Annotated in this window: 220 protein-coding genes, 5 tRNA genes and 4 pseudogenes (1 of these 229 cut by a window edge); 135 read left to right on the top strand and 94 right to left on the bottom strand. The window is 68.4% G+C overall.

The features are described from left to right. From QC818_RS04280 to QC818_RS04300, 5 genes are all read right to left on the bottom strand, one after another. A partial coding sequence (locus QC818_RS04280) for a retention module-containing protein (RefSeq protein WP_309651612.1) occupies positions 1 to 1,024 on the bottom strand: 1,024 nt, incomplete at its 3' end. Between the two features lie 151 nt (positions 1,025 to 1,175). Further along, positions 1,176 to 1,781 (bottom strand): helix-turn-helix domain-containing protein, encoded by a 606-nt coding sequence (locus QC818_RS04285; protein ID WP_309651613.1) that lies wholly within the window; start codon positions 1,779 to 1,781, stop codon positions 1,176 to 1,178. Then, positions 1,781 to 3,208, bottom strand: coding sequence for an HlyD family type I secretion periplasmic adaptor subunit (locus tag QC818_RS04290; protein ID WP_309651614.1), 1,428 nt, complete (start codon positions 3,206 to 3,208; stop codon positions 1,781 to 1,783). The genes QC818_RS04285 and QC818_RS04290 overlap by 1 nt, the downstream gene beginning before the upstream one ends. Then, positions 3,205 to 5,346, bottom strand: a complete 2,142-nt coding sequence (locus QC818_RS04295) for a type I secretion system permease/ATPase (RefSeq protein WP_309651908.1) — start codon at positions 5,344 to 5,346, stop codon at positions 3,205 to 3,207. The genes QC818_RS04290 and QC818_RS04295 overlap by 4 nt, the downstream gene beginning before the upstream one ends. A 75-nt stretch (positions 5,347 to 5,421) precedes the next feature. Then, positions 5,422 to 7,332: a TolC family outer membrane protein gene (locus tag QC818_RS04300; RefSeq protein WP_309651615.1), complete on the bottom strand. Its 1,911-nt coding sequence runs from the start codon at positions 7,330 to 7,332 to the stop codon at positions 5,422 to 5,424. Between the two features lie 407 nt (positions 7,333 to 7,739). On the opposite strand from QC818_RS04300, the gene QC818_RS04305 reads away from it, so the two are divergent. Both QC818_RS04305 and thiI read left to right on the top strand, forming a co-directional pair. Then, positions 7,740 to 8,021, top strand: a complete 282-nt coding sequence (locus tag QC818_RS04305; protein ID WP_309651616.1) for a hypothetical protein — start codon at positions 7,740 to 7,742, stop codon at positions 8,019 to 8,021. A 105-nt stretch (positions 8,022 to 8,126) separates the two neighbouring features. Continuing rightward, a complete protein-coding gene (thiI, locus tag QC818_RS04310) occupies positions 8,127 to 9,623 on the top strand; it encodes a tRNA uracil 4-sulfurtransferase ThiI (RefSeq protein WP_309651617.1) in 1,497 nt (498 codons plus the stop codon). 62 nt (positions 9,624 to 9,685) lie between these two features. Here the strand turns inward: thiI and QC818_RS04315 are convergent, their stop codons facing one another. From QC818_RS04315 to QC818_RS04325, 3 genes are all read right to left on the bottom strand, one after another. Continuing rightward, positions 9,686 to 10,225 (bottom strand): cytochrome P460 family protein, encoded by a 540-nt coding sequence (locus QC818_RS04315; RefSeq protein WP_309651618.1) that lies wholly within the window; start codon positions 10,223 to 10,225, stop codon positions 9,686 to 9,688. A gap of 102 nt (positions 10,226 to 10,327) precedes the next feature. After that, on the bottom strand, positions 10,328 to 11,359 hold the full coding sequence (locus tag QC818_RS04320; protein ID WP_309651619.1) for an outer membrane protein assembly factor BamB family protein: 1,032 nt from the start codon (positions 11,357 to 11,359) through the stop codon (positions 10,328 to 10,330). A 40-nt stretch (positions 11,360 to 11,399) separates the two neighbouring features. Then, entirely contained in the window at positions 11,400 to 12,086 is a 687-nt protein-coding gene (locus QC818_RS04325; protein ID WP_309651620.1) for a TVP38/TMEM64 family protein, read from the bottom strand. A gap of 215 nt (positions 12,087 to 12,301) precedes the next feature. Between QC818_RS04325 and metG the strand changes: the two genes are divergently transcribed. The 9 genes from metG (at position 12,302) to QC818_RS04370 (ending at position 21,187) form a co-directional block, all read left to right on the top strand. Further along, the gene (gene metG / locus QC818_RS04330; RefSeq protein ID WP_309651621.1) at positions 12,302 to 14,338 is read left to right on the top strand and encodes a methionine--tRNA ligase; all 2,037 of its coding nucleotides are present in this window, start codon (positions 12,302 to 12,304) and stop codon (positions 14,336 to 14,338) included. A gap of 90 nt (positions 14,339 to 14,428) precedes the next feature. After that, the gene (rsxA, locus tag QC818_RS04335) at positions 14,429 to 15,010 is read left to right on the top strand and encodes an electron transport complex subunit RsxA (protein WP_309651622.1); all 582 of its coding nucleotides are present in this window, start codon (positions 14,429 to 14,431) and stop codon (positions 15,008 to 15,010) included. A 15-nt stretch (positions 15,011 to 15,025) separates the two neighbouring features. Then, on the top strand, positions 15,026 to 15,652 hold the full coding sequence (gene rsxB, locus QC818_RS04340) for an electron transport complex subunit RsxB (protein WP_309651623.1): 627 nt from the start codon (positions 15,026 to 15,028) through the stop codon (positions 15,650 to 15,652). Next, on the top strand, positions 15,645 to 17,345 hold the full coding sequence (gene rsxC / locus QC818_RS04345) for an electron transport complex subunit RsxC (RefSeq protein WP_309651624.1): 1,701 nt from the start codon (positions 15,645 to 15,647) through the stop codon (positions 17,343 to 17,345). Before rsxB ends, rsxC begins: the two co-directional genes overlap by 8 nt. Continuing rightward, positions 17,342 to 18,403 (top strand): RnfABCDGE type electron transport complex subunit D, encoded by a 1,062-nt coding sequence (locus QC818_RS04350; protein WP_309651625.1) that lies wholly within the window; start codon positions 17,342 to 17,344, stop codon positions 18,401 to 18,403. Before rsxC ends, QC818_RS04350 begins: the two co-directional genes overlap by 4 nt. Beyond that, a complete protein-coding gene (locus QC818_RS04355; RefSeq protein ID WP_309651626.1) occupies positions 18,400 to 19,038 on the top strand; it encodes an RnfABCDGE type electron transport complex subunit G in 639 nt (212 codons plus the stop codon). The genes QC818_RS04350 and QC818_RS04355 overlap by 4 nt, the downstream gene beginning before the upstream one ends. Continuing rightward, a complete protein-coding gene (locus QC818_RS04360) occupies positions 19,035 to 19,748 on the top strand; it encodes an electron transport complex subunit E (RefSeq protein ID WP_309651627.1) in 714 nt (237 codons plus the stop codon). The genes QC818_RS04355 and QC818_RS04360 overlap by 4 nt, the downstream gene beginning before the upstream one ends. 17 nt (positions 19,749 to 19,765) lie before the next feature. Beyond that, positions 19,766 to 20,401: an endonuclease III gene (nth, locus tag QC818_RS04365; protein WP_309651628.1), complete on the top strand. Its 636-nt coding sequence runs from the start codon at positions 19,766 to 19,768 to the stop codon at positions 20,399 to 20,401. 36 nt (positions 20,402 to 20,437) lie between these two features. Continuing rightward, on the top strand, positions 20,438 to 21,187 hold the full coding sequence (locus tag QC818_RS04370; protein WP_309651629.1) for a YdcF family protein: 750 nt from the start codon (positions 20,438 to 20,440) through the stop codon (positions 21,185 to 21,187). Here the strand turns inward: QC818_RS04370 and QC818_RS04375 are convergent. Next, positions 21,184 to 21,867, bottom strand: a complete 684-nt coding sequence (locus QC818_RS04375; RefSeq protein WP_309651630.1) for a glutathione S-transferase family protein — start codon at positions 21,865 to 21,867, stop codon at positions 21,184 to 21,186. The two genes, QC818_RS04370 and QC818_RS04375, sit on opposite strands and share 4 nt — an antisense overlap. A 129-nt stretch (positions 21,868 to 21,996) precedes the next feature. Between QC818_RS04375 and QC818_RS04380 the strand changes: the two genes are divergently transcribed. The 4 genes from QC818_RS04380 to QC818_RS04395 are packed head-to-tail and all read left to right on the top strand — an operon-like array spanning position 21,997 to position 27,344. Beyond that, on the top strand, positions 21,997 to 22,371 hold the full coding sequence (locus QC818_RS04380; RefSeq protein WP_309651631.1) for a response regulator transcription factor: 375 nt from the start codon (positions 21,997 to 21,999) through the stop codon (positions 22,369 to 22,371). After that, complete coding sequence (locus QC818_RS04385; RefSeq protein WP_309651632.1) at positions 22,368 to 24,434, top strand: 3'-5' exonuclease; 2,067 nt, start codon at positions 22,368 to 22,370, stop codon at positions 24,432 to 24,434. Before QC818_RS04380 ends, QC818_RS04385 begins: the two co-directional genes overlap by 4 nt. Further along, positions 24,431 to 24,616 (top strand): hypothetical protein, encoded by a 186-nt coding sequence (locus QC818_RS04390; protein ID WP_309651633.1) that lies wholly within the window; start codon positions 24,431 to 24,433, stop codon positions 24,614 to 24,616. The genes QC818_RS04385 and QC818_RS04390 overlap by 4 nt, the downstream gene beginning before the upstream one ends. Before the next feature lie 4 nt (positions 24,617 to 24,620). Then, on the top strand, positions 24,621 to 27,344 hold the full coding sequence (locus QC818_RS04395) for a sensor histidine kinase (protein WP_309651634.1): 2,724 nt from the start codon (positions 24,621 to 24,623) through the stop codon (positions 27,342 to 27,344). Between the two features lie 157 nt (positions 27,345 to 27,501). Here QC818_RS04395 and QC818_RS04400 read toward each other — a convergent pair whose 3' ends face one another. The 3 genes from QC818_RS04400 to QC818_RS04410 form a co-directional block, all read right to left on the bottom strand. Then, a complete protein-coding gene (locus tag QC818_RS04400) occupies positions 27,502 to 28,629 on the bottom strand; it encodes a DUF294 nucleotidyltransferase-like domain-containing protein (RefSeq protein WP_309651635.1) in 1,128 nt (375 codons plus the stop codon). A 168-nt stretch (positions 28,630 to 28,797) separates the two neighbouring features. Beyond that, positions 28,798 to 29,100, bottom strand: coding sequence for an HlyU family transcriptional regulator (locus QC818_RS04405; RefSeq protein WP_309651636.1), 303 nt, complete (start codon positions 29,098 to 29,100; stop codon positions 28,798 to 28,800). A gap of 169 nt (positions 29,101 to 29,269) precedes the next feature. Beyond that, positions 29,270 to 30,490 carry an argininosuccinate synthase gene (locus tag QC818_RS04410; protein ID WP_309651637.1) on the bottom strand — a complete coding sequence of 407 codons (1,221 nt, stop codon included), beginning with the start codon at positions 30,488 to 30,490 and terminating at the stop codon, positions 29,270 to 29,272. A gap of 145 nt (positions 30,491 to 30,635) precedes the next feature. Between QC818_RS04410 and rnt the strand changes: the two genes are divergently transcribed. After that, a complete protein-coding gene (gene rnt / locus QC818_RS04415) occupies positions 30,636 to 31,304 on the top strand; it encodes a ribonuclease T (RefSeq protein ID WP_309651638.1) in 669 nt (222 codons plus the stop codon). Between the two features lie 147 nt (positions 31,305 to 31,451). Here rnt and QC818_RS04420 read toward each other — a convergent pair whose 3' ends face one another. Continuing rightward, complete coding sequence (locus tag QC818_RS04420) at positions 31,452 to 31,796, bottom strand: Grx4 family monothiol glutaredoxin (protein WP_309651639.1); 345 nt, start codon at positions 31,794 to 31,796, stop codon at positions 31,452 to 31,454. A gap of 155 nt (positions 31,797 to 31,951) precedes the next feature. Here QC818_RS04420 and argF point away from each other — a divergent pair, with 155 nt between their 5' ends. The 7 genes from argF to QC818_RS04455 all read left to right on the top strand — a co-directional run bounded on the left by argF (position 31,952) and on the right by QC818_RS04455 (position 38,595). Then, the gene (gene argF / locus QC818_RS04425; protein ID WP_309651640.1) at positions 31,952 to 32,872 is read left to right on the top strand and encodes an ornithine carbamoyltransferase; all 921 of its coding nucleotides are present in this window, start codon (positions 31,952 to 31,954) and stop codon (positions 32,870 to 32,872) included. A gap of 220 nt (positions 32,873 to 33,092) precedes the next feature. Further along, positions 33,093 to 33,389: a hypothetical protein gene (locus QC818_RS04430; RefSeq protein ID WP_309651641.1), complete on the top strand. Its 297-nt coding sequence runs from the start codon at positions 33,093 to 33,095 to the stop codon at positions 33,387 to 33,389. Between the two features lie 287 nt (positions 33,390 to 33,676). Further along, entirely contained in the window at positions 33,677 to 34,585 is a 909-nt protein-coding gene (locus QC818_RS04435; RefSeq protein WP_309651642.1) for a beta-keto acid cleavage family enzyme, read from the top strand. Next, positions 34,582 to 35,538 carry an L-carnitine dehydrogenase gene (locus QC818_RS04440; RefSeq protein WP_309651643.1) on the top strand — a complete coding sequence of 319 codons (957 nt, stop codon included), beginning with the start codon at positions 34,582 to 34,584 and terminating at the stop codon, positions 35,536 to 35,538. Before QC818_RS04435 ends, QC818_RS04440 begins: the two co-directional genes overlap by 4 nt. Beyond that, positions 35,538 to 35,996, top strand: a complete 459-nt coding sequence (locus QC818_RS04445; protein WP_309651644.1) for a thioesterase family protein — start codon at positions 35,538 to 35,540, stop codon at positions 35,994 to 35,996. Before QC818_RS04440 ends, QC818_RS04445 begins: the two co-directional genes overlap by 1 nt. Before the next feature lie 179 nt (positions 35,997 to 36,175). Further along, a complete protein-coding gene (locus QC818_RS04450; protein WP_309651645.1) occupies positions 36,176 to 37,780 on the top strand; it encodes a BCCT family transporter in 1,605 nt (534 codons plus the stop codon). Beyond that, a complete protein-coding gene (locus QC818_RS04455) occupies positions 37,777 to 38,595 on the top strand; it encodes an alpha/beta hydrolase fold domain-containing protein (protein WP_309651646.1) in 819 nt (272 codons plus the stop codon). Before QC818_RS04450 ends, QC818_RS04455 begins: the two co-directional genes overlap by 4 nt. An 86-nt stretch (positions 38,596 to 38,681) precedes the next feature. Here the strand turns inward: QC818_RS04455 and QC818_RS04460 are convergent, their stop codons facing one another. Next, positions 38,682 to 39,275, bottom strand: coding sequence for a hypothetical protein (locus QC818_RS04460; protein WP_309651647.1), 594 nt, complete (start codon positions 39,273 to 39,275; stop codon positions 38,682 to 38,684). On the opposite strand from QC818_RS04460, the gene QC818_RS04465 reads away from it, so the two are divergent. Both QC818_RS04465 and QC818_RS04470 read left to right on the top strand, forming a co-directional pair. After that, positions 39,261 to 39,977, top strand: coding sequence for a hypothetical protein (locus QC818_RS04465; RefSeq protein ID WP_309651648.1), 717 nt, complete (start codon positions 39,261 to 39,263; stop codon positions 39,975 to 39,977). The genes QC818_RS04460 and QC818_RS04465 overlap by 15 nt on opposite strands. 93 nt (positions 39,978 to 40,070) lie before the next feature. Then, positions 40,071 to 40,745, top strand: a complete 675-nt coding sequence (locus QC818_RS04470) for a Fe2+-dependent dioxygenase (protein WP_309651649.1) — start codon at positions 40,071 to 40,073, stop codon at positions 40,743 to 40,745. Positions 40,746 to 40,765: 20 nt separating this feature from the next. Here the strand turns inward: QC818_RS04470 and QC818_RS04475 are convergent, their stop codons facing one another. Next, a complete protein-coding gene (locus QC818_RS04475; RefSeq protein ID WP_309651650.1) occupies positions 40,766 to 41,728 on the bottom strand; it encodes a GlxA family transcriptional regulator in 963 nt (320 codons plus the stop codon). Positions 41,729 to 41,794: 66 nt separating this feature from the next. Further along, entirely contained in the window at positions 41,795 to 42,736 is a 942-nt protein-coding gene (locus QC818_RS04480; protein ID WP_309651651.1) for an ABC transporter substrate-binding protein, read from the bottom strand. Between the two features lie 173 nt (positions 42,737 to 42,909). On the opposite strand from QC818_RS04480, the gene QC818_RS04485 reads away from it, so the two are divergent. From QC818_RS04485 to QC818_RS04500, 4 genes are all read left to right on the top strand, one after another. Beyond that, the gene (locus tag QC818_RS04485; RefSeq protein ID WP_309651652.1) at positions 42,910 to 43,863 is read left to right on the top strand and encodes a GlxA family transcriptional regulator; all 954 of its coding nucleotides are present in this window, start codon (positions 42,910 to 42,912) and stop codon (positions 43,861 to 43,863) included. A gap of 83 nt (positions 43,864 to 43,946) precedes the next feature. After that, positions 43,947 to 44,324 carry a Rieske (2Fe-2S) protein gene (locus QC818_RS04490; RefSeq protein ID WP_309651653.1) on the top strand — a complete coding sequence of 126 codons (378 nt, stop codon included), beginning with the start codon at positions 43,947 to 43,949 and terminating at the stop codon, positions 44,322 to 44,324. A gap of 116 nt (positions 44,325 to 44,440) precedes the next feature. After that, a complete protein-coding gene (locus QC818_RS04495; RefSeq protein ID WP_309651654.1) occupies positions 44,441 to 45,667 on the top strand; it encodes a TauD/TfdA family dioxygenase in 1,227 nt (408 codons plus the stop codon). A 36-nt stretch (positions 45,668 to 45,703) separates the two neighbouring features. After that, a complete protein-coding gene (locus QC818_RS04500; RefSeq protein WP_309651655.1) occupies positions 45,704 to 47,023 on the top strand; it encodes an MFS transporter in 1,320 nt (439 codons plus the stop codon). Positions 47,024 to 47,030: 7 nt separating this feature from the next. On the opposite strand, the gene QC818_RS04505 is transcribed toward QC818_RS04500, so the two are convergent. Further along, a complete protein-coding gene (locus QC818_RS04505; protein ID WP_309651656.1) occupies positions 47,031 to 48,038 on the bottom strand; it encodes a GlxA family transcriptional regulator in 1,008 nt (335 codons plus the stop codon). A gap of 136 nt (positions 48,039 to 48,174) precedes the next feature. Between QC818_RS04505 and tmpA the strand changes: the two genes are divergently transcribed. The 10 genes from tmpA (at position 48,175) to QC818_RS04555 (ending at position 58,418) form a co-directional block, all read left to right on the top strand. Then, the gene (gene tmpA, locus QC818_RS04510; protein ID WP_309651657.1) at positions 48,175 to 49,305 is read left to right on the top strand and encodes a 2-trimethylaminoethylphosphonate dioxygenase; all 1,131 of its coding nucleotides are present in this window, start codon (positions 48,175 to 48,177) and stop codon (positions 49,303 to 49,305) included. Continuing rightward, positions 49,302 to 49,889, top strand: coding sequence for an HD domain-containing protein (locus QC818_RS04515; RefSeq protein ID WP_309651658.1), 588 nt, complete (start codon positions 49,302 to 49,304; stop codon positions 49,887 to 49,889). The genes tmpA and QC818_RS04515 overlap by 4 nt, the downstream gene beginning before the upstream one ends. Then, positions 49,886 to 51,484, top strand: coding sequence for a 5-guanidino-2-oxopentanoate decarboxylase (locus tag QC818_RS04520; protein ID WP_309651659.1), 1,599 nt, complete (start codon positions 49,886 to 49,888; stop codon positions 51,482 to 51,484). The genes QC818_RS04515 and QC818_RS04520 overlap by 4 nt, the downstream gene beginning before the upstream one ends. 123 nt (positions 51,485 to 51,607) lie before the next feature. Further along, positions 51,608 to 52,549: an ABC transporter substrate-binding protein gene (locus QC818_RS04525; protein ID WP_309651660.1), complete on the top strand. Its 942-nt coding sequence runs from the start codon at positions 51,608 to 51,610 to the stop codon at positions 52,547 to 52,549. A 70-nt stretch (positions 52,550 to 52,619) separates the two neighbouring features. Continuing rightward, positions 52,620 to 53,819, top strand: a complete 1,200-nt coding sequence (locus tag QC818_RS04530; protein WP_309651661.1) for a pyridoxal phosphate-dependent aminotransferase — start codon at positions 52,620 to 52,622, stop codon at positions 53,817 to 53,819. 7 nt (positions 53,820 to 53,826) lie between these two features. Then, a complete protein-coding gene (locus QC818_RS04535; protein ID WP_309651662.1) occupies positions 53,827 to 54,630 on the top strand; it encodes an ABC transporter ATP-binding protein in 804 nt (267 codons plus the stop codon). Positions 54,631 to 54,673: 43 nt separating this feature from the next. Beyond that, positions 54,674 to 55,441 carry a transporter substrate-binding domain-containing protein gene (locus QC818_RS04540; protein WP_309651663.1) on the top strand — a complete coding sequence of 256 codons (768 nt, stop codon included), beginning with the start codon at positions 54,674 to 54,676 and terminating at the stop codon, positions 55,439 to 55,441. Positions 55,442 to 55,520: 79 nt separating this feature from the next. Beyond that, on the top strand, positions 55,521 to 56,234 hold the full coding sequence (locus tag QC818_RS04545; RefSeq protein WP_309651664.1) for an ABC transporter permease: 714 nt from the start codon (positions 55,521 to 55,523) through the stop codon (positions 56,232 to 56,234). A 1-nt stretch (position 56,235) separates the two neighbouring features. After that, the gene (locus tag QC818_RS04550) at positions 56,236 to 56,988 is read left to right on the top strand and encodes an ABC transporter permease (protein ID WP_309651665.1); all 753 of its coding nucleotides are present in this window, start codon (positions 56,236 to 56,238) and stop codon (positions 56,986 to 56,988) included. Beyond that, a complete protein-coding gene (locus tag QC818_RS04555; protein WP_309651666.1) occupies positions 56,976 to 58,418 on the top strand; it encodes an aldehyde dehydrogenase family protein in 1,443 nt (480 codons plus the stop codon). Before QC818_RS04550 ends, QC818_RS04555 begins: the two co-directional genes overlap by 13 nt. Before the next feature lie 45 nt (positions 58,419 to 58,463). Here QC818_RS04555 and merR read toward each other — a convergent pair whose 3' ends face one another. Next, positions 58,464 to 58,892 (bottom strand): Hg(II)-responsive transcriptional regulator, encoded by a 429-nt coding sequence (gene merR, locus QC818_RS04560; RefSeq protein ID WP_309651667.1) that lies wholly within the window; start codon positions 58,890 to 58,892, stop codon positions 58,464 to 58,466. A 72-nt stretch (positions 58,893 to 58,964) separates the two neighbouring features. Here merR and merT point away from each other — a divergent pair, with 72 nt between their 5' ends. The 7 genes from merT to QC818_RS04595 all read left to right on the top strand — a co-directional run bounded on the left by merT (position 58,965) and on the right by QC818_RS04595 (position 63,769). After that, positions 58,965 to 59,324: a mercuric ion transporter MerT gene (gene merT / locus QC818_RS04565; protein ID WP_309651668.1), complete on the top strand. Its 360-nt coding sequence runs from the start codon at positions 58,965 to 58,967 to the stop codon at positions 59,322 to 59,324. Positions 59,325 to 59,476: 152 nt separating this feature from the next. Further along, on the top strand, positions 59,477 to 59,755 hold the full coding sequence (gene merP, locus QC818_RS04570) for a mercury resistance system periplasmic binding protein MerP (protein ID WP_309651669.1): 279 nt from the start codon (positions 59,477 to 59,479) through the stop codon (positions 59,753 to 59,755). Further along, positions 59,752 to 59,985, top strand: coding sequence for a mercury resistance system transport protein MerF (gene merF, locus QC818_RS04575; protein ID WP_309651670.1), 234 nt, complete (start codon positions 59,752 to 59,754; stop codon positions 59,983 to 59,985). The genes merP and merF overlap by 4 nt, the downstream gene beginning before the upstream one ends. A gap of 4 nt (positions 59,986 to 59,989) precedes the next feature. Further along, positions 59,990 to 61,393, top strand: coding sequence for a mercury(II) reductase (gene merA, locus QC818_RS04580; RefSeq protein WP_309651671.1), 1,404 nt, complete (start codon positions 59,990 to 59,992; stop codon positions 61,391 to 61,393). Between the two features lie 17 nt (positions 61,394 to 61,410). Further along, entirely contained in the window at positions 61,411 to 61,722 is a 312-nt protein-coding gene (locus QC818_RS04585; RefSeq protein ID WP_309651672.1) for a heavy-metal-associated domain-containing protein, read from the top strand. Between the two features lie 11 nt (positions 61,723 to 61,733). Next, on the top strand, positions 61,734 to 62,618 hold the full coding sequence (locus tag QC818_RS04590; protein ID WP_309651673.1) for a transporter: 885 nt from the start codon (positions 61,734 to 61,736) through the stop codon (positions 62,616 to 62,618). Positions 62,619 to 62,794: 176 nt separating this feature from the next. Next, positions 62,795 to 63,769, top strand: a complete 975-nt coding sequence (locus QC818_RS04595) for an NHL repeat-containing protein (RefSeq protein ID WP_309651674.1) — start codon at positions 62,795 to 62,797, stop codon at positions 63,767 to 63,769. A gap of 109 nt (positions 63,770 to 63,878) precedes the next feature. Here the strand turns inward: QC818_RS04595 and QC818_RS04600 are convergent, their stop codons facing one another. The 8 genes and pseudogenes from QC818_RS04600 to QC818_RS04635 all read right to left on the bottom strand — a co-directional run bounded on the left by QC818_RS04600 (position 63,879) and on the right by QC818_RS04635 (position 71,768). Next, positions 63,879 to 64,115 carry a hypothetical protein gene (locus QC818_RS04600; RefSeq protein ID WP_374710054.1) on the bottom strand — a complete coding sequence of 79 codons (237 nt, stop codon included), beginning with the start codon at positions 64,113 to 64,115 and terminating at the stop codon, positions 63,879 to 63,881. 115 nt (positions 64,116 to 64,230) lie between these two features. Next, positions 64,231 to 65,193: an aromatic amino acid exporter YddG gene (gene yddG, locus QC818_RS04605; protein WP_309651675.1), complete on the bottom strand. Its 963-nt coding sequence runs from the start codon at positions 65,191 to 65,193 to the stop codon at positions 64,231 to 64,233. A gap of 187 nt (positions 65,194 to 65,380) precedes the next feature. Continuing rightward, a complete protein-coding gene (locus tag QC818_RS04610) occupies positions 65,381 to 65,620 on the bottom strand; it encodes a cupin domain-containing protein (protein WP_309651676.1) in 240 nt (79 codons plus the stop codon). 577 nt (positions 65,621 to 66,197) lie between these two features. Next, entirely contained in the window at positions 66,198 to 67,517 is a 1,320-nt protein-coding gene (locus tag QC818_RS04615; protein WP_309651677.1) for an NAD(P)/FAD-dependent oxidoreductase, read from the bottom strand. A 151-nt stretch (positions 67,518 to 67,668) separates the two neighbouring features. After that, on the bottom strand, positions 67,669 to 68,940 hold the full coding sequence (locus QC818_RS04620; RefSeq protein ID WP_309651909.1) for an NAD(P)/FAD-dependent oxidoreductase: 1,272 nt from the start codon (positions 68,938 to 68,940) through the stop codon (positions 67,669 to 67,671). Beyond that, positions 68,929 to 69,090: pseudogene (locus QC818_RS04625) on the bottom strand (rubredoxin); the annotation flags it as partial. The pseudogene QC818_RS04625 and the gene QC818_RS04620, both read right to left, overlap by 12 nt. Positions 69,091 to 69,101: 11 nt before the next feature. Next, positions 69,102 to 70,544, bottom strand: a complete 1,443-nt coding sequence (locus QC818_RS04630) for an aldehyde dehydrogenase family protein (RefSeq protein WP_309651678.1) — start codon at positions 70,542 to 70,544, stop codon at positions 69,102 to 69,104. Positions 70,545 to 70,577: 33 nt separating this feature from the next. Further along, positions 70,578 to 71,768: an aromatic ring-hydroxylating oxygenase subunit alpha gene (locus tag QC818_RS04635; RefSeq protein ID WP_309651679.1), complete on the bottom strand. Its 1,191-nt coding sequence runs from the start codon at positions 71,766 to 71,768 to the stop codon at positions 70,578 to 70,580. Between the two features lie 504 nt (positions 71,769 to 72,272). On the opposite strand from QC818_RS04635, the gene QC818_RS04640 reads away from it, so the two are divergent. Continuing rightward, positions 72,273 to 73,970: a BCCT family transporter gene (locus QC818_RS04640; RefSeq protein ID WP_309651680.1), complete on the top strand. Its 1,698-nt coding sequence runs from the start codon at positions 72,273 to 72,275 to the stop codon at positions 73,968 to 73,970. Between the two features lie 70 nt (positions 73,971 to 74,040). Here QC818_RS04640 and QC818_RS04645 read toward each other — a convergent pair whose 3' ends face one another. The 3 genes from QC818_RS04645 to QC818_RS04655 form a co-directional block, all read right to left on the bottom strand. Next, positions 74,041 to 74,952 (bottom strand): LysR substrate-binding domain-containing protein, encoded by a 912-nt coding sequence (locus tag QC818_RS04645; protein ID WP_309651681.1) that lies wholly within the window; start codon positions 74,950 to 74,952, stop codon positions 74,041 to 74,043. 104 nt (positions 74,953 to 75,056) lie between these two features. Then, positions 75,057 to 75,734, bottom strand: a complete 678-nt coding sequence (locus QC818_RS04650; protein WP_309651682.1) for a helix-turn-helix transcriptional regulator — start codon at positions 75,732 to 75,734, stop codon at positions 75,057 to 75,059. A gap of 49 nt (positions 75,735 to 75,783) precedes the next feature. Beyond that, positions 75,784 to 78,216: a PAS domain-containing protein gene (locus QC818_RS04655; RefSeq protein ID WP_309651683.1), complete on the bottom strand. Its 2,433-nt coding sequence runs from the start codon at positions 78,214 to 78,216 to the stop codon at positions 75,784 to 75,786. 172 nt (positions 78,217 to 78,388) lie between these two features. Here QC818_RS04655 and QC818_RS04660 point away from each other — a divergent pair, with 172 nt between their 5' ends. Continuing rightward, a complete protein-coding gene (locus tag QC818_RS04660) occupies positions 78,389 to 79,147 on the top strand; it encodes a sporulation protein (protein ID WP_309651684.1) in 759 nt (252 codons plus the stop codon). Positions 79,148 to 79,172: 25 nt separating this feature from the next. On the opposite strand, the gene acuI is transcribed toward QC818_RS04660, so the two are convergent. The 4 genes from acuI to QC818_RS04680 form a co-directional block, all read right to left on the bottom strand. Beyond that, on the bottom strand, positions 79,173 to 80,156 hold the full coding sequence (gene acuI / locus QC818_RS04665; RefSeq protein ID WP_309651685.1) for an acrylyl-CoA reductase (NADPH): 984 nt from the start codon (positions 80,154 to 80,156) through the stop codon (positions 79,173 to 79,175). 55 nt (positions 80,157 to 80,211) lie between these two features. Then, a complete protein-coding gene (gene acuR, locus QC818_RS04670; protein ID WP_309651686.1) occupies positions 80,212 to 80,847 on the bottom strand; it encodes an acrylate utilization transcriptional regulator AcuR in 636 nt (211 codons plus the stop codon). Between the two features lie 89 nt (positions 80,848 to 80,936). Then, entirely contained in the window at positions 80,937 to 82,064 is a 1,128-nt protein-coding gene (locus QC818_RS04675) for an alkene reductase (protein WP_309651687.1), read from the bottom strand. Positions 82,065 to 82,102: 38 nt separating this feature from the next. Beyond that, positions 82,103 to 83,011 carry a LysR family transcriptional regulator gene (locus QC818_RS04680; RefSeq protein ID WP_309651688.1) on the bottom strand — a complete coding sequence of 303 codons (909 nt, stop codon included), beginning with the start codon at positions 83,009 to 83,011 and terminating at the stop codon, positions 82,103 to 82,105. A 124-nt stretch (positions 83,012 to 83,135) separates the two neighbouring features. On the opposite strand from QC818_RS04680, the gene QC818_RS04685 reads away from it, so the two are divergent. Further along, positions 83,136 to 83,822, top strand: coding sequence for a type 1 glutamine amidotransferase domain-containing protein (locus tag QC818_RS04685; protein ID WP_309651689.1), 687 nt, complete (start codon positions 83,136 to 83,138; stop codon positions 83,820 to 83,822). Between the two features lie 60 nt (positions 83,823 to 83,882). On the opposite strand, the gene QC818_RS04690 is transcribed toward QC818_RS04685, so the two are convergent. Together QC818_RS04690 and QC818_RS04695 are read right to left on the bottom strand one after the other, a co-directional pair. Beyond that, positions 83,883 to 83,958 (bottom strand) — tRNA-Ala (locus tag QC818_RS04690). 165 nt (positions 83,959 to 84,123) lie between these two features. Beyond that, positions 84,124 to 84,199, bottom strand: a tRNA-Ala gene (locus QC818_RS04695). Between the two features lie 222 nt (positions 84,200 to 84,421). On the opposite strand from QC818_RS04695, the gene uvrY reads away from it, so the two are divergent. From uvrY to nadB, 8 genes are all read left to right on the top strand, one after another. Next, a complete protein-coding gene (gene uvrY, locus QC818_RS04700) occupies positions 84,422 to 85,069 on the top strand; it encodes a UvrY/SirA/GacA family response regulator transcription factor (protein ID WP_309651690.1) in 648 nt (215 codons plus the stop codon). Between the two features lie 56 nt (positions 85,070 to 85,125). Beyond that, positions 85,126 to 86,940 (top strand): excinuclease ABC subunit UvrC, encoded by a 1,815-nt coding sequence (uvrC, locus tag QC818_RS04705; RefSeq protein ID WP_309651691.1) that lies wholly within the window; start codon positions 85,126 to 85,128, stop codon positions 86,938 to 86,940. A 70-nt stretch (positions 86,941 to 87,010) separates the two neighbouring features. Then, a complete protein-coding gene (gene pgsA, locus QC818_RS04710; RefSeq protein ID WP_309651692.1) occupies positions 87,011 to 87,559 on the top strand; it encodes a CDP-diacylglycerol--glycerol-3-phosphate 3-phosphatidyltransferase in 549 nt (182 codons plus the stop codon). Between the two features lie 61 nt (positions 87,560 to 87,620). Then, positions 87,621 to 87,695, top strand: a tRNA-Gly gene (locus QC818_RS04715). A gap of 97 nt (positions 87,696 to 87,792) precedes the next feature. Then, positions 87,793 to 87,866, top strand: a tRNA-Cys gene (locus QC818_RS04720). Positions 87,867 to 87,894: 28 nt separating this feature from the next. Further along, positions 87,895 to 87,981 (top strand) — tRNA-Leu (locus QC818_RS04725). A gap of 49 nt (positions 87,982 to 88,030) precedes the next feature. After that, on the top strand, positions 88,031 to 89,167 hold the full coding sequence (locus tag QC818_RS04730) for an FUSC family protein (protein ID WP_309651693.1): 1,137 nt from the start codon (positions 88,031 to 88,033) through the stop codon (positions 89,165 to 89,167). Beyond that, positions 89,167 to 90,747, top strand: a complete 1,581-nt coding sequence (gene nadB / locus QC818_RS04735; RefSeq protein ID WP_309651694.1) for an L-aspartate oxidase — start codon at positions 89,167 to 89,169, stop codon at positions 90,745 to 90,747. Before QC818_RS04730 ends, nadB begins: the two co-directional genes overlap by 1 nt. 52 nt (positions 90,748 to 90,799) lie before the next feature. On the opposite strand, the gene QC818_RS04740 is transcribed toward nadB, so the two are convergent. After that, on the bottom strand, positions 90,800 to 91,198 hold the full coding sequence (locus QC818_RS04740) for a hypothetical protein (protein ID WP_309651695.1): 399 nt from the start codon (positions 91,196 to 91,198) through the stop codon (positions 90,800 to 90,802). Further along, positions 91,158 to 91,451 carry an FAD assembly factor SdhE gene (locus QC818_RS04745; RefSeq protein WP_309651696.1) on the bottom strand — a complete coding sequence of 98 codons (294 nt, stop codon included), beginning with the start codon at positions 91,449 to 91,451 and terminating at the stop codon, positions 91,158 to 91,160. The genes QC818_RS04740 and QC818_RS04745 overlap by 41 nt, the downstream gene beginning before the upstream one ends. 169 nt (positions 91,452 to 91,620) lie before the next feature. On the opposite strand from QC818_RS04745, the pseudogene QC818_RS04750 reads away from it, so the two are divergent. From QC818_RS04750 to lapB, 3 genes and pseudogenes are all read left to right on the top strand, one after another. Next, positions 91,621 to 91,938, top strand: a pseudogene (locus QC818_RS04750) (integration host factor subunit beta); the annotation flags it as partial. Between the two features lie 54 nt (positions 91,939 to 91,992). Continuing rightward, on the top strand, positions 91,993 to 92,298 hold the full coding sequence (locus tag QC818_RS04755; RefSeq protein WP_309651697.1) for a LapA family protein: 306 nt from the start codon (positions 91,993 to 91,995) through the stop codon (positions 92,296 to 92,298). Between the two features lie 2 nt (positions 92,299 to 92,300). Further along, positions 92,301 to 93,485: a lipopolysaccharide assembly protein LapB gene (gene lapB / locus QC818_RS04760; protein WP_309651698.1), complete on the top strand. Its 1,185-nt coding sequence runs from the start codon at positions 92,301 to 92,303 to the stop codon at positions 93,483 to 93,485. A 5-nt stretch (positions 93,486 to 93,490) separates the two neighbouring features. Here the strand turns inward: lapB and pyrF are convergent, their stop codons facing one another. Next, positions 93,491 to 94,192, bottom strand: coding sequence for an orotidine-5'-phosphate decarboxylase (gene pyrF, locus QC818_RS04765; RefSeq protein WP_309651699.1), 702 nt, complete (start codon positions 94,190 to 94,192; stop codon positions 93,491 to 93,493). Positions 94,193 to 94,399: 207 nt separating this feature from the next. Between pyrF and QC818_RS04770 the strand changes: the two genes are divergently transcribed. Further along, complete coding sequence (locus QC818_RS04770) at positions 94,400 to 94,678, top strand: ComEA family DNA-binding protein (RefSeq protein WP_309651700.1); 279 nt, start codon at positions 94,400 to 94,402, stop codon at positions 94,676 to 94,678. 23 nt (positions 94,679 to 94,701) lie between these two features. Here QC818_RS04770 and QC818_RS04775 read toward each other — a convergent pair whose 3' ends face one another. Then, positions 94,702 to 95,463 (bottom strand): SDR family oxidoreductase, encoded by a 762-nt coding sequence (locus QC818_RS04775; RefSeq protein WP_309651701.1) that lies wholly within the window; start codon positions 95,461 to 95,463, stop codon positions 94,702 to 94,704. 180 nt (positions 95,464 to 95,643) lie between these two features. Here QC818_RS04775 and QC818_RS04780 point away from each other — a divergent pair, with 180 nt between their 5' ends. From QC818_RS04780 to QC818_RS04805, 6 genes are all read left to right on the top strand, one after another. Then, positions 95,644 to 96,159, top strand: coding sequence for an FxsA family protein (locus tag QC818_RS04780; RefSeq protein WP_309651702.1), 516 nt, complete (start codon positions 95,644 to 95,646; stop codon positions 96,157 to 96,159). A gap of 203 nt (positions 96,160 to 96,362) precedes the next feature. Beyond that, the gene (locus QC818_RS04785) at positions 96,363 to 96,656 is read left to right on the top strand and encodes a co-chaperone GroES (protein WP_097788920.1); all 294 of its coding nucleotides are present in this window, start codon (positions 96,363 to 96,365) and stop codon (positions 96,654 to 96,656) included. A gap of 62 nt (positions 96,657 to 96,718) precedes the next feature. Next, the gene (gene groL, locus QC818_RS04790; protein WP_309651703.1) at positions 96,719 to 98,365 is read left to right on the top strand and encodes a chaperonin GroEL; all 1,647 of its coding nucleotides are present in this window, start codon (positions 96,719 to 96,721) and stop codon (positions 98,363 to 98,365) included. Positions 98,366 to 98,637: 272 nt separating this feature from the next. Continuing rightward, positions 98,638 to 100,248, top strand: a complete 1,611-nt coding sequence (locus QC818_RS04795; RefSeq protein WP_309651704.1) for a diguanylate cyclase — start codon at positions 98,638 to 98,640, stop codon at positions 100,246 to 100,248. 76 nt (positions 100,249 to 100,324) lie between these two features. Continuing rightward, positions 100,325 to 101,056, top strand: coding sequence for an RNA methyltransferase (locus QC818_RS04800; RefSeq protein ID WP_309651705.1), 732 nt, complete (start codon positions 100,325 to 100,327; stop codon positions 101,054 to 101,056). Positions 101,057 to 101,317: 261 nt separating this feature from the next. Beyond that, the gene (locus tag QC818_RS04805; RefSeq protein ID WP_309651706.1) at positions 101,318 to 101,788 is read left to right on the top strand and encodes a phosphate-starvation-inducible PsiE family protein; all 471 of its coding nucleotides are present in this window, start codon (positions 101,318 to 101,320) and stop codon (positions 101,786 to 101,788) included. Positions 101,789 to 101,791: 3 nt separating this feature from the next. Here QC818_RS04805 and QC818_RS04810 read toward each other — a convergent pair whose 3' ends face one another. From QC818_RS04810 to QC818_RS04865, 12 genes are all read right to left on the bottom strand, one after another. Further along, a complete protein-coding gene (locus QC818_RS04810) occupies positions 101,792 to 102,763 on the bottom strand; it encodes a branched-chain amino acid transaminase (RefSeq protein WP_309651707.1) in 972 nt (323 codons plus the stop codon). Then, entirely contained in the window at positions 102,760 to 103,914 is a 1,155-nt protein-coding gene (locus QC818_RS04815) for a class II histone deacetylase (protein WP_309651708.1), read from the bottom strand. The genes QC818_RS04810 and QC818_RS04815 overlap by 4 nt, the downstream gene beginning before the upstream one ends. Continuing rightward, entirely contained in the window at positions 103,911 to 104,852 is a 942-nt protein-coding gene (lhpI, locus tag QC818_RS04820; protein ID WP_309651709.1) for a bifunctional Delta(1)-pyrroline-2-carboxylate/Delta(1)-piperideine-2-carboxylate reductase, read from the bottom strand. Before lhpI ends, QC818_RS04815 begins: the two co-directional genes overlap by 4 nt. A gap of 1 nt (position 104,853) precedes the next feature. Beyond that, a complete protein-coding gene (locus QC818_RS04825) occupies positions 104,854 to 105,210 on the bottom strand; it encodes a RidA family protein (protein ID WP_309651710.1) in 357 nt (118 codons plus the stop codon). A gap of 27 nt (positions 105,211 to 105,237) precedes the next feature. Then, complete coding sequence (locus QC818_RS04830; RefSeq protein WP_309651711.1) at positions 105,238 to 106,278, bottom strand: histone deacetylase family protein; 1,041 nt, start codon at positions 106,276 to 106,278, stop codon at positions 105,238 to 105,240. A 21-nt stretch (positions 106,279 to 106,299) separates the two neighbouring features. Then, complete coding sequence (locus QC818_RS04835; RefSeq protein WP_309651712.1) at positions 106,300 to 107,577, bottom strand: TRAP transporter large permease; 1,278 nt, start codon at positions 107,575 to 107,577, stop codon at positions 106,300 to 106,302. Further along, the gene (locus QC818_RS04840; protein ID WP_309651713.1) at positions 107,574 to 108,119 is read right to left on the bottom strand and encodes a TRAP transporter small permease; all 546 of its coding nucleotides are present in this window, start codon (positions 108,117 to 108,119) and stop codon (positions 107,574 to 107,576) included. The genes QC818_RS04835 and QC818_RS04840 overlap by 4 nt, the downstream gene beginning before the upstream one ends. A gap of 84 nt (positions 108,120 to 108,203) precedes the next feature. Then, positions 108,204 to 109,280, bottom strand: a complete 1,077-nt coding sequence (locus tag QC818_RS04845; protein WP_309651714.1) for a TRAP transporter substrate-binding protein — start codon at positions 109,278 to 109,280, stop codon at positions 108,204 to 108,206. Positions 109,281 to 109,416: 136 nt separating this feature from the next. After that, positions 109,417 to 110,190: an AraC family transcriptional regulator gene (locus QC818_RS04850; RefSeq protein WP_309651715.1), complete on the bottom strand. Its 774-nt coding sequence runs from the start codon at positions 110,188 to 110,190 to the stop codon at positions 109,417 to 109,419. A gap of 76 nt (positions 110,191 to 110,266) precedes the next feature. Beyond that, positions 110,267 to 110,527, bottom strand: coding sequence for a hypothetical protein (locus tag QC818_RS04855; protein WP_309651716.1), 261 nt, complete (start codon positions 110,525 to 110,527; stop codon positions 110,267 to 110,269). A 64-nt stretch (positions 110,528 to 110,591) separates the two neighbouring features. After that, a complete protein-coding gene (locus QC818_RS04860; RefSeq protein WP_309651717.1) occupies positions 110,592 to 110,786 on the bottom strand; it encodes a hypothetical protein in 195 nt (64 codons plus the stop codon). Between the two features lie 128 nt (positions 110,787 to 110,914). Continuing rightward, a complete protein-coding gene (locus tag QC818_RS04865) occupies positions 110,915 to 112,861 on the bottom strand; it encodes a winged helix-turn-helix domain-containing protein (protein WP_309651718.1) in 1,947 nt (648 codons plus the stop codon). 348 nt (positions 112,862 to 113,209) lie between these two features. On the opposite strand from QC818_RS04865, the gene QC818_RS04870 reads away from it, so the two are divergent. From QC818_RS04870 to QC818_RS04935, 15 genes are all read left to right on the top strand, one after another. Then, positions 113,210 to 113,815, top strand: coding sequence for a DUF1326 domain-containing protein (locus QC818_RS04870; RefSeq protein WP_309651719.1), 606 nt, complete (start codon positions 113,210 to 113,212; stop codon positions 113,813 to 113,815). A gap of 16 nt (positions 113,816 to 113,831) precedes the next feature. Further along, positions 113,832 to 114,560, top strand: coding sequence for a DUF2182 domain-containing protein (locus QC818_RS04875; protein ID WP_309651720.1), 729 nt, complete (start codon positions 113,832 to 113,834; stop codon positions 114,558 to 114,560). 208 nt (positions 114,561 to 114,768) lie between these two features. After that, positions 114,769 to 115,356, top strand: coding sequence for a VOC family protein (locus tag QC818_RS04880; protein WP_309651721.1), 588 nt, complete (start codon positions 114,769 to 114,771; stop codon positions 115,354 to 115,356). 142 nt (positions 115,357 to 115,498) lie between these two features. Beyond that, on the top strand, positions 115,499 to 115,756 hold the full coding sequence (locus tag QC818_RS04885; protein ID WP_309651722.1) for a hypothetical protein: 258 nt from the start codon (positions 115,499 to 115,501) through the stop codon (positions 115,754 to 115,756). A gap of 101 nt (positions 115,757 to 115,857) precedes the next feature. Next, complete coding sequence (locus QC818_RS04890; RefSeq protein ID WP_309651723.1) at positions 115,858 to 116,523, top strand: YoaK family protein; 666 nt, start codon at positions 115,858 to 115,860, stop codon at positions 116,521 to 116,523. A 141-nt stretch (positions 116,524 to 116,664) separates the two neighbouring features. Further along, on the top strand, positions 116,665 to 117,840 hold the full coding sequence (locus tag QC818_RS04895; RefSeq protein ID WP_309651724.1) for a zinc-binding dehydrogenase: 1,176 nt from the start codon (positions 116,665 to 116,667) through the stop codon (positions 117,838 to 117,840). Further along, complete coding sequence (locus tag QC818_RS04900) at positions 117,837 to 118,883, top strand: proline racemase family protein (protein WP_309651725.1); 1,047 nt, start codon at positions 117,837 to 117,839, stop codon at positions 118,881 to 118,883. The genes QC818_RS04895 and QC818_RS04900 overlap by 4 nt, the downstream gene beginning before the upstream one ends. Before the next feature lie 135 nt (positions 118,884 to 119,018). Then, positions 119,019 to 119,507, top strand: a complete 489-nt coding sequence (locus QC818_RS04905; protein WP_309651726.1) for a LabA-like NYN domain-containing protein — start codon at positions 119,019 to 119,021, stop codon at positions 119,505 to 119,507. Positions 119,508 to 119,708: 201 nt separating this feature from the next. Then, positions 119,709 to 120,782 (top strand): patatin-like phospholipase family protein, encoded by a 1,074-nt coding sequence (locus tag QC818_RS04910; RefSeq protein WP_309651727.1) that lies wholly within the window; start codon positions 119,709 to 119,711, stop codon positions 120,780 to 120,782. Positions 120,783 to 121,110: 328 nt separating this feature from the next. Beyond that, on the top strand, positions 121,111 to 121,596 hold the full coding sequence (locus tag QC818_RS18375; RefSeq protein WP_374710056.1) for a GNAT family N-acetyltransferase: 486 nt from the start codon (positions 121,111 to 121,113) through the stop codon (positions 121,594 to 121,596). A 302-nt stretch (positions 121,597 to 121,898) separates the two neighbouring features. Further along, on the top strand, positions 121,899 to 122,768 hold the full coding sequence (locus tag QC818_RS04915) for a PhzF family phenazine biosynthesis protein (protein WP_309651728.1): 870 nt from the start codon (positions 121,899 to 121,901) through the stop codon (positions 122,766 to 122,768). 135 nt (positions 122,769 to 122,903) lie between these two features. Next, on the top strand, positions 122,904 to 123,395 hold the full coding sequence (locus tag QC818_RS04920) for a GrpB family protein (protein WP_309651729.1): 492 nt from the start codon (positions 122,904 to 122,906) through the stop codon (positions 123,393 to 123,395). Positions 123,396 to 123,719: 324 nt separating this feature from the next. Then, positions 123,720 to 124,241 (top strand): (2Fe-2S)-binding protein, encoded by a 522-nt coding sequence (locus QC818_RS04925; RefSeq protein ID WP_309651730.1) that lies wholly within the window; start codon positions 123,720 to 123,722, stop codon positions 124,239 to 124,241. Beyond that, positions 124,238 to 125,236: an FAD binding domain-containing protein gene (locus QC818_RS04930; RefSeq protein ID WP_309651731.1), complete on the top strand. Its 999-nt coding sequence runs from the start codon at positions 124,238 to 124,240 to the stop codon at positions 125,234 to 125,236. The genes QC818_RS04925 and QC818_RS04930 overlap by 4 nt, the downstream gene beginning before the upstream one ends. Continuing rightward, positions 125,233 to 127,446 (top strand): xanthine dehydrogenase family protein molybdopterin-binding subunit, encoded by a 2,214-nt coding sequence (locus QC818_RS04935; protein ID WP_309651732.1) that lies wholly within the window; start codon positions 125,233 to 125,235, stop codon positions 127,444 to 127,446. The genes QC818_RS04930 and QC818_RS04935 overlap by 4 nt, the downstream gene beginning before the upstream one ends. Here QC818_RS04935 and QC818_RS04940 read toward each other — a convergent pair. Further along, positions 127,443 to 127,766 carry a TfoX/Sxy family protein gene (locus QC818_RS04940; protein WP_309651733.1) on the bottom strand — a complete coding sequence of 108 codons (324 nt, stop codon included), beginning with the start codon at positions 127,764 to 127,766 and terminating at the stop codon, positions 127,443 to 127,445. The two genes, QC818_RS04935 and QC818_RS04940, sit on opposite strands and share 4 nt — an antisense overlap. A gap of 416 nt (positions 127,767 to 128,182) precedes the next feature. Between QC818_RS04940 and QC818_RS04945 the strand changes: the two genes are divergently transcribed. The 10 genes from QC818_RS04945 to QC818_RS04990 all read left to right on the top strand — a co-directional run bounded on the left by QC818_RS04945 (position 128,183) and on the right by QC818_RS04990 (position 135,168). Continuing rightward, positions 128,183 to 129,409: a hypothetical protein gene (locus tag QC818_RS04945; protein WP_309651734.1), complete on the top strand. Its 1,227-nt coding sequence runs from the start codon at positions 128,183 to 128,185 to the stop codon at positions 129,407 to 129,409. 79 nt (positions 129,410 to 129,488) lie between these two features. Further along, positions 129,489 to 130,433, top strand: coding sequence for an FRG domain-containing protein (locus QC818_RS04950; RefSeq protein WP_309651735.1), 945 nt, complete (start codon positions 129,489 to 129,491; stop codon positions 130,431 to 130,433). A 75-nt stretch (positions 130,434 to 130,508) separates the two neighbouring features. Next, a complete protein-coding gene (locus tag QC818_RS04955; RefSeq protein WP_309651736.1) occupies positions 130,509 to 130,862 on the top strand; it encodes a nuclear transport factor 2 family protein in 354 nt (117 codons plus the stop codon). Positions 130,863 to 130,940: 78 nt separating this feature from the next. After that, entirely contained in the window at positions 130,941 to 131,258 is a 318-nt protein-coding gene (locus tag QC818_RS04960; protein ID WP_309651737.1) for an antibiotic biosynthesis monooxygenase family protein, read from the top strand. Between the two features lie 441 nt (positions 131,259 to 131,699). After that, complete coding sequence (locus QC818_RS04965) at positions 131,700 to 132,572, top strand: alpha/beta fold hydrolase (RefSeq protein ID WP_309651738.1); 873 nt, start codon at positions 131,700 to 131,702, stop codon at positions 132,570 to 132,572. Between the two features lie 355 nt (positions 132,573 to 132,927). Beyond that, a complete protein-coding gene (locus QC818_RS04970; protein ID WP_309651739.1) occupies positions 132,928 to 133,251 on the top strand; it encodes a hypothetical protein in 324 nt (107 codons plus the stop codon). Positions 133,252 to 133,336: 85 nt separating this feature from the next. After that, the gene (locus QC818_RS04975; RefSeq protein WP_309651740.1) at positions 133,337 to 133,675 is read left to right on the top strand and encodes a hypothetical protein; all 339 of its coding nucleotides are present in this window, start codon (positions 133,337 to 133,339) and stop codon (positions 133,673 to 133,675) included. Positions 133,676 to 133,707: 32 nt separating this feature from the next. Continuing rightward, positions 133,708 to 134,166: a copper chaperone PCu(A)C gene (locus QC818_RS04980; RefSeq protein WP_309651741.1), complete on the top strand. Its 459-nt coding sequence runs from the start codon at positions 133,708 to 133,710 to the stop codon at positions 134,164 to 134,166. Between the two features lie 13 nt (positions 134,167 to 134,179). Continuing rightward, on the top strand, positions 134,180 to 134,770 hold the full coding sequence (locus tag QC818_RS04985; RefSeq protein ID WP_309651742.1) for an SCO family protein: 591 nt from the start codon (positions 134,180 to 134,182) through the stop codon (positions 134,768 to 134,770). Positions 134,771 to 134,886: 116 nt separating this feature from the next. Next, positions 134,887 to 135,168: a DUF503 domain-containing protein gene (locus tag QC818_RS04990; RefSeq protein WP_309651743.1), complete on the top strand. Its 282-nt coding sequence runs from the start codon at positions 134,887 to 134,889 to the stop codon at positions 135,166 to 135,168. A gap of 30 nt (positions 135,169 to 135,198) precedes the next feature. Here the strand turns inward: QC818_RS04990 and QC818_RS04995 are convergent, their stop codons facing one another. Then, a complete protein-coding gene (locus tag QC818_RS04995; protein WP_309651744.1) occupies positions 135,199 to 136,098 on the bottom strand; it encodes an AraC family transcriptional regulator in 900 nt (299 codons plus the stop codon). A 384-nt stretch (positions 136,099 to 136,482) separates the two neighbouring features. Between QC818_RS04995 and QC818_RS05000 the strand changes: the two genes are divergently transcribed. The 6 genes from QC818_RS05000 (at position 136,483) to QC818_RS05025 (ending at position 142,105) form a co-directional block, all read left to right on the top strand. Beyond that, positions 136,483 to 136,611, top strand: a complete 129-nt coding sequence (locus tag QC818_RS05000) for a hypothetical protein (RefSeq protein ID WP_309651745.1) — start codon at positions 136,483 to 136,485, stop codon at positions 136,609 to 136,611. Between the two features lie 109 nt (positions 136,612 to 136,720). Further along, complete coding sequence (locus tag QC818_RS05005) at positions 136,721 to 137,719, top strand: NADP-dependent oxidoreductase (RefSeq protein WP_309651746.1); 999 nt, start codon at positions 136,721 to 136,723, stop codon at positions 137,717 to 137,719. Beyond that, complete coding sequence (locus QC818_RS05010; RefSeq protein ID WP_309651747.1) at positions 137,716 to 138,333, top strand: nucleotidyltransferase family protein; 618 nt, start codon at positions 137,716 to 137,718, stop codon at positions 138,331 to 138,333. The genes QC818_RS05005 and QC818_RS05010 overlap by 4 nt, the downstream gene beginning before the upstream one ends. 63 nt (positions 138,334 to 138,396) lie before the next feature. Next, the gene (locus QC818_RS05015; RefSeq protein WP_309651748.1) at positions 138,397 to 138,867 is read left to right on the top strand and encodes a (2Fe-2S)-binding protein; all 471 of its coding nucleotides are present in this window, start codon (positions 138,397 to 138,399) and stop codon (positions 138,865 to 138,867) included. Further along, the gene (locus tag QC818_RS05020) at positions 138,867 to 141,125 is read left to right on the top strand and encodes a xanthine dehydrogenase family protein molybdopterin-binding subunit (RefSeq protein ID WP_309651749.1); all 2,259 of its coding nucleotides are present in this window, start codon (positions 138,867 to 138,869) and stop codon (positions 141,123 to 141,125) included. Before QC818_RS05015 ends, QC818_RS05020 begins: the two co-directional genes overlap by 1 nt. 2 nt (positions 141,126 to 141,127) lie before the next feature. Beyond that, a complete protein-coding gene (locus tag QC818_RS05025) occupies positions 141,128 to 142,105 on the top strand; it encodes an XdhC family protein (protein WP_309651750.1) in 978 nt (325 codons plus the stop codon). A gap of 81 nt (positions 142,106 to 142,186) precedes the next feature. Here QC818_RS05025 and QC818_RS05030 read toward each other — a convergent pair whose 3' ends face one another. Beyond that, positions 142,187 to 142,468 carry a hypothetical protein gene (locus QC818_RS05030; RefSeq protein WP_309651751.1) on the bottom strand — a complete coding sequence of 94 codons (282 nt, stop codon included), beginning with the start codon at positions 142,466 to 142,468 and terminating at the stop codon, positions 142,187 to 142,189. Between the two features lie 171 nt (positions 142,469 to 142,639). After that, positions 142,640 to 143,518, bottom strand: a complete 879-nt coding sequence (locus QC818_RS05035; protein ID WP_309651752.1) for a class I SAM-dependent methyltransferase — start codon at positions 143,516 to 143,518, stop codon at positions 142,640 to 142,642. A 475-nt stretch (positions 143,519 to 143,993) separates the two neighbouring features. Here QC818_RS05035 and QC818_RS05040 point away from each other — a divergent pair, with 475 nt between their 5' ends. After that, positions 143,994 to 144,362 carry a nuclear transport factor 2 family protein gene (locus tag QC818_RS05040; protein WP_309651753.1) on the top strand — a complete coding sequence of 123 codons (369 nt, stop codon included), beginning with the start codon at positions 143,994 to 143,996 and terminating at the stop codon, positions 144,360 to 144,362. Positions 144,363 to 144,415: 53 nt separating this feature from the next. Here the strand turns inward: QC818_RS05040 and QC818_RS05045 are convergent, their stop codons facing one another. From QC818_RS05045 to QC818_RS05085, 9 genes are all read right to left on the bottom strand, one after another. Beyond that, positions 144,416 to 145,771, bottom strand: coding sequence for an FAD-binding oxidoreductase (locus QC818_RS05045; RefSeq protein WP_309651754.1), 1,356 nt, complete (start codon positions 145,769 to 145,771; stop codon positions 144,416 to 144,418). Between the two features lie 124 nt (positions 145,772 to 145,895). Continuing rightward, positions 145,896 to 146,624 carry a lipoyl protein ligase domain-containing protein gene (locus QC818_RS05050; protein WP_309651755.1) on the bottom strand — a complete coding sequence of 243 codons (729 nt, stop codon included), beginning with the start codon at positions 146,622 to 146,624 and terminating at the stop codon, positions 145,896 to 145,898. 13 nt (positions 146,625 to 146,637) lie between these two features. Then, complete coding sequence (locus QC818_RS05055; RefSeq protein ID WP_309651756.1) at positions 146,638 to 147,384, bottom strand: 2-oxo acid dehydrogenase subunit E2; 747 nt, start codon at positions 147,382 to 147,384, stop codon at positions 146,638 to 146,640. A 10-nt stretch (positions 147,385 to 147,394) separates the two neighbouring features. Next, positions 147,395 to 147,631: a lipoyl domain-containing protein gene (locus QC818_RS05060; RefSeq protein WP_309651757.1), complete on the bottom strand. Its 237-nt coding sequence runs from the start codon at positions 147,629 to 147,631 to the stop codon at positions 147,395 to 147,397. A 15-nt stretch (positions 147,632 to 147,646) separates the two neighbouring features. Then, positions 147,647 to 148,669: an alpha-ketoacid dehydrogenase subunit beta gene (locus QC818_RS05065; protein ID WP_309651758.1), complete on the bottom strand. Its 1,023-nt coding sequence runs from the start codon at positions 148,667 to 148,669 to the stop codon at positions 147,647 to 147,649. A gap of 33 nt (positions 148,670 to 148,702) precedes the next feature. Then, a complete protein-coding gene (locus QC818_RS05070) occupies positions 148,703 to 149,773 on the bottom strand; it encodes a 2,3-butanediol dehydrogenase (protein ID WP_309651759.1) in 1,071 nt (356 codons plus the stop codon). 39 nt (positions 149,774 to 149,812) lie between these two features. After that, positions 149,813 to 150,799, bottom strand: a complete 987-nt coding sequence (locus tag QC818_RS05075) for a thiamine pyrophosphate-dependent dehydrogenase E1 component subunit alpha (protein ID WP_309651760.1) — start codon at positions 150,797 to 150,799, stop codon at positions 149,813 to 149,815. A gap of 13 nt (positions 150,800 to 150,812) precedes the next feature. Beyond that, a complete protein-coding gene (locus QC818_RS05080) occupies positions 150,813 to 152,393 on the bottom strand; it encodes a GMC family oxidoreductase (RefSeq protein ID WP_309651761.1) in 1,581 nt (526 codons plus the stop codon). A gap of 51 nt (positions 152,394 to 152,444) precedes the next feature. Continuing rightward, positions 152,445 to 152,960: a gluconate 2-dehydrogenase subunit 3 family protein gene (locus tag QC818_RS05085; protein WP_309651762.1), complete on the bottom strand. Its 516-nt coding sequence runs from the start codon at positions 152,958 to 152,960 to the stop codon at positions 152,445 to 152,447. A 339-nt stretch (positions 152,961 to 153,299) separates the two neighbouring features. Here QC818_RS05085 and QC818_RS05090 point away from each other — a divergent pair, with 339 nt between their 5' ends. Then, positions 153,300 to 155,282 (top strand): sigma-54-dependent Fis family transcriptional regulator, encoded by a 1,983-nt coding sequence (locus QC818_RS05090; protein ID WP_309651763.1) that lies wholly within the window; start codon positions 153,300 to 153,302, stop codon positions 155,280 to 155,282. 54 nt (positions 155,283 to 155,336) lie between these two features. Here the strand turns inward: QC818_RS05090 and QC818_RS05095 are convergent, their stop codons facing one another. Together QC818_RS05095 and QC818_RS05100 are read right to left on the bottom strand one after the other, a co-directional pair. Next, positions 155,337 to 155,714 (bottom strand): group I truncated hemoglobin, encoded by a 378-nt coding sequence (locus QC818_RS05095; protein WP_309651764.1) that lies wholly within the window; start codon positions 155,712 to 155,714, stop codon positions 155,337 to 155,339. Between the two features lie 219 nt (positions 155,715 to 155,933). Then, positions 155,934 to 156,107 (bottom strand): hypothetical protein, encoded by a 174-nt coding sequence (locus tag QC818_RS05100; protein WP_309651765.1) that lies wholly within the window; start codon positions 156,105 to 156,107, stop codon positions 155,934 to 155,936. Here QC818_RS05100 and QC818_RS05105 point away from each other — a divergent pair. The 7 genes from QC818_RS05105 to QC818_RS05135 all read left to right on the top strand — a co-directional run bounded on the left by QC818_RS05105 (position 156,097) and on the right by QC818_RS05135 (position 162,363). Then, entirely contained in the window at positions 156,097 to 156,231 is a 135-nt protein-coding gene (locus tag QC818_RS05105) for a hypothetical protein (protein WP_309651766.1), read from the top strand. The two genes, QC818_RS05100 and QC818_RS05105, sit on opposite strands and share 11 nt — an antisense overlap. 335 nt (positions 156,232 to 156,566) lie before the next feature. Continuing rightward, positions 156,567 to 159,359, top strand: a complete 2,793-nt coding sequence (locus QC818_RS05110; protein WP_309651767.1) for a monovalent cation/H+ antiporter subunit A — start codon at positions 156,567 to 156,569, stop codon at positions 159,357 to 159,359. Beyond that, a complete protein-coding gene (locus QC818_RS05115) occupies positions 159,359 to 159,697 on the top strand; it encodes a Na+/H+ antiporter subunit C (RefSeq protein WP_309651768.1) in 339 nt (112 codons plus the stop codon). Before QC818_RS05110 ends, QC818_RS05115 begins: the two co-directional genes overlap by 1 nt. Continuing rightward, complete coding sequence (locus QC818_RS05120; RefSeq protein WP_309651769.1) at positions 159,694 to 161,217, top strand: monovalent cation/H+ antiporter subunit D; 1,524 nt, start codon at positions 159,694 to 159,696, stop codon at positions 161,215 to 161,217. Before QC818_RS05115 ends, QC818_RS05120 begins: the two co-directional genes overlap by 4 nt. Beyond that, entirely contained in the window at positions 161,214 to 161,720 is a 507-nt protein-coding gene (locus tag QC818_RS05125; protein WP_309651770.1) for a Na+/H+ antiporter subunit E, read from the top strand. Before QC818_RS05120 ends, QC818_RS05125 begins: the two co-directional genes overlap by 4 nt. After that, a complete protein-coding gene (locus QC818_RS05130) occupies positions 161,717 to 161,986 on the top strand; it encodes a K+/H+ antiporter subunit F (RefSeq protein ID WP_309651771.1) in 270 nt (89 codons plus the stop codon). Before QC818_RS05125 ends, QC818_RS05130 begins: the two co-directional genes overlap by 4 nt. After that, positions 161,983 to 162,363 carry a Na+/H+ antiporter subunit G gene (locus QC818_RS05135; protein ID WP_309651772.1) on the top strand — a complete coding sequence of 127 codons (381 nt, stop codon included), beginning with the start codon at positions 161,983 to 161,985 and terminating at the stop codon, positions 162,361 to 162,363. Before QC818_RS05130 ends, QC818_RS05135 begins: the two co-directional genes overlap by 4 nt. 16 nt (positions 162,364 to 162,379) lie before the next feature. Here the strand turns inward: QC818_RS05135 and QC818_RS05140 are convergent, their stop codons facing one another. Further along, entirely contained in the window at positions 162,380 to 163,267 is an 888-nt protein-coding gene (locus QC818_RS05140) for a helix-turn-helix transcriptional regulator (RefSeq protein ID WP_309651773.1), read from the bottom strand. A gap of 122 nt (positions 163,268 to 163,389) precedes the next feature. Here QC818_RS05140 and QC818_RS05145 point away from each other — a divergent pair, with 122 nt between their 5' ends. The 8 genes from QC818_RS05145 (at position 163,390) to QC818_RS05180 (ending at position 173,062) form a co-directional block, all read left to right on the top strand. Further along, positions 163,390 to 164,091 (top strand): ABC transporter permease, encoded by a 702-nt coding sequence (locus QC818_RS05145; protein WP_309651774.1) that lies wholly within the window; start codon positions 163,390 to 163,392, stop codon positions 164,089 to 164,091. Continuing rightward, a complete protein-coding gene (locus tag QC818_RS05150; RefSeq protein ID WP_309651775.1) occupies positions 164,088 to 164,816 on the top strand; it encodes an energy-coupling factor ABC transporter ATP-binding protein in 729 nt (242 codons plus the stop codon). The genes QC818_RS05145 and QC818_RS05150 overlap by 4 nt, the downstream gene beginning before the upstream one ends. 20 nt (positions 164,817 to 164,836) lie before the next feature. Further along, positions 164,837 to 165,676, top strand: coding sequence for an ABC transporter substrate-binding protein (locus QC818_RS05155; protein ID WP_309651776.1), 840 nt, complete (start codon positions 164,837 to 164,839; stop codon positions 165,674 to 165,676). 177 nt (positions 165,677 to 165,853) lie between these two features. Next, positions 165,854 to 167,023, top strand: coding sequence for an isovaleryl-CoA dehydrogenase (locus tag QC818_RS05160; protein WP_309651910.1), 1,170 nt, complete (start codon positions 165,854 to 165,856; stop codon positions 167,021 to 167,023). A gap of 153 nt (positions 167,024 to 167,176) precedes the next feature. Next, positions 167,177 to 168,784 (top strand): carboxyl transferase domain-containing protein, encoded by a 1,608-nt coding sequence (locus QC818_RS05165; RefSeq protein ID WP_309651777.1) that lies wholly within the window; start codon positions 167,177 to 167,179, stop codon positions 168,782 to 168,784. Positions 168,785 to 168,926: 142 nt separating this feature from the next. Then, positions 168,927 to 169,757 carry an enoyl-CoA hydratase-related protein gene (locus tag QC818_RS05170; RefSeq protein ID WP_309651778.1) on the top strand — a complete coding sequence of 277 codons (831 nt, stop codon included), beginning with the start codon at positions 168,927 to 168,929 and terminating at the stop codon, positions 169,755 to 169,757. Then, on the top strand, positions 169,754 to 171,805 hold the full coding sequence (locus QC818_RS05175; protein WP_309651779.1) for an acetyl/propionyl/methylcrotonyl-CoA carboxylase subunit alpha: 2,052 nt from the start codon (positions 169,754 to 169,756) through the stop codon (positions 171,803 to 171,805). Before QC818_RS05170 ends, QC818_RS05175 begins: the two co-directional genes overlap by 4 nt. 354 nt (positions 171,806 to 172,159) lie before the next feature. After that, positions 172,160 to 173,062: a hydroxymethylglutaryl-CoA lyase gene (locus tag QC818_RS05180; RefSeq protein ID WP_309651780.1), complete on the top strand. Its 903-nt coding sequence runs from the start codon at positions 172,160 to 172,162 to the stop codon at positions 173,060 to 173,062. 61 nt (positions 173,063 to 173,123) lie between these two features. Here QC818_RS05180 and QC818_RS05185 read toward each other — a convergent pair whose 3' ends face one another. The 4 genes from QC818_RS05185 to QC818_RS05200 all read right to left on the bottom strand — a co-directional run bounded on the left by QC818_RS05185 (position 173,124) and on the right by QC818_RS05200 (position 177,469). Beyond that, a complete protein-coding gene (locus QC818_RS05185; RefSeq protein WP_309651781.1) occupies positions 173,124 to 174,098 on the bottom strand; it encodes a LysR family transcriptional regulator in 975 nt (324 codons plus the stop codon). Positions 174,099 to 174,229: 131 nt separating this feature from the next. Continuing rightward, entirely contained in the window at positions 174,230 to 175,870 is a 1,641-nt protein-coding gene (locus QC818_RS05190) for an acyl-CoA synthetase (RefSeq protein ID WP_309651782.1), read from the bottom strand. Positions 175,871 to 176,192: 322 nt separating this feature from the next. After that, positions 176,193 to 176,993, bottom strand: coding sequence for an enoyl-CoA hydratase (locus tag QC818_RS05195; RefSeq protein WP_309651783.1), 801 nt, complete (start codon positions 176,991 to 176,993; stop codon positions 176,193 to 176,195). Positions 176,994 to 177,019: 26 nt separating this feature from the next. After that, the gene (locus QC818_RS05200) at positions 177,020 to 177,469 is read right to left on the bottom strand and encodes an OsmC family protein (RefSeq protein WP_309651784.1); all 450 of its coding nucleotides are present in this window, start codon (positions 177,467 to 177,469) and stop codon (positions 177,020 to 177,022) included. A 291-nt stretch (positions 177,470 to 177,760) separates the two neighbouring features. Between QC818_RS05200 and QC818_RS05205 the strand changes: the two genes are divergently transcribed. The 7 genes from QC818_RS05205 to folD all read left to right on the top strand — a co-directional run bounded on the left by QC818_RS05205 (position 177,761) and on the right by folD (position 185,571). Continuing rightward, the gene (locus QC818_RS05205; protein WP_309651785.1) at positions 177,761 to 179,182 is read left to right on the top strand and encodes a dihydrolipoyl dehydrogenase; all 1,422 of its coding nucleotides are present in this window, start codon (positions 177,761 to 177,763) and stop codon (positions 179,180 to 179,182) included. A 553-nt stretch (positions 179,183 to 179,735) separates the two neighbouring features. Continuing rightward, the gene (locus tag QC818_RS05210) at positions 179,736 to 180,227 is read left to right on the top strand and encodes an Lrp/AsnC family transcriptional regulator (RefSeq protein ID WP_309651786.1); all 492 of its coding nucleotides are present in this window, start codon (positions 179,736 to 179,738) and stop codon (positions 180,225 to 180,227) included. A gap of 590 nt (positions 180,228 to 180,817) precedes the next feature. Further along, positions 180,818 to 181,963 carry a glycine cleavage T C-terminal barrel domain-containing protein gene (locus QC818_RS05215; RefSeq protein WP_309651787.1) on the top strand — a complete coding sequence of 382 codons (1,146 nt, stop codon included), beginning with the start codon at positions 180,818 to 180,820 and terminating at the stop codon, positions 181,961 to 181,963. Positions 181,964 to 182,195: 232 nt separating this feature from the next. Continuing rightward, on the top strand, positions 182,196 to 182,672 hold the full coding sequence (locus QC818_RS05220; RefSeq protein WP_309651788.1) for a methylenetetrahydrofolate reductase C-terminal domain-containing protein: 477 nt from the start codon (positions 182,196 to 182,198) through the stop codon (positions 182,670 to 182,672). Beyond that, positions 182,669 to 183,682 (top strand): methylenetetrahydrofolate reductase, encoded by a 1,014-nt coding sequence (locus QC818_RS05225; protein ID WP_309651789.1) that lies wholly within the window; start codon positions 182,669 to 182,671, stop codon positions 183,680 to 183,682. Before QC818_RS05220 ends, QC818_RS05225 begins: the two co-directional genes overlap by 4 nt. A gap of 138 nt (positions 183,683 to 183,820) precedes the next feature. Then, on the top strand, positions 183,821 to 184,696 hold the full coding sequence (gene purU / locus QC818_RS05230) for a formyltetrahydrofolate deformylase (protein WP_309651790.1): 876 nt from the start codon (positions 183,821 to 183,823) through the stop codon (positions 184,694 to 184,696). Between the two features lie 14 nt (positions 184,697 to 184,710). Continuing rightward, positions 184,711 to 185,571: a bifunctional methylenetetrahydrofolate dehydrogenase/methenyltetrahydrofolate cyclohydrolase FolD gene (gene folD / locus QC818_RS05235; RefSeq protein WP_309651791.1), complete on the top strand. Its 861-nt coding sequence runs from the start codon at positions 184,711 to 184,713 to the stop codon at positions 185,569 to 185,571. Positions 185,572 to 186,024: 453 nt separating this feature from the next. Here the strand turns inward: folD and QC818_RS05245 are convergent, their stop codons facing one another. Genes QC818_RS05245 through QC818_RS05265 form a run of 5 tightly spaced genes read right to left on the bottom strand, consistent with a single transcriptional unit; the run spans position 186,025 to position 189,530 of the window. Continuing rightward, on the bottom strand, positions 186,025 to 186,891 hold the full coding sequence (locus tag QC818_RS05245; RefSeq protein ID WP_309651792.1) for a DMT family transporter: 867 nt from the start codon (positions 186,889 to 186,891) through the stop codon (positions 186,025 to 186,027). Next, positions 186,884 to 187,762, bottom strand: coding sequence for a DUF6024 family protein (locus tag QC818_RS05250; protein WP_309651793.1), 879 nt, complete (start codon positions 187,760 to 187,762; stop codon positions 186,884 to 186,886). Before QC818_RS05250 ends, QC818_RS05245 begins: the two co-directional genes overlap by 8 nt. Positions 187,763 to 187,781: 19 nt before the next feature. Further along, entirely contained in the window at positions 187,782 to 188,177 is a 396-nt protein-coding gene (locus tag QC818_RS05255) for an NUDIX hydrolase (RefSeq protein WP_309651794.1), read from the bottom strand. A gap of 26 nt (positions 188,178 to 188,203) precedes the next feature. Beyond that, positions 188,204 to 188,920, bottom strand: a complete 717-nt coding sequence (locus tag QC818_RS05260) for a hypothetical protein (RefSeq protein WP_309651795.1) — start codon at positions 188,918 to 188,920, stop codon at positions 188,204 to 188,206. A gap of 4 nt (positions 188,921 to 188,924) precedes the next feature. Beyond that, positions 188,925 to 189,530, bottom strand: coding sequence for an LOG family protein (locus QC818_RS05265; RefSeq protein ID WP_309651796.1), 606 nt, complete (start codon positions 189,528 to 189,530; stop codon positions 188,925 to 188,927). Between the two features lie 92 nt (positions 189,531 to 189,622). On the opposite strand from QC818_RS05265, the gene QC818_RS05270 reads away from it, so the two are divergent. Continuing rightward, on the top strand, positions 189,623 to 190,504 hold the full coding sequence (locus tag QC818_RS05270; RefSeq protein ID WP_309651797.1) for a LysR substrate-binding domain-containing protein: 882 nt from the start codon (positions 189,623 to 189,625) through the stop codon (positions 190,502 to 190,504). Positions 190,505 to 190,511: 7 nt separating this feature from the next. Here the strand turns inward: QC818_RS05270 and QC818_RS05275 are convergent. From QC818_RS05275 to QC818_RS05285, 3 genes and pseudogenes are all read right to left on the bottom strand, one after another. Next, positions 190,512 to 191,241 (bottom strand): annotated as a pseudogene (locus tag QC818_RS05275) (IS5 family transposase). A 59-nt stretch (positions 191,242 to 191,300) separates the two neighbouring features. Beyond that, the gene (locus tag QC818_RS05280; RefSeq protein ID WP_309651798.1) at positions 191,301 to 193,775 is read right to left on the bottom strand and encodes a YbcC family protein; all 2,475 of its coding nucleotides are present in this window, start codon (positions 193,773 to 193,775) and stop codon (positions 191,301 to 191,303) included. Next, positions 193,772 to 195,352 (bottom strand): NADH-quinone oxidoreductase subunit L, encoded by a 1,581-nt coding sequence (locus QC818_RS05285; RefSeq protein ID WP_309651799.1) that lies wholly within the window; start codon positions 195,350 to 195,352, stop codon positions 193,772 to 193,774. Before QC818_RS05285 ends, QC818_RS05280 begins: the two co-directional genes overlap by 4 nt. 100 nt (positions 195,353 to 195,452) lie before the next feature. Between QC818_RS05285 and QC818_RS05290 the strand changes: the two genes are divergently transcribed. After that, entirely contained in the window at positions 195,453 to 196,352 is a 900-nt protein-coding gene (locus QC818_RS05290; RefSeq protein ID WP_309651800.1) for a LysR family transcriptional regulator, read from the top strand. 404 nt (positions 196,353 to 196,756) lie between these two features. On the opposite strand, the gene QC818_RS05295 is transcribed toward QC818_RS05290, so the two are convergent. The 4 genes from QC818_RS05295 to QC818_RS05310 form a co-directional block, all read right to left on the bottom strand. Then, a complete protein-coding gene (locus tag QC818_RS05295; protein ID WP_309651801.1) occupies positions 196,757 to 198,958 on the bottom strand; it encodes an OsmC domain/YcaO domain-containing protein in 2,202 nt (733 codons plus the stop codon). A 200-nt stretch (positions 198,959 to 199,158) separates the two neighbouring features. Continuing rightward, entirely contained in the window at positions 199,159 to 199,740 is a 582-nt protein-coding gene (locus QC818_RS05300; RefSeq protein ID WP_309651802.1) for an acyloxyacyl hydrolase, read from the bottom strand. 159 nt (positions 199,741 to 199,899) lie between these two features. Beyond that, the gene (locus tag QC818_RS05305) at positions 199,900 to 200,280 is read right to left on the bottom strand and encodes a cupin domain-containing protein (protein WP_309651803.1); all 381 of its coding nucleotides are present in this window, start codon (positions 200,278 to 200,280) and stop codon (positions 199,900 to 199,902) included. 450 nt (positions 200,281 to 200,730) lie between these two features. Further along, positions 200,731 to 201,420, bottom strand: a complete 690-nt coding sequence (locus tag QC818_RS05310) for a hypothetical protein (RefSeq protein ID WP_309651804.1) — start codon at positions 201,418 to 201,420, stop codon at positions 200,731 to 200,733. A 163-nt stretch (positions 201,421 to 201,583) separates the two neighbouring features. On the opposite strand from QC818_RS05310, the gene QC818_RS05315 reads away from it, so the two are divergent. Next, a complete protein-coding gene (locus tag QC818_RS05315) occupies positions 201,584 to 202,597 on the top strand; it encodes a M20/M25/M40 family metallo-hydrolase (RefSeq protein ID WP_309651805.1) in 1,014 nt (337 codons plus the stop codon). Between the two features lie 35 nt (positions 202,598 to 202,632). On the opposite strand, the gene QC818_RS05320 is transcribed toward QC818_RS05315, so the two are convergent. Then, on the bottom strand, positions 202,633 to 203,922 hold the full coding sequence (locus QC818_RS05320) for a cation:proton antiporter (RefSeq protein ID WP_309651806.1): 1,290 nt from the start codon (positions 203,920 to 203,922) through the stop codon (positions 202,633 to 202,635). A gap of 370 nt (positions 203,923 to 204,292) precedes the next feature. Further along, complete coding sequence (locus QC818_RS05325; protein WP_309651807.1) at positions 204,293 to 205,258, bottom strand: zinc-binding metallopeptidase family protein; 966 nt, start codon at positions 205,256 to 205,258, stop codon at positions 204,293 to 204,295. Between the two features lie 277 nt (positions 205,259 to 205,535). Here QC818_RS05325 and QC818_RS05330 point away from each other — a divergent pair, with 277 nt between their 5' ends. Continuing rightward, entirely contained in the window at positions 205,536 to 205,676 is a 141-nt protein-coding gene (locus tag QC818_RS05330) for a hypothetical protein (RefSeq protein WP_309651808.1), read from the top strand. Positions 205,677 to 205,729: 53 nt separating this feature from the next. On the opposite strand, the gene QC818_RS05335 is transcribed toward QC818_RS05330, so the two are convergent. Further along, positions 205,730 to 206,215 (bottom strand): DUF1264 domain-containing protein, encoded by a 486-nt coding sequence (locus QC818_RS05335; protein WP_309651809.1) that lies wholly within the window; start codon positions 206,213 to 206,215, stop codon positions 205,730 to 205,732. A 454-nt stretch (positions 206,216 to 206,669) separates the two neighbouring features. Between QC818_RS05335 and QC818_RS05340 the strand changes: the two genes are divergently transcribed. The 7 genes from QC818_RS05340 to QC818_RS05370 all read left to right on the top strand — a co-directional run bounded on the left by QC818_RS05340 (position 206,670) and on the right by QC818_RS05370 (position 214,987). After that, the gene (locus tag QC818_RS05340; RefSeq protein WP_309651810.1) at positions 206,670 to 209,096 is read left to right on the top strand and encodes an ABC transporter substrate-binding protein; all 2,427 of its coding nucleotides are present in this window, start codon (positions 206,670 to 206,672) and stop codon (positions 209,094 to 209,096) included. Continuing rightward, positions 209,093 to 210,220, top strand: a complete 1,128-nt coding sequence (locus QC818_RS05345) for an ABC transporter permease (RefSeq protein ID WP_309651811.1) — start codon at positions 209,093 to 209,095, stop codon at positions 210,218 to 210,220. The genes QC818_RS05340 and QC818_RS05345 overlap by 4 nt, the downstream gene beginning before the upstream one ends. After that, entirely contained in the window at positions 210,217 to 211,569 is a 1,353-nt protein-coding gene (locus tag QC818_RS05350) for an ABC transporter permease (protein ID WP_309651812.1), read from the top strand. The genes QC818_RS05345 and QC818_RS05350 overlap by 4 nt, the downstream gene beginning before the upstream one ends. Further along, positions 211,569 to 212,555, top strand: coding sequence for an ABC transporter ATP-binding protein (locus QC818_RS05355; RefSeq protein WP_309651813.1), 987 nt, complete (start codon positions 211,569 to 211,571; stop codon positions 212,553 to 212,555). The genes QC818_RS05350 and QC818_RS05355 overlap by 1 nt, the downstream gene beginning before the upstream one ends. Further along, positions 212,552 to 213,559: an ABC transporter ATP-binding protein gene (locus QC818_RS05360; RefSeq protein ID WP_309651814.1), complete on the top strand. Its 1,008-nt coding sequence runs from the start codon at positions 212,552 to 212,554 to the stop codon at positions 213,557 to 213,559. The genes QC818_RS05355 and QC818_RS05360 overlap by 4 nt, the downstream gene beginning before the upstream one ends. 363 nt (positions 213,560 to 213,922) lie before the next feature. Next, positions 213,923 to 214,489 (top strand): hypothetical protein, encoded by a 567-nt coding sequence (locus QC818_RS05365; RefSeq protein WP_309651815.1) that lies wholly within the window; start codon positions 213,923 to 213,925, stop codon positions 214,487 to 214,489. Between the two features lie 180 nt (positions 214,490 to 214,669). Beyond that, positions 214,670 to 214,987: a transposase gene (locus tag QC818_RS05370; RefSeq protein ID WP_374710055.1), complete on the top strand. Its 318-nt coding sequence runs from the start codon at positions 214,670 to 214,672 to the stop codon at positions 214,985 to 214,987. A 17-nt stretch (positions 214,988 to 215,004) separates the two neighbouring features. Here QC818_RS05370 and QC818_RS05375 read toward each other — a convergent pair whose 3' ends face one another. The 6 genes from QC818_RS05375 to QC818_RS05400 all read right to left on the bottom strand — a co-directional run bounded on the left by QC818_RS05375 (position 215,005) and on the right by QC818_RS05400 (position 219,533). Further along, positions 215,005 to 215,427 (bottom strand): VOC family protein, encoded by a 423-nt coding sequence (locus QC818_RS05375; protein WP_309651816.1) that lies wholly within the window; start codon positions 215,425 to 215,427, stop codon positions 215,005 to 215,007. A gap of 135 nt (positions 215,428 to 215,562) precedes the next feature. Further along, the gene (locus QC818_RS05380; RefSeq protein ID WP_247851706.1) at positions 215,563 to 215,910 is read right to left on the bottom strand and encodes a DUF3024 domain-containing protein; all 348 of its coding nucleotides are present in this window, start codon (positions 215,908 to 215,910) and stop codon (positions 215,563 to 215,565) included. A 157-nt stretch (positions 215,911 to 216,067) separates the two neighbouring features. Beyond that, positions 216,068 to 216,484 (bottom strand): DUF1198 family protein, encoded by a 417-nt coding sequence (locus QC818_RS05385; RefSeq protein ID WP_309651817.1) that lies wholly within the window; start codon positions 216,482 to 216,484, stop codon positions 216,068 to 216,070. A 111-nt stretch (positions 216,485 to 216,595) separates the two neighbouring features. Then, positions 216,596 to 217,441 carry a restriction endonuclease gene (locus QC818_RS05390; protein ID WP_309651818.1) on the bottom strand — a complete coding sequence of 282 codons (846 nt, stop codon included), beginning with the start codon at positions 217,439 to 217,441 and terminating at the stop codon, positions 216,596 to 216,598. 56 nt (positions 217,442 to 217,497) lie between these two features. Beyond that, positions 217,498 to 218,169 (bottom strand): hypothetical protein, encoded by a 672-nt coding sequence (locus QC818_RS05395; RefSeq protein WP_309651819.1) that lies wholly within the window; start codon positions 218,167 to 218,169, stop codon positions 217,498 to 217,500. An 86-nt stretch (positions 218,170 to 218,255) separates the two neighbouring features. Then, a complete protein-coding gene (locus tag QC818_RS05400; protein ID WP_309651820.1) occupies positions 218,256 to 219,533 on the bottom strand; it encodes a hypothetical protein in 1,278 nt (425 codons plus the stop codon). 291 nt (positions 219,534 to 219,824) lie between these two features. Between QC818_RS05400 and QC818_RS18415 the strand changes: the two are divergent. Next, positions 219,825 to 219,992: pseudogene (locus QC818_RS18415) on the top strand (site-specific integrase); the annotation flags it as partial. A gap of 205 nt (positions 219,993 to 220,197) precedes the next feature. Next, positions 220,198 to 220,467 (top strand): tyrosine-type recombinase/integrase, encoded by a 270-nt coding sequence (locus tag QC818_RS18420; RefSeq protein WP_445351948.1) that lies wholly within the window; start codon positions 220,198 to 220,200, stop codon positions 220,465 to 220,467. A 496-nt stretch (positions 220,468 to 220,963) separates the two neighbouring features. Here the strand turns inward: QC818_RS18420 and QC818_RS05410 are convergent, their stop codons facing one another. Both QC818_RS05410 and QC818_RS05415 read right to left on the bottom strand, forming a co-directional pair. After that, positions 220,964 to 221,446, bottom strand: a complete 483-nt coding sequence (locus QC818_RS05410) for a GNAT family N-acetyltransferase (RefSeq protein WP_309651821.1) — start codon at positions 221,444 to 221,446, stop codon at positions 220,964 to 220,966. A gap of 97 nt (positions 221,447 to 221,543) precedes the next feature. Further along, positions 221,544 to 222,319, bottom strand: partial view of a cation-translocating P-type ATPase gene (locus tag QC818_RS05415; protein ID WP_309651822.1) — the 3' end only. The gene runs 1,957 nt beyond the window's last position; the window shows 776 of its 2,733 coding nt (coding positions 1,958-2,733); the start codon falls outside the window, past its right edge; it ends in the stop codon at positions 221,544 to 221,546.

A 222,319-nucleotide genomic window follows, 5' to 3' on the forward strand; every position in this document is an offset into this window, starting at 1 on the left:
CGGTATCGCCCTCGGCGACCGACTGGTCCGCTTCCGCGCTGGCCGTCGGCAGGTCGTCGTCGAACCGCACCGTCAGCGTGCCGTTGGCGCTGCTGCCGTCCGCGTCCTGCACCGTGTACGTCAGCGCCGCCGTGGCGTCGTTCTCGGTGTCATCCCCGGCCTCGCCATCCAGCGAGGCATGCAGCACGTTGTCATGCAGCGTGACCGTGTAGGCGCCGCTCTGCGCATCGGTGATCACCACGCTGAACAGCTCGCTGCCATCCCGCGCGCCACCGTCCACGGTCGCGGTCAGGGTGCCGGTGGCGCCGTCCCAGGCGTAACGCACCGACTCGGTGCCCACCGTCCCGGTCGCGCCATCCATCGCCGCCAGGCTGACGCTGCCCGCCCCGTCGCCACCGAAGGCGAAGTCCAGGGTGCCGCTGAAGGTGGTCTCGTCGCCCTGGCCGACGTCATCGCCGACCCCGCCGTCGATGCCGCCTGCCAGGCCCTCGTCATCGACCAGCGCGCTGCTCTCGCCGGCCGTGGGCACGCTATCCTCCTCGGCGACGATGCTCGGGGCGATCTCGACCTGGTCCGCGCCATCGAGGGCATTGGCGCCGAACTGATAGGCAAGCGGATCGACGCCCTCGGTGATGCGCATCAGGCGAACGAATCCGTGGCCGCCTTCGACACCGCCCGCCGCGCCGGCACCGGCCGCGGTGGCGTCAAGATCCTCGAGCAGGTCGCCCTCGCCTTCCTCGATGGCCGCCAGCAGGGCCTCGATGTCATCGTCCTGGGCGCTGGCCTCCTCGCTGGCCACCGGCTCGTCCGCGGCGAGATCCGAGGTCATCGCGACCTCCTGCCCGCCCTCGATCACCGTGGGCTCCAGTCCGTCGCCGAAGTCGAGCGCGACCCGCCCGTTGTCCGAGGTCACCAGGGTCTCGCCCTCCTGCAGGGCGTCGCCGACGCTCAGCTCGCGCAGGTTGCCGGCTTCGTCGCGCGCCCAGGCCTGGCCGGTGATGGATACCACGGTTGCGATGGTCATCGTTCCCTTCCCCCTTGATCGACATCTGCCGAGGCCACACCACGGGCGCATCGGCGCTGGATGCCTACAAGCTAGGTCAGGGAGGCGGTCCCGGGTATTGGACCGAAGGACAGGTTACGAAACGTAAACGCCCGGCGTGGCGCCGTCAGGCTCACTCCGGATGCCGGGACAGCTTGCGCATCAACTGCATGCGGTCGCGCACCCCCAGCTTGCGGAAGACCGCGCCGAGGTGCGCCTTGACGGTGCGCTCGGTGATGCCCAGTTGCCTGGCCACGGCCTTGTTGGGGTTGCCTTCCACCACCGCCCGCGCCACGGCCCGCTCGCGATCGGTCAAGGGCGCCAGCAGGTCGTCGTCCAGGCTCGCCTCGCCGCCCAGGGCTTGATAGACCCCGCCGACGACTCGGGCCATGAGCTCCGGCCAGACCCAGATCCCCTGGTTGGCGGTCACCAAGGCCACCTGCCGCAGCAGCTCCGGCGGCGAGAGCGCGTGGGCATAGCCCCGTGCCCCGGCGGCCAGGGCACGGCCGGCCTCGGCGGCGTCCGGCGAATGGCTCAGCACGCTGACGACCACCCCGCGACCGGCCAGGGCCCCCACCAGGGAGGGCCAGTCCTGGCCCGGCTCGATCACCACCCAGGCCTGCAGATCGGCGCCGCTCCGCTCCGTCGCCCGGGCCGGCGTCACGCATTCGGCATGCGGGAACGCCTCGCGCCAGCGGGGCAGCAGGTCCGGCACCGTGCAGACGAAGCGCTGTTGCATTACCTCTCTCCCAGTGCATTGTCCCAGGCCCGCAGCACCGGCTTGAGCAGGTACTGCATCACCGTGCGCTTGCCGGTCAGGATGTCGACCTGGGCGGTCATCCCGGGGATCACGTCCAGCGCCTCGTGGTCGCTGTCCCCCGCCACCGTCCTGACCCGCACCAGATAGAAGGTGTTGCCTTCGTCGTCGGTGATGGTGTCGGGACTGATGTGCACCAGTTCGGCGTCGAGCCCGCCGTAGATGGCGAAATCATAGGCGGTGAGCTTGATGGTGGCCGGCTGCCCGGGACGCAAGAAGGCGATGTCCTGGGGCGCGATGCGCGCCTCCACCAGCAGGGTGTCGTCGGTGGGCACCACCTCGACGATCTCCTGGCCCGGCTGGGCGACCCCGCCGAGGGTGTTGATGGCCAGCCGCTGCACGATGCCGTCCACCGGCGAGCGGATCTCGGCCAGCCGGACCCGATCCTCGAGGCCCTCGCTGGACTCGTCCAGCGCCCCCAGGTCGGCCAGGGTCCGGGACAGCTCGTTGCGCCACTCGTTGCGCTTCTCGAGGGTGACCTCGCGCAGCTTCGACTGGGCCTCCTCGATGGCCGCCTCCAGCCGCTCCACCTGGGCGGCCGCCTGGTCGCGCTGGCCGCGGGCCCGGGTCACTTCCCGACGCAGCCGCAGCACCTCGACCTCGGAGACCGCCCCGGAGTCCAGCAGCGGACGAGTCAGGTTGAGTTCGCGGCCGGCCATGCCCAGCTCGCGGGCCGCGGTATCGCGCCGGGACCGCGCCTCCTCGAGCTCGGCGCGACGCTGCGCCAGCTGCTCGCGCAGGATCCGCTTCTGCTCCTCCAGGGCCTCCAGGTTGTTGCGGTACAACTCGCGCTCCTGGGCCACGATATTCGGCGCCTCCTCGACCAGCGACGGCGAGGGCGTGAACGGCGAATCGGTCACCAGGGCGCGCAGCCGCTCGGCCCTGGCCTCCAGGGACTCGGCCTTGGCCCGGTTCTCGCGGAAGTTGGCCAGGAAGCGCGTCGGATCGATGCGCATCAGCAGCTCGTTCTTGGCGACGCGATCGCCTTCCTCCACCAGGATCTCCTGCACCACCCCGCCGTCGAAGGACTGGACCTTCTGCAGCTGGCTGGAGGGGATCACCCGACCGGTGCCCCGGGTGACCTCGTCGATGGGGGCGAGGGTGGCCCAGGCGATCAGCGTGGCCACGGCGAGCACCACGATGTAGAGCAGCCAGCGGGCCCGCAGCGGCTCCTGCTGCAGGCGGGCCCAGTCCGCGTCGGCCTCCCAGTCGCGATCCAGGTGCGCCGCGGTCACGCGGCGGGCGAAGAGCCGATCCATGAACGGCCGGAAGGGCCGGCGGCCCACCCGGGAGAAGCGCCCGATGGCCTCGAAGCCGCGCTGCTCGGCGCTGCGGGACGACTGGCTCATGAGCGAGCCCTCCCGATCTTGCCCTTGCGCAGCGCCTCGACGATCTTGTCGCGCGGGCCGTCGGCGACCACCTGACCGGCGTCGAGCACCAGGATGCGATCCACCAGCGACAGCAGCGAGGTGCGGTGGGTGATGACGATCATCGTCTTGCCCTCGCCCACTTCCCGCAGGCGGGCCTTGAGTGCCTCCTCGGAGGAATGGTCCATGGCGCTGGTGGGCTCGTCGAGGAGCAGGATCGGCGGATCCTGGATCAGCGCCCGGGCGATGGCCACCTGCTGGCGCTGCCCGCCGGATAGCCGCTGCCCCCGTTCGCCGACCTCCAGGTCGACGCCCTCGGGATGGCCATCGACCAGGGGCTCCAGCCCGGCGAGCCGGATGGCCCGCAGCAGCGCCTGGTCGTCGACGACATCGCTGCCCGCCCCGGCGACGATGTTGTCGCGCAGCGAGCCCTGGAAGAGGCTGACGTCCTGAGGTACATAGCCGAAGTGGCGACGCAGCTGGGCGGGCTCGTACTGGCGCACGTCGACGCCATCCAGGCGCACGCCGCCGGCGCCGGGCTCGTAGAGGCCCAGCAGCAGCTTGTGCAGCGTGGTCTTGCCGCAGCCCACCCGCCCCAGGATGGCCACCTTCTCGCCCGGCGCGAGGCGCAGCGAGACGTCGCGCAGCGCCTCGACCTGCTCGCCGGGGTAGCGGAAGTGCACCCCGTCGAAGCGGATATCGCCCTGGACGACCGGGCGGTCGACGCAGTGGCGCCCCTCCGGCCGCTCGACGGGCAGCGCCATCATGCCGTCCAGCGACTGCAGGGCCGTGCTCGCCTGGTGGTACTGCGCCAGCAGGGCGGCGGCCTGGCTCACCGGGGCCATGGCCCGGGACGACAGCAGGTAGGCGGCGATCAACCCACCCTGGGTCAGCTCCCCGGCCACGATCAGGTAGACCCCGATGATCACCACCACCACCGCCACGCTGTGCTGGGCCCACAGCGCCACGCTGGTGACCGACGAGCTGATCAGGCGCAGCCGGGCGCTGGTCCGCGACAGATAGGCCGAGGCTCGCTCCCAGATGCCCTGGATGCGGCTCTCCGCCCGCAGGGCCTTGAGCGTCTCGAGCTGGGCGATGGACTCCACCAGGGTGGCGTTGCGCTGGGCGCCGGCCCGCCAGGTGGTCTCCGACAGCTCGTGCAGCTTGCCCTGGGCGGCCAGGGCATAGAGCAGCACGAAGGCGATGCCCGCCAGCACCGGAATCACCAGGGGCGGGCCGATCAGGGCGATGATCGCCGCGAACATCAGCACGAAGGGCAGGTCCACCAGCCCCACCACCGTGGCCGAGCCGATGAAGGCGCGCACCGACTCGAACGACTGCAGCATCGACGCGAAGGAGCCCGTGGAGGCCGGCCGCGCGGCCATGCGCAGCCCCAGCACCTGGCGCATCAGTCGCGCCGAGAGCTTGACGTCGGCGCGGCTGGCCGCCAGGTCCACGAAGGCGCTGCGCATCAGGCGCAGCACCAGGTCGAAGCCCAGCACCACGAAGACGCCGACCGCCAGCACCCAGAGGGTGTCGGTGGCGTGATTGGGCACCACCCGGTCATAGACGTTGAGGACGAACAGCGGCATCGCCAGCGCGAAGAGGTTGATCACCACCGAGCCGAGGATGACGTCGCGATAGAGGCGGCGGTTCTCGCGGATCACTCCCCAGAACCAGTGCCGCCCGGCGGTCTCCTTGACCTCGGGGCCGCGGGCGTCGAAGCGGAAGCGCGGCCGTACGTAGATGGCCCGACCGCTGTAGCTGGCCTGGAGGCCATCCAGCTCGACCTCGGTGGCCGCCTCCCCGAGCTCGGGAAAGATCACCCGGGCGCGGCGCGACGCCAGGTCCAGGCCCAGCAGTACGCAGGCCCGCCCGGGCTCGAGCAACAGCACGACGGGAAACAGCTCGGGGTTGAGCTGCACCAGGCGCGACCGGACCAGCCGCGCCGACAGGCCGGCGCGGTCCGCGGCACGGGGGAACACCCCGGGGGTGAGACGCCCCTCCTCCAGCGGCAAACCGGCGGTGAGGGACTCGCGGTTCACCTCGTGCTCATGGGACCGGGCGATGGTCACCAGGCACTCGAGCAGCTCGTCCCCCACGGCCGGATCGGCCGCCATGCCATCGTCGATCGCTTCCCGCTGTGTCACTCGCACCTCTTCCGGCGGGTGCGGGGCTCAATGCCCTGCGGCCGCTCAGCCCGCATGGGAGTCGCCGCCACCGATGGCGCGGCGGGTCATGTCGAGATTCTCGCCGACCCGTTCCAGGGTGACCTCCACGCGGCGGTTCTGACGGCGCCCCTCCACGGTGGCATTGCTGGCCACGGGCTGGCGGGAACCGAACCCCTCGGTCTGGATCAGCGAGGCCTCCACGCCCTGGGCGACGAGGTAATCGCCGACGCTGCGCGCCCGGCGCCGGGACAGCGGCTCGTTGATGGCATCGGTGCCGGTCGAGTCGGCGTGGCCGGCGATGTAGACCCGCACCAGGTCGTCGCGGCCGCGGATCTGCTCGGCCAGCGACGACAGCTCGCGGCGAGCCTCGGCGCTGAGCTCGGCGCTGTTGATCTCGAAGAGGGCATCCGCCGAGAGGGTGACATCCGGCGCCCGGGTAGGCGGCGCGGTGATGCCGCCGGTGAAGTCGGCCAGGGTGTAGCCGGTGGGGCCGGGTGCGGGACAGACCGTCTCCGGCTCCAGGGCCACGCCGTCGCTGCCCAGCTCGGCCAGGGTCGGCATGTCGGCGCGACGCACCTCCAGGGTCTGCATCAGCTGGCCCATGGCCGCCAGGGTCCGGGCATCGGCCAGGGCGGTATCGTACTGGGCATTGACGTAGGCGCGGCTGGCCTCGAAGTACTCGTTCTCGGTGTCGAGCACGTCCAGCAGGCTGCGCTGGCCGATGTCGAACTGTTGCTGGTACGCCCCCCGCACCCGGTTGGTCGACAGGCGGTGCTGGTTCAGGTACTCGAGCTGCTCGCGCAGCCGCTGGGTGTCGTTGTAGGCGATCTGGGTGGTCTGGCGCACATCCACGCACGCCTTCTCGCGCAGGTGCATGGCCTGCTCGACCCGATCGCTGGCGGCCCGGAAGCTCGCCAGGTCGCTGCCGCCGCGATACAGGTTCATGCTGGCCACCAGCTCGACGCTGTGGCGATCCTGGCGCTCGTCCGGGCTCAGCACCGTGCCGGTGTCCCCGTCCTTGTAGGTCCCGGTGCGCGCCACCAGGTCCAGCTGCGGGTGAAAGGCCGAGCGGGTGCCTTCGCGTTCGGCGCGGGAGGCGGCGATGTTCTCGATCGCGGCATGGAAGTCCGGATTGCCCTGGAAGGCCAGCTCGAGAGCCTGGGAGACGTCGCCGGGCAGACGCTCGCCGAAGGTCGGCGCCGCGGCCAGCGACGCCGCCGGCAGCTCGCCGACGATGCGTTGATAGCGGGCCGTGACGTCATGCAGGTTCGAGGCCTCGGTCATCAGGTTGGACTCGGCCAGGGCCAGGCGCCCGCTGATCTGCTCGAGATCCACCCGGCGTCCGGCCCCGGACATCGCCTTCTCCTCGATCTGGTTGAAAACCTCGAGGTGCTTGCGGTAGTTGTCCTGGGCCAGACGCACCAGCTCGCGATAACGCTGCACGTCGAGGTAGGCGCGCACCGCCTCGAGGGCCGTCTCCTCGCTGGCGCCGAGCAGCTCGTAGTAACGCACCAACTGGGCGCGGTCCAGTCGCTCCACCTCGCTGCTGGTGGCGAAGCCGTCATAGAGCATCTGCGTCAGGGTCAGCTCGGCATAGTCGGTGTCGTAGCTGCCCCGGGCGTCGTTCTCCCGGTCTTCGCGCCCCACCCCGGCGTTGACGTCGACGCTGGGCAGGTAGTTGCCCCAGGCGGCACGGCGATCATGGCCGGAGGCCTGGAACTCTCGCCAGGCGGCCTGCACCTCGGGATTGGTGGAAATCGCCTCCTGGACGACCCCGCGCAGATCCGCCGAGCCGGGCGACGACAGCCCCGCGGGCAGGGACTGGCCCACCGCCGCGGCGATGGGCATCAGGACGAGCCCCGCGCCGGCGGCCAGCCCCAGGGCGAAACGGCTCCCGCGAGCGCGGGGCGATGCGGTGATGCTCGGGCGAATCATGGCGAATACCTACCCTCATTGTCCTTCGTTATTGTCATCGTCCGGTGATGGGCGCGACGCCCTTGGCCGTGCCCCTCGGCATGTCTCGGCCAGGCAGCTGGCCCCTCCCCCAACCGGCAACGACCCGTTCGGCGCCTCGCCACTCCGCAACGACTGAGGCGAGACACCCGACCGGCTCGTGCCGCTGTATTAGAATACACTCTGTTACATAGCGTAATTGACTTTGATGGGTTTGCCAGCAAAGCCAGGTTCAACGCACCAGGAATCTGCTACCCCGCCACGGAGGCCCGTGCGCCACGGAGGCCCGTGGCATCGGGGGGGGGCCGCCCGCCATGGCGCTCTCACCGCAGGACCCAAACATGGTATCGTCGGCGTAAAATCGTTCCGGTCCGCACAAGGAGAACGGCATGTCCTCATCGGAGATTCAAAAGACCCGCGTCATCAACGAGCTACGCGGCTTCATCAAGAAACTGCTGCAGGACCCGCGGATCCTCGAGCAGTCGTTGCTGATCGCCCGCGAGCGGCTGGGCGAGGGCGACCAGGCGGAGGTCATGGCGCGCATCGCCAACGAGATCTCGGAGACCACCAGCGTGCATATCCCCGAGGATCCCGCCGAGCACTCGGAGGCCGATCGCCTCTTCCTCGAGCTGCTCAAGGAAGTGGTTCGCGAGGAGCAAGCCCTCTACTGACGCCCCGTGACGGGAGGCGATCGGCGGCGCCCGGTCGCCTACCCGGCCTGCGCCCGCGGGGCGCAGCTGATACAATGGCCCGACACTTTTTCAACGCCTGCCCGCATGCTCTACCTCCTCAAGCTCCATCCCGAGATCACCATCAAGTCCCGCTCGGTCCGTCAGCAGATGACGCGCAGCCTGACGGCCAACATCCGCAACACCCTGCGCCGCCTCGACCCCGGCGTGCGGGTCAAGGACCAGTGGGATGCCATCCGCGTGCGCCTGCCCGACGGCATCGCCGAACACGCCGTGGCGGAGATCGAGGACGCCCTGACCCGGATCCCCGGCATCCAGCAGATCCTGGCCACCGAGGAAGTGACCTTCGAGTCCCTCGACCAGGCCGCCGACCGCATCGTCCCGGTGTGGCGCTCGGCCGTCGCCGGGCGCCGCTTCCGGGTCACGGCGAAACGCCGCGGGCACCACGACTTCACCTCCGCCGACCTCGAGCGTCACTTGGGCGGCCGGCTGCTGTCGGCCGCCGCCGATGCCCGAGTCGACCTGAAGCATCCCGAGGTGGTGGTGCCGGTGGAGCTCAACGATCGCCGCCTTCAGGTGATCCGCGCCCGCTGGCAGGGGCTCGGCGGCTACCCCCTGGGCATGCAGGGCCAGGCCCTGGCGCTGATCTCCGGCGGCTTCGACTCGCCGGTGGCGGCCTGGAAGATGATGCGTCGCGGCGTGAAGACGCACTTCCTGTTCTTCAATCTCGGGGGGCCGGCCCACGAAGCCGGCGTTCGGGAGGTGAGCCACCATCTCTGGGCCCGCTACGGCGCCTCCCACAAGGTGAAGTTCATCTCCGTGCCCTTCGAGGGAGTGGTCGGCGAGATCCTGCGCTCGATTCCCGATGGCCTGATGGGGGTGGTGCTCAAGCGGATGATGGTCCGGGCGGCCAACCGCATGGCTCGCCGGACGGGCATTCCCGCCCTGGTGACCGGTGACGCCATCGCCCAGGTCTCGAGCCAGACGCTGGCCAACCTGGGGCAGATCGACGCCGCCAGCGAGATGCCGATCCTGCGCCCGGTGCTGACCGACGACAAGCAGGACATCATCGACCAGGCGCGCCGGCTGGACACCGCCCGCTTCGCCGAGACGATGCCCGAGTACTGCGGCGTGATCTCCCGTCGCCCGCACAACAAGGCCCCGGCCGAGGCCATCGCCGCTGCCGAGGCCGAATTCGACTACGGCGTCCTCGAGGCCGCCCTGGAGGCCGCCACCACCACCGGCATCGATCGCCTGGCGCCGGCTGCCGACGAGGCGCCCCCGGCGCCCGCCGAGGTGCTGACTGTGGACTCCCCCGAGACGCTGGCCCGCCTGGAGGCGCCCTGCGTGATCGACATCCGCCGGGAAGACGAGCAGGAGGCATCGCCCCTGGAGCTCCCGGAGGTGCCGACGATGCGCATCCCCTTCTACGAGCTGCAGGAGCGCGCGCCGCAGCTACCCGGCGACCGGCAGTACCTGCTGTACTGCGACCAGGGGGTGATGAGCCGCATGCAGGCGCTTCACCTGGCGGATCGTGGCCTGCATCATTTCGGCGTCTATCGGCGCGCCGCGCCCGCCGGCTGAGGGAGCCGCTGACGGGCGCGGCGCGGCGCGGTTCGGGCAGGGTACCCCCTGCCCGAGGCGCCTTACTGGATCCGGTCGTGACCGAACACCATGTCGCCGCCCGGGGCGGCGCTATGGCAAGCGATGCAGCCCTGGTCCATGCCCTTGGCGACTCGCCCGGCCAGCGGCACGCCCTTGGGGTTGGTGGCCAGCTCGCCGCTGGGCAGGTACTTGACCCAGAACCAGTCGTGGTTGTCGGGATCGTACCCCTCGCGCTTGAACATCACCGTCACCGCGCCCAGGTAGTCATCGGGAGCGTTCCACACCGCCTGCCGGGTGACGCCCTCTCCGCCGTAGTTGCGCTTGATGATCACCGGTCCCGTGGTGCCCTCGACGGTGACCTCGCCGTCGATGGTGTCGAGGATGGCCCCATGAGGGTGCTGGCCGGTGTAGGGGGCGGACATGGTGCGCCCCTCGCCGACCAGGTTGGCCTCGGTGAGGGCATTCCAGAGCGAGGCCGCATAGGCCGTGTCCTCCTCGCCACCGAAGGGGGCCGCCGAGGCGGCCTGAGCTCCCAGCAGCAGGCCGGCGCCGATGGTCCCGAGCATCGTCTTCATGTTCATGGAAGACCTCCATTGCGTCTTGTCGGTCTTGTGAGATCGAGGCTTGCAGGGGTTGGTGGCCAGGGACGGCCGAACCTTACAGGCAAGCCGGTTCTTTCTGCATCAGGGACAAGCGGTTCCCCCGAAGGAGGAGGACTCGGCGCTTCCCTGCACCGAGCGCAGACGGCGACACTCGAGACGCCCCTCCGGCCCGACCACGCCGAGCAGGCGTCCGTCGATCAACCGGGCCCCGACCGCCGGCGGCCCGGACAGGGCCCCTTCCCAGCGGATGGCCAGGTCGTCCGGTGCAAGCACGGCGACGCGACCGTCGGCATGGGTGACCACGATGCCGCCCTCGTCGAGATGGACGGCCATGAGGTCATCCGCCAGGGCCCGCCGGGCCAGGGGCTCGCCGGTGCCCGCGTCGAGCACCCGCAGGACACCGTCGAAGCGCGGCAGGTAGAGGCGGCCGTTCCCGACCCGGGGGCTCGTGGCGGCCACGGGCTCTCGTCGGCGCCAGCGCACCTCGCCCGAGGCGGCGTCGATGGCCAGCACCTCGCCGGCGAAGGTGGTCACGTAGACGGCATCGCCGCCGGCCACGGGGCGGTACACCAGCTCCTGGCCCAGCGCGCGCTGCCAGCGGATGGCGCCCGAGCCAGGGTCGAGCCCCGTCAGCGTCGCCCCCTGGCCGCCGGTGACCAGCACCCCGTCCTGGAGGGCCGGCGGATAGATCCAGCCCTCGAAGCGACGCGTCCAGAGCAGCTCGCCGCCGGCGACGGTCAGGGCGCGCAGCTCGCCGTCTCGCGCGGCGGCATAGGCCCGCTCGCCGTCCCGGGTGGGCGAGAAGACGGTGGCATCGGCGAAGCGGCGCCACAACGGCTCGCCGCTGCCGGCCTCCAGCGCGACCAGGCCGGCGCTGGTGCCGACCAGCAGGCGACCGCCGGCCCGCACCGGCTCGAAGGTCTGCTCGCCCGCCAGGGCCCGCCAGCGGGGTGCGTCGCCGCCACCGTCGAAACGCATCACGCCCTGATGGGAGGCGAACAACGTCGCCTCGGCCACCAGGGGGTTCTCGGGATAGTCCGCGGCTCGGGCGGGGCCCGCCGGCCCCAGCCAGCTCCCCGCCAACAGCACGACCAACAGCCCCCATCGCCTCATGCTACGCCACCTCGCAGATCAGCCATCGCTGTTACCCAGGCTAGCGAGGATGGCGAAGATGCTCGATGAAGCCCTTCCAACGTTCCGGCACGGGGATCCAGCCCCTGTCGACGAGTGTCGGCAGGGCCACCAGGAAGCAGAACGCCAGCAGCCCCACCCCCATCGCCCAGCCGCTGTCGATGGCCATGCCCTTGCCGGCCAGGACGTAGAGCAGGGTCATGGGCGCCATGCCGAGGCCGGAGGCCAGCAGGAAGCGCCCGGTGGTGAGCACGGTCAACCCCGCCGCATAGCTGACCAGGGCGAAGGAGACCACCGGGATCAGCCGCGCCAGCAGCACCATGGCGAAGAGGATGTGCTGGGGGCATTGGGGAAAGAGCGCCACATGGCCGCGGAAGAGACGCTCGATGAGCGGTCGCCCCAGCAGGCGGGCGATCCAGAAGCTGATGCCGGCGCCGGCCAGGGCCCCCAGCATGCTGAGCGAGAAGGCCACCAGGGGATGATAGAGCATGCCCGCCGCGACGCTCACCACCATGGTGGGAATCGGCCCCACCACCACGGTCAGCGCCATCACCCCGGCCAGCATCGGCGGCCCCCAGGGACCGAGGGCGACGCTCAGCCGCTCCAGCCGCCCGGGATCGAGAAGTCCCTGCCGATACAACCAGAGGCCGAGCGCCACCAGCAGCAACAACGCCGCGGCGCCCAGCCAGGCTCGCCTGACCGCGCTCATCCTCATGCCCCCACGGGCCGCCCGTCGCACGAGGCGCCCCGCCCGGGACGCCATCGCTTGCCTTCAGTGTAGGGCGCCGGCGGCGGATGCAGCGCGCGGGGAAGATGCTACAATCGGGAGCCTGATTTCACGGACCTTTCGCATGACGGCCTCGACGTCGCCCGGGCATCGAGTCGGCCGCCATGATCCACGCTTACGGGAACCTCAGAGCCACCATGTCGAACACCGCCCCGCGCAAGATCCTGGTCACCAGTGCCCTGCCCTACGCCAACGGCGCCATCCACCTGGGCCATCTGCTGGAGTACATCCAGACCGACATCTGGGTGCGCTTCCAGAAGAGCCGTGGCCATGACTGCCACTACGTCTGCGCCGACGACGCCCACGGCACCGCCATCATGCTGCGCGCCGAGCAGGAGGGCATCAGTTCCCAGGCGCTGATCGACCGGGTCAGCCGGGAGCACCAGGAGGACTTCGCGCGCTTCGGGGTGGCCTTCGACAACTACCACTCGACCCACTCCGAGGAGAACCGGCACTTCAGCGAGCTGATCTACACCCGGCTGCGCGACCAGGGCCACATCGCCACCCGTGACATCGAGCAGATGTACGACCCGGTCAAGGGGCTGTTCCTGGCCGACCGCTTCATCAAGGGCACCTGCCCGAAGTGCCATACCCCCGACCAGTACGGCGACAACTGCGAGGCCTGCGGCGCCACCTACACCCCGGCCGAGCTGATCGATCCGCTCTCGGCGATCTCCGGCGCCACCCCCGAGGTAAGAAGCTCCACCCACTACTTCTTCAAGCTGCCGGACTTCGCCCGCTTCCTGCAGGGCTGGATCGACGACGACCACGTCCAGCCCCAGATCCGCAACAAGCTGATGGAGTGGTTCGAGTCCGGCTTCAACGAGTGGGACATCTCCCGCGACGCCCCCTACTTCGGCTTCGAGATCCCCGACGCCCCGGGCAAGTACTTCTACGTCTGGCTGGACGCGCCGATCGGCTACCTGGCGAGCTTCAAGAACCTCTGCGAGCGCGAGGGCATCGACTTCGACGCCTACTGGCGCAAGGACTCCGACGCCGAGGTCTATCACTTCATCGGCAAGGACATCGTCTACTTCCATGCGCTGTTCTGGCCGGCCATGCTCCACGGCGCCGAGTTCCGCACCCCCACGGCGGTGAACTGCCACGGTTTCGTCACCGTCAACGGCGCCAAGATGTCCAAGTCGCGGGGCACCTTCATCAAGGCCGCCACCTACGCCGAGTACCTCAATCCCGAGTACCTGCGCTACTACTTCGCCGCCAAGCTCACCGCCGGGGTCGACGACCTCGACCTCAACCTCGAGGACTTCGCCCAGCGGGTCAACGCGGACCTGGTCGGCAAGGTGGTCAACATCGCCAGCCGCTGCGCCGGCTTCGTCAAGAAGCTCGGCGGCGGCAGGCTCTCCGCCCACTGCGCCAAGCCCGAGCTGGTGGCGCGCTTCGTCGCCGCCGGCGACGAGATCGCCGAGCACTACGAGGCCCGGGAGTTCGGCCGCGCCATGCGCAAGGTGATGGAGCTGGCCGACGAGGCCAACGCCTACATCGCCGAGGCCGAGCCCTGGGTGCTGGCCAAGCAGGAAGGCCGCGAGCAGGAGGTGCTCGACATCTGCTCGGTGGGCATCAACCTGTTCCGCCAGCTGATGGTCTACCTGGCGCCGGTGGTGCCGGCCATGGCCGAGGGCGCCCGCGCCTTCCTGAAACTCGACAGCCTCGACTGGGACAGCCGCCAGGAACTGCTCCTCGATCACCCGATCGCCAAGTTCAAGCCGCTGATGACCCGGGTCGAGCGCGACCGCATCGACGCCATGATCGAGGCGTCGAAGGAGGACCTGGTGGAAGAACAGAAGCTCAAGGAAACCCCCAAGGGGCCGCTGGCCGACGAGCCGATCGCCGAGACGATCGCCTTCGACGATTTCGCCAAGGTCGACCTGCGCATCGCCCGCATCGCCAAGGCGGAGTACGTCGAGGGCGCCGACAAGCTGCTCCGGCTCACCCTGGACCTAGGCGGCGAGACCCGCAGCGTCTTCGCCGGCATCCGCAAGGCCTATGCCCCCGAGGCCCTGGAGGGCCACCTGACGGTGATGGTCGCCAACCTGGCGCCGCGCAAGATGCGCTTCGGCGTCTCGGAAGGCATGGTGCTGGCCGCCGGCGACGACGACGGCATCTACCTGCTCGAGCCCCACTCCGGCGCCCAGCCGGGCCAGCGGGTCAGCTGACGGTCAAGCCTCGAGCGACGGGTCACGAGCGGCGAAGGCGATGCCGGCCGGCTCGCAGCCCGTCGCTCGTCACTCGACGCTGGGATACCGATGACCGATTTCTTCCTGATCCTGGTCGGCACCGCACTGGTCAACAACTTCGTGCTGGTGCAGTTCCTGGGCCTGTGCCCGTTCATGGGCGTCTCCGGCAAGCTGGAGTCGGCCATGGGGATGTCGCTGGCCACCACCTTCGTGCTGACCCTGTCCTCGGTGGCCAGCTACCTGGTCCATCATCTGCTGCTCGCCCCCCTGGGCCTCGAGTACCTGCGCACCATCGCCTTCATCCTGGTGATCGCCGTGGTGGTGCAGTTCACCGAGCTGGTGGTGCGCAAGACCAGCCCCCTGCTGCACCAGGTGCTGGGCATCTTCCTGCCGCTGATCACCACCAACTGCGCGGTGCTCGGGGTCGCCCTGCTGACCCTCAACCGCGGCTCGACCTTCCTGGAGGCCGCCCTCTACGGCTTCGGCGCCGCCGTGGGCTTCTCGCTGGTGCTGGTGCTGTTCGCCGCCCTGCGCGAGCGCCTGGCCACCGCCGACGTGCCGCGCCCCTTCCAGGGGGCCGCCATCGCCATGATCACGGCGAGCCTGATGTCGCTGGCCTTCATGGGCTTTTCGGGTCTTGTGCAACTATGAGTGGGAGCCTCACCGATGCTTGATGCCCTGCTCGACAACGGCATCCTGGTCGCCGGTTTGACCCTGGTGGGCCTGTCCGGGGCCTTCGGCGCCCTGCTGGGCTTCGCCGGCGAGCGCTTCAGGGTCGAGGGCGACCCGGTGGTCGAGCGGATCGACGCCCTGCTGCCCCAGACCCAGTGCGGCCAGTGCGGCCATCCGGGCTGTCGCCCCTACGCCGAGGCCATCGTCGAGGGCGAGGCGATCAACCGTTGCCCGCCGGGGGGCGAGGCCACCATCGCCGCCCTGGCCGACCTGCTGGGCCGCGAGCCGCTGCCCCTGGACGGCGAGGCCGAGGACACTCCCCGGGTGGCATTCATCCGCGAGGACGAATGCATCGGCTGCACCAAGTGCATCCAGGCCTGCCCGGTGGACGCCATCCTCGGCGCGGCCCGGCACATGCACACCGTGATCGCCGAGGAGTGCACCGGCTGCGACCTGTGCGTGGAGCCCTGCCCCGTGGACTGCATCGACATGCTGCCGCGTCCCGCCGCCGACGAAGCCGCCACGCCCCTGCCCGCCGGGCCCGGGCACCGCCCGGTGCTGCCGACCCCGGCCCGGGACGGCGCGCTGATCGCTAGCGACCGGGAGGCCCGGCATGGTTGAGCGCCTGGACTTCCCCGGCGGCATCACGCCACCGACCCGCAAGGCCCGGGCCACCCGGGCGCCGCTGCGCGAGGCGGCCCGGCCGGCCCGGGTGGTGCTGCCACTGGCCCAGCATGCTGGCGCCCCGGCGGAGCCCTGCGTCCGGGTCGGCCAGCGGGTGCGTACCGGCGAGCCCGTGGCTCGGGCCGCGGGCCTGGTCTCGGCGGAGGTGCATGCCAGCGTGACCGGCCGGGTCGCCGCCCTGGAGGAGCGGCCGCTGCACGACGGCAGCCGCGGCCCCTGTGTGGTCATCGACGCCGAGGGCGAGGACGACTGGTGGACCCTGCCGTCCCTGGACTGGCGAGCCACCGACGACGACGCCCTGCTGGCCCGGCTGGACGCCTCCGGGGTGGTGGGCCTCGGCGGTGCGGCCTTTCCCGCCCAGGTCAAGGCGCGCATCCGCGAGCTGCACGAGGTCGATACCCTGGTGGTCAATGCCGCCGAGTGCGAGCCCTACATCAGCGCCGACGACCTGCTGCTGCGCCATCACGCCGCCGAGGTGCTCGAAGGCGCGCGTATGATGGCCCGGCTGGCCGGGGCCGCGCGCATCCTGGTCGGCATCGAGGACGACAAGCCCGAGGCCCTGGCCGCCCTGGAAGCGGCGCTGGCGGCCTCGGGGCATGACGACACGCCCGCCGAGATCCGCGTGATCGCCACCCGCTATCCCAGCGGCGGCGAGCGCCAGCTGATCAAGCGCCTGCTGGGCCGCGAGGTGCCCAGCGGCGGCCTGCCCGCCGACGTCGGCGCCCACTGCCACAACCCCGGCACCCTGCGGGCGGCGCTCGCCGCGGTACGCGACGGCCGCCCGCTGGTGGAGCGCGTCGTGACCCTGACCGGCGAGGCCCTGGCCCGTCCCGGCAACGTCGTCGCCCGGCTCGGCACCCCCATCGCCGAGCTGCTGGAGGACGCCGGCCTCGCGCGCCCGGCCCTGCACCGCCTGGTGATGGGCGGCCCGATGATGGGCCGCGCCCTGGGCGAGCTCGACCTGCCGGTGGTCAAGGCCACCAACTGCCTGATCGCCGCCACCCGCGAGGAGCTCCCCGACCCGCCGCCCGAGCAGCCCTGCATCCGCTGCGGGGCCTGCGAGGAAGCCTGCCCGGCGGGCCTGCTGCCCCAGCAGCTCTACTGGTTCGCCCGGGGCCGGGAGCACGACAAGGCCGAGCGCTTCCACCTCTTCGACTGCATCGAGTGCGGCGCCTGCGACTACGTCTGCCCCAGCCACATCCCCCTGGCCCAGTACTTCCGGGCCGGCAAGGATGCCATCCGCGCCCGGCGCCGCGAGGCGGCCCGGGCCGACCACGCCCGCCACCGCTTCGAGTTCCGCCAGGCCCGGCTGGCTCGGGAGGCGGCCGAGAAGGAGGCCCGCCGCGCGGCCCGCAAGCAGGCCGCCGCCCGGCCTCGCCGGCGCCCCGCCGGCGAGGCACAGCCGGCCGAGCCCGCCGCCGACCTGCGCGGGCTGCGTATCGCCGAGACCGCCGCCAGGGCCGCCGAGCGCAAGGCCCAGAAGGCCCTGACCCGCGCCGCCGAGGGCGGCGAGCAGGACCCGGCGGTGATCGCCGACCTGGAGACCCAGCTGGCCACCGCCCGTGAGAACCTGCAGGCGGCCGAGGCCCGGCTGCAGGCCGCCCGGGATGCCGAGGAGAAGACCCCATGAGCCTGATGCACGCCGCCCAGACGCCCTCGCGACGCCCGGCCGGCACCGCCGCGGTGATGGGCTGGCTGCTGATCGCCACCCTGCCGGGCATCGCCGCCCTGAGCTGGCATTTCGGCTGGGGGGTCCTCACCAACGTGGCCTTCGCCGCGGCGCTGGGTGTCGGCCTGGAGGCCGCCGTGCTGCGCCTGCGGGGTCGTCCGGCCGGCGCCACCCTGGCCGACAACAGCGCCCTGGTCACGGGCGTGCTGCTGGGCGCCAGCCTGCCGCCGGGCAGCGCCTGGTGGCTGATCCTGACCGGCATGATCGCCGCCATCGTGGTGGCCAAGCAGCTCTACGGCGGCCTGGGGCACAACCCCTTCAACCCGGCCATGGTCGGCTACGCCGTGTTGCTGGTGTCCTTCCCGGTGCCGATGAGCCTGTGGGCCGCGCCGACCGGCCTGGTCGGGCCCGAGGCGCAGCCCCTCGGCGAGGTCCTGCGCCAGTTCGCCGGCCTGGCCACGCTGGAGACCCTGGACGCGCTGAGCGGCGCCACCCCGCTGGACGCCTTCAAGCACAAGCCCGAGGGGCTGATGGCCGCCGAGTTCTGGGCCGCCTCGCCGCTGCCCGAGGGGGCGCTGACCGCCTGGCGCCAGGTGGCCCTGGCCTGGCTGGCCGGCGGCGCGCTGCTGCTCTACAAGCGGATCATCGGCTGGCAGATCCCCGCGGCCATGCTGGCCAGCCTGGCGCTGCTGGCCGCCCTGCTCTACGCGGCCAGCCCCAGCCACCAGGGCTCGCCGCTCTTCCATCTGCTCGGCGGGGCCGCCGTCTTCGGCGCCTTCTTCATCGCCACCGACCCGGTCAGCGCCGCCACCAGCCGCCGCGGCCGCTGGCTCTACGGGGCCGGCATCGGCGCCCTGGTGGTGCTGATCCGCGCCTTCGGGGGCTACCCGGACGCGGTGGCCTTCGCCGTGCTGCTGATGAACCTGGCCGCCCCGTTGCTCGACTACTACACCGAGCCCCGGGCCTATGGCCATGCCGCCGCCACCCGGGGCATCGCCGCCCGGGAGGACGACCGATGAGCGCCCTGCCCCGCGCCATGGCCCGGGCCGCCCTGGGCCTGGCGGCCTTCGCCCTGATCACCGCCGGCAGCGTGGCCGTGACCCGGGCGTTGACCGCCGAGCGCATCGCCAACAACCGCCAGGCCGCCCAGCGCCAGGCGATCGTCGAGGTCGCTCCGGCCGGTTACGACGGCGACCCGCTCGACCATGCCCGGCGCCATCCCGCCGCGCCGGCGCTCGGCCAGGCCGCGCCCTTCACCCTGTGGCAGGCCCGGGCCGGCGATCGGCTGCGCGGCGTGGTGCTGCCGGTCGCCACCGACGCCGGCTACAGCGGGCGCATCGCGCTGGTGGTGGGCATCGATGCCACGGGCCGGCTCAGCGGGGTGCGGGTCGCCGAGCACCGCGAGACGCCGGGGCTCGGCGACCGCATCGAGGCCCGCAAGAGCGACTGGATCCGACAGTTCGCCGGACACTCCCTGGCCGCCCCGCCCGCCGGCGGCTGGGCCGTCGACCGGGACGGCGGCGGCATCGACGCCCTGACCGGCGCCACCATCACCTCCCGGGCGGTGGTCGAGGCCGTCCACGCGGCGCTGCGCTGGTTCGACGCCGAGCGCGACGCGCTGCTCGCTCCCCCCCACCGCGGAGACCGCCCATGAACGATGCCCCGCCCCTCGGCCAGATCGTCCGCGACGGGCTCTGGTCCAACAATCCGGCCCTGGTCCAGCTGCTCGGCCTCTGCCCGCTGCTGGCGGTCTCCAGCACGGTGGTCAACGCCCTGGGGCTGGCGCTGGCCACCCTGCTGGTGCTGCTGGGCTCCAACCTGGCGGTGTCGCTGATCCGCCATCGGGTCACTCCCACGGTGCGCCTGCCGGCCTTCGTGATGATCATCGCCGCCTTCGTCACCTGCGCCGAACTCTTGATGGCCGCCTACGCCTTCGAGCTGTATCGCATCCTCGGCATCTTCATCCCGCTGATCGTCACCAACTGCGCCATCCTCGGCCGCGCCGAGGCCTTCGCCTCCCGCCAGCCGCCGCTGCCCGCCGCCACCGACGGCCTGATGACCGGCCTGGGCTTCGCCGGCGTGCTGGTGCTGCTGGGCGCGATCCGCGAGCTGTTCGGCCAGGGCACCCTGTTCAGCGGCATGGACCTGCTACTGGGGCCGGCGGCCGCCGGCTGGGAGCTCACCGTCTTCCCCGACCTGAACGTCCTGTTCCTGGTGCTGCCGCCCGGCGCCTTCTTCGCCACCGGCCTGTTGATCGCCCTGAAGAACGTCATCGACGACCGCCTCGCGCGCCGTCGCCGGGCCCGCCGGCCCGCGATGCCCCGTGAGGAGCGCCGCGTCCGGGTCACCGGGACCATCCGCTGAAGGAAGTGCACACCGCCATGAATGCCCAGAAACGCCACGAGATCTTCGCCCGGCTGCGCGAGCACAACCCCGAGCCGACCACCGAGCTCCACTGGTCGACGCCCTTCGAGCTGCTCGCCGCCGTGCTGCTCTCCGCCCAGGCCACCGACGTGGGGGTCAACAAGGCCACCGCCCGACTCTTCCCCGAGGCCAACACCCCGCAGGCCATCCTCGAGCTGGGGCTGGACGGGCTCAAGGAGCACATCAAGACCATCGGGCTCTACAACACCAAGGCCGAGAACCTGATGAAGACCTGCCGGATCCTGGTGGACCGGCACGGCGGCGAGGTCCCCCGCACCCGCAAGGCCCTGGAGGCGCTGCCCGGCGTCGGCCGCAAGACCGCCAACGTCATCCTCAACACCGCCTTCGGCCAGCCCACCATCGCCGTGGACACCCATATCTTCCGGGTGTCCAATCGCACCGGCCTGGCCAAGGGCAAGGACGTCGTCGAGGTGGAGAAAAAGCTGCTGCGCCACGTGCCCCGAGAGTTCCGCCAGGACGCCCACCACTGGCTGATCCTCCACGGCCGCTACACCTGCCTGGCGCGCAAGCCTCGCTGCGGCAGTTGCGTGATCGAGGACCTCTGCGAGTATCCCGACAAGGTCGAGCTCTAGCGGCGCTCGCCCACCCCCACCATCCGGAGATGTCCCATGGCTTTGCTCGAGACCCTGCTGCTGCCCCCGCTGCTCAATGCCTGGCTGATCCTGCTCGGCGGGCTGCTGTGGATGCGCCGCCAGCTGATCGGCGGCCTGCTGGTGGTCCTCGGGCTGGGCGGCCTGGTGGCGCTGGCGACCCCGCTGGCCAGTCACGCCCTGCGCCAGGGGCTGGAGCCGCCGGCGTTGGCGGCCAGCCCGCGTCTGGACGGCGCCGGGGCCATCGTCATCCTCGGCGGCGGCCGCGACTATGCGGCGCCGGAGTTCGGCTGGGGCGACGCCCCGGCCAACGCCACCTGGCGCCGCCTGGCCTATGGCGCCTTCCTGCATCGCCGCAGCGGCCGGCCGATCCTGGTCAGCGGCGGGCGCGTCCATGACGAGCACAGCGCCGAGGCCAGCCTGATGGCCGCGGCCCTGCGCGAGGTCTTCGAGGTCCCGGTGCGCTGGCTGGAGGGCCGCAGCGCGAGCACCGCGGAAAACGCCCGCTTCAGCGCCGAGATGCTCGCCGCCGAGGGCATCGGCCATGTGGCCCTGGTCTCCCAGGCCTGGCACCTGCCGCGGGCCGCCGCCGCCTTCGAGCGCGCCGGCCTGACGGTGACGCCCGCGCCCACCGAGTTCGCCAGCCCGCCGCCCGGCGGACTCGCCGCCTGGCGGCCGAGCGCCTACCACCTCCACCAGAGCACCCGGGCGCTGCGCGAATGGCTGGGCCGCGGCGAGTTGTGGCTCAAGGACGAACTGCTGCGTTAGCCGCCGACCAGCGAGAACTCGCCGCCCCGCTCGATGGCCCTCTGGTAGGCGGGACGCTCCCGGCAGCGATCCAGGAAGGCCTGCAGCCGGGGCGCGCCGGCGAGCCCGCCGCGGCTCTCCAGGGCCAGCACCGGGAAGCTCATCTGGATGTCCGCCGCGCTGAAGGCCTCGCCGGCGAACCAGGAGCCGCGCTCGAGCTCGGCCTCCCAGTAGTCGCGCAGCTCGGCGATGCGCGGCGCCAGGAAGTTGTCGTCCACGCCACCGGCGAACCGGCGCCCCAGCGGCCGGAGCAGCGCCGGTACCGGCGGCTTCGACAGGCGCGAGAACACCAGGCGCATGACCAGCGGCGGCATCGCCGATCCCTCGGCGTGGTGCAGCCAGAAACGGTAGCGCTCGCGGTCGTCGCCGCCCGGGGCCGGCGCCAGGCGATGCTCGGGATCGTAGTGCTCGAGCAGGTACTCGAGGATGGCCCCGGACTCGGCGACGGCGCGCCCGTCCCGCCCCTCGTCGGTGATCACCGGCGACTTGCCGAGCGGATGCACGGCCTTGAGCGAGGCCGGGGCCAGCAGGGTCTCGGGATCGCGCCGGTAGGTCACGACCTCGTAGTCGACGCCCAGTTCCTCCAGCAGCCATAACACCCGCTGGGAGCGGGAATTCTCCAGATGATGCACGCGAATCATGCTCGACCTCCTTGGCGATGGGCGGCCAGTGTAACCGGCTTGGGCCAAGGTCGTCTTTGCCGGTCCATGACGCGTCACTAGACTGGGAAAAACAACGATGACAACGGCTTCGATGACGAGGAGAGCGCCATGGCCAAGGTGCTGGTGGTGGACGACGAGCCCAATATCGTCCTGTCACTGGAGTTCCTGATGCAGCAGGCCGGCTTCGAGGTGATCACCGCCGAGGACGGCGAGACGGCGCTGGCCCGGGTCGCCGACCAGGCCCCCGACCTGGTGCTGCTCGACATCAGCCTGCCCGGCATCGGCGGCTTCGACGTCCTGGAGCGGCTGCGCGCCGATCCCGAGCGGTCGCGGCTGCCGATCGTCATGCTCACCGCCCACGGCCGCGAGGTGGAGCGCGAGAAGGGCCTGGCGCTGGGCGCCGACGACTACGTCACCAAGCCCTTCTCGACCCAGGCGCTGGTGGACACGGTCAAGGCCCTGCTCGGCGAGGACGCGTCATGAGGCGCCGCCGCCCCGGCCCGCCCCGCCGCCAGACGCTGATCGGCCTGTGGCTGCTGCTGAGCGGCATCAGCCTGCTGGGCGGGGCCCTCTTCGCCCTCTGGCTGGACGGTCTGATCCAGCCCCAGGGACTGGCCCGCTGGGCCCTGTGGCTGGGCAGCTTCTCCGGCGGCGGCACCATCTTCCTGGTCGGGCTGCTGCTCGAGCGCCAGCTGTTCACGCCGCTGCGCCACCTCCAGGTACAGCTGGCCCGGCTGGTGGCCAACCCCGACGCCCGGGACGACTATCCCCCCGAGGGCTGGCTGCGTGCCCTGGGCCCGGACCTGGCCCGCATCCGCGAGGCCTGGCGCGACGACCGCAGCCGCCTGGCCAGCGCCCGGGCCGAGGGCGCGCGCAGCGCGGCGCGCATCCGCCAGGAACTGGAGGCCCTGCTGCAGGTGCTGGACACCCCCCTGCTGCTCTGCGACCGCCACCGCCGCCTGCTGCTCTTCAACCCCGCCGCCGAGACGCTGTTCGAGGACGCCCCCGGGCTGGGGCTGGGCAAGCGGCTGGAGGCGCTGCTACCCACCGCCAGCCTGACCGAGACCCTCGACCGGCTGCCCGAGGACGGCAGCCCCCGGGAACTGCTGGTGCCCTGCGGCGAGCGCTGGCTGCGCACGACCCTGCGCCGCATTCCCGGCAGCGAGGGCGAGACCCTGCTCACCCTGGTGGACGCCACCGCCGCCTGGCGCGGCGAGCTGGCCACCGGCGGCGCCCTGGCCGAGCTGCTGCCGGCCCTGCGCCGACACGGCGCCGGCCTGACCAGCGCCGCCGATGCCCTGAGCCACCTGCCCGGGGAAGGGGCCGGGGAGCTGCATCGCCGCCTCGAAGGCGTCATCGACGAGGAGGGCCGCGCGCTGGCCGAGCGACTGGAGCGCCTCGGCGAGACGGTGGAGGCCCTGCAGCGCCAGGCCGAGCGCCTGGCGCCGCTGTGGTCCAACGACCTCTGGGCCGCGCTGGGCGAGCGGCTCGCCGACGGCGGCCCCGAGATCACGCCGGTGGGCATGCCCGCCTGGCTGAAGGCCGACGCCCCCGCCCTGCTGGAGGTCCTGCAGGCGCTGCTGGGCCACCTCGCCGAGCACACCGGCCGTGCGCATTTCGACGCCGAGGTCTGCCTCGGCAACCGGCGGGTCTACCTGGACCTGCGCTGGCGCGGCGCCGCCCTCGGCGAGGAGCGCCTGCGCGCCTGGCGGGGCGAGCGGCTCGAGGGGCTGCCGCTGTCCCCGACCCTGGGCGAGGTGCTGCGCCAGCACGCCAGCGACGCCTGGAGCCTGGCCGACGCGGACGGCGAGCATGCCCGGCTGCGCCTGCCGCTGCCGGCCCTGGAGCGGGTCGGCGCGCCGCCGCCGCGCACCGCGCCGCGGCCCGAGTTCCACGACTTCGGCATCGCCGAGCTGCCGCCGCCGGACGCCGAGCTCGCCGCCCGCCCCCTGCGGGCGCTGGAGATCGTCGCCTTCGACACCGAGACCACCGGGCTGGAGCTGCGCGCGGGGGACCGGGTGATCAGCATCGGCGCCTGCCGGATCGTCAACGCCCGGCTGCTGGCCAGCGAGACCTTCGACCTGCGCGTCGATCCGGGCCGGCCGATCCCCCCGGCGAGCACCGCCATCCACGGCCTCACCGACGACGACGTGGCCGGCGCGCCGCCCCCCGCGGTGGCCCTGCCGCGCTTCCGCGACTATATCGGCGACGCCGTCATCCTCGCCCACAACGCCGCCTTCGACCTGCTGGCCATCCAGCCGCCGGGCAGCGAGGCGCGCTTCGACATGCCGGTGCTCGATACCCTGCTGCTCTCCCGGGCCCTGGACCCTAGCCTGGACGGCCATGACCTGGATTCCCTGGCCGAGCGCTACGGACTGCACTTCCCGCCGGGCAGCCGCCACACCGCCCTGGGCGACGCCCGGGTCACCGCCGAGCTGTGGCTGTCGCTGCTGCCGCGCCTCGAGGCGCGGGGCATCGACACCCTGGACGACCTGCTGGCCCTGCAGGCCAGCGCCTTCGACCGGGAGGACGCCAGCGCCTCATGATCTCCCCCCGCCGCAAGGAGCGCCTGATCGCGCTGATCGTGCTGGCCACGGCCCTGTTCACGCCGCCGCTGCTGCTGGTGGCCGAGCGCGCGGGGCTGGCCCTGCCGCTCTACGTCTTCCTGGCCTGGGCCGCGGTGATCGCGCTGGCGGCCTGGCTGGCGGAAGGCGGTCGCGGGGAGTGAGGGCATGCGCGGCGAGCTGACGATACTGGCCATCGCCTTCGGCTACCTGGCGCTGCTGTTCGTGATCGCCGCCTGGGGCGACCGCCGCGCCGAGCAGGGCCGCTCGATCATCGGCTCGCCCACCATCTACGCCCTGTCGATCGCCGTCTACTGCACCGCCTGGACCTTCTACGGCAGCGTGGGGCGCGCCGCCGAGACCGGGCCCAGCTTCCTGCTGATCTACCTGGGGCCGACCCTGGCCATGCTCATGGCGCCCCTGGTGATCCGCAAGATGGTGCGCATCGCCGCCGCCCAGCGCATCACCTCGATCGCCGACTTCATCAGCGCCCGCTACGGCAAGAGCGCCGGCCTCGGCGCCGTGGTGGCGCTGATCGCGCTGATCGGCATCACCCCCTACATCGCCCTGCAGCTCAAGGCCATCACCCTGAGCCACGCCGTGCTGGTGGACTACCCCCCGGGCGCCGGCGAGGGGCGGGAGGCCGCCCCCTTCTGGGCCGACAAGTCGTTCTGGGTGGCCCTGGTGCTGGCGGTGTTCATCATCCTCTTCGGCACCCGCCACCTGGACGCCAGCGAGCGCCACGAGGGCATGGTGGCGGCCATCGCCTTCGAGTCGCTGGTCAAGCTCGCCGCCTTCCTGGCGGTGGGGGTATTCACCGTCTTCGTGCTCTACCGGGGGCCGGGAGAACTGTTCGCCCGGGTCGGCGAGACGCCGGGGCTGGCCGAGCTGCTGAGCCTTTCCGCCGTGCCCGGCGGCGCCCTGGGCTGGGTGGGCACCCTGTTGCTGGCCTTCCTGGCCTTCCTCACCCTGCCCCGGCAGTTCCAGGTGCTGGTGGTGGAGAACGTCGACGAGCGCCACCTGCGGCGCGCCACCTGGCTGTTCCCGCTCTACCTGCTGGCGATCAACCTGTTCGTGATGCCCATCGCCCTGGCCGGGCTGCTGGGGGAGGCCGGCGGCGACCCGGACAGTTTCGTGCTGACCCTGCCGCTGGCCGCCGGCGCGGAGGGCCTGCCGGTGCTGGTGTTCCTCGGCGGGCTCTCCGCGGCCACCGGCATGATGATCGTCGAGACCATCGCCCTGTCCACCATGGTCAGCAACCAGCTGGTGATGCCGCTGCTGCTGCGCACCGGGCGCCTGCCGCGCCGCGGCCAGGGGGCCCTGGCCAGCCGGGTGCTGGCCATCCGCCGCCTGGCGATCCTGGCCATCCTGCTGCTCGGCTACGGCTACCACGCCCTGGTGGGCGACGCCTACAGCCTGGTCACCATCGGCCTGGTGTCCTTCGCCGCCGCCGCCCAGTTCGCCCCGGCGCTGCTGATCGGCCTGTACTGGCGGGGCGCCAACAAGCTGGGCGCCGGGCTGGGCCTGCTGGGCGGCTTCGCGGTCTGGGCCTGGACCCTGCTGATCCCTGGCTTCGCCCAGTCGGGCTGGCTCGACGCGGGCCTGCTGACCGCGGGCCCCTTCGGCATCGACTGGCTGCGCCCCTATGCGCTGTTCGGCCTGGAAGGCTGGGACATCTACACCCATGCGCTGTTGTGGAGCCTGGCCGTCAACGTCGGCCTGCTGGTGGGCGTCTCGCTGTTCACCCGCCCCTCGGCGCTGGAGCAGACCCAGGCGGCGCTGTTCACCCAGGCCCTGCACCCGCGGCTCGACCAGGCCACGCTGTGGCCCGGCCAGACCCCGCGCGGCGAGCTGCGCGCCCTGCTCGACCGCTACCTGGGCGCCGCCGCCGGCGCCCGGGTCTTCGCCGGCGAGGACGCCGCCGACGACGACCGGCCCGCGCCGGCGGCACTGGTCGCCCGGGCCGAGCAGGCCCTGGCCGGGGCGCTGGGCAGCGCCTCGGCCCGGGTGCTGATCGACTCGGTGGTGCGCGGCGAGGCCCTGGACCTGGAGGCCATCCTCGGCATCCTCGACACCACCTCCGAGACCCTGGAGATGAACCGCCGCCTGGAGCAGAAGTCCCGGGAGCTGGAGCGCATCGGCGCCGAACTGCGCGACGCCAACGCGCGGCTGCGCGAGCTGGACCGGCTCAAGGACGAGTTCGTGGCCATGGTCAGCCACGAGCTGCGCACGCCCCTGACCTCGATCCGCGCCTTCGCCGAGATCCTGCGCGACAACCGCGACCTGCCCGACGACAAGCGCGAGCACTTCCTCGACGTGGTGGTCCGCGAGAGCCAGCGCCTGTCGCGGCTGATCGAGGAGATCCTCGACCTGGCCCGCCTCGAGAGCGGCCGGCTGACGCTGCACCCCGAGCGCCTCGACCTGTCGGCCCTGGCCCGGCACGGCGTGGAGGCGGTCGAGCAGGTACAGCAAGCGCGCGGCGTGACCCTGGAGGTGGCCATCGACATCGACGACGCGCCGGTGATCGGCGACCCGGACCGCCTCGAGCAGGTGATCATCAACCTGCTCGACAACGCCAGCAAGTTCGCCGACGGTCAGGCGCCGCGGGTGCGCCTGGCCCTGGCGCGGCACAAGCGCGGCTTCCGGCTGACGGTGGAGGACAACGGCCCCGGCATCGCCGAGGACGAGCGCGAGCGGGTCTTCGAGAAGTTCCACCAGATCCAGCACCAGGACGACGGCGCCATCCGCGGCCGCCCCCGCGGCAGCGGCCTGGGCCTGCCGATCTCCCGGGGCATCGTCGCCCACCTGGGCGGCCGGCTCTGGGTGGAGGACGCCCCGACCCTGGGCGGCGCCTGCCTGGTGATGGAGCTGCCGGAGGCGCCCGCGGAGTGAGGGGCGAGGGGCGAGGGGCGAGGGGCGAGGGGCGAGGGGCGAGGGGCGAGGGGCGAGGGGCGAGGGGCGAGGGGCGAGACAGTGTGTGCCGCCTGGGCAAGCGACAAAGGGTTTCCTCGTAGCTCGCTCCTTGTCGCTTATTGCTTGGGGCAATGAATCATCGCTTCGTGGCGTGGCATACCAGGTCGCGGATCCGGCGCAGGTCGTGGCGCAGCAGCCGCCGTCGGTCCTCCCCCAACCCGTCGATGCCCACCCAGCCGTCCGGCGCCCGGCCCTGGCCGAGCGCCGCGCGCTGCGCCTCGAGCAGCAACGCCTGGAGCCGCTCCAGGATGCGGATCAGCTCCTCGGCCCGTGCCGCCTCGAGCGCCCGGGCCGCCACCAGCCCCGACAGCCGTTCGCGAGTCGCCGCGGCGCGCAGACGATGCCGCACTGCCAGCAGTCGCACGGCGCCGATCAGCGGCAGCAGCCCCCGATGCTTGAGGTCCACCGCCGACCCGGAAGGCGCCCCCTCCCCGCCGCCGGCCAGCCGACCCCGGCGATCCAGGGCCACAGGCGTCTCGTCCAGCAGCGCGCCCATCTCGTCGAGGAAGCCTCCGGCCCTCGGCAGGTGCCGGGCCACGCTGTCGGCGAGCGCATCCGCGAGCGTCGCGTCGCCATGCACCGGATGAAAGTCGAGCAGGATATTGGCCTGCTGAACCCGCTTGACCCGCCGCTCGGCGGTCCAGATGGCCAGCTGGGCGTCCCATTCCGAGCGCCGCTTGCGCCACATGGGCCAGCGCGCCATCACATGGCCCGGGCACAGCGGAATGCCGGCGGCGGCCAGCCGCGCGGTGAAGCGCTCGCCGAGGGACTGGAAGTAGGCGTCGATCTCGGTGTGACGGGCATCGGGGTAGTCGGCCAGGATCATGGCGTTGTCCTGATCCGGCGCCAGCAGGCTCTCGTGGCGGGCCGCCGAGCCCAGGGTCAGCACGCAGAAGTCCACCGGCGGCCTCCCCCAGCCCCGGGCCCGCATCTCGGCCAGCGAGGCCGCGATGGCGCGGCGATAGAGGGCGTGATTGTGATCGCTGAGCAGCTGGGCGATGCGCCAGGCGGGCAGGTCGAGGCGCGTCAGGGCGTCCACCAGGCTAGGCTGCCAGGCATGCAGTTCGGCCAGGTCGGGCGCCGCCCCCAGCCGTTCGAGGGCCTCGCCCAGGGGCGACAGCAGCGCCGGGAGCCGCCCCGGCTCGGGCACGGCGCCATCGGCGAACAGGGTGCGCCAGGGCGAGGCACGGTGGAGCAGGCGCATCGGCAGCCTCGGTGACGGGATCGCCTCCAGCGTAGCAGGCCCGTCGCCCGCCGCCATTGACGCCGGACAGGCGGCCGGCGATGTCCCGGCAGGCGCACGGCGCATGCCAGGCCCCTGACCCAGGACGGCGCCCCGTGGGGCGCCGTCCGGGAGGGAATCGGGCCGCGCTCAGCGGTCGTCGAACAGGGCGTCGCCCATCTCGTCGATGAAGCGCTCGGCCTTGCTGACCATCAGGGCATCGCAGGCCTCGCGGCCAGGCACCACGTCGGAGCGTTCGAAGCGGTGCTCACGCATCGCCTCGCCCTCGCCGCCGGGCTTGCGGATCCAGCCGCTGACGCGGAACTGGCCGCCCAGGTCCTCGGCCTGGGGCACGATCTGGTAGCCCTTGTAGGCGACCGGCTCCCCCTCGGGGGCCTCGGCGGGCTTGGTCTCGCCCTGGCCGAACAGGCCGGACAACAGTTTCTTCAGCATCGGAACCCTCCAGATCAACAACGACGCCAGGAAACGTTGGATTTATGTCGCGAGCGAAGAGAGGTTGGCCGCCGCCGGAGCACAGGAACCGCAGTGTAGCCTGCTACATGAGGATTCCGAGCACCGCCGGCGGCCAAGATATCGAGCGCAGCAATAAATCCGCGTTTCCTTAATCCTGCTGGCGGCCCTTGCCGGCGGCAATCCGCAGCCGCAGGGCGTTGAGCTTGATGAAGCCCTCGGCATCCTTCTGGTCGTAGGCGCCGGCGTCGTCCTCGAAGGTGGCGATGGACTCGTCGAACAGCGAGGCGTCGGACTTGCGGCCGGCCACGGTGGCGTTGCCCTTGTAGAGCTTCATGCGCACCACGCCGGAGACGTTCTTCTGGGTCTCGTCGATGGCGGCCTGCAGGGCGCGACGCTCCGGGCTCCACCAGTAGCCGTTGTAGATCACCTCGGCGTACTTGGGCATCAGCTGATCCTTGAGATGCGCCTCCTCGCGATCCAGGGTCAGCGACTCGATGGCACGGTGGGCGCGCAGCATGATGGTCCCCCCCGGCGTCTCGTAGCAGCCGCGGGACTTCATGCCCACGTAGCGGTTCTCGACGATGTCGAGGCGGCCGATGCCGTTGTCGCCGCCCAGCTGGTTGAGCCGGGAGATCACCTCGTGGGGACGCATCGGCTCGCCGTCGATGGCCACGATGTCGCCGCGCTCGTAGGTCAGCTCGACATAGGTGGGCTCGTCCGGGGCCGCCTCCGGGGAGACGCTCCAGCGCCACATGTCCTCCTCGGCCTCGACCCAGGGATCCTCGAGGTTGCCGCCCTCGTAGGAGATGTGCAGCAGGTTGGCGTCCATGGAGTACGGCGACTTCTTCTTCTGGCTGGTGAAGTCCACCGGGATGTCGTGCTGCTGGCAGTAGGCCATCAGCTTCTCGCGGGAGTTGAGGTCCCACTCGCGCCACGGGGCGATGACCTTGACGCCCGGCTTCAGCGCGTAGGCGCCCAGCTCGAAGCGCACCTGGTCGTTGCCCTTGCCGGTGGCGCCGTGGGAGATGGCGTCGGCGCCGGTCTGGTTGGCGATCTCGATCAGGCGCTTGGCGATCAGCGGGCGGGCGATGGAGGTGCCCAGCAGGTACTCGCCCTCGTAGATGGTGTTGGCGCGGAACATCGGATAGACGTAGTCGCGGGCGAACTCCTCGCGCAGGTCCTCGATGTAGATCTCCTTGACGCCCAGCGCCTCCGCCTTGGCGCGCGCCGGCTCGACTTCCTCGCCCTGGCCGATGTCGGCGGTGAAGGTCACCACTTCGCAGTCGTAGGTCTCCTGCAACCACTTGACGATGACGGATGTGTCCAGGCCGCCGGAATAGGCGAGCACGACCTTCTTGACATCGGACATGCTGGGGCTCCTCTCGGTGAAAGACGTAAAGCGGTCAGTATAGCGTGACGAGTCCGGCGCGAATACCGGGCGACGGGACGCATCGCCCCCGAACTGCTAGACTCTCGCGTTTCGAGACAACCCGTTCCCCGACAAGGAGAGGTGCATGAGCGAGGTGGCCGCCCGCGAACTCATGGCACAACGCTTCCGCAGTTTCCTGCCCGTGGTGGTGGACCTGGAGACCGGCGGCTTCAATGCCCGGACCGACGCGATCCTGGAGATCGCCGCCGTGACCCTGACCATGGACCCCGAGGGCAACCTGATGCCCGATGCCACCCATGCCTGCCATGTCACCCCCTTCGAGGGGGCCAACGTCGAGCAGTCGGCCCTGGACTTCACCGGCATCCGCCTGGACGACCCGCTGCGCCAGCAGGTGGCGGTCAGCGAGGCCGAGGCGCTGGGCGAGGTGTTCCGGCCGGTGCGCAAGGCCATCAAGGCCAACGGCTGCACCCGGGCGGTGCTGGTCGGCCACAACGCCGCCTTCGATCACGGCTTCCTCAACGCCGCCGTGGAGCGCTGCGGCATCAAGCGCAACCCCTTCCACCCCTTCTCGAGCTTCGACACGGCGTCGCTGGCCGGCCTGGTCTACGGCCAGACCGTGCTGGCCCGCGCCTGCCGGGCGGCGGGCATCGAGTTCGACAACAGCTCGGCCCACTCCGCCCGCTACGACACCGAGCGCACCGCCGAGCTGTTCTGCGCCATGGTCAACCGCTACAAGGACCTGGGCGGCTGGGACCTGGCGATCCGCGAGCAGGGGATGGACGAGGAGGCATGAGGCGCGAGGCGCGAGGCGCGAGGCGCGAGGCGCGAGGCGCGAGGCGCGGCAACATGCTAAGGCACCCCACATGAAAACACCCCCGCAGCATGGCTGCGGGGGTGTTTTTCTTCCAGCTTCAAGCTTCCAGGCGCGAAGCGCCGCTCTTCAAGCTTCGGACTCGTCGTCCTTGTGCTTGGCGGCGGTTTCCTTGATCAGCGGCTCCAGCTCGCCGTTCTGATACATCTCAACGACGATGTCGCAGCCACCGACCAGCTCGCCCTCGACCCACAGCTGCGGGAAGGTCGGCCAGTTGGCCACCTTGGGCAGCTCGGCGCGGATGTCCGGGTTGTCCAGGACGTTGACGAAGGCGAAGCGCTCGCCGCAGGCCATCAGGGCCTGGACGGTCTGGGCGGAGAAGCCGCACTGGGGCAGCTGGGGGGTGCCCTTCATGTAGATCAGGATGGGGTTCTCGCTGATCTGGCGCTGGATGTTCTCGACGGTGGTACTCATCTGCACTCCCTCTGGATCGTGATGGCACAAGCGCCGAGGGCAATACCCGAGCGCGCTTGTCGGCCTTGTCGATGACGCCATTGTACGGATGCCGGGCGCATTGCGCATCCCCCGGGGCCTGGCTAGGATGGACGTTTTTCCCGTGGAGTGACGCCATGGCCACCCGCCATTTCCTGACCCTGCTCGACCTGAGTCCGGAAGAACTGCGCTACCTGATCCAGCGCGGCATCTCGATCAAGAACGGCCTGAAGACGCACGGCCCCACCTACACGCCGTTCGCCAACCGCACCCTGGCGATGATCTTCGAGAAGTCGTCGACGCGCACCCGGGTGTCCTTCGAGACCGCCATGGCCCAGTTCGGCGGCCATGCGCTGTTCCTCTCGCCCCGCGACACCCAACTGGGCCGCGGCGAGCCGATCGGCGACACGGCGCGGGTGCTCGCGGAGATGGTCGACGCGGTGATGATCCGCACCTTCTCCCACGCGGGCCTGGAGGAATTCGCCGCCGCCAGCGAGGTGCCGGTGATCAACGCCCTCACCGACGACTACCACCCCTGCCAGCTGCTCGCCGACGTCATGACCTGGACCGAGCTGCGCGGCAGCGTGCGCGGCCGCACCGCGGTGTGGATCGGCGACGGCAACAACATGTGCCATTCCTGGATCAACGCCGCCCGCCAGTTCGACTTCCAGCTGCGCGTGGTGTGCCCCGAGGGCTACGAGCCCCGCCAGGATATCCTCGACGCCGCCGGCGACCGCGTGACCCTGCATCGCGACCCCATGGCCGCCGTGGAGGGCGCCGACCTGGTGACCACCGACGTCTGGGCCTCCATGGGCCAGGAAGAGGAGCAGGCCCGGCGCGAGGCCGACTTCGCCGGCTTCCAGGTCAGCGAGGCGATGCTCGATCGCGCCGCCGGCGACGTGCTCTTCCTGCACTGCCTGCCGGCCCACCGCGGCGAGGAGATCAGCGAGACCCTGCTCGACGACCCCCGCGCCGTGGTCTGGCAGGAGGCCGGCAACCGCCTGCACGCCCAGAAGGCGCTGATCGAGTTCCTGATGCTGGGCCGCGTCGAGAGCTGATCGACACCCGCCGCCCGAGCCCCCGACGCCCCGGCCCTGCCGGGGCGTCACGGTTTCTGCCACGCCCTTCCTCCCGCTCGCGCCAGCCCCGGCCGACGCCTTAGCGGGCCCGCCCCGTCCTGCTGCCGACCCACGACAGCCGCATCGCCAGACTACGACCTTGGTCGAAACCGCCTGCCCCGGTATAATGCGCTGCAACATTCGCCACCCCGAGGAAGGCATGACCGCCGCCGATGCCATCGCCCGGCGCAGCCTGCGCCAGTGCCTGTGCAACATGGCCGCCCTGCTCTATCGCCAGGGCCATGTCCTGGAAACCGTCTCCAGCCCCCACCGCGGCCTGGACGCTCGCGCCCTGCGCCGGCTCGCCGAGGCGGAGCGCGACTGGGCATCCCACCAACGCACCCTGGAGCGCAGCGAGGCCGCCACCTACAACACCCAGTGCCGCTTCGTGCTCACCGACCTGGGCCGCGAGCTGCTGTTCGAGATGTTCGGCGAAGGGGCCGCCGACATCGCCTAGGGGCGAGGTGCGAGGTGCGAGGTGCGAGGTGCGAGGTGCGAGGTGCGAGGTGCGAGGTGCGAGGTGGTCCTAGGGTAGATAAGCGCCAGCGCCTCCACCACGGTCGTGGCTCGTAGCCTCGCCTGATGCGCTCACGAGCTCGCTGGCCCGTCCTACGGCGATCATCGTAGGGAGATAGGCGCCAGTGCCTCCGGCTCGGCGACTCGTGTCAACTTCGTGTCGCCTCCAGCACATTCGACGCCGCCGACATGACGGACACTCCCTGCAGGTTTCGCAAGGAGGTCCCCATGAACCGCAACGTCATTCTCACCTGCGCCGTCACCGGCGCCGGCGACACCGCCGACAAGAACCCCAACGTCCCGGTGACGCCCAAGCAGATCGCCGACAACTGCATCGAGGCCGCCCGCGCCGGCGCCAGCGTCGCGCACATCCACGTCCGCGACCCCGAGACCGGCGGCATCAGCCACTCCGTCGACCACTTCCGCGAGGTGATGGAGCGCGTCCGCGAGGCCGATGCCGACATCGTCATGAACATCACCGCCGGCGGCGGCGGCGACTGGGTGCCCGACGCCGAGGACCCGACCCGCGGCGGTCCGGGCACCGATATCCAGACCCCGGCCCAGCGCCATGAGCCGGTGGGCGAGCTGCTGCCCGAGCTGTGCACCCTGGACTGCGGCAGCCTCAACTTCGGCGACATGGTCTACGTCAACACCGCCGACTGGCTGCGCGAGCATGCCCGCCTGGTGCAGGCCGCCGGGGTCAAGCCCGAGCTCGAGTGCTTCGACCTGGGCCATGTCTGGTTCGCCCGCCAGCTGCAGCAGGAAGGCCTGCTCGACGGCGACCCGCTGTTCCAGCTGTGCCTGGGCATCCCCTGGGGCGCCGAGGCCGACCCCGAGACCATGCTGGCGATGCGCAACAAGCTGCCCGAGAACGCCAACTGGGCGGCCTTCGGCATCGGTCGCCACCAGATGCCCATGGTCGCCCAGGCGATGCTGCTCGGCGGCCATGCCCGGGTCGGCCTGGAGGACAACCTCTATCTCAAGAAGGGCGTGATGGCCACCAACGGCGGCCTGGTCGAGAAGGCCGGGACCATCATCGAGAACCTCGGCGGTCGCGTCATGACCCCGGCCGAGACGCGCGCGCACCTGTCGCTGCGCGATCCGCACACCGGCCGGATCGCGGGAGGTGAGGCATGAGCCGTCAACTCTCCGTCATCGGCACCGGCGTCATCGGCAACGGCTGGATCGCCCGGGCCCTGGCCCGCGGCTGGGACGTGGTGGCCTTCGACCCGGCCGAGGGCGCCGAGGCCCGCACCCGCGCCTTCGTCGACAACGCCTGGCCGTCGCTCGAGAAGCTCGGCCTCGCCGAGGGGGCCGACCCCGCGCGGCTGACCTTCGTCGACAGCCTCGAGGCCGCCGTGGCGGGCGCCGACCTGATCCAGGAGAACGTGCCCGAGCGCCTGGAGCTCAAGCGCGAGATCCTCGCCGCCCTCGACGCCGCCGCCGCGCCGGGCGCGATCATCGGCTCCTCCACCTCGGGCTTCAAGCCCAGCGATCTGCAACGGGATTGCGCGAAGGCGCCCGGCCGGGTGATCGTCGCCCACCCCTTCAACCCGGTCTACCTGCTGCCGCTGGTGGAACTGGTGGGCGGCGAGGCCACGGTGCCCGCCGAACTGGACACCGCCCGCGACCTCTACCAGGCGCTGGCCATGCGCCCGCTGGTGGTGCGCCGCGAGATCGAGGGGCACATCGCCGACCGGCTGATGGAGGCGCTGTGGCGCGAGGCCCTGCACCTGGTCAACGACGGCGTCGCCACCACCGAGGAGGTGGATGCGGCGGTGGTCTACGGCTGCGGGCTGCGCTGGTCGCTGATGGGCACCTTCCTGACCTTCCACCTGGCCGGCGGCGAGCAGGGCATGCGCCACATGCTCGAGCAGTTCGGCCCGGCGCTGAAGCTGCCGTGGACCAAGCTCGAGGCCCCGGAGCTCACCGACGAGCTGATCGACAAGGTGGTCGAGGGCTGCGAGTTCCAGGCGGCCGACCGCCCGGTGGCCGAACTGGACCGCCGCCGCGACGCCTTCCTGGTCGAGCTGCTCGACCTGGTGCAGAAATACTGGCCCGAGGCCGAAGGCCTGGAGGGACGCATCTGATGGCACTGCTCGAGACCCGGGTGATCCCCGAGTGGGTCGACTACAACGGCCACCTGAACGACGCCGAGTACGCCCGGGTGTTCTCCCTGGGCGTGGAGGCGCTGATGGACACCATCGGCCTCGACGCGGCCGGGCGGGATCGCCATGGCTACACCCTCTACACCCTGGAGACCCACCTCTGCTACCGCCGCGAGGCCCACGAGGGCCAGTCGCTGGCCGTCGAGGTGACGGTGCTGGACCGGGACGCCAAGCGCCTGCACGTCTTCTTCGCGATGCGCGACGCCGAAGGCACCCTGCTGGCCACCAGCGAGCAGATGCTGATGGGCATCGACAGCGACGCCGGCCGGCCAGCGCCCTTCCCGGAGACGGTGGCCGCGGCCGTCGAGGCGCTGCCCGCCGCCGGCGACGACTGGCCGGAGCTCGCCGGCCGCCGCATCGGCCTGCCCGCCAAGCGCTGACGGCGCACCACGTCGCCACATCGCCTTGCCACGCTATCCCGCCCGGCCGCGGCCGGGCGGGCAACGGGATCGCCGGCCCGAGGCCCGGCCCAAAGAGGAGACGGCTTATCGCTACCCCAACGCCCCCCACGCCCCCTGAGCGCGATGCGCGCGCCCCCGTCAAGACGACCACGGACTACATGGTGACCGAGCTGGCCCAGGACGGGCCCTTCCAGGGCATGCACCGCGGCATGACCATCACCTCGGCCTGCCTGGTGCTGGCCTTCGTGCTGTTCACCGGGCTCGGCTCCGATGTGGCCGGCAGCGTGTTCGGCACCGCCCGCGGCTGGATCGAGAGCACCTTCAGCGGCTACTACCTGATCACCGTGATGCTGCTGATGGCGGTCTGCGCCTTCATCGTGGTCAGCCGCTACGGACGCATCCGTCTCGGCGCCGACGACAGCCGCCCCGAGTTCAGCAACTTCGCCTGGTTCTCGATGCTGTTCTCCGCCGGCATCGGCATCGGCATCCTGTTCTTCGGGGTCGCCGAGCCGGTCTTCTACCTGGATAACGGCGGCGCCTTCGGCTACCCCAACAACCCCCACGCCGACATGGCCGGCGCCGTGGCCGTGGGCCACGAGCGAGCCATCGACGCCCTGCGCGTCTCGGTCTTCCACTGGGGCCTGCACGGCTGGGCGATCTACGTGATCGTCGGCATGTCGCTGGCCTACTTCGCCTACCGCAAGGGGCTGCCGCTGGCCCTGCGCTCGTCCCTGTACCCCTTCATCGGCGAGCGCATCTACGGGCCCATCGGCCATGCGGTGGACATCCTCGGCGTGCTCGGCTGCGTGTTCGGCGTCGCCACCTCGCTGGGCCTGGGGGTCAGCCAGATGGCCGTGGGCCTGGAACGCCTGGTCGGTCTCAGCGACGGCCTGACGACCCAGCTGACGCTGATCGCGGTGATCTCCGCCGTCTCCATCCTGTCGGTGGTCTCCGGCGTGCAGAAGGGCATCAAGATCATCTCCGAGCTCAATATCTGGGTCTCGGTGCTGGTGGTCGGCGCCTTCCTGATCGGCGGCCCGACCCTGTGGCTGATCGGCGCCTTCGGCGAGACCCTGGTCGACTATGCCGCCAACTTCATTCCCATGGGGCTATGGTACGCCGACGAGCCGGGGCCGGCGGCCTGGCAGCAGGCCTGGACCATCTTCTACTGGGGCTGGTGGCTGGCCTGGGCGCCCTTCGTGGGGCTGTTCATCGCCCGCATCTCCCGCGGCCGCACCCTGCGCGAGTTCGTGCTCGGCGTGCTGCTGGTGCCGACCCTGATCATCTTCGTGTGGCTGGTGATCTTCGGCGGCAACGCCCTGCACCAGGAGCTGACCGCGCCGAATGGGCCGGGCAGCGCCGGCATCGTCGAGCTGGTCAACGCCTGGGACCTGCCCGCCGCGCTGTTCGCCAGCGCCGACGGCATCGCCGGCACCGGCACCCTCGGCTGGCTGCTGTCGGCGATGATGGTGTTCCTGCTGATGAGCTGGTTCGTCACCTCCTCGGACTCCGGCACCCTGGTGCTGACCACCATCCTGTCCCTGGGCAACGACCATCCGCCCCAGGCCTTCCGGATCTTCTGGGGCGTGGTGATCGGCCTGGTGGCCGCGGTGCTGCTGGTGGCCGGCGGCCTCAAGGCGCTGCAGACGGCGCTGATCGCCGCCGCCCTGCCGCTGAGCGGGGTCATCCTGATCATGACCGCCGGGGTACTGGTCTCGCTGCTGCGCGAGTCGCGCCGGGCCCGGACGGCCCTCGAGCGATGACTCCCGAGGCCTTTCGCCACGCCTTCGCGCAGGGCCTGCGCAAGCTGGACGGGCTGCCCCCAGGGGCGGCCCGTCGCCGTTACGATCGCCTCTGCGGGCGTTTCGCGCCCCCGCTGCCGGGCGACCTGGCCATCGTCGACGGCCGAGTGGCGGGCGTGCCCGTGCGCCGCTTCCGCCCCGCCGACGCCTCGCCGGGGGCCGTGGTGTACGTCCACGGCGGCGGCTGGTCCCTGGGCTCGGTGCGCAGCCACCAGGGCATCGCGGCGAGCCTCGCGGCCCGCCTGCGCCGCGAGGTGGTCAGCGTCGACTATCGCCTGGCCCCGGAGGCGAGCTACGCGGATGCCCTGGCGGACTGCCGTATCACGATCGAGACCCTGGCACCGATGGCCGCGGTGGGCGACAGCGCCGGCGGCCGACTGGTGATGGACGCCGCCGCCGGCGGCGGCTGGCAAGGCCCGCTGGGGCTGATCTATCCCCCGGTGGGCCGACCGACCCCGGCGACCCTGGGCCCCGACGCGCCCCTGCTCTCCCGGGCCGATATCCTCGCCCTCTGGCAGGCGGTCGCCGACGACATGCCCGAGGGCGATCCCGACCGGCCGCCCGGGGCGTTCCTGGAGGTGCTGGCGGTGGAGCACGACCCCCTCACCGCGCCGCTGGAAGCGGCCGTGTCGGCCTGGCGCGCCGCCGGCGCCGAGGTCGGGTACCGCCGCGCCCCCGGGCTCTGGCACGGCGCCCTGCACGCCCACGCCGCCCTGCCCGCCATGGGCGAGGCCTGGGACGACTTCTGTACCGCCCTGGCCCGTCGGCTGATGTGACCCCCATACGACAAGGCCCGACCCGGCACTGCCGGATCGGGCCTTCTTTCAGGGAGCCTTGGCTCCCCGACCAGGGTCGCCTGGGCTTAGTACTCGCCGAGTTCCGCTTCCAGCTTGAACATGCTGGCGGACACCTCGCCGGGCGTCATCACCGGGGAGGCCGGCGCCACGGCGGACGGCCAGGCCTTCAGGGCATCCTCGTAGGCCGCCAGCAGCTCGCCATAGCTGCCGTCGGCATACAGGTCGGCATGCTGCTCGAGCACGGACTTGGCGACCAGCACGAAGCCACGGCTGTCCTGGTACTCGACGACGTTGACGAAGTCGCCGTCCTTCACCGCTTCCTCGTACTCATGCATGGCCTGGCGCAGCAGGGCCAGCTGGACCCGGCTCTGGAAGGTCACGTCGTTGCGCAGCTCGCCATCGACGCCCTGCATGGCCGCCTCGATGGCCTCCTGGACGTCCTCGTAGGCGTCGGCGTGACGGCTCCACTCGCCGCCCTCGCGGGTGGCATCGACCAGGGCCTCCAGGGTTCCCTCGAAGGCCTCGACGCCCCGCGCCTCGAAGGCGGACTCCAGGGCCTCGTAGTGCTCGTGGATGGGGTGGCCGAAGTGCGGCTGGGCGGCGGTCTCCTCGCCGGCCCGGTAGAGTTCCCGGGCGACGGCCAGATGGCCCTGCATCATGGCCAGGTTGGCGGTGTAGACGCCGGGGTTGCTGGCATCGATGGCGTGACCGGCTTCGCCGCCTTCACCGCCTTCGCCGCCTTCGCCGCCTTCGCCGCCTTCACCGCCTTCACCGCCTTCACCGCCTTCGCCGCCTTCGCCGCCTTCACCACCTTCACCGCCTTCGCCGCCGGCGGAGGCGTTCAGGTAGGCAAAGACCGCATAGGGGTCGGAGGAGGCGCTGCCTTCGCCGCCTTCGCCGCCTTCGCCACCTTCGCCACCTTCGCCACCGTCGTGGTGGTGGCCGGCCTCGCCGCCTTCGCCACCTTCGCCACCTTCACCGCCTTCGCCGCCGTCGTGGTGGTGGCCGGCCTCGCCGCCTTCACCACCTTCGCCACCTTCACCGCCTTCGCCGCCGTCGTGGTGGTGGCCGGCCTCGCCGCCTTCGCCACCTTCGCCACCTTCGCCGCCGTCGTGGTGGTGGCCGGCCTCGCCGCCTTCACCACCTTCGCCGCCATGGTCGGCATGGGCGAGCATCAGGGTATCGGGACCCTGGGTGTAATCGGCGGAGGCATCGACCTCGGCCCAGCTGGCGGCACTAGTGCCCATCAGGACGCTGGTGCCGACGCCGACCCAGAGCTTGGTGCGAATGTTATTGGACATGCAGGCTTCCTTATGATTGCGTTTGCCAGGGTGCACGGCCATGACGGCCGGTTTCGATGAGACAATATAGAGTGCCCATCGGGAAAGGCCAATGCAAACGATTCACAGTTGTTTATAATCAACGCCCACATCCTTCCGACTGGAGCGCCGCCCGTGATCCTCTGCATCGACCAGGCCATCTCCCACGAACTGCTGACCCGCATCCGGACCACCCTCGCCGACACCGCCTTCCGGGACGGCCGGGAGACGGCCGGCTGGCATGCCCGCACGGTCAAGCAGAACCAGCAGGCCGACGGCCGCGAGCCGGAAATCGCCGAGCTGCGCCAGGAGGTCGCCAAGGCGCTTCAGTCCAACCCGCTGTTCCAGATGGCGGCGCGGCCACGGCGCATGAAACCGCTGATGTTCAGCCGCTATCAGGAAGGCATGACCTACGGCAACCATGTCGACGATGCGGTGATGGCCACGCCCCAGGGGCCGATGCGCACCGACCTGTCCTTCACCCTCTTCCTCAACGACCCGGACCACTACGACGGCGGCGAGCTGCTGGTGGACTCCACCGCCGGGGAGCAGACCTACAAGCTGCCGGCCGGCGCCCTGATCCTCTACCCCTCCTCCACCCTGCACCGGGTCGAGCCGGTGACCCGCGGCGAGCGCCTGGCGGCGGTGGGCTGGGCCCAGAGCCAGGTCCGCGATCCCCAGCAGCGCGAGATCCTGTTCGACCTGGATACCACCCGTCGCCAGGAATTCGAGGCCAACGGCAAGACCCGCACCTTCGACATGATGTCGAAGAGCCTGGCGAATCTGCTGCGGATGTGGGCCGAGGTATAGAACGTCGCCGGCGGGGCGCCTCAGCCGCGCCGCACCTGGCGCGGGGATTCGCCGTAGTGGCCGCGGAAGGCGCGGGCGAAGCTGGAGCTGGAAGCGAAGCCGCAGGCCAGCCCCACCGCCAGGATGTCCAGGTCGGTCTCCTCCAGCAGGTGGCGCGCCCGCTCCAGGCGCAGGGCCAGGTACCAGTCCCGGGGCGAGCGCCCCAGCTCCTGCTCGAACAGCCGCTGCAGATGGCGCAGCGACACCCCGCTGCGCCTGGCCACCTCGGCCAGCGGCAGCGGCGCTTCCAGGTGACGCTCCATCAGGTCCACGGCGTCCACCAGCCGCGCGTTGTGGGTACCCAGGCGCCGAGCCAGGGTCATGCGCTGCTGGTCGTGCCGGGTGCGCATGCGGTCGTGCACCAGCTGCTCGGAGACATCGATGGCCAGCCGCTGGCCATGGCGGCGGGCGATGACGTCCAGCGCCATGTCCATGGCCGCCGCCCCGCCGGCGCAGGAGAAGCGCCGCCGGCCCAGCTCGAAGAGTTCGTCGGAGGTAGCGATGGCCGGGAAGCGCTCGCGAAACGCCGGCAGGCTCTCCCAGTGCAGGGTGACCCGCTCGCCATCGAGCAGCCCCGCCGCGGCGAGCAGGAAACAGCCGGTGTCCAGCCCACCCAGCACGCAGCCGCCCCCGTCGAGCCGGTGCAGCCAGCGCATCAGCGCCCGGCTCAGGTGACGTTCGGGATCGAACCCGCTGCACACCGCCAGGGACGGCAGCTGGTGCACCTCGTCGATGGCCTGGTCGGCGAGCAGCGTCATGCCGTTCGAGGCGGTGACCGGCCCCCCGTCCTCGCTGATCAGGGACCACTCGAACAGCGGGCGCCCGCTGATGCGATTGGCGATGCGCAGCGGCTCCACGGCCGAGAAGAAGGCCATCATCGAGAAGCGCGGCAGTAGCAGGAACCCCACCGGCTCGGGGGTGGGACCGGAATAGTCGAGACGCATGGCGCAGGCGGAGACGAGAGCGGGCCGGCCATGATGACCGGCCCGTCCGGGTTCGGCAAGGCAGGATCAGTCGAAGCGGGCCTTCACAGCCTCCATGGCGGGCCGGCCGTCCCGGGCCTCGACGCCTTCCAGCCAGGTGGCGACGGTGTCCAGGTGATCGCCGATCCACTCGCCGGCGACCTCCTCGGCGGGGCGCTCCTCGTAGCTGTAGCCGTGGACCCAGTCGTTCTGGTCGGCGGTGTCGACCACATACTGGGTCATGAAGCGGTAGAGGTCCGGATCCTCGTCCTCCAGGCTCGCCGGCACCACCGTCCAGACGGTGCTCTCGATATCGGCGATCCCCGCCTCCTCGGCGTCCTCCAGGTAGACGAGATCGAAGCTGACGTTCATCCAGTGCGGCTCCCAGCCGACGAAGGTGACCCACTCGCCGTCGCGCATCTTCTGCTCGGCCTGCGCCAGCATCGCCGCCGTGGAGCTCTCGCGCAGCTGCCAGTCGCCGAGGCCGGCCAGGTCGCCGTCGATCGCCTCGCCGATGGCGGTATTGATGCCGGTGCCGGCCTCGATGCCCTGGATGGTGCCGTCGAAGCGGTCCCGGTGGGCGTCGAGGTCGGCCACCGAGGTGATGCCGGCCTCGAAGACGTAGCGCGGCACCACCAGGCCCGAGGTCGCGCCCTGGATGTTGGCCGCGGCCTTGACCACCTGGCCGTCGGCCACCAGCGGCTCGACCATGTCGGTCTGGACCGGATACCAGCCGCCCAGGTAGACGTCCAGGTCGCCCTCGGCGACGCCGTTGAGGATGACGCTGACCGCCAGGTTGGTCTGGCGGGTCTCGTAGCCCATGGCCTCGAGCAGCTGGGCGGCCACCTCGGACTTGACGGTCACGCCGGGCCAGGGCGGCACGCCGAAGCGCACTTCCTCGATCTCGGCCTGGGCCTGGACGCTGACCAGGCCGGCGAGGGAGAGCGCGGCGGCGGCGAAGAAGGGGCGTGACGGACGCGGATGGGGCATGGATGTCTCCTCGTTCGATGATGATGCCCCCATTCTGACGCGGGGCGCGCGGGGAACGCGGCGAAAGGCGACATCGAGTCGCCACGAAGCGACATGCCGGCGGGCATTGCAACGCCCGGGGCAGCCCCTACAATCGGTGGCCGAATCCCCTCGCCGCCGCCGACCCGAGGCCCATGAGACTCCATCCCACCGTCCCCGCTCCGGAGCGGATCGGCTTCCTGCTGCTGCCGCGCTTCGCCATGGTGGCCTTCTTCTCGGCCATCGAGCCGCTGCGCATCGCCAATCGCATCAGCGAGGAGCGCCTGTTCCGCTGGGACGTCATCAGTCGCGACGGCCGGCCGGTCGAGGCCTCCAACGGCATGGCGCTGACCGCGGACTGCGCCATGGAGGCGGCGCCGGCGGCCCCCAGCCTGGCGGTGTGCGCCAGCTTCGATCCCGAGGCCGCCATCGACCCGGCCCTGATCGCCTGGCTGCGCGAGCGGGCCGCCGCCGGCTGCGTGCTCGGCGGCATGGACACCGGCTGCTACGCGCTGGCCGAGGCGGGCCTGCTCGACGACCGCACGGTGACCCTGCACTGGGAGTGTTTGCCGGCGTTTCGCGAGCGCTTCCCGCGGGTCGACGCCGTGGAGTCGATCTACGAGGTGACGCCCGAGGGCTTCTCCTGCGCCGGGGGCAGCGCGGCCATCGACATGAGCCTCGACCTGATCCGCCGTCGCCACGGCCGCGACCTGGCCGAGCGCGTGCGCGACCAGCTGGTCCACGATCAGGGGCGTCGCCCGGCCAGCCGCCAGCGGGATCCCGCCGGTCCGCCGGATCCCCTCCTGCAGCGGGCCATCGCGCTGATGGAGGCCAACCTGGAGTCGCCGCTGGGCATCGCCGAGCTCGCCGCCGAACTCGATCTCACCTGGCGACGCCTGGACCGCCTGTTCGCCCGCCACCTGGGCATCTCGCCCCAGCGGGCCTACCTGGACCGACGCCTGGATCATGCCCAGCGGCTGCTGAGCGAGACCCGCCACAGCGTGATGGACATCGCCCTGGCCTGCGGCTTCGCCTCGGCGTCCAGCTTTACCCGTGCCTTCCGCCGACGCTGCGGCGCGCCCCCCAGCGAGTGGCGCCGGCGACGCTGAGCCCCCGCGACGACCGCGTTGACAGCCTCGCCGGCCACTGGTTTCATCTGAAACCAAATATCCCGACAACATGGAGCTGGCTCATGTCCCAGGCCTGGCAACAGTATCGCAGCGCCCCCGCCCCCGGCACGCGCGTGGTCGAGGTCGACGCCCTGCCCGAGCGCGGCCACCTCGGCCTGACCCTGGAGGGCGAGCGCGGCGGCTTTCCGCTGCTGGTGGTGCGTCTCGACGACGGCACGATCAGGGCCTACGTCAACGCCTGCCCCCACCAGTACCTGCCCCTGGACCAGCGCGGCCGACGGGTGCTGAGTGAGGACGGCGAGCGGCTGCGCTGTACCAACCACGACGCCGCCTTCTCGGCCCGCACCGGCGAGGGCGTCGACGGCCTGGGGCTCGGCTGCGCCCTGGACCCGGTCCCCCTGCACCTCGATGATCAGGGCTGGCTGGTGATCGGCGACTGACGCGCCGGCAGGCCCGACTGTCGAATCGTGCATGGTCGGCGTCGAATCCTGTCGCGAGCCGGGCCCCCGTCGCTGGCATCCTGAGCCGCGTTATCCCGACGCTCAGGAGATGCCCGATGACCGACACCGCCCTGCCGCCGACACCCGACTACGACGCCTGGCCGATCGACGCCGAGCTCGACGCCGTCTCCTTCACGCCGCGCCTGGTCACGGTGCGCTGGAGCGACGGCCGGGTCAGCCGCTACCACGGCGTCTGGCTGCGCGAGAACGCCGCCGACGACACCACCGTCAACCCGGCCACCCGGGAGCGCATCCTGGATCTCTCCACCCTGCCCGCCTGGCCGGAGATCGACGGCGCCGAGATCGACGCCGCCGGCGCGCTGTGCGTGGACTTCGCCCCCGAGGATCGCCGCCTGCGCTTCCACCCCGGCTGGCTGCGCGCCCACGACTACGACAACACCGCCGACCCCGAGGCGCCGCTGGTGGCGGTCTCCACCTGGCAGGGCGGCCCCGAGGCCGCCCCCGACACCCTCGACGCCACGGGGCTGCTCGACACCGCCCCCGGCGGCGAGGCCGAGGAGGCGATCCTCGCCCCGGCGCTGGAAAGCGTGCTCGGCAAGGGCCTGGTGCGGCTGCGGGGCCTGCCCACCGAGCCCGGCTCCCTGGAGGCCATCGCCCGGCGCATCGGCCCGGTGCGGCCGACCAACTTCGGCCAGCTGTTCGACGTCAAGGCCAAGCCCGACCCGGACTCCAACGCCTACACCTCCATCGCCCTGCCGCCCCACGTGGACCTACCGACCCGCGAGTACCATCCCGGCCTGCAGATGCTGCACTGCCTGGAGAACAGCGTGCAGGGCGGCCAGGCGGTGATGCTCGACGGCTTCGCCGTGGCCGAGGCGCTGCGCGACCGCCACCCGGAGGCCTGGGCGACCCTGACCCGGGTGCGCTGGTGCTACGCCAACACCGCCAAGACCACCGACTACGTCTGGTACGAGCCGATGATCCGCCTCGATGCCCGCGGCGAGCTGCTCGAGGTGCGCATCGCCGACTTCCTGCGCGGCCCGCTGCAGACCGCCTTCGAGGACGTGGAACCGGCCTATGAGGCGCTGATGGTCCTGCAGCGGCTGCTGCGCGACCCGGCCTTCGCGGTGCGCTTCACCTACCGGCCCGGCGACCTGGTGATCTTCGACAACCGCCGCCTGCTGCATGCCCGCGACGCCTTCGAGGGCGCCAGCGGCCACCGCTGGCTGCAGGGCTGCTACATGGAGCGCGACGAGGTGCGCTCGCGCTATCGGATGATCCAGCGGGCGCGCCGGCGCCGCCGCCTCACCGAGGAGGCCTGAGCCGACGCCGCATCCCATCCCCGCCGGAGAACCGCCATGCGCGCCGATGCCCGGAGTTCCCCCAGCACCCTGTCCGCGGCCTGGAGCCTCTGGGCCCTGCTGCTCGGCGTCGGCCTGCTGATGCTGGGCAACGGCCTGCAGGGCAGCCTGCTCGGCGTGCGCGCCGCCGAGGAGGCCTTCGGCAACACCGTCACCGGCCTGGTGATGTCGGCCTACTTCGTCGGCTTCCTGGCCGGCTCCACCCTGGCGCCGCGCCAGCTGCGCCAGGTCGGCCACGTGCGGGTATTCGCCGCCCTGGCCTCGATCACCTCGGTGGCGATCCTGGTCCACGTGCTGTTCATCGACCCCTGGGTCTGGGCGGCCATGCGCCTGGTCACCGGCTTCGCCTATGCCGGCCTCTACGTGGTCACCGAAAGCTGGCTCAACGGCCATGCGGGCAATCGCCTGCGCGGCCGGCTGCTGGCCTTCTACATGGTGATCAGCTACCTGGGCATGGGCGGCGGCCAGCTGCTGCTCAACGCCGCCGATCCCGGCGGAGTGACGCTCTTCCTGCTGGTCTCGATCCTGATGTCGCTGGCGCTGGTGCCGATCCTGCTCAGCTACACCCCCCAGCCGGACACCGGCACGCCTGAGGCGATGAGCCTGAGGCGCCTGTACCGCCTGGCCCCGCTGGGCACCCTGGGCTGCCTGCTGACCGGCATCGCCAACGGCAGCGTCTTCGGCATGGGCGCGGTCTTCGCCACCGGCAGCGGCCTGGCGGTGGAGCAGGTCGCCGCCTTCATGGGCGCCTTCATCCTCGGCGGCGCCCTGCTGCAGTGGCCGCTGGGCAAGCTCTCCGACCGCACCGACCGGCGCCTGGTGATCGTGGCGGTGGCCGCCCTGGCCACGGCCCTGTCGCTGGCCGGGCTGGCCCTCGACCGCAGCAACGTCCTGGCCCTGACCCTGCTGGGCGTGCTGCTCGGCGGCACCACCCTGACCCTGTATTCGCTGCTGCTGGCCTGCGCCAACGACGTCCTCACCCCGGCGCAGACCGTGGCGGCGAGCAGCAGCCTGGTGCTGGCCCTGGGCGTCGGCGCCATCCTCGGCCCGCTGACCACCGGGCTGCTGATGGACGCCGTCGGCCCCGCCGGCTTCCTCTGGGACCTGGCGCTGATCCATGCCGCCCTGGTCGCCTTCGGCGGCTACTGCCTGCTCCGGCGCCCGGCCGCCGACGCCGAGGAACACGGCCACTACGTCGCGGTGCCGGCCGGCACCGCCCCGCTCGGCGCCACCTGGGTCGAGGAAGCGGCCAGCGAGCCCGCCCAACTGGAACTCGGCCTGGCGGAGGCCGGCGAGGCGACGCCCCCGGAGCGCTGATCGCCCCTCAGCCCGGCCCCCGGGCCGCGGTCTCCCGCGGGCTCTCGCCGAACCGCGCCCGGTAGGCCCGGGAGAAGTGCGCCGGATGCTGGAAGCCGCTGGCCAGGGCGGCCTCGGTGACCCGGCAGTGGCTGCCGGCGAGCAGCCGCTGGGCGCGATCCAGGCGCATGCCCAGATAGCACTGCTTGGGGGTCTCGCCGAAGTGGGCGGTGAACAGCCGCGTCAGCTGGCGCTGGGACTGGCCCACCAGCCGGCAGATCTCGGGGATCGGAACCGCCTGGGCCAGGTTGGCCTCCATCACCGCCAGGCTGCGCAGCACGCTGCGCGGCAGCCGCGCGTAGCGGGCCTGGCGCGCCTCCCCGTCGGCGGCCTGGTGGCGATCGTGCACCAGCTGACGGCCCACCGCGTCGGCCAGGGCCGGGCCATAGTCGCGCTCGATGCGCTCCAGCATCATGTCGATGCCGGTGGTGCCCCCGGCCCCGGTCTGGCGATCGATGGCCGACTCGAAGCGCTCGTGGCTGACCCGCAGGTGGGGAAACTCGCGGCGAAAGGCCGGCACGCTCTCCCAGTGCAGGGCCACCCGATAGCCTTCCAGCACCCCGGCCCGGGCCAGGATGAAGGGCGCGGTGTCCAGCCCCCCGAGCCAGCCGCCGTGGGCCGCCACGCGGCGCAGCACCGCCCGGTCCTGGGCCGTCACCTCGGCCTCCGCCTCGTAGGAGGACACCACCATCAGGCTGGCGTCGTCGGGCACCGTGGCGAGCGGGCCGTCCACCTCGATGCGCACCCCGTTGCTGGCCACCACCCCCTCGCCGTCCGCCGAGCGCAGCCGCCAGGCGAACAGATCGCGACCGAAGCGATTGGCCACCCGCAGCGGCTCCAGCATGCAGAACAGGGTCAGCATGGAGAACTTGGGCACCAGCCAGACGTCCAGGGTGTGCTCGGCCTGGTCGGGGGACAGCAGCGGCGGCGAGTCCGGCCGCGGATAGGGCCAGGCCTGGGGGGCATCATGCATCATGACCAGAATGATCAACCTTATGGCGAATTTATGCAAATATCCCCGGCAGGGTGACGTTAGGGTAAAGCCGGTCACGTCATCGGCGCCGCTGACCACGACCGCATAACGCCCCTGCATTACCCGGAGATTCATCGCCATGACCGCAAGCGGCAAGCCTCGGCTGTCCCCCGACGGACAGCGCCTGACCCTCGACCTGGACGATCAGACCCGCGAGTTCGCGGCCCTGTGGCTGCGCGAGCGCGCCCCCGACGCCGAGACCCTGGACCCGCGCACCGGCCAGCGCCTGATCGAGGCCGCCGAGCTGCCCCTCGACCTCGCCCTGGACGCCGCCGAGCTGGACGGCGATGCCCTGGCCCTGCGCTTCAGCGACGGCCATGCCACGCGCTTCCCGCTGGCCGGCCTGCGCGCCGAGCGGCGCTCCCGGGGCACCGTGGCGCCTGGGCGCACCCTGTGGGACGCCAGCCTGGCCGAGCCGCCCCGCGCCGACTTCGCCGCCGCCCGGGACGACGATGCCGCCCTGCTGGCGATGCTCGAGGACCTGCATCGCGTCGGCTTCGTGCTGGTCTCCGGCGTGCCCGCCGACGAGGACGGCATGCAGGCGTTGATCGACCGCATCGGGCCGCTGCGGCGCACCAACTGGGGCGGCATCGCCGACGTCAAGTCGGTGGCCGACGCCTATGACCTGACCATGACCCAGCGCGGCCTGGAGCCGCACACCGACAACCCCTATCGCGACCCCATCCCCGGCTATATCTGGCTGCACTGCCTGACCAACGCCGCCGACGGCGGCGACAACACCCTGGTGGACGGCTATCGCGCCGCCCAGCTGCTCGCCGAGCGCGACCCCGCGGCCTTCGACTGCCTGACCCGGGTCTCGCCGGGCTTTCGCTACCGCGACGAGACCACCTGGCTGGAGAGCGAGGGCCCGCTGATCGAGCTCGACGGCCAGGGCCGGGTGAGCCGGGTGCGCTACTCCAACCGCACCGAGCGGGTGGAGGCCCTGCCCGCCGAGGAGCTCGCCCGCTACTATGCCGCCCGCCGGGCCTTCTATGCGCTGATCACCTCCGACGAGCTCACCGTGCACCTCAAGCTGGACCCGGGCCAGATGCTGATCATGGACAACTATCGCCTGCTGCACGGCCGGCGCGCCTACGAGCTGGCCGGCGGCGTGCGCCACCTGCGCCAGGGCTACGTGGATCGCGACAGCACCGCCAGCCGTCGCCTGGTGCTGCGCCAGCGGCTGGCCGAGACCGAGGAGGTCGCATGAATCAGGCACGCTTCCGCCACTTCGGCGAGGCCCGGCGCGACGAGTGGGCGCTGATCGACGACCGCTTCCGCGACTACGTGGCCGACGCCCCGCGCCGGGTGCTCGAGCACCTGGATCGCCTGGCCGGCGACACCCACGGCTATCCCGTGGATCGCTACACCCACAGCCTGCAGACCGCCACCCGGGCGCTGCGCGATGGCGCCGACGAGGAGATGGTGGTCTGTGCCCTGCTGCACGACATCGGCGACGACCTGGCCCCGGCCAACCACGCCGAGATCGCCGCGGGCATCCTCGAGCCCTTCGTCGACCCGCTGAATGCCTGGATGATTCGCCATCACGAGCTCTTCCAGGGGTATCATTACCGCCATCACTTCGGCCTGGACCCCCACGCCCGGGAGCGGTTCCGCGACCATCCGGCCTATGAGCGCACGGTGCGCTTCTGCGACGACTGGGACCAGGCCAGCTTCGACCCCGACTACGACACCCTGCCGCTCGCGCACTTCGTGCCGATGGTCGAGCGCGTCCTGGGACGCGCTCCCTTCGGCGGCCTGCCGGCGATCCTCGAGGAGACCGATACCCCATGACCTGTGCCCAGCGACTGATCGAGCTGCTCGAGGCCCACGGCGTCGACACCGCCTTCGGCATCCCCGGGGTGCACACCATCGAGCTCTACCGCGCCCTGGGCGAGAGCCGCCTGACCCACGTCACGCCGCGCCACGAGCAGGGCGCCGGCTTCATGGCCGACGGCTACGCCCGGGCCAGCGGCAAGCCGGCGGCCTGCTTCATCATCTCCGGGCCCGGCATGACCAACATCGCCACCGCCATGGGCCAGGCGCTGGCCGACTCGGTGCCGATGCTGGTGATCTCCAGCGTCAACCAGCGCGCCACCCTGGGCCGCGGCCAGGGCCGGCTGCACGAGATGCCCCACCAGGGCGAGACGCTGTCCGGGGTCAGCCTGTTCAGCCATACCCTGCACGATCCGGCCGCGCTGCCCGAGGTGCTGGCCCGCGCCTTCGCGGTGTTCGCCTCCGCCCGTCCGGGCCCGGTGCATATCGAGATCCCGCTGGACGTGATGGCCGCGGAGGCCCCCGCGGCGAGCCTCGCCCCGGCACGCGTCTTCCCCCCGGCCCCGGCGCCCGACGCCCTGGCCCTGGCCGGCGACTGGCTGGCCGCGGCCGAGCGCCCGCTGGTGCTGCTCGGCGGCGGCACCGCCGCCGCCCCGGAGGCGGCCCGGACCCTGGTCGAGCGCCTCGACGCCCCGGCCTTCACCACCATCAACGCCAAGGGCGTGCTGGGCCTCGACCATCCGCTGGACCTGGGCGCCACCATGAGCCTGCCCGCCGCCCGCCGGCTGGCCGCCGATGCCGACGTGGTGCTGGCGCTGGGCACCGAGCTCGGCGAGACCGACTACGACCTGGTGTTCGACGAGGGCTTCCGGCTCGACGGCCGGCTGATCCGGGTCGACATCGACCCCCAGCAGCTAGGCCGCAACCAGGCCGCTGACCTGGCCATCCTCGCCGAGGCCGGCCAGGCGATGGGCGGGCTGCTCGAGCGCCTGCCGGCATCGGCCGCGCGGGACGGCGCCGGGCGCGCCGCCGCCGTCCGCGAGGCGCTGGGGCTGGCCGCCGATCCGGAGCTCGCCCCCTATGTGCCGCTCTACGCCACCCTGCGCGAGGCACTGCCCGAGGCCATCGTGGTGGGCGACTCCACCGGCCCGGTCTACGCCGGCAACTTCCTGGCCGCGATGCCGGCCCCGCGGCGCTGGTTCAATGCCGCCACCGGCTTCGGCACCCTGGGCTACGGGCTGCCCGCCGCCCTGGGCGCCGCCCTGGCCCGGCCGGACCAGCCGGTGGTCGCCCTGGTCGGCGACGGCGGGCTGCAGTTCGTGCTCGGCGAGCTCGGCACCGCCCGGGACCTGGGCCGGCCGGTGGCGCTGGTGATCTGGAACAACCAGGGCTACGACGAGATCCGCCGCTACATGTCGATGAGCGAGGTGCCGCACCTGGGCGTCGACCTGGCCGCGCCGGACTTCCGCGCCCTGGCCGAGGCCTACGCCTGCCGTCATGTCGGCGCGACCGACCCGGCGAGCCTGCACGCCGCCCTGGGCCGGCTCCGTGATGCGGACAGCCCGCTGATCATCGAGGTCGATGCCGGCGCCTGGGCCGCGTCGCTTCGCTGATCGCCCCCCCCGTTGCCACCGAAGGAGGAGAGGTGCGCCGGGCAGGAAGCCCCGGCATCGGAAACGCTTCCCCACACCTGCACGAGCCGGCCCCGGCCGGCTCCGATAAGGAGACGTCTGTACATGAAGACGCACCATACGACCCTGAACCTGATCGCCGGCCTGGCCCTGGCCGGCCCCGCCCTGGCCGCCGGGGGCGATCGCGACGACGCCCTGCGCCTGGTGGTCCCGCCCTGGCCCGGGGTGACCGTGAAGAGCGAGATCCTGTCCCGGCTCGTCGCGCCGCTGGGCTACGCCGCCGACACCCAGGAGCTCAGCTCCACGGTGGGCTACAGCACCCTGCAGAACGGCGACAGCGATGCCTTCCTGGCCGGCTGGCTGCCCGCCCAGCAGGAGAGCTACGACGCGGCCATGGACGCCGACGCCATCGTCGACCTGGGCAACAACGTCACCGGCGCCCGCATGGGCTTCGCGGTGCCCGGCTACGTGGTCGAGGCCGGCATCACCAGCGCCGAGCAGTTCGCCGACCCCGAGGTCGCCGAACGCTTCGGCCACGCGATCTACAGCATCGAGAGCGGCTCCACGGTCACCGACATGCTGGCCGGCGCCATCGAGGCCGATACCTACGGGCTGGGCGACTGGGAGGCCATGCCCTCCTCCACGCCGGGGATGCTCGCCGAGGTCGAGGCCGCCGTCGAGGAGGGGCGCTGGATCGCCTTCTACGGCTGGACGCCGCACTGGATGGTGCCGGAGTATGACGTGCGCATCCTCGACGACCCGGCCGGCGTCTACGGCCCCGACAACGGCCGCAGCGACGTCAGGACCATCGTCGCCGGCGGCTATGCCGAGGCCAATCCCAACCTGATCCGCCTGCTCGACCAGTTCGTGTTCTCCGCCGACGAACAGAGCGAGTTCATCCGCGACTACAGCCTGGAGGAGCGCGACCTCGAGGCCGTGGCCCACGACTGGCTTGCCGGGCATCCCGAGCGGGTGGCCGACTTCCTCGAGGGCGTGACCACCAAGGACGGCGGGGACGCCCTGGCCGCGGTAGAGGCCAGCCTGTGAGCGGAGGCCCCATGAGGCCCTCCGCCGCGGCGGCGACGCCCCGACACCCCCTGACAAGAGCGAGAGCGAGATGCGATTTTCCCGACTGACCGAACGGATCGCCGGCGAGGGCGCCGCGGCCTGGGACATCCACAACCGGGCCCTGGCCCGCCAGGCCGCCGGCGAGGACATCACCGTGCTGTCCGTGGGCGACCCGGACTTCGACACCCCGGCGCCGATCGTCGAGGGCGCGGTGGCCAGCCTGCGCGGCGGCGCCACCCACTATCCCGACGTCCAGGGCAAGCTCGCCCTGCGCCAGGCCATCGTCGAGCGCTATCGGGCCCGCGGCCTGGACGTCACGCCGGAGCGGCTGATCGTCATGGCCGGCGCCCAGTGCGGCCTCTACGCCGCCGCCCAGTGCCTGCTCGACCCGGGCGACGAGGTGATCGTCCCCGAGCCGAGCTACGTCACCTACGAGGCGGTGCTGCAGTCCACCGGCGCCCGCATGGTGCAGATTCCGCTGCGCGGCGACGCCGGCTTCCGCCTGGATCCGGCCGACCTGGAGGCGGCGATCACCCCGCGCACCCGGGCGATCATGCTCAACAGCCCCCACAACCCCACCGGCCAGCTGATCGACGCCGAGGCCTGGGCGGCGATCGCCGCGCTGTGCCGTCGCCACGACCTGTGGCTGATCTCCGACGAGGTCTACGCCGAGCTGATCTTCGAGGGCGAGCACGTCTGCGCCGCCGGCCTGCCCGACATGGCCGATCGCACCGTGGTCATCGACAGCCTCTCCAAGTCCCACGCCATGACCGGCTGGCGGCTGGGCTGGGTGCTCGGCCCCGAGGCGCTGATCGGCCACCTGAGCAACCTGGCGCTGTGCATGCTCTACGGCTGCCCGGACTTCATCCAGGACGCCGCCCGCGACGCCCTGCGCCAGCACCTGCCCGAGCTCGGCGCCATGCGCGAGACCTACCGGGCGCGCCGCGACGCAGTGGTCGACGCCCTGGCCGACTGCCCGGCGGTGAAGGTCGTCACCCCCGCGGCCGGCATGTTCCTGATGATCGACGTGCGCGCCACCGGGCTGTCGTCCCAGGCCTTCGCCGACCGCCTGCTCGACGAGCAGGGCGTCTCGGTGCTCTCCGGCGAGGCCTTCGGCCCCTCCGCCGCGGGCTTCGTGCGCCTGAGCCTGACCGTCGAGGAGGCACGCCTGTCCAGCGCCTGCCGCCGCCTGGCCCGCGTCGCCGAGGCCGCCGGCGCCGACACCGCTTCCCTTTCCACCATCGAATGAGTCGCTTATGACATCATCGACCCAAGCCCCCTCCCCCGACGCCTCCGACCGCCTGGCGGTGGAGGCCCGGCACCTCGTCAAGCGCTACGGCGATCTCGAGGTGCTGCGCGACGTCTCCCTCGAGGTTCCCCAGGGCAGCGTCACCTCGATCATCGGCGCCAGCGGCTCGGGCAAGAGCACGCTGCTGCGCTGCCTCAACCTGCTGGAACGCCCCGACCAGGGCGACCTGGCGATTGCGGATGAGGCGATCCGCTTCGACCGCAATCCCCAGGGCGACATCGTCGGCCTGGACCGGCGCCAGCTGCAGCGGCTGCGCGCCAAGGTCAGCATGGTCTTCCAGCAGTTCAACCTCTGGCCCCACTTCACGGTGCTGGGCAACGTCACCGAGGCGCCGATGCGCGTCCAGGGACTGTCCCGCCGCCGGGCCATCGAGCGCGCCGAGCACTACCTGGAGCGGGTCGGCCTGGCCGACAAGCGCGACGGCTACCCGGCCTACCTGTCCGGGGGCCAGCAGCAGCGCGTGGCCATCGCCCGGGCGCTGGCCATGGAGCCGCGCCTGCTGCTGTTCGACGAGCCCACCTCGGCGCTCGACCCGGAGCGGGTCAGCGAGGTGCTCGGCGTGATCCGCGACCTGGCCGCCGAGGGCCGCACCATGGTGCTGGTCACCCACGAGATGGCCTTCGCCCGGGAGGTCTCCGACCAGGTGGTGTTCCTCGACCGCGGCTTCGTCGGCGAGGCCGGCACGCCACGCCAGGTCTTCGAGGAGAGCCAGGATCCCCGCTGCCGACGCTTCGTGGCACCGGCGGCCTGACTCCCCTTTTCCAGCACGACACGACAATAGCAAGGAGAACTGCATGAACCGTCCCCTGATCACCCTGACCGCCGCGGCCGCCCTCGGCCTGTCCGCCACCGCCCAGGCCGCCGAGCCGCTGAAGATCGGCATCTCCGCCGAGCCCTACCCGCCGTTCACCTACACCTCCTCCGAGGGCGAGTGGACCGGCTTCGAGGTCGAGCTGGGCATGGCCATCTGCGACGCCATGGAGGCCGACTGCGAGATCACCCCCACCGGCTGGAGCGGCATCATTCCCTCGCTGAAGGCCGGGCGGATCGACATGATCATGAACTCCATGTCGATCACCGAGGCTCGCCAACGGGTCATCGACTTCTCCGATCCCTACTACTTCAGCCCAAGCGCCTACGTGGCCGCCGAGGACCTGGCGCTGATGGGCCCCGACGACCTGGGCGGCAAGGTGCTCGGCGTCCAGGCCGCCACCACCAACGCCACCTATGCGCGGCGCGCCCTGCGCGACAGCGGCGCCGACATCCGCCTCTACGACCAGGCCGAACAGGTCAACCGCGACCTGCTGGCCGGCCGCCTGGACGTGATCCTGGCCGACAAGATCGCCATGGCCGAGTTCCTCGAGCGCGACGAGGCCGAGGGCTACGAGATCAAGGCCACCGCGCCGCGCCATGAGGCCTTCGGCGAGGGCATCGGCATCGGCATCCGCCAGGACGACGACGCCCTGGAGGCGGACCTCAACGCCGCCATCGCCGAGGTCCGCGAGGACGGCACCTGCTCGTCGCTCTCCGAGCAGTACTTCGGCATCGACATCTGCACCTGATCCCGGTCCTCGACGACGCTCGCCCGGCGGCCCGACGGCCGCCGGTCCCGCCCTGTCTCATCAAGGACACGACTTTCCCATGAACAACGTTTCCCAAGAGGGCCTGCTCGACTGGGCCGGTCCCCTGCTCGAGGGAGCGGTGACGACCCTGGAGATCGCCCTGCTGGCCTATGCCATCGGCCTGCTGCTGGGGTTGATCGGCGCCAGCGCGCGACTCAGCCCCTGGGCGCCGATCCGCGGCCTGGCCACCGCCTACTCCACCGCGGTGCGGGCCGTGCCCGAGCTGCTGCTGATCATCCTGCTCTACTATGCCGGCTCCCAGGCGCTCACCGCCCTGACCAACGCCCTGGGCCTGCCGGGCCAGGTCGCCATCAACGGCTTCGTCACCGCCGTCGGCGTGCTGGCCTTCGTCCAGGGCGCCTACATGACCGAGGTGCTGCGCGCCGCCATCCTGGCCATCCCCCGGGGACAGCTCGAGGCCGCCGATGCCTTCGGCTTCTCCGCCTGGACGCGCTTCCACCGCATCATCATCCCGGCCATGCTGCCCAACGCCCTGCCCGGCATGTCCAACCTGTGGCTGATCCTGATCAAGGACACCGCCCTGATCAGCGTGATCGGCTTCAGCGAGCTGTTCTTCACCGTCCAGCAGGCCGCCGCCAGCACCCGCGCCCACTTCCTGTTCTACGCCGCCGCCGGCGTCATCTACCTGGCGATGACCCTGACCTCCACGGCGCTGTTCACGCGCCTGGAGCGACGCGTGCGCCGCGGCCAGCCGATCCGCGAGGAGGCCTGACATGGACTTTTCCTGGCTCCAGGATCCCTTCTATCAGGAGTACCTGATCGAAGGCTTCATCAACACCCTCTGGCTGCTCGCCGTCTCCGCCGTGGGCGGCCTGCTGCTCGCCGTGGGCGTGGCCATGGCCCGCATCAAGGGCCCGCGCCCGCTGGCCTGGCTGGCGGGCGGTTTCAGCACCGTGATCCGCGGCACCCCGCTGCTGGTGCAGCTGTTCTTCTTCTACTACGGGCTCGGCCGGCTGCTGGAAGGCATCCCCGGCGTGCAGGACAGCTTCATCTGGCCGCTGCTGCGCGATCCCTTCTTCTACGGCGCCCTGACCTTCATCCTCAGCGTCGGCGCCTATTCCGGCGAGGTGATCCGCGGCGCCCTGGTCAGCGTGCCGTATGGCGAACGCGAGGCCGGCCGAGCCTTCGGCATGGGCCCCTTCCAGGTCTTCGCCCGGCTGTGGCTGCCGCGGGCCATCCAGCTGTGCCTGCCGACCCTGACCGGCGAGATGATCCTGCTGCTCAAGTCGGTGCCGCTGGTCTCGACCATCGCCCTGATGGACCTGCTGCAGGCCGCCAACATCATTCGCGACGAGACCTTCCTGGTCTACGAGCCGCTGATGCTGATCGCCGGCATCTACCTGGCCCTGACGGTGGTGCTGACCCTGGTGCTGCGCCAGGTGGAGCGCCACTTCCCGGGCATGCAGCCGACCCGCCGCCGCTGGCTACCCCTTCGCGACACGGAGCGCGCCCCATGCAGGCACTGACCCATCAGTTCATCGACAACCGCTGGATCGCCAGCCGGGGCGAGCGCCGCCTGCCGGTCACCGATCCCTATCACGACGCACCGATCGCCGAGGTCACCGCCGGCGCCGCCGAGGACGTGGACGCCGCGGTGGCCGCCGCCCGGCGCGCCCTGCCGGCCTGGCGGGCGCTCGGCGGCGAGGCCCGCGGCGCCTACCTGGACGCCCTGGCCGAGGCCCTGGCCGCGCGCCGCGACGAGCTCGAGGCCTTGTCCAGCCGCAACAACGGCAAGCCGCGGGCCGAGGCCGCCCAGGACCTCGCCGATGCCATCGCCTGCTATCGGCACTATGCCGGCGAGGCTCGGGCGCTGGACGCGCGCCAGGGCGAGCCGGTGGCCACCGGCGAGGCGGACCTGGTCTCGCGACGCTACCAGGACCCGGCCGGGGTGGCCGGGCTGATCACCCCCTGGAACTTCCCGCTGGTCAGCAGCGCCTGGAAGCTCGCCCCGGCGCTGGCCGCCGGCTGCACGGTGGTGTTCAAGCCCTCGGAGGTCACCCCGTTGCCCGAGCAGGCGCTGGCCGAGATCGCCCTGGCGATCGAGCTGCCGCCCGGGGTGCTCAACCTGGTGCACGGCGACGGCCAGCGTGTGGGCGCGCCGCTCACCGCCCACCCGGGCATCGACAAGCTGTCCTTCACCGGCAGCAACCCGGTGGGCGAGGCGGTGATGGCGGCGGCGGCCAAGGGCACCCGCGGCGTCTCCCTGGAGCTCGGCGGCAAGTCACCGATCCTGGTCACCGAGGATGCCGACCTCGAGCTGGCCGCGGAGCTGGTGCTGGCCGGCTTCTGCTACAACGCCGGCCAGATGTGCTCGGCGACCTCGCGGCTGCTGGTCCACGAGGCCATCGCCGATGAGCTGCATGCCCGACTGGACGCGGCCATCGCCGAGCTGGTCGCCGGCGATCCGCTGGACGCCGCCACCACCCTGGGCCCGCTGGTCAACGCCGCCCAGCGGGATCGAGTCGAGGGCTACCTGGCGGCGGCCGAGGCCGAGGGTCTCGCCCCGACCACCGCCGAGCGGGTCCTCCTGCCCGACCACGGCCACTTCGTCGCCCCCCGGGTGTATCGGGACGTGTCGACCGACAGCCGACTGTGGCGGGAGGAGATCTTCGGCCCGGTGCTCTGCGCGCGCAGCGTCCGGGACGACGACGAGGCCGTGGCGCTGGCCAACGACAGCGACTTCGGGCTGGCCGCCACCGTGGTCGCCGGCGATCCGGCACGGGCCGCGGCCCTGGCGAGCCGACTCACCGCCGGCAACGTCTGGTGCAACACTTACCAGGTGGCCCCGCCGGGGCTCGGCTGGGGCGGCATGAAGGCCAGCGGCATCGGCCGCGAGCTGGGCCGCGCGGGCCTCGAGGCCTATCTCGAGACCCGCTACGTCACCCTTCCGGCCTGATGGCATATCGCCCGGGGCTGTCCGTCCCGGGCGAGCCGCCCGCCGTCACGCCTCCCCGAGCCCTTCCGGCCCATCATGCAGGGAGGCAATCAACGGGCAGTCGGGGCCGTCCTCCCGGGCCCGGCAGGCCCGCACCCGCTCCGCCAGGACAGCCTCGATGCGCCTCAGGTCAGCGATCTTCTCCCGCACCTCCCCGAGCTTGCGCTCGGCCAGGGCACTGGCCTCGTCGCAATGCAGGCCGTCGTCCAGGCGCAACAGCTCGGCGACCTCGTCCAGGCTGAAGCCCAGGCGCTGAGCGGACTTCACGAAGCCCAGACGCTCCACCTCCTCCCGGCCATAACGGCGAATGCCGCCCGCCGGACGCTCGGGGGCCGTCAGCAACCCGCGCCTCTGATAGTAGCGGATGGTCTCGACATGGACGCCGGCGGCCCTGGCCAGGCCGCCGATGGTCAGGGTCTCGCGTTGTTCTCGCATCAGGCTTGCTTCCGTACTCGACTACGGACTTAACCTTAACCCAGTGATGAACTCCCGGATAGGAGAGCCCCCATGCCGGACAAGACACGTGGCCGGGGCGCCCTGGCCACGGGCGGCCTGGCCGCCATCCTCGCCTCCAGCTGTTGCCTGGGCCCCCTGGTGCTGGTCGGCCTGGGCGTCTCCGGCGCCTGGATCGTCAACCTGACCCGCCTGGAGCCCTACCGTCCCCTCTTTATCGGCGTGGCGCTGGTGGCGCTGTTCTTCGCCTGGCGGGGGCTCTATCGCCCGGCGCCGGCCTGCGGGGGCGACGCCCCCTGCGCCCTGCCGTGCGTCCGGCGCGCCTACCGGGGGCTGTTCTGGGTGGTCACGGCCCTGGTGCTGGTGGCCCTGGCGTTCCCCTATGTCCTGCCCCTGTTCTACGGAAGCACTTAATAAATGGCTGCGCGGGCAAATCGCTGCGTTGCGTGGTGCTGTAAAGCTCACCTAACTTCATGTTATGCCTCGCTTTCTGCGCTCCGTGCGCCTTGCGCTTCACTCCGCTCGCCGATTTCTTCAGCACTTCCCTACTGACGCGGTGATCCCCGATGAAACGACTCGCCATCCTGCTGCTCGCCGGCGCCACCCTGACCCCGTCAGCCTGGGCGGCCGAACAGACCGTGACGCTCGACGTGCCCGGCATGACCTGCGCCGCCTGCCCGATCACGGTGAAGACGGCCCTCTCCCGGGTCGAGGGCGTGACCCGGGTCGAGACCAGCTTCGAGGACCGCGAGGCGGTGGTGACCTATGACGACGAGCTCACCGGCCTCGAGGCCCTGCGCCAAGCCTCGGCAGGCGCGGGCTATCCGGCCGCGGTGAAGGAATGACCAGGAAGCGACCCGACAAGCTGCTGCGCCTGGGGGTGATCGGCACCCTGGTGGTGGCGCTGTGCTGCTTCACCCCGGTCCTCGTCGTCCTGCTCGGCGCGGTGGGCCTGACGGCGCTGACCGGCTACCTCGATCTGGTCCTTCTGCCGGCACTGGCCGGCTTCATCGCCCTGACCCTCTATGCCCTGTGGCGCCGGCGCCAGGCGGCCCGCCGGCCACCACCGGAGTAGTCCCATGACGGAAGCGAGGCGGCATATCGCCATCATCGGCAGCGGCGGCGCCGCCATGGCCGCGGCCCTGAAGGCCGCCGAACGCGGCGCCCGGGTCACCCTGGTCGAGCGCGGCACCCTCGGCGGCACCTGCGTCAACGTCGGCTGCGTGCCCTCCAAGATCCTGATCCGCGCCGCCCATATCGCCCGCCTGCGCCGGGCGAGCCCCTTCGACGACGCCGTGATGCCCGCCGAGCCGGCGATCGATGCCGCTCGCCTGCACGCCCGGCGGCAGGGCCGGGTCGAGGCCCTGCGCCACGCCAAGTACGCCGGCATCCTCGCCGACACCCCGGCCATCGAGGTAGTGCACGGCGAGGCGAGCCTCGTCGACGCCCGTACCCTGAGCGTGCGCGGGGACGACGGCGACGAGCGGCGCCTCCCCTTCGACCGGGCCCTGATCGCCAGCGGGGCCCGCCCTGCCATCCCGCCGGTGCCGGGGCTCGCCGGCACGCCCTACTGGACCTCCACCACCGCCCTGGGCAGCGACACGATCCCGCCCCGCCTGGCGGTGATCGGTGCCTCGGTGGTGGCGGTGGAGCTGGCCCAGGCCTTCGCCCGGCTGGGCAGTCGGGTGACCATCCTGGCCCGCAGCCGGCTGCTCTCCCGGGAGGATCCGGCGGTAGGCGAGGCCCTCGAGGCCGCCTTCCAGGCCGAGGGCATCGAGATCCGGCGGGACACCCAGGCCCGCCGGGTCGACCATGACGGCGAGGCGTTCGTGCTCGAGACCGACGCCGGGCCCCTGGGGACCGACCGGGTGCTGGTCGCTACCGGCCGCACCCCCAACACCGAGGGGCTGAACCTGGCGGCCGCGGGCGTGGAGACGCGCCGCGGCGCCATCGTCGTGGACGACCGGCTGCGCACCAGCGTGCCCGGCCTCTACGCCGCCGGCGACTGCACCGACCTGCCCCGGTTCGTCTACGTCGCCGCCGCCGCGGGAAGCCGCGCGGCCATCGACATGACCGGCGGGGAGGCCCGGCTGGACCTGTCCGCCGTGCCCGAGGTGATCTTCACCGACCCCCAGGTCGCCACCGTCGGCCTGACGGAAGCCGCGGCCAGGGCGCGGGGCCTGGTTCCGGAGAGCCGCACCCTGACGCTGGATGCCGTGCCCCGCGGCCTGGTCAATTTCGACGACCGGGGACTCATCAAGCTGGTCGCCGAACGCGACGGCGGGCGCCTGCTCGGCGTGCAGGCGGTCTGCGGCGAGGCCGGGGAGCTGATCCAGACGGCGGTGATGGCCCTGCGGGCGCGCATGACCGTGCAGGAGATCGCCGACGAGCTCTTCCCCTACCTGACCATGGTGGAAGGGCTCAAGCTCTGCGCCCAGACGTTCCACCAGGACGTCTCGCGGCTATCCTGCTGTGCAGGGTGACGCTCCGAGGAGGACACATGCACCGACGCTTGCGTCGACCACTGCTGGTCGTCATCACCTTGCTTCTTGCCGCATCGGCGTATGCCGCCGGACCCCGCTATCGCCTCGAGGTCGACGGCCTGGCCTGCCCCTTCTGCGCCTACGGCATCGAGAAACGGCTCCTGGCGCTCGAGGGGGTCGCGGATGTCCAGATCGATATCGCCGAAGGGGCGGCGATCGTCACCATGGACGACGGCCGCACCCTCGCGGCGCCGCAGGCGGCCATGGCGGTAGACCGGGCCGGCTTCACCCTGGGCGACTTCACGGCGCTCGACGCCGAGGCCCCCTAAGGAAGCCCGCCATGCGCACCCGCGACTCCGTTCCCCCGCTGGCCTGGCTGGCGTCCCTGGCCCTCCTGCTGCCCGCCCTGGCCCAGGGCGGGGCCCAGACCTTCGGCACCGCCCTGCCGGTGGCGGAGGGCAATGGCGTGCTGCGCCAGCAGTTCCTCCATCGCCAGGCCGGCGGCGGCGGTCGCGACCTGGAGGTCAGCGGCGCGGTCACCCTACTCGGCTACGGCGCCAGCCGCGACCTGACCCTCTTCGGCGCCCTGCCCTACCTGGACAAGCGCCTCACGGCCGACGGCGTCCGGCGCGGCAGCGAAGGCCTGGGAGACCTGCGGCTGTGGGCCCGCTACACCCTCTATCGCCACGACGCTCCCGGCCGGACCCTGCGCCTCGCTCCCTACCTGGGCCTCGAGACGCCCACGGGCCGGGACGACGACCGCGATGCCCTGGGGCGCCTGCCGCGCCCCCTGCAGCCGGGCTCCGGCTCCTGGGATCCCTTCGCCGGGGTGGTGGTCACCTACCAGACCCTGGACCTCGAGCTCGACGCCCAGCTCGCCTACCAGGCCAATACCGAGGCCGACGGCTTCGCCTTCGGCGACATCGCCCGTCTGGACGGCGCCGCCCAGTACCGACTCTGGCCCCGGGCGCTGTCCGGGGGCGTCCCCGGCTTCCTCTACGGCGTCTTGGAGGCGAACCTGATCCACCGGGATCCCGATGAGCGCCAGGGGGAGGCGACCCCCGATTCGGGGGGCACCCGGCTGCTGCTGGCCCCGGGGCTGCAATACGTCACCCGGCGCTGGGTGATCGAGGGGGTCGTCCAGTTGCCCGTCGTGCAGGACCTCGACGGCGCGGCGCCGGAGGACGAGGCCATCCTGCGCGCCGGCCTTCGCTTCAACTTTTAGGAGCCTGCCGAGCTTGACGCTGATCTACTGTGAATCCCGGTCTTTCGGCCCACTTCATTCGATCTATTTCGTTAAATAGCACGCTATTCGCCTCTATAGATCGATAAAATTGACTCGAAATCCGGGATTCTCGCGACGATCGGTCAAACCCGACAGGCTACTCGGGAGATCGCCCCATGCTACGCTCGCTGATCCTCCTCGCCCTGAGCCTCGCGCTGCTGGTGCTGCTGTTCTTCGCCGCCTTCGTGCCCTCGGCCCAGGGGCCGGGCCACGAGTTCGTCACGGCCTGGGGAGGGCCGGGCGACGGTCCCGGCGAGTTCGATGACCCCACCGGCATCGCCGTGACCGCGGAGGAGGTGTTCGTCGCCGACGCCCGCAACGGGCGCATCCAGGTCTTCGATCATGCGGGCCGCTTCCGGCGCCAGTTCGGCACCCCCGGCGCGGCGCCCGGCGAGCTCGGCCGCCCCATGAACCTGAGCCTCCACGCCGACGAACTCTACGTGGCCGACTACTTCAACGACCGCATCCAGGTCTTCGCCTTCGACGGCACGCCGCTGCGCACCCTCGGCGAGGCCGGCGACGGGCCGGGACGCTTCGATGCCCCGGGAGGCGTCGACGTGGCGACCGACGGCGATGTGATCGTCGCTGACTTCTACCATCACCGGGTCCAGCGCCTCGCCCCGGACGGCAGCTTCGTGCGCCAGTGGGGACACACGGGTAAAAGCGGCAGCGCGGCGGGCGAGTTCGGCTACCCCACCGATGTGGCCGTGGCCGACGATGGCCGCTTCTATGTGGCGGACGGCTACAACGACCGGGTCCAGGCCTTCGGGCCGGACGGCGACTTCCTGACCATGTGGGGCGGCCCCTTCGCCCGCAACGTCCACGGCCCCTTCAACGGCTGGTTCGCCACCGTCACCGGCATCGCCGTGGGGCCGGCGGGCCGGGTCTTCGTGGCCGACTTCTACAACGACCGGATCCAGGTCTTCTCGGCGGAGGGAGACTTCCTCGGCGCCTTCGGCGAGACCGGCCAGGGTCCCGGCCGCTTCCGCCACCCCATCGCCATGGACGTGTCCCCGGACGGCAGCGTCTTCGTCGCCGACTTCGGCAACGAACGCATCCACAAGTGGCGGCCGGCCGCCCCGGGTCCCTGAGATGGCCGGCGCGGAAGCCGAGGATCACTCACGCTCCAGGCGCCGATAGGGCTGATCCAAGTCGCGGGGACGCCGCGGGGGCGGCCCCCGCTCACGACAAGGTCAGGCGTCATGCCAGACGCGCTCCGTTCGCCACGGCGAGATCGGGCGTCGCCAGCACCACCGCACCGTCCTCGCGATGAAAGCCGGTCACCAGGCACTCCGAGCGCATCGGGCCGATCTGCTTGGCGGGGAAGTCGATGACGGCGATCACCTGCTTGTCGACCAACTCGTCGAGCGTATACAGGGCGGGGATCTGGGCGCTGGATTTGCGCACCCCGATGGCTTCACCGAAATCGCCCCGCATTGAACGCCGGTCGCCACGTCCCGGGAAAGGCCTCGGCCGCCACGATGGTGCCCACGCGCGGCGCGACCCGGGCGAAATCGGATCATTCGATCTGTTCCATGCTCCTCTCCTTGACTCAGGCTCTATCCCGCGGCTCGAGCGAGGCGTTGCCTGTTCGCCGGGACCGCCCCGCCGGCGCCCTGCGGCCCTGACGGCCGCCCAGCATGCCGCTGCCGATCAGCGCGCCGCCGCAGATCAGCAGCGCGGCGAGCAGCAACGTCGGGCTGGGCGTGGCCAGGCCGGCGGCGATCAGCACCAGGGTGGAGCACAACGGCGTGGCGTAGGACAGCAGCCCCAGCAGGCGGACATGACCGCGCTTCATGCCCAGATCCCAGGTGAAGAAGGCGCTGCCGACCGGCCCCAGCCCCAGGGCCAGGATGGCCCAGGGATTGGCACCCTCCGGCCAGCCATGGGGCTCCCAGGCCAGGTGGCAGGCGAGCGCCAGCCCCGCGGCGCCCAGGCAGTTCCAGGCCACCGCCGCGGTGGGCACCCGCGACAGCCGTCGCGACGCCACCGAATAGCCGCTCCAGATGAAGGCCGCCAGCAGGGCCACCAGGTAGCCGGGGGTGTGGTCCCCCGACCAGTCGAAGCCGGCGGGGCCCACCAGCAGCGCCGCGCCCGCGAAGCCGCAGACGCCCCCCAGCAGGTGGATGCCGCGCAGGCGCTCCCCCGGCAGCAGCCAGCCGGCCAGGATGACGATCAGCAGCGGCCAGAGATAACTGATCAGCCCGGCCTCGGCCGCGGGCGCGGTCTGCTGGGCGATGAAGTAGCAGAGGTGGTAGCCGAACAGCCCGCCCACGCCCAGCAGCCAGCCCGCGGGCGGCTGGCGCAAGGCCTCGGCCAGGGCGCCCGCCTCGCCACGCGCCGCGAAGGCCAGCAAGGCCAGGCCGCCGGCCAGGCCGAAGCACAGCGCGGTGAGCAGGAAGGGCGGTACCGGGCCGGCCCATTGGGTAAACAGCGCCAGGGTCGCCCAGTTGAGCACGGTACTGGCGCCCCACAGGGTGGCGCGACGCGCCTCGGCGGGGGAAGCAGCCGACATCTCGTCTCTCCAGTCGTGGTCGGCCGGCCAGTATCGCCGCGACGCCCCGGGAAGACTTGTCGATTTCGGCCATTCCCGTGGCGCGGCTCGAACACCACGAGAACGGCCGCCCACGCGACGTGGACGGCCGTCCGGCGGGAGCCCGCTGGGGCCGAGACGACCAGGACCGCCCGCCGGCGGCCCGACCTCACTCCATGCCGTGCAAGGCCTTCCAGTTGCCCGGGTAGAGGGCGTAGCCGAACAGCGCCTGGCCGCCGTAGATCAGCTCGGTGCCCTCGGGGATCCACAGCATCTGGCCGGGGGTCACGCGGTGGGTCTCGCCGGCGGCGGTGACCTCGAGCTCGCCCTCGATGACGAAGATCACCTCGTCGTAGAGCACCGTCCAGGCCACCTCGGCGCCTTCCCAGCGGGCGAAGCCGGCGCCCATGGTCTAGCTCAGGGCGGTGTCCACGGTGCGGCCGATCTCGGCGTGGCCGGGCGGCCCGCCGCGATGGCGGAAGGTGGTGTCGCGATGGTCGAACTTGATGGCGCGGATGGGGGTGTCGCTCACGATAAGGTCCTGTTCAGATCACATAGTTGATAAGGGTACGCTAATACATCGCGCGAGCGCCTGCCGGCGCAGAGCGGGACGCGACCGCTTCGGCTCACGTAGGGCGAATAGGCGTCAGCGCATCCGCCAGGTCCAAGGCGGCGCCAAGTCAAATGGCAACATCGACAAGGATGCGCTGATTTATGTCGCGAGCGATGAGAGGCGGGGGCGCCTAGCCTGGCCGCCGCCGGAGCGGAGAACCGAGCGAAGCGACAACCATCCGGAGGATGGCCCCGAAGGGACGAGGAACCGAAGGTTCCGAGTCAACCGGAGTGTAGCCTGCTACATGAGGATTCCGATCGGACCGGCGCCCCGGCACCGCCGGCGGCCAGGATGGCTAGGTTCGTTCCCGACGAACCTGCGCATTTCCCACCTCCCTGTGGGTCATCGAGCGCAGCAATAAATCAGCGTTTCCTTAGAGTTCGCTGCGACTCGCCCACGCCGCCTGCCGCATGCGCGTCTTCACGCCGAGGCTCAGGAAGGGCTCCGGCGGATTGATCGCCGGCTTGCCGGAGACCGCGAGCATGTCGGCCAGCTGACTGGAGTCCTGGCCGGTGGCCAGCTCCGCCAGCAGCTTGCCGGAGATGGTGCCCCGGGCCGCGCCGACGCTCTGGTGCACGCCGGACATCCAGGCGTCGTCGCCGACCTTGCCGAAGAAGGCGGTGTAGTTGCGCGACAGCCCGCAGGCCCCGCCCCAGGTGGCGGTGAAGGGCACGTGAGCGAGCTCCGGGTAGCGGGCCTCGAAGGAATCGCGATGCCCCCGGCGGATCCGGGTGCGCTCGGCCAGGTCGTCGTGATAGCGCGGCACGAAGCGGTACTGGTTGCGGATGATCAGCCGCCGGTCCGGCGTCAGGCGCACCGTGGTGCCGGCATGGTCGGCGGGCGTCAGGCCGAAGTGATGGGGCGCGGTGGAGAACAGCGCCATCTCCTCGTCGGTCAGCTCGCGGGTCATGCTGGCGAAGGTCATCACCGGCAGCATGCGATGCTTGAGGAAGCCGAATTCCTGGGCATAGATGTTGGAGCCCAGCAGCAGGTTGGTGGCCCGCACCTCGCCTTCCGGCGTGGTGGCGCACCACTTGCCCCCGCTGCGGGTCAGGCTGACCACCGGGGTATGCTCGTAGAGCTCGGCATTGTCCGGCAGGGTCTCGCCGAGGCCGCGCACCAGGGCGGCGGGCTGCATCAAGGCGGTGTCGGCGGTGTAGATGGCCGCCGCGTAGTGGCGGGTGCCGAGGATCGGCGCCAGCGCGTCGCGTTCCAGGCGCCGGTAGGGATAGTCGAAGTCGCGGAGCAGGGCCTCGTAGTGGTCGAGGTACTTGAGGCCCCGCTCGCCCACCGCGCCCTGATACTTGCCGGCCCGGGACCAGCCGCACTCGATGCCGTGGCGCCGGACCAGGGCCTCCAGGTCGTCCACCGCGGCACGGTTGAGCGACAGCAGCTTCTGCTTGCGCGCCAGGTCGTCGCCCTCGAGGTCGCGCTTGTGGGGAAGGTCGATGACGAAGCCGGTGTTGCGCCCGGAGGCGCCCTGGCCGACCCGCAGGGCCTCCACCAGCATCACCCGGTCGCCGGGGCGCAGCTCGGCGACCCGACGAGCCGCGGCCAGGCCGGTGAAGCCGGCGCCGATCACCAGCCAGTCGGCGGTCTCGTTCGCGTTGAGACGACGCGCCGGGGTCGGGGCATCGAGCAGCTGGTACCAGCCGTTGCAGTTGTCGTCACGGGGAATCGTTGCTTGTGACATCCTGGACCTCCGCCGCGCCGGGGCGCGACGTCATCGCCGGGCGAGCCCGGCGGTTCGGAAGAAGGCGGCGCCCGAGGGCGCCGCATGTCGTCATGCACTACGGAGTGCTCGATACGAAAACTCGGCGAGCGCAGACAGTTTTCGTCGGGCCTCAGGCGGCCTGTGCCTGGCCGCAGGCCTTCACCCAGTCGCTGCGCCGCGCCATGGCCGCCTCGCCCACCAGGGCGAAGCCCAGCAGCCGCCCGATGGGATCGAAGCCGCCGGCCTCGATGCCATCGGCGGTGGCGGTGACGCGCCACGTCACCTGGGCCTCGGCCGGGGGGACCACCACGCAGACCGGGGCGGCCGGGGTCTTGACCATGACCGGCATCACCGGATAGCTGGCCGCCGTCGGCGTGCCCGTGAGGGTCGCCGCCAGGGCGCGCACGCCGGCGTTGATCGGCGCCAGGTAGGGCAACAGCCGGCCGTCGATCTCCACGGCATCGCCCAGGGCATAGACGTGGGGCAATGAGGTGGCCAGGTGATCGTCCACCCGGATGCCGCGCCCGCAGTCGACGCCGGCCGCCTGGGCCAGCTCGACGTTGGGGACCAGGCCCACGGCGCTGATCACCAGGTCCGCCGCCAGCTCGCTGCCGTCGGTCAGGGTCAGCCGGTAGCCCTCCGCGTCGGCGGCGACGCTGGCCACCGAGCGGGACAGGTGCCAGCTCACGCCGAGCCGGGCGAGCGCCTCGCGCAGGACCGTGCTGCCCGCCTCGGGCAGCAGCCGCGGCAGCGGCCGCTCGGCCAGGCCCACCACCTCGACCCTGTGGCCGGCCTGGGCCAGGTCGTTGGCGAACTCGCAGCCGATCAGGCCGTCGCCGATGATCACCACCCGCCCGGCGCCCTCCAGGGCATCGAGGCGGCGGCGCATCTCGCGATAATCGCCGCGGTCGTTGACCGAGAGCAGCGCCCCCGCGTCGCCCGCCACCGGGATGCGGATCGGGCTGGCCCCGGTGGCCAGCACCAGCTGACCATAGTCCAGCTCGCCGAGGCGGGTGTGCAGGCGCTTGGCCTCGGCGTCGATGCGCTCCACCGGGCAGAAGGCATGCACCCGGATGCCCAGGCGACGCTCGACGGACAGCGCCGGCTCGTCGAGCAGCGCCTCGGCGTCCTTGCCCAGGGCAAGGGCGTTGGACAGCGCCGGCTTGGCGTAGAGGCCGCCGTCGTCGGCGGTGACCACATGGATCTCGCGTTCGGCGTCCCGGGCGCGCACCGCCTCGGCCAGACCGTAGCCCGCATGGCCGCTGCCGATGATCACCAGCGGGCCGGCCGGTGTCCCGTCCTGGGACTCGACGGCTGCCGCCGGGGCGGCCACCGCATCGGCCAGCGGCGTCGGACTCATGGCGGCCGCCGCAGCGGGCGCGTCGTCGGTGATCTCGATCATCTCGAAATCCGCCTTGCCCACGCCGCAATCGGGACACAGCCAGTCCTCCGGCACGTCCTCCCAGCGGGTGCCGGGGGCGATGCCGTCGCTCGGCCAGCCCTCGGCCTCGTCGTAGATCAGGCCGCAGATGATGCAGAGCCACTTCTTCATCGGGACCTCCTTCACGCGCCCTTGACGCGGACGGCGATGTTGCGGGTCTGGACGTAGCTGTAGAGCGCCTCCTGGCCCTTCTCGCGGCCGAAGCCGGAGAGCCCCACGCCGCCGAAGGGCGTCTCCACGCCGCCGGCGAACCACTCGTTGATGAACACCTGGCCCCCGCGCAGGCGCCGCGCGGTGCGCAGGGCCCGGTCGAGCTGCCCGTCGAAGACGCCGGCCACCAGGCCGAACTCGGTGCCGTTGGCCAGTGCCACGGCCTCGTCCTCGGTGTCGAAGGCATGGATCACCAGCACCGGGCCGAAGACCTCCTCCTGGAAGATCTCGCTGTCCACGGCCACGTCGGTGAACAGGGTCGGCTGCATAAAGTAGCCATTCACCCCGGCCACACGTTCACCACCCGTCAGACAAGTGGCCCCGGCCTCGATGGCGCGCCGGCACATGGCCTCGACCTGCTCGAGCTGGTCCCGGGAGACCAGCGGGGTCAGGTCCGGATCGTCGACGCCGGGACCGATGGACAGCCCCTCGGCCAGCTCGCGGGCGCGCTCGATCACCTCGTCGAGGCGCGAGCGGTGCACCAGCAGGCGCGACATGGCCGAGCAGACCTGGCCGGCGTTGAAGAAGATGCCCGCCTTGACGCTGTCGATGACCTGCTCGATGTCGGCGTCGGCGTGCACGATGGCCGCGGACTTGCCACCCAGCTCCATCACGCTCGGGGTGGCCCGCTCGGCGGCGTCGCGCAGGATGCGCTGGCCGGTGGGCACCGAGCCGGTGAAGACGATCTGGTTGGCGTCGCGGTGCCTGACCAGGTGGGCGCCGATCACCGAGCCCTTGCCGCACAGCAGGTTGACCGCGCCCTGTGGCAGGCCGGCGCGCTCGCAGGCGGTCATCAGGAAGGTCATCGCCAGCGGCGAGATCTCCGGCGACTTGATGACCACGGCGTTGCCGGCGGCCAGCGCCGGCGCCAGGGAGCGGGCGCAGATCGACGGCGGGAAGTTCCAGGGCACGATCTGCACCGAGACGCCCATGGGCTCATAGCTGGTGAAGTCGACGTAGTCGTCGCCCAGCGGGATCGAGGTGCCCTCGATCTTGTCGGCCATGCCGGCGTAGTACTCGAAGTAGCGGGCGGCCTCCTCGAACTCGCCGCGGGCCACCTCCAGGGACTTGCCGTTCTCGCGGCACAGCACCAGGGCGGCGTCCTCGGTCAGCGCCTTGAGCTCCTCGGCGATGGCCAGCAGCCAGGCGACCCGCTGGGCCGGACGCACCGAACTCAGCGCGCCGGAGGCCACGCAGCGCCGGGCCGCGGCCATGGCCGCATCGGCGTCCTCGATGCCGGCCTCGGCGATCTCGGCGTAGGGTTCGTCGGTGGCCGGGTCGGCGACCACCAGCCAGGTGTCGGCGCCTTTCCAGGCGCCGTCGATGTAGTTGTAGTAGCGATCGAGCGTGCTCATCAGGGGGGACTCCAGTATCGAGGGGGCTGGCGCTCAGGCGGCCTCGGCGTCGCCGCGCACGCGGCGGGCCACCCACTGGTGGAAGAAGTGGGTCGGGTGGTCGAGCACCGGCGAGAAGACGCCGCCCTGGAAGCCCGGGGACTGGCGGCCGCGCTGCATGCCCTCGACGGCGCCGATGTCCTCGCCGAACACCACCCGCCAGGATTCCAGGGTGGAGGTCCGGCAGGCCGCATAGGCGTCCTGGGTGGCCTCGTCGCCGACGTAGTAGACCCGCAGGTGCTCGACGGTCTGACCGGCGGAGACCGGCTCGAGCATCATGGCGAAGGCGTGGTCGGCCTGGATGCCGAGCAGCACGTTGGGGAAGAAGGAGACGTACTCGGCGTGCTCCATCTTGTCCTTCGGCCAAGCCGGGAACTTGGGCAGGCGGGTGCCGGCCACGTCGGAGAGGCGGTAGGCCAGGCTGCCCTGCCCGGAGAAGTGCTCGCCGAACTGGATGTTGTAGTGGTCCTCGAGGCGCGAGTAGGTGTTCAGGCTCGGATGCACCCAGGGCAGGTGATAGCTCTCGCAGTAGTTCTCGACCGCCAGCTTCCAGTTGCAGTCGACGGTGATCTCCAGGTTGCCGCCCATGTTCACCCGGCGCAGCAGCTCGAAGCCCTCGGGGCCGACGAAGTCGCGCCAGCGGTTCTCCAGCGGCGCCACGTGCTCGGCGAACTCGGGGGCCCGGCCGTCCAGGTTGACGAACACCATGTCCATCCACACGGCGCTGCGGATCGGCTTGAGGCCGTGCTTCTCGCACTTGAAGCCGTCGACCTTGTGCTGGCCGACGCCGCCGATGTGCGGGGTGCCGCGCAGGTTGCCGTTCAGGTCGTAGGTCCAGGAGTGGTAGGGGCAGCGGATCACGCCCTGCACCTCGCCCTCCTCGGCCACCAGCTGCATGCCGCGGTGGCTGCAGACGTTATGGAAGACCTGGGTCTCGCCGTCCTTGTTGCGCATCATCAAAAGCGGCAGGCCCATGAAGTCGACCGGCTTGACGTAACCGTTCTTGACCAGGTCGCTGGCGAAACCCACGCAGGCCCAGGTGCCGGCCATCAGGCGATCGCGCTCCTCGGCGAAGAAGGCCTCGCTGACGTAGGCCTCGTTGGGCATGCCGGTGGCCTCCTCGATGGGGGCGAGCACGTCGTCGAGTTGCCGGGCGGGAATCAGGGATTGGGTCAGGTCGGTCATCGTGGCCTCCTCACGGGGTATCGGGCGATTTCTGGTCTGTTGTGGCCCTAGCCGGGGTGCCGGCTGGTGGGAGGCGAGTCTGGTGGCGCCGCGGCGCGCCGACAATCGATGAATCGGCATCAACTCATGATAAAAAGTCAACTATTAGACGAAGGGATGAAACCAGAACGCCGGATTATGCGATCACGTCCTCGCGCATGGAGCGGAGTTATGCTCGAGCAAAAGCATGATATTTCATCATGCAAGGATGACAAAAAATGCATTGCTCCGCCTCGCTCCAGCCCCCAGGCTTCGCAGCGGGCCACCCTAGGGCGCGTTAACCATCGCACGCACGGTGTGCCGGAGTCGGTGGTTGTGCAGATCGCGGCGTGAACGACGAGGTTTGGTGGTGACAAATGAGTCGTGAACAACAAAGAGCTGCGCAGCCATCGGCGGACGATGGTAAACGCGCCCTGGACCCTTCCCCCGACGTCTCCAGACTCAATAACAAACGAGAGTGACGCCATGCGCTCAGAAAGCGGCCTGTTCAAGGGCCTCAACCCCACGGTGACCATCGCCTCCAAGGTGCTGGTCATCGGCTTCGTGATCTTCTGCGCCGTGCTGGCCGAAAGGGCCGGCGCCATCTTCCAGGAGGTCTCCACCACCGTCCTCGACAACGCCAAGTGGTTCTACCTCGGCCTGGTCACCGCCGTGCTGGCCTTCCTGCTCTACCTGATGGTCAGCCGCTTCGGCCATATCCGCCTGGGCAAGGACGACGAGCGCCCCGAGTTCAGCTTCCTGTCCTGGGTCAGCATGCTGTTCTCCGGCGGCATGGGCATCGGCCTGATCTTCTGGTCGGTGGCCGAGCCCATGTGGCACTACGCCGACAACCCCTTCAGCGAGGGCATGAGCGACGCCGCCGCCGGCACGGCCATGCGCCTGACCTTCTTCCACTGGGGCCTGCACCCCTGGGCGACCTTCATCATCGTGGCCCTGTCGCTGGCCTATTTCGCCTATCGCAAGGGCCTGCCGCTGACCCTGCGCTCGATCCTCTACCCCTTCATCGGCGACCGCATCTACGGCCCCATCGGCCACACGGTGGACATCCTCACCGTGGCGATCACCGCCTTCGGCGTCTCCCAGTCCCTGGGGCTGGGCGTGATCCAGATGAACAGCGGGCTCAACAACGTCTTCGGCGTGGAGGTCGGCATCGGCGTGCAGCTGAGCATGATCGCCGTCATCACCCTGTTCGCCATCGCCTCGGTGATGTCCGGGGTCGGCCGGGGCATCCGCCGGCTGTCGGAGTGGAACATGCTGCTGTCGGTGGCGATCGTCGCCATCGTGCTGGCCATCGGCCCGACCCGCTACATCCTCAACGTCCTGCTGCAGACCACCGGCGACTACGCCGACAACCTGATCGGCATGAGCCTGTGGAGCGACGCCAACGGCGACAGCGGCTGGCAGAACTGGTGGACCGCCTTCTACTGGCCGTGGTGGATGACCTGGGCGCCCTTCGTCGGCATGTTCATCGCCCGCATCTCCCGGGGCCGCACCATCCGCGAGCTGATCGGCGGCGCCCTGCTGGTGCCGACCCTGGTGACCTTCGTGTGGATGTCGGTGTTCGGCGGCAGCGCGCTGTTCGAGGAGCAGCAGGCCCGTCAAGTCCATGAGCAGTCCGTGGCCAGTGGCGACATCGCCTCGGACAGCGAGTTCGAGGGCGGCGTCGTCCTCCAGGCCACCCAGGAGGACACCACCCTGGCGCTGTTCACCCTCTTCGACGCCCTGGACCCGGGCCTGCTGGGCAGCGTGCTGTCGATCATGGCGGTGATGCTGCTGGCCACCTACTTCATCACCTCGGCGGACTCCGGCACCCTGGTGCTGTGCACCCTGGACAGCGTGGGCAGCCCCGAGCCGCCCCAGCCGATCCGGGTGCTGTGGGGCCTGGTGATCGGCTGCATCGCCGGGGCCCTGCTGTATGCCGGGGGCCTCAAGACGATCCAGACCGCCTCGATCATCGCCGGCCTGCCGATCGCGGTGTTCATCCTGATCATGGCCCTGAGCCTGCACCGCACCCTGCGCCGGGAGCCCATGGCCGCCGCCATGCTGCCGCCCCAGGCTCGGCCCGACCAGGAGGAGCTGGATCACCACAGCGGCCTGGCCGATATCGAGGCGGCGCCCTCCCCTGCCACGCCGACTCGCCGCGAGGCGCTGGTCGAGGCCTGAGCCTACCGACGGCACCCCAACCAGACGGGGCCCGGCGCATGCCGGGCCCCGTCTCGTGGATGGGCGGGCCTCACGTCAGTCCCAGGTCCCCCACCTCGCGGGGCACGGTGTCAAGCAGCCACTCGCGGAAGGCCCGCACGCCGCGACGGGAGGCGGGGGCCTCCCGCCGCTCCAGCAGGCAGAAGCGGGCCTCGGTGCGCAGCACCGTCTCCACCGGGCGGACCAGTTGGCCACGCTCCAGGTAGTCGTCCACCAGCTGGCTCCAGCCCAGCGCCACCCCCTGATCCATCATCGCCGCCTGGACCAGCATCGAGTAGCTGTTGATGTTGAGCCGGCGCCGCGGCAGGCGCGAGACCGCCCCGACTTCGGTGAACCACTGCTTCCAGCTCATCCAGTCCTGGTCGGCGTCCTCCAGGGACAGCAGGGTGCAATCGGCCAGGGACTCGGCATCCGCGAAGGGGCCGTGCCGCTCGAGATAGCCCGGGCTGCACACCGGGAAGACCTCCTCGTGGAAGAGGGTAGTGGCCCGCATGGCCGCCGGCGGCGTGCGACAGTAGAACAGCGCCACGTCGCACTCCACCCGGGACAGGTCGCGAATCTGTTCGATGGCCACGATGCGCAGCTCGATATCGTCGTGGTCGCGCTGGAACTCGGCGATCTTCGGCAGCAGCCACAGCGAGGCCATGGCGCTGGTGGTGGCCACGGTGATCTGATGCATGCCCTGCCAGCTGCGCACCTCGTCGGTGATCCCGGCGATGTCGACCAGCGACTGGCGGATCGACTGCGCATAGCGCTGCCCCATGGCGGTCAGCTTGACGCTGCGGTTGACGCGCTCGAACAGCGGCTTGCCGAGGTAGTCCTCCAGGCTGCGCACCTGGCGGCTGATGGCCCCCTGGGTGACGTGCAGCTCCTCGGCCGCCAGGGTGAAGCTCAGGTGACGCGCCGCCGACTCGAAGGCCACCAGGCTGTTAAGGGGAGGCAAGGGACTGATCTTCATAGCGTTACGGCGTCGACCTTGATCGAAGGGCGGGGCCAGTGAGTGTACGCCTCGCGCCGGCGCGACGCCACGGGCTCGCCGGCCGCCGCTCAGCGATGGCGCCGCCGAAACGCCCGGGGCGTCACGCCCCGCCAATCGCGGAAGTGGCGGCTGAACTGGGGGCCGTCGGCGAAGCCGCAGGCCAGGGCGATGTCGGTCACCGGGGCCGGCGTCTCGACCAGCCGGCGCGCCGCCAGCGCCAGCCGCTGACGGCGCAGCCACTGCCCCGGCGTCAGCCCGGTCAGGGCCGTCAGGCGGCGGCGCAGCTGCCGCTCGGAAAGGCACGCCTCCTCGGCCAGGCGGGCCGGGCACCAAGGGCCCGCCGGGTCGGCCAGCACCCGCCGGGTCAGCCGCGCCAGATTGAGGCGCGGCCCGACGAGGGTCGGCGCCCCGGCCAGCGCGTTCAGCAGGGCCGCGTCGCCGGCCTCCCTCGCCATGTCGGGCGGGAGCCGCACAAAGCGAATGGCGGCGAACAGCGCGTCCAGGCGTGCGTCGCCCACCGCCAGGTCCATCACCCGGCAGCGGTTCCCGGCGTCCACGCCCAGGTAATGGTGCCTCGCCTCCGCGGGGATCAGGCAGACCCCGCCGGGGACCACCGCGGCGCCGCGACCCTCCACCTCCAGGTCGACGCGCCCGTCCAGCCCCACCAGCAGCTGATGGTGATCATGGGTGTCACTCAGGCAGTCGCTCGGATAGCTGCGCTCGACGCTGATCGGCAATCGGCTCATGTCCGACAGGATGCCGGCTCGCGCCGGCGACCGCCAGGGACCGGCGGCCTCAGCCGCGCCGACACTGGTTGCGCCCGCCGCGCTTGGCGAGATACAGCGCCGAGTCGGCGCGCTCCAGGGCGCTTTCCGGCGAGTCCGTGCCGCTGGCCACGGTCAGCCCCAGGCTGATGGTGACCCGGATGCTCGCCCCGCCATGCTCGATGCACAGGGCCTCGGTGGCGCTGCGCAGGCGCTCGGCGAAGCGCGCGGCGCCATCGGCGTCGGTCTCCGGCAGCAGGACGGCGAACTCCTCGCCGCCCAGCCGGCCCAGCAGGTCCTGGCCCCGCAGCAGGGACAGCCCGGTGGCCACCAGCGTCTTGAGCACGGCGTCGCCGGCCGCATGTCCCCAGCGATCGTTGACCCGCTTGAAGTGGTCGATATCGAACATCACCAGCGCCATCGCCCGGCCGCCCCGCGCCTGACGCTGCAGCTCGGCGGCGAGGCGCTCCAGGAAGTGGCGACGGTTGGGGGCGCCGGTCAGGCCGTCGGTGGCGGAGAGCCGCTCGAGCTCCGCCTGGGCGCGACGGCGCTCGGTGATGTCCCGGGACAGGGTCTGCAGGGCGATCACGGTGCCGTCGTGGCTGGCGACCGGCATGGTGGACGTATGCAGCCAGACATAGTGGCCGTCGCGATGCCGAAAGCGGTACTCGATGCCGGCCTCCGGCTCGCCCTCCAGCGCCTGCTCATGGGACTGCTCGCGGATCCGCGCGGCATCCTCGGGGTGGAAGAAGTCATAGGGCGACCGGCCGACCAGCGTGGCCTGGTCGTAGCCCAGCAGACGGGTGACCGAGGGGCTGACGAAGCGATAGTGGGCCTCGGGGGTGGGGGCATGCAGGCACAGCAGGTCGCTGATGTTCTCGGTGATGCGCCGATAGCGCCGCTCGCTGGCCTCGAGCTCCAGCTGGACCTCCTTGCGCGCGGTGATGTCGGCGATGAAGCCATGCCAGAGGATGGCGCCGTCGGCCAGCCGCTCCGGGCTCGCCAGGCCGGACACCCAGAGCTCGTGCCCGTCGGGGTGGCGAACCCGGTACTCGCAATGCCAGTGCGAGAGCGTCTCCGCCGAGGCCTGGATGGACGCCGCGACCCGCTCGCGATCCTCCGGATGGATCGCCGCGAAGGCCGGGGCGTCGCCTTCCCGCAGGGCCGCCGGGGAGGCGCCGTAGATCTCCTGGCTGCGCCGGCTGGCGTAGGGGAACCAGCCGTGGCCGCCGGGGTCGAGCTGGTACTGGTAGACGAACCCCGGCAGCTGCTCGCTGAGCTTCTCCTGGCGGCGGGTCACCTCGTGAGCCTCGTGGATGTCGAGCAGCGCCCCCACCACCTGGTGGGGCCGTCCCTCGTCGTCGTGCAGCAGGCGCATCTCGCTCTGCACCCAGCGATAGTGGCCCGCCTGGTGGCGCACCCGGTAACGCAGCTGCACGCTGCCGCCCCGAGCCAGCATGCGCTTCACGCGGCGATCGGCCACCTCCCGGTCGTCGGGATGCACCAGCCGGCGACGCCAGTGATCCGAGCCGATCAGCTCGTCGCGCCGGTAGCCCAGCAGCCGGTGCAGGCCCGGGCTGATGTAGGTCGGCGTCAGCGTCTCGGTGGCCTCGCTGGTGAAGATCACCACCGGGCTGGTCAGCAGCAGGCGGTCGAGGTGGTCGCGGGAGGCCCGGAGCCGGCGCTCGGCATCGCGCAGGACGGAAATGTCCCGGCCCGCACCCACCAGTTCCTCGACGCGCCCGCCGCGGCCACGGATCGGCACCAGCAGCACCTGCCAGTCGTACCAGCCGGCGGCGTGCGCCAGTCGCTCCTCGTACTGTCGCGCCTGGCCGGAGGCCGCGCAGGCCTCGCAATGCCTCACCATGGCATCGGCTTGGTCGGCGGCGAACACCTCGTGGGGGGCGCGCTGCAGGATGTCGGCCAGCGACAGGCCGGTCGCCGCCTGGTAGGCCGGATTGATGTCGAGGAAGCGGAAGACGCCGTCGCGCCCCCGGCCCAGCCGGAAGATCGCGTCGCTCGAGCCGCGCACCACGCGCCGGTACAGCGCCAGCTCGTCGCCGCGCCGGCGACGCTCCTCCTCCTCGGCGGTCACGTCCTTGACGATGCCGGCCAGGCGCCGCGGCCGTCCGGACGGGTCGCGCACCACCCGGGCCGAATCCTGCAGCCAGACGACCCGGCCGTCGGCATGCAGGATCCGGTAACGGCGCTCGGCCTGGCCGAGCAGCAGCAGGGTGTCGTGGCTCCTCGCCACCGCTCCCTGGTCCTCGGGATGGACCACCGCGAGCCAGAGCCCGGGGTCGGCGTAGAAGTCGCCCACCGGCCGGCCGTAGAGGGCCTCGGCCGAGGGGGAAAGGTATTCCAGCCGGAAGTCCCGGGCATCCACCGACCACAGGGCGAACCCCATCTGTTCGACCAGTTGGGGGAAGACATCGGGCGGTGGCGCGGCGGTCGGATCGGACATGCGGCGTTCATCGGCGGGGCTGCGTATATGCCCCTATGCTACTGGAAAAGCAGCGTGCTTTTCGCCCCCTGGGGTCAACGCCCCGATGTTTTTCCTGCCTTGCGGCGCGAGGGGGCGCGCCGGCTATACTCGGGGGCTCAGCCATGGAACACGCACACGAGGAACGAGACGGATGTTCGACAAACTGATGGCCGCCGTGGGCATCGGCAGCGCGCGGGTGGATACCCTGCTGGAGCACGACAGCGCCGAGGCCGGCGGCGTCCTCAAGGGGGAGGTGCTGATCCAGGGCGGCGAGGTCGACCAGGAGCTCGACGCCCTGGTGCTGGACCTGGCCAGCGAGGCGATCAAGGAGGTCGACGACAAGAAGGTGAAAATCGGCCATGCCTGGGCCTCCACCGAGATCAGCGGCGCCATGAGCATCGGCGCCGGCGAGCGGCGGCGGATCCCCTTCGAGCTGACGCTGCCGCTGCTGTCGCCGTTGTCGGTGGGTCGCCAGCATCCCAGGACCTGGGTGGCGACCCGCGCCGATATCGCCATGGCCCTGGATCCCCGGGACAAGGATCCGCTGCGCATCCTGCCCGGGCCGATCCATCGCGCCGCCTTCGAGGCCATGGAGCGGCTCGGCTTCGTGATGACCGGCGCACCGCTCGAACTCTCGCGGAAGAACCCCGCCACCGGCTGCCTGCAGGAGTTCGAGTTCAAGCCCTCTCCCGGCAGCCGCTTCGGCCACCTCGACGAGGCGGAAATCGCCTTCCTGCCCTCCGCCGGCGGCGGCCTCGACCTGCTGGTACAGCGCGACACCCGGGCCACCGGCCTCGGCTCGCTGCTCTCCGAGATGGCCGGCACCGACGAGCGCTTCTACCGCATCTCGCTCGCCGGCGACGAGGGCGCCGAGACGCTGCAGGCCCGGCTCGAGTCCGTGCTGCGCTGACTCGTCGCCGGTCCGGTCCCGCCGCTCAGCGCGCCATGTCCACCACCAGGCGCCCGCGGACCCGCCCGGCCAACAGCGCCTCGGCCTGGTCGATGGCCTCGTCGAGGCCGATCGTCCGGGTGATGGCGTCCAGCTGCTCGGGCGCCAGCAATTCGCCGAGCCGGCGCCATGCCTCCACCCGATCCGCATAGGGCCGCATCACGCTGTCGATGCCCGCCAGGGTGACGCCGCGCAGGATGAAGGGGGCGACGCTGGCCGGCAGGTCCATGCCCTGGGCCAGGCCGCAGGCCGCCACCGTGCCCCCGTAGCGGGTCGCGGCCAGCACATTGGCCAGGGTGTGGCTGCCCACCGAGTCGATGGCCCCCGCCCAGCGCTCCTTGGCCAGCGGACGCCCGGGCTCGGCCAGGGTCCGGCGGTCGATCACCTCCCGGGCCCCGAGCCCCTCGAGGTAGTCCGCCTCTTCCGGGCGCCCGGTGGAGGCCACCACCGAATAGCCCAGGCGTGCCAGCAGGGCGATCGCGTAGCCGCCTACCCCGCCGCCGGCGCCGGTCACCAGCACCTCGCCATGCTCGGGCGCGACGCCCTGTCGCTCCAGCGCCATCACCGAGAGCATGGCGGTGTAGCCGGCGGTGCCGATGGCCATGCATTGCCGGGCGCCGAACGCCGACGGCCGGGGGATCAGCCAGCGGGCGTCCAGCCGGGCCTTCTCGGCCAGCCCGCCCCAGTGCATCTCCCCGACGCCCCAGCCGTTGAGCAGCACGGCGTCGCCGGGCGCATAGGCATCGCTCGCGCTGTGCTCGACGATGCCCGCCAGGTCGATGCCCGGCACCATGGGGAACTGGCGCACCACCGGCCCCCGGCCGGTGATCGCCAGGGCATCCTTGTAGTTCAGGGTGCTGCAGTCGACCCGCACGGTGACGTCGCCGTCCGGCAACCGGGCCTCCTCCAGTTCGGTCAGCGCCACGCGCTGGGTGTCGTCCGGCTTGTCGATCAGGATGGCCTTGAACATGGGCGGCTCCTCTTTTTAGACCGATCGTCTATTCAATGGCATGGAAGAAGGCCGCCTAGCGCGGCAGGCCCTCCAGGTAGGTCGTCAGGAAGGTCTCCAGGGGTTCCGGCCCGCCTTCCAGCCGAGCCCGCATCACCGCGCCTTCCCAGCCGATCCAGAAGGCCTCGGCGAGGCGTTGGCAATCCGCGTCGGCGGCCAGCTCGCCGCTGGCCTGGGCCTCGCCCAGGCAGCTCGCGACCCGCTGTTGCCAGTCGTCGAGGATCGCCAGCAGCGATGCCCGATAGCGCGCCGGCAGGCCGGCCACCTCCTGGCCGAGGTTACCCACCAGGCAGCCGCGCCGGAAATCGTGACGCGCCATCCCGTCCCGGGCGTCGGCGACGAAGGCCTCCAGGCGGGCAAGCGGGGAGCGCGAGCCATCCAGCAGATGACGGTCGAGCTTGGCCGCGAAGTAGGCGGCGTAGTGATCCATCACCGCCTGGCCGAAGGCCTCCTTGCTGGCGAAGTAGTAATAGAAGGAGCCCTTGGGCACGCCGACCCGCTTGAGGATGCCGTCGATGCCGGACGCGGTGAAGCCGTGCTCGGTAAGCACCTCCACGCCGCTGCGGATCAGCGCGGCGCGAGTGTCCGGATCGTCCCGGGGCACCCGGGGCGGTCGGCCGCAGCGCGGCCTGGCTGTCGTCGATTGCGTCATGGCTCGAATATAGACCACTTGTCTACAAATCAAGCCGATGAACGCGACGCTTGCCGGGCCTCCGCCGCGGCGGGGCCCGGGTGGCGGCCTCAGCCGGCGTCGACGAGGCGGTCGTGGCCGTTGTCGAGGAAGGGGTAATCGGTGTAGCCCTCGGCGCCGCCGCCGTAGAAGGTGGCGGGATCGGGGGCCTGCCAGGGCGCGCCGACGCGGATCCGCTCCACCAGGTCCGGGTTGGCGATATAGGGCCGCCCAATCGCCACCGCGTCGCCGATGGCCGCCTCGATCAGGCGCGCGGCTCGCTCGGCGTCGTAGTGGCCGCAGAAGATCAGGGCGCCGCCGAAGCGCTCGCGCATGGCGCGGCGGAAGGCATCGGTGAAGTGGATCTCGCCGCCGGCCCAGTCGGGTTCGTTGAGATGCAGGTAGGCGATGCCGCGGCGCGACAGCTGCTCCGCCAGGTAGAGGGCCATGGCCTCGGGCTCGTCGTCGGTCAGGCCGAAGATCTCGATGAAGGGCGTCAGGCGCACCCCGACCCGCGCCGGCCCCATGACCTCGGCCACGGCGTCGACGACCTCAAGCGGGAAGCGCGCGCGGTTCTCCAGCGAGCCGCCGTAGCGATCGCGGCGATGGTTGCTGCCGGTGGCCAGGAACTGGTTGAGCAGGTAGCCGTTGGCGGCATGGATCTCGACCATGTCGACCCCCGACCGGTCGGCGCGCCGCGCGGCCCGGCGATAGTCGTCGACGATCCCGGGCAGCTCCTCGCGCGCCAGGGCCCGGGGCGGGCTGGTGGGATGGCGCCCGGCACGGCCGTCCGGGAATTCGACGAAGCACTCGGCGCCCTCGGCCCGCAGGGCGCTGGGGGCGACCGGCGCCCGGCCATCCGGCTGCACCCATTCGTGGGACACGCGGCCGACATGCCACAGCTGCAGGGCCAGGCGCCCGCCCCGGGCATGCACCGCCTGGGCCACGCCCCGCCAGCCGGCCTCCTGGGCATCGGTCCAGATGCCCGGCGTGTAGACGTAGCCGCGCGCCGTCGGCGAGATGTTGGTGGCCTCGCTGATGATCAGGCCGGCGCCGGCCCGCTGGCCGTAGTAGGCCTGCTGCAGCGGGCCGGGCACCCCGTCCGGCGTGCGGGCACGCGTCAGCGGCGCCATGAGGATGCGGTTGGGCAGGGTCAGCTCGCCGAGGCGTAGCGGGGTCAGCAGGGTATCGATGGACATGCGATGTCTCCTTGCGAGAAACGGGGCCGGGGCCGCGGTCAGGCCTCGAGCAGGGCCTGGATGCGCCCCCTGAGCCAGGCCCTCAGCCGGTCGTCGTGGGTGCGCCGGTGCCAGACCTGGATCACCCCCACCTCGCCCAGGGGCAGCGGGCAGGGGTGGCTCACCAGCCGGGCATCGCGGCGCGTCGCTTCCTCGGCGACGCTGGCCAGGCAGGTCAGCAGCAGGTCGCTCTCGGCCACCAGGCGCGGCGGCACCGTGAAGCTGGACAGGCCGGCGACGATGCACCGATCGCGCCCGAGCTCCCGCAGGTGGCGATCGACGAGCCCGTCCAGGTCGCCGGTCAGGGTGGTCACCAGGTGGTCGCAGGCCAGATAGGCCTCGAGATCCAGGCCCTCGCCGAGGCGCGGGTGGTCACGCACCGACAGCACCCGAAAGCCCTCCCGATGGACGCGCTGCTGGTAGCAGGTCGCCGGCAAGTCCTCGAAGAAGCCGGCGATGGCGATGTCGCAGGCCCCCGTCTCGAGCTCGCCCCGCGGCAGTCGCCCCCGGGTGTTGTGGGTCACCAGCTGGAGGTTCGGCGCCTCCCGGCGAATCACCGGCAACAGCCGCGGCAGCAGCAGCTGCTCCATGTAGTCCGTGGTGAACAGGTGGACGCGCTCCTCCCGGGCCAGGAAGTCGCCCCCCTCGCACAGCTCGAAGAAGCCCTCGAGGCTGGCCACCAGCCGCTGGACATGGGGCGCCAGCTCGTGGGCACGCGGCGTCGGCGTCAGGCCCCGGGGCGCGCGCACGAAGAGGGTGTCGCCGAAGGCGTCCCGCAACCGCGCGAGCCGATGGCTCAGCGCCGGCTGGCTGAGCGCCAGGCGCCCCGCGGCGGCGGACACGCTGCGCTCCTGGTAGAGCACATGGAACAGCCACAGCAGGTTGAGATCCTTGCCGGCGAGATTCATTCGGCGAATACCTGGTATCGAAAAACACCAATTCCCGAATAGTAACGCCTGACCTAGGCTGGAGGCCACATTCCGGCGGGAAGCCGGCCGATGCCGGCCCCGCCCCACTCGGAGACTCGCCATCGTGAGCCAACATATCCTGATCGTCTTGACCTCCCATGACCGCCTCGGCGACACCGGGGAGAAGACCGGTTTCTGGCTGGAGGAGCTGGCCGCGCCCTACTACGCCTTCCGGGATGCCGGCTGCGAGCTCACCCTCGCCTCCCCCGCGGGCGGCCAGCCGCCGCTGGACCCCAAGAGCGACGCCGAGGAGAGCCAGACCGAGGCCACCCGCCGCTTTCGACAGGATGCCGAGGCCCGGGCCCAGCTGGCCGACACCCGTCGCCTGGCCGAGGTGCGAGCCGAGGACTTCGATGCCGTCTTCTATCCCGGGGGCCACGGCCCGCTCTGGGACCTGGTCGACGACCCCGACTCGATCCAGCTGATCGAGGCCTTCTGGGCACAGGGCAAGCCGGTATCGGCGGTCTGTCACGCGCCCATCGTGCTGCTCCATGCCCGGGACCAGGACGGCGCGCCGCTGGTCGCGGGCCGCGAGGTCACCGGCTTCACCAACGGCGAGGAGGCCGCCGTGGGGCTGACCGACATCGTGCCGCAGCGGGTCGAGGACGCCCTGATCGAGCAAGGCGCCCGCTATTCCAAGGCCGAGGACTTCGCCCCCTACGTGCGCCGGGACGGACGCCTGATCACCGGCCAGAACCCGCCCTCCTCCGAGCCGGTCGCCCGCTGCCTGCTCGAGGCCCTGGGCAGCTGATCGCCCACGCAAAAAAAAGCCGCCCGATGCGGGGCATCGGGCGGCTTCTCGATATTCGGTTGGTGGAGCCTAGCGGGATCGAACCGCTGACCTCAACACTGCCAGTGTTGCGCTCTCCCAGCTGAGCTAAGGCCCCACGTCGTTGCTCGGGATGTCTCCGCGAGAACGAGGCAAATCATACGCCGGCTCGGCGGCGACGTCAACCCCTGCCGGGATCGGCGCCGGCACGGGGAAAACGAGCCTCGAAACGCGAAGAAGCCGCCGGATGCGGACACCCGGCGGCTTCTTCTCGATATTCGGCTGGTGGAGCCTAGCGGGATCGAACCGCTGACCTCAACACTGCCAGTGTTGCGCTCTCCCAGCTGAGCTAAGGCCCCACGCTGTCGCTCGCGATCATGCCTTGCGAGAACGGGGCGTATCATAGGGAAGCGAGCGGCGGCCGTCAACCCCTGGCCCGCCGCGGGCCCCTCTCCGCCGAAGCCAATTCCCCTTAAGGCGATGTTGTGCCACGCTAGAGGCTAATGCACGGAGCGCGACGCCGGAGATCGGCATCGCCACCGACAGCCGACGTCATTCAACATCTATCAGGAGCCACTGCCTTGATCAGGGTTCTCGTTGCCGACGACCACCACCTGGTAAGGACCAGCATCGCCCACCTGCTCGATGCCGAGGCGGACATCACCATCGTCGGCGAGGCCGCGGATGGCGAGGAGGCCATCCAGCAGGCTCGCGACCTCAAGCCGGACATCGTGCTGATGGACATCCGCATGCCCGGCATCGGCGGCCTGGAAGCCACCCGCAAGATCCACCGCTTCACCAGCGACATCCGCATCCTGGTGCTGACCGCCTTCCTCGAGGAGACCTTCGCCCAGCGCCTGCTCGACGCCGGCGCCGACGGCTTCATCAGCAAGGGCTCGCAGCACGACGAGATGGTCACCGCGGTGCGCAGCGTCTTCGCCGGGCAGCGCTATATCAGCCCGGAGATCGCCCAGCGTCTGGTGCTCTCGCGGATCGACGCCAGCGACAACCCCTTCGACCAGCTCTCCCAGCGCGAGCTGCAGGTGGCGATGATGATCGTCAACTGCCAGAAGGTGGCCGACATCGCCGATCGCATGTTCCTGAGCCCCAAGACGGTCAACACCTACCGCTATCGCATCTTCGAGAAGCTGGGCGTGCATTCCGACGTCGAGCTGACCCACCTGGGCCTGCGGCACGGCCTGGTGGACGGCTTCAGCGAGGTCGAGTGACGCCGCCGGCGGCGAGTCTGGTACCATGACGCCATGATTCCCGTGACCGCCGCCCGATGAGTTTCGATTCCCGCCAGTTCCTCGCCACCGTCACCGAAGCCCCCGGCGTCTACCGCATGCTCGACGACCAGGGCGAGACCCTCTACGTGGGCAAGGCCCGGCGACTCAAGGCGCGGCTGGCCAGCTACTTCCGCGGCGCCCTGAACACCAAGACCCAGGCGCTGGTCGCGCGCATCGCCGACATCCAGGTCACGGTCACCCGCAGCGAGACCGAGGCGCTGCTGCTCGAGCAGACGCTGATCAAGGAACAGCGGCCGCCCTACAATATCCTGCTGCGCGACGACAAGTCCTACCCCTTCGTCTTCGTCACCGACCGCCATCCCTTCCCGGCCCTGGAGTACAAGCGCGCGCGCACTCGCCACGACGACGGCCGCTACCTGGGCCCCTACCCCAGCAGCGGCGCGGTGCGCGAGAGCCTGTCGCTGATGCAGAAGATCTTCCGCATCCGCAACTGCGAGGACAGCGTCTTCGCCCACCGCACGCGCCCCTGCCTGCAGTACCAGATCGGCCGCTGCAGCGCGCCCTGCGTGGGCTACATCGACGAGGCCGACTACCGCCGCGACCTCGAGCACGCCATCCAGTGCCTGGAAGGCAGGAGCGAGGCGGTGACCCGCGAGCTGACCCGCGACATGGAGGCGGCGAGCCAGGCCCTCGAGTTCGAGGAGGCCGCCCGGCTGCGCGACCAGATCCAGCAGCTGCGCCAGCTGCAGCAGCGCCAGGTCGTCGATACCGACGGCGGCGACGCCGACGTCTTCGCCCTGGCCTCGCGCCCGGGGGCGCTGTGCATCTCGGTGCTGGCGGTCCGCCAGGGCCGGCTGCTGGGAGCGCGCCACCATGCGCCGACCAACGATCTGGACCTGACCGCCGAGCGCCTGCTCGGCGACTTCGTCAGCCAGTACTACCTGGGACAGGCCCGCGAGATCCCCGCCGAGGTGATCACCAGCCACCCGCTGCCCGACGCCGAGCTGCTGGCCAGCGCCCTGGGCGAGCGCGCCGGCCGGCGCATCCGGGTCACCGACCAGGTACGCGGCCACCGCGCCCAGTGGCGCGAGCTCGCCCGCACCAACGCCGAGCAGCAACTGGCCGGCCAGCTGACCAGCCAGACCCAGCTGGCCCGACGCTTCGAGGCCCTGCGCGAGGCGCTGGACCTGGACGCCCCGCCCCGGCGCCTGGAGTGCTTCGATATCAGCCACAGCCAGGGCGAGGCCACCGTCGCCTCCTGCGTGGTCTTCGACGCCGACGGCCCCCGCAAGTCGGACTACCGGCGCTTCAACATCGACGGCATCGAGCCCGGCGACGACTACGCGGCCATGCGCCAGGCCCTGACCCGGCGCTTCCGGCGGCTCGCCGACGGCGAGGGCGAGCGTCCCGACATCCTGGTGGTCGACGGCGGCAAGGGCCAGCTCAACATGGCTCGAGAGGTGTTCGACGAGCTCGGGGTGACCGGCGTGAGGCTGCTCGGCGTGGCCAAGGGCAGCACCCGCAAGGCCGGCCTGGAGATCCTCTACCTGGAGACCACCGATCGCACCCTCGACCTCGACGGCACCTCCCCGGCCCTGCACCTGCTGCAGCACATCCGCGACGAATCCCACCGCTTCGCCATCACCGGCCACCGCACCCGCCGCGACAAGACCCGCCGGACCTCCACCCTGCAGGACATCCCCGGGGTCGGTCCGCGACGGCGGCGCGAACTACTGCGCTTCTTCGGCGGCCTGCAGGGCGTGAAGCAGGCCAGCCGCGAGGAACTGGCCCGCGTGCCGGGCATCAGCCACGCCCTGGCGGAGACGATTCATCGCGCCCTGAATGGATGAGCGTCGCCGAGGCGGATAGAATGGCGCGATACTCGGCATCCCCCCACCTCAGGCAAGGACCGCAGCATCGATGAATATCCCCAACCTCCTGACCCTGGCCCGAATCGTCTTCATCCCGCTGCTGGTGGTGCTGTTCTACCTGCCCTTCTCGTGGAGCATGCCCCTGGCCGCGGCGCTGTTCGCCCTGGCCTCGGTGACGGACTGGCTGGACGGCTACCTGGCCCGGCGCTGGGACCAGTCGACGCCCTTCGGCGCCTTCCTGGACCCGGTGGCCGACAAGCTGATGGTGGCGGTGGCCCTGGCGCTGCTGATCGAGCGCTATGATGCGGCCTGGCTGACCCTGCCGGCGCTGGTGATCATCGGCCGCGAGATCGTCATCTCGGCGCTGCGCGAGTGGATGGCCGAGATGGGCAAGCGCGGCAAGGTCGCCGTGTCCTGGATCGGCAAGGTCAAGACCACCCTGCAGATGGTGGCCCTGCTGCTGCTGCTGGCCTTCGCCCCGGGCACCCAGGTCGCGGCGCTGGGGGTGGCCACCCTCTACGCGGCCTCGCTGCTGACCCTGTGGTCGATGATCCAGTACCTGCGCGCCGCCTGGCCGCACCTCAGCGACTCGATGTGAAAGGGGCGCGAAAAGCGTTTGACAGTCACCGACTTATCCGTATAATACGTCCTCGAGTCAGGCGGGAATAGCTCAGTGGTAGAGCATCGCCTTGCCAAGGCGAGGGTCGCGAGTTCGAATCTCGTTTCCCGCTCCAACCTTCCCTCGGGAGCGCTGGAACTGACTCAAGACAGAGTCAATGCGAGGATTTCGAATCCCCGCTCCATTCAACATACGAATGGCTTGACTCATGAGGCTGGATGGCAGAGTGGTTATGCAGCGGACTGCAACTCCGTGTACGCCGGTTCGATTCCGACTCCAGCCTCCACTTTCCTTTTGCTGCCCGCTCGAACCCCGCCCGGATGGCGAAATTGGTAGACGCAAGGGACTTAAAATCCCTCGGTGGCAACACCGTGCCGGTTCGAGCCCGGCTCCGGGCACCATGACCCCCTGATCCGACCAGCGCCCGACTTGCCAAAGGGGACCGCCCCCATGACGCTGGCGCCACTGCGCGACCCCTACTTCACCCATCGCCATCGACGCCTGCTGCACGTGCTGCGGGTCGCCCTCGCGCTGGGCATCACCTACGCCATCACCGAGGCCTTCGCCATCCCGCACCGCGGCTGGGCGCTGGTCAGCACCGTGATGGTCATGGGCAACCTCCCCCATATCGGCGGCGTGCTCGACAAGGGCCGCCAGCGCCTGCTGGGCACCCTGCTCGGCGCCGCCTGGGGCCTGGCGCTGATCGCCATGCCGGTCGCCGGGCACTGGCTGCTGCCTCTCGGCGCCCTGGCCGGCATCGCCCTGGCCACCTGGATCACCTTCGGCAAGCGCTACGGCTATGGCGGCCTGATGTTCGCCATCAGCCTGCTGCTGGTGGTCGGCGACGGCACCCAGGAGCTCGGCGTCGCCCTGTGGCGCAGCCTCGACGTCCTGCTGGGCACCCTGATCGGCATCGCCGTGACCGTCCTGGTGCTGCCCCACAAGGCTACCGACCTGCTGCGTTTCGCCATGGCCGACAACCTGGACCACATGGCCCGCCTCTATCACGCCCACACCTCCGCCGGCGCCGGCCTGGACGTGGATACCCGGGAACTGCTCAAGGCGTGCAGCAAGCTGCTGGTCAAGCAGCGCGGCCTGGTCGATGCCATCCACCGCGAGCACCGCCTGACCCGCGCCGAGCAGGACGACCTCATCTCGCTGCAGCGGCGCATGTTCTCGACCATCGAGCTGCTGCTGGAGACCCACTGGAACACCCGCGCCGGCCACGAGCGCATCGACGCCATGCACGGCCTGCGCGACCAGCAGCATACCCTGGCCCGCGGCATCGGCACCCTGGCCTTCCAGGTGCGCACCGGGCAGCCCGTCGACGTCGAGCTTGCCCCCTTCGACCTGCAGCGCCACGCCGCCCTGGCGGGCGACGCCTACGCCGAGGACGGGCGGCGACTGTTCAGCCCCAGCGGCTACCTGTGGCTCAATCGCGAGCTCGCCCGCCTGACCGGCGAGCTGATCGAGCGCCTGGGCGGCCTGGAGCGCCTGCCCAGCCGGCGGCTGCGACGCGGCGCCAGCCGCAACGGCCTGGTGGACGACCGGAACCCGGCCCCTCCCCATCGAAGAGGACACCCCTGATGCGCGACATCGAGCACGAGGTGCTGATCATCGGCGGCGGCGTCGCCGGCCTGGTGCTGGCGCTGGAAGTCGCCGAGCGACGCCCGGTGACCCTGCTCCAGCCCGAGCGGGACGGCCAGGGCGCCAGCCGCTGGGCCCAGGGCGGCATCGCCGCCGTGCTCTCGCCGGACGACGACATCGAGGCCCATGTGGCCGACACCCTGGTGGCCGGGGACGGCCTGTGCGACGAGGCGGCGGTGCGCTTCACCGTGGAGCAGGGACCGGCGGCCATCGCCTGGCTGCTGTCGCTGGGCGTGCCCTTCACCCCGGATCCCGATCCCGCGGCCGGCTACCCCTATCACCTGACCCGCGAGGGCGGCCACGGGGCGCGGCGCATCATCCATGCCGACGACGCCACCGGCCGCGCCGTGGTGGAGACCCTGCGCCGTCATGTGGCGGACCACCCGGCCATCCGCCTGCGCCACGACCTGACCGCCATCGGCCTGATCGCCGACACCGCCGGCCAGTGCCGCGGGGCCCGCTGCCTCGACGAGCACGGCCGCGTGGTAGAGCTGCTGGCCGCGGACACCGTGCTCGCCACCGGCGGCGCCAGCGGCCTGTTCCGCCACACCACCAGCCCGGACCCGGCCTGCGGCGAGGGCATGCTGATGGCGGCCGAGCTGGGCGCCGAACTGATGAACCTGGAATTCCAGCAGTTCCACCCCACCTGCCTGTACGACCCGGAGGGCCCGCCCTTCCTGATCAGCGAGGCGGTGCGCGGCGAGGGCGGCCGGCTGCTCGACCTCGAGGGGCGACGCTTCATGCCCGAGGTGGATCCCCGGGCCGAGCTGGCGCCGCGGGACGTGGTGGCCCGTGCCATCGACGCCGAGATGCAGCGCGGCGGCGGCGACCACGTGTGGCTCGACGTGCGCCACCTCGGCGAGGCGAGGATTCGCCACCACTTCCCGACCATCCATGCCCACTGCCTGGCACGGGGGCTGGACATCGCCGCCGCGCCCATCCCGGTGGTCCCCGCCGCCCACTACAGCTGCGGCGGGGTCGCCACCGACCTGGAGGGCGCCACCACCGTGCCCCGCCTCTACGCCATCGGCGAGGTGGCCGGCACCGGACTGCACGGCGCCAACCGCATGGCCAGCAACTCGCTGCTGGAGTGCCTGGCCTTCGCCCGCAGCTGCGGGCGCCGCCTGCGCCACCCCCGGCCGGCGTCCCGCGCCCCGCTGACGCCCTGGCAGCCGGGCCGCACGCCGATCCCCCGGGAAGAGATCGCCGAGATTCGCAAGGCCCTGCGAGAGGAGATGAGCGCCCGGGTGGGGATCGTGCGTCACGACGCCGGCCTGGCGACCGCGGCGCGCCGCCTGGCCGAGCTCGCCGAGCGCCTGGCCCCGCGCCTCGACGCGGCCGCCCCCGACGCCGCGCTGGCGAGCCTGTGGCACGCCCTGCGGCTGGCCCGGCTGACCGTGGCCTGCGCCCGGGCCCGGCGCGAGTCGCGTGGCCTGCACTTCAACCCCGACTGCCCGGTCCACGGCGACCCCGATCCCCGCCCCTCGCGCATCCGCCTCGCCGACCTCGACGACGACTGACGCCGCCGGGCACACGCCCGGCGGCGTCAGGGGATGACCTGAAGGACGCGGCTCAGGCCCCGGTCACCAGGGCCTGGCGGAGCCGTCGGAGAGCCTCGGGATCGCCGCTGTCGGGCCACAGCCAGAGCCGCCGCGCCCCCAACCGCAGGCCGATCAGCCAGGGCCCCAGGTAGTCGCAGCGCAGCGGCGTTTCCTGCCAGCCCCCGCCCCGGGCATCCCGCCAGGCCCAGAGGGGGCCGGCCCTCGCCCGCGGCGTCAGCCGCAGGAGGCCGGCGGGGCGCCGACGCGCGACCCGGACCAGCACGCCCCCCAGGACCGCGGCCGCCACGGCGGTGAACCACCCCGGCTGATGGACGCCCAGCCAGGCGATCACCGCCAGGGCCGCGCTCGCGTGGGCGAGCAGCGACAGCCTAGAGGGAACGATAGTGATCGTTGTCGGTGTTCTCGGCATGTTCGACGATCATCTGGACGATGCGCCGTCGCTCGGGCTCCTCGGGCCACTCGCGGCGCATCAGCCAGGCGAAGAGATCCTGGTCCTCCTCGCCGATCAGGGCGCGAAAGGCGGCCTGATCCCGCGCCTCGAGCCCGTCGTAGCGCTGCTCGAGGAAGGGAATCAGCAGCAGGTCGAGCTCCCACATGCCACGGCGGGAATGCCAGTAGAGGCGCTTGCGCTGGGCAGCGGCCGCGGACGCGTCATCGTTCAAGGTCGGCCTCGTCGTTCGGATGGATGTGCCGACCAGTATACCCGAGCCCCGCTCCCCCCGGCAGCCCGTCGGCCGACTCTGGCGCGAAGGTCGTAGTGCGTTGTTTTATCGAAAGTTGCACAGTATGCTTTGAAGATACGATCGCCCTGCACCTTCCGCGCGCCGGGCCAGGACAGCACGGAGAGACCCGATGACCAAGTCCGAATTGATCGAACAGATTGCCATGCGGCAGCCCGAACTGTCCGTCAAGGAAGTGGAAGCCGCCGTGCGCCTGATCCTCGACGACATCACCGACACCCTCGCCGACGGCGGGCGCGTGGAGATCCGCGGCTTCGGCAGCTTCTCGCTGCACTATCGCGAGCCGCGCATCGGCCGCAATCCCAAGACCGGCGAGCCGGTCGCGCTGGACGGCAAGTTCGTGCCACACTTCAAGCCCGGCAAGGAGCTGCGCGAACAGGTGGACGCCAGCCGCGCCCTCGGATACTGATCGGGCCGGCAGCGGCCCGCCTTCTTCCCACCCACACGACACGGGAACTCGCACATGCGTTGGCTCAAAGGCCTGATCCTGGCCGTCATCCTGCTGGTGGTGCTGCTGGTCGGCATCCTTTTCGCCGTCAACAACCAGCAGGCCCTGCCCCTCAACCTGATCTGGATCGAGCTGCCGCCGGCCTCGCTCTCCGTCTGGCTGCTGGCCAGCCTGGCGGTGGGGGTGCTGCTCGGCATGCTGGCGATGAGCGGCGTCTATCTGCGCCTGCGGACCCTGCTGACCCGGGCCCAGCGCCATAACCAGCAACAGCGCAAGGAGCTGGACAAGCTCCGCGTTCAGGAGATGAAGGAACTGCCCTGACGATGCGCGATCTCCTGCTGCTGGCGCTGCTGTTGGCAGCGGTCGCCATCGGCTGGTGGCTGGGCCGCCGCGAACGGCGGAAGGCCGGCGCCGCTCCCGGCTCCCCGAACCTGGCCCGCGACTACTTCGTGGGCCTCAACTATCTGCTCAACGACCAGCAGGATCGCGCCATCGAGACCTTCATCGGCGCCCTGGAGGTCAACAGCGACACCATCGAGACCCACATCGCCCTGGGCAACCTCTTCCGGTCCCGGGGCGAGGCCGATCGCGCGGTCAAGATCCACCAGAACCTGCTGGCCCGCCCCACCCTGACCGGCGACCAGGGCGACCGGGTTCAGCTCGAGCTGTCCCGGGACTTCCTGCAGCTCGGCCTGCTGGACCGCGCCGAGCGCCTGCTCCGCGGCCTGATCAAGGACACCGCCGGCGACGAGCACCGCCACGCGGCGCGCTGCCTGCTGGCCGACCTGCTGGAGCGCGAGGGGGAGTGGCAGCAGGCGCTGGACGTCGCCCAGCCGCACCTGGTGCGGCACAGCGACGACCGCCGGCGCGCCGCCGCCCACTGGCTCTGCGAGCTGGCCGAGGCGGAGCGGCACTCGGCCAGCCCGGTGCTGGCCCGCCGCCACCTGAAGCAGGCGCTGGCCACCGACGCGCGTTGCGTGCGCGCCAACCTGCTGCTGGCCGAGATGGCCCTGGATACCGGCCAGTACCGCCAGGCGATCCGCCTGCTGCAGCGCATCCCGGAGCAGGACAAGGCCTTCGTCCCCACCCTGCTGGCCCCGCTGGAGCGCGCCTACCGCCTGCTGGACGACGAGGACGGGCTGATCCGCCACCTCGAGACCCTGCTGGAGCACGCGCCCTATACCAGCGTCATCATCCGCCTGGCCGAGGCCCTGCGACGCCACCGCGGCGACACCGAGGCCGCCACGGCCCTGCTGACCCGCCAGCTCGAGCGCACGCCCAGCCTCGGCGGGCTGGACTACCTGATGGGCCTCTATCGGCAGCAGGAAGGCGACGGCGAGGACCGGCGCCTGACGCTGCTCCAGCACCACACCGGCTCGCTGCTCGAGGCGGCACCCCGCCACCGCTGCCGACGCTGCGGCTTCAGCGGGGAGCAGCTGCACTGGCAGTGCCCGCGCTGCCGCAGCTGGGGGACCACCAAGCCGATCACCGGCATCGAGGGCGAGTAACGCCCTCAGCCGTCGGCCAGCTCCGCCTCGATGGCCGCCAGCGCCGCCATGGGATCCTCCGCCTGGGTCACCGGCCGCCCCACCACCAGGTGGCTGCTGCCGGCGGCCATCGCCGCGGCCGGGGTCATGATCCGCCGCTGGTCGCCCGCCTGGGCCGAGGCCGGCCGGATGCCCGGCGTGACCTTGAGGAAGTCGTCGCCGCACAGGGTCCGCAGGCGCGTCGCCTCCTGGGCCGAACACACCACCCCGTCCATGCCGCTGTCCCGGGCCAGCGTCGCCAGACGCTCCACCTGTTCGGCGGGCGACGCCGTGATGCCCACCTCCGCCAGATCCTCGGCCGCCATGCTGGTCAGCACGGTCACCGCGATCAGGTGGGTGGAGAGGCCATGACGCACCAGCCGCTCCTTGGCAGCCTCCATCATGCGACGACCGCCGCCGGCGTGGACATTGACCATCCAGGCCCCCTGCTCGGCGGCGGCCTGGACGGCGCCGGCCACGGTGTTGGGAATGTCGTGGAACTTGAGATCCAGGAAGACCTCGAAGCCGCGGCCGTGCAGGGCCTCCAGCACGTCGGGGCCGCTGCGGGTGAACAGCTCCTTGCCGACCTTGACCCGACAGCGCGCGGGATCGAGCCGGTCGGCCATGCACAGGGCGGCGTCCAGGGAGGCGTAGTCGAGGGCGATGATCAGGGGAGACGCGATGGGCACGAGAGGGCTCCTGGCCGGGTGAGTGGACCCGCGCAGTATATCAGCCATGTGCCGGGGCGCATGGGGCGATGTCGTCGGGTCGGCGCCGGCCATCGCCGCGGTCCGCTGTCGCTTCCGGCTGACCCGCCGGGCGGGCCGCCGGCGCTAGCTTGAGGACAGGCGCCCGAGGCGCCCGACCATCGGTCCACCCACAGGAGGAATGCCGAGATGACCAGGATCCCGACCCCACCCCTCGCCGCCATCGCCCTGACCCTGCTGATGAGCCTCGCCGCCCCGGCGCTGGCCCAGGAGATGGCGCCCATCAACGTCAACACGGCGGATGCCGCGACCCTCGCCGAGCTGCCCGGCATCGGCGAGGTCAAGGCCGCGGCCATCGTCGAGGACCGCCAGGCCAACGGCGACTATGCCGCCGCCGAGGAGCTGACCCGGGTGCGCGGCATCGGCGAGGCCACGGTCGCCGATCTCGCCGACCAGGTCACCTTCTGAGCCCGCCGCGACGGCGGGCCGGCTCACAGCCGCAGGCCGCCGTCGCACTCCAGGATGCGGCCGGTGAAGTAGTCGTTGGCGAGGATGAAGGCCACGCTCTCGGCGATATCCTCCGGCTGCCCCATGTGGCGCAGCGGAATCCCGGCGGTGATCCGCTCGCGCATGTCGTCGCGCAGCGCCGCGGTCATCTCGGTCTCGATGAAGCCCGGCGCCACCGCGCCGACCCGGATGCCGTGGCGCGCCAGCTCCTGGGCCCAGGTCACCGTCAGGGAGGCCACGCCCGCCTTGGCGGCCGCATAGTTGCTCTGCCCGCGGTTGCCCTCCCGCACCACGCTGGAGATGTTGACGATCACCCCCTCGCGGCCGGCCTCGATCATGCGGGCGGCCGCCTCGCGGCCGCACAGGAAGACACCGGTCAGGTTGACGTCGATCACCTGCTGCCAAGCGTCGAGCGACAGGGTCTCCTGCACCTTGCCGTCCCGGGCCTTGACCAGCAGGCCGTCGCGCACGATGCCGGCATTGTTGACCAGGCCGTCCGGCGGCCCCAGGGCCTCGGCCACGGCATCGAAGGTGGAGGCGACCGAGGCCTCGTCGGCGACGTCGACGACGAAGCCGCGGGCGGTGATGCCGGCCTCCGCCAGGGTCCCCACGGCCTCGTCGAGCGCCGGCCCGTCCCGGTCGAGCAGCGCCAGGGTGGCCCCCTGGCCGCCCAGCCGGCGGGCGATGGCCAGCCCCAGCCCCCGGGCCCCGCCGGTGATGGCGATGATGCGATCCTGCAGTGTCATGGTGATTTCCTCGTCGGATGGTCGTCGACCGCGCCCCACGGGCCTGGACCGGGGCCGCTCATGGTGCCATTGGGCCGGCTTTCATATTGCATTGCAATATCGACGATCGACGCCCACGATCCGCCTTGATTTTGCGTCCCGCCATCCCCATTTCCCGAGCAGTCGTCAACGGGAGTTCCCATGCCCTTTCTTGCCCTCTTCACCGTCTTCGCCCTGCTCGATTTCGTGCTGCTGTTCACCGTCGGCAGCGAGATCGGCCTGCTCGCCACCCTGGCCCTGGTGCTGGCCACGGGCTTTCTCGGCCTGCACCTGATCCGGCGCGAAGGCGTCGCCACCTTCGCGCGGGCCCAGGAGCGCCTGGCCCGGGGGGAAGTCCCCTCCGGCGAACTGCTCACCGGGGCCGCCCTGATCTTCGGCGGCGCCCTGCTCATGGCACCGGGCTTCCTGTCCGACGCCCTGGGCTTCATGTGCCTGATTCCCGACGCCCGGCGGCTGCTCGGCAAGGGGCTGGGCCGGCTCGGCATGCGCTTCCAGGGCGTGCATGTCCAGGCCGGCGGCTATCGCCCCCGCCAGGGGCGCGATGCCGACTGGCAGCAGGCCGGCGGCGATGACGCCGAGGCCGACGCCCGCCCCGGGGCGGCCTCCGACGAGCCGCTGGAGGGCGATTTCATCGCCCGCGACGAGCGACGTCGCTGAGCGCGAAAAAAATTTGCGGCGGGGGCTTGAAAGGCCAACGGCCAGCCCCACTTATCCGTCAGCAACGAGCTTCGATCCCGGCCCGCCGGGGTCATCCACACGGAAGGCGTGCGCCTTCACCCCGCAGGGTCGCTGCGGGTTGATGATGAAACCCGCCGGGGCCTGGCGTCCCGGCACAGCAAACCATCAGGAGAACGTGAGCAATGAACATCCGTCCCTTGCACGATCGCGTCGTCATCCGTCGCGTTGAAGAAGAGCAGAAGACCGCAGGCGGCATCGTGCTCCCGGGCAGCGCCCAGGAAAAGCCGACACGTGGCGAGGTGCTCGCCGTCGGTAACGGCCGGATTCTGGAAAGCGGCGATGTGCGCCCGCTCGACGTCAAGGTCGGCGACACCGTGATCTTCAAGGATGGCTTCGGCGTCGAGAAGCAGAAGATCGACGGCGAGGAAGTGCTGATCATGAGCGAGTCCGACATCCTGGCCGTCGTCGAAGGCTGAGCCGCGACCGCTACACGCTCGATACTGACTGACGTTCACGAACTCACAGGAAGCAAACGAAAATGGCAGCGAAACAAGTCAAGTTCTCCAGTGATGCCCGCACCCGCATGGCGCAAGGCGTCGACACCCTGGCCAACGCCGTCAAGGCCACCCTGGGCCCGAAGGGCCGCAACGTGGTCCTGGAGAAGTCCTTCGGCGCGCCGACCGTGACCAAGGACGGCGTCTCCGTGGCCAAGGAGATCGAGCTCAAGGACAAGTTCGAGAACATGGGCGCGCAGATGGTCAAGGAAGTCGCTTCCAAGACCTCCGACGTCGCCGGTGACGGCACCACCACCGCCACCGTGCTGGCCCAGTCCATCGTCAACGAGGGTCTGAAGGGCGTGATCGCCGGCATGAACCCGATGGACCTCAAGCGCGGCATCGACCAGGCCGTCAACGCCGCGGTCAAGGAAGTCGGCGAGCTGGCCGTGCCCTGCACCGACTCCAACGCCATCGCCCAGGTCGGCACCATCTCCGCCAACGGCGACAGCAACATCGGCCGCATCATCGCCGAGGCCATGGAGAAGGTCGGCAAGGAAGGCGTCATCACCGTCGACGAGGGTCGCGGCTTCGAGGACGAGCTGGACGTCGTGGAAGGCATGCAGTTCGACCGCGGCTACCTGTCGCCGTACTTCGTGACCAACCAGGACACCATGGCCGTCGAGCTGGAAGATCCGTTCCTCCTGCTGGTGGACAAGAAGATCTCCAACATCCGCGAACTGCTGCCGACCCTCGAGGCCGTGGCCAAGGCCGGCAAGCCGCTGGTCATCATCGCCGAGGACATCGAGGGCGAGGCACTGGCCACCCTGGTGGTCAACACCATGCGCGGCATCGTCAAGGTCGCGGCCGCCAAGGCCCCGGGCTTCGGCGACCGTCGCAAGGCCATGCTGCAGGACATCGCCATCCTCACCGGCGCCACCGTGATCTCCGAGGAAGTGGGTCTGGATCTCGAGCAGACCACCCTGGACCACCTGGGCACCGCCAAGCGCGTGACCATGTCCAAGGAGAACACCACCATCATCGACGGCGCCGGCCAGGACGCCGACATCGAGGCCCGCGTCAACCAGATCCGCGCCCAGATCGAGGAGACCTCCTCCGACTACGATCGTGAGAAGCTCCAGGAGCGCGTCGCCAAGCTGGCCGGCGGTGTGGCCGTGATCCGCGTCGGTGCCGCCACCGAGGTGGAGATGAAGGAGAAGAAGGCCCGCGTCGAGGACGCCCTGCACTCCACCCGCGCCGCCGTCGAGGAAGGCGTGGTGCCCGGGGGCGGTACCGCCCTGGTGCGCGTGCTGACCAAGATCGCCGGCCTGAAGGGCGACAACGAGGACCAGACCCACGGCATCGCCATCGCCGTGCGCGCCATGGAAGCCCCGCTGCGCCAGATCGTCACCAACGCCGGCCAGGAGGCTTCCGTCATCCTGAACCGCGTCAAGGACAGCGAGGGCAACTTCGGCTACAACGCCCAGACCGGCGAGTTCGGCGACCTGTTCGAGATGGGCGTGCTGGACCCGGCCAAGGTCACCCGCTCCGCGCTGCAGTCCGCCGGTTCCGTCGCCGGCCTGATGATCACCACCGAGTGCATGATCGCCGACGATCCGGACGAGAAGGAAGCCGGTGGCGCCGACATGGGCGGCATGGGCGGCATGGGTGGCATGGGCGGCATGATGTAAATCATCCCCCTGCCCCAGGCCCCGCCTGATCGAGCCCCCCGCCGGGAAACCGGCGGGGGGCTTTTGTATGCGCGGGCCGCAGCGAATTCCACCGTGAGCACGCGACATCCGCAACGAAAGTGGCATACTCGGGGATCATGGATTGCCCGGTTATCAGCACGTCGTCGCGTCTTGCCGGGTGGCGCCGGCAACCCTGGCCCACCCTGGTGTTGTGGTGCCTGCTGGTTGGGCTCCCGGGCCTCGCCGGCGCGCAGGGCAAGGAAGGCGTCCCCGTGCGCCTGCAGCTGCTCTGGTACCATCAATTCCAATCCGCCGGCTACTACGCCGCCAAGGCCCAGGGGTATTACCGGCAAGCCGGCCTGGACGTCGAGATTCGCCACGGCGGCTACGACGACCAGGGACAGGCCCCATCGCCGCTGGCCGAAGTCCTGTCAGGGCGGGCCGACTTCGGCATCGCCCGCTCCGAGCTTCTGATGCACCATGCCCGGGGCGCCCCCGTGGTGGTGCTGGCCAATCTCATGCAGCGCTCGCCGCTGGTCCTGATGACCCTGGCCCGGCACGACTTCACGAAGCTGGAAGAGATTGGCGAGCGACCGATCAGCGTCACCCTACCCGGCACGGGCAACCGCACCAGTGCGGAGACCCTGGCCACCTTCCTGAACAGCGGCCTGGCCCCGGCAACGCTGAACAACTCGCCGCCCCGGTGGGAACTGGAGGCGCTGCTGACCGGCGAGACCCAACTGATGCCCGCCTACCTGACCGACGCTCCCTATCGGGTTCGCCAGCGGGGAGCAACGCCGGTGCTGATCCGACCAACCGACCATGGCATCGACTTCTACGGCGACCTGCTGTTCACCCGCCAGGCCCTGCTGGAGGCGCACCCCGATAGGGTCGCGGCCTTTCGCCGCGCCAGCCTCAAGGGCTGGGCCTACGCCCTGGAGAACGTCGACGAGGTCATCGAGCTGATCCTGCGCGAGTACCCCGAGCGCAACACCGGCGTGACCCGCGGGCTGCTGCGCTACGAGGCCGAGCAGATCCGCCGGCTGATGCAGCCCGACCTGATCCAGATCGGCCATATCAACCCCCAGCGCTGGCGGGACATCGGCGAGATCTATACCCGCCTGAACCTGATCGACGATGTCGACTTGGACGGCTTCCTCTACCGTGCCGACACCCCGAGCCTGGCAGCTCTCATACTGCGATGGTGGCGCTGGCTGCTACCGATCGGGGTGATGGGCGTCCTGGTGTCGGCGCTGGCGACCTACCTATGGATCATCAATGCCCGGCTGCGCCATGAAATTCGCCGGCGCCAGGAAGCGGAACGCTCGCTGCAACGCCTAGCCGACCGTGACGGCCTGACCGGCGCCGACAATCGCCGCTTCTTCGAGACGACCCTGGCCCGTACCTTCGCCCAGGCCCGCCGACACCACCGCCCCCTGACGCTGATGATGCTGGATGTCGACCACTTCAAGCAGATCAACGACCGGCATGGTCATCTGGCCGGCGATCAGGTGCTGGTTGGGCTGGTGGAGGCGACACGAGGGGTCATTCGCCAGGACGATCACCTCGCGCGCTATGGCGGCGAGGAATTCGCGGTGATCATGCCGGACACCTCGCTCGACGCCGCACGGGTCGTGGCGGAACGGGTCCTGGACGCCAACCGCCGGCATGCCGTGGCCACCCTCGACGGCCAGGTCCACTATACGGTCAGCATCGGCCTCGCCAGCCTGACGGCAGACGATGGCGATCCCTTGGCCCTGATCCAGCGCGCCGACGACCGCCTCTACCTGGCCAAGCGCGGCGGACGCGACCGCCTCGCGGCACCAGCGGGTGAGACGCCGGCCCCCGATGTCGGCCAGCGCCCCGGCATCGCCGGCGGATGAGCCGGCGGGGCTTACCAGCGGCAGGCCGGCCGAGTACACTCCCCGGCGTTTCGACACACACCAAGACAACCCTCACATGCTGCCCAATATCCGCATCGTCCTCGTCCAGACCTATCATCCCGGCAATATCGGCGCCTCGGCCCGAGCCATGAAGACCATGGGCCTCACCGACCTGGTGCTGGTCAATCCCCGCCGCTTTCCGGATCCCGAGGCCTCCCGCCTGGCCGCCGGGGCCGAGGACGTGGTCGACGGGGCCCGCGTGGTGAGCCACCTCGAGGAAGCCGTCGACGACTGCGTCCAGGTGATCGGCGCCAGCGCCCGGCTGCGCAGCCTGCCGCGACCCCACTTCGACGAGCCCGCCGAGATGGCCGACGCCCTGGTGGCCAATGCCGCCGACCCGGTGGCCCTGGTGTTCGGCCGCGAGCGCTTCGGGCTGACCAACGACGAGATCCGGCACTGCAGCCACCAGGTCAGCATTCCTGCCAACCCCGACTACGGCGTGCTCAACCTCTCCCAGGCGGTCCAGGTGCTGGCCTACGAGGTATTCCGCGCCTGGCGACAGCGGCCCGGGAGCGGGCTCCACGCCCCCCGGCCGGCCCGCGATCGGCGCCCCACCCGCGAGCAGCTGGGCCATTTCCATGACCATCTGGCCCGGGTGATGCACGCGAGCGGCTTCATCACCCAGCCCCATGCCCGCACCGAGGAGCAGCTCCAGGCGCTGTTCGACCGGGCGGAGCCCTCGCGCAAGGAGCTCTCGCTGCTGCGCGGGCTGCTCAGTTCCCTGGAGCAGGGGCTGGACGCCGACTGAGGCGTCACGGAGACGTCACGCCGCCATCATCGAACGGTCATCCGCGGCCCCGATACTACGGGGCACGGGCAAGGGACACTGCTCGTCGCCATGCCAGGGACGCCGGGGGCAGGACGCTCCCCAGGGACGCCGAACGCGGCATCGGGACGATGCTCAGGGAGGCCTTTTGGATATCGCCACGACGCATCGCGTCGTGGCGTTTTTGTTGGCCGCCGACGCCCCCGATGGCAGAGTGGTGGCAGGCCGGCCAGGAGAGACGCCATGTCCACGGACCCCGAGACGAAGCGCCAGCAGCTGTTCCACGACGAGTTGCCCAAGGAGCACGAGGATCCGCTGATCGGCACCCTGCATCGCATCATCCGCGTCGGCGTCAAGGTGCTGGCGGTACTGATGGTGTTCGTGATCCTGTGGGGGATCTTCGATGTCGTCTACGTGCTCTACCAGCAGCTCACCCAGCCGCCCTTCCTGCTGCTGGAGGTCGGCGACATCTTCCGGCTGTTCGGCGCCTTCATGGTGGTGCTGATCGCCATCGAGATCTTCATCAACATCCGTCTCTACCTGGGCACCAATGTGCTGCCCATCCAGCTGGTGATCGCCACGGCGCTGATGGCCATCGCCCGGAAGGTGATCGTGCTCGACATCGACGCCGTCGATGCCGAGTATGTGTTCGCCATCGCCGCGGTGGTGCTGGCGCTGGGCGTGACCCACTGGCTGGTGGCCCGCAAGCACTGAGCCTCAGGCCGGCGTCAGCCAGTCGCGGTAGCCCGCCAGATCAGCGCCCAGCTCGCCACGGGTGATCCGCCGATAGAGCCCCTGCAGGCGGGCCGTCACCGAGTCCGCCGGGATCGGCTCGCCGGGTGGCGGCGCCCCTGCCCTGGCCCCGATATGCCGACCGTCGAGCTCGCGCAGCGGCAGGATCTCGGCGGCGGTGCCGGTGAGGAAAGCCTCGTCGGCGGTATAGAGCTCGTCCCGGGTGATGCGCCGTTCCACCACCTCGAGGCCGAGCCTCTCCCGGGCCAGGCGAATGACGCTGTCGCGGGTGATGCCCTGCAGGCAGGAGGTGATCTCCGGCGTATGCAGGGCGCCGTCCCGCAGCAGGAAGACATTGGCCGCCGAGGCCTCGGCCACGTAGCCCTCCGGGTCGAGCATCAGGGTCTCGTCGAAGCCCGCCTTCACCGCCGTGTTCAGCGCCAGCATCGAGTTCACGTAGTGGCCGTTGGTCTTGGCGCGACACAGGCTGATGTTGACGTGATGACGCGCCCAGGAGGAAGTCAGCGCCCGCAGGCCGATGCTGGCCGCCTCCGGCGAGACGTAGTCGCCCAGGTCCCAGGCGGCGATCATCACATGGGTGGTCAGCCCCTTGGCCCGCAGCCCGAGCCCCTCGGCACCGAGGTAGACGGTGGGCTTGAGGTAGGCATTGGTCAGGCCATTGCGGGTCAGGCACTGGCGCTGGGCGTCGATCAATGCCTCGGCATCGAAGGCCAGCGGAATGTCCAGGGCATGGGCACTGTCGAGCAGCCGCCGGGTGTGTTCGGCGACCCGGAACAAGGCGGGGCGGCCATCCGGGCCCTGGTAGGCGCGAACGCCCTCGAAGCAGCCCATGCCGTAGTGAAGGGTATGGGTCAGCAGATGGGTCCTGGCCTCGCGCCAGGGCAGCCAGTCGCCGTCCTGCCAGAGCCAGCCGTCGCGATCGTACAGGGGCGTCATGAGTCCCTCTCACTGTTCCGGGACGTGGCGGCGAACCAGCGGTCGCGCCAATCGTCGATGAGTTCGCGCTGATGGGGCTGCAGGGCCTGGTAACCCCAGGCGGCGATCTCGTCGTTCTGGGGGTCGGGCACCTCGACGTCGCTGCCGGCCAGCGCCTGGATCACCGCGTGGCCGCAGAAGGGCACATAGCCCTCCGAATAGCCGCCCTCGTGGATCATCACCAGCCGGCCCTCGCAGACTCGCTCGGCCAGTGCCATCAACCGGCGGGTCATCTCGCCGAAGGCGCGACTGTTGAGCAGCATCTTGCCCAGCGGATCCTTGGCGCAGGCATCGAAGCCACAGGCCACCACGATGAGCTCCGGCCGGAAGGCCTCCAGAGCCGGCAGGACCAGGGACTCCATGGCATGGGCATAGGCGCCCAGGCCGCAGCCGGGCGGCAGCGGCAGGTTGAGGCAGGCCCCCTGTCCCCGTCCCTCGCCCTGTTCCTCGAAGGTGCCGGTGTCCAGCGGGTAGTTGCCGGCCTGGTGGAGCGAGACCGTGAACACCTCCGGGTCGTCGTAGAAGGCCGACTGCTGGCCGTTGCCGTGGTGGACATCCCAGTCGAGGATCGCCACCCGTCCCACCTGGCGCAGTGCCCGGGCGCGGCTCACCGCCACGGGGATATTGCCCAGCAGGCAGAACCCCCGGCCCCGACCGGCCTCGGCATGGTGCCCGGGCGGCCGGCACAGGGCATAGGCATTGGCCAGCTCCCCGCTGGCCACGGCTTCCACGGCGGCGATGGCCAGGCCCGCGGACTGCCGGGCCGCCGCCAGGCTGCCCGGTAGATAGGGCGCACAGTCTCCGGCGTCTCCGCCCCGGTCCCGGTCACCCGCCTCGAGGGCATCCAGGTAGGCGCCGGTGTGGAAGCGCTCGAGGTCGGCCCGCTGCGCCGGCGGGGCCTTGCGCACCGCGAGTTCGTCGATGAGCCCGGACACCTCCAGCAGGTTCTTGAGGCGCCGCTTGCTCTCCGGGCTCTCCGACGCCTGCTGGGGCTGTCGAAACTCACCGGACGCGGCGAAGACCCCGATGGCGCCCGGATCGTGCCAGAAGCAGCGCTCGTGCCAGTAGAAGCCCGTGGCGGCCTGGCCGGCCCCCGACATCTGCCCCGTCATGAGCTCGCCTCCTGACACTCCCAGACTTCGATCGCCGCCGCCAGGTCCTCCAGCGAGGCCCCCACCGACTTGAAGACCGTGATGGCCCGGGGGTCGCTGCGGCCGGGCCTGCGGCCATCCAGCAGCTCGGCCAGCTCGGCGCGGATGTCGCCGAAGGCGAAGGCCCCCTCGTCGATGGCCTGCAGGATGTCGCCGGCCTCCCCACGGGCCCCGGCATAGGTATCGACGAACACCTCGCCGCGCCCCAGGCACTCGGCGTCGGTCTCGCGCATGGACGGCCGGAAGGCACCGATCAGGTCCAGGTGGCTACCCGGCGACAGCCAGTCCCCCCGGATCAGCGGCGTCGTGGACAGGGTCACGCAGCTGATCAGGTCGGCCTCGCGACTGGCGGCCTCCAGGTCGGTCACCGCTGCGGTCTCTAAGCGGTCGGCGTAGTCGGCGGCCAGCCGCTCGGCCTTCTCGGGGTGCCGCCCCCAGACGCGCACCCGACGGATCGGGCGCACCGCGGCGTGGGCCTCGATCACCATGGGCGCCAACTTGCCGGTGCCCACCACCAGCAGGGTCTCGGCGTCGTCCCGAGCCAGCTCCCGGGCCGCCAGGGCCGAGGCCGCGGCGGTGCGCCGCCGCGTCAGTTCGCTGCCATCCAGGCAGGCCAGCGGCCGGCCGTGGGCGCCTTCGCTGAGCAGGTAGACCCCGGAGATGGCAGGAAGGCCGTGATCGGCGTTCTGGGGAAAGACATTGACCATCTTCACCCCGATGTAGCCGTCGCGCTCCCAGGCCGGCATCAGCAGCAGGGTGGCCTCGCCGTCGGGCCGGTGCATGGCATGGTGATGGCGGGGCGGCGACTCCACGCCCGCGCGGAAGGTGTCGGCAAGCCGCTCGACCAGCGCCGGCCAGGCCAGCGCCGCCGCCACCTGGTCGGCGTCGATGATGCGCATCTCAGGCCTCCGGCAGCGCGGCCACGACCATGATCTCGACCTTCCACTCGGGCTTGGCCAGCTTGGCCTCGACGGCGGCGCGCACCGGCGGGCGACCCGGCACCACCCAGGCATCCCAGGCGGCGTTCATCTCGGCGAACTCGGCCATGCTGGTCACCCAGATCTGGGCCGAGATCAGATGCTCCTTGGAGGTGCCGGCCTGGGCCAGCAGGTCGTCGATGCGCCCCAGGACCTGCTCGGTCTGGCCGCGCATGTCGGCACTGTCGTCGGTCGGTACCTGGCCGGCCAGGTAGACGGTACGCTCGTGGACGACGATCTGGCTCATGCGGGTGTTGCTGTCGTGATGGGTCAGGCTCATGACGGGTCTCTCTCTGATGGGGCGCCCTCAGGCGCCTTGGAAGCCGCCCATGAAGGCGGCCAGGTTGTGGCTCAGGTGCTCGGTGGGATAGCCCCCTTCCTGGACCAGCACCGTGGGCCGATTCAGCGCCGCCAGGCGCCGCCCCACGGCGGCGAAGTCCTCGGTCTCGAGGCCCAGCCCCGCCAGGGGGTCGGCTTTGTGGGCGTCCAGGCCCAGGGCCACCACCACCGCCTGGGGGGCGAAGGCGTCGAGGCGTTCGAGCAGGGTGTCCAGCGCCGCCAGGAAGGCCGCGCCGTCGCTGCCCACGGGCAGGGGGAGGTTGACGTTGGCGCCCTGCCCCGCGCCCTCGCCGGTCTCGTCGGCGCCGCCCCAGAAGAACGGATAGAAGTCCGCCGGGTCGGCATGCACCGAGCCGGTCCAGACCGCGCCGTCCGCGTAGAAGATGTCCTGGGTGCCGTTGCCGTGGTGCAGGTCCACGTCGAGGATCGCCACCCTGTCGAGCCCCTCGCGCAGCACCGTGGCGGCCAGCGCCGCGTTGTTGAGGAAGCAGAAGCCGCCGGCCCGTTCCGGGCCGGCATGGTGGCCGGGTGGGCGACACAGCGCATAGGCGGCGTGCTCCCCGCCGACCACGGCCTCGGCGGCGGCCTGCGCGGTGGCCGCGCTGGCCAGGATGCCGGCGAAGCTGTCGGCGGTGATCGGGCAGGCCATGTCGTGGAGATGCCAGCCGGCCTGCCCCACCGGATGGCGCGGATAGTGATGGCCGCCACCGCAGGGATGGACGTTGGGGGCGACGATCTCGGCGGCCTCCGGCAGGGCCATCCAGCGGGCGTGGATGGTTTCCAGGAACGCCAGGTAGCGCGGGGCATGGATCCGTGCCAGCCGCTCGCGCAGGCGCTCGCCGTCGCTGCCGCTGTCGCCGGGCGAGGTGAGCGAAAGCCCCGCCTCGGCGAGCCCCCGGGTCAGCAGCTCGGCGCGCACCGGCCCTTCCGGCGAGGGCGCGGGCCGGCCACGGAGCAGGAAGGTCTCCGGGGCGTGACGTTCCTGGTCGGGATGGTAGAAGAGCTTCATGGGCTTTCCTTGCGATGCGCCTCAATCGAGCAGCGAGGGGATCCAGGTGGACAGTGACGGGAACAGCGCCAGCATCACCACCACGGCGATGAAGGCGCCATAGAACGGCAGCGAGGAGACGATGGCCCGCTCGTAGGGCACCTCGGCGATGCGGGCCGCCGTCATCAGCGTCATGCCCACCGGCGGGGTCACGTTGGCGATGTTCAGGGTCACGATCATCACGATGGCGAAGTGCAGGGGGTCGAAACCCAGCGACACCATGGCCGGCACCACCACCGGGCCGATGACCACCAAGGCGGGCAGCACGTCCATCACGGTGCCCAGCACGATCAGCAGCAGGCACACCAGCATGATCTGGATGAAGGGCACGTCGCTGAGGGTGGTGATCAACTCTGCGGCGTCCCGGGCGATCCCCGAGCGGGTCACGAACCAGCCCAGCACCGCCGAGGTGGCCAGCAGGAAGAACACCACTCCGGAGAACTTCACCGTGGTGACCAGGGCCTGCCAGATCTTGTGGGGCGTGAGGTTCCGGTAGAACACCACGCCGATGAAGATGGCATAGACCGCGGCGAAGCCGGAGGCCTCGGTGATGGTGGTCATCCCCGACAGGATGCCGCCGAGGATGATCAGCGGCACCAGCATGGCCGGCAGCGCGGACAGGAAGGCGAGGATCGCCACGCGGATCGGCGTGCCGGCCTGCTTGGGATAGCCCCGCCACCAGGCCAGCACGATGCTGGTGATCAGCAGCGCCAGGGTCATCAGCACCCCGGGGATGATGCCCCCGGCGAAGAGGTCGATCACCGAGATGTCGCGCAGCAGGGTGGCGTAGACCACCATGACCACGCTCGGCGGGATGATCGGGCCGATGATCGATGAGCAGGCGGTGATGGCCGCCGCATACTCGGCGTCGTAGCCCTGCTTCTTCATCTCCGGGATCATGATCTTGCCGATCGCCACGGTGTCGGTGATCGCCGCGCCGGTCAGGCCGGCGAAGAACAGCGACACCGTGACGTTGACGTGGGACAGGGCCCCCCGGATGCGCCCGAACAGGGCGTTGTTGAAGGCGATCAGCTTCTGGGTCAGCCCGCCCTGGTTCATCAGCTCGGCGGTGAAGATGAAGTACGGCACGGCGATCAGCATGTAGCCGGATACCCCGGAGAACATGCGATCGGCGATGATGCCCACCAGACGCTCGCCGCCCAGCGAATAGACGCCGGCGACGCCGGAGATGGCCATGACCACGGCCACCGGGGCGCCGATCAGCAGGACGACGATGAAGGCGATGATGGCAGGGGTCATGAGCGGGACTCCTCCTCGTGGGCGTGGAGCACTTCCTCGATCATCGTCGACTCGTCGACGAAGTGCTCCAGCAGGCTGAAGCCCTGAACCAGGTGCAGCAGGAAGATCACGCCGGACAGCGGCACGGCGGCGGCCGTCCACTTGCGCGAGATCTGGATGTTGTCGGACACCATGTAGACCTGGGTGGCGTTCTGGAAGAAGTCCCAGCCGTACCAGATCACCAGCAGGGCGAAGACCCCGATCACCCCCAGCGTCAGCCCGGCGCACAGCTTGACCAGGGCCTCGGGCAGCACGCGCATCAGCAGCGTCATGGCCACGTGCTCGCCGGAATGCAGGGCGATGGTGGACGACAGCAGGCCGATCCAGGGCAGGAAGAGCCGCGCCAGGGAGTAGGTCCAGCTCAGGGCGTCGCCGGTGAACAGGGTGTAGAGGAAGCCCGTGAAGGAGATGGCCAGCATGCCGAGGATGCAGGCCACGCACACCACGATGGCGGCCTGATTGACGACATCACTGAGCCGGCGGGCCGTGGAAAGTAGGCTCATGGGGGCGCTCCGACGGAAGGAATCGGGCCAAGGGGACGGAACCACCCCGGGGGCGGTTCCGTCGATCAGGCAAGGAACCTCGGCTTACCGGCCGTAGCGTTGATAGGCCTCGTCGGGCAGCGATTCACGCAGCGACTGGACCTCGGCGAGCAGGTCCTCGACCAGCTCGGCGTCGGCGCCGAAGTCCTCGACGATCCAGGCCTTCCAGGCGGGCCGGGCGATCTCCGCCATGCGCTGGCGCTCGTCGGTGGGCATGATGTAGCACTCCTCGAACAGCTCGCAGGACTTCTGCCAGCTGGCCGTGGCGAGCATCGCCGACGCCCCGTGGCTCAGCGCCACCGACTCGCGGGCGGCGTCGACCACGATGCGCCGGTAGTCCTCGGGCAGTTCCTGGAACCAGCTCTCGCTGACCACCCAGGAGGCGCTGTTGTACACGTGGCCGGTCAGGGTGGTGTAGTCGGTCACCTCGTCCAGGCCGTAGGTGGTATTGATCACCGGGGCGTTGAACTGGCCGTCGGCCAGCCCGGTTTCCAGGGCGGTGATCAACTCGCCCCAGGGCAGCGGGGTGGCCGAGGCCCCCAGCGCCTTCATGGTCGCCACGTGGGCCGGATTCTCCTCGGTGCGGATGTTGAGCCCTTCGAGGTCATCGACGGTCTTGATCAGGCGCTCGTTGTTGGTGAAGGCCACGAAGCCGCCGCCGTCGTCGAAGGTGCCCAGGTAGCGCATGTCGGCGGCCTCGATGGTGCCGGACATGAAGTCGGCGAACCATTCGCCGTCGAAGAAGGCCCACGCCTGGCGCCAGTTGTCGAACAGGAAGGGCGTGGTGACCACCTGGTAGTCCGGGTAGAAGGACGACATGGCCCCCGAGGTGAGGATGCTCGACTGCAGGGCGCGACCGCCCGCCTGGACCTGGGAGCCGGTCTCCACCTCGGAGCCCATCTGGCCGCCGCCGAAGATGGTCACCGCCAGGTCGCCTCCGGTCTGTGTCTCCACCTGCTCCTTGAAGTGCACCAGGGCGGGATAGATGCTGTTGTTGGTGAGGTTCTCGGGGATCAGGGTGGCGATGGCCATCTCGTAGGACTGGGCCTGCACCTGGGTGCTGGCGATGGCCAGGGGAAGCGCGGCGATCGCCGCCATGCGGGGTAGCGTCTGGGCTGACATCACATCGACCTCTTGTGGTTGTTATCGACCGGCCGGACCCGGGATCCGGCGCCAGTGACTGACACCCAAGTTAGGTCGAGCCTCCCGGCATTGCTTGCCCGGGACTGCGGCACGCTTGCCCCAGACTCCTGAATCCTCAGTCCCGACGGCGCTCCCGGGAGGGCGCGACCTCGAAATGGCGGCGATAGGCCCGGGAGAAGCTGCCCTGATCGCGGAAGCCGACTAGCGAGGCGATATGGCCCAGACTCAGGTCGCTGTGATTGACCAGGGTACGGGCATGCTCCAGCCGACGCCGCTGGACATAGGCCAGCGGGGTCAGGCCGGTGAGCTCGCGGAAGCGGGCATGGAAGTGGCCGGCACTCAGCGCGCACAGCGCCGCCAGGCGCTCGACGCGGATCTCGTCGGCCAGATGCCGATCGATCCAGGCGTCCAGGCGGGCCAGGTCGAGGCGGGCGCTGGGGGCCGCGGCCTGGGTCGCCTCCTCGGCCAGCGGCTGGGACTCCAGGTGCAGGTAGAGGGCCCGGAGCAACAGGGCCGCGATCTCGCTGTGCAACTCCGGGCAGAGCGTCAGCTGCTGCATCAGGCTGTCGGCCAGGCGATTGAGACGCGATGGCACGCCGAAGAAGCGCGGCCGGTCGAAGAGCCGCTCGATCGCGTCGCCGTCGCGCAGGGTCGGCAGGGTCTCGGCGGGAATGTCCAGCACGAAGGTGCGGTTGCGCCCATCGCCGCGGTACTCGTGGTAGCGCGCGGAGGGGATCAGGCAGCCGCGGCTGCCGGTGATGCGCTCGCCGCTGCCCTCGATGGACAGTTCGGTGGCCCCGCTGGTGGCCAGGATCAGCTGGTGATGGTCGTGCACATGGGCCACATGCTCGTGTTCGAGGGTAGTGGCCCGCAGGTCGAGGAAGGTCATGGCATCCTGCCGACATATCGACGAAGACGCCTTTCACCATGGCCCGGGGCGGTGGAGAACGCAAATCGGCCCCCTCTCAGCAGCGCCCCTGCATGGCCAGGCCGGGAGGGCAGAAACGCGACCGATGGTGGCGGTCGTGATGATGGCGACGACGCTCACCACGGCGGCGGTCCCAGCGACGTTCCCCGCGGCGGTGGTCGTGCCACCAGCGGTCATGGTCGTGATGACGATGGCGATGATGCCGGTGAGAAGGGTCGCCGACCTCGATCAGGGGCCCGGTGTACAGACGCGCCGGCGTATAGCTGCAACCGGCGGCCATCAGGAGACCCCCCAGCATCAGGCCCAGGGCCGCGCCCCGCAGGACGCGGGAGGATGGGATACCTCGAGGGGAGCGCCTCATCTCAGCAGCGCCCTTGCTTGGCCAGCCCGGGCGGGCAGAACCCGCGCCCGTGATCACGGTGGCCGTGGCCCCGATCGTAGTCGTCGTCGATCACGATCAGCGGCTCGGGGCTGATCCGGGCCGGGGAATAGCTGCAGCCGGCCATCAGGGCGGCGGCGACCAGCAGGGCGACGAGGGGGAAGGGACGAAACGACATGCAGCCTCCTTGGCCGGGGTGAACGGCGCCATTCTAGCGAAGCGCCCCGCCCTTACCCATGTGGCGCGGCGGCGACAAGGGCGTCGCCATCGGCCGACGGCTCCCGCCCCCATCCCCGCTACCGCGCCTCACGCCCGAGGCGTCTCGTCCGGCCGCTGCGCCCGGTAGCGATAGCCCACGCCGGTCACCGTCTCGATGCTCCCGGCCTGGGGACCCAGCTTGCGCCTCAGCCCGGCCACCACGGCGTCGACCTTGTTGCTCCACCCCTTGTAGTGGCTGTGCCAGACCTCCTGGAGCAGGCGTTCCCGGGATACCGCCTCCCCCTCCCGATCGACGAGATAGCCGAACACCCCGAACTCCAGGGGCGTCAACGGCAGGCGTCGTCCGTCGGCCAGGACCAGTTCCCGGGCGTCCCGATCCAGCGGCTCGCCGGTGCCGAGCCCCAACTCCGCCGCCGCCAGCCTCGCCAGCCAGTCGTCCACCGAGCCGACCCCGAAGTCGAGCACCGCCGTGGCATGGTCGCGACCGTCCAGGCGGACGTCGTGGGTCGCCAGGTGCCGGAAGCCCAGGGTCGAGGCCACCGCCGCATAGGGCGCGAGATCGGTGACGGTCAGGTAGACCCGGGCCAGGGAGGGTCGCATCTCCATGTAGGTGCGCTTGAGGTCCAGCCAGGCCGCGGCCTGGACGTCGCCCGGGCGCTCCCCCGCCGACTCGCCCAGCCAGCGGCGGATGAACAGCGCTCGGCGCCCCTCGGGCAAGGGCTCCGCGGCCAGATGCGCCTGCCAGCTCGCGGTGACCGGATCGTCCGCCAGGCATTCGGGGGCCACCCGAGCCGGGTCGAAGCGACAGCAGAAGCCCCGGCAGGCTCCCGCCTCGTCCCGGACGACGACGAAGGCCTCGGGGTGGCATCGCCACCAGCGCAGGAGGGCCCGGCCCCCGGCCTCGCCTTCATGGGTCGCGACGATGCGCTCCAGCGCCGCTCCGTGCACGGGACGGGCGGGCTCCACCACCCGTGCCTGAGCCCCCGAGGGGAAGAAGGCCTCGCGCACCACGGGGTTCTCGATCAGGTAGAGCATGTCGGCGGTGTAGCGCCACAGCTCGGAGCTCCCCGTCGCCGCGGCCCGCCGCGTCAGGGCCTGCCAGGCCCGTCGCCGGTAGTCGAGGAAGCGCTCGGGATCCCGGGCGCGCAGGGTGTGGGCCACGGGCTCCTTCACGGCATCCTGCAGGGCGAGGCCGTCGGGGGAGGCCTCGGTGACGTCCAGTCGATGCAGGGTCGCGTAGGCCGGCTCGGCTTCCAGGTCAGGGAAGAGGGCCTGCAGGAGGGGCACCGTGACGCGCCTCACCACCGCCGCGCCCTCCAGCAGACGCCGACGGCCGTCGTCCGCATCGGCGAGGTAGCGCTCGGTCAGCTCGTCCATGACCCGCTGCAGGGAGGCGTCCGTGAGACGGTGGTCCGGCCGGCCTTGCAGGGTGGTCGCCGCCAGGCGGATGGCCAAGGGATGCCCGTGCAGCCAGCGCGCGGCCTCGGCGGCCTGGGCCGGCGCGAGGCCCAGTCGGGTCAGCAGCCGGCCGGCGGCCTCGTCGGCCAGGGGAGCGAGCGGCAGATCCAAGGGCGGAGGGAGCCGCTCGCCGGCGACCCAGCTCATCGAGGGACGGTGGCGGCCGCAGAGCACGAGACACAGGCTGTCGGGCAGCCGGGGCGCCAGCCGGTGGCACAGCCAGGTATCCAGCAGACGCCAGGCCTCGACGCTGTCCAGGACGACGATCCCCAGCGGCGCCCGACCGGCGAGTGCCTCGAGCAGCGCGGGCAGCCCCTCGGCCTCGATGCCGGCCGCCTGGGCCAGGGCCCCAACGCAGCCTTCGGGGGTCGGCTCGAAGTCACGGCAATCCAGCCACCAGCAGGCGGCCTCCCCCGAGGTCTCCCGGACGAAGCGCCGGAGCAGGGCCGTCTTGCCGATCCCGGCCACGCCATGCAGGTGGGCGACCCGGGGACCCTCCGCCTCCAGCAGGCTCCGCAGCCGGGCCAGCTCGACTTCCCGACCGATGACCTCATCCTCGACGATTGGATCGATCACGCTGCTCTCCCCTTCACCGGCGCCGCCATCCGCGCCCTGCCTCCAGCCTATGCCATCCCGTCGCGGCCGCCCAAGGCCGGCACCGTAGAGCGTTCTCATGGAATCCTCATGCCGTTCTCGAGGCAAGGCCCGCCATCCCCGCTATAGGTGAAGTCGAGGAGCCTGTCGGACTTGACCGATCGTCACGAGAATCTCGGATTTCGAGTCAAATTTATTCGATCTATTGAGGCGAATAGCGCGCTATTTAACGAAATAGATCGAATAAAGTTGGCCGAAAGCCCGGGATTCGCAGTAGATCAGCGTTAAGTCCGACAGGCTCCGAGAACCCACGACGGAGGAGACCTCATCATGAACGCGAATTGGCGAGTGGAAGGGACCTACTTCGAGGCCTGTACCTGCAAGGGCGCCTGCCCCTGCCTGGTCGGCAACGATCCCACGGAGGGCAGCTGCGACGCCCTGGTGGCCTGGCACATCGAGCGCGGCCATTTCGACGATCAGTCCCTCGACGGCCTCAACCTGGCCATGGCGCTGCATGCGCCCGGCAACATGACGGACGGCGACTGGCGGGTCGTGGTCTATGTCGACCAGGCCGCCAGCGAGGCACAGCACCAGGCCCTGGTGCGCATCTTCGGCGGCCAGGCCGGTGGTCACCCGGCCATGCTGGCCGGCTTCGTGGGCGAGATCCTCGGCGTGGAGTCCGCCCCCATGGATTTTCGGATCGAGGACCGTCACCAGTCGCTGACGGTGGGCGACGTGGCCAGCGCCACCCTGACGGCCATCGAGGGGCAGGACGGCGGCGACGTGCGCATCAGCGGCCACCCGGTGGCGGTCTCGCCGGGCAACGACCTGGTGGTGGCGCGCAACGAGGGCGTCTCCCACCGAGGCCATGGGCTGGACTGGGCATTCAGCGATCGCACCGCCTTCTATGCCGCCTTCCAGTACCAGGCGGCCTGACCCGAGGAGGCCCACCATGCTGCATAGACCCCTGCAAGCCCTGCCGGCCGGACCTCTGCCCCTGGTGGCCAGCCTGATTCTCGCGGCCGTCGCCGGTTGGGCCTACCTGATCGACATGGCCACTGACATGTCGGCCATGGGCGGCGGCTTCCTCGCCGGGCCGACCTTCGTCATGTGGACGGCGATGATGGTGGCCATGATGCTGCCCACCGCCGCCCCGGCGATCCTGGTCTTCGCCGCGACGACCCGGCGGCTGCCCGGCCGCTCGGCTCCCCTGCCCTACCTGTTCGCCGGCGGCTACCTGCTGGCCTGGACGGGCTTCGCCGCCCTCGCCACGGCGGCGCAGTGGGGGCTCCACGAACTGGCGCTGCTGTCGCCGGACCAGGCGCTGGGCACGCCGACCTGGGCCGGGGTGGTGCTGCTGGGCGCCGGCCTCTTCCAGTGGACGCGCCTCAAGGACGCCTGCCTGCGGGGCTGTCGCAGCCCCATGGGCCTGGTCGCCCAGGGCCTGCCCGACCGCCCCGGCCGGGCACTGCGAGCCGGGCTCCGGCTCGGCCTGTACTGCACCGGCTGCTGCTGGGCCCTGATGGCGCTGATGTTCGTCGGCGGCGTCATGAGCCTGGCCTGGATGGCGGGCCTCACCCTCTGCATCCTGCTCGAGAAGCTGACCCGGCAGCCCCGGCGGCTGAGCCAAGGGGTCGGGCTGGGGCTGATCGCCTACGGCGGCTGGCTGCTGCTGGGCTGACCCGGCGTGACAGGCGCAACAGCTGTCACATCACAACTGTAACGGCCGCCGCCCTCGGTGCTCGGCCTGCCGTCCCTTCTCGGCCATGACACCTTCCAGGACAACCCGTTAGCGACAAGGGCAGGAAGACGACCCGGCTGGCATGCCGCTTGCTCCCTCCTGTGCGGTGATCCACTTCACCGTCCAACAACAACACAGGAGAGTCATGATGAAGACATTCACCCGCACCAGCCTCGCCGCCCTGCTGTTCGGCCTCGCCAGCCAGGCCGCGCAGGCCGAGCTGCCCGGGATGCGCGGCACCCAGCACTTCGGCTTCACCGTCCCGGACCGCCAGGCCGCGGTGGACTTCTTCGTCGAGGTGATCGGCTGCGAGGCCTTCTTCACCATCGGGCCCTTCGGCCCCTTCGAGGACGACTGGATGACCGAGAACCTCGACGTCCACCCCGACGCCACCATCCCCGCCGCCCACCTGGTGCGCTGCGGCAACGGCACCAACCTGGAGATCTTCGAGTACACCGCCCCCGATCAGCGAACCGAACAGCCCCGCAACAGCGACATCGGCGGCCACCATATCGCCTTCTACGTGGACGACATGGATGCCGCGGTGGACTACCTGGAAGCGCGGGACGTGGAGGTGCTCGGCACGCCCAAGACCTTCACCGAGGGCCCGATGGAGGGCCTGAGCTGGGTCTACTTCATGGCGCCCTGGGGCATGCAGCTGGAGATGGTCAGCGTCCCCCACGGCATGGGCTACGAGGCCGATACCGGCAGCCGGCTCTGGGATCCGCGGTTCTAACCGCCGCTCGGCTGGCGGCCCCGTTGGGGCCGTCGGCACCCGGTCATTCGCTTCGGCCGGGGCTCTCGGACCAGCCCCCGGCCTGGAAGCGGATCGCGACGGGCGTGTAAGGTGGTTCGACCACCACGGACAAGGATGCCCCATGGCCTTTATCGAGCTGGACGTCAGGACGGCCTACGTCGTCCACGGCTTCGACGATCACCACCGGGAGATCCGGGAAACCGTCGACGAACCCGACTTCATGACCAAGCTGGTCGCCATCGAGCGCATTCAATCCATCAGCGAGCGTTACATCCTGGTGACCGGCTCCCATGGGCGTGTCATGTACTGGGAATACAGGGGCGAGATGGCACGAGTGAAGGAGACGCTAGCAGGCGCGGGACACCTGCTGACCCGATGACGGCAAGCCCCCTGCCGGCCAGGCCGGGGGAAAGCGCAGGAGGGACGTCGAGCCCGCCACCTGCGGGCATTGGTCCTGCTAGCCACTCGCGAGGAAACACCTTGATCTCTCAGCTGCCGCGATGGGTCGAATACGGCGCCTTCATCCTGGCCTTCACCGCCGGAACCGTGAATGCCGTGGGCCTGCTGGGCTTCGAGCATCAGGCGGTCTCCCACCTGTCCGGCACCGCCACCCTGCTCGGCACGGGCCTGGCCCGGGACGAGTTCGCCCTGGCCCTGCACCTGGCGGGCATCCTGCTCGCCTTCCTCGCCGGGGCCGCGTTGTCCGGCGCCCTGCTGCCGGGACGCTCCCTGCGGCTGGGCCGACACTACGAGACCCTGCTGGCCATCGAGGGCGCGCTCCTGCTGGCCGCGACCCACTACCTGGGGGACGGCGCCACCGGCGGCCACTACCTCGCCTCGATGGCCTGCGGCCTGCAGAATGCCCTGGTGACCACCTACAGCGGGGCGGTGGTGCGGACCACCCACCTCACCGGCATCGTCACCGATCTCGGCCTGATGCTGGGCAGCGTCCTGCGGGGACGCGCCCTGGATCGCCGCAAGGCGCTGCTGTTCCTGATCATCCTCACCGGTTTCCTCGCCGGCGGCGCCATCGGGGCCTGGCTGTTCGCCTGGCTGGCGTTCGCGGCCCTGGCGGTCCCGGCCGGCATCTGCTTCTCCCTGGCGATCGGCTATCGCCTCTATCGCGCCCGCACGAACGCCGGCTGAGGGCACTCCGCCGGCATTGAGCCGAAAACCGAAAAAACCCCCAATCGGCCGGTGACAAATCGAAAAAAACCGCGGATGGTGCGCGCCCGCGACTTTGCTATCGTCGCGCTTGCACACACTCACAGCGCGAGGAGGTAGCCGATGGGCGCAGAGACCCGGCCCGACACGGTCCCCACCACCATGGCCGCCATGCAGTTGGTCGGCCACGGCGACGTGGACCAGCTGGTCTATCGGGAGGACATCCCCACCCCCCATCCCGGCCCCGGGGAGGTGCTGGTGAAGGTCACCGCCACCGCCAAGAACAACACCGACCGCAAGGCGCGCGAGGGCCTCTACCCCACCCAGGACAAGGGCGAGGTGACCTCCTTCGCCATGGGCGGCTCGCCGACCCTGACCTTCCCGCGCATCCAGGGGGCCGACGTGGTCGGCCGCGTGGTCGCCGTGGGCGAGGGCGTGGCGTCCTCGCGGATCGGCGAGCGCGGCCTGCTGGACTTCAACCTCTACCCCGACGACCGCCGCGACATCAACCTGGCCCCGGACTACTACGGCCACGGCGCCGACGGCGGCTTCGCCGAGTACATCGCCGTGCCCTCGGACCAGTTCCACCGGGTGGAGAATCCGGCGCTCGCCGACGCCGAGCTGGCCGCCATGGGCATGTGCTCCTACCAGACCGCCTACCACATGATGACGGCCGCCGATGTGAAGGCGGGGGAACGCATCCTCGTCACCGGCGCCAGCGGCGGCGTGGGCACCGCGCTGATCCAGCTGTGCCGCGCCGTCGGTGCCGTCCCCTATGCCCTGAGCCAGCGCGACAAGGCCGAGGCCCTGCGCGAACTGGGCGCCGAGGCGGTGCTCGACCGCTCCGACATGTCCGACTTCACCGAGCGGGTCAAGGCGGTGACCGGCGGCGCGCCCATCGACGCCGTGATGGACCTGGTCGGCGGCGAGATGACCGACCGCTTCATCGACACCATGATCTTCGACATGACCGCCCGCGCCAGCTACCCGCGGCTGTCCATCGCCGGGGCCAGCGGCGGCAACGTCAGCGAGATCATGTGGACGCGCATCTATCTCTACCAGGTGCAGATCTTCGGCGTCTCCCACGGCACCCGGGAGGAGGCCGAACAGCTGGTGGAATGGATCCGCGGCGGCCAGCTCCAGCCGGTGCTGCATGCGGCCTTCCGGCTCTCCGAGCTGCACGAGGCGGAGCGCTACTTCGTCAACCGCGGCAGCCACTACCTGGGCAAGATCGTCATCGTTCCGGACGCCGAATGGGAACGACACGGCGCCCCCTTTGCGCTCGAGGGCAAGCAATGAGCAAGGAAGACCTCAAGATCCGCCTGATGGACACCCATGCCGGCGGCGACGTCAGCCGCATCGTGCTGGGCGGCATCGATCCGCTGCCCGGCGCCACGGTGCGCGACCAGATGCACTACCTGCGCGACGACGCCGACGGCCTGCGCACGCTGCTGCTCGAGGAGCCCTACGGCATCCCCGAGATGTCGGTGGACCTGATCGTGCCGGCCACCGACCCGGAGGCCAAAGCCGGCTACATCATCATGGAGGTGATGGGCTACCCCATCTACTCCGGCTCCAACACCATCTGCACCGCCACGGCGGTGCTGGAGGCGGGCCTGGTGCCCAAGCAGGAGGGCGTGCAGCGCTTCATCCTGGAGTCGCCGGCGGGTCAGGTGCACATCGAGGCCAAGGTGGTCGACGGTGTGGTGGAGGCCATCACCTGCGAGGGCCTGCCCAGCTACATCGACACCCACCGCGCCAGCATCCATGTGCCGACCATCGGCGACGTCACCTACAGCGTCGCCTACAGCGGCGGCTTCTACGCCCTGGTGGACGCCACCGAGCTAGGCTTCTCGCTGGTGCGCGAGGAGGAGCGCGCGCTGTCCGACTGCGCCTTCAAGATCGTCGAGGCGCTCCAGGCCGAACGCGGCTTCTCCCACTACACCCTGGGCGACGTGGGCCCCCTGCCCTTCCTGCACTTCATGGGGCCGGTGGAACAGGTGGCCGACGACTTCTACCGCTCGCGCTCGACCACCTATGTGCATCCCGGGGTGATCTGCCGCAGCACCACCGGCACCGGCACCTCGGCCCGGCTGGCGCTGATGCACCACGAGGGCCGTCTCAACCCCGGCGACAAGCTCGAGACCGTGTCGCTGCGCGAGACCGGCTTCATCGGCGAGCTCACCGGCACCCGCCAGGAAGGCCCGCACCGGGTGGTGGAGAACACCATCACCGGCAAGGCCTATGTGCTGGCGCACTCGGATATCGTCATCAACCCCGAGGACCCGCTGGTCGAGGACGGCAGCCTGCACCATATCCTCAGTTCGCGGCATCGGGAATGAGCCGCCGGGCCGGCCGATGCCGGCCCGCACCCCGGCCCCACGCCCGCGCTCCTTGCCCCGCCCCGTGCGCCGAGCTTGCGCCGGCTCGGGGCGGGGCCCATGCTGGGACGCCCGCCGCCCACCGCGAGGCCCCCGATGCAGACCGTGCTGATCCTGCTCGACGTCCAGAACCTCTACTACACCAGCCGCCAGGCCTATCGGCGCAACGTCGACTACAACGCCCTCTGGGCCCGCGCCACCGCGGGCCGGCGCGTGATCAAGGCCATCGCCTACGCCATCGACCGCGGCGACGAGAAGCAGCGCCAGTTCCAGAACATCCTGCGGGCCATCGGCTTCGAGGTGAAACTCAAGCCCTTCATCCAGCGCGCCGACGGCTCGGCCAAGGGCGACTGGGACGTGGGCATCACCCTGGACGCCGTGGATCACGCCCCCGAGGCCGATGTGGTGGTGCTGGCCTCCGGCGACGGCGACTTCGCCCCGCTGGTCGACAGGCTGCGCCGGGACCCGGGCGTGCCCGTGGAGGTCTTCGGGGTGCCGCGCTTCACCGCCGATGCCCTGATCCGCGCGGCCAGCCATTTCACGCCCATCGACGACCAGCTGCTGCTGGCCCCTGCCCGGCGCTGACCCGCCCCGCCCTTCGCGGCCGTGCCCACCGGATGCCGCGGGCCGGTCCGGCGGCTCCCCCGCCTGCGCCCATCGTGCCCGCCCGGCCGATGGGCGCATTCGGTCTTCGGCCATGTCTCTCCCGCCGGCCATGCGGCCCGGCAAGCCTCACGCGAGCCGTCTACACTGCATCGCAGCATCGACGTCGACACCGGAGCGCGCATGGCCAACCGTACCCCCGCGGCAGACAGGAAACGCATCGACCTGGCCCTGCAGGGCGGCGGCTCCCACGGGGCCCTGACCTGGGGCGTGCTGGACCGCCTGTTGGAGGACGAGCGGCTGGAGATCGACGCCATCAGCGGCACCAGCGCCGGGGCCATGAACGCCGTGATGCTCGCCGACGGCCTGCAGCGCGACGGCCGCGACGGCGCCCGCGAGGCGCTGCGCGCCTTCTGGGAGGCGGTGAGTCGCATGGCCCGTTTCTCGCCCCTGCGGCGCACCCTCTGGGATCGCCTGGTGGGCAACGACAGCCTCGACCACTCCCCCGGCTACCTGTTCATGGAGGGGCTGACCCGCCTGGTGGACCCGGGCCGCCTCAACCCGCTGGGTTTCAACCCCCTGCGCGACCTGATCGCGGAACAGGTCGACTTCGCCCGGGTCAACGCCTGCGGCCGGGTCAGGGTCTTCGTCACCGCCACCAACGTGCGCACCGGCCGGGCGACGATCTTCCGCCAACCCGACCTCTCGGTGGATACCCTGATGGCGTCCGCCTGCTTGCCGACGCTGTTCCCGCCCGTGAAGATCGACGGCGAGGCCTACTGGGATGGCGGCTACAGCGGCAACCCCGCCCTCTATCCGCTGGTCGACAACCGCGGCTGCAGCGACCTGGTGGTGGTGCAGGTCAACCCGCTGATCCGCCGCAAGCTGCCCGACGGCGCCCGGGAGATCATCAACCGGGTCAACGAGATCACCTTCAACTCGAGCCTGATCAAGGAGCTGCGCAGCATCCGACTGCTCCAGCGATTGATCGAGGCGGAAGGCCTGGAGCTCGAGCGCGTGCGCGCCATGCGCCTGCACCTGATCCACGCCGAACAGGACGTCCAGGAGCTCAGCGCCTCCAGCAAGATGAATGCCGAGTGGGAGTTCATCTCGCGGCTGCACGACCAGGGCCGCGCCTGGGCCGACCGCTGGCTGGCCGATCACTTCGCGGCCCTCGGCCGGCACTCCACCTTCGACCTGGACGCCGTCTTCGACGACACCTTCGCGCCCCCGACCCGCCCCGATGGCGGCGACTGACCAGGCGGGCTTCCGTGGCGTCGAAGGCCACCGACGCCCCTCGCACCGAGTCACCGCTACCCTGGGCCCACCCACTGCAGAGCAAACAACGTGCTCTCACCATGGACGGGCTTGACCCGCACAACACCGCCGGAGATCGCGGTCCACGCCGACGCCAGTGCCCGCGCAATGTGGCCGGCGCGATCCCCCGTGTTATGCTGCCAAACAAAACTTAACATCCTGTTTATTCAGTGCCTTGCTGGCCACTAAGCTCGGCCGGATAACATTGTTGAACGTGCCGGCGCGCTCAACCGATATCAACTCGTTCCACCTGATCACTGCTAGTCATATGGAAGCAACTCTGCGAATCCCACAAAAAGCCGATTATGAGACTATTGCATCCTGGGTGGTCGATGAACGAGCTTGTGCTCGCTGGGCCGGCCCCCTTGTGCCGTTTCCGTTTACGCCCGAGAGCTTACCTGAACTACTCGAGGTCGACATATGTTCCAGTTACTGTTTATCCGACAACAACAACGAATGTGTTGGCTTCGGTCAGTTCTGGGCGACGGATCATGGTGTCGTGCACATAGGAAGAATAATTATTTCGCCCGAATTTCGAGGCATGGGTGCTGGTCGCCTACTATGCGAGAGACTCATCGACAAGGCGCTTCGATCAACTGGCGCCCACAAGGTGACTCTTCGTGTATATCGAGATAACAAGGTGGCCCGTTCCCTATACGCGAGCCTTGGCTTCTTCGTAGTCGAAGCTAAATCCACAGGCGACCTGTTGTTCATGTGTGCAAGGACTAACAAGACACCGAAGGTGGACGCGTGAGACGTGCCACTTCAGTCGGCATCTTGGTGACATGGGCTAACAGGAAAAGAATCCACAGAAGAATCATTCCGGGGCACCGGGCAAAAGATGAAGGTCATAGCGCCATGCTGAGGCTGCCAAATGACGAGGATATTACAGCCACCAATGAGCATGAAGTTAAACCTAGCGGCTATATGCGCCCATCGCGTCTTGCAGCTGAATGTTACCAAGGTGGTTAACCAGTAGCGAAAGTGCACCGGTTTTTCGGTTCGATTTCGTTCCAAACCGCCCCGTCACGCCAGCGCCACACGGAGAAATGAACATTGAAGAATGCTGAAGCTTTTCTGGTGAACTCCTTTACCAAGAATGGCACTGGTGGAAACCCTGCGGGTGTAGTATTACACGCGGACAACCTATCGAACGAAGAAAAGCTAGAAATAGCGCAAGCTGTCGGGTATTCTGAGACTGCGTTTGTGTCTCGAGATGACGAAGTCGATTTCGCGCTATCTTTTTTCACCATAAAGGGTGAGGTGGATTTCTGCGGGCACGCAACGTTAGCTGCATTCTCGACCATGTATCAAGAAGGAATCGTAGCCGCGGGACAGTACCTTCAAAGGACTAAGGCAGGTTTGCTTCCTGTCACCATAGCGTCGGATGGCCATATAGTCATGGAGCAGAAGCCACCCGAACACCTCGGATCTTTTAGCTATAAAGCCATATCGGATCTCATTGGAATAGACGCGGTACTGCTCGAATCAACCCGATTACCGATCGAGGTTATTTCAACAGGCTTACCTGATATTATTGTCCCGGTGCCATATGGACATCTCGACAAAATCAAGCTGAATGAAAGCTTAACAAGGAAGTTCTGTAAAAGGCATGGTGTTATTGGCATCCATGCCTTTGAATTGTGCAAGAACACAAGCAGACTGACAGCAAGCTGTCGAAACTTCGCTCCATCACTTGGCATTCCAGAGGAATCGGCGACAGGGAGTGCTAGTGGTGCATTAGCATGTTACCTGACCAAACACCTTGGCAGATCGCATTCGAATAGCTTTACTTTCGAGCAGGGTCGAGCAATGAACTGCATTTCAAGAATCACAGCGTCGGTTGAGTCAGGCGAATCAGGTATCATGAAGGTCAAGGTCGGTGGTTTTGCTCAAAAGACCGGGGGGCAGCAGGTCCCCGTATGACAAGGCCCTCAAGAGAAATTCGCAGCGGGCGGCATATCTATTATGCGTTGCGCGCAGTACTCAGGGTAGCTTGCAGAGAATCCAGCGCAGTGCTGCTCAAGCCTTAACAGGGTGTGATGCTCTCTGGAAGACCACATGAAATTTTATCGAGCAGAAGAATACCAAGGATCACGCGAGAAACAGTTCCTTCGGTACAGAGACCAGATAAAGACGCTAGCTCCATCCGCAGTGGTGGAGCATATTGGCGCGTCATCGATCCCTATGGCTGTCTCAAAAGGGGATCTGGACATATTTGTCGGCGTGAACAGCGCCGAGTTGGAAAAGGTAGTTCTACGACTGACCAAGCTGGGGTTCCAAGAAAAGCCCGACACCCTAAGAACACCTGAGCTCTGCATGCTGGAATCCACATCAGGTGATGACGTCGCGCTGCAAGTGGTAGCGAAAGGCTCCGAATTCGAGTTCTTCCTCGAGTTTCGCGACATATTGCGTGCGAATGCCGCGCTAGTGCAGCAATACAACGAACTCAAGATGTCTTGTGAAGGGCTATCCCCAGAAACGTATCGAAACAAGAAGTCAGCTTTCGTGGAGCACGTCTTAGCACAGGCACAACAAAGCACCCAGGAGTGACTCGCAACGCGAGGCATCCTCGCTTCAAGGCCAGGTTTGTGCTCAAGGCGCAGTGACTGAAGTTAGGTGGTGTTTCTTACACATAAGAGGATGTTACGGGTTCCTGACGAGGCCGAGAAGGCAGCCGGTCCCCATCACAGGTTACGTCATCGACATCCAGCGACTACAAGGCACCGCGCCCGCCCGGGCCCGTCTCCGCAAGCCGCACCGCCTTGTCCCCTCCGGCCGGCTCGCCTAGCTTGAGAGTCACTCGCCTTGCCCGGCGGCAGGGCCAAGCCGGTGTCGTCACACCCCTCAGGTGCCGATACCCGAAGCGGAGCCGGCATGATGAACGCTACCGACCCTTCCTTTGAGGCGGCCGTGCCCGTCCACCTGACGCTGAACGGCATCCCGGTCACCGCCGAGGTCGCGCCCAACGCCATCCTGCTCGACGTGTTGCGCGATCGGCTGGGGCTGACCGGCACCAAGAAGGGCTGCGATCACGGCCAGTGCGGGGCCTGCACGGTGCACCTCGATGGGCGGGCGATCAACGCCTGCCTGCGCCTGGCCGTGATGTGCGAGGGCCAGGCCATCACCACCATCGAGGGGCTGGCCCAGGAAGGCCGGCTGCATCCTGTCCAGCAGGCCTTCCTCGACCATGACGCCTTCCAGTGCGGCTACTGCAGCCCGGGGCAGATCATGTCCGCGGTGGCGCTGCTCGCGGACCCGCGCGTCCCCGGCGATGTCGGCTCGGTGCGCGAGGCGATGAGCGGCAACCTCTGCCGCTGCGGCGCCTACCAGAACATCCTCGCGGCGATCCAGGATGCCCGCCTGCGCCTGCAAGGCCAGGAGGGCGACGAGGCATGAGGACCTTCGCCTACGCCCGGGCCGACAGCGTCGCGCGCGCGGTGGAATGCCGCCGGGACGACCCGGCCGGCGCCTTCGTGGCCGGCGGCACCACCCTGCTCGACCTGGTCAAGCTCGACGTCATGCGCCCGTCCCGGGTCATCGACATCAACGCCCTGCCGCTGAAGGGCATCGAGCGCCTCCACGACGACCGCCTGCGCATCGGCGCCCTGGTGACCAACACCGATCTCGCCTACCACCCGGACGTGCTCGCCGATCACCCCCTGCTGTCCCAGGCGATCCTGGCCGGCGCCTCGACCCAGGTGCGCAACATGGCCACCACCGGCGGCAACCTCATGCAGCGCACCCGCTGCCCCTACTTCCGCGACCCGGCCGCGGCCTGCAACAAGCGCGAACCGGGCAGCGGCTGCGACGCCCGGCGCGGCATCAACCGCATGCACGCCGTGCTCGGCGGCAGCGAGCAGTGCGTGGCGGTGCATCCCTCCGACCTGTGCGTGGCCCTGGCCGCCATCGGCGCCACGCTCACCCTGAGCGGGCCGCGCGGCGAGCGCGAGGTCGATGTCGCCGACTTCCACCGCCTGCCCGGCACGACACCGCATCTCGAACACGACCTGGACGACGAGCTGATCGTCGCCGTCACCCTGGCGCCGCCGCTCAAGCCGCTGGGCACGGCCTACGTCAAGCGGCGCGATCGCGCCGCCTTCGAGTTCGCCCTGGCCTCGGCCGGGGCCATGCTGTCGCTGGACGAGGGCCTGATCGGCGAGGCGCGCCTGGCGCTGGGCGGGGTGGCCACCAAGCCCTGGCGCTGCCACGCGGCCGAGGCGCTGCTGGCGGGCAAGCGCGCCGACACCGCCGCCTTCGAGGCGGCGGCGGACCTCGCCCTGGCCGATGCCGCGCCGCTCGCCCACAACGCCTTCAAGATTCCCCTGGCCCGCCAGGTCATCGTGCGGGCGCTGCGCGACGCCGCCCGGGCCCATCGGGAGGACGACGCATGAGCGCCAGCCCCGAGCATCGTGTCGTCGGCCGGCGCACCCCGCGCGTCGACGGCGAAGCCAAGCTGACCGGCCGCGCCGACTATACCGTCGACCATCGCCTCCCGGGCATGCTCCACGGCTATCCGGTGCCGGCGAGCATCGCCCACGGCACCCTCGAGACGCTGGATCTCGACGCCGCCCGAGCCATGCCCGGCGTGGTGGACATCCTCCACCACGGGCACTTCCCCGACCTGCGTCGCTCGCCCAACAGCATGCGCCAGGGCAACGCGGTCAGCGAGGTGCGCCTGCCCTTCGAGGACGACCGCATCCACTACCACGGCCAGTACCTCGCCCTGGTGGTGGCGGAGACCCTCGAGCAGGCACGGGCCGCGGCCTTCCGGGTGGAGGCCCGCTATCACACGGACGCGGGCACCGTGGCCGGCCTGGCGGCCGGCGACGCCGAGGGCGACGAGGTCCGCCACTACACGCGCGGCGAGCCCGAGCTCGCCTTCGGGATCGCCCCGGTGATCCTCGACGCGACCTACACCATGGCCGCCGAGAGCCATGTGCCCCTGGAGCCGCACGCCACCCTGGCCGAGTGGCGCGAGGGAGGCCAGCGCCTGGTCGTCCACGAATCGACCCAGGGCGTCTTCTACCAGCGCAACGCCCTGGCGTGCATCTTCGACCTGTCGCCGGAGCGGGTCGAGGTGATCTCGCACTACATCGGCTCGGGCTTCGGCAACAAGCTGTTCATGTGGCCGCATGCCGTCGCCACCGCCGCGGCCGCGCGGATGCTGGGCCGCCCGGTCAGGACGGTGCTGCCCCGCCAGCAGGACATGATGACCACCGGCCACCGCCCCGCCTCGCGCCAGCGCATCCGCCTCGGCGCCGAGCTCGACGGCAGCCTGACCTCGATCCAGCACGACAGCGTCACCGAGACCTCGATGGTCGACCGCTACATCGATGCCTGCGGGGGCGCCACGCCCAGCGCCTATGCCTGCGACAGCGTCTCCACCCGCCAGCGCATCCTCTCGGTCCATCGCGGCACGCCCTGCCCGATGCGCGCCCCGGGCGAGGCATCCGGCCTGTTCGCACTGGAGAGCGCCATCGACGAGCTGGCCGTGGCCCTCGACATGGACCCGCTGGCCCTGCGCCTGAAGAACGACGCCCATCAGGATCCGCGCAGCGGCCTGCCCTGGTCGAGCAAGCACCTCGACCGCTGCCTGGAAAGCGCGGCCGAACGCTTCGGCTGGGCCGCGCGGGATCCCGGCATCGGCGCCATGCGCGACGGCGACGAGATCATCGGCCAGGGCATGGCCGCGGCCACCTGGTTCGCCGCGCGCCAGCCCTGTGCGGCCCGGGTCACGCTGCGCGCCGATGGCACCGTGCTCGCCGCCTGCGGCACCCAGGATATCGGCACCGGCACCTACACCATCGTCGCCCAGACGGTGGCCGAACTTACCGGCGTGCCGGTCGAGCGCGTCGAGGTCCGGCTGGGCGAGACCGACCTCCCCGCCGGCCCCCTCTCCGGCGGATCGATGACCACCGCCTCCACCCTGCCGGCCGTCGCCGCCGCCACCCGCGACGCCCTGGCGGCCCTCCGGAAGGTCGCCACCGGGCCCGGGGGCGCCTTCGAGGGGCTCGACCGCGACGCCCTCGGGATCGAGGCCGGCGCCCTGGTGGCCGAGGGCCGCCGGGCGGACTTCGCCGAGGTGCTCGGGCGTCACCACCTCACCGACATCACCGGCGAGGGCAGCGCCGCGCCGGGGGACGAACGCCAGGCCTACAGCTTTCGCTCCTTCGGCGCCCACTTCGTCGAGGTCCGCTGGGACCCGGGCATCTCCCGGCTGAGGGTGGCCCGGGTGGTCAGCAGCATCGACGTCGGCCGCGCCATCAACCCCGTCGCCGCTCGCCACCAGGTGGAGGGGGCGATCATGATGGGCATCGGCATGGCCCTGCTCGAAGGGCTCGACTACGACCCGCGCGACGCCCGGCTGATCAACGCCAACCTCGCCGACTACCGCATCCCGGTCCACGCCGACACGCCCGAGCTCGACGTCGAGCTGCTCGACTATCCGGACTACCGCTTCAACGAATTCGGCGCCCGCGGCATCGGCGAGATCGGCCTGACCGGCATCGCGGCGGCCATCGCCAACGCCGTCCATCACGCCACCGGCCAGCGCCTCCGGGAGCTCCCGATCACCGTGGAGGCGCTGATGGACAGGCCTTAGCCGTTGGCCCGTCTCGCCGCCGCCAGCGAGCGCCGCGCCCAGTCCCGCGCCAGCTCGAGATCCTCGAACAGCACCTCCGGCGCCTGGTAATAGGACAGCTTCACCACCCTGCCCTGCCGCACATACTCGAAGGCGGGAAGCCCCTCGCGCTCGAAGTCCCCGACGTTCAGCGCATCCGCCTTGAGGTACAGCACCTCGTCCGCCACCAGGGCGAACATCGCCCCGTCATGATAGATGCCGTACCCGCCGAACATCCGCCGCGCGGCGATCGGCCCTAGCAGCGCAAACACATCCTGCAGATACTCCGTGTACTCGCTCATGGCCCTCACGCTCCCTGCCAGCCACTACCGACAGGCTATCGTCCCACGCCAGCGCCCGGGGTGCGATGCAAGGGAGGATGCGTTGAAGACTGTAGAAGGCGCCATCCCGGCTGGACGCTATAGTGGGGCCAAGAAAGCTTAGGCGAGACGAATGCCGGCACGAGCCTGGGTCACCCGGCCTCCGGAATCGCCCCAAGGGGCCTCCCCGCAAACGCGGTATGCTCGTTCAACCGTGTTATGCAGCCGGCACGATGATCGATGTTATGCTGCCGAGCTATACTTAGCCACCTTGGGTTTCAAGGAGATAGAGCGTGGATGGTATGCGGTATAACCCGAATGAACGTGCCAGCTCGTTCAAGTCAATAATGAGTTGGCAGTCTAATACCTGTTAGGCAATCAATGAGGCCCAAGTTCTAATGAAAGCTTTGTTTATAGGTGCGGGAGCAACATATGACTGCGGAATGCCTCTTGTTTGGGAATTAACTGCCGAAATAAGGCGTTGGTTAACTCCCGAAAAAATTATTTCATCTAATGAAAATTGGAAGTCCCAAGGTGGCGGATGGCATAATGATGTTGTCTCACTCCTTGTGTCTCTATTAGAAAACAAGAATTTACATTATGAAAACATCATTGGTGCTATAGAGGTAGAGTGCTCGAGGGAGCGAGATCAGAGTAAGAGGCAGAGCTACTATGCGGCGCTTGGTTTTGTACTTCAAGCTGTATATGGCCTTCTTATGGAACGTCAGGTAAAAAACACTCATTATGCGTTAGCAGCACTGGAGGATTTTTCATCGATCAAGGAAATGTCTCGTAATAACAAGCCACTTTGGGTTTTCTCCTTAAATCATGATTGCATAATTGAGATGTTAGCGCTCAAATGTGGTATACCATTAAAGTCTGGCTTTAATGAAGAAGTCAGTATTCCTATGAAAACTGCTAACGGCTCAATACGTAGCTTCCCCTTTGAGCGGTTAAGTCGTAAATCCATTGAAGAGAATCAATACAGTTTCTTTGGTCACGGTGAGTTTGGGATTAATCTAATTAAGCTGCATGGTTCTTTAGATATATTTGGTCAAGATGACGAGCTTAACTATCTAAAAATAAGCGCAATTGGAAATAATCCAGAATCCCTGTCTTCCCAGATCCAGATTTTAAATCAAATCAACCAAGATATTGCGGTTCGAGATGGCGTCGTATGTACGAATGAGAATATTTATGAGGATGAAAACGGCGAAATTCAGTTTCTAAGGAAAAGCCTGTTATCGGGGGCTCATAAGTTCACAAAAAAACTGAGCCAGATAGCGCCATCTGAGTTTCTTTCTCTTTTCCGAGGTAATCTAAACTATGCCGATGAGCTCATTTGTATAGGGTATAGCTTTGGAGACAAGCACATAGATGATCATATAGTTGATTGGCTTTCCTTCTCGGCCACACGAAAGCTGACCATTGTTAATCCAGGCATCAATGTCTGCCCTGAGAGAATGAAGCATCTGTCTGGGCAGGTGGAATGCAAGCCGATAGGGGCTTCTGATTACTTTACGCAGCTGAGTGATAAAAAATCCACCGTGCTTAAGGATATGCTGCGAAAAGCTAGGTCTGTAGCTCGTGAAAAAATCAAACGAGAGTTGACAGGAAATGCCTAACAATCGCAGGCACGGGGACAAAGTTTCCGCTGCGCTCCAACTTTGCCCGTGCTGCGGGCGTTATAGCTTAGGAGCTTAAATGGATGTAGCGGATTTCTGGCAACCCTTTGAGAAAGAAATCTCAACATTTGATGAGTTGGTTGAGGTTATCAACAAGCTAGCAGAGCGTTCTCAGAAAAGAGGCATCCAGTTTGCGTGGCGTGGCTTGGTCTGCGCAGATTGGGCTCTCCATAGTTCGCTATATCGCCGAATGGTTCTCACCAAAGGAGGCACGCTAAAGGAAAAGGAGTTTGCCTCTGAGGAAGATAAAATCTTGGTTAACCTGCATCGCTGGGGTCTTCATTGGTCCGACCAGTCAGGTCGGCTATCGATTCTAAACCAGCTTGCGATGCTGCAGCACTATGGCGCACCTACCAGACTCGTTGATATTACCTTTAACGCATGGATAGGGGCATGGTTTGCTGTTGAAAAGAAGTGGGACAACGGACGGCCAGTGATGGAGGAGTCCGATGCTCGTTTGTTCGCCATTGATGTGACCGACAGGTTGATTAACGAAAACGCTGAATGGAGGCAATGGGAGGACTCGCTGGTGAGGCCATGGGGGAAGTCCTATGCCCCTCAAATTGATAAGCATTTTTGGACTACCAACGTTTTTGCGTGGAAGCCACCCAACTTAGATGGTCGAATAGCCGCTCAGAATGGTGGTTTTTTGTTCGGTGGAGTTGCTGGCTCAATTAAACCAGACGGGAAAAGGTTTCAATTCCCCAAAGGGGATCAAAATGGGTTCTGGAATATTGAGGATGCACACAAAGCATGTTGCCTTGCATTGCGGCCCCATAAATTTGACCCAAAGCATGGTGGTGTAACCACTGGAGCTCTCTACACATTCCGAATCAAAGCTTCAGCCAAAAAAGAGATTCGGCATCGGCTGGAAAAGCTCTTCGGCTACACACATGCGACGATTTATCCAGACTACACTGGATTTTCGTCATTTGGCGTTTCGCATCTTAAAGCCAGGCCATAACAAATGGCTGTTGTCGGACGCACCTACGCTTGCGCTCCGGTACGCCGCAAAGCCAAGCGTTAAATGGAATCAGAAATGGATTCTTTTCAAGAAATCAAGTCTTTAGAACTGGAGTTGGTAGATCCCGAAATTCGAAAGAATGTTACTCGTCTTCAGGAGCTGCTATCAGATGACTTTCTTGAGTTCGGCAGCTCCGGAATGGTGATCCGTAAGCGCGACATATTAGACTGCGCCGACACTCCGAGCGCAACCACCTATCAGCTCAGTGATTTCGAATTTAAAACATTGGGAAATGAGCACATATTGGTTACGTATCGATCGGTAACATCAGATCGAGAAATAGCCAATCGAAGTTCTATCTGGGTAAAGCAAGATGGTCGTTGGCAAATGCTGCATCACCAATCCACCGTAGTGCCCAGCGCCATTTAAAAGGCGCCATCACGCGGATCAATTTTCCGCTTGCACTCCACCCCCGGTGTAGCGGGCGATAAAAACCTAGAGGACCCAATGTCTGATATTGCTCAAACACCAGAACCTCCGTATTACGCGGTTATTTTTAGTAATCACCGTACTGAAGGGGATCATGGCTACGCCGAAATGGCGGATCGTATGGTGGAGCTGGCTTCCGAGCAGCCTGGTTTCTTGGGCGTGGAATCCGTTCGTGATGGCTTGGGTATCACGGTGTCCTATTGGGAAAGCCTCGACGCGATCAAAGAATGGAAACGCAATTCTGAGCACCGAGAGGCGCAACGGATGGGACATGCAAAATGGTATTCAGCGTTCAAGCTTCGAATCGCCAAGGTTGAGCGCGACTATGGGATTTAGCCAATGACTCAAGCCGATCGACACTCCGCTTCGCTCTGTACCGGCGGCTTATCCCAGGCGGTTAGCTGACTCAGGGAGGCACAATGGAGCCACTTTGGATGCCAACCCCAACTGCCCGGGTAGCTCAAGGACGATAAGGCATTTGATAAAAGCCATGCGCTTCCGCGCATTTTTTCGGAATAGAGAGGGGCTTCCCGCCGGGGATCAGCCACACCGGTTTCTATATGGCTGGCGTCTTCCGTGATCGCAACGCGGGTGCCGTGGCATTCCTTGCTGACTCGTCGCCTGGGCCAGCACCTCCCAATCCTCCGACGCCCTCCACGCCGCCGCCACCGCGGCCACCGGGGAGTGGGGCGGCGACGACATGGGAACAGTGGCTTGATGGGGGCTAAGCTAACAGTGCGCTTCAGCGTGACGCCGGAGCCACGCGGCGGTTCCGGCGTGGCCGAGTTCTATCGTTGTGCTGCACAAGCAGGGGTCGCGATGGATATTGTCGCCCCGACAGGAAGCGTTGTCGTATCAACCGGACCACGTCTCGCGTACCGCGATGTCGGTGAAGGTGAGCCTGTGCTCCTGATTATGGGCGTTGCCGGGTCGCTCGGGTTATGGACCCCGCTCGAGCCGCCGCTTGCTGAAACCCGCCGCATCATTTCGTTCGACAATCGAGGCCTCGGAAGCTCGGAGCGCGGACGGGGAGAGATCAGTGCCGCCGGCATGGCCGATGATGCCGCCGCAGTGCTCGACGCCCTTGGCATCGAGCGGGCACACGTCCTCGGCTGGTCACTCGGCAGTGCCGCGTGTCAGGAGCTCGCGCTGAGACACCCGGACCGCGTCGGCTGCCTCGTGCTGTACGGGACATGGGCACGCCGCGATGGCTTCCAGACCGCGATGCTCACGGGGCTGCGGTCCACGTGGAGCACCGGCGACATCGAAGCCGCCCTCACGGCGTCGGGGGTCCTCTTCTCTCCTCGGCTCCTCAACTCACCGGACTTCCAAGCCATATTCAAGCCCTTCGTGCCCCTTTTCCCGCAGACGCCGGAGCAAGTGCGGGTGGTCGGTGAACAGTGGCAGGCTGCCTTTGCTCACGACACGCTCGCCCGGCTGCCGGAGATTGAAGCACCGACCCTGGTGCTCTCTGGCGAGCAGGATCTTCTCACTTCACGCTGGCAGTGCGAGGAGGTGGCGAACGCGATAGAGGGTGCGGAGATTGCGCGCATCGACGGTCCCGGCTCGAGCCACGCGCTGCATTTCGAACGCACCGAGGAAGTCACGAAGGCGGTATCTGAATTTCTCGACCGGCACCCCCTCCGATGAGCTTCGACCTGGACGGTCGATGAATGCTACCCGACTCAGGGGTAGGGACTCCTGATATCGCCCGTTCGGCAACACCTATTGGGCATCCTCCTCGGAGCAATGATGATGTCGGCCAGCGCCGATGCGGCAAACCGCGATTCCGTGGCGTTGCGCTCAACGCCGCGCTCCGCGCCTGGCCTGCCGCCTTTGGCGCCGGATGTGGCGCCGATCGAAGGCGCCGCGCCTCAGGGAGCGTGATGGACGACGCGGCGACGGAGGAGATTCGAGTCGGGCTCCAGGCGCCGCCGCCATTAGCCGCCGCCCCGCCTTTCTGGCACTATCCCATGCCATCGTTCGAGACCGACCAAGGAGCCCCATGAGCAGAGAGCTGGATGCCTTCGAGCAGACCATGCACCAGGAGATCGACAACTTCCTGAAGGCGGAGCCCGGCAGCGCCAAGCGGCCGGCCCGGCCCGAGCCGGCCGCGGAGAAGTCGACCGCACGGCCTTCGGCCAGCGAGGTCCGCACGGGCCACATCGTCAAGCTCGCCGTGCGCACCAAGCAGCTGGAGATGGACACCGCGTTCGAACACCGATCCTCCAGCATCTCCAAGCTCGAGGCGCAGCTGGAAGCCGAGAAGGCCGCCCGCCAGGCCGGCTATCCCATCATCGGCCATGTGATCGACATCCAGCGGCTCTGAGCGCCACGCCCACCCTGGCCAGAGCTGCGGCCGAACGCCGCGGCCCGCTTGTCGAGCCGCCCCGGCGCGCATAGAATGCCGCGCCATGCCACACGCTCGTCCCTTCATCCTGATGCTGGCCATTCCGGTGGTCCTGATACTGGCACTGGCCGGCGCCATTTTCGGCGGCCAGGTCATCGCCGACAGCCGCCTCGACGGCAGGATCCAGCAGGCCCTGGCCACCGCCCTCGACACCTCGAGCGAGATCGAGCTTCGCCACCTGCAGGAAGTGCAGTACGGCTATGGCATCTGTGGCCTGTACCGCACGGCCGACTCGGAGGAGGGCTACGCTTCCTTCTTCTACGATACCGCCGCCGACCGCCTCACGCTGGATATCGACTCGCGCCGCTACAAGTCGCACTGCAGCCTGTCGGCGATCTGTTGACGGCCGACCACGCCCCCGACCGGAGCCCCACGATGCCGATCCGCGATACCCTGACACGCCTCCCTCGCCGGCTGGCCGGGAGCCTGCTGGCCCTGCTGCTGTCGTCGGGCGCCGCCCAGGCCGCGGATCTGGACGTCTCGGAGGCGCGACTGCGACTGATGCCGGGCGACCTGCCGGGCGCCGGCTACTTCCAGCTGCACAACACCGGCGACGAGGCCGTGACCCTGGTGGGCGCCGACAGCGAGGCCTACGGCAAGGTGATGCTGCACATGACGGTGAGCGAGGACGGCATGTCCAGCATGCACGCGGTCTCCGAGCTCGAGGTGGCCTCGGGCGATACGCTCGAGTTCGCCCCCAGGGGCTATCATCTGATGCTGATGAAGCGCGCCCATCCCCTCGCCGTGGGCGACGAGGTCGAGGTGACGCTCGAGTTCGCCGGCGACCGACGCCTTCCCGTCACCTTCGACGTGGTTTCACCCAGGTCCCTGTAACATGAGAGCGTCCATGCCCACCGCCCTCTGCAAGTGGTGTCTTCCGCTGGTGGCCTCGCTGTGGCTGGTCGGCTGCAGCGACCAGAACTGGCGGACCACGGACATCTCCGAGATCATGCCGCGGCTCGACTTCACGCTGGTGGACGAGAACGCCGAAACGGTGCAGGCCGAGCAATACCTCGGCAAGCCGACGGTGCTGTATTTCGGCTACACCCACTGTCCCGATGTCTGCCCGAGCACCCTGTCCCGCCTCTCCGCGGCGACCCGCCGGCTCGATGAGGCCCTGCGCGACGAGCTCCAGGTGCTGTTCGTCTCGGTGGACCCGACACGCGACACGCCCGAGGTCATGGATCGCTACACGGAGGCGTTCGGTCCGCAGTTCATCGGCCTGACGGGCGACACCGCCCGGCTCGATGCGCTGACCAACCGCTACCGCGTCAGCTACGAATACGGCGACGGGTTTCCCGACGCCAGCTACGACGTCACCCACTCGAGCGCCGTCTTCGCCTTCGACCGTCAGGGCCAGGCGCGGCTCCTGATCCGCGACAGCGATCCCCTGGACAACGTGGTCGCCGACCTGCGGCGCCTGGCGGCGCAGGGCTGACCACCGGCCATCGACGCCCCATGCCGCCTGCCGGCACGGGGCGCGACGCTTGCCCCTGTCGCCCCCCGGCCGAGACCCGCTACGCTGCCAGCAGACACCCCGCCAGGACAGCGTCCATGCATATCGGCATCCTGACCCTGACCTTCGCCCTGCCCGGCTGCGCCTCGCTCAAGGAGAAGCGCCAGCGCATGGGCGGCCTGCACGAGCGCTTCGGCCGCAACCCCGCGGTGGCGGTCTGCGAGAGCGGTGAGCGCAACCGCCTGACCGTCAGCGAATGGAGCTTCGTGGTGGCGGCACGCTCGGTGGCGGAGGTGGAATCCCTGTGCAGCGAGATCGAGGACAAGCTGCAGTGCGGCGTGGACGGCCGGGTCCTCGAGGCGAGGCGCGAGATGCTGTGAGCGGCCGGCGGGCGCGCCCCCGCCGGCCGCTCACGTCGCCTGCAACGCCCGCTCTTCCTTGCGATGCCGCAACGGCGAGATGCCGAAGCAGCGCTTGTAGTCGCGACTGAACTGCGACACGCTGCGATAGCCCACCGCCTCGGCGGCCTGGTTGACGTTGCGGGCCTCCTGGACGAGCAACTGCTGGGCCTTGATCAGCCGCAGCCGCTTCAGGTACTGCAGCGGCGATGCCTGGGCGACCCGCTTGAAGTGCTGATGGAAGGTCGAGGGGCTCATGTTGGCCTGGCGGGCCAGAGCCTCCACCGAGACCTCCTCCGCATAGTGGGCATGCAGGTGCGACAGCACCTGGACGATCCGCGAGTAGTGCCCCTGATGCTGCACCAGGGCACGCAGCGCCGGCCCCTGCTCGCCGCGCAGCGCCTCGAAGACCACGTCGCGCACCCGCTGCGCCCCCATGGCGGCGATCTCGGCGGGGTCGTGCAGCGTCCGCAACAGCCTCACCACCGCCCCCTGCATGCCGTCGGTCATCGACACCGACGCCATGGGCACGGGCGCCTTCTCGTCATCCGCGTCACGTTCGCCCATGGCGGTCACCAGCTCGCCCAGCAGCGCCGGCTCCAGGCGTATCGACACGCCGAGCAGCGGCGACTCGGGCGAGGCATGGGTCTCGCACTCGAAGGGCAGCGGCAGCGTCTGCACCAGGTACTGGCCGGGGCCGTAATGGATCTCGCGGTCGCCGAGGTGACCGATCTTGTAGCCCTGGGCGACGATGATCAGGCTCGGCTCGTACATCAGCGGCGTGCGCGCGACCGGCCGTCGCACCGCCATCAGCGTGACCGGCGACAGCGGCGTCGGGGTGTAGCCGTCACGCTCGACCAGGGGCGCGATCAGCTCGATCAGGGGACATGCATGGGCGTTCGAGACTTGCATCCAGGGTTCCTTTGGTCGAGGGCCGGCAACACGATCGTGACCAATTCGGCGGGGCGAAAGCCCGAATCAGGCTATCACGCACAGGAACAGGCAAGAATGCCGGAGGAACCTCGGTCCTCACCGGCGAGCCCTGCCGCCATAATGTGCCCGTCTCGCCACGAGATCACGGCGTTCGACGAGCCGAGTCCCTGCGCCGACGTTTCGTCGGAGGCGGCGCCGCGCCACCGGCCGATTATGACGATTTCCCGGACATTTGGAGCCAGCGCGCATGGCCTTTCGCAGGAATGCGCAAGAATGCCGGAGAAACGGCGGTCCCTGGCCGCGGCTTCGCTTCCCATAATGTCGACACCCCCGTTTCCCGCACATCGAGAGGAGTCTCGCTTCATGAGCCAGACCCGTGCCTATGCGGCCTTCGCCGCCGATCGGCCCCTGATCCCCTACCCCTTCGAGCGCATGGACAGGGGCGACGTGCGCTACCGCTTCGTGATCGACATGGCCTCGCTCAAGGCCTGATGCCCCGCCGGCCGCGGCCGGCGACGTCAGGAGATGCTCATTCACCGGCCACGACGCGACGCGCTAGGCTGATCTCGCGCCGCCACCAGATTCCAGGAGGGAAAGACACATGCAGTCACGCTACTTCACCATCACCGACCATCCCCAGGGCACCCCGGCACCGGAGCTGTTCGCCCTGCGCGAGACCGCGCTGCCGGCGCTGGCCGAGGGCGAGGTGCGGGTGCGCAACACCTGGCTGTCGGTGGATCCCTACATGCGCGGCCGCATGAGCGGCGTCACCACCTATATCGAGCCCTTCGAGCTGAACGCCCCCCTCGAGGGCGCCGCCATCGGCGAGGTGATCGAGTCCCGCGATGCGGCCTTCCCGGTGGGCAGCCGGGTCCGCCACATGGGCGGCTGGCGGGACGTCGCCCAGCTGCCCGGCGACCGGCTCGAGCCGCTGCCCGCCTACCGGGTGCCGGAACAGGCCTACCTGGGCGTGCTGGGCATGCCCGGGATGACCGCCTGGACCGGCCTCAATCGCATCGCCGAGATGCAGGAAGGCGACAACGTGCTGGTCAGCGGCGCCGCCGGCGCGGTGGGCTCGCTGGCCGTGCAGCTGGCCAAGGCCAGGGGCGGCACCGTGGTCGGCATCGCCGGCTCGCAGGACAAGCTCGACTGGCTCGAGTCCCGGGGCGTCAAGGCGGTGAGCTACAAGGGCCGCGACGCCGCCCAGCTCACCGAGGCGCTGCAGGCGGCCTGCCCCGAGGGCTTCGACGTCTACTACGAGAACGTCGGCGGCACCTGCCTGGAGGCGGCGCTGAACACCCTGCGGGTCGGCGCGCGCATCGCGGTCTGCGGCATGATCGCCCGCTACAACGAGGCGGCCCCCAGCGCCGGCCCCGGCAACCTGGCGATGCTGCTGATCCGCCGCGCCCGCATGGAAGGCTTCATCGTCTTCGACCACTGGGCCCACTACCCGCAGTTCCTCGAGGCGGTCGGCCCGCAGGTCGAAAGCGGCCGGATCGACTACGAGGAGACCGTGGAAGACGGCCTGGAGCGGACCCCGGACGCCTTCCTCAAGCTGTTCGAGGGCGCCAACCGCGGCAAGATGCTGGTGCGCCTGTGAACCGGCCGGGCCCGGACGTAGCGGCGGTGATCCTGGCCGCCGGGGCATCCCGGCGCTTCGGCGCCGAGGACAAGCGCCGGGCCCGGCTGCCGTCGGGCCAGACGCTGCTGGCCGCGACGGTGGCCCGCGCCGCGGCGGCCTTCCCGCGCCTGCGCGTGGTACTCCGCCACGACGACGATCCCGCCGCCCTGGGCCTGGCCCCCGGGACGCCGCTGATCCGCGCGCCCCATGCCGCTGACGGGCTCGGCGCCAGCCTCGCCGATGCCTTCGCCGCCCTGGCCGGGGACGCCGAGCTCGCCGGGGTCGAAGCCGCCGCCGTGCTGCTCGGCGATATGCCGGCCCTGGCCCCCGAGACGCTGACACGGCTCGCGGATCACGCCACGCCAGCGCGCATCGTGCGCCCCCGCCATGCCGGCCGCCCGGGCCACCCGGTGCTGTTCGGCCGCGACTTCTGGGGCGAGCTCACCGGCCTCGACGGCGACCAGGGCGCCCGCGGCGTCATCGCCCGCCACCGGGACCACTGCCTCGAGCTGGAGGTGGACGATCCCGGCATCCATCTCGACATCGACGCGGCCGCGGACCTGGCCACCCTGCCGTCCGCCGGGAAGCCATAGGCGGCGTCCCGAGGGCGCCGACTACACTGACCCGCAACGCCGAGAACGACAAGGAGAGCGACCGTGACGACCCTGACCATCAACGGGCAGACCCACGAGGTCGATGCCCCGGACGACATGCCCCTGCTGTGGGCGATCCGCGATCTCGTCGGCTTTACCGGCACCAAGTACGGCTGCGGCCGCGGCCTGTGCGGCGCCTGCACCGTGCATCTGGACGGCCAGGCGACCCGCAGCTGCATCACCCCGGTATCCGCCGTGGGCGAGCGCGAGATCACCACCATCGAGGCCATCGCCGACGACCCCGCCGGGGCCAGCGTGCAGCGGGCCTGGCGCGAGCTGGACGTGGTCCAGTGCGGCTACTGCCAGTCCGGCCAGATCATGTCGGCCACCGCGCTGCTGCGGGGCAACCCGGCGCCGGATGACGCCGCCATCGACGGCGCCATGAGCGGCAACCTCTGTCGCTGCGCCACCTATGTACGGATCCGCGCCGCCATCCATCAGGCGGCGGAAACGCTCGGCCAGGAGGTGTCCTGATGCACGTATTGGCGAAACGACAGGATCGGCAGGGCGCCGCGAGCCCGCTGCGCATGGTCAACGTCAGCCGGCGCGGCTTCATGAAGGGCGCCTCCGGGCTCGCCCTGGGCCTCTACATGGCGCCGCTGCTGGGCCGCGGTGGCGGGGCCCGGGCCGCCGACGACGGCGGCGAGTTCGCCCCCAACGCCTTCGTGCGGGTGACGCCGGACGGCGAGGTGGTGGTGATCGCCAAGCATATCGAGATGGGCCAGGGCACCTACACCGGGCTCGCCACCCTGGTCGCCGAGGAGCTGGACGCCGACTGGGCGTCGGTGCGCGTCGAGGGCGCCCCCGCCGACACCCAGCGCTACCAGAACCTCGCCTTCGGCATCCAGGGCACCGGCGGCAGCACCTCCATCGCCAACGCCTTCGAGCAGATGCGCAGGGCCGGCGCCACGGCGCGCGCCATGCTGGTGGCGGCCGCGGCCGAGCGGCTCGGCGTGTCGCCGGGCAGCCTGGGCGTGAGCCGCAGCCGGGTCATCCATGAGGCCTCCGGGCGCGAGCTCGGCTTCGGCGAGCTGGCCGAGGCCGCCGCCGGTCGGCCGGTGCCCGGCGAGGTCCGGCTGAAGTCCCCCGAACGGTTCACGCTGATCGGCAGGCAGTGGCTGATGCGCAAGGACGGCCCGGCCAAGACCGACGGCAGCGCCCGCTTCACCCAGGACGTGCAGCTGGACGGCATGCTGATCGCCGTGCCGGCGCATCCGCCGCGCTTCGGCAGCCGGCTGGCCGGCGTCGACGACAGCGCGGCGCTCGCGGTGCCGGGCGTGGTGGCCAGCGTGCGCTTCCCCTCCCCGACCCGCGGCGGCGAGCTGGTCGCGGTGCTGGCGAGCAACACCTGGGCCGCCATCAAGGGCCGCGACGCCCTGACCCTGGAGTGGGACGACAGCCAGGCCTTCACCCTGGGCAGCGAGGCCCTCGAGGCCGACTACCGCGAGCGCGCCGGCCGACCCGGCGACCCGGTCACCGCGCGCGGTGACGCCGCCGCGGCGCTGAACGAAGCCGAACGGGTCATCGAGGCCGACTACGTGGTGCCCTACCTGGCCCACGCCGCCATGGAACCGCTCAACTGCGTGGTCGAGCTCGGCGACGATGGCTGCACCATCCACAACGGCGAGCAGTGGCAGACCATGGACCAGCAGCAGGTGGCCCGGCTGCTCGGCCTGGAGCCGGAGCGAGTCACCATTCACCAGCTCTATGCCGGCGGCAGCTTCGGCCGGCGCGCCAACCCCGTCAGCGACTACGTGCTGGAGGCGGTGGCGATCGCCAAGGCCGCCCGCGACCAGGGCCAGGACGCGCCGATCAAGATGGTCTGGACCCGCGAGGACGACACCCGCGGCGGCCACTATCGTCCCTTCAACTATCACCGCGCCCGCCTCGCCCTGGACGCCGACGGCAACCTGACCGCCTGGCACCAGCGCCTGGTCGGCCAGTCGATCATGACCGGCACGCCGATGGAGTCGATGCTGGTCGAGGACGGCATCGACCCCACCTCGGTGGAGGGCATCGCCGAGCTGCCCTATGCGGTGCCGGCGCTCAACGTCGAGCTGCACACCCCAGGCGACATCGGCGTGCCGGTGCAGTGGTGGCGCTCCGTGGGCCACACCCATACCGCCTTCTCCACCGAGAGCCTGATCGACGAGGCCGCCGCGGCGGCGGGCCGGGATCCCTACCGCTACCGTCGCGAGCGGCTCGATGCGCATCCGCGCTGGCGCGGCGTGCTCGACCTGGCGGCCGAGAAGGCCGGCTGGTCGACCCCGCTCGAGGCGGGCGACGAGGGCGTGAGGCGCGGCCGCGGCATCGCCGTCCACCAGTCCTTCGGCAGCTATGTGGCCCAGGTCGCCGAGGTCTCGGTGGCCGGCGACGGCAAGCTCGCGGTCGACCGGGTGGTGTGCGCCGTGGACTGCGGCCTGGCGATCAACCCGGACATGATCCGCGCCCAGATGGAAGGCGGCATCGGCTTCGCCCTGGCGGCGGCGCTGCACAGCGAGCTGACCCTCGACGAGGGCCGGGTGCAGCAGTCCAACTTCCATGACTTCCAGGTGCTGCGGCTCGACGAGATGCCCGAGATCGAGGTGCACATCGTGCCCTCGGCCGAGGCTCCGACCGGGGTCGGCGAGCCCGGCGTGCCGCCGCTCGCCCCGGCGGTGACCAACGCCATCCACGCCGCCATCGGCCGGCGCATCCGCCGGCTGCCGATCGGCAACCGGCTCGAGGCTTGAGCGTGCGCGCGCTGGACAAGGAGGTGGTCGAGGCCGCGCGGCGCTGGCACGACGCCGGCCATGAGCTGTGGTGGTGCACGGTGCTGTCGACCTTCGGCTCGGCGCCGCGGGAACCGGGCGCCCTGCTGGTCGCCCGGGCCGACGGCCGCCACCTCGGGTCGCTGTCGGGCGGCTGCGTGGAGGAGGACTTCCTGGCCCGGCTCGCGGCGGGCGACTTCCGCTCCCCCGCCCGGGTCGTCGCCTACGGCGACGGCGCCGACGCCCTGGAGGGCAGCCGGGTACGCCTGCCCTGCGATGGGCGTCTCGAGGTGCTGGTCGAGCACTGGCCGGCCGCGGCGCGATCCGCCCGGGCCAGGGTAGGCGACGAACTCGACGCCTACGCCGAGGCCCTGCAAGGGGGCCGGTTGATGGAGCGCGAGGTCGGCCTCGAGGATGGCCGCAGCCGCTGGGCGCCGGCCACGGGCATGGGCCCGGGGGTCGAACGCGGCGAGGCGTCGGTACGGATTCGCGTCGGCCCCGCCGCCCGGCTGGTGGTGGCCGGGATCTCGCCGGTCAGCCAGTACTGCGTGCAGTTCGCCCAGGCGCTGGGCTTCGAGGTGGTGGTGTGCGACCCGCGCCCCGAGGCCTGGGAGGGCTTCGCGGCCGACGACGCCCGCTGCCGGCGAGAGCTGCCGAGCGAGTTCCTGCGCCGCGAGGGGGCCCACCGCATGACGGCGGTGGTGGCCCTCACCCACGACCCGCGCCTGGATGACCTGACCATGCTCGAGGCGGTGCGCGGCGAGGCCTTCTATGTCGGCGTCATGGGCTCGCGGCGCACCTCGGAGAAGCGCGCCGAACGCCTCCGGCGCAGCGGCGGCATCGACGAGGCGGCGCTGTCGCGCATCCGCATGCCGATCGGCCTGGACCTGGGCAGCAAGACCCCGGCGGAGATCGCCCTGGCGACGGTGGCGGATGTGGTCCGGGTCATGCGCGGGCGCTGATCCCGGCGGCTTGTCGCGCCCATACGACGATGCCCCGTCCTGGCGATCCAGGGCGGGGCATCGTCTTCCCGCAGGCGGGGCTCAGCTGGTGGCTTCCCTGGCCGGGGCCAGGCCGTCGTCGGAGGCCGCGAAGCGCGTCTCGGCACTGTGGCTCTCCAGGGCCGCCCGGGCCTTCTGCATGGCCGCGCTGCCGCCCTGGACCCGGCCGGCCTCGTCGGCATGCGCCGCCGACGGGGAGGGCTGGCTCAGGGTGGAGAGTGGCGCCTGGTTGAGCTGCAGGGCGCGCTCGGCGGCATTGTCGGCCTGGGCGGCCAGAGGCAGGGCGGCGATGAGCAGGGCGGAAAGGGTCAGCTTGGCATTCATGATCGGTCTCCTGTTGCGTCGTGTCTCGTCGATCGGGGCCTCGGCCCCGCTGGTGATTAGCACTCTAATCAACGACGCTAACGAACAAAAGAGACCATTTTTGCAATAAAGGTTCGACTTTATCGAAAAAGGCGCCCCGACGCTCGTCGGGCCGGGGCGGCGCCGGCTCGATCAGCCGCTCTCGGGTCGCCGGGCGACGATGGTCCAGGAGCTCGACCCCATCACGATCCTGCCGTCCCGCTCGAAGGGCGCCAGGGCCTCGCGCAGCGCCGCCTCGATCTCGGGGCGCTGGCGCTCGGCCAGCTCGCCGGCCTCGCGGAACACCTCGCCGGCCGGCCCCAGGGCGAGCTGGAAGCGCATGGCCTCCTCCACCGAGCGGCCCACCTCCACCGGGCCGTCGTTGCGGTCGAAGCCGATGTCCTCGAAGCCGGCACTCTCGAGCTGCTGACGCACCACCTCGGGGTTGGCCATCGAGAAGGGGCCAGGGCCACAGGTGCGGGCCTCTTCCCCGGGAGGCGGCAGGAAGTCGAGCACCACCTGCTTGGGGAGGCCCAGCCAGGGGTTGGCCTCGATGTCGCGCCAGACGATGAACATCAGTTCCCCGCCGGGCTTCAGGGCCCTGAAGATATTGCGCATGGCGGGCACCGGGTGCTCGAAGAACATCATGCCGAAGCGCGAGAAGCACAGGTCGAAGTCCCCCTGGAAGGGATAGCGCTCCACGTCGGCGACCTCGAAGCGCACATTGCTCACGCCGGCCTCCGCGGCGCGGCGTCGGGCGTCCTCCAGGAAGGCGTCGACGCAGTCGATGCCCAGCACCTCGCCCTCGGGGCCGGTCATCCCGGCGAGCTGGATGGCGGTGTCGCCCCAGCCGCAGCCCACGTCGAGGATGCGCGCGCCCGGCGCCACCTCGAGGTCCTCGAGGGGCACGCGGCTATGGTAGCTCAGGCCATTCATCAGGATGTCCTGGAAGCGATTGAACTTGTCGGCCAGGGTGTCGTTCCAGAACTCGACGTACTCGCTGGCCGGCTGGGATGTGGAGGATGGACTCATGACAACCTCCCGTGGCGTGCCCCGGCAAGGAGCACTGGCAGGGATCAAGAACCGCGAGACGGCAGGCGGGATAGCCCCATCGCCTGTCAGCATCACGGGGCGTACCTCTTAGTTTTAGCAGGCTCGGTGCCCATCGTGGAGCGTCGATGCCCGAGCAAGGCGGTCATACTCGCCGCCCAGGCTCGAGCCGATCTCGCCTGCGGGTTGAAGGCCAAGGGGCCATTGGCCCCCCACCCTCCTGGACCTGTACTAATCTGAAGCCACCCTGAGCGGGAAAGAATCAGCCCGCACGCCATCGGCCCGTCTTTCGATGACACGTCGTCATCTCCCGAGCCCAGGGGGAGACGGCGGCTTCCCGGTGCAACCGAAGCGCCGAACCGCGGCGGAGGCCTCATCACGGAAGCGCGACGCCACGATGACCCCGCCTTCGAGCGGTGGCCCGCACGCTGCTGGATGAGAAAGGGGGGAACGAGCGATGAATGCAGCCGATCACCTTGGCGCCTATGCCGAGGGCTGGACGAAGGGGGATGCCGACACCATCCTGGGGGCCGTCACCGACGACTACAGGTTCGATGACCCCAATGCCGGCTCCATATCCCGGGATGAGCTTGCCCGCTATCTGTCGGAGCTGAAGGAAACCGTACGCGCGCAGCGTGGCGGCAAGCTTGCCGACCCCTTCATGAAGCTCTCGGAGGTGGTGACGCAGGAAGCCGAGGGCATGCTCACGGCGTGGTGCTGGTGGGCCGTGCCGGGGACCGAGCTCCAGGGCAGCGGCTTGATCAAGGCGGGCCCCGGCGGGGTGAGATCAGAGGTCATCACCTATTACACGAAACTTCCCGCCTGAGCCGTGATACCGGCGCCACGCTCAGTCTCGCGGCACTGGACCGACACGGGGAACTAACCCGGCACCGCCGGGATATTCTGGTTGAAGCGGAACAGGTTGGTGGGATCATAGCGGCGTTTCAACGCCGCGAGCCGTTGATAGTTGGCGCCGAAGGCGGACCTGACCTTGGCCTCGCCCTCGTCCCCCAGGTAGTTGACGTAGGCGCCTTCCTCCAGGAAGGGGGCCGCGGCGTGGAAGCAGCGGCGCCCCCACGCGATATTGGCGCCGGAATCGGCCGGATCGTGCCACATGCGCAACACCAGCACGCTGTGCTGGGCGTGCCGATAGGCGAAGGCGGTGTCCTGGCTCCCCACGCGGCCGATCTCGCCGCCCAGGTGCTCGATAGCGATCGCGGCCAGCGGCGCCGGGAGGTCGTCGGTGAAGGCGTCGACCATCGCGTCGATGGCCGCATCGCTGAAGGTGCGCATGAAGCCCGCCTTCCAGTAGTGCCGCAGCCCGGGTCGGAATACCTCGGCGAGCCGGTTCTGCACCACCGCGTAGGGGACGGGAGCGACGCTATCGAGCAGAGGAGCGCCCATCGAGCGCAGGGGCTGCACCACCTTCTCGCCCTCCTCGAGCTCCCCGCACCAGCAGACGATGATGTCCAGCACGGGGCCCTCCGGCCCCGACAGCAAGGTGGCATCCGCCCGCAGCTCGTCGGGCGCGGCGCTGGACCAGTCCCGATAGCGGCGCAGTACCTCCTTGGCCCGGTCCAGGGGAAAGACCAGTTCGCCGGCCAGCACCGGCCCCACGGGATGCAGCCGATACTCTAAGGACGTCACCACGCCGAAGTTGCCGCCCCCGCCGCGCAGCCCCCAGAAGAGGTCGGGATGCTCGTCGGCGCTGGCGGTCACGAGCTTCCCTTCCGCGGTGACCACATCGGCCGACAGCAGGTTGTCGCAGGCGAGGCCGTACTTGCGGTTGAGATAACCGATCCCGCCGCCCAGGGTCAGCCCCGCGATACCGGTCGAGGGCACGATGCCACCGGTAGTGGCCAGCCCGAAGGCCTGGGTCTCATGGTCGAAGCCACCCCAGGTGGCACCGCCCTCGGCCCGGGCCGTTCGGCGTTCCGGGTCGACATGGACGCTCTGCATGGCCGACAGGTCGACCACCAAACTCCCCTCGCCGACGGCACTCCCCGTCACCCCGTGGCCACCCCCGCGCACGGCCACCGGCAAGTCCGCCTCGCGGGCGAAACCCACCGCGGCCATCACGTCGGCCACCCCGGCACAACGCACGATGGCGGCGGGCCGTGAGTCGATCATGCCGTTGAAGACTCGGCGGGCCTCGTCATAGCCTGCGTCCTCCGGGGCGAAGAGACGCCCCCGCAGCGGCTCGCGCCAGGCCTGGATCGTCGTCGTGTCCAACATGATACCGGCCTCCCGCTCGGTGCCCGATACACCACCGGTCACGGGTGCCACTTCCCTCGCCCTATCGCCCGGCGGATCGTGTCCCTGCCTTCACTATAGCGCTGATCGTCATGGCATAGTCGCCTCAGGCCGTCTCCCGTCGCTCCTCCAGCAACCGCGCCAGCAGGTCGGGGATGGCGGTGTCGGGATCCGGTTCTGGCACCACCTGGGCCAGGGCCACGTGGCTCGCGCCCTGGAAGCGCTGGGGGTCGTCGATGGCGGCCTGGAAGGCGTTGACCACCTCGACCAGCGCCTCGGGGGTATCGCCGACCTGCATGGCGCCGTGAACCAGTAGCGCCATGTCGCGACAGCCGCGCACCCGGCGCCAGCGCTGGGCGGTGCCGACCAGCTTGCGCCCCTGGATGCGCACGTTGAAGCGCCCGTCGCAGTAGGCGCCGGGCACCGGCCCCAGGTCGGCATTCGCCACGCCCAGGGAGGCGAGCCAGTCGCACCAGGGATCGCCGAGGCGGCGATAGCCCCACTCCAGGTGGGCCGCGGAGCTGCCCACCCGGCAACGCACGGCCAGCGCCAGGTTGACCACCGCCGGACTCTGGGGCACCGGGGTGCCGCCGGTGGAGCGGAAGCGGATCGGCCAGTCGCGTTCGGCCAGCCGCGCACGGGCCTCGGGGAAGCCTTCCAGGCGCTCGTGGCGGCGGGGCATCACCAGGGCGCGGTCATGGGGCGACCAGGCCAGCCAGCCGATCGACGCCTCGCCCTGGCAGATCGTGTCGAGCAGGGTCTCCTCGGCGGCGAGCCCCTCCTCCACGGTGGGGCGTTGCAGGGTCATGCTGGAGAAATCGAGCGGGCCGGCCATGGGATCCCCCGGATCAGTGGGTCAGTTCGTCGTCGAAGGCATCGGGCGCGAGGGTCTCGATGCGCTCCCCCAGTCTATCGAGAAAGGCCGCCGCCGGCGCCCCGTTCACCGCGCGGTGATCGAAGGTCAGCGACAGGCCGATCACCTCGGCCAGGCGCACCTCGCCGTCCTCGTCCGGCAGCGCCCGCCACTGGGTGCCGCCGATGCCCAGGATCGCCACCTGGGGCAGGTTGAGGATGGGCGTAAAGTGGTGCACCCGGGAACGCCCCAGGTTGGAGACCGTGAAGGTGGCCCCGGTCAGCTCGCGCACCCCGAGCTTGCCGGCCCGGGCCTTGGCCACCAGGTCACGGCGCGCCTCGGGCAGCGCCCCCAGGCGCAGGTCCTGGGCGTCGAACAGCGCGGGCGCGACCAGCAGGTCGTCGGGCAGCGGCACGGCGAGCCCCAGGTGCACCTCCGGATGCTCGACGATGCGGTTGTCCTCCAGGGTGGCGTTGAGCGCCGGGCACTCGGCCAGCGTCTGCGCCACCAGGCGCAGCAGCACGTCCTGCACCGAGGGCGACGGCAGGCCCAGGGCGCTGCAGCGCCGGCGCAGGGCCGTCACCGCGCCGAGCTCGGCCCCGGCATGGTGGGTGAGCTGGGCGCTGGACTGCAGGCTCTCGCGCATCCTGGCTGCGATCATCCCGCGCATCCCGCGCAGCGGGATCTCGCGGGGCCGGCCGGCCGCCCCCTCGGGGGCGGCGGCTTGGGTCGGTGTCGTCATGGCGACCTCCTCAGGCTTCCAGGCTGGCGATGGTGGTGCCCTTGGCGACCACCTCGTCTTCCTGCTTGGCGATGGCGAGCACGCCGGAGATGGGCGCCTCGATCTCGTACTGGGCCTTCTCGACCATCACCTCGGCCACCAGGTCGCCCTGGGCCACCTCGGCGCCGTCGCTGACCAGCCAGGCGGTGATCACGCCCTCGCCGTCGCCTTCCCAGAGGTCCTCGGGTACGGTAATCGCGGTCTGCATTGGGAGTCTCCTCGTTCAGTCGTTGAGCAGCATCTGATGGAAGGCGGCGACGATCCTGTCGGCATCGGGCAGGGCCCACTGCTCCATCGTCGGCGCGAAGGGAATCGGGATGTCCGGGTAGGCCACCCGGGCCGGGGCGGACTTGAGCCGGTGGTCGTGCTCGACCACGCTGGCGATGATCTCGCCGCTGACGCCGAAGCTGTGGTAGTCCTCGTCGACCACGATCAGCCGCCCGGTCTTGGCCACCGAGGCGCGCACCGTCTCGCGGTCCAGCGGCACCAGGCTCCTCAGGTCGACCACCTCGACGTCGAAGCCCTCGTCCTCCAGCGCCCCGGCGGCGCGCAGGCAGTGATGCACCCCGGCGCCCAGGCTGACCAGGGTCAGGTCGCGGCCCTCGCGGACCACCGCGGCCTTGCCGATCTCGACGCTGTAGGCCTCCTCGGGCACCGGCACGGTGGCGCCCTTCTCGGTGCCCAGCCAGCCCATGCCCTGCAGCGCCTTGTGGTACATGAACACCACCGGGTTGTCGTCGCGGATCGCCGCGGTCATCAGCCCCTTGGCGTCGTAGGCGTTGCTCGGCACCACCACCTTCATGCCGGGCAGGTGGGCGAAGGTGGCGTAGAGGCACTGGGAATGCTGGCCGGCGTCGGAGTAGCCGCCGCCGGTGGAGGTCATCAGCACCATGGGCACCTTGACCTTGCCGCCGGAGAAGTAGGTGTTCTTGGCCATCAGGTTGTAGATGGCGTCCATGCACACGCCGAAGAAGTCGACGAACATCAGTTCGACGACGGGGCGCATGCCGTCGGAGGCCGCGCCCACGGCGGCGCCGATAAAGGCGGTTTCCGAGATCGGCGTGTCGCGGACGCGTTCGTCGCCGAACTCGTCATGCAGGCCGCGGGTGTTGCCGAAGACCCCGCCCAATGGGCCCACGTCCTCGCCCATCACGAAGACGCCGGGGTCGGCGCGCATCGCCTGGGCGGTGGCCTCGGCCATGGCTCGGGCGATGGTCAGCTTGCGTGTCGCAGTGGTAGTCGTCATGTCTGCACCTCGATGGTGGCGTGGCGGCCCGCCTCAGGCGGCGGGCTGCACGATGATCTTGACGTTCTGGTCCTTGCGGTGGACCAGTTCCTCGAAGCCCTTGTCGATGATCTCGGGCAGGGTGATGCGCCCGGTGATCAGCGGCGCCACGTCCAGTGCGCCCTGGTCGATCAGGCGGATGACGTCGGCGAACTCGCCGCTGTAGGCCAGCGAGCCGACCAGTTCCTTCTCGCTGGCCACCAGCTCGAAGAAGTTGTAGGCGCTGGGCTCCTCGAAGATGCCCACCATCACCACCCGCCCGGCCTTGCGGACGGTATCGATGGCGAGCTTGGCGGTGTCCTTGTGGCCGATGCACTCGAAGGCCAGCTTGGCGCCGCGGCCGTCGGTGAGCGCCTGGATCTCGGCGATGGCGTCGCACTCGCTAGGGTCGAGCACCACGTCGGCGCCCACCTCCCGGGCCTTGGCCTTGCGGGCCTCGGACATCTCCAGGACGATGATCCGCGCCGCGCCCTCGGCCTTGGCGCACATCAGGGTGCACAGGCCGATGGTCCCGGCGCCGACCACCACCACGCTGCGCCCCGCCACTCGACCCGCCTTGCGCACGGCGTGCATGCCCACCGCCAGCGGCTCGATCAGCGCGCCGGCCTCGCTGGGAAAGCCGTCGGGCAGCGCATAGACGATGTTGGCGGGCACGTTGACGAACTCGGCGAAGGCGCCGTCGTTCATCAGCCCGGTGAAGGCCAGCCGCTCGCAGAGGTTGTAGCGGCCCTCCCGGCAGTCGGCGCACTCGCCGCAGTGCTGGCAGGCGTCGGCGGCCACCCGCTGGCCGGGCGCCAGCCCCTCGACGCCCTCGCCCACCGCGACGATCTCGCCGCAGAACTCGTGGCCGAGGATGCACCGGCCCTGGGCCCCGGTGAGCGGATGCGGCGCGTCCACCGGGATGAACACCGGCCCGGCCAGGTACTCGTGGAGGTCGGAGCCGCAGATCCCGCACCAGTGGACCCGCACCTGGACCCAGCCCGTCGCCGGGGCCGCGGGGCGCGGCACCGTCTCGAGGCGCACGTCCTGGCGGCCGTGCCAGACCGCCGCTTGCATCGTGTTCATGGCATTGCTCCTGGTCGTTGTTGTCGAGCCATGGCTCGCTCAGACGAAGACGGTGTCCAGCGCCGCCTCCGGGGGCAGGAAGTCGCTGTCCTGGGCGAAGCGGATGGCGGTCTCGACGCGCTCCCGGGCCTCGGCGACCAGGGCCGCGTCGGCGGCCTCGTCGAGCAGGCCGGCCTCGAGCAAGGTGGCGCGGTAGCGGGGGATGGGGTCCCGAGCCTGGAGACCATCCTTCTCGCCCTCGGGGCGATAATCCTCGCCGTCGCCCATGAAGTGGCCGGCCAGCCGGGCGGTCTCGATCTCGATCAGGCTCGGCCCCTGGCCCTCTCGGGCTCGGGCGATGGCCTCCCCGGCGGCGGCGAAGACGCCCTCCACGTCGTTGTCGGCCACGTGATGGCCGGGCATGCCGTAGGCGTCGGCGCGCCGGTCGTTGCGCGGCACGGCGGTGGAGGCCTGCTTGGCCACCGAGATGCCCCAGGCGTTGTCCTCGATGACGAAGACCACCGGCAGCCGCCAGACCGCGGCCAGGTTCAGCGCCTCGTGGAAGGCGCCCTGGTTGGCGGCGCCCTCCCCCATGAAGGCCACGGCGACGCCCGGCTTGCCCTGCAGCTGGCGCGACAGCGCCGCGCCCACCGCCGGGCCCAGGCCCTCGCCGATGATGCCCGAGCAGGAGAAGTTCACGGCCTCGTCGAAGAGGTGCATGTGCCCGCCCCGGCCGCCGGCCAGGCCGGTGGCCTTGCCGAAGATCTCGGCGACCATGGCGTCCAGGTCCACGCCCTTGGCCACGGCGATGTGATGCGGCCGATGGGTGGCGGTGACGATGTCGTCGGCGGACAGGTGGGCGCACACGCCCGCCGCGCAGGGTTCCTGGCCGTTGGAGAGGTGCATCTCGCCGGGGATGGGCCCCTTGGCCATGTTGAACACCGGCGTCTTGCCTTCCATGTAGAGCGTCTCGATGCGCTCCTCGAGGTGGCGGCTGGTCACCATCTGGCGATACATCCACAGCCGTTGTTCGCGGGTCGGTTGCATGGGAATCCTCCGCTCAGAGTTCGCGGCGCTGCATGCGCTCGGCGATGTGGTCGGCCTGGCGCAGCGCCAGGGCGACGATGGTCAGGGTCGGGTTCTCGGCGCCGCTCGAGGTGAACTGGCTGCCGTCGGAGACGAAGAGGTTGTCGATGTCGTGGGTCTGGCCGAAGCGGTTGACCACGCCATCGGCGGGGCGCGCGCTCATGCGGTTGGTGCCCACGTTGTGGCTGGTGGGGAAGTCCGGGACGTGGAAGATGCGCTCGGCGCCGGCGGCCTCGTAGCAGCGCCGGGCCTGCTGCTCGCCGTGGCGGCGCAGCTTCTCGTCGTTGGGGTGGTCGCCCTTGTAGACGATGGGCACCGGCAGGCCGTGCTGGTCGCGACGGGTGTCGTGCAGGGTGATGCCGTTGCGCTCCACCGGCAGGTCCTCGCCGCAGATCCATACCCCGGAGAGGTGGTCGTACTTGTCCAGGGCGCTGGTGATGTCGCGGCCCCAGCCGGCGTGGGTGGGATCCATGAACTTGGCGAAGAAGGGCACCCCCAGCGACATCACCTCCAGGGTGTAGCCGCCGACGAAGCCCCGGGAGCGGTCGAGGCGCGCCTCGTCGGAGATGATCCCGGCGAAGGTGGTACCGCGGTGCATGTGCACGGGCTTGGGCATCACGCCGAAGATGCAGCTGGTGGCGTGGGTCATGTAGTTGCGCCCCACCTGGCCGGAGGAGTTGGCCAGGCCGTCGGGGAACAGCGAGGAATGCGAGTTGAGCAGCAGGCGCGGCGACTCGATGGAGTTGCCGGCCACGCACACCGCCCGGGCCCGCTGGCGGTGCCGGTTGCCGTCGCCGTCGGCGTAGACCACCCCGGTGGCCCGGCCGTCGGCGTCGTGCTCGATGGTGAGCGCCATGGCGCGCGGGCGCACCTCGCACAACCCGGTGGCCTCGGCGCGGGGGATGTCGGTGTACATGGTCGACCACTTGGCGCCGAAGCGGCAGCCCTGCATGCAGAAGCCGGCGTGCATGCAGCGCCCGCGGTCGTCGTACTCCTGGGTGTTGATGGCCATGGGCCCGGCGCGCAGCTGGGTGTAGCCCACCCGTTCGGCGCCGGCGGCCAGCACCTTGAAGTTGTTGTTCCACCGGTGATAGGGCATGCCGGTGGACTCGCCGGTCACCCCCATGTGGCGCTCGGCGCGCACGTAGTAGGGCTCGAGTTCCTCGTAGGAGATCGGCCAGTCCAGCAGGTTGGCGCCGGGAATGTCGCCGACCTCGCTGTGCAGGCGGAACTCGTGGGGCTGGAAGCGCAGCGAGACGCCGGCCCAGTGGATGGTGCTGCCGCCCACACCCTTGACGATCCAGGCCGGCAGGTTGGGGAAGGTCTCGGTGAGCTGGCGGGGCCCGGCGGTGATGCGCTCGTCGAGCCAGGAGATCTTGCGGAACATCTCCCACTCGTCGTTCTCGATGTCGTTCATCTGGTAGCGCTTGCCGGCCTCCAGCACCACGCTCTTGATGCCCTTGCGGGCCAGGGCATGGGCCAGGGTGCCGCCGCCGGCCCCGGAGCCGATGATCACCACCACGCCGTCGTCGTCATGCTCGAAGCGGGTTGTCATGGCGTGTCTCCTCGTTGTCGTTGTGCTTGTCGGTCAGGGCGAGGCGGCGCCTCACAGCCAGTCGATCACCAGATCGTCGAAGCCGCGATGCAGGTAGCCGCCCTGCTGCCAGGAAGCGCCCTCGTAGCCGAAATGCGGCTCCCACAGCTCGGGGTTGTCGTAGAGCCCCACCACCAGGGTGTTGCGGACCCGCTGGAAGAAGTCGCCGTCCTCGATCTCGCGCAGCAGCGCCACCCGGTCGGCCTCCCGGGGCAGCTCGCCGTAGCGCACGCCGTGGGCCGCACGGGCCCGGCGGTCGAGATCGGCCAGGCCGTCGGCGATCAGCGCCCGGTCGCCGTCCAGCAGCGGGCGCAGCGGCTCGAGGTAGTAGCGATCGGCGATGGCTTCGTGGGGGTAGATGTCGCGGCCCAGGCGCAGCAGGCCGGCGGCGAGATCCGGGTCGGCCAGGGCCCAGCGCGGCCACAGGCTGCCGGCGCCGAGCGCCAGCCCGCCGGCGAGCAGGGCGCCCTGCCCGGAGAGGGTCAGGAAGCGACGCCGGCTGAGCGTCGCCCGGGAAGAAGGGGTCATGGCATGGCTCCTCTTGTTGTTCGTGTCCGGCGCGCCGGGCGCTCCCGGCCGCTCGCCCTGACAGGGCAGGTTCCGTGCCAGAATGCGCCGAACGAACGCCAAGCCATTGCCATGAAAGAAAAAACCCGCCGGCTGGCGGGTCCGATGGGCCTCGTGGGGCGGGCGGGTGAAACACCGGGGATTACACTGAACGTGACAAGGGCGTTTACAGGCGGCGTTACAGCTGTAACGGGGGCGACGAAGGTCGCATCTCGGGGCCCGGGCGGGCCCCGTACCTTGAAGGGCACGACAACGACAAGACCATGACGCGCCGGCGCGCCGGCGCGCCGGCGCGAGGCCATGACCATGAGCACCGCCCAGGCACAGCGACAGCATGTCCAGACCATCCTGAACGCCCTGGAAGGGCCCGGCACGGACGAGGACGCGGTGATCCAGCGCTCCTGGCGCCGCTGCATCGATCGCTTCGGGCTCGACCCGGCGGCCCCGAGCCCGCCCCGCTACGTGCCCGACCGCACCCTGCGCGAGCACCAGGACCAGGCCGATGCCCTGCTCCAGGTGGCCCGGGCCGGGGTGGAGCAGCTCTATCGCCAGGTCCGGCCCCTGGACTACGTGGTGCTGCTCACCGATGCCCGCGGCATCGCCGTGCAGTTCCTCGGCGACCGCCACGCCCAGCGCGAGCACCAGCGCACCGGCCTCTACCTGGGCGCCGACTGGAGCGAGGAACACGCCGGCACCTGCGCGGTGGGCACCTGCATCCAGGAGCGCGTGCCGCTGACCTGCCACCACAGCGACCACTTCAGCGCCCACCACATCCGCCTGACCTGCACGGCGGCGCCGGTCTTCGACCCGCACGGCCAGCTGCTGGCGGTGCTCGACATCTCCGCCTATCGGTCGCCGGAGTCCAAGGCCTCCCAGACCTTCGCCCTGCAGGTGGTGAAGCACTACGCGCGGATGATCGAGGACGCCTACTTCCTGCAGCGCTACGGCGGCCGCCACATCCTCTGCCTGGATCGTTCCCGGGAGTTCGTGCAGATCAACCGCCGTTACCTGCTCGCCCTGGAGGAGGACGGCACCCTGGTGGCGGCCAACACCGCCGGGCGCAAGCTGCTTCGCCACCACGAGCTGCCCCTGGCCGGCCCCGGCGAGGCGCGGTCCTTCCGGGCCTGGAACGTCCAGGACCTGCTCGACGCCGAGATCGGCGAGGTCCTCGACAGTCATCGCTACGGCGAGGATCGGGTCCGCGCCTTCCGCACCCACCGCCACCACGAGCTGCACTTCGCCACCCTGCTCGAGCCTCGGCGCCGCCGCGTCGCCCGCGACGACGCCCCTCGCCGGGACGCCAGCCTGGCGCCGCTGGAGGCCCTGGCCGACGACGACCCGGCGATGCGCGACACCCTGACCCGCGCCGCCCGGCTGCGCAACGAGCCCATCAACCTGCTGGTGGTCGGCGAGACCGGCACCGGCAAGGAGCGCATGGCCCGAGCCCTGCACGAGTCCAGCCGGCGCCGCGACAAGCCCTTCGTGGCCATCAATTGCGCGGCCATGCCGGAGTCGCTGATCGAGAGCGAGCTGTTCGGCCACGAGCCCGGCAGCTTCACCGGCGCCCGCAGCAAGGGCATGAAGGGGCTGATCGCCCAGGCCGACGGCGGCACCCTCTTCCTCGACGAGATCGGCGACATGCCGCTGCAGCTGCAGACCCGGCTGCTGCGGGTGCTGGCCGAGCAGGAGGTGCTGCCGATCGGCGCCAGCCGGCCGATCAAGGTGGACCTGCGGGTGGTGGCCGCCACCCACCGCGACCTGCGCGGGCTGATCGACCTGGGCCGCTTCCGGGAGGACCTCTTCTATCGCTTGAACGGCGCCAGCCTGCGGCTGCCGCCGCTGCGCGAGCGGGCCGACCAGGGCTACCTGATCCGCCGGCTGTTCGAGGAGCTCCAGGCCGAGCGCGGCGACCGCCGGGTGCGGCTGCGCGGCGACGCCATGAGCGCCCTGCTCGCCTACCCCTGGCCGGGCAACATCCGCGAGCTGCACAACGCCCTGCGCTTCGCCCTGGCGACCTGCGAGGGCGACGAGATCGTGGTCGGCGACCTGCCCGAGGAATGCGTCAGCGGCCACCTGGCACACCCGGCGGCCCGCTCCCCCGCCGCGGCCGAGACCGGCCAGGCCCGTCCCGGCCGCGGCGAGGACCCGCTCGAGGAGGCCCTGCGCCGCCACCGCTGGAACATCAGCGCCGTGGCCCGGGAGCTCGGCCTGTCGCGCCCGACCATCTACCGGCGCATGAAACGCCTGGGCATCATTCCGCCCAACCAGCAGACATCGACATGACACCCCCGGGGACGGCTCCCCGGGCGGCTGGATAGCCCGGCCGACCTTGTCGGCTCAGACGTGCAGGATCTCTTCCTTCAGCGAGTAGGCGATGCCGAGCACCTCCAGGCGGGTCTGCGGGTCGATGCCATGGCGATCCAGGGCGGCCAGGATATCGTCGAGGGCGGCCATGTATTCCGCCTCGTCGATATTCATGCCCCGGTGGGCCTCGGGCATGCTTCGCCCGCGGTACTCGTGGGGCCCGCCGCTGCCGGCGGACAGGAAATCGCGCAGGTGGCCCTTCACCTCCTCCAGGCGAGCCGGATCCTCGCGATAGGGCAGGAAACGCGCCTGGATGCGCGGGTTCTGCATATGTGCCGCCACGATATCCTCCACCAGCTCGGCGATGCCACGCTCGCCGCCCAGGCGTTCATAGAGGGTCGTACTGGTCATCTCGCACCTCCCGGGCCGGCTGCCCGGCCCTGGCTCATATCGACAGGACGGCGGGCTTCGCCGTCCGCGATAGCCCCGTCGGCGCATGACCACCCGTGGTCGCCCCTCGACCGCTCGGCGACGCACTGCTCCGCCGCCGTGTCCCGCTCCGCCATCCAGCCGACCGGCCTGGGAATGAGTATCGCCCCTCAGGCGTCGGCGTCAATCGACGGCCGCCGCTCAGGCATTGTGGGTGACTCGCCCCAGCTCGCGGATGTCGTAGCCGACCATGGCCGCGGCCTGGTCACCGCCCTCGCCCTGATCCTCGCGGGGGATCCGGCGCTGCTGGACATCGTGGCGCTGTCGCTGCGGGTCTCGCTTCCCGGGCCGCGGGGCGCTGATCGTGGCGCTCAACGCCCTGATGGGGCTGCCGCCGGGGGTGGCCGGCCTCGGCGTCTACCTGCTGCTGTCCCGGGCCGGGCCGCTGGGCGAGCTCGGCCTGCTGTTCACGCCCACCGCCATGGTGGTGCCCAGATGATGCTGGTGCTGCCGATCATCGCCGCCCTGACCCGCCCGGCCCGCACAGCGTTGACGCGCGGCAAGGCAGCGGCAGGCAGGCGCACTATAGTGAAAGGGCCGGTCCCCGCATCTTCCGGCGGCCAGCGGCACGGCGGCGGGTGATTCACCTTCCGGCGTGCCTCCCGCCCCGTCGCGGCGATGCGAGGAAGTGCCTTCGCCTGCTTCAGGGAGCCTGACCCATGACAGGGACGATCATCCGGCACCGCGCCGTCCTCACCACCCCGCTCGCCTCAGGACGCGGGAAGACGCGCCCCTCCGCCCCCCGGCCCCCTTCCCGTCGATAGCCGGGGCCCCATGACGCTGCCCCTGATCCTGCTGCTGCCGCTGCTCGGCGCCCTGCTGCCGGCGCTTTTCCGGCGCGGCTCCTGTCTCCGGCTCGCAGGGCTTGCCGCCCTGCCCACCCTCTCGAGCCTTGCACTGCTGCTGAGCCTGCTGCCGCGGGTCACGGCCGGCGAGACGCTCGTCGCAGAACTCGTCTGGCTGCCGTCCCTGGGCCTCAACCTGGGGCTGCGCCTCGACGCCCTGGGCCTGCTGTTCGCCCTGCTGATCACTGGCATCGGCGCCGTCATCCTGCTCTACGCCCGCTACTACTTCGAGGGCAGCGCCTCGGAGGCGCGCTTCTTCACCCTGGTGCTGCTGTTCATGGGAGTCATGCTCGGCATCGTGCTGGCCGAGAACCTGCTCTTCATGCTGGTGTTCTGGGAGCTGACCAGCCTGGTGTCCTTCCTGCTGATCGGCTTTCACAGCGATCGCCAGGCGGCCCGGCTGGGGGCGCGGATGTCGCTGGTGATCACCGGCGGCGGTGGGCTGGCATTGCTGGGCGGCATCGTGCTGCTGGGCCAGGCCGCCGGCAGTTACGAACTCTCGGTGGTGCTCGAGGCCGGCGAGCGGATCCGCGCCCACGAACACTATGGCCTGATGCTCAACCTGATCCTGCTCGGTGCCTTCACCAAGTCGGCCCAGTTTCCCTTCCACCTCTGGCTGCCCCACGCCATGACGGCGCCGACCCCGGTCTCCGCCTATCTGCACAGCGCCACCATGGTCAAGGCGGGGCTCTTCCTGCTCGCCCGGCTGCATCCGGCCCTGGCCGACACCGGGCTGTGGTTCCACCTGGTCACCCTCACCGGCATGCTGACGCTGATGGTGGGGGCCTTCGTGGCCATGTTCATGCACGACATGAAGGGGCTGCTGGCCTACTCCACGGTGTCCCACCTGGGGCTGATCATGCTGCTGCTGGGCCTGGGCACGCCCCTGGCGCTGGCGGCCGCGCTCTTCCATCTGGTGTGCCATGCGCTGTTCAAGGCCCCGCTGTTCATGATGGCGGGCTACGTGGATCGCGCCACCGGCACCCGCGACATGCGCCGCATCAACGGCATGTGGCGCTTCATGCCGGCGCTGATGGCGCTCTCGGCGATTCCCGCCGCGGCCATGGCCGGCCTGCCGCTGATGAGCGGCTACGTGAGCAAGAAGATGCTGTTCACCGAGAGCCTGTGGCTGGCCACGCCGCAATGGGCGACGCTGGCGATTCCCGCCTGGGTCACTCTGGCCGGGCTCTTCTCGGTGGCCTACTCGATTCGCATCTTCCACAACGTCTACTTCAACGGGCGCCCCGTCGACCTGCCCCTCTGGCCGCCCCGCGAGCCCAGCGCGGCGGCGCTTTCGCCCATCGCGCTGCCGGTGCTGGCCACCCTGCTGGTGGGCCTGGCACCCCAGGGGCTCTACGCGACCTTGATCCATCCGGCCTTCGAGGCCGCGCACCAGGCCGCGCTTCCCGCCTACGACCTCGCGGCGCTGGGCGACGCCCGGACGGGGTTGATGAGCCTCGTCGCCCTGGCGGGGGGTGCGCTCTTCTACGCGATCCGCGGCCCGCTGTTTCGCCTCCACGCCCGGCTGCCCGAGGTGGATGCCAAGGAGATCTTCGACTGGGCCATGCGCAGCGCCACCGAGCGCTCCCAGCGCCGCGTCTTCCAGCTCGAGAACGGCTCGCTGCAGCGCTACCTCACCTTCATCATGTTCACCGTGGTGGTGCTGGTCGGCGTGGAGCTGCTCGCCGTGGCGCGCTGGGACGGCGGCGTGCCGCTGGGCCCGCTCGACCCGCTGACCGTGCTCGCCGCCGTCCTGCTCTGCCTGGCGGCCATCGGCGTTGTGGTCTTCCACCACTACCGGCTGCCGGCCCTGCTGCTGCTCGGGCTGACCGGGCTCTTCGTGACCGTCGCCTTCGCGCGCTTCTCGGCGCCGGACCTCGCCCTGACCCAGCTGATGGTCGAGGTGATGGCGGTGGTGATCATGATGCTGGCGCTCTCCTTCCTGCCCCAGACGTCGCCCCGGGAATCCACGCGCTTAAGGATGGCGCGCGACCTGGCCATCGCCGGCCTGGTGGGCGGCGGGGTGGCGGCCTTCAGCTTCGCCATCCTGACCCGTCCGCAGCGCACCATCTCCGACTTCTTCCTCGCCCAGAGCCTGCCCGGCGGCGGCGGCACCAACGTGGTCAACGTGATCCTGGTGGACTTCCGCGGCTTCGATACCCTGGGCGAGATCACCGTGCTCGGCATCGCGGCGGTGGCGGTCTTCGCCTTCACCCGCGACCTGCACCTCAAGGAGCGGGTGGTCGACACCCAGCCCGGGCACTGGGTGGCCGAGCCGCACCCGATCATGCTCGGCACCGTGGCCCGGCTGGTGCTGCCGATCGCCCTGCTGGTCTCGGCCTACATCTTCCTGCGCGGCCACAACCTGCCCGGCGGCGGCTTCATCGCCGGGCTGATCACCGCGGTGGCCTTCACCCTGCAGTACATGGCGGGCGGGCTGGTCTGGGCCCAGGCCCGCATGCTCACCGCCTTCCGGCCGCTGATCGGCGCCGGCCTGCTGATCGCGGTGATCACCGGTCTCGGCAGCTGGTTCTTCGGCCGCCCCTTCCTCACCTCGGCCCACGGGCACGTTCATCTGCCGCTGGTCGGCGAACTCGAGCTGGCCACCGCCATGCTCTTCGACCTCGGCGTCTACGCCACCGTGGTGGGGGCGACGCTGCTGGTGCTGGCCAACCTCGGCAAGCTGATGACCGTGGCCGGCCCCGGCAAGGAGATCGGCTGATGGAGCTGCTCTACGCGATGACCCTGGGCGTGCTGACCACCTGCGGGGTCTACCTGCTGCTGCGGGCGCGCACCTTCACGGTGATCCTGGGCCTCACCCTGCTCTCCCACGCCGTGAACCTCTACCTCTTCGCCTCGGGCCGGCTGGTCGCCGGGGCGCCGGCCATCATCGGCCTCACCCAGGGCTCGGCGGACCCGCTGCCCCAGGCACTCGTGCTGACCGCCATCGTCATCGGCTTCGCCATGACCGCCTTCGTGGTGGTGCTGGCCCTCAAGGCGGCGGTGGAGCTACGCAACGACCACGTCGACGGCGAGAACCCGGACGAGGATCGCCTATGACCCATGCGCTGATCCTGCCGATCCTGCTGCCGCTGATCACCGGGGCGGGCCTTCTGCTGCTCTACCGGCTGCCCTTCGCCGTGCAGCGCCTGGTCGGCCTGGCCAGCACCCTGGGCCTCACGCTGCTGGGCGCCTGGGCCCTGGGCGCGGCGGGCGGCGGGGAGTACCGGCTCTACCACGCCGGCGACTGGCCGGCACCCTTCGGCATCGTGCTGATCCTCGATCGCCTCTCCGCCCTGATGCTGGCGCTGACCGCCGCCCTGGGGCTCGCCTGCCTGCTCTACGCCGGCCGCGGCATCGACCGCCGCGGGGCGCACTTCCACGCCCTCTTCCAGTTCCAGCTGGCCGGCCTCAACGGCGCCTTCCTGACCGGCGACCTGTTCAACCTCTTCGTGTTCTTCGAGATCCTGCTGATCGCCTCCTACGCGCTGCTGCTCCACGGCGGCGGGCGGGCGCGCAGCCGCGCCGGGCTGCACTACGTGATCATCAACCTGGTGGGCTCGGCGCTGTTCCTGGTCGCCCTGGGCACCCTCTACGGGCTCACCGGCACCCTCAACATGGCCGACCTGGCCCTCGAGGTGGCCGCCGCCCCGCCGGGCGACGCGCCGCTGCTGGCGGCGGCCAGCATGGCGCTGCTGGTGGTGTTCGGCATCAAGGCCGCCATCCTGCCGCTGCTGTTCTGGCTGCCCCGCGCCTACTCGGCCTCCAGCGCTCCGGTGGCCGCGCTCTTCGCCATCATGACCAAGGTCGGCGTCTACGCCATCCTGCGGGTCTTCCTGCTGGTCTTCGGGCTCGGCGAGGCGCCGGTCAACGCCGCCGCCTGGCAGTGGCTCTGGCCGCTGGCCCTGCTGACCCTGGCGCTGGGCGGCGTCGGGGTGCTGGGCTCGGATAGCCTGCGCACCCTGACCGCCTACCTGGTGATCATCTCGGTGGGCACCCTGCTCGCCACCCTGAGCCTCGTCACCCCGGCGACGCTCGCCGCCGCGCTCTTCTACCTGCTCCACAGCACCGGCATGGCGGCCGCCTTCTTCCTGCTCGCCGACCTGCTGGGCCAGCAGCGCGAGGAGGGCTACGACCGCTTCTCGGTGGAGGCACCCATGGGCCATCGCGGGGTGCTCGGCGGCCTGTTCTTCCTCGCCGCCATCGCCGCGGTGGGCCTGCCGCCGTTCGGCGGCTTCGTCAGCAAGGCGTGGATCCTCCAGGCGAGCATCGGGGAACCCCGGGGGCTCTGGCTGTGGGGGGGACTGCTGGCCGCGGCGCTGCTGACCCTGATCGCCGTCAGCCGCACCGGCAGCCGCTGGTTCTGGCGCCCGGGCCCCGCCGCCGCGCCGCGCCCGCTGGATCGCGGCGGCCTGGCCGTCGTCGTCGCCCTGGTGGTCCTCAACGGCGGGCTGGCGGCGCTGGGCGAGCCGGTGATGGCCTATCTCGCGCTGACCGCAGAGCAGCTCCTGACGCCACAGGCCTACGTCGCCGCCATGCTGCCGGAGACGCTGGCCCTCTCCATGGAGGTCGCGCCATGACGCCGCTCGCCCGCTTCCGACGGTTCTGGCTGCCGCATCCGCTGTTCTCGCTGTTCCTGGCCCTGCTGTGGCTGCTGATGGTCAATGAGCTCAGCGTCGCCCACGCCCTGCTGGGGCTCGCCCTGGGCGTGGCGATCCCGGTGGTGACTCACGCCTTCTGGCCCGAGGAGGCGAAGATCCGCCGCCCGCTGCCGCTGCTGCGCTACCTGGGGGTGCTGCTGCTCGACATCCTGCGCTCCAACCTGGTGGTGGCGCTGCGCATTTTGCGCCCCGCCCGGGAGCTGCGGCCGGGCTTCTTCACCTACCCGCTGGCGCTGGACGACGACTTCGCGATCACCCTGCTGGCGAGCACCATTTCGCTGACGCCGGGCACCGTCTCGCTCCACCACGACGCCGAGGCCAACACCCTGCTGATCCACGCCCTGCACCTGGAGGACGAGGCCGAGGCCATCGCCAGCATTCGCACACGCTACGAGCAGCCCCTGGAGGAGATCTTCCGATGATCGCCATCGTCGTTCCCATCGCCATGACGCTCTTCGCCGCCGCCGCCCTGCTGAATCTCTACCGTCTGGCCATCGGTCCGGACATCGTCGACCGGATCCTGGCGCTGGACACCCTGATGATCAACAGCATCGCGCTGATCGTGCTGGCCGACCTGCGCATGGGCCTCGGCGTGCTCTTCGAGCTGGCGCTGCTGATCGCGCTGATGGGCTTCATCGGCACCGTGGCCATGAGCAAGTACCTGGTGCGGGGGGACGTGATCGAATGAGCCCCCTCGACATGCCGGTCCTCCTGCAGCTCATCGTCGCCGCCTTCCTGCTGGTCGGGGCCCTGGTGGCGCTGATCGGCTCCTGGGGCCTGGCCAAGCTGCCCGACTTCTACACCCGTCTGCACGGCCCCACCAAGGCCAGCACCCTGGGCGTCGGCTGCACCCTGATCGGCTCGCTGCTCTACTTCAGCCACCAGCAGGACGGCGTCTCGGTGCAGGAGGCCCTGGTGACGATCTTTCTGTTCGCCACCGCCCCGGTCAGCGCCCACATGATGGGCAAGGCGGCCCTGCGCCGTCGCCTCGGGAGCGTGCCGGACACCCGCAACATACCGGACCGGTCCCGGCGCGCCTCCAGCCAAGCGAGCGACAGGCGCTGACCGGCCGCTCCACGGCTCAGGCATTGTGGGTGACTCGCCCCAGCTCGCGGATGTCGTAGCCGCCCATGGCCGCGGCCTGGTCGGCGAGCCGGGGTTCCCGGGCGAAGGCCAGCAGCCGCTGCATCGGCGGCTCGAAGTAGCCGCGTCGACGCAGGGCCAGGTCGAAGGCCTCTTCATGCAGCGCCACGAAGGCCAGTCCCTGCCGCCGGGCCGCGGCCTCCACGCCCAGACCGGCATCGGCCGCACCCTGGCGGATCGCCAGCGCCAGGTCGTCCTCGCTGCGCGACGGGTGGGGGATGAAGCCGAGCGCCTCCGGCGACATCCCGGCGCGCGCCAGCAGCCAGTCCAGCAGGCGCCGCGCCCCGGCGCCCGCCTGGCGATGCGCGACGCGTATCCCGGGGCGAGCCAGGTCCGCCAGGCCGCGGATGCCCAGGGGATTACTCGGGGCCAGCAGCAGGCCCTGGCGACGCACCGCCCAGCGCACCATCACCAGGTCGCGCAGGCCGGCCAGCCCCAGCGCCTCGGGGCGGTTGTAGCGCCCGCTGGACGGGTCGATGAGGTGCAGCCCCGCCACCATGGCCTCCCCCGCCAGCAGCCGACGCACCCCGTCGCCGCTGCCATGGCACAGGGTGGCCAGGCCCGCGCCGCTCTCGCGCAGCGCCCACTCCAGCAGCGGATCCTGGCTGCCGGCGAGCACCGCCGGCACCGGGCGCGCGCCGGGCGCATCGCCCTCCAGGTGGCTCATCAGCCACAGATCGAGACTCTGGCGGGGAAACAGCAGCTTGCCGGTGGCCCGGGTGCAGGGGATCTGCCCCTGGCGGGCCAGGTCGTAGACCTTGCGCGGCTTGAGGCGCAGGTAGTCGGCCACCTCGGCGGTGGTCAGGTAGGCATGGTCCGGCTCCATCGTCGCTCCCCCGCGCCGCGGCCTCAGCGGCATTCTGATGCATATGACTGCATATTTTTCAGCACTCCCTGCGTTCAGCGTAGCCAGGGCACATGCTGCCTGTGAATGCTTCGGAGCACGCCATGCCCCACGATTCCGCCCTGGCCACCGCCGTCGCCCTGATCCTCGCGGGGGATCCGGCGCTGCTGGACATCGTGGCGCTGTCGCTGCGGGTCTCGCTCGGCGCGGTGCTGATCGCCGCCCTGCTGGGGCTGCCCCTGGGCGCGGCGCTGGCCCTGTGGCGCTTCCCGGGCCGCGGGGCGCTGATCGTGGCGCTCAACGCCCTGATGGGGCTGCCGCCGGTGGTGGCCGGCCTCAGCGTCTACCTGCTGCTGTCGCGGGCCGGGCCGCTGGGCGAGCTCGGCCTGCTGTTCACGCCCACCGCCATGGTGGTCGCCCAGGTGATGCTGGTGCTGCCGATCATCGCCGCCCTGACCCGCCAGCAGGTCGAGGCGCTCCACGACGAGTACCGGGAACAGCTGCGCTCCCTGGGCCTGTCGCGGCCGCGCATGATCCCCACCCTGCTGTGGGACGCCCGCTTCGGGCTGATCACCGTCATCCTGGCGGGGTTCGGGCGCGCCAGCGCCGAGGTGGGGGCGGTGATGATCGTCGGCGGCAACATCGACGGCGTCACCCGGGTGATGACCACGGCCATCGTGCTGGAGACCAGCAAGGGCGACCTGCCCCTGGCCCTGGGGCTGGGCATCGTGCTGCTGGGCCTGGTGGCGCTGGTCAACGCCGGCGCCCACCTGATCGGCGAGGCGGCGAGGAGGCGACTCGGATGAACACCATGCTGCAGGCGCCCGCCCTGACGGCGGTCGCGCCCCTGGCCCTGGAGGCGGTGGACTTCGTCCATCGCGGCCAGCCCCTGCTCTCGGACGTCTCGCTACGCCTGGCGGACTGCCGGCGGACCCTGGTGCTGGGCCCCAACGGCGCCGGCAAGAGCCTGCTGATGCGCCTGGCCCACGGCCTGCTCGCGCCCAGCCAGGGCCGGGTGCACTGGGAGGGGGCGGCGCCGCGCCAGGCGATGGTCTTCCAGCACCCGGTGCTGCTCAAGCGCAGCGCCCTGGACAACCTGCTCTATGCCCTGGCGGTCGCCGGCACCCCCTGGCGCCACCGCCGCCCCCTGGCCCGGGCGGCCCTGGCACGCTTCGGGCTCGCGGCCCTGGCGCGGCGCCCGGCCCGGGTGCTGTCCGGCGGCGAGCAGCAACGCCTGGCGCTGGCCCGGGCCTGGCTGCTGGAGCCCGGCATGTTGTTCCTCGACGAGCCCACCTCGTCCCTGGACCCCGCCGCGATCAAGGCGGTGGAGGCGGCGGTCGACGACTTCCACCGCCGGGGCACCCGCATCCTGATGAGCACCCACGACCTGCACCAGGCACGCCGCCTGGCCGACGAGGTGGTCTTCCTGTGCGGCGGGCGCCTGCTCGAGCACGCGCCCGCCGAGCGTTTCTTCACGGCCCCCGACACGCCCGAGGCGGCGGCCTTCCTGCGCGGGGAGCTGATCGACTAGCCCACACAAGGAGCCTCACCATGCGCCTCGCCGTCTACCTCGCCGCCGCCCTGCTCGGCCTCGCCGCCGGCGTCCAGGCCCGGGCCGAGCCCCCGCACATCGTGCTGGCGTCCACCACCTCCACCCAGAACTCGGGGCTGTTCGATGCCCTCATCCCTCGCTTCACCGAGGCCAGCGGCATCCAGGTGCGGGTGGTCGCCGTGGGCACCGGCCAGGCCTTCGCGCTCGCCCGCCGCGGCGATGCCGACAGCCTGCTGGTCCACGACACCGAGGGCGAGCGGCGCTTCGTCGCCGAGGGCCACGCCAGCGAACGGGCCGACGTCATGTACAACGACTTCGTGCTGATCGGCCCCGCCGAGGACCCGGCGGGCATCGCGGGTGCCGAGAGCGCCGAGCAGGCGCTGGCGCGCATCCATGAGACGCAGGCGCCCTTCGCCTCCCGCGGCGACGACAGCGGCACCCACCGCGCCGAGCGGCGGCTGTGGGACGCCGCCGGCATCGACCCCGGCGGGGACTGGTACCGGGCGCTGGGCAGCGGCATGGGGCCGACGCTCAACACCGCCGCCGGCATGGACGCCTATGTGATGGCCGACCGCGCCACCTGGGTGGCCTTCGACAACCGCCAGAACCTCGCGCTGCTGTACGAGGGCGATCCCACGCTGTTCAACCAGTACGGGAGCCTGCGCCTCTCCGAGCAACGCCACCCCCACCTCAGGCACGAACTGGCCGATCGGTGGCACGACTGGCTGCTCTCCGACGCGGGCCAGCGGGCCATCGCCGACTTCACGGTCAAGGGCCAGCAGCTGTTCTTCCCCAACGCCGACCAGGCGACTCGACACGGGCGGGGCCTGCGCGACTAGGCTGAAACCAGCGCCTCGTTCGACGCCCCCGACGGGCGGTGCGGAGTGCGACCTTGGTCGAGCGACTCCCTGGGTGCACTTTACGTTAACGTAAACCTGGCCTAGGCTAGCCGTATCCACCCAACTGCCTGATGCGCCCGGCTTCGGCGCATGAACCGACTCACACGGGAGATCGCCATGCACGCCCCCTACAAGCCCCTCGACTTCGGTCTCGACGACGAGCTCAACATGCTGCGCGATCACGTCAACGCCTTCGCCCGCGACGAGATCGCCCCCCGTGCCGCCGAGATCGACGAGCACAACGAGTTCCCCAACGACCTCTGGCAGAAATTCGGCGACATGGGCCTGCTCGGCATCACCGTGCCCGAGGAGGACGGCGGCAGCGGCATGGGCTACCTGGCCCACTGCATCGCCATGGAAGAGATCTCCCGGGCCAGCGCCTCGGTCGGCCTGTCCTACGGCGCCCACTCCAACCTCTGCGTGAATCAGCTCAAGATCAATGCCAACGCGGAGCAGAAGGCCAAGTACCTGCCCAAGCTGATCAGCGGCGAACACGTCGGCGCCCTGGCCATGTCCGAGCCGGGCGCCGGCTCCGACGTGGTCTCCATGAAGCTGCGCGCCCGCAAGGAAGGCGACCGCTACATCCTCAACGGCAACAAGATGTGGATCACCAACGGCCCCGATGCCGACGTGCTGGTGGTCTATGCCAAGACCGACCCCGAGGCGGGGTCGAAGGGGATCACCGCCTTTATCATCGAGAAGGGCATGAAGGGCTTCTCCACCGCCCAGAAGCTCGACAAGCTGGGCATGCGCGGCTCCAACACCTGCGAGCTGGTGTTCGAGGACTGCGAGGTGCCGGAGGAGAACGTGCTCGGCGAGGTGGGCCGCGGCGTCAAGGTGCTGATGAGCGGCCTGGACTACGAGCGCACCGTGCTGGCCGCCGGCCCCATCGGCATCATGCAGGCCGCCATGGACATCGTGGTGCCCTACGTTCACGAGCGGAAGCAGTTCAACCAGTCGATCGGCGAGTTCCAGCTGGTGCAGGGCAAGGTGGCCGACATGTACACCACCCTGAACGCCTGCCGCGCCTACCTCTACGCCGTGGCGGCGGGCTGCGACCGCGGCCAGACCTCGCGCAAGGACGCCGCCGGCGTCATCCTCTACTGCGCCGAGAAGGCCACCCAGGTCGCCCTGGACGCCATCCAGCTGCTGGGCGGCAACGGCTACATCAACGAGTACCCCACCGGGCGGCTGCTGCGCGACGCCAAGCTCTACGAGATCGGCGCCGGCACCAGCGAGATCCGGCGCATGCTGATCGGCCGCGAGATCTTCAACGAATCGGCGTAACCCCAGCCACGAGCCGCGGGCTTCGGGCCACGAGCCGCTCGAAGCTCGAAGCTCGAAGCTCGAAGCTCGAAGCTCGAAGCTCGAAGCTCGAAGCTCGAAGCTCGAAGCTCGAAGCTCGAAGCTCGAAGCTCGAAGCTCGTCAGAGGATATTCCATGGCAGTGCTAACTACCCAAATCAATCCGCGCAGCGAGGGCTTCCAGGCCAACGACGCGGCCATGCGCGCCGAGGTCGGCCAGCTGCGCGAGCTGACCGCCGCCATCCGCCAGGGCGGCGGCGACAAGGCCCGCAAGCGCCACGAGTCCCGCGGCAAGCTGTTCGTGCGCGACCGCATCGACCACCTGCTCGACGAGGGCTCGCCCTTCCTCGAGTTCTCGGCGCTGGCCGCCCATGAGGTCTACGACAGCCCGGTGCCCGCCGCCGGCGTGGTCACCGGCATCGGCCGGGTGTCCGGCGTGGAGTGCGTGATCGTCGCCAACGACGCCACCGTCAAGGGCGGCACCTACTTCCCGCTGACCGTAAAGAAGCACCTGCGCGCCCAGGAGATCGCCCGCAAGCACCGCCTGCCCTGCCTCTACCTGGTGGACTCCGGCGGCGCCTTCCTGCCCCGCCAGGACGAGGTCTTCCCCGACCGCGACCACTTCGGGCGCATCTTCTACAACCAGGCCACCCTCTCCGCCGAGGGCATCCCGCAGATCGCCGTGGTGATGGGCTCCTGCACCGCCGGCGGCGCCTACGTGCCGGCCATGGCCGACGAGTCGATCATCGTCAAGCAGCAGGGCACCATCTTCCTGGGCGGCCCGCCGCTGGTGAAGGCCGCCACCGGCGAGTCGATCAGCGCCGAGGACCTGGGCGGCGCCGACGTCCACGCCAAGCAGAGCGGCGTGGCCGACCACTACGCCGAGAACGACGCCCACGCCCTGCAGTTGGCCCGGCGCTGCGTGGCCCGGCTCAACTGGCAGAAGCGCGGCGAGCTGGCCATGCAGGCGCCCAAGCCGCCGCGCCTGGATCCCGAGGAGCTCTACGGCATCGTCGGCACCGACCTCAAGAAGCCCTTCGAGGTCCGCGAGGTCATCGCCCGCATCGTCGACGACTCGGCCTTCGACGAGTTCAAGCGCTACTACGGCGACACCCTGGTGACCGGCTTCGCCCATATCCACGGCCATCCGGTGGGCATCGTCGCCAACAACGGCGTGCTGTTCTCCGAGAGCGCCGTCAAGGGCGCCCACTTCATCGAGCTCTGCGCACAGCGCAAGATCCCGCTGATCTTCCTGCAGAACATCACCGGCTTCATGGTCGGCTCCAAGTACGAGCACGAGGGCATCGCCAAGCACGGCGCCAAGCTGGTCACCGCGGTGGCCTGCGCCAAGGTGCCCAAGTTCACGGTGCTGATCGGCGGCAGCTTCGGTGCCGGCAACTACGGCATGTGCGGCCGCGCCTACGACCCCAACCTGCTGTTCATGTGGCCCAATGCGCGGATCTCCGTCATGGGCGGCGAGCAGGCCGCCGGGGTGCTGGCCCAGGTCAAGCGCGAGCAGATCGAGCGCGAGGGGCGCGAATGGACGGCCGAGGAAGAGGCCGCCTTCAAGCAGCCGACCCGCGATCAGTACGAGCACCAGGGGCACCCCTACTACGCCAGCGCACGGCTCTGGGACGACGGCGTCATCGACCCGGCCCAGACCCGCGACATCCTGGGCCTGTCCCTGGCCGCGGCCATGAATGCCGAGGTGGAAGAGACCCGCTTCGGCGTGTTCAGGATGTAGGCCCACGCTTCGCGCCAGCCACGAGCATCGGGCTACGGGCCACGAGCAGCCCGAAGCCCGAAGCCCGAAGCCCGAAGCCCGAAGCCCGAAGCCCGAAGCCCGAAGCCCGAAGCCCGAAGCCCGAAGCATGCAGGGTACCGATATGACGACACAGACATATTCAAGACTCGAGATCGACGACCGCGGCGTGGCCCGGCTGACCCTCGAGCGCCCGGAGGTCCACAACGCCTTCGACGACCATCTCATCGCCGAGCTCAACGACCACCTGCAGCGGCTCGGCGAGCTGGCCCACCGTGGCGAGGTGCGCTTGCTGGTGCTGGGCTCGGAGGGCAAGAGCTTCTCCGCCGGGGCCGACCTGAACTGGATGAAGCGCATGGTCGACTACGACTTCGAGGACAACCTCGCGGACTCCCGCGAGCTCTCGGCGCTGATGCACGGCCTGGACACCCTGCCCTGCCCCACCGTCTGCCGCGTGCAGGGCGCCACCTTCGGCGGCGCCGTGGGCCTGGCGGCCTGCTGCGACGTGGTGATCGCCTCGGAGAAGGCCAGGTTCTGCCTCTCCGAGGTCCGCATCGGCCTCTCGCCGGCGGTGATCAGCCCCTACGTGCAGCGGGCCCTCGGCGAGCGCCAGATGCGCCGCTACGCGCTGACCGCCGAGGTCATGGACGCCGCCACCGCCGAACGGCTGGACCTGGTCCACCGGGTGGTGGAGCCCGATGCCCTCGACGAGGCGGTGGACGCCATGGTCGAGACCCTGCTCGGCACCTCGCCCCAGGCCAGCCGCGCCACCAAGGCGCTGCTCGCCGAGGTCGCCCGGGAGCCCGACAGCAACGCCACCCGCGACCACACCTGCCGCATCATCAGCGAGCTGAGGGTGAGCCACGAGGGCCAGGAAGGCCTGGCCAGCTTCTTCGAGAAACGTCGCCCCGCCTGGGCCCCCGACTCCTCATCGAACACGGAGCGCCGTAAATGACCCAGACGAACACCCCCAACGCCCAGCGCTTCGACACCCTGCTGGTGGCCAACCGCGGCGAGATCGCCTGCCGCGTGATGCGCACCGCCCGCCGCATGGGCCTGCGCACCGTGGCGGTCTACTCCGACGCCGACGCCAACGCCCGCCACGTGCGCGAGGCCGACGAGGCCGTGCGCCTGGGCCCGGCCGCCGCCCGGGAGAGCTACCTCAACGTCGAGGCGGTGGTCGAGGCCGCCCGGCGCACCGGCGCCGGCGCCATCCACCCCGGCTACGGCTTCCTGTCCGAGAATGGTCCCTTCGTCGAGGCCCTGGACGCCGCCGGCATCACCTTCGTCGGCCCGCCCGCCTCGGCCATCGCCGCCATGGGCGACAAGTCCGCCGCCAAGGCGCGCATGCATGACGCCGGGGTGCCGCTGGTGCCCGGCTACCACGGCGAGGCACAGGACGACGCCCTGCTGCGCGACGAGGCCGAGCGCATCGGCTACCCGGTGCTGCTCAAGGCCAGCGCCGGCGGTGGCGGCAAGGGCATGCGGGTGGTGGAGTCCGGCGAGGCCTTCCAGGCCGCCCTGGACGGCTGCCGCCGCGAGTCCCAGGCCGCCTTCAATGACGACCGCATGCTGATCGAGAAGTACCTGGTCCAGCCGCGCCACGTCGAGGTCCAGGTGTTCTGCGATGGCCATGGCGACGGCGTCTACCTGTTCGAGCGCGACTGCAGCGTGCAGCGCCGCCACCAGAAGGTCCTCGAGGAGGCCCCTGCCCCCGGCATGACCGAGGAACTGCGCCGCGAGATGGGCGAGGCCGCCGTGCGCGCCGCCAAGGAGATCGGCTACGTCGGCGCCGGCACCGTCGAGTTCCTGCTCGACGTCGACGGGTCCTTCTACTTCATGGAGATGAACACCCGCCTCCAGGTGGAGCACCCGGTCACCGAGATGATCACCGGCCAGGACCTGGTGGAGTGGCAGCTGCGGGTGGCCATGGGCGAGCGCCTGCCGCTGGCCCAGGACCAGCTGACCATCACCGGCCACAGCTTCGAGGCGCGGCTCTACGCCGAGGACCCGGAGCAGGACTTCCTGCCCGCCACCGGCACCCTGACCCGCTTCGCCATGGACCTGGCCGGCGCCGGCCTGGACCCGGAGCGGGTGCGCCTGGACAGCGGCGTGGAGACCGGCGACGCCGTCTCCATGCACTACGACCCCATGCTGGCCAAGCTGATCGTCCACGCCGACGATCGCGCCCAGGCGCTCGCCACCCTCAACCGGGCCCTGGCCGCCCTGGACGTGCGCGGCGTGGTCACCAACCGCGGCTTCCTGCAGCGCCTGGCCACTCACCCGGCCTTCCGCGACGCCGATCTCGACACGCGCTTCATCGAACGCAACGAGACGACCCTGTTCGCCGAGCGCCGGCACGAGCCCGAGGCATTCGCCGCCGCGGCCCTGATCGGCCTGCACCAGCTGGCCCGGGAGTGCGAGAGCGCCTCCCCCTGGGATCGCCACGACGGCTTCCGCCTCAATGCGCCCCACACCATCCGCATCGCCCTGTGCGATCCGGCCCATGCCCAGGACGAGGATGACGCCGAGACCGTGACCGTGGTCGAGGGCCGGCGCGAGCACGAGGATTCGCCCTGGCAGCTGACCCTGGACGGCAGGACCTTCGCCGCCACCCTGGCGCCGCTGGAGGGCGACGCCGTGGCGGTGACCCTGGACGGCCACCGCCGCCGCCTGCAGGCACGCCGCGACGGCCACGTGGTGGTGATGGTCGACCCGCAGCGGGAGACCCGGCTGTTCTGGCGGCGCATCGACGCCATCGACCACGGCCACCACGAGGCCGAGTCCACCCTCACCGCGCCCATGCACGGCACCGTGGTGGCGCTGCTGGTGGAGGCCGGCGCCCGGGTGGAGAAGGGCATGCCGCTGATGGTCATGGAGGCGATGAAGATGGAGCACACCATGACCGCCCCCGCCGACGGCCACGTCGAGAGCTTCCACTTCGCCGCCGGCGACACCGTGGGCCAGGGCGACGTGCTGCTGGAGTTCGCCGCGGACGAATAGGGGCAGGTTCGAGGTTCGAGGTTCGAGGTTCGAGGTTCGAGGTTCGAGGTTCGAGGTTCGAGGTTCGAGGTTCGAGGTTCGAGGTTCGAGGTTCGGCAGACAGGATGATGGTGCCAAAGGAGTGAGCCAAGGGGTTTCCTTGCCCCTCGCGCCTCACCCCTCGCAGCACTCGTCGGGTGCGTTCGCAGGCTCGCTTAGCCGACCTACCCTGAGGCACCAAGGTTTTCGTGGGAGCGCAGCTTGCTGCGCGAATGGCGCCGCCAGGCGCCCAGGATATCCCACCAAAGCGCCAAAGCCGCCGCCGCTCACGCGGCGGATCGCGCTGCAAGCAGCGCTCCTACAAGGAGACAACCTATGACATTCCCCAACTCCGTCCGCCTGGTCGAGGTCGGCCCCCGCGACGGGCTGCAGAACGAGCCCGAGGCGATCGGCACCGAGACCAAGCTGGAACTGATCGACCGCCTGGGCGCGGCGGGGCTCGCCCATATCGAGGCGGCCAGCTTCGTCTCGCCCAAGTGGGTGCCGCAGATGGCCGACCACCGCGAGGTGATGACCGGCCTCGAGCGCCGCGAGGGCATCGTCTACTCGGCGCTGACCCCCAACCTCAAGGGCCTGGAGGCCGCGCTGGAATGCGGCGTCGAGGAGGTCGCGGTGTTCGGCGCCGCCTCCGAGTCCTTCTCCCGGAAGAACATCAACTGCTCGATCGCCGAGTCCCTGGAGCGCTTCGCCCCGGTGCTCGAACGCGCCCGGGAGGCCGGCGTCCGGGTACGCGGCTACGTCTCCTGCGTGCTCGGCTGCCCCTACGAGGGCGAGATCGCCCCCGCCAAGGTCGCCGAGGTGTCCAAGGCCCTGCATGACATGGGCTGCTACGAGATCTCGCTGGGCGACACCATCGGCACCGGCACCCCGCTCAAGGCCAAGCGCATGCTGGAGGCCGTGGCCAAGGACGTGCCCTTGGCCCGGCTCGCCGCCCACTTCCACGACACCTACGGCCAGGCACTGGCCAACCTCTACGCGGTGCTCGAGGAAGGCGTGGCGGTGGTCGACAGTTCCGTGGCCGGGCTCGGCGGCTGCCCGTATGCGAAAGGGGCTTCCGGCAACGTGGCCAGCGAAGACGTCGTCTACCTGCTCGACGGGCTCGGCATCGACACCGGCATCGACCTGGACAAGCTCGCCGCGACCGGCGGCTGGATCACCCAGGCCATCGGCCGGCCCAACCGCTCCAAGGTCGGCGTGGCGCTGGCCGCCAAGGGATGACCCGGCCTTGAAACCGCCGATGCCATCCATGGCTTGCCAGCGGACGGCATCGGCGGCGTTCTCAGGCGTTGTCCGAGAGGTCGACAGGTGAGGTAGTGATCTCTTCTTCGTCCAGCAGGCCGGCCTCTTCCAGCAACCATTCGCGGAACTGTCGCGCGATGGGTCGCTCCAGGCCTTCCCCCGCGCTCACCACGTAGTAGGCCTGATCGCAGTTCAGCGGACGGTCGTCCAGCACCACCAGCTTGCCGGCGGCCAGCTCGGCCTGGTGGAGGTCCCGGCTACCGAGCAGGGCGCCCTGGCCGGCGATGGCCGCCTCCAGCGCCAGCAACCCGTTGCCGAAACGCAGCTCGCGCAGCGCGCCGACGTCGCATCCCTGCTGCCGAAACCACTCCTGCCAGCCGTAGGGCTCGTTCACGCGGGTCAGGGTGCCGTCGCACAGCAGCGGCAACTCCCTCAGGGTCTCGATGCCGTCCACGGTGGAGGCCAGCTCCGGGGCGCCAAGCGGCACCAGGTCCAGGCTCAGCAGCCGGCGAGGCGCTAGGTCCGGGTAGTTGCCGTAGCCGAGACGCACCGAGACATCGATGCCGGCCCGCTTGAGATCGGCCACCCCCAGGGCGCTCTCCCGGGCACGATCCACCGTGTGCAGGCTCGCCTGCAGCCTCACCTCGGCGTCGGGGCAACGAGCGTAGAAGCGGTGCAGGCGCGGCACGATCCACTTGGTGGCGAACAGCGGTTCGGCGCACACCGTGACGACCAGGCGTTCCTCGCCATAGGAGCGGATCTTGTCCACCGCCCGCCCCAGGGTCTGGAAGCCCTCATGCAGCTCCGGCAGGGCCCCGCGGGCGGCCGGGGTCAGGCTGACCCGTCGGTGGTGGCGGACGAACAGGTCGACGCCGAGATACTCCTCGAGCGCCTTGATCTGATGGCTGATCGCCGCCGGCGTGACATTGAGCTCCTTGGCCGCCGCGGCGAAGCTCCTGGTGCGCGCGGCGACCTCGAAATAGGACAGGGCGATCAAGGGGGGAAGTCGTGACATGACCCATACTCGCTGAGAGTGGCGTTGGCCACCGGCCCGACCGAGCGACCCGATGAAGGGTCACTATAATCGTTGCCGAGGCGAACGCCATACCGCCCGCCACCTGGCCATCCCCTCCTGTCGCCGCGCCCTCAGGCCGGCAGGCGATTCTCGAGCTGCCGGCGCAACTGGAACTTCTGGATCTTCCCGGTCGAGGTGGTCGGCAGTTGGGTGAAGATCACCTTCTTGGGGGCCTTGAAGCGGCTGATGTTCTCCCGGCAGAAGCGGATCAACGCCTCCTCGCTCAACTCGCTGCCGGGACGCAGCTGGACGAAGGCCGCGGGCACCTCCCCCCACTTCTCGTCCGCCATCGCCACCACCGCGGCCAGCTCGACGTCGCCGTGGCGCTGGATGACCTCCTCGACTTCCAGGGAGGAGATGTTCTCCCCGCCCGAGATGATCACGTCCTTGAGCCGGTCGCGGATCTTGATGTAGCCGTCCGCTTCCACCACGCCAAGATCACCGGAGTGAAACCAGCCACCGGCAAAGGCTTCCCGGGTGGCGGCCTCGTTGCGCAGGTAGCCCTTCATGACGATGTTGCCCCGGAACATGATCTCGCCCACCGTCTCGCCGTCGGCCGGGACGGGCTCCATGGTGGCCGGGTCCAACACCGTCATGCATTCCTGCAAGGGGTAGGCCACCCCCTGGCGCCCGTTGAGCCGGACCCGCTCCTCCAGGGGGCGCTCATCCCAGCCCGCCTGTTTGGCGCACACCGACGCCGGGCCATAGGTCTCGGTCAGGCCGTAGACGTGGGTCAGCTCGATGCCGAGGGTCTCCATCCGCGCCAGCACCGATGCCGGGGGCGCCGCGCCGGCGATCAGCCCCGACACGGGGTGATCGATCGGCTCCTGTGCCGCCACGGCGGCGTCGGCGATCATCGAGTGGACGACGGGCGCGCCACAGTAGTGGCTGACCCGGTGCCGCCGGATCAAGTCCAGGATCAGCGCCGGATCGACCCGGCGCAGGCAGACGCTGGTCCCGCCGATCGCCGCCAGGGTCCACGGGAAGCACCAGCCGTTGCAGTGAAACATCGGCAGCGTCCAGAGATAGACCACCTCGGCGGGCAGCGTCCAGGACAGCACGTTGCTGACCGCATTCAGGTAGGCGCCGCGGTGGTGGGTGACGACGCCCTTCGGGTTGCCGGTGGTGCCGGAGGTATAGCCCAGCGCGATCGCATCCCACTCGTCGGCCGGCGGCTGCCAGTCGTCCAGCGCCGGCTGCTCGGCCAGCAACGCCTCGTACTCCAGGTCTCCGAGGAAGCGTTCCGCCCCCTGGCTCGGGTCGGAGACGTTGATCACCCGCGGCGCCGGCCCCTCCAGTCGGGCCAGGGCCTTGTCGACCACGTCCGCGTACTCGGGATCGACCAGCAGCAGCCGTGAGCGGCTGTGATCGAGGATGAAGGCCACCGCTTCCGCATCCAGGCGAACGTTGATCGCATTCAGCACCGCTCCCACCATGGGCACGCCGAAGTGGGTCTCGTACATGGCCGGCACGTTCGGCAACATGACGGCCACGGTGTCGCCCCGGGAGATGCCGAAGTGCCGCAACAGGGAGGCCAGCCGACGACAGCGGTCATAGGTCTGCCGCCAGCTGTAGCGCGTCTCGCCGTAGATCAGCGCGGTGCGGTCGGGATACACGGCGGCGGCCCGTTTGATGAAGCTCAAGGGGGACAGCGCCACATGATTCGCCGCGTTCTTCTCGAGCGCCTCATTGAAATGGCAGATATCGTTCATGGATCAACCCCCTTTTATCGTAGGGAAGGGTTCATAACCCGGCCTTGCAACCGCCACCACGGCGGTACGAGCCATTGAATGTCCAGCCGTCGCCACGCCTCTCGACGGTCATCGAATGCACGCCGCGGTACGGGGCGCCGTCTACAAGGTCGACGAGCGCAGGCACTGTTCAGGCATTGCCTAGGGACGACAGATTTATGTTGCGAGCGAAGAGAGGTTGGCCGCCGCCGGAGCGCAGGAACCGGAGTGTAGCCTGCTACATGAGGATTCCGAGTACCGCCGGCGGCCAAGATATCGAGCGCAGCAATAAATCAGCGTTTCCCTAGTGACCCGGCTGCTCCCAGACGGGCCTACGCTTGCCAAGAAAGGCATCGATCCCCTCGCCGGCATCGGGGTTCATCATGTTGTCGGCCATCACATTGCCGGCAAACTCATAGGCATCGGCCAGGGCCATCTGACGCTGGGGATGGAACATGGACTTGCCGAAGCGCACCGCCGCCGGGCTCTTGCCGAGGATCTGCTCCACCTTGTCCGCCACGGCGGCGTCCAGGTCGTCGTCCTCGGCGACGCCGCTCAGCAGCCCCCACTCCAGGGCCGTATCCGCATCGATGAAATCGCCCGACACCAGCATGTCGAACGCCCGCTTGGGCGCGATGCTGCGGGACAGCGCGACGGCCGGGGTCGAGCAGAACAGCCCCACGTTGATGCCCGACACCGCGAAGCTGGCCGAGCGGCCGGCGATGGCCAGATCGCAGCTGGCCACCAGTTGGCAGCCCGCCGCCGTGGCCATGCCCTGGACCCGGGCGATGACCGGGACCGGCAGCTCGACGATGCTCTGCATCACCCGGCCGCAGCGGCGGAACAGCGCCTGGTAGTAGCCCCGGTCGGGATTGGTACGCATTTCCTTGAGGTCGTGACCGGCGCAGAATCCCCGCCCTTTGCCGCCGATCACCACACAGCGGACGGCCGGGTCGGCAGCGATCGCATCAAGCTCTTCCTGCAACGCGGCCAGCATCGCGTCGGACAGGGTGTTGAACTTGTCCGGACGATTCAGGGTGAGATAGACGGCGCCGTCCTTGTCTTCCCTGAGCAGGATGTCGTCCTTAGCGTGACTGAGACTCATGAATGCCTCCCGACAGACGTGGCTGATTAAAGGTGATGGATCGTCACCTCGGCGGTGATCGAGTTGCGGATGAAACAGTTCCTGTGGGCACCGGCATGCATCCGGGATATGGCCTTCGGATCCGGCACGTTATCGCCTCCGAAGGTGATGCGCGGCGACAGCTCGATACGCGTCACCTCCATCCCCTTCGCCGCATTGCGCTCCAGGTAGGCGACCGGATCGTCCTCATAGGAGTCGACCCGATAGCCCTGGAAGTCGGCGATGGCCAGGAAGAACAGCATATGACAGCTTGACACCGCACTGACCAGCATTTGTTCCGGGTCGGCACAGCCTGGATCGCCCTTGAACTCGACCGACGCGGAGACGTCGACCTGCTGGCCGCCGTTCAACGTCACGCGATGATTGCGCGAGTAGGTACCGGGATCGCTTTCGTGGGGGGCACGCTGCCAACGGATGGCGGACTGATGGACTGACATGGACACACCTCCTGAAGATGTCCGCAGGCTATGCGACCCGAGCGACACCCGTAAAACGACGATTGCTAACCAGAAGGGTTAACATGGCTAACGTGAAAGTGAGCCTGCATGGTCGGCGATCGCCACCGGCCCCCATAACGGAGGGGTTGTGACGATGCGCTCGCACGCGAAGCCCAAGCCATGAATGAAGAAAAATAAGCCAAACGCTTAGGAAGGGTCACTTTACCCCCTCGAATGCCCCCGGATAGCCTGCATGGGTCGAGAGATCATGGGGACTGGGGGGGAGTGAGCATGAAGACCATGAAGGTGGAATACGCGATCATCGGTGCGGGCACCAGCGGCCTGGGCGCCTATTCGAGGATCAGCCGCCAGACCGACAGCCTGGTGATGATCCAGGACGGTCCCTACGGCACCACCTGCGCCAGGGTCGGCTGCATGCCCAGCAAGCTGCTGATCACCGCCGCCGATCACGCCCACGACCTGCACACCAGCGACTTCTTCGGGGTGCCCGCCTCGGGCCAGGTGGAGGGCCGCCGGGTCCTGGAACGCCTGCGCCGAGAGCGGGATCACCGCTTCGTCGCCCGCAATCTCGACTACGTCGACAAGATCCCGGCACACCACAAGCTGGAGGGGCGCGCCCGGTTCGTCGGGCCGGGGCGCCTGAGGGTGGGCGAATCGGTCGAGGTCACGGCGGAGAAGATCATCCTCGCCTGCGGCTCCCGGCCCGCGATCGACGAGGTGTTCGCCCCGGTGATGTCCCGCGTGCTCACCAGCGACACGATTTTCGAGCTGGAGGACCTGCCCCGCTCGATCGCCGTGATCGGCATGGGCGTCATCGCGCTGGAGCTGGGCCAGGCCCTGCATCGGCTGGGCGTCGACACGACCCTCTACGGCCGCTCGGGCAAGATCAATGCCCTCACCCACCCGACCATGCAGCGCCAGGCGCTCGATGTCCTCGCCGACGAGCTGGAGATCCACCCCAGCGGCCAGGTGCTGCGCACCTGGGAGGACGGCGAAGGCGCCTGGATCGAGTATGAGCAGGCGAATGGCCAGCGGGTCACCCAGGCGTTCGACAGGATCCTGGTCGCCACGGGCCGGGTGTCCAACCTGGACCGCCTGGGGCTGGAGCATGCCGGCGTCGACGTCACCGAATCCGGTGCGGTGCGCTTCGACCCGCACACCATGCGCTGCGGCAACCTGCCCCTCTTCATCGCCGGAGATGCCACCGATGACCTGCCGGTGTGGCACGAGGCCTACGACGAGGGACGCATCGCCGCCGACAATGCGCTGCATTACCCGGACCCGACGCCGACCGCGCGTCGCCCCCCATTGATGGTGTTCTTCACCGACCCGCAGATCGCCGTCATCGGCCAGAGCTTCCAGCAACTCCAAGGCCGGGAGATCGTCATCGGTGAACTGCCGTTCGCCAGCCCCCGCCATGTGGTCTGGAACAAGGTGCAAGGCCACATGCAGATCTACCTGGACGCGCGCTCCGGCGTCATCCTGGGCGCCGAGCTGCTGGGCTACCAGGCCGAGCACCTGGCCCACCTGCTGGCCCTGGCCATCACGCACGGCATGACGGCGGAGCAGGTGCTGGACATGCCGATCTACCACCCCAGTGCCGAGGAGCTGCTCAGAGATGTGCTGATCGACGCCCAGAAGAAGCGCCGGCACCACGCCACGGGCCCGGCGGCCCTGGCATCGTCGGCCTAGTGGGTCGCCCCTCCTCCGCGATAGAGGCGCCTGTCGCCTGGGCCGACCGTCGAACGCCTCGGCCCTTCGTCAAGGCGAGGATCGAGCGGTGATGTCCGCCGTGTCGCACCCTGCCCCCGCCCCGGAGCAGCATGGCGCCTCCGGGCCGGGCGCCTCACCCAGGGGCCCCGCTTTACGCTTCCCCGCCATGATGATGGGCGTTCGCCTTGAGCCCACCGGTCGCAGCGCCTTCGGCGGGCGTCCATGGCCGGCCTCCCCCCATGCCGGAGCGTTTCGCAAGCCGGCCACGGATGCCCCGCGGCTCGCTCCTGACAGGTTGCGCGTATTCTATTCTTAACTCGGCAAGCGCTGACGCCGACGTCATGGCGACACCGGGGCGCGCCGCCCGGCGCCGGGATATCCCGTGCGGCAACCCATCAGCGCTTCCCGGGTGTCCCAGCGCGACCTCTGCTGTGCCGTGACCGCCGGACGCCCCATATATCCCCCGGAAACGTTGCACCTCACTCCTGGATCAGTCACACCTTTACGGAATGACAATGAAGGCCGAGAAAACATGAGGAAGATTGCTATCGATGCGGCCGATATCCGCATTCTTCGCGCGCTTCAGCAGCACGGCCAGCTCAGCAAGACCAAGCTCTCGGAACTGGTCAACCTGTCGCCGACGCCATGCTGGATTCGCTTCACCCGGTTAAAGGAAGCCGGCCTGATACGCGGGTATCACGCGGATATCGCGCTCGACAAGATAGCGAATGCCACCACGGTGATGGTCACCGTTTCCCTCGCCGGGCATCGCAAGGCGAACTTCGAGCGTTTCGAGGACTATATCGGTCGAGTCGACGAGATCGTCGAATGCCTGACGACCGGAGGTGGCATGGACTACGTCCTGAAGGTCGTCACCCCCAGCCTTTCCGCCTTTCAGGGCGTCATGGACCGCTTGCTCTCGGCGGAGCTGGGGATCGAACGCTACATGACGTACATCGCCACCCGGGAGATCAAGTCGACGCAAGTCAATCTCGCCAACCTGCTCACCGACCCGGATAGGTGAGCAGCGGGCTGATTCGGGGCACGGCCGGCTGGCGCCTACGGGCCACCGCTCCGGCCGGCCCTCGATACGCTCCCGCGGACCTCCCATGCGAGGCGGCAGGCCCCGGCGCCACCGGCCTCGAAGCCTCGTCCCCACGCGCGGGCCACCACGGCCTGCCCGCCCTCCCCGCGACCTCGGCCCCCTGAGCGGCGCCGCTGAGATGTCGTCCTGCGCCTGGCCGAGGGCCAGTTCGCGCCTCGGCGGCCCGGCGCCGGCCTGTCGGGAGGCGCCTGCCAGCCACGGCCTGGCGCGGCGCGGCTAGCGGTGCACCCGGGCTGCCCTCGCCTGCTCGCTGCCGGTGACCACGGGTCGCGAGAGACGGCTCCACGGGGCACGCGGCAGGCCTGCGCCGGCGCCGGACCAAACGGTCTGCGCAACGCCCATAATTGGCCCGTTCATTCCAGTTTTGCCGTGCTTTTAGGCCGCGTTTCGAGGTTCCGGGGGGCTATAGTGAGCCGTGCCGAATACGTGAGTTCGCGCCGCGCAATGAACCCAATATCACAACAAAGGTGATCAGCATGACTAGCGTCTCGCCCAGCAATGTAGTCCCCATGGAACAAAAGGCTGAGTTTGGTTTCGGCACCCAGATCCGCAAGTCTCCCTACTTCGACGCGACAGTACGCTGGGGCGCAACGGCCTTCTCGGTCTACAACCACATGTATATCCCGCGCGAGTTCGGAGATCCGGAGCAGAACTTCTGGAACCTCGTGAACGAGGCGATCCTCTGCGATGTCGCCGCCGAGCGCCAGGTGGAGATCACGGGGCCGGATGCGGCGACCTTCGTGCAGCGCCTGACCCCGCGCGATCTGTCCGAAATGGCCGTCGGACAGTGCAAGTACATCCTGATCACCAATGCCGACGGTGGCATCCTCAATGATCCCATCCTGCTGCGCCTGGCGGAGAACCATTTCTGGATCTCCCTGGCCGACAGCGACATCCTGCTGTGGGCACAGGGGGTGGCGATCAACTCGGAACTCGACGTCACCATTCGCGAACCCGATGTCTCCCCCCTGCAGCTGCAAGGTCCGCAATCCGGCGAGATCATGAAGACGCTGTTCGGTGACGACATCATGGACCTGCGCTACTACTGGCTTCGCGAGCTCGAGCTCAACGGCATCCCACTGATCGTCTCGCGTACCGGCTGGTCGAGCGAGCTGGGCTATGAGCTCTACCTCCAGGACGGCACCCGCGGCGACGAGCTGTGGGAGACGATCATGGCGGCAGGCCTGCCCTTCGGCCTGAAGCCCGGCCATACCTCCGCCATCCGGCGCATCGAGGGCGGCATGCTCTCCTATCACGCCGATGCGGACATGGGGACCAATCCCTACGAGCTGGGGATGGATCGACTGGTGAACCCGGACATGGAGGCCGACTTCATCGGCAAGGCCGCGCTGCAGCGCATCCGTGACAACGGCGTGAGCCGCAAGCAGGTCGGCCTGCGCATCGAGGGAGCGCCCCTCAAGGGGCCGAACACCTCCTTCTGGCCGCTGAGTCATCAGGGCGAAACCGTCGGCAAGGTGACCTCTGCGGTCTATTCCCCCCGCCTGGAGCGCAACATCGCCCTGGCCATGGTGGCCGTCGAGCACTCGGCGCTCGGCACCGAGCTGGACGTGCAGACCCTGTCGGGCCCGGCGAGGGCCGTGGTGATCGACAAGCCGTTCTTCGATCCCAGGAAGAAGATCGCGGCATCCGCTTGAACGCCGGACTTCGACCATGATGGCTCGGGATCGCCGGTCGAGGCATTCGCGGCATGATCGCGAGCCATCACGGCCGGCGATCGACCGACATCGCCTGGATACGCAGGCGCGATTGGAACATCGATGACCGCCAAGGGGCCTCGCTCGATGGCCAGCGATGCCCGAGAGATGTCTCGCGCCCCGGGAAGCAACGATTGGCTCCACGGTGTTGATGCCGTGGCAGGAGAAGCTTGTGTATTCCGTTCGTCTTTGGGCCGCACGGCACGCGAGATGGTTCGAGCTCACCTATCGGGCCTTCGAGCCGGTGATCGTCAAGCTGCATCCGCTGTGGAAGGCGGTGGGCTACCAGCGTGCCGAAAGGCCAATGGGCAAGCTGGAGAAGCTCAGCAAGGGCTTGCTGTTCGACTGCCAGATGTGTGGTCAGTGCATCCTCAGCTCTACCGGCATGTCCTGTTCGATGAACTGCCCCAAGACCATGCGCAACGGCCCCTGTGGAGGCGTCATGCAGAACGGGAATTGCGAGGTGTACCCCGAGAAGCGTTGTGTCTGGGTCGAGGCCTGGGAGGGAAGTCGGAAGATGAAGGAAGGCGACGCGATACAGGTGGTGCAACTGCCCGTGGATCATCGCCTGGAGGGCAGTTCGTCCTGGCTGCGCGTGGCCCGCGAGGCATCGGCTCGAAAGTATGGGGACAAGGAGGCATCACGATGAACATGAACGTAGGGGCCGAGACATTCGAGCGGGCATCCGAGGCGCAAGGCTATAGCTCCGCCGGACGGCTGGAGCGAGTGCTGAGATCCGGGCAGTTCGCCGTCACCGCCGAATTGGCGCCCCCCGATGCGGCGAACCCGGAGGAGGTCTATGCCCGGGCCCGCGTCTTCGACGGTTACGTGGACGGCCTGAACGCCACCGATGGCTCCGGGGCCAACTGTCATATGTCCAGCGTGGCGATGTGCGCGCTGCTGTCGCGGGAAGGGTACGAGACGGTGATGCAGATCTCCTGCCGGGACAGGAACCGGATCGCCATTCAGGGCGATGTGCTGGGAGGCGCGGCCCTGGGCATCCACAACATCCTCTGCCTGACCGGCGATGGCGTGCAGGTGGGGGATCACCCGGAAGCCAAGCCGGTCTTCGACCTCGACTCCATGTCGCTGCTGGAGACCGTCGCCCGGTTACGCGACAAGCATGCGTTCGCCAGCGGCAGGAAGCTCAGCGATCCGCCGAGGGTCTTTCTCGGTGCGGCAGAGAACCCGTTCGTGCCGCCCTTCGATTTCCGCCCTCATCGGTTGGCGAAGAAGATTGCGGCGGGTGCGCAGTTCATTCAGACACAATATTGTTTCGACCTGCCGCGTTTCCGGACGTTCATGGCACGCTCCCGGGATCTGGGCTTGCTGGACAAGTGTTTCATCCTGCCTGGGGTGGGACCGCTGGCCTCGGCACGCACGGCGGAATGGATGCGCAAGAACGTCCCGGGGATTCACATTCCGGATGCCATCATCAAGCGCCTGGAAGGTGCCAAGGATCAGAAGGCGGAAGGCCGGAACATCTGCATCGAGCTGATCCAGCAACTGAAAGAGATCGAGGGGGTCAGCGGCGTCCACGTCATGGCCCATCGCCAGGAATCTTCCGTCGCCGACATCATCGAGAGATCCGGGGTGCTGGGCGACCGGGAGCCATGGACTCCCTCCCGCGAACCCGCTCTCGAGAGGGAATACGCATGAGGGTGGGCGTGCAGATTCGGATGACAAACCCGACAACCTGCTAAGCAACCGATTCCAGGGCCCTTATGACCAGACGAGAGGGCTCGGGATAGTGTCCAACCAACGACCAACAACCATTACTCCAAAGGGCTTCCTGTCATGACAACCTCCCTGGACCAGAACAACCAATTCGTCCTGACCGTCAGCTGCGAAACCGGCACCGGCATCGTGTCCGGCATCACCTCCTACCTGTCGGATCGTGGCTGTAACATCGTCGAGCTGGCGCAGTTCGACGACAAGGTCACCGGCCAGTTCTTCATGAGGAGCGTGTTCAACATCCTTCCGGATGCTTCCCACACCTTCGACGACCTGCGTGACGGGTTCGTCGACCTGGCGGAGAAGTTCGGCCTGGAGTGGGCCATGCATGATGCCCACCGCCCGACCAAGGTCCTGATCATGGTGTCCCGGTTCGACCACTGCCTGGTCGATCTTCTCTACCGTCACCGCAAGGGAGAGCTGAACATCGAGATCACGGCGGTGGTCTCCAATCACCTGGATCTTCGTCCGATCGCGGAACGGGAAGGCATTCGCTTCGTCTACCTCCCGGTGACGAAGGAGACCAAGCCGGAGAAGGAAGCCGAGCTGCTCAATATCGTCAACGAGACCGGCACGGAGCTGGTGGTGCTGGCCCGTTACATGCAAGTGTTGTCCGACAACCTCTGCGAGAAGCTGCACGGGCGCGCCATCAACATCCATCACTCCTTCCTGCCCGGCTTCAAGGGCGCCAAACCCTATCATCAGGCGTTCGAGCGCGGCGTCAAGCTGATCGGGGCCACCGCGCACTACGTGACCGCCGACCTGGATGAAGGCCCGATCATCGAGCAGTCCGTCCAGCCGGTGAATCATGCCTACTACCCGGAAGAACTGGTTGCCTTGGGTCGCGACACCGAGACGGTCGCGCTGGCCCGTGCCGTGAAGCTGCACGCCGAGCACCGGGTCTTCCTGTCCGGCAACAAGACCGTCATTTTCAAGTAGGAGTGGAGGCGACCATGGCGCAACTCATCGACGGAAAACAGCTCTCGAACCAGGTGCTCCAGGAGGTGGCTTCCGAGGTCGAACGCCTCAAGGCCGAGCACGACGTGGAGCCGACGCTCGCCGTGGTGCTGGTGGGTGAGGATCCCGCCAGCCAGGTGTACGTGAGAAACAAGGTCAAGCGGGCGAAGGAAGCGGGGATGGGCTCCATCGAGCACCGCCTCGGCACCGCGACCACCCAGGGTGACCTGAATCAGCTGATCGAGCAGCTGAACCATGACCCTCGGGTGCACGGCATCCTGGTACAGCTCCCGCTGCCGTCGCACCTCGATGAGGAGGAGGTGATCGCCGCCATCAACCCGGCCAAGGATGTCGATGGCTTCCACCCGCTCAATGTCGGGGCGCTCGCCGCCGGGCAGGCATCGCTGGTGCCGTGCACGCCCCAGGGCTGCATGATCATGCTGCGTCAGGTCCATCCGGACCTGAGCGGCAAGCATGCCGTGGTGGTGGGTCGCTCCAACATCGTCGGCAAGCCGATGGCGGCCCTGCTGCTGCAGGCGAACTGCACCGTCACCATCGCGCATTCACGCACCAGGGACATCGCGTCGCTGTGCCGCAACGCCGATATCGTGGTCGCCGCCGCCGGTCGCAGGGAACTCGTCGACGCCGACTGGATCAAGCCCGGTGCCACGGTCATCGATGTCGGCATCAATGCCGTCGAGGTGGAGGGCAAGCGCAAGCTCGTGGGGGACGTGGCGTTCGAGGCGGTCGCCGAGAAGGCGGGAGCCATCACCCCGGTGCCCGGCGGCGTGGGCCCGATGACCATCGCCTGTCTGCTCCTGAACACGACGCGTGCCGCCAGGCATCAGCTGGCCTGAGCCTCGCCACGACGTCTCGTATCGACAAGCCCCCGAGCCGGATGACCGGCTCAGGGGCTTGCTCTGTCGGTGGATCTCATGCCGGGCAGCGCACTAGGTTTTGTACGAAAAGTAGAGTTTCTAATTTCTCTTATGCCACAGCAGCATAGGAGAGATATGGCAGGACGCTATCAGCTAGCCAACCACAGCTGGTTGTTGAGCAAGGACATCGTCTCTCCACACCAGCCGATGGGCCGGCCAAGGCGAGATGATCGCCAGGTGCTGAGCGGCATCTATTAGATCTTGTGCTCCGGGGGAAAATACTTGTGGCAACACAGTCTGGTCGGCGCGGCGTTGAGGCTTCCACATGCGCATGCTGATGATCTCGACTTGATACGCTCGGCCATGTTCATAAGCCAATCCCAGTTTCATTGAGACCACTATCTGAGAGATGACGAGCTAGCTACCACTGCATCACTTGGATAGATAACCGAGTGACCGCGGCATTCTTGCCATATTAATCAGCAAAGCAGCCACCACCATAAATCCTCCTAGGATTGTCTTCGACGATACAGGCTCATCGAGAAAGAGGTATGCCCAGAGAGGCCCTAAGACCGTTTCTAACAGAAGGAAAAGACTAACCTTATCAGCGCGAATAAACTTTGGCGCCACAGCCAAGCACCCTAGCGCAACGGGCATGATAGCCCCACCCTCTACTAACATGTAGATGGGATTGGAAACTTTCAGAAAATCATTGGGGACAACAAAAAACAGCAAGATTACGGCTGACATGCCTCCTCCCACACATGGAGCGAGGAGAAGATCATCACTACAGATGCGCGACAGGGTGAAGGCTCCGGCCATACAAAGGGCTGCCATTAGAGCAAACATATCACCATAATTAAGCATCCCCAGATTGCCAGAAAAGATTAGCAGCATCCCCAAGAAAGCCACGAGGCAGGAGACTAGTGTTTTCAGCCTAATCCCTTCGTTAAGGAACAACCATGACGCAATTGCCGCCCAAAGCGGCGTAGTTGACAGAACTATTAGCAGATTGGCAATAGACGTGCTCATGGCGCTAAACGTAAAGAAAATTGATGCGCCTCCATAGAACATGGCCACAATATTACCTTTAAAGCTATACGCCATCATCCCATTTCTTGACATAGCCCGGATAACAAGAGAAACAGCCCCCCCTGCCAAAAACATCAGCACTCCACGCCAAAATGCAACAACTACTGGATCTGAGCCAACTAACCGTAAGAAGAGCGTGTCCAAACTTAGAACTAGTGCTCCTGTCAACGCTATAGAGTGGCCCTTCGACGAGTCTGAGTTAACCATTATGGCCTACTGTATACTGTAGAGCCTCAAAAAAGACCTTGGAAAAATCTATTTTAGACTCGAGTGGACCTGGGCTTAACTTTGATACTCGTAAAACCCCATGAGATGGAAAATACTTTGTTTCAAAGCCAAATTTATGAAAAATCTCAGGCAATGGTGATCCTGCGTCAGTCTTTAAACAGACGAATGGGCCATACAAGCCAGGCGGAGTGACGATCTCTATTTGATACCTCTTCGCAAAGTCGAGTATCTCTTTATCATTGTTTATGACTGTACAGTTATAAAGACTTCCACCCTCTGCTTTGAGATTGTTAAGAGCCGTTAGCATTAGATTAATGTTGCCTGCTCCGCTTTCAGCAGCCTTTGCAACGTCATGGATCTGACGGCTATCTACATCATCGGATATTGCAAGCATGCCCATGCCAACTTGGATGCCTAAATTCTTATGGAATGGGGCTATGAACACTTTCGCATGCAAAAGTGCGGGGTGGTGACTAGCAGTAAAGAATGATTGCGCACCATCTACAACCACGCGATCCCCAAGAAGTTCATTTTTGCTAAGAGCATTGCCTGTCACAGGGCAAATGTGCGTCTTGACAGACCACTGACCTTCACTGGCTGTGTCACGTTGCAAAAATTCAAATCCAGGATAAAGATAATCCGACGTATCTATTAAATTTCTTGAGGTGGCCAAATAGGATAATATTGCAAGAAGCCCATGAGTTGTGTTAGAAACAATATATATGGTATGATTATCTCCGATATGCGGCCTCATTACGTCCTTCAGCTCTTCTCTAACAGATTTGCACTCCTTATAGTAATTTCCTTCCACAAAACTTCTAAGCCTAGGATGTAGTGCTCCAGCATCCATTTACATACGCCTCGCCGCTTTATTTCTCTATCAGGCCCTCGGCTTTTAAAGAGGGGATGATATGGTTGAGAAAAATGGAACCAACCTTCATTCCAGCCTCAACATCAGCTAATCCGATCCAGCGAATCTCCTCAATCTCCGAACTGGCGGTGGCCACCCCTGAATATTTGACAAACCAAGCGTGCAGGATGATTCCTCTGTTCTCTATCGCAGAGCGAGACGAATAGGAACCCATAAACCTCAGGTCCTTTACATCAACATCGATCTCTTCTTTGAGCTCTCGAACAACGCAATCCTGTAAAGGCTCTCCTGGCTCGACTTTTCCTCCGGGCGAGAGGAATACGTCAGAGCCTTTTTTTCGTACAACGAGAAGCTTTCCTTTATCCAGAATCACTCCTGCACACTTGATAATCATTGTGGGTTCCTTTCAATAGTTGGCGATCACGATAAGACGTTATCTCGCTCCAGCTTGGAAACCTCCTCTCTATAGTTGACCTTCAGACTATTGCCTGTGAGGAAGTCAACGATATCCTTGAAAATTGGCTCTTTTCGGCTTAAGTAGCTCATAATGACCTCGTCAGATGGTGTTGTGAAACTATCAGCAAATACTGAAACCCCTTCAAGTGACTTGGTCGAAACACCAATCTGAAGTAGCCTGTACTTTACATCATCGGAAGATTTTGCGAACTCGTAGATTGGGCTGTTGTACTTGATTCCATAATCACCGATCACATTGATGAAATAATCCTTGGCAACCATCCGCTGTTCGGGGAATTCTTTCTGATAACAGGCAATACCATCATTGATAGTATCGATACCATTTCTCTTACAATAATCGATAACGTGGGCATGGAGAGCAATTTTCTCGCCAAGCAGAACAAGGTTTTTCTTGTCTTCGAGAATATCCTGTTCAAGTTCGGCAATGGCAACTGAGCGGAACGACCCGCTAATATCTTCAACGATGTGGTCGACCACAAGGTCTCCAAACCGATCTTTAAGTTCCTTCACGCGGACTTGGAGAATATCTCTATGAAGTGAACAGCCGCTATTGCCACTATACAAATGGACAGGAATTCCCTGCAACATGAGATGGCAAGCCGCCAGCGTACTGTCGCGACCACCAGTAAACATGACGAGCTGGGGTACTTTTTGGGTCATAACATTAACCTCCTTGTGTGATGCCTTTCATCAAATGCATGACAACTTCTTGGCTGTCATCTGTTAAAAATAGCTGTTCTATATCGTCATAGGCGATGGTTTGATGCCTGTTGAGAACATCTTGAAGCCATCCAATAAGAGGGCTCCAAAACTCCTTTCCAAACAGCACAACAGGCTTTCTCTCCATCTTTCCAGTTTGCATCAACGTAAGAATCTCAAAGAACTCGTCCAGCGTCCCTATTCCACCAGGCATACAGATGAATGCATCAGAATAGGTTGCAAAAGCAACTTTCCTTGTGAAAAAATTCTTGAAAACCAAGCTCTCACCTTGTAATGAGTAGTCTGGAGGCTCAAACGGGAGAGAGATATTAAGACCTATCGAAAGTTTCTCTGCACGTACGGCCCCTTCAGACACTGCAAGCATTATTCCAGGTCCGCCTCCTGAAACAAGCTGGCATCCACTCGCAGCGAGTGAATAAGCGAGCTCCTCGGTTTTGCTGTAATACGCTGACTCTTTTCCGATCCTAGCGCTACCAAATATAGCAACATGAAACGCGCTCGAGCGTTCATATTTCTGTATATTGGCTAGCTCAACGAGAGCATCTTCCATAACATCTTCACCTCTTTTTGTAACCATACCTCCCTTGCTGCTATACTGTACAACTCGTTTTTTTTACAGCCGCTGTCAAAAGGATTTGAAGCATGAGGAAGCTTCCATCACTAAAGGCGCTGGCATGTTTTGAGGCAGCTTCGGAATACCATAGCTTCACCCAAGCATCGCGAAGCATGAACATGACACATGCCGCCATCAGTTATCAGATCGGGCTGATAGAAGATTGGTTAGGCGCAAAGCTCTTTACGCGATCTAATAACGGGATCCAGCTAACCCAAAATGGTAAGAAGCTCAAAGATGCCTGCTCTTACTCCTTGAGCATCCTTGAAGAGACTTGTGCAGGAATACGTGACTCCCACGGAAAAAAAGTCCTTCACGTAGGGTGCGCATCCAGCTTTCTGATATATTGGGTGATTCCTTTGCTGTCCGAGTTCAACAAAACGTCCGAAGACCTTGATGTAGTGGTAAGTACCGAAAACGACATCTATGCTCTTTTCAAAGACCGTTTCGACTTAATGATAGCAGACGAGGGTATCAACAACCTTTCGAGCATTGCTTCGGAACATTTGATCGATAACCATATTGGCCCTGTATGCGCCCCTGAATACCCCTTCAAAGAGGGGGATATTTTTGAAGGGCACTACCTTTTGCATGCCAGTTCCCACGAAAAAGCATGGAAAGAATGGGCCAGGATCTCAGGCACTAGCTTGGATGGCTCGATGGGAATGACACTAGAGAGCTTGACCCTTTGCATTGAATCGGCAAAAGCTAGACTCGGTCTAGCTATCACTCCCCGTTTCCTTGTAGATGGTTCAATTAACGAAGGGAAATTGGTGGCGCCCTTTGGTTTTTTGGATTCTGGTAGAGGAACTTCTTTCTATTATCGAAACGATACGGAAAAGCTCCATGAAATATCTGGTTTCTGTCAATGGCTAAGAAGCAAGATAGCAACCATGGAACAAGAGCAATAGAGGACTCTTAGTTTTTGTACGAAATGTCTGCTCTCAGGCAACGGTCTATGCAAGCCAGGCATACCATGGCGCGAAAGCTACGGGCCAGCTTCTCATATCGAGTGGCGATACGCCGTAGCTCCTTGAGCCAGCCGAAGCCGAGGCTTGTCAAAGCCCCTCGGAGCATCAGGTCTCGGTTTTCGCTTCATCTTGCACTGGGCAATGATCGGCTTCATGCGATGATGGTCGCAGTAGCGGCGAAGCGAATCACTATCATAGCCCTTTGTCCGCCACGATGAATTTGCAACGCTGGCGAGGCCTGCCCTTGGCCCCAGGCAGATGAATGTCCTCCATGGTGGGAGTGAAGTGCTCCGTATCCGAGTCCTGCCCGGGCGACAGCGTAAAGGTCAGCGCCCAGCCATGCCGGTCACAGACCATATGGATCTTGGTCGTCAGGCCACCTCGACTCCGCCCCAGGGCATGGTCTACTGGTTCTTCCTGTCCCCCTTTTGTCAACACCGATTAGAACTGTCCACTTTCTACCGATCTAAGATGTCCGCTCCAATTGGACCACTTCAGCCATAGCGCTCGGAGCGCTCGGGTAAATCGCACCATTTAGCCCCGGAGCACGAGATCTAATAGATGCCGCTCAGCACCTGGTGATCATCTCGCCTTGGCCGGCCCATCGGCTGGTGTGGCGAGACGATGTCCTTGATCAATAACCAGCTGTGGTCGAATAGCTCATAGCGTCCTGCCATATCTCTCCTATGCTGCTGTGGCATTGGAGAAAGTAGAAACTCTACTTTTCGTACAAAACCTAGACGGCGATCCAGTCCCCGCCCCGATAGGCGAGGATCTCGCCACTCGCGTCATCGAGCGTGAACAGGTGGAGCCAGTCGTTCGCCACCAGTGACTGCAGCATCTCGTGACGCCCGATGATCGATTCGACCGCCTCGGGAGGGGCCGCCAGGTAGGCACTCAGGCGCAAGGGCTCGTGCCGCCAGCGCTCGCCGTCGTGCAGCGACTGCATCGGCAGGCCGATGCGCAGGTCTCCACCGTTCCCCTCGAACACGCCGATGTGTCCGCCGACCACGTTGTGCAGCACCTTGTTGCCGCTCCCCAACTTCCGGTTGTCCAGGGTGGAGGCGTTGTACTGCATGTTGATCCAGTGGGCGACGACCAGGGGGGCGGTCATGATCTGCTCCAGCCGGGCGAAGTCAGGATCCGTGTGCCAGTCGTAGTCGTGCAGGAAGCTGCGCCCGGCCAGGTCGATGGGGGCGGTGACACGGCGCGGGGCGGCGATGAAGCTGGCATTTTTGGCCAGCCCCCACTCCGGACGGGTCTGCGACCAGTCCCCGGCGCGGCGATCGAGCCTCTCCGTCAGTTGCGGGCCATCCGGCGCCAGCCCCAGGGACGGGGCACGCTCGCGCCGCGCCTCGGCCCCGGCCCGGTCGAGCCATTGCCGCTCGTCCGGGCTCAGCGGGGCTTCGCCCTCCGGCAACCCGATCCGGTCGGTGATGGTGTGATGCAGCGCCGGCACGAAGCGGGTCCGTTCCGGGATGGCGATGCCGCTCTCGGCCAGCTCACGGCGCAACGCCGGCTCGTTGAGCAGCCGGGCCAGGGCCCGCACCGAGACCTCGCCGGACTGACCGCCGCAGGCGCCGCATTCCAGCCCCGCCGCATGGGGGTTGTTGGCGCTGTGGCTGCCATGGCCCACCAGCAGCACCCGGGGCGCGAAGCCCTCGGTGAGCCCCATCGCTTCGAGCACGCTCCGCGCGAGCCCCACCTGGTCGTCCAGGGTCAGGGCCTCCCCGGTATCCCGCCAGTGCCAGCCGAGCCGATCCATGGCCAGAGGGGAAGGCCGTGCCCCCGGGGCCAGCGAACGGCGCAGTAGCTTGCCGGCGTACAGCAACCCCCCGGCCTCCACGGCGGTGAAGGTGGCGCTCGCCGCCCGGCTCCATTCCTGCAGGCGCGCCTGCCAGTTGAGTCGCCGGGCCGAGCGGCGGTCGCCCTCGGCCGAACCGCTGCTCAGGGTCACCCGGGGGGCCAGCAGGCCCGGCAGGTGGGGCTGGGCCATCTCGGCGCCGCCCGGCCGATGCTCCAGCGGCAGGCCGAAGAAGCCGGCGAACCCCAGGGTCTGGATGGCCGGGCTCTGCCGCTCCAGCGCCCGGCGCATCGGCTCGGAGCGCACGTCGATGCAGAACACCGCCTGGAGCTGCGGCGCCGTCGCACTCGGTGCTGTCGTGCGCACCGACTCGCTCAAGGCCCGGTGCAGCGGCTGCTGGTAGGCCAGCTCGCTGGCGACCTGCCAGACCCACAGGGGCTGCTGGGCGCGACGATGGCGCGCGATCCGCTCCGGCAGCTCCACCAGCTCGCGGCGCCAGAGTTCCGTCAGGCGCGCGGCCTGCTCGGGGTCCGTCCCCCGGGTGTAGCGCCACAGCACCAGCTCCCAGGCCAGCCGGATGGCCAGCAGGCTGCGCATGGCGGACGGCGTCCGAGGCGTCCCGGGGGACGCCAGGTCCTGCTGCCAGTCCTGGTAGGCCACCCAGGCGGCCCAGCCATTGATGTCCAGCAGCAGCGCCTGGGCATAGGCGCTCAAGCGGCTGGCGTCGAGATCCAGCTCGGCGACCGCGGCCTGGAAGAGGCCAGCCTCGGAGGTCGGCAGGGTCTCGAAGTAGCGCCCGAGCCCCGGCTCCCCCATCAGGATGGCGATGCCGCGGTCCTTGAGGGTCATGTCACGCCAGTGGCCATAGAGCCGCTTGCCGGCGGGAGCGTTCAGCCGTTGGGCGTTGAGCGGTCCGTCGTCCTGGAAGAAGGCGGCGCAGAACTGGCTGATCTGGTGGGTGATCTCGTCACGCCAGGCCATCTTGTGCTGCCGGTCACGGCGCGCGTCCACCAGATCGCTGATGTTGTGCCAGTGGGGCAGCCGGCCGAGTTCCTCGACGACGTTCAGCAGGTTCCGGTAGGGCCCGCGATAGCCGATCCGCTCCGCCGCCTGCTCCAGGTGATGATCGGTGATCTCGCCGCGCTGCCGGCGCGCCAGGTAATGGCTCGGCGGCATCAGGCAGTGCACATTGCCCAGCGCCGAGAGCCGGGCGGAGACGCTGGCGAAGGCCTCCCCGCGCATCGTCCAGAAGGGGCTGACCGCGATCAGCCGGTCCAGGGGCCAGCTCGGCGCCACGCTGGCACAGGCCTGCTCCAGGGCCTTCTCATGCGCCGGCGTCAGGGGCGGGTAATCGCCCTCCTCGACCCGGGACATCCATGCGACCTTGGTGTTTTCGAGATTCGTCATAGTGAACCCTCCCCGGTGGTGGCGTGCAGTCGTTTGGCCTTGATCCGAGCGGGCAGCTGGTGCGGCCAGAGTCTCAGGGTGTTACGGGTGACCCACTCGTCCAGGTAGAACCCGGCGTAGCAGTAGAGGTTGAGCGTCTGCACCCGGCGGTGGTGCAGGCCATGGCGCTGCAGGCAGTAGCCCGCGAACAGCAGCACGAACAGCGCGCTCATCCAGAGATCCGCCCACAGCGGCGCCGTGTGCTCCACGGGGGGCAGCAGGACGGCGAACAGCGACTTGAGCCCGAAGTACGCGAGCACCACCAGCCCGGCCAGGCCGAGGAAGCCCGCCCCGGCTCCCGACGCCAGCGGGCCGCGCCGCTCGGCCAGCAAGGCGGTCAGGGCCAGGGCCAGCAGCACCCAGGGGCTGAACACCTCGAAGGCGCTCGAGTCGGAGACGACGCGGACGGTGGCCGCCAGGCCCGCCACCAGGGCGACACTGATGGCGCCGGCCGCGAGCCACTGCGCCGGTGTCGGACGGCGGCCGGGGGCCTGGCGACGCAGCAGGTCCTGTTGCACCGCCTCGCCGGAGCTGAGGAAGGCGTAGGCCTTGTAGCAGGAGTGCGCCAGCAGGTGCAGCAGCGCCAGCTCCACCAGCCCCAGCGCGATCTCGACCAGCATCAGCCCCATCTGGGCGCTGGTCGACCAGGCCAGCCGGACCTTGATGCTGATGCGCGTCATCATGACCAGGGCCGCCAGCACGCTGCCGACGCCCGCGACGACCAGGATCAGCGCCTGCGCCGGGGTGGACTGCAGCAACAGCGGGGAGAACAGCAGCAGCAGGTAGCCGCCGAGGTTGATCACGCCCCCGTGCAGCGCCGCCGAGACCGGCGTGGGGGCCTCGACCACCTGGATCAGCCAGCCGTGCAGGGGCAGCTGGGCGCACTTGATCAGCGCCGCCAGCGCCAGCAGGCAGGCCGCCGCCTGCTCCCCGGCGGATAAGGCCCCGACCGGTGCCGCGTAGGCGCCGATGATGTCGCTGATCCGGGCGCTGTCGTGGTGCAGGTACAGCAGCAGGAAGGCCACCAGGGCACACAGCTCGGCGGCGCGGGCGAAGAGGAATTTCTTGTGGGCCGCCAGGGCCGCGCGGGGCCTGTCGGGGTAGAACATCAGCAGCTGATGCATGGCCAGGCCGATGCCCAGCCAGGCGGCCAGAAACACCAGGAGATGGTCGCTCAGCACCGCCACGCTGACCGCCGCGAACACCGCCTGGGCGAGTGAGACGAAGCGCTGCTGGCGCGGCTCGCCCTGCAGATAGGTGGCGCTGTAGCGGACCACCACGAAGGCGATGAAGTTGGCGAGCAGCAGCATGATCAGCTGCAGGGGCGTGGTCTGCCACCAGCCGGTCACCGCCGGCAGGACCTGCGACAGGCCCAGCGCCAGCAGCATCGCCGAGAGCAGCAGCCCGCCCAGGGTGGCGGCGCGGGCCGTGCGCCAGGCACGCCCGCACGACTGGCGCCTGCTCGCCAGGGCACCCAGCGCGAGGATGGCGGGCACCAGGGAGAGCAGGAAGGTGAATAACAGCTCGTTCCAATGCATGGAATGCCTCCGATGATCCATGGAGCGAGCAGTATCCGGCCTGTCTTTTTTGAATTAAAATAGATATAAATTGATGTATTGTTCTACGAAAGAGAACGATATGAGCCGCCTGAACTATCACCACCTCTACTACTTCTGGCGCGTGGCCCGCGAGGGCAAGCTCACGCGGGTCGCCGAGTCGCTGCACCTCTCGCAGAGCGCCCTGTCGGCCCAGATCCGCAAGCTGGAAGAGCGGATGGGCAAGCCGCTCTTCGAGCGGCGCAATCGTACCCTGGTGCTGACCGAGGCGGGGCGGCAGGTGTTCAACTATGCCGAGGTGATCTTCACCAAGGGCGAGGAGCTGGAATCGCTGATCAGCCGGGGCATCGAACCCGAGTATCAGCGCCTGCGGATCGGCATGCTCTCCACTATGTCGCGCAACTTCATCGAGGGCTTCATCGCCCCCCTGCTCGACCGGGACGAGCACAAGGTTCACTTCAGCCTCCACGCCCGGGGCATGGCCAACCTGCTCGACGGACTGGCCCGGCACGAGCTCGACGTCGTGCTCACCAACACCCAGTTGCCCCCGTCCGATTCGCCCCAGGCGGCCTGGCAGAGCCAGCTGCTGGCCCGCCAGCCCCTGTCGATCCTCGGCCCACCGGGGTCCGACCCCGGCACCGCCTTCCCCGAGGGCTACGCTGGCCTGCGCTGGGTACTGCCCGGCGAGCATCACGAGATCCGCCGCGCCTTCGACGGCTTCTGCAGCCTGCATCAATACGAGCCGGAGATCCTCGCCGAGGCCGACGACATGGCCATGCTGCGCCTGCTGGCCCGGGACAGCGGGGCGCTGAGCGTGCTGCCGGAGGTGGTGGTCAAGGATGAGCTGAAGCAGGGGCGGCTGACCCGTTTCGCCCGGCTGCCCAACGTCTACGAGAACTTCTATGCCATCACCCTGCCCCGGGAGTTCATGCCGACCGTGGTCTCGGAACTGCTGGCCCGCCCGCTGAAGGACCTGGCATAGCCCGAACTCCCTATCGCCTATCACCGGGAAGCGGCAGGCGTGACAGGCTGACAGGTAGGGGGGGGATAAGCGTCAGCGCATCCACCGATGAGCCCGGCACCGAGCCCGCCGGATGCACTCGCAGGCTCGCTTATCCGGCCTACGTCGGTCCTGGCTTGGTTCACGCTGAGCTGCGAAGAGCCCCAACGAAAAGCCCCCGAGCCGGCGGACCGGCTCGGGGGCTTCGTCAAGCTCGCGTCAGCATTCCCGGGGGCGATGACCTTCGTCGGCGAATCAGCCGTAGGGGGGATAAGCGTTAGCGCATCCACCAATGAGCCCGGCACCGAGCCCGCCGGATGCACTCGCAGGCTCGCTTATCCGGCCTACGCCCCGCTTTTCATGCTGCGCGCGAGAACGCGCTCGGCTTACGGCTGGGCGGCCAGGGAGGCGCGCGCCACGTGCAGCTTCTTGTAGCTCTCGATCAGGCGCTGGTGCTTCTCGAGCCCTTCCAGCTGCATGTTGGTCGGGGTCAGGCCGTGGAAGCGCACGCTGCCGTCCACCGAGCCGACCACGGCGTCCATGGTGTCCTCGCCGAACATGCGCCGGAGGTTGTAGAGGTAGTCCTCCAGCTCCAGCTCGTCGTCCAGGGCGATCTCCAGCACCGCGTTCACCGCCTGGTAGAAGAGCCCGCGCTCGACGGTGTTGTCGTTGAACTGCAGGAACATCTGCACCCGATCCAGCGCCTCCTCGTGCTGGCCCAGTGCCAGGTTGATCAGCAGCTTGAGCTCGAGGATGGTCAACTGGCCCCAGACGGTGTTCTCGTCGAACTCGATGCCGATCAGGGTGATGATGTCCTCGTGGTCGTCGATCTGGGTCTCCTCCAGGCGCTCCAGCAGGTCGGCCAGCCGCTCGTCGCTGAGCTCGTGGAGGTGCAGGATGTCCTCGCGGAACAGCAGCGCCTTGTTGGTGTTGTCCCAGACCAGGTCCTCCACCGGGTAGACCTCGGAGTACCCCGGCACCAGGATGCGGCACACCGGCGCGCCCAGGTCGTCGAAGACCGCCTGGTAGGCCTCCAGGCCCAGCTCCTCGAGGATGCCGAACAGGGTCGCCGCCTCCTCCTCCGTACTGTTGGAACCGCTGCCCGAGAAGTCCCACTCGACGAACTCGACGTCGGCCTTCGAGCTGAAGAAGCGCCAGGACACCACGCCGGAGGAGTCGATGAAGTGCTCGACGAAGTTATTCGGTTCGGACACCGCCAGGGAGTTGAAGGTCGGCGGCAGGAAGTCGTTGAGGCCCTCGAAGCTGCGGCCCTGCATCAGCTCGGTGAGGCTGCGCTCCAGTGCCACCTCGAAGCTCGGATGCGCGCCGAAGGAGGCGAAGACGCCGCCGGTCTTGGGGTTCATCAGGGTGACGCACATCACCGGGAACTGGCCGCCCAGGGAGGCGTCCTTGACCAGGATCGGGAAGCCCTGGGCCTCCAGCGCCTCGACGCCCTCGAGGATGTCCGGGTACTTCTTCAGCACCTCCAGCGGCACGTCGGGCAGGGTGATCTCCTCCTCGATGATCTGGCGCTTCACCGCCCGCTCGAAGATCTCCGACAGGCACTGCACCTGCGCCTCGGGCAGGGTGTTGCCGGCGCTCATGCCGTTGCTGAGGTAGAGGTTCTCGATCAGGTTGGACGGGAAGTAGACCGTCTCGCCGTCCGACTGGCGCACGTAGGGGATCGAGACGATGCCCCGCTCCACCTTGCCGGAGTTGGTGTCGATCAGGTTCGAGCCGCGAAGCTCGCCGTCCGGGTCGTAGATCGCCCGGCAGTGGTCGTCCAGGATGCCCTCCGGCAGCTCGTCGTTGGGCCCCGGCTGGAACCACTCCTCGTTCGGGTAGTGGACGAACCGGCTGTTCGCGATCTCCTCGCCGAAGAACTGGTCGTTGTAGAAGAAGTTGCAGCTCAGGCGTTCGATGAACTCGCCCAGCGCCGAGCACAGCGCGCTCTCCTTGGTGGCGCCCTTGCCGTTGGTGAAGCACATGTTGGAGTAGGCGTCGCGGATGTGCAGCGACCACACGTGAGGCACGATGTTGCGCCAGGAGGCGATCTCGACCTTCATGCCGAGCCGCTCGAAGATGCCCGTCATGTTGGCGATGGTCTGCTCCAGCGGCAGGTCCTTGCCCTCGATCCAGGTGCTCGCGCCCTCCTCCGGCTCGGCCATCAGCAGCGCCTGGGCGTCCTCGTCCAGGTTCTCCACCGTCTCGATCTGGAACTCGGGGCCGGTCTGCACCACCTTCTTGACCGTGCAGCGCTCGATGGAGCGCAGGATGCCCTCGCGGTCCTTGGCGGAGAGGTCCTCCGGCAGCTCGACCTGGATCTTGAAGATCTGCTTGTAGCGGTTCTCCGGATCGACGATGTTGTTCTGCGACAGCCGGATGTTCTCGGTGGGGATATTGCGCGCGTTGCAGTAGACCTTGACGAAATAGGCCGCGCACATGGCCGACGACGCCAGGAAGTAGTCGAAGGGCCCGGGGGCCGAGCCGTCGCCCTTGTAGCGGATCGGCTGGTCGGAGATGACCGTGAAGTCGTCGAACTTGGCCTCCAGCCGGAGGTTGTCGAGATAGTTGACCTTGATTTCCATTGACAAAGCACCGGATATGTGGTTTCGGGCGACCGTAGCGCGTAACCCGCCATTATCCAGCTTTTCGGGGGCGTCGTCTTGGGCGGGTGGCCAAAAAATCACCACTCCGGGCCAGCCAGGGAGGGAACGCCCCGCTCGGGCCTGCTGGCCTGAGGGTGGAAGCAGGACGTCATGGGGAAGCCGGCACCTGCCGAGGAGGATCAGAATCGGTAGCGAAACTCGATCATGTGAAAATCCGCCCCGGTCGTGTCGGACCCATTCACGCCGGCATCGGAATAGTGAAGAAACCGATAGCCGACCCCCAGGTGTCGATACAGCGGCATGCCGGCGCCCACGGTCAGGGCAAACTGGAAGGGCCCACCGAAATCCTGCTCCCCGAAGCGATGCCGGCTGAACAGGGCGGCACCGGCCCCCAGGTCCAGGAGGAAACGCCCATCCTCGCTTCCCAAGGTCCATTCGGGGATGAGCGACACGACCAGGGCGTTTTCCCCCGCCCCCCGCAACAGTCCGGCACTGGCCATCAAGCGGGTGCCCATCCCCCACCCCGACGTGGAGTAAGCTTCCCATGGCAAGGCGACATTGGCCGACAGGTCATACTCCTTGAAATCCTCCGGCGCCTCTTTCCCCAACAGGGTCTTCTCCGAGACTCGGGCGCGCAGGCTCAGGCTCTGCAGTTCCCAGTCGTCGGCGTAGCTCGGGCTTGGAGCGAGCAAGCCGCAGAGGACGATCGGCATCAGCCCGAAGGCAACCGCATGACGAGGCAAATCGATTGCTGGCAGCATAATTCCATGGAAATCAAGGTGTGGCGGTCCCGAACTCCATTGGACCCCCAGAAGCACCGAAGGTTGGCATTACAGTAATCGGGGACAGACCCCAATTATGCTGCCGTGCCGGAAGGTGGCGATAGCCCGCTTTCACCGCCCATTCAGATTCCGGTTGCTTTATGCGGAATCCCGGTCCCACACGATATTGTTCTTGGACCGGTCAAAATAAGGGGCAAACACGGAAAGCGCTGCAAAGCTTTGCCCTTCTTCGAGGATCGGACCATGGAGCGTATTTTGTGGAATGAACACCAGATCACCCCGGCTCACTCTCTTGACCTCGTCACCCACCTTGAAGTCGACGTCCCCCTCGATGATCACGAGGATTTCGTCATGGTGTGTCTGGGTATGAAGTGCATTCCCACTATCGCGAACGATACCGACATTCGCCGTCACATGCTCTCCATCAAAGACGAACACTCTCTTGATGGGATCGTTTCTCGTGGACTCATCCGTGTCGAGCGATTCCACGATCTGGTCGAGGTTTTGAAAGAATGTCATTTTCGCTTCCTCCCTTGCCGATTGCCTGGGCGCGTAGGAGGTCAGCTGGTCAGGACGTGCGGGGTGTCGGCGGGAGCGCCGCTCTGCAGACTCGCTCCGTTGCGGTGACACTTCGGTTGCCTCCCGGGCGGCCCGAACGAGGAGCGCATCATGGCATTCCGCAGAGTGAGCAATCCGTTGTCCCCCCCGAGCGGCCAAGCCAATCGTGGCCTCATCCATAACCATAGCCCGAGGCTCACCGACACGCCTAGCTCAGGACGGGCACAGGATAATCGCAGTCGGGCCCGCCAGCCCTCAGCGGCCGGCGGAGGCAGTGGCGCCAGTTGCCGACGCTGCGGCTCACACAGCCGATCCCAGGCATTCAAGTCAAAAGCCCCGGGAGCGGCCGCGGCACTGAGTAACCGGCGGCGGACTCGCATCAGGCCATCCGGCGGTCGCTATCGCGCGCCGTTATTCCCGGGGCTCGGACGCGCCCCGGTTCAGGCGCCGCTCGCACTCGTCCAGCGACTCCGGGCCCGTGATCGGCGCGCTCGACGGACAACGGTCGGTTTCGACCAGCGCTCCGTCCCTCAGCATGATGGCGCGCACGTGCTGCCGCCGCGCGTCCGGAACCAGCAGCTGCATGCGCCCCTTGATCCGCGCGGGCCTCGACAGGCCCAGCTCCGAGGCGCCGTAGACATGGTTCGAGAAGCCGCTTAGCGAGGCGATCTCCACCAGGCGCTCGCCATCGTCGTTCAGGTCGGCGACGCCGGCCGGGTTGAGCCAGCGGTTGCGCCTGCCGATCGGGGCGGACTGCGCCACGATCTCGAGCCGCTTGCCATCGAGGCCGACCAGCGCCAGCCGCGAGCCGCCGTCACGGGAGCTGACGATGACCAGCAGGGCCGGCGGCGATTGATCCGTGAGTCGCACGAGGCGCGGCGCCAGGTCCTCGAAGACCTCGTCCCCAGGCAACGCCAGTACCGCTTCCCTGCCGGCGTCGGTCGCCGCGACCAGCCGCGCGTATTCATGGGGCCGCCCCAAGGCGAAATGCCCGTATCGCTCGACCGGCTCGGCATAGCGGGCCGCGACGATCCGCTCCGCGTGAACGGAAGGCGTCATCAGCACGATCAGGGCACACAGCGAAAGCAGGTAGCCTTTCATCGTCCCGTTCTCCCGGATCTGTTGTGTCGAGTGCTGGCCCGGCTAGGGCGGAGACGAGGGACTGTCCCCATCGCCCTCCCCCATGCCCCTTGAACCATACTGCTCGGGAGCCGGGTTCGTGAGATCGCGGACGCTTCGACTCAGGGGGACCAACCGGATCTCCGTGGATGAGGGTCAGGGGGCGCTGGATATCGTGTGGTGGCTGATCGGGGGGGCGTTGCTGTCGACGGCGCTGGCAGGCGGTTATCGGTGGATCTTCCACATGCCGGGCAGCAGCTACCGGGGCACGCCGCCGCCCCTGGATGCCCAGGGCGAGGCGCTGCGTGGGCGGTTGCAGAGGCACGTTCGCGCACTGGCGGAGGGGATCGGCGAGCGTCATGTCTGGCGCCCCGAGGCGCTGCGGGCGGCCGCCGCCTACATCGAGCAGGCCTTTCGCGACGCCGGCCTCGCGCCTCGGCGCCTGCCGGTACCCTGCGGCGACAGGGTACTCCACAATCTCGAGGTGCGGCTGCCGGGCAGCGGGGCAACGGACGAGATCCTGGTGGTCGGGGCCCACTACGACACCGTGCGGGGTACCTGTGGGGCCGACGACAACGCCTCCGGCGTGGCCGTGCTGCTGGAACTGGCGCGGGGCCTGCAGGGGGACGAGCTCGAGCGGGAGATTCGCCTCGTCGCCTTCGTCAACGAGGAGGCGCCGCACTTCGGCAGCGACGCCATGGGCAGCCTGACCTATGCCCGCGAGGCCCGGGCGCGGGGCGAGGCCATCGTCGGCATGCTCTCGCTGGAGATGCTCGGCCACTATACCGACGCCCCCGGCAGCCAGGCGTACCCGCCGCTGCTCGGCCTCGTCTACCCCGACCGCGGCAACTTCGTGGCCTGCGTCGGCAACCTGCGTTCACGACGCCTGGTGCGCCAGGTGACGGGCACCTTTCGACGGCATGCCGAGATGCCCTCGGAAGGGCTGGCCGCCCCGGAGCTGCTGCGCGATATCGTCCGCTCCGACCACTGGGCGTTCTGGGAGATGGGCTACCCGGCGATGATGCTCACCGACACCGCCGATTTCCGCAATCCGCGCTACCACGGCCCCGGCGACACCTGGGACACGCTCGACTACGCCGGCATGGCGCGGCTGACCCCGGCGCTGGCCGCGACGCTGGCGCAGCTGGCGCGGGGCTGAGCGAGACAATGGAGTCTGTCCCCGATTGCTTGCCATTACCGGGGATTTCTCGAACGCCAATAGCGAGCAATAGTAGGCTTTACGCTGACCCCGTGAACCAGGATCGATAAGGCAACCACGACCAGGGTCAAGTGTATCAATTCCAGTGCTATACCCTCCGGCAGCCCGTGTTGGATGGCGTACATCAGGTAGTACAGCGAGCCTATACCACGGACGCCAAACCACCCCACGAGGTGGCGCATACGCATGGTTGCCCTGCTTCCCAGCAGGCCCAGGTGCACGCTGATGGGACGGGCGACAAAAAACAGAAACGCCGCGAAGCCAGCGGCTCGCCAGCTCCAGGAGTCCCAGAACAGTGAACCGCCGATCAGCAAGACCAGCACGATTTCTGCCAGCCGCTCGAGGTGCTCGTTGAAGACCAGGGAGCTTTCACTCACATGCACGTGCGCCAGGGCTTTCGGCGCATCATCCTGGCGAGTCTCGATCAATTTCGAGTACTCTTGCTTGAGGAGCGTCAGTTTTAATTCGGTATGGCGCAGAGCCACCGCCGCACTAAACACAGCCAAGAAGCCCCAGGCGCCCACCAACAAGCTGATTCCGTAGGCAAATGCTATCAGCCCCAGGCCGAGGAAGCTTTCCAGAAAGGCGGTGTCCGAAAAGGCAGTGCGTATTTTGTGTACCAGCCAGCCTACACCATAGCCTGCCAGGATACCGATCCCGATACCCGCACCGCTGGCCCAGATCACATCCACTGCCAGCCAACGCCAGCCGGCGTCGCCAAGATCATGCAGACCCAGCAAGCCCAGGCCCAGCATCACGAACGGGAAGGCGCTGCCGTCGTTTATTCCGGCCTCGCAGGTCAATGCAAAGCGTAGATGGTCAGGATCATCGGCATGGCGAACCTGAACCTCGGTCGCCAGAACAGGGTCGGTCGGTGCGACCACGGCACCTAGCAATACGGCAGCCCCAAGCGGCAAAGAGAGCCAGTAATACCCGAAAAGCGTCACGATCCCGACGGTGATCGCCATCGAAAAAACTGCCAGTTGCAAGGGGGTTCGCCATCGCTTGAAGGTTACCGGCGCCGGCATCTTTACCCCGGCACAATACAACGAAATCAGCACCGCCACTTCGGTCAGCAACTCCAATAAAGCCGACTCTTCCAGTGCGTTAAAATGAAACAGGCCAAAGCCCATTGGCCCAAAAACAACTCCAACAAGAAGATACAAAATGGCAGAGGTAGCGGGCACCCTCTTGAAATACGAGAAGGTAAAGCCCACTACCAGCAGCAGCGTTCCAATCAATATGAACCAGGTCGCGGCCGTCATGGGTTACTCATTGACCTCCCCCCGCCTGAGGGCGTGGGAGGTCGACGGCACTCAGGCGCGGCATTGAGCCGCTCCGGTGAGTTCCTGCCGCTGGCGGCATCGATTCGTATTCGAAGGCTTGCAGGCATTGCAATCATCATGGCCTGTTCACTCACACGGTTTCGGTGTCATTGGACGGCTGCATCATCCGCGATAGCCACCACCTCCCTGAATGAGAGCGCTTCTCGCGCAACTTGAACAGCCTGCGTACACCGCCAAGATCACGGCCAGCCAAGCGCGAACCGCAAGGCTCGGACCAGGGTGCTCGCGCTCGTTTCTGAACTCGCCTCAACCCGCTAGCCTCGAATTCCTTGCTCGGATACCCGGCGCGTCATCGCCCCTGCGCCCCCCGGCGCAGCCAGTCATGCACGAAGGCCAGCTTACGGCGCGCGGGGTCAGACAGCACGAAGGGGTAGAGGTCCGACAATCCCATGGAGCGGTTGACGTGATTGACCCCCACCGTGAGGGAGGCCGCGACATGGATCAGACGCCCGGCATCCGGTTCCGAATACGGATCCCAGCCCGGGTTCGGCAACTCTGGGGAGGAGAGCCCCGCCGCGACGAAGCTGTCGGTAATATCGGTCAGGTGCAGCAGATGTGCGGCGGTCTCGGCCCAGTCCTCATGCGGATGCGAGGAGGCGTAGGTGGTCAGGAAGCGTTGCTTCCAGTCGGCCGGAGGGCCGTCTTGGTAGTGACGCTGGAGCGCGGTCGGGTAATCCACGCGCTCGTCGCCGAACATGGCACGGAAGGCATCCAGGAAGTCGTCGCGCAGGCTGAGCCGCCACCACAGCATATGCGCGATCTCGTGGCGCATATGGCCGATCATGGTGCGGTAGGGCTCGTCCAGGGCTTGGCGGCGAGTTACGCTCAGGACCGGGTCCGCCTCGGCGACGCTGATGGTCACCACGCCCTGAGCATGGCCCATGGGCACGGGAGTCGGGCCTTCGGCGAGCATGTGGAAAACGGGGCGCGCGCCCGGATCCTCCGGCCGGAACCAGTGCCAGCGCCCGAGATTGTCAAGCGCCCAGCGCTTGGCGGCTTCGGTCTGCGCCCAGTTGGGAATGGCGTTGGGTATGGCGGGATCCGGGGCCAGGGCCGTCATGGCGCAGGACCGGCAGAAGGCGCCCTGCGCAGGAGCCATCCAATTGCAACCGATGACTTCCCGGTTGGCGCAGAAGGGCGGCATCGGCAGGAAGGCCCGCGCCTGCGGGTCGTAAGCCACGGGGGTGCCGTCAGCGGTGGTGAGGTTGTCAAACCAGAGTGATCCGGAACCGACTGGGTTTGCAAAAACGCGCATACAGTAGGCTCTCCGGAAGAAGAACAGGGCACAGGGCCCGAATGGTCACGCATTCATCCTTCTCTTCTCCCGGTCGTGTGTCAACTCTCATCGGAGCACGGCCGGCCAGGCTTCCCGGTCGAAAGCTGGAGGGGAGAAGCGTGGGTCCGCCCCCAAGGAAGCCACCTGTCGTGGCCGATGCCTGGAAACCCATCAGGGCCTGGCCCGATCATCGCCTGTCCCGATCATCGCCTGTCCCGGATGGCCGAACTCGCCTAGGGGATCACCGGCCTGATCGATGATGCTCACCGACACCGCAGATTTCCGCAATCCGCACTGCCACGGCTCCGGCGACACTTGGGACAAGCTCGACTACGCCGTCATGCCGAGGCTGACCCCGGCGCTGGCCGAGACGCTGGTGCAGTTGGCGCGGGACTGAGCGAGAAAATGGGGTCTGTCCCCGATTCGATTGACTGAATTCTTGCCATATACTCAGCGCTTCGCATTATCCGCTATGTCGTACGCCTGTGGCTGGCCGACCGGCAGTTCGTCTTGTGGACTATCCCAAATCAAGAATATTTTACCGTAGGTTTCCTCTATGCTCTTCACGAATTCTGCTGCTTCTTCTTCCGTCATTTCTGGCAAGACGGGATCCACCTCATCTATCTCCTCCTTGTGATAATGCCAAAGTGCTTGCTCGGTCTCTGGCAAGGTCGCATAGGCATCTGCACCGATAATGAACTCCACGCCAATCAGGCGTGCATTTTCTTCATCGCTGTCATATAGCTGGCATGCTGTAACGCCGCCAGGAAGTCCACCCTTACAGTAGTGATGCGCAACGGCATCAAGGTCACCGGCGATATGGCGTTTCGCATCAATATGGATATTCCAGCCCATGGTAGGAGGCTCGTGAGCGAGGGCCGCTCCTGCGACGGCTAGACCTATGACACTGACAACGGCTGACGAAATCTGGTGCATAATGACCTCCTACGAGCTTTCTTGAGATCACTGCTTCGCTCACTCTAAAGTGAACGCTTCATTAACATAGAGCACGACATAAAGAACCATAAACACTATTTTCTTCATACTACGCGTCAATTTTCATCATGCAGTGCTATGCAAAAAACGCCGACTGACTCGGGACGATTCGGCCAAGAATGGTCTGCATCACGGCCATGGGTACGGCTTAAAGGAGCCAGGGAAAGCATCGATGGCGGAGGCCGGGAAAATGGGGTCTGTCCCCGATTGCCTGCCGATTGCCTGCCTGTCCCCCATTGCCGAACTCGCCTAGGGTGTAGGGAAAGGCAGGCAACCGGGGGTCTTGGCCGACGGTGGATCGATGAGAGGTCTGTGGCTTCTTGGTGCGACACTGATCCTGGTGGGCGTGGTCGCGGTGGCACTGCGTCAACCGGCACCGTCGAGCGCGCCGGCCATGGGCCAGGCAAGCGCACAGGCGGACCTTGGCTCCCGCCGCGGGGCGCTGGTGGATCAGGTCGTGTTCACCCGCGAGGACGAGGCGGGCCGGGTCACCGGCCTGATCGAGGCGGGCACCCATCAGGTCTTCACCCAGGGCATCTCCAATCCCGGCATCTTCCGCCGGCTGCGCGATTCGCTTGCCACCGGCTACGACCTCTCCTACGGCACCTCCAGCGAGCTGACCCTGAACCCGGCCGGGCCGGAACTGGCCGACGGCACCCTCAATCCCTTCCATGTGCCGGCCATTCGCGAGGCGCTCAATCGCCTGGTGGACCGCGACTACATCGCCCAGGAACTCTACGGGGGCCTGGCCGAGCCGCGCTTCCTGCCGCTCTCCACCGCCTTTCCCGACTATGCGCGCCTGGCCGCCACGGCCCGCGAGCTGGAGCTGCGCTACGCCCATGACCCCGACGCCGCCCGCGAGACGATCCACCGCGAGATGGCCGCGCTCGGGGCGCGTCTCCGCGAGGGCCTGTGGCACTACGCGGGCGAGCCGGTGCGCCTGATCGCGCTGATCCGCACCGAGGACGAACGCCGCCAGGTCGGCGACTACGCCGCCAATCTGCTGCAGGAGCAGGGCTTCCTCGTCGAGCGCCGCTATCGCACCGCCGAGGAGGCCTCGCGCATCTGGATCGCCACGGACCCCAGGGCCGGGCGCTGGCACCTCTATACCGGCGGCTGGATCAGCATCGTCATCCAGCGCGACCAGGCGGAGGTCTTCAGCTTCTACTACACCCCCCGCGGGCGGGCCGAGCCCCTGTGGCAGGCCTACGAGCCGGCCCCGGAGTTCGACGAGCTCGCCGACCGCCTGCAGCGCCGCGACTACCGCAACTGGGAACAGCGCCAGGCGATGATGGCCCGGGCGCTGGAACTGGCCATGCAGGACTCGGCGCGGATCTGGCTGGTCGACCAGCTCAACGCCTCGGCGCGGGCCGCCGACGTGGAGGTGGCCGTCGACCTCGCCGGAGGCCTCGCCGGCTCGGCGCTCTGGCCCTACACCCTGCGCTATGCCGACCGGGTAGGCGGACGCATGGTGTTCGGCACGCCGGGGCTTCTCACCGAGCCGTGGAACCCGGTGGCGGGCAGCAACTGGATCTTCGACCAGATGATCATGCGCGCGACCCAGGACCCGGTGGCGCTGCCCGATCCCTTCACCGGGCTCTACCGGCCCCAGCGCATCGCGGGGGCCGCGGTGACCGTGCAGGAAGACGTGACGATCGCGCGCACCCTCGACTGGTTGAGCGTCTCGACGGCGGAGGAGATCGTCGTGCCGGAAGACGCCTGGATCGACTGGGACGGCGAGGCGGGGCGCTTCGTCAGCGTCGGCGAGGCGCACGACTCGCCCCTCACCGCCCGTACCCGGGTCCGGGTGCGCTACGACGAGGACCTCTTCGCGCAGCGCTGGCACGACGGCTCGCCGCTGTCGCTGGCCGACTTCGTGCTGCCGTGGATCCTGACCTTCGCCCGGGCCGACGAGGCGAGCCGGCTCTTCGACCCGGCCTACCTGCCCACCTTCGAGGTCTTCCGGCGCCACTTCCGCGGCTGGCAACTCGTCTCCCGCGACCCGCTGGTCATCGAGATCTACAGCGACCAGATCTTTCCCGACGCCGAGACCCTGGTGGCCAACCGCGCGCCGGGGCCGCAGCCGTGGCACGCCCTGGCCCTGGGGATCTTCGCCGAGCGCCAGGGGGAGCTGGCGTTCTCCTCCAACAAGGCGGACCGACGGCGGGTGGACTGGATGAGCCTGGTGGCCGGGCCCAGCGTGCCGATCCTCGCGCGCCACCTCACGCGGGCCCGGGAGCGCAATGCATCGCCCTTCCCCGGCGTGCTCGACGAGCTGCTCGGCGAGGACGAGATCGCCGCCCGCTATGGGGCGCTCGCCGACTGGCATGCCGAGCGCGGGCACTTCTGGATCGGCAACGGCCCCTTCCTCCTCGATTCGGTCCACCCCGTGGCGGGCAGCCTGGTGCTCGAGCGCTTCCGCGACTTCCCCGACCCGGCCGACAAGTGGCAGGGCTTCGCCCGTCCCGCGATTCCGGAACTCGACCTCGACGGCCCCCTGGTCACGGCGCTCGACACGGACGACCCGGCGACGTTTCGCCTGGGGGTGACCCTCGAGGGCGAGCCCTACCCGCCGCAGGCGATCGACCGGGTGCAGTTCCTGCTCTTCGACGGCCGCGGGACCCTGGTCGAGCGCGGCGCGGCCGAGCCGCGCGACGGCGGGCACTGGCGGGTTGCCCCGTCGCCGGCGGCGCTCGCCGCCCTGGGCGTCGGCGCCAACCGCCTGGAGGTGGCCGTGACCAGCCACCGCGTGGCCCTGCCGGCCTTCGTCTCCCACGTCTTCGCCACGGTACCCCCCGACGGCACGGAGGCCTCGCCATGAGCGCCGAACAGCGAGCGACCGCTCCCGAGCCCCCCGCCCGCCGCGGCGGGTGGCGCGACCTGCGCCGCCTGCTGCTCTACACGATCAAGCGGCTGCTGGCGCTGTTCGTCACCGTGCTGGTCGGGGTCTACCTGACCATCGTCATCGCCAACATGGGGGGCCAGGTGGACGAGCTGCGCCGCGTGCAGATCCGCAGCGAGGCCGCCGAGGCGGTGCGGGCCGACCCCGCCTTCCAGGACATGCCCGCCGAGGAGCGCAATGCCCTGATCGAGCGGCAGGTGGCGCTGGAGGTGGAGCGGCTGCGTCTCGACGAGCCCTTCCTGGTACGCAGCGTCGACTACCTGCAGCAGGCGCTGCGCCTCGACCTGGGGCGTGCCGAGCAGATGCACAGCGACCGGGGCTCCCGCGACGTCTACGACATCATCGTCGAGCGCCTGCCGGCGACCCTGCTGCTGTTCGGCACCGCCAACCTGCTGGTCTTCTTCGTCTCGGTGTTCGTGGCCCTGTTCCTGTCGCGGCGCTACGGCACCGCGCTCGACCGCAGCGTGGTCGCCCTGGCCCCGACCTCGGCGGCGCCGGGCTGGTTCTACGGCATCTTCCTGATCCTCGTCTTCGCCTTCGTGGCGCCCCTGCTGCCCGCCGGCGGCATGGTGGCCGTGCCGCCGCCGGAAGAGGGCTGGGCGTACGCCGCCAGCGTGGTGCGGCACATGCTGCTGCCGGTGGTGGCCATGTTCCTGTCGCAGATCTTCATCTCCATCTATTCCTGGCGCACCTTCTTCCTGATCCACTCCAGCGAGGACTACGTGGAGATGGCCCGCGCCAAGGGCTTGCCGTCGCGGCTCATCGAGCGGCGCTACATCCTGCGCCCCACCCTGTCGCCGATCGTCACCAGCTTCCTGCTGATGCTGATCGGGCTGTGGAGCGGCGCCATCATCCTGGAGCAGGTGTTCAACTGGCCGGGGCTGGGCTCGCTGCTCTTCCAGGCCATCGGCTACCGCGATACCCCGGTGATCATCGGCGGCGTGGTGATCTTCGCCTACCTGCTGGCCGCGACGGTGTTCCTGCTCGACATTCTCTACGCGCTGCTCGACCCGCGCGTGCGCCTGGAAGGAGGACGGCGATGAGCGGTGGACGCTGGCGGGAGGGCTGGCGGGAGCTGCGCCGCTACCCGTCGGCGCTGCTGGGGCTCGCGATCATCGCCGCCCTGGTGGCGCTGGCGCTCGCCACGCCGATCGCCATCCCCTACGGCGAGGCGCTGGCCAAGTGGCGCGGCAGCGAGGCCTGGCAGCGCAATCCCGTCAATGCGGCCCCCGTGTGGCTCGACCGCCTCACCGGCGGCGAGGCGCCGCGCACCCTGGTCGTCGAGAGCGAATCGGCGCCGGTCGAGGAGCGCGCCTTCGGGGGCGGGCGCCGCCTGCAGATCCCGCTGGCCTTCGACTTCGAGGCCGGCGGCTTCCCCAGCGAACTGAACCTCTTCCTGCGCGCCCCGGGCCATGCGCAGCCGCCCTTCGCGCGGCTGACGTGGCTCACGCCCGACGGCCGCGAGCTGGCGCTGGGCGGGTATCGCATCGGAGCGCGGGAGCGCATCGCGCTCTCCCAGGACCGGGCGCTGGAGCGTCGCCTGGGCGGGCTGGTGCCGCACATCGGGCTGCTGGCCGAGCCGGGAAGCGCAGAGGCGCCCGACGCCGAGCCGCGGGTGCTGCCCGGGCGCTATACGCTGCGGCTGGACGTGCTGGCCTTCGACGAGGAAGCGGCCTTCGACGCCGAGCTGGTGCTCTACGGCCGGGTGCACGGCATCGCCGGCACCGACCACCAGCGCCGGGACCTCGCCCTGGCGCTGATGTGGGGCACCCCGGTGGCGCTGGCCTTCGGCCTGCTGGCGGCGGTGGGCACCACCGTCACCACCCTGGTGATCGCCGCCGTGGGGGTCTGGTACCGCGGCTGGGTCGACGCCACCATCCAGCGGCTCACCGAGGTCAACATGATCCTGCCGATCCTGCCCATTCTGGTGATGGTCGGCACCCTCTACTCGACCAGCATCTGGCTGATGCTCGGCGTGGTGGTGGTGCTGGGCATCTTCAGCGCCGGCATCAAGATGTACCGGGCGATGCTGCTGCCGATCCGCGAGGCGCCCTACATCGAGGCGGCCCGGGCCTACGGGGCGAGCAACGTGCGCATCGTGCTGCGCTACCTGATCCCGCGCATCCTGCCGGTGCTGATCCCCACCTTCGTCACCCTGATCCCCACCTTCGTGTTCCTGGAGGCCTCGCTGGCCGTGCTGGGCCTGGGCGACCCGCTGCTGCCCACCTGGGGCAAGGTGCTCAACGATGCCCAGTCGCAGAGCGCCCTCTACAACGGCTACTACTACTGGGTGGTCTCGCCGGCGGTGCTGCTGATGCTGACCGGACTGGGCTTCGCCATGCTCGGCTTCGCGCTGGACCGCGTCTTCAACCCGCGGCTGAGGAGCCTGTGATGCGCGACCGGACGCTGCTGCGCGTGGAAGGGCTGGAGCTGCACTACCAGACCCGGCAGGGGGCGGTGCATGCCGTCGACGGCGTGAGCTTCGACCTGCACCGCCAGGAGGCGCTGGTGGTGCTCGGCGAATCCGGCTGCGGCAAGAGCTCGCTGGCCAAGGCGCTGATGCGCCTGCTGCCGCGCAACGTCCACCACACGGCGGGGCGCGTCACCCTGGACGGCGTCGACGTCACGGCGCTGCCCGACGAGCGCTTCCGCCGCGAGGTGCAGTGGTCGCGCCTGGCGCTGGTCATGCAGGCCTCGATGAACGCCCTCAACCCCGTGGTGCGGGTCGGCGAGCAGGTCGCCGAGCCCTTGCGGGTGCTGCGCGGCTGGCCCCGGGGCAAGGCCCTGGCCCGGGCCGCGGAGGTGTTCGAGCTGGTGGGGGTATCCACGGACTTCCTGGCCCGCTACCCCTTCGAGCTCTCCGGCGGCATGCGCCAACGCGCCGTGCTGGCCATGGCGCTGGTCGCCGAGCCGGCGCTGGTGATCCTCGACGAGCCCACCTCGGCGCTCGACGTGCTCACCCAGGCGAGCATCATGAACGCCCTCAAGCGGGTCAAGCGCGAGCTGGGCACCAGCTTCATCCTGATCACCCACGACGTGGCCACCTCCAGCGAGCTGGGGGACCGGGTGGCGCTGATGTATGCCGGCCAGCTCGTCGAGGTGGCCGACGCCGCGCGCTTCTTCACCGAGCCGGCGCACCCCTATTCGCGGATGCTGATGGCCAGCGTGCCGCGCCTGCGCCAGCGGGCCCGCCCCGAGGCGATCCCCGGCGAGCCGCCGAGCCTGGCCACCCCGCCCGGCGGCTGCCGCTACGCCGAACGCTGCCCCTACCGCTTCGCGCGCTGCGCCCAGGACCCGCCCGCCTTCCGGCTCGGCGAACGCCACCGGGCACGCTGCTGGCTGCACGCCGATAACGCCCCGGCCGGAGGTGGCGCATGACCTCGTCCCCCGCCCATGGCGCCGACGACCAGGCGCCGCTGATCGCCGCCCGCGACCTGCACACCTGGTTCGAGCTGCGCCAGTGGGGTTTCCTGCGCGTGGGCGCGGTGCGGGCCGTGGACGGGGTCGAGTTTTCCCTGGCACCCGGCGAGGCGGTGGCCTTCGTCGGCGAGAGCGGCTGCGGCAAGAGCTCGCTGGCGCGCACCCTGCTCGGGCTGCATCGCCCCACCCGCGGCGAGGTGCGCTTCGCCGGCCGCTCGCTCGGCGAGCTCCAGGGGCGCGCGCTCAAGGCCTACCGGGCCGAGGTGGGCTACGTGCAGCAGGACCCCTACGGGGCGCTGCCGCCCTTCCTGGACGTGCGGCGCATCCTCGCCGAGCCGCTGATCGTGCACGGGGTGCGCGACCGGGCCGAGCGCGAGCGGCGCATCCGCGCGGCCCTGGAGGAGGTGCGCCTGTCGCCGGCCGAGGCCTTCCTCGGCCAGTTCCCTCACATGCTCAGCGGCGGCCAGCAGCAGCGGGTGGTGATCGCCCGGGCGCTGATCCTCGCCCCGCGGCTGCTGATCGCCGACGAGCCGGTCTCGATGCTCGACGCCTCGGTGCGGGTGGAGATCCTCGAGCTGCTGCGACGCATCCAGCGCGAGCGCGGGCTGACCCTGGCCTTCATCACCCACGACCTCTCCACGGTGCGCCACTACGCCGAGCGCATCTTCGTGATGTACGCCGGGCGCGTGGTGGAGAGCGCGCCGGTGGACGACCTGCTCGATCACCCCCAGCACCCCTACACCCAGGCACTGCTCGCCGCCATCGCCGATCCCGACGCCGCCAACGCCACCCGGCTGCGCGAGGTGCCCGCCGGCGAGCCCCCGAGCCTGCTGCATCCGCCGGCGGCCTGCCGCTTCCATCCGCGCTGCCCGCACTTCATGGCCGGGCTGTGCGACGTCGAGGATCCCCCCGACTTCACACCGCGCCGCGACCACCGCTCGGCCTGCTGGCTGCATCGCTGAGCGCTGGCGCCGGGCTCGTCGCGGCGAGGCCGCCCCGTGGCCTGTGGCGACGACACGATGGCGTCGATCAGGGGCCAGCCGTCGTCGGAGGTCTCGTAACGTCCTGCCCCAGCTCAGCTGTGCGGCTAAGGTGCTGGTGAGACGGACAATTCCAAGTTCTCAGACAAAATCGACGCCACCTTCTATACTTGGGGCTGGCCGGAAGGCTCTCTGATTTCGGCCGGCTATCAAGCAAGTATTGACAGCAAACCAACCAGTGACCGTATTCGACAGAGTGGTACGAAAAACCAGGGCGGGAAGTCCTGGTTCTGCCATAACACGCCATTGCGTGACTGAACGGTGACGTTGATTCGAGGTGTTGTCATGAAAAGATTCAGAAAGGCTTCGCTCGTCGCGCTGATAAGCGTTTCGCTTCTCCCCGCCTCCTATGCCATGGCGCAATCTTCCATGGGAGGACAAGGCACGGTGGGCCCGCAAGCAGGGGACAATGAGTTTACGCTCTCCGGTACGGGCAGCAGCGACAAGGATTTCGACAACAGCAGCTTTGGGGCTTCCGTCGACTACGGCTGGTACCTGTCCCGCAGCACCTTGGTAGGCGTTCGCCAGAGCGTCAACTTCGCCGACGTGGAGGGTGAGGGAATCTCTGACGACTTCTGGAACGGCAGCACGCGTGGTTTTGCCGATTATCACTTCGGCCTGGGTGCGGCTCGGCCCTTCGTGGGCGCTTCGCTCGGCGCGATCTATGGTGACGGTGTCAAGGACACCGGCGTCGCCGGCCTGGAAACCGGCCTCAAGTACTATGTGTTGCCCACTACCTTCATCCAGGCAAGGGCCGAGTACCAGTTCCTGTTCGAGGATAGCGACAGCGCTGAAGACAACTTCGATGATGGCGTCTGGGCCTATACCTTCGGCATGGGCGTCAACTTCTGAGAGGCAAGGCTGACACCGTGAAGAGCAAGCAGCCCCGTCGTCGGGGCTGCTTGTTGTTTATGTGCTGCCAATAGCCCGATACCTCGCCCGCCCGAGCACTGCTGCTCATAGATGAATACTCGCGGAAACAGGGGTACGTCCCCGATTACCCCCTGGCGGATCACCCACTATCTGAACGTGATGCGCGATGCGGTGGCCGACAACGCGCTCCTGAAGCCGATAGCGAAAGCTCTGAGCAGGCTGGAACGACATGCCGAAGGTGGTGAGACGCCGGCACTCCGGCCTGACCAACGTGCGCGCCTGGAAGGCATGAACGGCCTGTTCCAGGCAGCCAGGTCACGCGCAAGCGGCTATCGGAACGAGGCCAACTTCATCGCCATGATCTACCTGATCGGTAGCCCCGTGGGGCACATGCTGGATCACACCAAATCCACATGGAGTGACGAAGCCCCCTTTTTGGTCCCCCTGCAACACATGGTCAGCAATAGGCTACCATAGTACCAAATTTCCTGCGGTTACAAGGAATAGTCATTCCTCTCTTCATCTTTTTCCGAATAATATTGCATAAATTCATACTGTATATTATTACTGTCGAAAATATAGACGTTGCGTCGATACGGGTGATCAGCGCCTGCGTGGTCTACCGGATAGCCCGCTTCAGATAGACGACTTACTAGTGAATCAAGGTCTGATACCACTATTCCAATATGCTTGACTCCAGTCCACCTCTCCTTCCAATTTTTAACCTGACCAAAGCCCCCTTCTTGCACAGCAATATAAGACTGGTTATCTCCAACGTGAAACCATCGTATCTTTTCTCCAAACCAATCCATTTCCCCCTGCCCGCGTACTGACCATGACGGGATTGCAGTAGTTAGAAAACTGATGGTCTCTTCAACATTCAAAACTGAGATATTGGCATGTTCCACATAAGCCATAATTATTTCCTTAAAACCCATAAAGACTACGGTTGCTAACGCTGAGCTTAGCGGCGACCTTATAATGGAGGCGAAGCCGCAATGAAAAGGGCGTCCGGCGGCCACAGGCCGCGAACTACAGCGCCTGGTTATGTGCTACCCGAAGAAACAGCCATTCTCATCGGCATTCACGATAGCAAAGAATTCCTCGATGGATCGTGACTCAGGTTCTGGCGTGTACGAATGCCACTTCAGATCGCTACGCATCCAGTAGATTTTCCAGCGCTGCGCTTTCTTCACGTAGGTAGCTTTTGCTACCGGTGATTCAATGATCGTGGACGGCTCCCGGAAATGAGGGCGGATCTCGACAATTTGCACGCTTTGGCCAGACACCCGAACGTCTATATCTAACTTGGGCCGGATCTCGACTGGCGGCCTCCGATTTTCCAGAAACTCTGAAGCGGCCCGCTCAATTTTCTTTGATTCAAACTCACTGAATGCCATATGGATTCTCTATTGGAACGCCCACATAACGCTGCGCTAAACGGCAGACAAAGTTGCGTGGATGTTGTGCGAAAATGAGCGTAGCGAATGTACAACAGCCGCGCAGCTTTGGCTGTCCAGTGGAGGCCGAAGGCCGGAACGATGTTTGAGCACCTTGTTAGCTGACACTGTTGTATACCCTCAAAAATTCGTCTATTTGACCCATATTTGCGCCAGCATCACGGAGATACGTGAAGGCAGTCTCGGCAGTGCCGTAGTCCATATTGGGTTCGATATTATTTTCGGATAATTTTGACTTCCACCATTTTATATTTTGTTCCGAATCATTTTTCATGATTTTGTAAACTACGAAGGTGTAGGCTCCGTGATTTTCTTTATCCCCCCAGCTTGCGATCGTGCTTACAAACATCTTTCCTCGTTCGGCACCCATTGCTCCAAGCATTTGATCCACGAAGTGCCTCTTAACACCTAGAGAACCAGCAACTGTATTCGCAGCCTTTCGAGTTCTTGCCGTCGCAAGTTTATAGAACACAAAAACCCCGACAATTCCTGCTGCCACGATATACCAGTCCATACTTTCTCCTTAAGAACACATTGTTGAATGTTCAGCTAACGCCTGGGCTAAGCCGCCGGTACGGAGCGCAGCGTAGTACCGGTCGGCTTGATCCCCTGGTTATGTGCTGATTTACGAAAGATATCCTTTCTTGTCATGAAGGTGAATATCCCCTGTTTTGATATCCTCAAGTACAGCTTTCGCTGCCCACCTACCCTCAAACTCCATGACGCTACAGGTGTAGCCAACGTCGTATTTGAAATCTATTTTTTTCAACTTTAGCTTTTCATAGGGACAGCCCGGCCAAGTTAGATATTGATTTTCAAATACAAATTGGTGAGTCAGGCCTATCCTGTCGCATTTGATATCAGTTGGTCGAGGCAGCTCATTTTCGAGATCAAGAAATGTCTTGATCAGATTTCCATTTTCGTCAACGATTTTTATGTCGCAGTTTAGTGCCAATATCTCGAAGGGATCCCCTTCTTTCATGGATGTGTTAGAAATAATCCAATCAAAGTCGAACTTTATATCTGGAACTGTATTAATGAAGTAGAAGATATGCCCCCTAATATTGAGAGAAGGCGGCGCACCAACAGCCTCCAAATCTTTTTTAGTGGGTTCTCTAAGATGCTTCAGAGTAATCCCACAGTGATCTGCGAAGGTTTTAGCCCCTGATTGGTACCCCGTCTTTGTAATGAAGATACCTTGAATATTTCCGATATCGTCTAAAGCAGCACTAAAGTCGCGGATTTTACCGATCGACACAGGAGAGGTGTAATTTTTACATTCGACAGCAACTCGGTGCTTTACGCCAGCTACATCAAATTCCCAGAAAACATCGATTTGATGCTTCTGCCCTGACTTTCCCTCAATTTTAACATCGTGCTTTACAGTTATTGTATCGAACCCTTCTGCTTGAAGGATTCCTTCATACACCTCACGGGCTAATTTTTCATATTCCGTGTTTGCATTTGCCATGACTACTCCATTGGCACATAACGCAAAAACGAAGCGACGCGTCTCACGCGTCCGCCTTACGTGACTTGTTGGCCCTTATTCCACCATTGCTTCGTCAATATGGAATAGCTTTTCATTGGTTCTTCAAAGCAGGGTCGAGTTATAACATCTAATCTTTCCTGAATACTTTGAAGTTGTGTTCTTATTTCATCATCATCGTTCATTCGATCCCAAAATACGCCTTCATGCTCATGCATTTTGTCTAGGTGTCTCCGGAACTCATCATCGGCCATTTGAACTCGGCCTTGGCGCTGCCAATAATGAGTGGCGAGCATTTGCGCCGAAACAAAGATGCTATTTAGCGTTCTCGATGTATCGTTGAAAATCGCTTCCGTCTCTGCTCCGAACGCTGCCATAAATCGGTATTTTAGGGTGTTGAACTTGACGAAGGTTTCTTTCTTCGCGTTGTATCGTTCGTAGACGATATAGCCCCGATCTAATAACTCTGACTCTTCTTTCGTTTCATTGTCGGCTCGCTGCCTTGTCTTACCCTCATTCCCGCTAGAGAATGGGCTTCTCATGAAGGCAATCGCATCTTTAACCTCAAAAAAGGATGCTAAGACTTCTTCCGCTAGTTCAATTTTCCGTTTTCCTATGAACTCCCGCTTCCAAGCCCCAACACCGGAAATGATTGCCCAGCATGCAGCTATAATCGCTACGGCTTCTCCGATTTTTGCTATGTCTTCCATAGTCCTCCTGTGGGGCTAACGCCCGCATTTGCGGCTGGTTTGGAGCGCAGCGGAAAACCAGTCCGACAACATGCGCTTGTTAGCTGCTACGCTAGCTGAGATGTGGAAAATATAATTTGTTCAGCTACAAAGCGTATGAGAGGTACTTCTTTCACAAGCTTTTGATCATCTCTAAACGGCGTATATTTCGTCTTTTCCGATTCTTTACTATGCACAATAGCATTTCTGGTTTTGTATATCCTGCCAGCTAAGTGCTTAAAGCATAGATCTCTATCATCGGACTCAAGATTTACAGTTACACCACCGGCAAACGAAACAGTATTGGTTTTGTAATGTTCTAGGAGGTGTTCGTCGTAACTTCTTATTTTATCTACGAGCTCATCTATATCGACAAATTTGATAAGCGATAACCTAAGGCCTTCCTGCTCATTAAATGTCATGCTCTCGTCGCGCATCTTAATGGACTTGCCAATATCTTTAATAAGAGAAGATATGTCTTTTTTCCTCTTATATGAAAAATCCGGGTGAGTAATTGTAGATTTAACTTTATCTATTAGTTCATCGTTAAAGACAGACTCGAAGAAGTGCTCTGCAATATGGTAATAAGAAATATACTCCAGCATCGGGTTTTCAGTGCCGACTGCTAGTTGATAATGATGAATCAAATCAGGGAGGTAATATCTTCTGGGAGGGTCTAATTCCTCTAAGTTAAATCTGCGACTTCGAGTGATTCGATTTGAACGAAGTAGCTCCTCAAAATCTCTCTGCGGTACAAGTGCTGAATCAGTGTTGTAGGTAAGATTGAAAAGAAAGGCGGAGCTAAAACGTTCGAACTCCTGATTTGACTTATTTACTGTTGACTTCAAATGGAGAGTTAGCCTTCCACCTATAACTCGCTTGATCAAATCTAGGACACAAAGCTCTTCTTCTGTCCATTGCTCATACATTCTTCTTAGGGGCATTGGTCTAGACAACTCTCTAGCCTCTCCAATCAAAGACGCCTTATGAATGAGGTAGAGGCAAAATATGGTTGAAGGTCTTATTAAACGGTAAGCAAGTTTATTTTCATTGTCTTCAACCTCAACTACACAGTCATTATCCCTGGGTCTGAAGCGGAAGAACGGCCCCTCTTCTCTAACAAGAACCTCGTACTCTGAACCATTAGAAATTACGGTATCCGAAATCTCCGTGTAGCTTCGAAGCTCAGTTAGTGAGCTCTCCAACTTGTCTTTCTCAAGTTTAAAGGTGTAACGATCATCATGCGAAAACACATATGAATAATGATCTTCTTCCTCAGAGAAATCGCATCTAAGTATTTCGCCAATCCATTCGGCAAATTGCTTGTCATCAACGTCTATATCCATTTACTACTTTCTCTCTAATTATTGAAGTGCAGCTAACAGTGATTAGACGGAACGCTCTGATATGGGATGAACGCGCCGGCGCGTTCAACAATGTTATCTAGCGTCCCATTCCTTACGTAACCCATTGATATATAAAGACCCTAAGAATAGATCGGCTATCTATGCAGGATTCGCGCGCTTGCGCGTTTTGCCGACACCAATAATACTGTATGCATATCCATGCCTCGAGAGACGCACCATATGGATACGCACAGCAGACCACCGAAGCTGATGGATCGAGTGAAGGCCACCATGCGGGTGAAGCGCTACAGCCCCAGAACCGAGAAGACCTACTGCTACTGGATACGCTTCTTCATCCGATTCCACGGCGTGCGGCATCCCGCCAGCATGGGAGCCCCCGAGATAAAGGCCTTCCTGGAATACCTTGCGGTGGAACGCCATGTGGCGGCGGCCACACAGAACCAGGCCCTGAACGCCCTCGTCTTCCTGTATCGCCACATCCTTGAGCAGCCTCTGGGCGATATCGGTGAATTCTCGCGCGCCAGGCGCCCTCGCCGGCTGCCGGTGGTGCTGTCCCATGAGGAAGCGACGCGCGTGCTGAGCCATCTATCGGGCCCGATGTGTTTGATGGGCATGCTGATGTACGGCTCGGGACTGAGGCTAATTGAAACATGCCGATTGCGAGTCCGAGATATCGACGGTGAGGGTCAGAGCGGTACAAAAAGCCGTCAAACACGCCATGCGAGCCGCCTCGCTACCGCGTCCCGGTTCTTGTCACACCCTGCGACACAGCTTCGCCACCCAGTTGCTCAACCAGGGCACGGATATCCGCACGGTTCAGGAATTACTCGGGCACAAGAGCGTGGAAACCACCCAGATCTACACGCATGTGCTGGGCAAGGGCTTTGCCGGCGTGCGCAGCCCCTTGGGATAAAGGACCATCAGGGACGTCGGGCACGCTACCGCCTGACCCACCTGCATGATGCGACGGCGCTCCTGCCATCTTCTGCGGTAGTCCCTGCGCGATCCCTTGGTGGCCATCTTCCGCGGCCTTATCAGGCCAGACTAATCAAGGACCGGCGCCAGCGCAAAAGTCGCCTGAAAAATGTGCCAAAAGGGGCGTGCAAGGCACGAAAGTGCGTCATCCATCTGCGACTTTCGGAGAGTTCTCTCTGGCTCGGGTAGGCGCGTGGGGATCGGGAATCCGGTATCCATTGGCCCCCGGGCTGGCGGAAGGCCATTCGCGCAACAAGTTGCGCTCCCACGAAAACCCATTCGGTGGCATCGTTACTCGAGAAGATGCCAATCGCGCAACAAGTTGCGCTCCTACGAAAACCGGTTCGGTGGCACCGTCTCTCGAGTCGAGGCCTTTCGCGCCGCGAGTTGCGCTCCTACACCCCCGTTCGGTGGCCGCGTCCCTCGCGTCTAGGTCAGGGCATGGGCGCGAGGTCGCGGTGCATGATGGTCACCGCCTCGCCGCGGTAGCGGCGATCCTCCAGGTCCTTCCAGCCCAGGCGCCGGTAGAGGGCCTGCTGATCCGGGGTGTAGAGGTAGAACCGGCGGTGGCCGTGGGCCTGGGCCTCTTCCTCCACGCGGCGCACCAGCCGCGAGGCGATGCCCCTCCCCCGCCACTCGGGGCGCACGTAGACCGAGGCCAGCCAGGGCGTCAGGTCCTGGCGGTCGCTCATGTCGTCGGCCACCAGGCTGGCCATGCCCACCGGGCGCGCCTCGTGCATCACGGCGAACACCGAGGGCACCCCGGCCGGGCCGCAGTCGGTGCGGAACGACTCGATGGCCGCCGCCAGCTCGCGGCCAGGATGCAGGTGCCCCCACTCGTCGTGGGCCCAGCCGGCCAGGGTGGCCACATGGGGCGAGGCGTCGCCGAGGCGGATAAGGCGCAGGTCGGTGTCCATGGGTCGAGCTCCCGTGTCGCAGGTGGTGGATCGATGCCGCCCATCCTGACCCAGTGTCGTGGGCGGCGCATCCCGGCGAGCGATCTCTCGCCCGCCTTCAGCCGTCATCGGCGCGTCGGCCGCCGGCGCGGCGCAGCCAGCCCTTCTCCGCTTCCAGCACGGCGAACAGGCCGACCCCGATCAGCACGATCTCGACGCCGTGGGCGATGTCCACCGGCCGGGTGGCGAAGAAATGGTTCATGAAGGGCGCGTAGGTGAAGGTCAGTTGCAGCAGGGCCACCACGGCGACGGCGAGGATGGCGGCGCGGGAGTTGAACATGCGCTCCCAGGTCAGGGAGGGCGTGCGCAGGAAGCGCACGCTGAACAGGTAGAAGATCTCCATCACCACCAGGGCGTTGACGGCATGGGTGCGCGCCGCCTCCAGGCTGGCCCCGTCGGCCAGCGCCAGGCGGAAGATCCCGAACACGCCGGCCGCCATCAGCAGCGCCACCAGGGCGATGCGCCACAGCAGGAACCCGGAGATCATGGCCTCGTCGGCGGGCCGAGGCGGGCGGCGCATGGCATCCGACTCGGTGGCCTCGAAGGCCAGGGCCATGGCCAGCGCCACCGAGCTGACCATGTTCACCCACAGGATCTGCACCGGGGTGATCGGCAGGGTGAGGCCGAACAGCACCGCCACCAGGATGCTCATGGCCTCGCCGCCGTTGATGGGCAGCAGGAAGACGATCGCCTTCTTCAGGTTGTCGTAGACGGTGCGGCCCTGCTCCACGGCGCGGACGATGGAGGCGAAGTTGTCGTCCGCGATGACCATCTCCGAGGCCTCCTTGGCCGCCTCTGTCCCCTTGCGGCCCATGGCGATGCCCACGTCGGCCC

It is taken from the genome of Halomonas koreensis (genome assembly GCF_031451675.1).
GTDB lineage: Bacteria > Pseudomonadota > Gammaproteobacteria > Pseudomonadales > Halomonadaceae > Halomonas > Halomonas koreensis.

Coding starts and splice junctions, on each gene's coding strand:
- QC818_RS04730 (WP_309651693.1), top strand. CDS start 88,031: ATGACGCTGGCGCCACTGCGCGACCCCTACTTCACCCATCGCCATCGA.
- QC818_RS04355 (WP_309651626.1), top strand. CDS start 18,400: ATGAGCGCCCTGCCCCGCGCCATGGCCCGGGCCGCCCTGGGCCTGGCG.
- QC818_RS05365 (WP_309651815.1), top strand. CDS start 213,923: ATGAAAAGATTCAGAAAGGCTTCGCTCGTCGCGCTGATAAGCGTTTCG.
- QC818_RS04535 (WP_309651662.1), top strand. CDS start 53,827: ATGACATCATCGACCCAAGCCCCCTCCCCCGACGCCTCCGACCGCCTG.
- QC818_RS05355 (WP_309651813.1), top strand. CDS start 211,569: ATGCGCGACCGGACGCTGCTGCGCGTGGAAGGGCTGGAGCTGCACTAC.
- QC818_RS04925 (WP_309651730.1), top strand. CDS start 123,720: ATGATGAACGCTACCGACCCTTCCTTTGAGGCGGCCGTGCCCGTCCAC.
- QC818_RS05350 (WP_309651812.1), top strand. CDS start 210,217: ATGAGCGGTGGACGCTGGCGGGAGGGCTGGCGGGAGCTGCGCCGCTAC.
- merT (WP_309651668.1), top strand. CDS start 58,965: ATGCCGGACAAGACACGTGGCCGGGGCGCCCTGGCCACGGGCGGCCTG.
- QC818_RS04295 (WP_309651908.1), bottom strand. CDS start 5,346: ATGGCGGCCGATCCGGCCGTGGGGGACGAGCTGCTCGAGTGCCTGGTG.
- QC818_RS05075 (WP_309651760.1), bottom strand. CDS start 150,799: ATGCAACCGACCCGCGAACAACGGCTGTGGATGTATCGCCAGATGGTG.
- QC818_RS05210 (WP_309651786.1), top strand. CDS start 179,736: ATGAGGAAGATTGCTATCGATGCGGCCGATATCCGCATTCTTCGCGCG.
- rsxB (WP_309651623.1), top strand. CDS start 15,026: ATGCTTGATGCCCTGCTCGACAACGGCATCCTGGTCGCCGGTTTGACC.
- QC818_RS04800 (WP_309651705.1), top strand. CDS start 100,325: ATGCTGCCCAATATCCGCATCGTCCTCGTCCAGACCTATCATCCCGGC.
- QC818_RS04880 (WP_309651721.1), top strand. CDS start 114,769: ATGAAGACATTCACCCGCACCAGCCTCGCCGCCCTGCTGTTCGGCCTC.
- QC818_RS05140 (WP_309651773.1), bottom strand. CDS start 163,267: ATGGAGCCGGACCATGCCTACCTGACCACCGCCGAGGTGGCCGACTAC.
- QC818_RS05120 (WP_309651769.1), top strand. CDS start 159,694: ATGACCCATGCGCTGATCCTGCCGATCCTGCTGCCGCTGATCACCGGG.
- QC818_RS05150 (WP_309651775.1), top strand. CDS start 164,088: ATGAACACCATGCTGCAGGCGCCCGCCCTGACGGCGGTCGCGCCCCTG.
- QC818_RS04740 (WP_309651695.1), bottom strand. CDS start 91,198: ATGCCGAGAACACCGACAACGATCACTATCGTTCCCTCTAGGCTGTCG.
- QC818_RS04585 (WP_309651672.1), top strand. CDS start 61,411: ATGCACCGACGCTTGCGTCGACCACTGCTGGTCGTCATCACCTTGCTT.
- QC818_RS04445 (WP_309651644.1), top strand. CDS start 35,538: ATGGCACTGCTCGAGACCCGGGTGATCCCCGAGTGGGTCGACTACAAC.
- QC818_RS04815 (WP_309651708.1), bottom strand. CDS start 103,914: ATGACGGGGCAGATGTCGGGGGCCGGCCAGGCCGCCACGGGCTTCTAC.
- QC818_RS04845 (WP_309651714.1), bottom strand. CDS start 109,280: ATGTCAGCCCAGACGCTACCCCGCATGGCGGCGATCGCCGCGCTTCCC.
- QC818_RS05145 (WP_309651774.1), top strand. CDS start 163,390: ATGCCCCACGATTCCGCCCTGGCCACCGCCGTCGCCCTGATCCTCGCG.
- QC818_RS05195 (WP_309651783.1), bottom strand. CDS start 176,993: ATGAGTCTCAGTCACGCTAAGGACGACATCCTGCTCAGGGAAGACAAG.
- QC818_RS04970 (WP_309651739.1), top strand. CDS start 132,928: ATGAGCAGAGAGCTGGATGCCTTCGAGCAGACCATGCACCAGGAGATC.
- QC818_RS04450 (WP_309651645.1), top strand. CDS start 36,176: ATGGTGACCGAGCTGGCCCAGGACGGGCCCTTCCAGGGCATGCACCGC.
- QC818_RS04920 (WP_309651729.1), top strand. CDS start 122,904: ATGAAATTTTATCGAGCAGAAGAATACCAAGGATCACGCGAGAAACAG.
- QC818_RS04960 (WP_309651737.1), top strand. CDS start 130,941: ATGTCTGATATTGCTCAAACACCAGAACCTCCGTATTACGCGGTTATT.
- QC818_RS05345 (WP_309651811.1), top strand. CDS start 209,093: ATGAGCGCCGAACAGCGAGCGACCGCTCCCGAGCCCCCCGCCCGCCGC.
- QC818_RS05270 (WP_309651797.1), top strand. CDS start 189,623: ATGAGGAAGCTTCCATCACTAAAGGCGCTGGCATGTTTTGAGGCAGCT.
- QC818_RS04555 (WP_309651666.1), top strand. CDS start 56,976: ATGCAGGCACTGACCCATCAGTTCATCGACAACCGCTGGATCGCCAGC.
- QC818_RS05155 (WP_309651776.1), top strand. CDS start 164,837: ATGCGCCTCGCCGTCTACCTCGCCGCCGCCCTGCTCGGCCTCGCCGCC.
- QC818_RS04885 (WP_309651722.1), top strand. CDS start 115,499: ATGGCCTTTATCGAGCTGGACGTCAGGACGGCCTACGTCGTCCACGGC.
- QC818_RS05335 (WP_309651809.1), bottom strand. CDS start 206,215: ATGCACCAGATTTCGTCAGCCGTTGTCAGTGTCATAGGTCTAGCCGTC.
- QC818_RS05180 (WP_309651780.1), top strand. CDS start 172,160: ATGACATTCCCCAACTCCGTCCGCCTGGTCGAGGTCGGCCCCCGCGAC.
- QC818_RS05055 (WP_309651756.1), bottom strand. CDS start 147,384: ATGACGACACCGACCCAAGCCGCCGCCCCCGAGGGGGCGGCCGGCCGG.
- QC818_RS05035 (WP_309651752.1), bottom strand. CDS start 143,518: ATGAGTCCATCCTCCACATCCCAGCCGGCCAGCGAGTACGTCGAGTTC.
- QC818_RS04380 (WP_309651631.1), top strand. CDS start 21,997: ATGGCCAAGGTGCTGGTGGTGGACGACGAGCCCAATATCGTCCTGTCA.
- QC818_RS18375 (WP_374710056.1), top strand. CDS start 121,111: ATGGAAGCAACTCTGCGAATCCCACAAAAAGCCGATTATGAGACTATT.
- QC818_RS04610 (WP_309651676.1), bottom strand. CDS start 65,620: ATGGGCGCCGGCTTCGCCCGCTGGGAAGGCGCCGAGGTGGCCTGGACG.
- QC818_RS05050 (WP_309651755.1), bottom strand. CDS start 146,624: ATGGCCGGCCCGCTCGATTTCTCCAGCATGACCCTGCAACGCCCCACC.
- QC818_RS04985 (WP_309651742.1), top strand. CDS start 134,180: ATGCCCACCGCCCTCTGCAAGTGGTGTCTTCCGCTGGTGGCCTCGCTG.
- QC818_RS04315 (WP_309651618.1), bottom strand. CDS start 10,225: ATGAACATGAAGACGATGCTCGGGACCATCGGCGCCGGCCTGCTGCTG.
- QC818_RS05070 (WP_309651759.1), bottom strand. CDS start 149,773: ATGAACACGATGCAAGCGGCGGTCTGGCACGGCCGCCAGGACGTGCGC.
- QC818_RS04810 (WP_309651707.1), bottom strand. CDS start 102,763: ATGACGCCCCTGTACGATCGCGACGGCTGGCTCTGGCAGGACGGCGAC.
- QC818_RS05255 (WP_309651794.1), bottom strand. CDS start 188,177: ATGATTATCAAGTGTGCAGGAGTGATTCTGGATAAAGGAAAGCTTCTC.
- thiI (WP_309651617.1), top strand. CDS start 8,127: ATGCTCTACCTCCTCAAGCTCCATCCCGAGATCACCATCAAGTCCCGC.
- QC818_RS04980 (WP_309651741.1), top strand. CDS start 133,708: ATGCCGATCCGCGATACCCTGACACGCCTCCCTCGCCGGCTGGCCGGG.
- QC818_RS04360 (WP_309651627.1), top strand. CDS start 19,035: ATGAACGATGCCCCGCCCCTCGGCCAGATCGTCCGCGACGGGCTCTGG.
- QC818_RS05215 (WP_309651787.1), top strand. CDS start 180,818: ATGGAACAAAAGGCTGAGTTTGGTTTCGGCACCCAGATCCGCAAGTCT.
- QC818_RS04460 (WP_309651647.1), bottom strand. CDS start 39,275: ATGATGCAGGGCCATCTGGCCGTCGCCCGGGAACTCTACCGGGCCGGC.
- nth (WP_309651628.1), top strand. CDS start 19,766: ATGAATGCCCAGAAACGCCACGAGATCTTCGCCCGGCTGCGCGAGCAC.
- QC818_RS04930 (WP_309651731.1), top strand. CDS start 124,238: ATGAGGACCTTCGCCTACGCCCGGGCCGACAGCGTCGCGCGCGCGGTG.
- QC818_RS05030 (WP_309651751.1), bottom strand. CDS start 142,468: ATGAATGCCAAGCTGACCCTTTCCGCCCTGCTCATCGCCGCCCTGCCT.
- QC818_RS04785 (WP_097788920.1), top strand. CDS start 96,363: ATGAACATCCGTCCCTTGCACGATCGCGTCGTCATCCGTCGCGTTGAA.
- QC818_RS05330 (WP_309651808.1), top strand. CDS start 205,536: ATGATGCTCACCGACACCGCAGATTTCCGCAATCCGCACTGCCACGGC.
- QC818_RS05225 (WP_309651789.1), top strand. CDS start 182,669: ATGAACATGAACGTAGGGGCCGAGACATTCGAGCGGGCATCCGAGGCG.
- QC818_RS05170 (WP_309651778.1), top strand. CDS start 168,927: ATGACGACACAGACATATTCAAGACTCGAGATCGACGACCGCGGCGTG.
- QC818_RS05005 (WP_309651746.1), top strand. CDS start 136,721: ATGCAGTCACGCTACTTCACCATCACCGACCATCCCCAGGGCACCCCG.
- merP (WP_309651669.1), top strand. CDS start 59,477: ATGAAACGACTCGCCATCCTGCTGCTCGCCGGCGCCACCCTGACCCCG.
- QC818_RS05310 (WP_309651804.1), bottom strand. CDS start 201,420: ATGAAAGGCTACCTGCTTTCGCTGTGTGCCCTGATCGTGCTGATGACG.
- QC818_RS04590 (WP_309651673.1), top strand. CDS start 61,734: ATGCGCACCCGCGACTCCGTTCCCCCGCTGGCCTGGCTGGCGTCCCTG.
- rnt (WP_309651638.1), top strand. CDS start 30,636: ATGAGCGAGGTGGCCGCCCGCGAACTCATGGCACAACGCTTCCGCAGT.
- QC818_RS05305 (WP_309651803.1), bottom strand. CDS start 200,280: ATGACATTCTTTCAAAACCTCGACCAGATCGTGGAATCGCTCGACACG.
- groL (WP_309651703.1), top strand. CDS start 96,719: ATGGCAGCGAAACAAGTCAAGTTCTCCAGTGATGCCCGCACCCGCATG.
- argF (WP_309651640.1), top strand. CDS start 31,952: ATGGCCACCCGCCATTTCCTGACCCTGCTCGACCTGAGTCCGGAAGAA.
- QC818_RS04840 (WP_309651713.1), bottom strand. CDS start 108,119: ATGAGCCTACTTTCCACGGCCCGCCGGCTCAGTGATGTCGTCAATCAG.
- QC818_RS05065 (WP_309651758.1), bottom strand. CDS start 148,669: ATGACGACTACCACTGCGACACGCAAGCTGACCATCGCCCGAGCCATG.
- yddG (WP_309651675.1), bottom strand. CDS start 65,193: ATGTCGGCTGCTTCCCCCGCCGAGGCGCGTCGCGCCACCCTGTGGGGC.
- QC818_RS05135 (WP_309651772.1), top strand. CDS start 161,983: ATGAGCCCCCTCGACATGCCGGTCCTCCTGCAGCTCATCGTCGCCGCC.
- QC818_RS05380 (WP_247851706.1), bottom strand. CDS start 215,910: ATGGCATTCAGTGAGTTTGAATCAAAGAAAATTGAGCGGGCCGCTTCA.
- QC818_RS04875 (WP_309651720.1), top strand. CDS start 113,832: ATGCTGCATAGACCCCTGCAAGCCCTGCCGGCCGGACCTCTGCCCCTG.
- QC818_RS05200 (WP_309651784.1), bottom strand. CDS start 177,469: ATGTCAGTCCATCAGTCCGCCATCCGTTGGCAGCGTGCCCCCCACGAA.
- QC818_RS05245 (WP_309651792.1), bottom strand. CDS start 186,891: ATGGTTAACTCAGACTCGTCGAAGGGCCACTCTATAGCGTTGACAGGA.
- QC818_RS04635 (WP_309651679.1), bottom strand. CDS start 71,768: ATGACCGACCTGACCCAATCCCTGATTCCCGCCCGGCAACTCGACGAC.
- QC818_RS05290 (WP_309651800.1), top strand. CDS start 195,453: ATGAGCCGCCTGAACTATCACCACCTCTACTACTTCTGGCGCGTGGCC.
- QC818_RS04860 (WP_309651717.1), bottom strand. CDS start 110,786: ATGTCGTTTCGTCCCTTCCCCCTCGTCGCCCTGCTGGTCGCCGCCGCC.
- QC818_RS04945 (WP_309651734.1), top strand. CDS start 128,183: ATGAAAGCTTTGTTTATAGGTGCGGGAGCAACATATGACTGCGGAATG.
- QC818_RS04500 (WP_309651655.1), top strand. CDS start 45,704: ATGCGCGCCGATGCCCGGAGTTCCCCCAGCACCCTGTCCGCGGCCTGG.
- QC818_RS04455 (WP_309651646.1), top strand. CDS start 37,777: ATGACTCCCGAGGCCTTTCGCCACGCCTTCGCGCAGGGCCTGCGCAAG.
- nadB (WP_309651694.1), top strand. CDS start 89,167: ATGCGCGACATCGAGCACGAGGTGCTGATCATCGGCGGCGGCGTCGCC.
- QC818_RS04630 (WP_309651678.1), bottom strand. CDS start 70,544: ATGAGCACGCTCGATCGCTACTACAACTACATCGACGGCGCCTGGAAA.
- QC818_RS04300 (WP_309651615.1), bottom strand. CDS start 7,332: ATGATTCGCCCGAGCATCACCGCATCGCCCCGCGCTCGCGGGAGCCGT.
- lapB (WP_309651698.1), top strand. CDS start 92,301: ATGCGCGATCTCCTGCTGCTGGCGCTGCTGTTGGCAGCGGTCGCCATC.
- QC818_RS04955 (WP_309651736.1), top strand. CDS start 130,509: ATGGATTCTTTTCAAGAAATCAAGTCTTTAGAACTGGAGTTGGTAGAT.
- QC818_RS05020 (WP_309651749.1), top strand. CDS start 138,867: ATGCACGTATTGGCGAAACGACAGGATCGGCAGGGCGCCGCGAGCCCG.
- QC818_RS04975 (WP_309651740.1), top strand. CDS start 133,337: ATGCCACACGCTCGTCCCTTCATCCTGATGCTGGCCATTCCGGTGGTC.
- merA (WP_309651671.1), top strand. CDS start 59,990: ATGACGGAAGCGAGGCGGCATATCGCCATCATCGGCAGCGGCGGCGCC.
- purU (WP_309651790.1), top strand. CDS start 183,821: ATGACAACCTCCCTGGACCAGAACAACCAATTCGTCCTGACCGTCAGC.
- QC818_RS04385 (WP_309651632.1), top strand. CDS start 22,368: ATGAGGCGCCGCCGCCCCGGCCCGCCCCGCCGCCAGACGCTGATCGGC.
- QC818_RS05395 (WP_309651819.1), bottom strand. CDS start 218,169: ATGGAAGACATAGCAAAAATCGGAGAAGCCGTAGCGATTATAGCTGCA.
- QC818_RS04835 (WP_309651712.1), bottom strand. CDS start 107,577: ATGACCCCTGCCATCATCGCCTTCATCGTCGTCCTGCTGATCGGCGCC.
- QC818_RS05130 (WP_309651771.1), top strand. CDS start 161,717: ATGATCGCCATCGTCGTTCCCATCGCCATGACGCTCTTCGCCGCCGCC.
- QC818_RS04480 (WP_309651651.1), bottom strand. CDS start 42,736: ATGCCCCATCCGCGTCCGTCACGCCCCTTCTTCGCCGCCGCCGCGCTC.
- QC818_RS04320 (WP_309651619.1), bottom strand. CDS start 11,359: ATGAGGCGATGGGGGCTGTTGGTCGTGCTGTTGGCGGGGAGCTGGCTG.
- QC818_RS05250 (WP_309651793.1), bottom strand. CDS start 187,762: ATGGATGCTGGAGCACTACATCCTAGGCTTAGAAGTTTTGTGGAAGGA.
- QC818_RS04410 (WP_309651637.1), bottom strand. CDS start 30,490: ATGTCCGATGTCAAGAAGGTCGTGCTCGCCTATTCCGGCGGCCTGGAC.
- QC818_RS04825 (WP_309651710.1), bottom strand. CDS start 105,210: ATGAGCCTGACCCATCACGACAGCAACACCCGCATGAGCCAGATCGTC.
- QC818_RS05165 (WP_309651777.1), top strand. CDS start 167,177: ATGGCAGTGCTAACTACCCAAATCAATCCGCGCAGCGAGGGCTTCCAG.
- QC818_RS04305 (WP_309651616.1), top strand. CDS start 7,740: ATGTCCTCATCGGAGATTCAAAAGACCCGCGTCATCAACGAGCTACGC.
- QC818_RS05080 (WP_309651761.1), bottom strand. CDS start 152,393: ATGACAACCCGCTTCGAGCATGACGACGACGGCGTGGTGGTGATCATC.
- QC818_RS04285 (WP_309651613.1), bottom strand. CDS start 1,781: ATGCAACAGCGCTTCGTCTGCACGGTGCCGGACCTGCTGCCCCGCTGG.
- lhpI (WP_309651709.1), bottom strand. CDS start 104,852: ATGCGCATCATCGACGCCGACCAGGTGGCGGCGGCGCTGGCCTGGCCG.
- QC818_RS04615 (WP_309651677.1), bottom strand. CDS start 67,517: ATGTCACAAGCAACGATTCCCCGTGACGACAACTGCAACGGCTGGTAC.
- QC818_RS05190 (WP_309651782.1), bottom strand. CDS start 175,870: ATGAACGATATCTGCCATTTCAATGAGGCGCTCGAGAAGAACGCGGCG.
- QC818_RS04350 (WP_309651625.1), top strand. CDS start 17,342: ATGAGCCTGATGCACGCCGCCCAGACGCCCTCGCGACGCCCGGCCGGC.
- QC818_RS04950 (WP_309651735.1), top strand. CDS start 129,489: ATGGATGTAGCGGATTTCTGGCAACCCTTTGAGAAAGAAATCTCAACA.
- QC818_RS04655 (WP_309651683.1), bottom strand. CDS start 78,216: ATGTCCGATCCGACCGCCGCGCCACCGCCCGATGTCTTCCCCCAACTG.
- QC818_RS05325 (WP_309651807.1), bottom strand. CDS start 205,258: ATGCGCGTTTTTGCAAACCCAGTCGGTTCCGGATCACTCTGGTTTGAC.
- QC818_RS04680 (WP_309651688.1), bottom strand. CDS start 83,011: ATGAATCTCGCCGGCAAGGATCTCAACCTGCTGTGGCTGTTCCATGTG.
- uvrC (WP_309651691.1), top strand. CDS start 85,126: ATGAGTTTCGATTCCCGCCAGTTCCTCGCCACCGTCACCGAAGCCCCC.
- QC818_RS04990 (WP_309651743.1), top strand. CDS start 134,887: ATGCATATCGGCATCCTGACCCTGACCTTCGCCCTGCCCGGCTGCGCC.
- QC818_RS04770 (WP_309651700.1), top strand. CDS start 94,400: ATGACCAGGATCCCGACCCCACCCCTCGCCGCCATCGCCCTGACCCTG.
- QC818_RS05125 (WP_309651770.1), top strand. CDS start 161,214: ATGACGCCGCTCGCCCGCTTCCGACGGTTCTGGCTGCCGCATCCGCTG.
- QC818_RS05110 (WP_309651767.1), top strand. CDS start 156,567: ATGACGCTGCCCCTGATCCTGCTGCTGCCGCTGCTCGGCGCCCTGCTG.
- QC818_RS04600 (WP_374710054.1), bottom strand. CDS start 64,115: ATGCGGGGCGATTTCGGTGAAGCCATCGGGGTGCGCAAATCCAGCGCC.
- metG (WP_309651621.1), top strand. CDS start 12,302: ATGTCGAACACCGCCCCGCGCAAGATCCTGGTCACCAGTGCCCTGCCC.
- QC818_RS04660 (WP_309651684.1), top strand. CDS start 78,389: ATGTTCGACAAACTGATGGCCGCCGTGGGCATCGGCAGCGCGCGGGTG.
- QC818_RS04935 (WP_309651732.1), top strand. CDS start 125,233: ATGAGCGCCAGCCCCGAGCATCGTGTCGTCGGCCGGCGCACCCCGCGC.
- QC818_RS05045 (WP_309651754.1), bottom strand. CDS start 145,771: ATGTTGGACACGACGACGATCCAGGCCTGGCGCGAGCCGCTGCGGGGG.
- merF (WP_309651670.1), top strand. CDS start 59,752: ATGACCAGGAAGCGACCCGACAAGCTGCTGCGCCTGGGGGTGATCGGC.
- QC818_RS04850 (WP_309651715.1), bottom strand. CDS start 110,190: ATGACCTTCCTCGACCTGCGGGCCACTACCCTCGAACACGAGCATGTG.
- QC818_RS05390 (WP_309651818.1), bottom strand. CDS start 217,441: ATGGCAAATGCAAACACGGAATATGAAAAATTAGCCCGTGAGGTGTAT.
- QC818_RS04485 (WP_309651652.1), top strand. CDS start 42,910: ATGAGACTCCATCCCACCGTCCCCGCTCCGGAGCGGATCGGCTTCCTG.
- QC818_RS05265 (WP_309651796.1), bottom strand. CDS start 189,530: ATGGAAGATGCTCTCGTTGAGCTAGCCAATATACAGAAATATGAACGC.
- QC818_RS04805 (WP_309651706.1), top strand. CDS start 101,318: ATGTCCACGGACCCCGAGACGAAGCGCCAGCAGCTGTTCCACGACGAG.
- QC818_RS04940 (WP_309651733.1), bottom strand. CDS start 127,766: ATGAGCGAGTACACGGAGTATCTGCAGGATGTGTTTGCGCTGCTAGGG.
- QC818_RS04545 (WP_309651664.1), top strand. CDS start 55,521: ATGAACAACGTTTCCCAAGAGGGCCTGCTCGACTGGGCCGGTCCCCTG.
- QC818_RS05205 (WP_309651785.1), top strand. CDS start 177,761: ATGAAGACCATGAAGGTGGAATACGCGATCATCGGTGCGGGCACCAGC.
- QC818_RS05060 (WP_309651757.1), bottom strand. CDS start 147,631: ATGCAGACCGCGATTACCGTACCCGAGGACCTCTGGGAAGGCGACGGC.
- QC818_RS04640 (WP_309651680.1), top strand. CDS start 72,273: ATGCGCTCAGAAAGCGGCCTGTTCAAGGGCCTCAACCCCACGGTGACC.
- QC818_RS04900 (WP_309651725.1), top strand. CDS start 117,837: ATGAGCAAGGAAGACCTCAAGATCCGCCTGATGGACACCCATGCCGGC.
- QC818_RS04405 (WP_309651636.1), bottom strand. CDS start 29,100: ATGCTGAAGAAACTGTTGTCCGGCCTGTTCGGCCAGGGCGAGACCAAG.
- QC818_RS04895 (WP_309651724.1), top strand. CDS start 116,665: ATGGGCGCAGAGACCCGGCCCGACACGGTCCCCACCACCATGGCCGCC.
- QC818_RS04775 (WP_309651701.1), bottom strand. CDS start 95,463: ATGACACTGCAGGATCGCATCATCGCCATCACCGGCGGGGCCCGGGGG.
- QC818_RS04530 (WP_309651661.1), top strand. CDS start 52,620: ATGCGATTTTCCCGACTGACCGAACGGATCGCCGGCGAGGGCGCCGCG.
- QC818_RS05360 (WP_309651814.1), top strand. CDS start 212,552: ATGACCTCGTCCCCCGCCCATGGCGCCGACGACCAGGCGCCGCTGATC.
- QC818_RS04525 (WP_309651660.1), top strand. CDS start 51,608: ATGAAGACGCACCATACGACCCTGAACCTGATCGCCGGCCTGGCCCTG.
- QC818_RS05320 (WP_309651806.1), bottom strand. CDS start 203,922: ATGACGGCCGCGACCTGGTTCATATTGATTGGAACGCTGCTGCTGGTA.
- QC818_RS04855 (WP_309651716.1), bottom strand. CDS start 110,527: ATGCTGGGGGGTCTCCTGATGGCCGCCGGTTGCAGCTATACGCCGGCG.
- QC818_RS04430 (WP_309651641.1), top strand. CDS start 33,093: ATGACCGCCGCCGATGCCATCGCCCGGCGCAGCCTGCGCCAGTGCCTG.
- QC818_RS05295 (WP_309651801.1), bottom strand. CDS start 198,958: ATGGAAATCAAGGTCAACTATCTCGACAACCTCCGGCTGGAGGCCAAG.
- QC818_RS05260 (WP_309651795.1), bottom strand. CDS start 188,920: ATGACCCAAAAAGTACCCCAGCTCGTCATGTTTACTGGTGGTCGCGAC.
- QC818_RS05375 (WP_309651816.1), bottom strand. CDS start 215,427: ATGGCTTATGTGGAACATGCCAATATCTCAGTTTTGAATGTTGAAGAG.
- pgsA (WP_309651692.1), top strand. CDS start 87,011: ATGAATATCCCCAACCTCCTGACCCTGGCCCGAATCGTCTTCATCCCG.
- QC818_RS05095 (WP_309651764.1), bottom strand. CDS start 155,714: ATGACCAGTACGACCCTCTATGAACGCCTGGGCGGCGAGCGTGGCATC.
- folD (WP_309651791.1), top strand. CDS start 184,711: ATGGCGCAACTCATCGACGGAAAACAGCTCTCGAACCAGGTGCTCCAG.
- QC818_RS05175 (WP_309651779.1), top strand. CDS start 169,754: ATGACCCAGACGAACACCCCCAACGCCCAGCGCTTCGACACCCTGCTG.
- QC818_RS04755 (WP_309651697.1), top strand. CDS start 91,993: ATGCGTTGGCTCAAAGGCCTGATCCTGGCCGTCATCCTGCTGGTGGTG.
- merR (WP_309651667.1), bottom strand. CDS start 58,892: ATGCGAGAACAACGCGAGACCCTGACCATCGGCGGCCTGGCCAGGGCC.
- QC818_RS04495 (WP_309651654.1), top strand. CDS start 44,441: ATGACCGACACCGCCCTGCCGCCGACACCCGACTACGACGCCTGGCCG.
- QC818_RS05400 (WP_309651820.1), bottom strand. CDS start 219,533: ATGGATATAGACGTTGATGACAAGCAATTTGCCGAATGGATTGGCGAA.
- QC818_RS04420 (WP_309651639.1), bottom strand. CDS start 31,796: ATGAGTACCACCGTCGAGAACATCCAGCGCCAGATCAGCGAGAACCCC.
- QC818_RS04675 (WP_309651687.1), bottom strand. CDS start 82,064: ATGTCCATCGATACCCTGCTGACCCCGCTACGCCTCGGCGAGCTGACC.
- QC818_RS04515 (WP_309651658.1), top strand. CDS start 49,302: ATGAATCAGGCACGCTTCCGCCACTTCGGCGAGGCCCGGCGCGACGAG.
- QC818_RS05285 (WP_309651799.1), bottom strand. CDS start 195,352: ATGCATTGGAACGAGCTGTTATTCACCTTCCTGCTCTCCCTGGTGCCC.
- QC818_RS04465 (WP_309651648.1), top strand. CDS start 39,261: ATGGCCCTGCATCATGGCCAGGTTGGCGGTGTAGACGCCGGGGTTGCT.
- QC818_RS05160 (WP_309651910.1), top strand. CDS start 165,854: ATGCACGCCCCCTACAAGCCCCTCGACTTCGGTCTCGACGACGAGCTC.
- QC818_RS04780 (WP_309651702.1), top strand. CDS start 95,644: ATGCCCTTTCTTGCCCTCTTCACCGTCTTCGCCCTGCTCGATTTCGTG.
- QC818_RS04620 (WP_309651909.1), bottom strand. CDS start 68,940: ATGATCGAGATCACCGACGACGCGCCCGCTGCGGCGGCCGCCATGAGT.
- QC818_RS04550 (WP_309651665.1), top strand. CDS start 56,236: ATGGACTTTTCCTGGCTCCAGGATCCCTTCTATCAGGAGTACCTGATC.
- QC818_RS04400 (WP_309651635.1), bottom strand. CDS start 28,629: ATGCGCCTGCTCCACCGTGCCTCGCCCTGGCGCACCCTGTTCGCCGAT.
- QC818_RS05185 (WP_309651781.1), bottom strand. CDS start 174,098: ATGTCACGACTTCCCCCCTTGATCGCCCTGTCCTATTTCGAGGTCGCC.
- tmpA (WP_309651657.1), top strand. CDS start 48,175: ATGACCGCAAGCGGCAAGCCTCGGCTGTCCCCCGACGGACAGCGCCTG.
- QC818_RS04390 (WP_309651633.1), top strand. CDS start 24,431: ATGATCTCCCCCCGCCGCAAGGAGCGCCTGATCGCGCTGATCGTGCTG.
- QC818_RS04395 (WP_309651634.1), top strand. CDS start 24,621: ATGCGCGGCGAGCTGACGATACTGGCCATCGCCTTCGGCTACCTGGCG.
- QC818_RS05000 (WP_309651745.1), top strand. CDS start 136,483: ATGAGCCAGACCCGTGCCTATGCGGCCTTCGCCGCCGATCGGCCCCTG.
- QC818_RS04540 (WP_309651663.1), top strand. CDS start 54,674: ATGAACCGTCCCCTGATCACCCTGACCGCCGCGGCCGCCCTCGGCCTG.
- QC818_RS04490 (WP_309651653.1), top strand. CDS start 43,947: ATGTCCCAGGCCTGGCAACAGTATCGCAGCGCCCCCGCCCCCGGCACG.
- QC818_RS04370 (WP_309651629.1), top strand. CDS start 20,438: ATGGCTTTGCTCGAGACCCTGCTGCTGCCCCCGCTGCTCAATGCCTGG.
- QC818_RS05385 (WP_309651817.1), bottom strand. CDS start 216,484: ATGGACTGGTATATCGTGGCAGCAGGAATTGTCGGGGTTTTTGTGTTC.
- QC818_RS05370 (WP_374710055.1), top strand. CDS start 214,670: ATGCGCGATGCGGTGGCCGACAACGCGCTCCTGAAGCCGATAGCGAAA.
- acuI (WP_309651685.1), bottom strand. CDS start 80,156: ATGTTCAAGGCCATCCTGATCGACAAGCCGGACGACACCCAGCGCGTG.
- QC818_RS04375 (WP_309651630.1), bottom strand. CDS start 21,867: ATGATTCGCGTGCATCATCTGGAGAATTCCCGCTCCCAGCGGGTGTTA.
- QC818_RS04595 (WP_309651674.1), top strand. CDS start 62,795: ATGCTACGCTCGCTGATCCTCCTCGCCCTGAGCCTCGCGCTGCTGGTG.
- QC818_RS04475 (WP_309651650.1), bottom strand. CDS start 41,728: ATGCGTCTCGACTATTCCGGTCCCACCCCCGAGCCGGTGGGGTTCCTG.
- acuR (WP_309651686.1), bottom strand. CDS start 80,847: ATGACGCAATCGACGACAGCCAGGCCGCGCTGCGGCCGACCGCCCCGG.
- QC818_RS05115 (WP_309651768.1), top strand. CDS start 159,359: ATGGAGCTGCTCTACGCGATGACCCTGGGCGTGCTGACCACCTGCGGG.
- QC818_RS05040 (WP_309651753.1), top strand. CDS start 143,994: ATGAATGCAGCCGATCACCTTGGCGCCTATGCCGAGGGCTGGACGAAG.
- QC818_RS05300 (WP_309651802.1), bottom strand. CDS start 199,740: ATGCTGCCAGCAATCGATTTGCCTCGTCATGCGGTTGCCTTCGGGCTG.
- QC818_RS04905 (WP_309651726.1), top strand. CDS start 119,019: ATGCAGACCGTGCTGATCCTGCTCGACGTCCAGAACCTCTACTACACC.
- QC818_RS04290 (WP_309651614.1), bottom strand. CDS start 3,208: ATGAGCCAGTCGTCCCGCAGCGCCGAGCAGCGCGGCTTCGAGGCCATC.
- QC818_RS04995 (WP_309651744.1), bottom strand. CDS start 136,098: ATGCAAGTCTCGAACGCCCATGCATGTCCCCTGATCGAGCTGATCGCG.
- rsxA (WP_309651622.1), top strand. CDS start 14,429: ATGACCGATTTCTTCCTGATCCTGGTCGGCACCGCACTGGTCAACAAC.
- QC818_RS05340 (WP_309651810.1), top strand. CDS start 206,670: ATGGGCCAGGCAAGCGCACAGGCGGACCTTGGCTCCCGCCGCGGGGCG.
- rsxC (WP_309651624.1), top strand. CDS start 15,645: ATGGTTGAGCGCCTGGACTTCCCCGGCGGCATCACGCCACCGACCCGC.
- QC818_RS05410 (WP_309651821.1), bottom strand. CDS start 221,446: ATGGACACCGACCTGCGCCTTATCCGCCTCGGCGACGCCTCGCCCCAT.
- QC818_RS04440 (WP_309651643.1), top strand. CDS start 34,582: ATGAGCCGTCAACTCTCCGTCATCGGCACCGGCGTCATCGGCAACGGC.
- QC818_RS04520 (WP_309651659.1), top strand. CDS start 49,886: ATGACCTGTGCCCAGCGACTGATCGAGCTGCTCGAGGCCCACGGCGTC.
- QC818_RS04870 (WP_309651719.1), top strand. CDS start 113,210: ATGAACGCGAATTGGCGAGTGGAAGGGACCTACTTCGAGGCCTGTACC.
- QC818_RS04830 (WP_309651711.1), bottom strand. CDS start 106,278: ATGAAGCTCTTCTACCATCCCGACCAGGAACGTCACGCCCCGGAGACC.
- QC818_RS04910 (WP_309651727.1), top strand. CDS start 119,709: ATGGCCAACCGTACCCCCGCGGCAGACAGGAAACGCATCGACCTGGCC.
- QC818_RS04325 (WP_309651620.1), bottom strand. CDS start 12,086: ATGAGCGCGGTCAGGCGAGCCTGGCTGGGCGCCGCGGCGTTGTTGCTG.
- QC818_RS05280 (WP_309651798.1), bottom strand. CDS start 193,775: ATGACGAATCTCGAAAACACCAAGGTCGCATGGATGTCCCGGGTCGAG.
- QC818_RS04435 (WP_309651642.1), top strand. CDS start 33,677: ATGAACCGCAACGTCATTCTCACCTGCGCCGTCACCGGCGCCGGCGAC.
- QC818_RS05090 (WP_309651763.1), top strand. CDS start 153,300: ATGACCATGAGCACCGCCCAGGCACAGCGACAGCATGTCCAGACCATC.
- QC818_RS04505 (WP_309651656.1), bottom strand. CDS start 48,038: ATGATGCATGATGCCCCCCAGGCCTGGCCCTATCCGCGGCCGGACTCG.
- QC818_RS05085 (WP_309651762.1), bottom strand. CDS start 152,960: ATGACCCCTTCTTCCCGGGCGACGCTCAGCCGGCGTCGCTTCCTGACC.
- QC818_RS04650 (WP_309651682.1), bottom strand. CDS start 75,734: ATGAGCCGATTGCCGATCAGCGTCGAGCGCAGCTATCCGAGCGACTGC.